General features: G+C 33.8%; 220 protein-coding genes, 3 tRNA genes, 3 pseudogenes, 4 riboswitches and 1 other annotated feature (1 of these 231 cut by a window edge). Of the genes and pseudogenes, 67 read left to right on the top strand and 159 right to left on the bottom strand.

Annotated features, from left to right (window positions below):
* Nucleotides 1–527, bottom strand: the 5' end (the start) of a protein-coding gene (locus MT340_RS01130; protein WP_243588401.1) for an oleate hydratase. It extends 1,249 nt beyond the left edge of the window; 527 of the gene's 1,776 nt are visible here — the first part of the coding sequence; the start codon lies at nucleotides 525–527; its stop codon lies beyond the left edge, outside the window.
* 198 nt (nucleotides 528–725) lie between these two features.
* Here MT340_RS01130 and MT340_RS01125 point away from each other — a divergent pair, with 198 nt between their 5' ends.
* Nucleotides 726–1,313 (top strand): TetR/AcrR family transcriptional regulator, encoded by a 588-nt coding sequence (locus tag MT340_RS01125; RefSeq protein WP_243603493.1) that lies wholly within the window; start codon nucleotides 726–728, stop codon nucleotides 1,311–1,313.
* Nucleotides 1,314–1,454: 141 nt separating this feature from the next.
* Here MT340_RS01125 and pbp4 read toward each other — a convergent pair whose 3' ends face one another.
* From pbp4 to MT340_RS01095, 6 genes are all read right to left on the bottom strand, one after another.
* The gene (gene pbp4, locus MT340_RS01120; protein ID WP_243588399.1) at nucleotides 1,455–2,606 is read right to left on the bottom strand and encodes a penicillin-binding protein PBP4; all 1,152 of its coding nucleotides are present in this window, start codon (nucleotides 2,604–2,606) and stop codon (nucleotides 1,455–1,457) included.
* 227 nt (nucleotides 2,607–2,833) lie between these two features.
* A complete protein-coding gene (locus MT340_RS01115) occupies nucleotides 2,834–3,982 on the bottom strand; it encodes a polysaccharide deacetylase family protein (protein ID WP_243588398.1) in 1,149 nt (382 codons plus the stop codon).
* 439 nt (nucleotides 3,983–4,421) lie between these two features.
* Nucleotides 4,422–5,303: a ribokinase gene (rbsK, locus tag MT340_RS01110; protein ID WP_243603492.1), complete on the bottom strand. Its 882-nt coding sequence runs from the start codon at nucleotides 5,301–5,303 to the stop codon at nucleotides 4,422–4,424.
* A 12-nt stretch (nucleotides 5,304–5,315) separates the two neighbouring features.
* Nucleotides 5,316–6,959: a phospho-sugar mutase gene (locus tag MT340_RS01105; protein ID WP_243588397.1), complete on the bottom strand. Its 1,644-nt coding sequence runs from the start codon at nucleotides 6,957–6,959 to the stop codon at nucleotides 5,316–5,318.
* Nucleotides 6,960–7,127: 168 nt separating this feature from the next.
* Nucleotides 7,128–7,217 carry a type I toxin-antitoxin system Fst family toxin gene (locus MT340_RS01100; RefSeq protein WP_243588396.1) on the bottom strand — a complete coding sequence of 30 codons (90 nt, stop codon included), beginning with the start codon at nucleotides 7,215–7,217 and terminating at the stop codon, nucleotides 7,128–7,130.
* Between the two features lie 76 nt (nucleotides 7,218–7,293).
* The gene (locus MT340_RS01095) at nucleotides 7,294–8,271 is read right to left on the bottom strand and encodes an SMP-30/gluconolactonase/LRE family protein (protein WP_243603491.1); all 978 of its coding nucleotides are present in this window, start codon (nucleotides 8,269–8,271) and stop codon (nucleotides 7,294–7,296) included.
* Nucleotides 8,272–8,554: 283 nt separating this feature from the next.
* On the opposite strand from MT340_RS01095, the gene trhO reads away from it, so the two are divergent.
* Both trhO and MT340_RS01085 read left to right on the top strand, forming a co-directional pair.
* Complete coding sequence (gene trhO, locus MT340_RS01090; RefSeq protein ID WP_243603490.1) at nucleotides 8,555–9,517, top strand: oxygen-dependent tRNA uridine(34) hydroxylase TrhO; 963 nt, start codon at nucleotides 8,555–8,557, stop codon at nucleotides 9,515–9,517.
* Nucleotides 9,518–9,831: 314 nt separating this feature from the next.
* Nucleotides 9,832–10,806, top strand: coding sequence for a choloylglycine hydrolase family protein (locus MT340_RS01085; RefSeq protein ID WP_243588395.1), 975 nt, complete (start codon nucleotides 9,832–9,834; stop codon nucleotides 10,804–10,806).
* Nucleotides 10,807–11,197: 391 nt separating this feature from the next.
* On the opposite strand, the gene MT340_RS01080 is transcribed toward MT340_RS01085, so the two are convergent.
* Both MT340_RS01080 and MT340_RS01075 read right to left on the bottom strand, forming a co-directional pair.
* Nucleotides 11,198–12,571: an MFS transporter gene (locus MT340_RS01080; protein WP_243603489.1), complete on the bottom strand. Its 1,374-nt coding sequence runs from the start codon at nucleotides 12,569–12,571 to the stop codon at nucleotides 11,198–11,200.
* A 209-nt stretch (nucleotides 12,572–12,780) separates the two neighbouring features.
* Nucleotides 12,781–13,554 carry an acetoin reductase gene (locus MT340_RS01075; RefSeq protein WP_103298635.1) on the bottom strand — a complete coding sequence of 258 codons (774 nt, stop codon included), beginning with the start codon at nucleotides 13,552–13,554 and terminating at the stop codon, nucleotides 12,781–12,783.
* Nucleotides 13,555–13,819: 265 nt separating this feature from the next.
* On the opposite strand from MT340_RS01075, the gene MT340_RS01070 reads away from it, so the two are divergent.
* From MT340_RS01070 to pcp, 3 genes are read left to right on the top strand one after another with little or no spacing between them, the layout of a single operon-like run.
* Nucleotides 13,820–14,524 (top strand): DUF969 domain-containing protein, encoded by a 705-nt coding sequence (locus MT340_RS01070; protein ID WP_243588393.1) that lies wholly within the window; start codon nucleotides 13,820–13,822, stop codon nucleotides 14,522–14,524.
* Nucleotides 14,517–15,443 (top strand): DUF979 domain-containing protein, encoded by a 927-nt coding sequence (locus MT340_RS01065; RefSeq protein WP_243603488.1) that lies wholly within the window; start codon nucleotides 14,517–14,519, stop codon nucleotides 15,441–15,443. Before MT340_RS01070 ends, MT340_RS01065 begins: the two co-directional genes overlap by 8 nt.
* Before the next feature lie 22 nt (nucleotides 15,444–15,465).
* Nucleotides 15,466–16,104 carry a pyroglutamyl-peptidase I gene (gene pcp, locus MT340_RS01060; protein WP_243588392.1) on the top strand — a complete coding sequence of 213 codons (639 nt, stop codon included), beginning with the start codon at nucleotides 15,466–15,468 and terminating at the stop codon, nucleotides 16,102–16,104.
* A 56-nt stretch (nucleotides 16,105–16,160) separates the two neighbouring features.
* Here the strand turns inward: pcp and MT340_RS01055 are convergent, their stop codons facing one another.
* Nucleotides 16,161–16,808, bottom strand: coding sequence for a CPBP family intramembrane glutamic endopeptidase (locus MT340_RS01055; protein WP_243603487.1), 648 nt, complete (start codon nucleotides 16,806–16,808; stop codon nucleotides 16,161–16,163).
* Nucleotides 16,809–16,822: 14 nt separating this feature from the next.
* Nucleotides 16,823–17,488, bottom strand: a complete 666-nt coding sequence (locus tag MT340_RS01050; RefSeq protein ID WP_243588390.1) for a CPBP family intramembrane glutamic endopeptidase — start codon at nucleotides 17,486–17,488, stop codon at nucleotides 16,823–16,825.
* 166 nt (nucleotides 17,489–17,654) lie between these two features.
* Between MT340_RS01050 and MT340_RS01045 the strand changes: the two genes are divergently transcribed.
* Complete coding sequence (locus MT340_RS01045) at nucleotides 17,655–18,485, top strand: CPBP family intramembrane glutamic endopeptidase (protein ID WP_243588389.1); 831 nt, start codon at nucleotides 17,655–17,657, stop codon at nucleotides 18,483–18,485.
* Between the two features lie 158 nt (nucleotides 18,486–18,643).
* Here MT340_RS01045 and MT340_RS01040 read toward each other — a convergent pair whose 3' ends face one another.
* On the bottom strand, nucleotides 18,644–19,270 hold the full coding sequence (locus MT340_RS01040; RefSeq protein ID WP_243588388.1) for an NDxxF motif lipoprotein: 627 nt from the start codon (nucleotides 19,268–19,270) through the stop codon (nucleotides 18,644–18,646).
* Nucleotides 19,271–19,446: 176 nt separating this feature from the next.
* On the opposite strand from MT340_RS01040, the gene nagB reads away from it, so the two are divergent.
* Nucleotides 19,447–20,202, top strand: a complete 756-nt coding sequence (nagB, locus tag MT340_RS01035; protein WP_243590211.1) for a glucosamine-6-phosphate deaminase — start codon at nucleotides 19,447–19,449, stop codon at nucleotides 20,200–20,202.
* Between the two features lie 30 nt (nucleotides 20,203–20,232).
* Here the strand turns inward: nagB and MT340_RS01030 are convergent, their stop codons facing one another.
* Nucleotides 20,233–20,481 carry a hypothetical protein gene (locus MT340_RS01030; protein WP_243588387.1) on the bottom strand — a complete coding sequence of 83 codons (249 nt, stop codon included), beginning with the start codon at nucleotides 20,479–20,481 and terminating at the stop codon, nucleotides 20,233–20,235.
* A gap of 160 nt (nucleotides 20,482–20,641) precedes the next feature.
* The gene (nagA, locus tag MT340_RS01025; RefSeq protein WP_243603486.1) at nucleotides 20,642–21,796 is read right to left on the bottom strand and encodes an N-acetylglucosamine-6-phosphate deacetylase; all 1,155 of its coding nucleotides are present in this window, start codon (nucleotides 21,794–21,796) and stop codon (nucleotides 20,642–20,644) included.
* A gap of 207 nt (nucleotides 21,797–22,003) precedes the next feature.
* Here nagA and MT340_RS01020 point away from each other — a divergent pair, with 207 nt between their 5' ends.
* The 4 genes from MT340_RS01020 (at nucleotide 22,004) to MT340_RS01005 (ending at nucleotide 25,258) form a co-directional block, all read left to right on the top strand.
* Nucleotides 22,004–22,789 carry a putative hydro-lyase gene (locus MT340_RS01020; protein ID WP_243603485.1) on the top strand — a complete coding sequence of 262 codons (786 nt, stop codon included), beginning with the start codon at nucleotides 22,004–22,006 and terminating at the stop codon, nucleotides 22,787–22,789.
* A 305-nt stretch (nucleotides 22,790–23,094) separates the two neighbouring features.
* The gene (locus tag MT340_RS01015) at nucleotides 23,095–24,513 is read left to right on the top strand and encodes an anion permease (RefSeq protein WP_243588386.1); all 1,419 of its coding nucleotides are present in this window, start codon (nucleotides 23,095–23,097) and stop codon (nucleotides 24,511–24,513) included.
* A 138-nt stretch (nucleotides 24,514–24,651) separates the two neighbouring features.
* Entirely contained in the window at nucleotides 24,652–24,819 is a 168-nt protein-coding gene (locus MT340_RS01010) for a hypothetical protein (protein WP_243588385.1), read from the top strand.
* The gene (locus MT340_RS01005) at nucleotides 24,782–25,258 is read left to right on the top strand and encodes a hypothetical protein (protein ID WP_243588384.1); all 477 of its coding nucleotides are present in this window, start codon (nucleotides 24,782–24,784) and stop codon (nucleotides 25,256–25,258) included. The genes MT340_RS01010 and MT340_RS01005 overlap by 38 nt, the downstream gene beginning before the upstream one ends.
* A gap of 525 nt (nucleotides 25,259–25,783) precedes the next feature.
* Here MT340_RS01005 and MT340_RS01000 read toward each other — a convergent pair.
* The 3 genes from MT340_RS01000 to MT340_RS00990 all read right to left on the bottom strand — a co-directional run bounded on the left by MT340_RS01000 (nucleotide 25,784) and on the right by MT340_RS00990 (nucleotide 28,530).
* The gene (locus MT340_RS01000) at nucleotides 25,784–26,164 is read right to left on the bottom strand and encodes a hypothetical protein (RefSeq protein WP_243588383.1); all 381 of its coding nucleotides are present in this window, start codon (nucleotides 26,162–26,164) and stop codon (nucleotides 25,784–25,786) included.
* Nucleotides 26,165–26,199: 35 nt separating this feature from the next.
* Nucleotides 26,200–27,165, bottom strand: a complete 966-nt coding sequence (gene bioB / locus MT340_RS00995) for a biotin synthase BioB (protein WP_243588382.1) — start codon at nucleotides 27,163–27,165, stop codon at nucleotides 26,200–26,202.
* Between the two features lie 171 nt (nucleotides 27,166–27,336).
* On the bottom strand, nucleotides 27,337–28,530 hold the full coding sequence (locus MT340_RS00990; protein ID WP_243603484.1) for an NADH-dependent flavin oxidoreductase: 1,194 nt from the start codon (nucleotides 28,528–28,530) through the stop codon (nucleotides 27,337–27,339).
* Nucleotides 28,531–28,767: 237 nt separating this feature from the next.
* Between MT340_RS00990 and MT340_RS00985 the strand changes: the two genes are divergently transcribed.
* The 8 genes and pseudogenes from MT340_RS00985 to MT340_RS00950 all read left to right on the top strand — a co-directional run bounded on the left by MT340_RS00985 (nucleotide 28,768) and on the right by MT340_RS00950 (nucleotide 33,892).
* Nucleotides 28,768–29,769: an LLM class flavin-dependent oxidoreductase gene (locus MT340_RS00985; RefSeq protein WP_243588381.1), complete on the top strand. Its 1,002-nt coding sequence runs from the start codon at nucleotides 28,768–28,770 to the stop codon at nucleotides 29,767–29,769.
* A gap of 21 nt (nucleotides 29,770–29,790) precedes the next feature.
* The gene (locus MT340_RS00980; RefSeq protein ID WP_103328327.1) at nucleotides 29,791–30,132 is read left to right on the top strand and encodes a glycine cleavage system H family protein; all 342 of its coding nucleotides are present in this window, start codon (nucleotides 29,791–29,793) and stop codon (nucleotides 30,130–30,132) included.
* Nucleotides 30,133–30,933: a protein-ADP-ribose hydrolase gene (locus MT340_RS00975; protein ID WP_243588380.1), complete on the top strand. Its 801-nt coding sequence runs from the start codon at nucleotides 30,133–30,135 to the stop codon at nucleotides 30,931–30,933.
* 28 nt (nucleotides 30,934–30,961) lie between these two features.
* A pseudogene (locus MT340_RS00970) lies at nucleotides 30,962–31,878 on the top strand (SIR2 family NAD-dependent protein deacylase).
* Nucleotides 31,838–32,860, top strand: coding sequence for a lipoate--protein ligase (lplA, locus tag MT340_RS00965; RefSeq protein ID WP_243588378.1), 1,023 nt, complete (start codon nucleotides 31,838–31,840; stop codon nucleotides 32,858–32,860). The pseudogene MT340_RS00970 and the gene lplA overlap by 41 nt, the downstream one beginning before the upstream one ends.
* Before the next feature lie 238 nt (nucleotides 32,861–33,098).
* A complete protein-coding gene (locus tag MT340_RS00960) occupies nucleotides 33,099–33,452 on the top strand; it encodes a hypothetical protein (RefSeq protein ID WP_243588377.1) in 354 nt (117 codons plus the stop codon).
* A 13-nt stretch (nucleotides 33,453–33,465) separates the two neighbouring features.
* Nucleotides 33,466–33,654: a helix-turn-helix transcriptional regulator gene (locus MT340_RS00955; RefSeq protein ID WP_243588376.1), complete on the top strand. Its 189-nt coding sequence runs from the start codon at nucleotides 33,466–33,468 to the stop codon at nucleotides 33,652–33,654.
* Nucleotides 33,655–33,676: 22 nt separating this feature from the next.
* The gene (locus MT340_RS00950) at nucleotides 33,677–33,892 is read left to right on the top strand and encodes a hypothetical protein (protein WP_243588375.1); all 216 of its coding nucleotides are present in this window, start codon (nucleotides 33,677–33,679) and stop codon (nucleotides 33,890–33,892) included.
* Between the two features lie 269 nt (nucleotides 33,893–34,161).
* On the opposite strand, the gene arcC is transcribed toward MT340_RS00950, so the two are convergent.
* Together arcC and argF are read right to left on the bottom strand one after the other, a co-directional pair.
* Nucleotides 34,162–35,091, bottom strand: coding sequence for a carbamate kinase (gene arcC, locus MT340_RS00945; RefSeq protein ID WP_243603483.1), 930 nt, complete (start codon nucleotides 35,089–35,091; stop codon nucleotides 34,162–34,164).
* An 18-nt stretch (nucleotides 35,092–35,109) separates the two neighbouring features.
* Nucleotides 35,110–36,108, bottom strand: coding sequence for an ornithine carbamoyltransferase (argF, locus tag MT340_RS00940; RefSeq protein WP_243603482.1), 999 nt, complete (start codon nucleotides 36,106–36,108; stop codon nucleotides 35,110–35,112).
* 1,091 nt (nucleotides 36,109–37,199) lie between these two features.
* Between argF and MT340_RS00935 the strand changes: the two genes are divergently transcribed.
* On the top strand, nucleotides 37,200–37,979 hold the full coding sequence (locus MT340_RS00935; RefSeq protein ID WP_243588373.1) for a CPBP family intramembrane glutamic endopeptidase: 780 nt from the start codon (nucleotides 37,200–37,202) through the stop codon (nucleotides 37,977–37,979).
* A 414-nt stretch (nucleotides 37,980–38,393) separates the two neighbouring features.
* Here the strand turns inward: MT340_RS00935 and MT340_RS00930 are convergent, their stop codons facing one another.
* From MT340_RS00930 to MT340_RS00900, 7 genes are all read right to left on the bottom strand, one after another.
* The gene (locus tag MT340_RS00930; protein ID WP_272107477.1) at nucleotides 38,394–38,798 is read right to left on the bottom strand and encodes an NINE protein; all 405 of its coding nucleotides are present in this window, start codon (nucleotides 38,796–38,798) and stop codon (nucleotides 38,394–38,396) included.
* A gap of 153 nt (nucleotides 38,799–38,951) precedes the next feature.
* Nucleotides 38,952–39,809, bottom strand: coding sequence for a CPBP family intramembrane glutamic endopeptidase (locus MT340_RS00925; protein WP_243588371.1), 858 nt, complete (start codon nucleotides 39,807–39,809; stop codon nucleotides 38,952–38,954).
* Nucleotides 39,810–39,830: 21 nt separating this feature from the next.
* Entirely contained in the window at nucleotides 39,831–40,685 is an 855-nt protein-coding gene (locus MT340_RS00920) for a CPBP family intramembrane glutamic endopeptidase (RefSeq protein WP_243588370.1), read from the bottom strand.
* Nucleotides 40,686–40,775: 90 nt separating this feature from the next.
* Nucleotides 40,776–41,597, bottom strand: coding sequence for a CPBP family intramembrane glutamic endopeptidase (locus tag MT340_RS00915; RefSeq protein WP_243603481.1), 822 nt, complete (start codon nucleotides 41,595–41,597; stop codon nucleotides 40,776–40,778).
* Between the two features lie 36 nt (nucleotides 41,598–41,633).
* A complete protein-coding gene (locus MT340_RS00910; RefSeq protein ID WP_243588368.1) occupies nucleotides 41,634–41,969 on the bottom strand; it encodes a helix-turn-helix domain-containing protein in 336 nt (111 codons plus the stop codon).
* 209 nt (nucleotides 41,970–42,178) lie between these two features.
* Nucleotides 42,179–45,493 carry a choice-of-anchor I family protein gene (locus MT340_RS00905; RefSeq protein ID WP_243588367.1) on the bottom strand — a complete coding sequence of 1,105 codons (3,315 nt, stop codon included), beginning with the start codon at nucleotides 45,491–45,493 and terminating at the stop codon, nucleotides 42,179–42,181.
* Nucleotides 45,494–45,598: 105 nt separating this feature from the next.
* The gene (locus MT340_RS00900) at nucleotides 45,599–46,231 is read right to left on the bottom strand and encodes an HNH endonuclease (RefSeq protein WP_243588366.1); all 633 of its coding nucleotides are present in this window, start codon (nucleotides 46,229–46,231) and stop codon (nucleotides 45,599–45,601) included.
* 318 nt (nucleotides 46,232–46,549) lie between these two features.
* On the opposite strand from MT340_RS00900, the pseudogene MT340_RS00895 reads away from it, so the two are divergent.
* Nucleotides 46,550–47,385 (top strand): annotated as a pseudogene (locus tag MT340_RS00895) (IS3 family transposase).
* An 84-nt stretch (nucleotides 47,386–47,469) separates the two neighbouring features.
* Here the strand turns inward: MT340_RS00895 and MT340_RS00890 are convergent.
* On the bottom strand, nucleotides 47,470–49,422 hold the full coding sequence (locus MT340_RS00890) for a P-loop NTPase fold protein (protein ID WP_243588365.1): 1,953 nt from the start codon (nucleotides 49,420–49,422) through the stop codon (nucleotides 47,470–47,472).
* A gap of 548 nt (nucleotides 49,423–49,970) precedes the next feature.
* Here MT340_RS00890 and MT340_RS00885 point away from each other — a divergent pair.
* Nucleotides 49,971–50,561 carry a TetR/AcrR family transcriptional regulator gene (locus MT340_RS00885; RefSeq protein WP_243588364.1) on the top strand — a complete coding sequence of 197 codons (591 nt, stop codon included), beginning with the start codon at nucleotides 49,971–49,973 and terminating at the stop codon, nucleotides 50,559–50,561.
* Between the two features lie 59 nt (nucleotides 50,562–50,620).
* On the opposite strand, the gene MT340_RS00880 is transcribed toward MT340_RS00885, so the two are convergent.
* From MT340_RS00880 to MT340_RS00790, 19 genes and pseudogenes are all read right to left on the bottom strand, one after another.
* Complete coding sequence (locus MT340_RS00880) at nucleotides 50,621–51,226, bottom strand: stage II sporulation protein M (protein ID WP_243588363.1); 606 nt, start codon at nucleotides 51,224–51,226, stop codon at nucleotides 50,621–50,623.
* Nucleotides 51,227–51,320: 94 nt separating this feature from the next.
* Entirely contained in the window at nucleotides 51,321–52,226 is a 906-nt protein-coding gene (rarD, locus tag MT340_RS00875; protein WP_243588362.1) for an EamA family transporter RarD, read from the bottom strand.
* A 235-nt stretch (nucleotides 52,227–52,461) separates the two neighbouring features.
* A complete protein-coding gene (thiC, locus tag MT340_RS00870; protein ID WP_243603480.1) occupies nucleotides 52,462–54,198 on the bottom strand; it encodes a phosphomethylpyrimidine synthase ThiC in 1,737 nt (578 codons plus the stop codon).
* 186 nt (nucleotides 54,199–54,384) lie between these two features.
* Nucleotides 54,385–54,488, bottom strand: a riboswitch (TPP riboswitch).
* 118 nt (nucleotides 54,489–54,606) lie between these two features.
* Nucleotides 54,607–54,822, bottom strand: a complete 216-nt coding sequence (locus tag MT340_RS00865; RefSeq protein WP_243588361.1) for a zinc ribbon domain-containing protein — start codon at nucleotides 54,820–54,822, stop codon at nucleotides 54,607–54,609.
* 328 nt (nucleotides 54,823–55,150) lie between these two features.
* Nucleotides 55,151–55,330: an HNH endonuclease gene (locus MT340_RS00860; RefSeq protein WP_243590210.1), complete on the bottom strand. Its 180-nt coding sequence runs from the start codon at nucleotides 55,328–55,330 to the stop codon at nucleotides 55,151–55,153.
* Nucleotides 55,331–55,438: 108 nt separating this feature from the next.
* Nucleotides 55,439–55,636 (bottom strand): hypothetical protein, encoded by a 198-nt coding sequence (locus MT340_RS00855; RefSeq protein WP_243588360.1) that lies wholly within the window; start codon nucleotides 55,634–55,636, stop codon nucleotides 55,439–55,441.
* Nucleotides 55,627–55,902: a hypothetical protein gene (locus tag MT340_RS00850; RefSeq protein ID WP_243588359.1), complete on the bottom strand. Its 276-nt coding sequence runs from the start codon at nucleotides 55,900–55,902 to the stop codon at nucleotides 55,627–55,629. Before MT340_RS00850 ends, MT340_RS00855 begins: the two co-directional genes overlap by 10 nt.
* A 42-nt stretch (nucleotides 55,903–55,944) precedes the next feature.
* Complete coding sequence (locus MT340_RS00845) at nucleotides 55,945–56,721, bottom strand: hypothetical protein (RefSeq protein WP_243588358.1); 777 nt, start codon at nucleotides 56,719–56,721, stop codon at nucleotides 55,945–55,947.
* Nucleotides 56,711–57,049 (bottom strand): PadR family transcriptional regulator, encoded by a 339-nt coding sequence (locus MT340_RS00840; RefSeq protein WP_243588357.1) that lies wholly within the window; start codon nucleotides 57,047–57,049, stop codon nucleotides 56,711–56,713. The genes MT340_RS00845 and MT340_RS00840 overlap by 11 nt, the downstream gene beginning before the upstream one ends.
* Before the next feature lie 707 nt (nucleotides 57,050–57,756).
* Nucleotides 57,757–59,118 carry a dihydrolipoyl dehydrogenase gene (gene lpdA / locus MT340_RS00835; RefSeq protein ID WP_243603479.1) on the bottom strand — a complete coding sequence of 454 codons (1,362 nt, stop codon included), beginning with the start codon at nucleotides 59,116–59,118 and terminating at the stop codon, nucleotides 57,757–57,759.
* 326 nt (nucleotides 59,119–59,444) lie between these two features.
* A complete protein-coding gene (locus MT340_RS00830; RefSeq protein ID WP_243588356.1) occupies nucleotides 59,445–60,206 on the bottom strand; it encodes an alpha/beta hydrolase in 762 nt (253 codons plus the stop codon).
* 28 nt (nucleotides 60,207–60,234) lie between these two features.
* Nucleotides 60,235–60,882: an ABC transporter permease gene (locus MT340_RS00825; protein WP_243588355.1), complete on the bottom strand. Its 648-nt coding sequence runs from the start codon at nucleotides 60,880–60,882 to the stop codon at nucleotides 60,235–60,237.
* Nucleotides 60,882–61,834: pseudogene (locus tag MT340_RS00820) on the bottom strand (osmoprotectant ABC transporter substrate-binding protein). Before MT340_RS00820 ends, MT340_RS00825 begins: the two are co-directional and overlap by 1 nt.
* A gap of 18 nt (nucleotides 61,835–61,852) precedes the next feature.
* The gene (locus MT340_RS00815; protein WP_243588353.1) at nucleotides 61,853–62,488 is read right to left on the bottom strand and encodes an ABC transporter permease; all 636 of its coding nucleotides are present in this window, start codon (nucleotides 62,486–62,488) and stop codon (nucleotides 61,853–61,855) included.
* Nucleotides 62,485–63,672, bottom strand: a complete 1,188-nt coding sequence (locus tag MT340_RS00810; protein WP_243588352.1) for a betaine/proline/choline family ABC transporter ATP-binding protein — start codon at nucleotides 63,670–63,672, stop codon at nucleotides 62,485–62,487. The genes MT340_RS00815 and MT340_RS00810 overlap by 4 nt, the downstream gene beginning before the upstream one ends.
* A 160-nt stretch (nucleotides 63,673–63,832) precedes the next feature.
* Nucleotides 63,833–64,306 carry a thioesterase family protein gene (locus tag MT340_RS00805; RefSeq protein WP_243588351.1) on the bottom strand — a complete coding sequence of 158 codons (474 nt, stop codon included), beginning with the start codon at nucleotides 64,304–64,306 and terminating at the stop codon, nucleotides 63,833–63,835.
* Between the two features lies 1 nt (nucleotide 64,307).
* The gene (locus MT340_RS00800; RefSeq protein WP_243588350.1) at nucleotides 64,308–65,267 is read right to left on the bottom strand and encodes a 3-hydroxyacyl-CoA dehydrogenase NAD-binding domain-containing protein; all 960 of its coding nucleotides are present in this window, start codon (nucleotides 65,265–65,267) and stop codon (nucleotides 64,308–64,310) included.
* Nucleotides 65,267–66,154: a beta-keto acid cleavage family enzyme gene (locus tag MT340_RS00795; protein WP_243588349.1), complete on the bottom strand. Its 888-nt coding sequence runs from the start codon at nucleotides 66,152–66,154 to the stop codon at nucleotides 65,267–65,269. The genes MT340_RS00800 and MT340_RS00795 overlap by 1 nt, the downstream gene beginning before the upstream one ends.
* 133 nt (nucleotides 66,155–66,287) lie before the next feature.
* Nucleotides 66,288–66,830, bottom strand: coding sequence for a TetR/AcrR family transcriptional regulator (locus MT340_RS00790; RefSeq protein ID WP_243603478.1), 543 nt, complete (start codon nucleotides 66,828–66,830; stop codon nucleotides 66,288–66,290).
* 193 nt (nucleotides 66,831–67,023) lie between these two features.
* Between MT340_RS00790 and MT340_RS00785 the strand changes: the two genes are divergently transcribed.
* Entirely contained in the window at nucleotides 67,024–67,617 is a 594-nt protein-coding gene (locus tag MT340_RS00785) for an LPXTG cell wall anchor domain-containing protein (RefSeq protein ID WP_243588347.1), read from the top strand.
* A gap of 60 nt (nucleotides 67,618–67,677) precedes the next feature.
* Here the strand turns inward: MT340_RS00785 and MT340_RS00780 are convergent, their stop codons facing one another.
* The 3 genes from MT340_RS00780 to MT340_RS00770 all read right to left on the bottom strand — a co-directional run bounded on the left by MT340_RS00780 (nucleotide 67,678) and on the right by MT340_RS00770 (nucleotide 69,722).
* Nucleotides 67,678–67,944 carry an FmdB family zinc ribbon protein gene (locus MT340_RS00780; RefSeq protein ID WP_243588346.1) on the bottom strand — a complete coding sequence of 89 codons (267 nt, stop codon included), beginning with the start codon at nucleotides 67,942–67,944 and terminating at the stop codon, nucleotides 67,678–67,680.
* Nucleotides 67,944–69,137 (bottom strand): formamidase, encoded by a 1,194-nt coding sequence (gene fmdA / locus MT340_RS00775; RefSeq protein ID WP_243603477.1) that lies wholly within the window; start codon nucleotides 69,135–69,137, stop codon nucleotides 67,944–67,946. Before fmdA ends, MT340_RS00780 begins: the two co-directional genes overlap by 1 nt.
* Before the next feature lie 171 nt (nucleotides 69,138–69,308).
* On the bottom strand, nucleotides 69,309–69,722 hold the full coding sequence (locus tag MT340_RS00770) for a carboxymuconolactone decarboxylase family protein (RefSeq protein ID WP_243588344.1): 414 nt from the start codon (nucleotides 69,720–69,722) through the stop codon (nucleotides 69,309–69,311).
* A 106-nt stretch (nucleotides 69,723–69,828) separates the two neighbouring features.
* Here MT340_RS00770 and MT340_RS00765 point away from each other — a divergent pair, with 106 nt between their 5' ends.
* Complete coding sequence (locus tag MT340_RS00765) at nucleotides 69,829–70,239, top strand: Lrp/AsnC family transcriptional regulator (RefSeq protein ID WP_243588343.1); 411 nt, start codon at nucleotides 69,829–69,831, stop codon at nucleotides 70,237–70,239.
* Nucleotides 70,240–70,254: 15 nt separating this feature from the next.
* On the opposite strand, the gene MT340_RS00760 is transcribed toward MT340_RS00765, so the two are convergent.
* The 3 genes from MT340_RS00760 to MT340_RS00750 form a co-directional block, all read right to left on the bottom strand.
* Complete coding sequence (locus MT340_RS00760; protein WP_243603476.1) at nucleotides 70,255–71,451, bottom strand: 3M3SH-releasing C-S lyase; 1,197 nt, start codon at nucleotides 71,449–71,451, stop codon at nucleotides 70,255–70,257.
* Between the two features lie 151 nt (nucleotides 71,452–71,602).
* Nucleotides 71,603–72,115 (bottom strand): DUF308 domain-containing protein, encoded by a 513-nt coding sequence (locus tag MT340_RS00755; protein ID WP_481906649.1) that lies wholly within the window; start codon nucleotides 72,113–72,115, stop codon nucleotides 71,603–71,605.
* Between the two features lie 143 nt (nucleotides 72,116–72,258).
* A complete protein-coding gene (locus MT340_RS00750) occupies nucleotides 72,259–72,831 on the bottom strand; it encodes an ECF transporter S component (protein ID WP_243588341.1) in 573 nt (190 codons plus the stop codon).
* A gap of 97 nt (nucleotides 72,832–72,928) precedes the next feature.
* Nucleotides 72,929–73,028: riboswitch (TPP riboswitch) on the bottom strand.
* A 103-nt stretch (nucleotides 73,029–73,131) separates the two neighbouring features.
* Nucleotides 73,132–73,231: riboswitch (TPP riboswitch) on the top strand.
* Between the two features lie 70 nt (nucleotides 73,232–73,301).
* On the opposite strand from MT340_RS00750, the gene MT340_RS00745 reads away from it, so the two are divergent.
* The 4 genes from MT340_RS00745 to MT340_RS00730 all read left to right on the top strand — a co-directional run bounded on the left by MT340_RS00745 (nucleotide 73,302) and on the right by MT340_RS00730 (nucleotide 77,381).
* Nucleotides 73,302–74,369, top strand: a complete 1,068-nt coding sequence (locus tag MT340_RS00745; protein WP_243588340.1) for a LuxE/PaaK family acyltransferase — start codon at nucleotides 73,302–73,304, stop codon at nucleotides 74,367–74,369.
* Nucleotides 74,370–74,379: 10 nt separating this feature from the next.
* A complete protein-coding gene (locus MT340_RS00740) occupies nucleotides 74,380–75,813 on the top strand; it encodes an acyl-CoA reductase (protein ID WP_243603475.1) in 1,434 nt (477 codons plus the stop codon).
* 20 nt (nucleotides 75,814–75,833) lie between these two features.
* Nucleotides 75,834–76,601: an SDR family oxidoreductase gene (locus MT340_RS00735; RefSeq protein WP_243588338.1), complete on the top strand. Its 768-nt coding sequence runs from the start codon at nucleotides 75,834–75,836 to the stop codon at nucleotides 76,599–76,601.
* Between the two features lie 93 nt (nucleotides 76,602–76,694).
* Nucleotides 76,695–77,381: a type 1 glutamine amidotransferase domain-containing protein gene (locus MT340_RS00730; protein ID WP_243588337.1), complete on the top strand. Its 687-nt coding sequence runs from the start codon at nucleotides 76,695–76,697 to the stop codon at nucleotides 77,379–77,381.
* 61 nt (nucleotides 77,382–77,442) lie between these two features.
* Here the strand turns inward: MT340_RS00730 and MT340_RS00725 are convergent, their stop codons facing one another.
* On the bottom strand, nucleotides 77,443–78,180 hold the full coding sequence (locus MT340_RS00725) for an acetoacetate decarboxylase (RefSeq protein WP_242239612.1): 738 nt from the start codon (nucleotides 78,178–78,180) through the stop codon (nucleotides 77,443–77,445).
* Nucleotides 78,181–78,204: 24 nt separating this feature from the next.
* Entirely contained in the window at nucleotides 78,205–79,224 is a 1,020-nt protein-coding gene (locus MT340_RS00720; RefSeq protein WP_243588336.1) for a ketopantoate reductase family protein, read from the bottom strand.
* A gap of 102 nt (nucleotides 79,225–79,326) precedes the next feature.
* Here MT340_RS00720 and MT340_RS00715 point away from each other — a divergent pair, with 102 nt between their 5' ends.
* On the top strand, nucleotides 79,327–80,220 hold the full coding sequence (locus tag MT340_RS00715) for a LysR family transcriptional regulator (RefSeq protein WP_243588335.1): 894 nt from the start codon (nucleotides 79,327–79,329) through the stop codon (nucleotides 80,218–80,220).
* Between the two features lie 124 nt (nucleotides 80,221–80,344).
* Here MT340_RS00715 and MT340_RS00710 read toward each other — a convergent pair whose 3' ends face one another.
* The 7 genes from MT340_RS00710 to MT340_RS00680 form a co-directional block, all read right to left on the bottom strand.
* Nucleotides 80,345–81,202, bottom strand: a complete 858-nt coding sequence (locus tag MT340_RS00710; RefSeq protein ID WP_243588334.1) for an ABC transporter substrate-binding protein — start codon at nucleotides 81,200–81,202, stop codon at nucleotides 80,345–80,347.
* A gap of 227 nt (nucleotides 81,203–81,429) precedes the next feature.
* A complete protein-coding gene (locus tag MT340_RS00705; RefSeq protein WP_243588333.1) occupies nucleotides 81,430–83,910 on the bottom strand; it encodes an MMPL family transporter in 2,481 nt (826 codons plus the stop codon).
* A gap of 12 nt (nucleotides 83,911–83,922) precedes the next feature.
* Nucleotides 83,923–85,002: an amidohydrolase family protein gene (locus tag MT340_RS00700; protein ID WP_243588332.1), complete on the bottom strand. Its 1,080-nt coding sequence runs from the start codon at nucleotides 85,000–85,002 to the stop codon at nucleotides 83,923–83,925.
* A gap of 262 nt (nucleotides 85,003–85,264) precedes the next feature.
* The gene (locus tag MT340_RS00695; protein WP_243588331.1) at nucleotides 85,265–86,242 is read right to left on the bottom strand and encodes a DUF418 domain-containing protein; all 978 of its coding nucleotides are present in this window, start codon (nucleotides 86,240–86,242) and stop codon (nucleotides 85,265–85,267) included.
* 211 nt (nucleotides 86,243–86,453) lie between these two features.
* Nucleotides 86,454–87,527, bottom strand: a complete 1,074-nt coding sequence (locus tag MT340_RS00690) for an NAD(P)-dependent alcohol dehydrogenase (protein ID WP_243588330.1) — start codon at nucleotides 87,525–87,527, stop codon at nucleotides 86,454–86,456.
* A 468-nt stretch (nucleotides 87,528–87,995) separates the two neighbouring features.
* On the bottom strand, nucleotides 87,996–88,766 hold the full coding sequence (locus MT340_RS00685; protein WP_243588329.1) for a hypothetical protein: 771 nt from the start codon (nucleotides 88,764–88,766) through the stop codon (nucleotides 87,996–87,998).
* Nucleotides 88,767–88,886: 120 nt separating this feature from the next.
* Nucleotides 88,887–90,269, bottom strand: a complete 1,383-nt coding sequence (locus tag MT340_RS00680; RefSeq protein WP_284120864.1) for an NAD-dependent succinate-semialdehyde dehydrogenase — start codon at nucleotides 90,267–90,269, stop codon at nucleotides 88,887–88,889.
* Nucleotides 90,270–90,437: 168 nt separating this feature from the next.
* On the opposite strand from MT340_RS00680, the gene MT340_RS00675 reads away from it, so the two are divergent.
* The 3 genes from MT340_RS00675 to MT340_RS00665 all read left to right on the top strand — a co-directional run bounded on the left by MT340_RS00675 (nucleotide 90,438) and on the right by MT340_RS00665 (nucleotide 94,704).
* Nucleotides 90,438–91,607 (top strand): hypothetical protein, encoded by a 1,170-nt coding sequence (locus MT340_RS00675; protein ID WP_243588328.1) that lies wholly within the window; start codon nucleotides 90,438–90,440, stop codon nucleotides 91,605–91,607.
* Nucleotides 91,608–91,622: 15 nt separating this feature from the next.
* Nucleotides 91,623–92,846 (top strand): metal-dependent hydrolase family protein, encoded by a 1,224-nt coding sequence (locus MT340_RS00670; protein WP_243603474.1) that lies wholly within the window; start codon nucleotides 91,623–91,625, stop codon nucleotides 92,844–92,846.
* A gap of 199 nt (nucleotides 92,847–93,045) precedes the next feature.
* A complete protein-coding gene (locus MT340_RS00665) occupies nucleotides 93,046–94,704 on the top strand; it encodes an FAD-binding dehydrogenase (protein ID WP_243603473.1) in 1,659 nt (552 codons plus the stop codon).
* Nucleotides 94,705–94,844: 140 nt separating this feature from the next.
* Here MT340_RS00665 and MT340_RS00660 read toward each other — a convergent pair whose 3' ends face one another.
* The 8 genes from MT340_RS00660 to MT340_RS00625 form a co-directional block, all read right to left on the bottom strand.
* On the bottom strand, nucleotides 94,845–96,548 hold the full coding sequence (locus MT340_RS00660; protein ID WP_243603472.1) for an ABC-ATPase domain-containing protein: 1,704 nt from the start codon (nucleotides 96,546–96,548) through the stop codon (nucleotides 94,845–94,847).
* A 246-nt stretch (nucleotides 96,549–96,794) separates the two neighbouring features.
* A complete protein-coding gene (locus tag MT340_RS00655; protein ID WP_243588327.1) occupies nucleotides 96,795–97,577 on the bottom strand; it encodes a glucose 1-dehydrogenase in 783 nt (260 codons plus the stop codon).
* A gap of 15 nt (nucleotides 97,578–97,592) precedes the next feature.
* Nucleotides 97,593–98,897 (bottom strand): MFS transporter, encoded by a 1,305-nt coding sequence (locus tag MT340_RS00650; protein ID WP_272107456.1) that lies wholly within the window; start codon nucleotides 98,895–98,897, stop codon nucleotides 97,593–97,595.
* A 31-nt stretch (nucleotides 98,898–98,928) separates the two neighbouring features.
* Nucleotides 98,929–100,542, bottom strand: coding sequence for a xylulokinase (locus tag MT340_RS00645; protein WP_243603471.1), 1,614 nt, complete (start codon nucleotides 100,540–100,542; stop codon nucleotides 98,929–98,931).
* A gap of 274 nt (nucleotides 100,543–100,816) precedes the next feature.
* Nucleotides 100,817–101,278 carry a YfiT family bacillithiol transferase gene (locus tag MT340_RS00640; protein ID WP_243603470.1) on the bottom strand — a complete coding sequence of 154 codons (462 nt, stop codon included), beginning with the start codon at nucleotides 101,276–101,278 and terminating at the stop codon, nucleotides 100,817–100,819.
* A gap of 110 nt (nucleotides 101,279–101,388) precedes the next feature.
* Complete coding sequence (locus MT340_RS00635) at nucleotides 101,389–101,628, bottom strand: hypothetical protein (protein WP_243588324.1); 240 nt, start codon at nucleotides 101,626–101,628, stop codon at nucleotides 101,389–101,391.
* 117 nt (nucleotides 101,629–101,745) lie between these two features.
* Nucleotides 101,746–102,525, bottom strand: a complete 780-nt coding sequence (locus MT340_RS00630) for a (S)-acetoin forming diacetyl reductase (protein WP_103365461.1) — start codon at nucleotides 102,523–102,525, stop codon at nucleotides 101,746–101,748.
* 108 nt (nucleotides 102,526–102,633) lie between these two features.
* Nucleotides 102,634–103,524: a LysR family transcriptional regulator gene (locus MT340_RS00625; protein ID WP_243603469.1), complete on the bottom strand. Its 891-nt coding sequence runs from the start codon at nucleotides 103,522–103,524 to the stop codon at nucleotides 102,634–102,636.
* 153 nt (nucleotides 103,525–103,677) lie between these two features.
* On the opposite strand from MT340_RS00625, the gene MT340_RS00620 reads away from it, so the two are divergent.
* The gene (locus MT340_RS00620; protein ID WP_243588322.1) at nucleotides 103,678–104,877 is read left to right on the top strand and encodes an MFS transporter; all 1,200 of its coding nucleotides are present in this window, start codon (nucleotides 103,678–103,680) and stop codon (nucleotides 104,875–104,877) included.
* 130 nt (nucleotides 104,878–105,007) lie between these two features.
* On the opposite strand, the gene MT340_RS00615 is transcribed toward MT340_RS00620, so the two are convergent.
* The 4 genes from MT340_RS00615 to MT340_RS00600 all read right to left on the bottom strand — a co-directional run bounded on the left by MT340_RS00615 (nucleotide 105,008) and on the right by MT340_RS00600 (nucleotide 109,862).
* Nucleotides 105,008–106,402 (bottom strand): YfcC family protein, encoded by a 1,395-nt coding sequence (locus MT340_RS00615; RefSeq protein ID WP_243603468.1) that lies wholly within the window; start codon nucleotides 106,400–106,402, stop codon nucleotides 105,008–105,010.
* A gap of 193 nt (nucleotides 106,403–106,595) precedes the next feature.
* A complete protein-coding gene (locus MT340_RS00610) occupies nucleotides 106,596–107,837 on the bottom strand; it encodes an ArgE/DapE family deacylase (RefSeq protein WP_243588321.1) in 1,242 nt (413 codons plus the stop codon).
* An 86-nt stretch (nucleotides 107,838–107,923) separates the two neighbouring features.
* On the bottom strand, nucleotides 107,924–109,213 hold the full coding sequence (arsB, locus tag MT340_RS00605; RefSeq protein ID WP_243603932.1) for an arsenite efflux transporter membrane subunit ArsB: 1,290 nt from the start codon (nucleotides 109,211–109,213) through the stop codon (nucleotides 107,924–107,926).
* Between the two features lie 244 nt (nucleotides 109,214–109,457).
* Nucleotides 109,458–109,862, bottom strand: a complete 405-nt coding sequence (locus MT340_RS00600; protein ID WP_243588320.1) for a YjdF family protein — start codon at nucleotides 109,860–109,862, stop codon at nucleotides 109,458–109,460.
* Nucleotides 109,863–110,101: 239 nt separating this feature from the next.
* Here MT340_RS00600 and MT340_RS00595 point away from each other — a divergent pair, with 239 nt between their 5' ends.
* The gene (locus tag MT340_RS00595; RefSeq protein WP_243588319.1) at nucleotides 110,102–111,712 is read left to right on the top strand and encodes a MutS-related protein; all 1,611 of its coding nucleotides are present in this window, start codon (nucleotides 110,102–110,104) and stop codon (nucleotides 111,710–111,712) included.
* Between the two features lie 174 nt (nucleotides 111,713–111,886).
* Here MT340_RS00595 and MT340_RS00590 read toward each other — a convergent pair whose 3' ends face one another.
* Nucleotides 111,887–112,453, bottom strand: coding sequence for a DUF805 domain-containing protein (locus tag MT340_RS00590; RefSeq protein WP_243588318.1), 567 nt, complete (start codon nucleotides 112,451–112,453; stop codon nucleotides 111,887–111,889).
* A 211-nt stretch (nucleotides 112,454–112,664) separates the two neighbouring features.
* On the opposite strand from MT340_RS00590, the gene MT340_RS00585 reads away from it, so the two are divergent.
* Complete coding sequence (locus MT340_RS00585) at nucleotides 112,665–113,348, top strand: D-alanyl-D-alanine carboxypeptidase family protein (protein ID WP_243588317.1); 684 nt, start codon at nucleotides 112,665–112,667, stop codon at nucleotides 113,346–113,348.
* 193 nt (nucleotides 113,349–113,541) lie between these two features.
* Here MT340_RS00585 and MT340_RS00580 read toward each other — a convergent pair whose 3' ends face one another.
* The 4 genes from MT340_RS00580 to panB all read right to left on the bottom strand — a co-directional run bounded on the left by MT340_RS00580 (nucleotide 113,542) and on the right by panB (nucleotide 116,388).
* Nucleotides 113,542–114,117 carry a hypothetical protein gene (locus tag MT340_RS00580; protein WP_243616778.1) on the bottom strand — a complete coding sequence of 192 codons (576 nt, stop codon included), beginning with the start codon at nucleotides 114,115–114,117 and terminating at the stop codon, nucleotides 113,542–113,544.
* A 218-nt stretch (nucleotides 114,118–114,335) separates the two neighbouring features.
* Entirely contained in the window at nucleotides 114,336–114,719 is a 384-nt protein-coding gene (panD, locus tag MT340_RS00575) for an aspartate 1-decarboxylase (protein ID WP_243588315.1), read from the bottom strand.
* A 3-nt stretch (nucleotides 114,720–114,722) separates the two neighbouring features.
* Complete coding sequence (panC, locus tag MT340_RS00570) at nucleotides 114,723–115,577, bottom strand: pantoate--beta-alanine ligase (RefSeq protein WP_243603467.1); 855 nt, start codon at nucleotides 115,575–115,577, stop codon at nucleotides 114,723–114,725.
* Complete coding sequence (gene panB / locus MT340_RS00565) at nucleotides 115,561–116,388, bottom strand: 3-methyl-2-oxobutanoate hydroxymethyltransferase (RefSeq protein ID WP_243588314.1); 828 nt, start codon at nucleotides 116,386–116,388, stop codon at nucleotides 115,561–115,563. Before panB ends, panC begins: the two co-directional genes overlap by 17 nt.
* A gap of 318 nt (nucleotides 116,389–116,706) precedes the next feature.
* Between panB and MT340_RS00560 the strand changes: the two genes are divergently transcribed.
* Both MT340_RS00560 and MT340_RS00555 read left to right on the top strand, forming a co-directional pair.
* Nucleotides 116,707–117,558 carry an oxidoreductase gene (locus tag MT340_RS00560; protein WP_243590206.1) on the top strand — a complete coding sequence of 284 codons (852 nt, stop codon included), beginning with the start codon at nucleotides 116,707–116,709 and terminating at the stop codon, nucleotides 117,556–117,558.
* A gap of 182 nt (nucleotides 117,559–117,740) precedes the next feature.
* Complete coding sequence (locus MT340_RS00555; protein WP_243603466.1) at nucleotides 117,741–118,622, top strand: hypothetical protein; 882 nt, start codon at nucleotides 117,741–117,743, stop codon at nucleotides 118,620–118,622.
* Between the two features lie 550 nt (nucleotides 118,623–119,172).
* On the opposite strand, the gene MT340_RS00550 is transcribed toward MT340_RS00555, so the two are convergent.
* The gene (locus MT340_RS00550) at nucleotides 119,173–120,099 is read right to left on the bottom strand and encodes a hypothetical protein (protein WP_243590205.1); all 927 of its coding nucleotides are present in this window, start codon (nucleotides 120,097–120,099) and stop codon (nucleotides 119,173–119,175) included.
* A 191-nt stretch (nucleotides 120,100–120,290) separates the two neighbouring features.
* Entirely contained in the window at nucleotides 120,291–121,157 is an 867-nt protein-coding gene (locus MT340_RS00545; RefSeq protein ID WP_243588312.1) for a trypsin-like serine peptidase, read from the bottom strand.
* Nucleotides 121,158–121,374: 217 nt separating this feature from the next.
* On the opposite strand from MT340_RS00545, the gene MT340_RS00540 reads away from it, so the two are divergent.
* Nucleotides 121,375–121,464, top strand: a tRNA-OTHER gene (locus MT340_RS00540).
* Nucleotides 121,465–121,624: 160 nt separating this feature from the next.
* On the opposite strand, the gene MT340_RS00535 is transcribed toward MT340_RS00540, so the two are convergent.
* From MT340_RS00535 to MT340_RS00525, 3 genes are all read right to left on the bottom strand, one after another.
* Entirely contained in the window at nucleotides 121,625–121,915 is a 291-nt protein-coding gene (locus MT340_RS00535; RefSeq protein WP_243588311.1) for a hypothetical protein, read from the bottom strand.
* A 250-nt stretch (nucleotides 121,916–122,165) separates the two neighbouring features.
* Complete coding sequence (locus tag MT340_RS00530; protein WP_243588310.1) at nucleotides 122,166–122,702, bottom strand: VOC family protein; 537 nt, start codon at nucleotides 122,700–122,702, stop codon at nucleotides 122,166–122,168.
* Between the two features lie 195 nt (nucleotides 122,703–122,897).
* Nucleotides 122,898–123,518: a nitroreductase family protein gene (locus tag MT340_RS00525; RefSeq protein WP_243588309.1), complete on the bottom strand. Its 621-nt coding sequence runs from the start codon at nucleotides 123,516–123,518 to the stop codon at nucleotides 122,898–122,900.
* A 320-nt stretch (nucleotides 123,519–123,838) separates the two neighbouring features.
* Here MT340_RS00525 and MT340_RS00520 point away from each other — a divergent pair, with 320 nt between their 5' ends.
* Nucleotides 123,839–125,248: an amino acid permease gene (locus MT340_RS00520; RefSeq protein ID WP_243588308.1), complete on the top strand. Its 1,410-nt coding sequence runs from the start codon at nucleotides 123,839–123,841 to the stop codon at nucleotides 125,246–125,248.
* A gap of 102 nt (nucleotides 125,249–125,350) precedes the next feature.
* Here MT340_RS00520 and MT340_RS00515 read toward each other — a convergent pair whose 3' ends face one another.
* From MT340_RS00515 to MT340_RS00490, 6 genes are all read right to left on the bottom strand, one after another.
* Complete coding sequence (locus tag MT340_RS00515; RefSeq protein ID WP_243588307.1) at nucleotides 125,351–126,019, bottom strand: ABC transporter ATP-binding protein; 669 nt, start codon at nucleotides 126,017–126,019, stop codon at nucleotides 125,351–125,353.
* 12 nt (nucleotides 126,020–126,031) lie between these two features.
* Complete coding sequence (locus MT340_RS00510; RefSeq protein WP_243588306.1) at nucleotides 126,032–127,081, bottom strand: ABC transporter permease; 1,050 nt, start codon at nucleotides 127,079–127,081, stop codon at nucleotides 126,032–126,034.
* 63 nt (nucleotides 127,082–127,144) lie between these two features.
* Nucleotides 127,145–127,669 (bottom strand): dihydrofolate reductase family protein, encoded by a 525-nt coding sequence (locus MT340_RS00505; protein ID WP_243603465.1) that lies wholly within the window; start codon nucleotides 127,667–127,669, stop codon nucleotides 127,145–127,147.
* Nucleotides 127,670–127,825: 156 nt separating this feature from the next.
* Nucleotides 127,826–128,584, bottom strand: coding sequence for an SDR family NAD(P)-dependent oxidoreductase (locus MT340_RS00500; RefSeq protein ID WP_243588304.1), 759 nt, complete (start codon nucleotides 128,582–128,584; stop codon nucleotides 127,826–127,828).
* Between the two features lie 144 nt (nucleotides 128,585–128,728).
* Entirely contained in the window at nucleotides 128,729–129,151 is a 423-nt protein-coding gene (locus tag MT340_RS00495; RefSeq protein ID WP_243588303.1) for a lipocalin-like domain-containing protein, read from the bottom strand.
* Nucleotides 129,152–129,191: 40 nt separating this feature from the next.
* The gene (locus tag MT340_RS00490) at nucleotides 129,192–129,947 is read right to left on the bottom strand and encodes an SDR family NAD(P)-dependent oxidoreductase (protein ID WP_243588302.1); all 756 of its coding nucleotides are present in this window, start codon (nucleotides 129,945–129,947) and stop codon (nucleotides 129,192–129,194) included.
* Nucleotides 129,948–130,151: 204 nt separating this feature from the next.
* On the opposite strand from MT340_RS00490, the gene MT340_RS00485 reads away from it, so the two are divergent.
* On the top strand, nucleotides 130,152–131,066 hold the full coding sequence (locus MT340_RS00485; protein WP_243588301.1) for a LysR family transcriptional regulator: 915 nt from the start codon (nucleotides 130,152–130,154) through the stop codon (nucleotides 131,064–131,066).
* Between the two features lie 83 nt (nucleotides 131,067–131,149).
* Here MT340_RS00485 and MT340_RS00480 read toward each other — a convergent pair whose 3' ends face one another.
* The 5 genes from MT340_RS00480 to MT340_RS00460 all read right to left on the bottom strand — a co-directional run bounded on the left by MT340_RS00480 (nucleotide 131,150) and on the right by MT340_RS00460 (nucleotide 134,591).
* The gene (locus MT340_RS00480) at nucleotides 131,150–131,788 is read right to left on the bottom strand and encodes an NAD(P)-dependent oxidoreductase (RefSeq protein WP_243588300.1); all 639 of its coding nucleotides are present in this window, start codon (nucleotides 131,786–131,788) and stop codon (nucleotides 131,150–131,152) included.
* 142 nt (nucleotides 131,789–131,930) lie between these two features.
* Nucleotides 131,931–132,359 carry an Rrf2 family transcriptional regulator gene (locus tag MT340_RS00475; protein WP_243588299.1) on the bottom strand — a complete coding sequence of 143 codons (429 nt, stop codon included), beginning with the start codon at nucleotides 132,357–132,359 and terminating at the stop codon, nucleotides 131,931–131,933.
* Nucleotides 132,360–132,530: 171 nt separating this feature from the next.
* Entirely contained in the window at nucleotides 132,531–133,547 is a 1,017-nt protein-coding gene (locus tag MT340_RS00470; protein WP_243588298.1) for a hemolysin family protein, read from the bottom strand.
* Between the two features lie 153 nt (nucleotides 133,548–133,700).
* Nucleotides 133,701–134,138, bottom strand: a complete 438-nt coding sequence (locus MT340_RS00465; protein ID WP_243588297.1) for a 6-pyruvoyl trahydropterin synthase family protein — start codon at nucleotides 134,136–134,138, stop codon at nucleotides 133,701–133,703.
* A gap of 21 nt (nucleotides 134,139–134,159) precedes the next feature.
* The gene (locus tag MT340_RS00460; protein ID WP_243588296.1) at nucleotides 134,160–134,591 is read right to left on the bottom strand and encodes a MerR family transcriptional regulator; all 432 of its coding nucleotides are present in this window, start codon (nucleotides 134,589–134,591) and stop codon (nucleotides 134,160–134,162) included.
* A 143-nt stretch (nucleotides 134,592–134,734) separates the two neighbouring features.
* Between MT340_RS00460 and MT340_RS00455 the strand changes: the two genes are divergently transcribed.
* Nucleotides 134,735–136,060 (top strand): MFS transporter, encoded by a 1,326-nt coding sequence (locus MT340_RS00455; protein WP_243588295.1) that lies wholly within the window; start codon nucleotides 134,735–134,737, stop codon nucleotides 136,058–136,060.
* A 55-nt stretch (nucleotides 136,061–136,115) separates the two neighbouring features.
* Here the strand turns inward: MT340_RS00455 and MT340_RS00450 are convergent, their stop codons facing one another.
* From MT340_RS00450 to MT340_RS00400, 11 genes are all read right to left on the bottom strand, one after another.
* Nucleotides 136,116–136,976 (bottom strand): patatin-like phospholipase family protein, encoded by an 861-nt coding sequence (locus tag MT340_RS00450; protein ID WP_243588294.1) that lies wholly within the window; start codon nucleotides 136,974–136,976, stop codon nucleotides 136,116–136,118.
* Nucleotides 136,977–137,098: 122 nt separating this feature from the next.
* Nucleotides 137,099–137,344: a hypothetical protein gene (locus MT340_RS00445; protein WP_243588293.1), complete on the bottom strand. Its 246-nt coding sequence runs from the start codon at nucleotides 137,342–137,344 to the stop codon at nucleotides 137,099–137,101.
* A 152-nt stretch (nucleotides 137,345–137,496) separates the two neighbouring features.
* The gene (locus MT340_RS00440; protein ID WP_243603464.1) at nucleotides 137,497–138,672 is read right to left on the bottom strand and encodes a YbfB/YjiJ family MFS transporter; all 1,176 of its coding nucleotides are present in this window, start codon (nucleotides 138,670–138,672) and stop codon (nucleotides 137,497–137,499) included.
* Between the two features lie 60 nt (nucleotides 138,673–138,732).
* Nucleotides 138,733–139,368, bottom strand: a complete 636-nt coding sequence (locus MT340_RS00435) for an ABC transporter ATP-binding protein (RefSeq protein WP_243588292.1) — start codon at nucleotides 139,366–139,368, stop codon at nucleotides 138,733–138,735.
* On the bottom strand, nucleotides 139,355–140,119 hold the full coding sequence (locus MT340_RS00430) for an ATP-binding cassette domain-containing protein (protein WP_243590204.1): 765 nt from the start codon (nucleotides 140,117–140,119) through the stop codon (nucleotides 139,355–139,357). The genes MT340_RS00435 and MT340_RS00430 overlap by 14 nt, the downstream gene beginning before the upstream one ends.
* Nucleotides 140,086–140,856 (bottom strand): ABC transporter permease, encoded by a 771-nt coding sequence (locus MT340_RS00425; protein ID WP_243588291.1) that lies wholly within the window; start codon nucleotides 140,854–140,856, stop codon nucleotides 140,086–140,088. The genes MT340_RS00430 and MT340_RS00425 overlap by 34 nt, the downstream gene beginning before the upstream one ends.
* Nucleotides 140,853–141,809 carry an ABC transporter permease gene (locus tag MT340_RS00420; protein WP_243588290.1) on the bottom strand — a complete coding sequence of 319 codons (957 nt, stop codon included), beginning with the start codon at nucleotides 141,807–141,809 and terminating at the stop codon, nucleotides 140,853–140,855. The genes MT340_RS00425 and MT340_RS00420 overlap by 4 nt, the downstream gene beginning before the upstream one ends.
* 2 nt (nucleotides 141,810–141,811) lie before the next feature.
* Nucleotides 141,812–143,365 carry an ABC transporter substrate-binding protein gene (locus MT340_RS00415; protein WP_243603463.1) on the bottom strand — a complete coding sequence of 518 codons (1,554 nt, stop codon included), beginning with the start codon at nucleotides 143,363–143,365 and terminating at the stop codon, nucleotides 141,812–141,814.
* Nucleotides 143,362–144,054, bottom strand: a complete 693-nt coding sequence (locus MT340_RS00410) for a class I SAM-dependent methyltransferase (RefSeq protein ID WP_243588288.1) — start codon at nucleotides 144,052–144,054, stop codon at nucleotides 143,362–143,364. Before MT340_RS00410 ends, MT340_RS00415 begins: the two co-directional genes overlap by 4 nt.
* Before the next feature lie 165 nt (nucleotides 144,055–144,219).
* Entirely contained in the window at nucleotides 144,220–145,581 is a 1,362-nt protein-coding gene (gene brnQ, locus MT340_RS00405) for a branched-chain amino acid transport system II carrier protein (protein ID WP_243603462.1), read from the bottom strand.
* A 195-nt stretch (nucleotides 145,582–145,776) separates the two neighbouring features.
* Nucleotides 145,777–146,976, bottom strand: coding sequence for a GTP-binding protein (locus MT340_RS00400; RefSeq protein ID WP_243588287.1), 1,200 nt, complete (start codon nucleotides 146,974–146,976; stop codon nucleotides 145,777–145,779).
* Between the two features lie 258 nt (nucleotides 146,977–147,234).
* Here MT340_RS00400 and MT340_RS00395 point away from each other — a divergent pair, with 258 nt between their 5' ends.
* Genes MT340_RS00395 through mntC form a run of 3 tightly spaced genes read left to right on the top strand, consistent with a single transcriptional unit; the run spans nucleotide 147,235 to nucleotide 149,733 of the window.
* Nucleotides 147,235–147,978, top strand: a complete 744-nt coding sequence (locus MT340_RS00395) for a metal ABC transporter ATP-binding protein (protein WP_243588286.1) — start codon at nucleotides 147,235–147,237, stop codon at nucleotides 147,976–147,978.
* Nucleotides 147,971–148,807, top strand: a complete 837-nt coding sequence (locus MT340_RS00390) for a metal ABC transporter permease (RefSeq protein ID WP_243588285.1) — start codon at nucleotides 147,971–147,973, stop codon at nucleotides 148,805–148,807. The genes MT340_RS00395 and MT340_RS00390 overlap by 8 nt, the downstream gene beginning before the upstream one ends.
* Nucleotides 148,804–149,733 (top strand): manganese ABC transporter substrate-binding lipoprotein MntC, encoded by a 930-nt coding sequence (mntC, locus tag MT340_RS00385; protein WP_243603461.1) that lies wholly within the window; start codon nucleotides 148,804–148,806, stop codon nucleotides 149,731–149,733. Before MT340_RS00390 ends, mntC begins: the two co-directional genes overlap by 4 nt.
* Nucleotides 149,734–149,844: 111 nt before the next feature.
* Here the strand turns inward: mntC and MT340_RS00380 are convergent, their stop codons facing one another.
* The 4 genes from MT340_RS00380 to MT340_RS00365 all read right to left on the bottom strand — a co-directional run bounded on the left by MT340_RS00380 (nucleotide 149,845) and on the right by MT340_RS00365 (nucleotide 152,228).
* Nucleotides 149,845–150,549: a hypothetical protein gene (locus tag MT340_RS00380; RefSeq protein ID WP_243603460.1), complete on the bottom strand. Its 705-nt coding sequence runs from the start codon at nucleotides 150,547–150,549 to the stop codon at nucleotides 149,845–149,847.
* Nucleotides 150,536–151,354, bottom strand: a complete 819-nt coding sequence (locus MT340_RS00375; protein ID WP_243588283.1) for an ATP-binding cassette domain-containing protein — start codon at nucleotides 151,352–151,354, stop codon at nucleotides 150,536–150,538. Before MT340_RS00375 ends, MT340_RS00380 begins: the two co-directional genes overlap by 14 nt.
* A 41-nt stretch (nucleotides 151,355–151,395) precedes the next feature.
* Nucleotides 151,396–151,707, bottom strand: coding sequence for a hypothetical protein (locus tag MT340_RS00370; RefSeq protein ID WP_243588282.1), 312 nt, complete (start codon nucleotides 151,705–151,707; stop codon nucleotides 151,396–151,398).
* A 62-nt stretch (nucleotides 151,708–151,769) separates the two neighbouring features.
* Nucleotides 151,770–152,228: a MepB family protein gene (locus MT340_RS00365; protein ID WP_243588281.1), complete on the bottom strand. Its 459-nt coding sequence runs from the start codon at nucleotides 152,226–152,228 to the stop codon at nucleotides 151,770–151,772.
* A 317-nt stretch (nucleotides 152,229–152,545) separates the two neighbouring features.
* Between MT340_RS00365 and MT340_RS00360 the strand changes: the two genes are divergently transcribed.
* Nucleotides 152,546–153,601, top strand: coding sequence for a PTS sugar transporter subunit IIC (locus MT340_RS00360; RefSeq protein WP_243588280.1), 1,056 nt, complete (start codon nucleotides 152,546–152,548; stop codon nucleotides 153,599–153,601).
* Nucleotides 153,602–153,754: 153 nt separating this feature from the next.
* The gene (locus MT340_RS00355) at nucleotides 153,755–154,099 is read left to right on the top strand and encodes a hypothetical protein (RefSeq protein ID WP_243588279.1); all 345 of its coding nucleotides are present in this window, start codon (nucleotides 153,755–153,757) and stop codon (nucleotides 154,097–154,099) included.
* A gap of 56 nt (nucleotides 154,100–154,155) precedes the next feature.
* Here the strand turns inward: MT340_RS00355 and MT340_RS00350 are convergent, their stop codons facing one another.
* From MT340_RS00350 to MT340_RS00320, 7 genes are read right to left on the bottom strand one after another with little or no spacing between them, the layout of a single operon-like run.
* A complete protein-coding gene (locus MT340_RS00350) occupies nucleotides 154,156–154,881 on the bottom strand; it encodes a tyrosine-protein phosphatase (RefSeq protein WP_243588278.1) in 726 nt (241 codons plus the stop codon).
* Complete coding sequence (locus MT340_RS00345; RefSeq protein ID WP_243588277.1) at nucleotides 154,865–156,313, bottom strand: oligosaccharide flippase family protein; 1,449 nt, start codon at nucleotides 156,311–156,313, stop codon at nucleotides 154,865–154,867. Before MT340_RS00345 ends, MT340_RS00350 begins: the two co-directional genes overlap by 17 nt.
* Complete coding sequence (locus MT340_RS00340) at nucleotides 156,303–157,547, bottom strand: O-antigen ligase family protein (protein WP_243588276.1); 1,245 nt, start codon at nucleotides 157,545–157,547, stop codon at nucleotides 156,303–156,305. The genes MT340_RS00345 and MT340_RS00340 overlap by 11 nt, the downstream gene beginning before the upstream one ends.
* Entirely contained in the window at nucleotides 157,525–158,625 is a 1,101-nt protein-coding gene (locus MT340_RS00335; protein ID WP_243603459.1) for a glycosyltransferase family 4 protein, read from the bottom strand. The genes MT340_RS00340 and MT340_RS00335 overlap by 23 nt, the downstream gene beginning before the upstream one ends.
* A gap of 17 nt (nucleotides 158,626–158,642) precedes the next feature.
* Nucleotides 158,643–159,296 carry a CpsD/CapB family tyrosine-protein kinase gene (locus MT340_RS00330; protein ID WP_243588274.1) on the bottom strand — a complete coding sequence of 218 codons (654 nt, stop codon included), beginning with the start codon at nucleotides 159,294–159,296 and terminating at the stop codon, nucleotides 158,643–158,645.
* Nucleotides 159,293–159,979: a YveK family protein gene (locus MT340_RS00325; protein ID WP_243588273.1), complete on the bottom strand. Its 687-nt coding sequence runs from the start codon at nucleotides 159,977–159,979 to the stop codon at nucleotides 159,293–159,295. The genes MT340_RS00330 and MT340_RS00325 overlap by 4 nt, the downstream gene beginning before the upstream one ends.
* Nucleotides 159,980–159,988: 9 nt before the next feature.
* Complete coding sequence (locus MT340_RS00320; RefSeq protein ID WP_481906659.1) at nucleotides 159,989–160,618, bottom strand: sugar transferase; 630 nt, start codon at nucleotides 160,616–160,618, stop codon at nucleotides 159,989–159,991.
* A 458-nt stretch (nucleotides 160,619–161,076) separates the two neighbouring features.
* Between MT340_RS00320 and MT340_RS00315 the strand changes: the two genes are divergently transcribed.
* On the top strand, nucleotides 161,077–162,030 hold the full coding sequence (locus MT340_RS00315; RefSeq protein WP_243588272.1) for a S41 family peptidase: 954 nt from the start codon (nucleotides 161,077–161,079) through the stop codon (nucleotides 162,028–162,030).
* Nucleotides 162,031–162,103: 73 nt separating this feature from the next.
* On the opposite strand, the gene MT340_RS00310 is transcribed toward MT340_RS00315, so the two are convergent.
* On the bottom strand, nucleotides 162,104–163,156 hold the full coding sequence (locus MT340_RS00310) for a PTS sugar transporter subunit IIC (RefSeq protein ID WP_243588271.1): 1,053 nt from the start codon (nucleotides 163,154–163,156) through the stop codon (nucleotides 162,104–162,106).
* A gap of 428 nt (nucleotides 163,157–163,584) precedes the next feature.
* Here MT340_RS00310 and MT340_RS00305 point away from each other — a divergent pair, with 428 nt between their 5' ends.
* A complete protein-coding gene (locus tag MT340_RS00305) occupies nucleotides 163,585–164,250 on the top strand; it encodes a hypothetical protein (RefSeq protein WP_243588270.1) in 666 nt (221 codons plus the stop codon).
* 49 nt (nucleotides 164,251–164,299) lie between these two features.
* Here MT340_RS00305 and MT340_RS00300 read toward each other — a convergent pair whose 3' ends face one another.
* Nucleotides 164,300–164,950, bottom strand: a complete 651-nt coding sequence (locus MT340_RS00300) for a type 1 glutamine amidotransferase (RefSeq protein WP_243588269.1) — start codon at nucleotides 164,948–164,950, stop codon at nucleotides 164,300–164,302.
* Between the two features lie 247 nt (nucleotides 164,951–165,197).
* Here MT340_RS00300 and MT340_RS00295 point away from each other — a divergent pair, with 247 nt between their 5' ends.
* Nucleotides 165,198–165,596: a nuclear transport factor 2 family protein gene (locus MT340_RS00295; RefSeq protein ID WP_243603458.1), complete on the top strand. Its 399-nt coding sequence runs from the start codon at nucleotides 165,198–165,200 to the stop codon at nucleotides 165,594–165,596.
* Nucleotides 165,597–165,661: 65 nt separating this feature from the next.
* On the opposite strand, the gene MT340_RS00290 is transcribed toward MT340_RS00295, so the two are convergent.
* The 5 genes from MT340_RS00290 to MT340_RS00270 all read right to left on the bottom strand — a co-directional run bounded on the left by MT340_RS00290 (nucleotide 165,662) and on the right by MT340_RS00270 (nucleotide 170,249).
* Complete coding sequence (locus MT340_RS00290; protein ID WP_243588267.1) at nucleotides 165,662–166,843, bottom strand: MFS transporter; 1,182 nt, start codon at nucleotides 166,841–166,843, stop codon at nucleotides 165,662–165,664.
* A gap of 136 nt (nucleotides 166,844–166,979) precedes the next feature.
* Entirely contained in the window at nucleotides 166,980–167,936 is a 957-nt protein-coding gene (locus MT340_RS00285; protein WP_243588266.1) for a cation diffusion facilitator family transporter, read from the bottom strand.
* A 13-nt stretch (nucleotides 167,937–167,949) separates the two neighbouring features.
* On the bottom strand, nucleotides 167,950–168,366 hold the full coding sequence (locus MT340_RS00280; RefSeq protein WP_243588265.1) for a DUF2231 domain-containing protein: 417 nt from the start codon (nucleotides 168,364–168,366) through the stop codon (nucleotides 167,950–167,952).
* A gap of 69 nt (nucleotides 168,367–168,435) precedes the next feature.
* Nucleotides 168,436–169,584: a sensor histidine kinase gene (locus tag MT340_RS00275; RefSeq protein WP_243588264.1), complete on the bottom strand. Its 1,149-nt coding sequence runs from the start codon at nucleotides 169,582–169,584 to the stop codon at nucleotides 168,436–168,438.
* Nucleotides 169,581–170,249, bottom strand: coding sequence for a response regulator transcription factor (locus tag MT340_RS00270; protein WP_243588263.1), 669 nt, complete (start codon nucleotides 170,247–170,249; stop codon nucleotides 169,581–169,583). The genes MT340_RS00275 and MT340_RS00270 overlap by 4 nt, the downstream gene beginning before the upstream one ends.
* 328 nt (nucleotides 170,250–170,577) lie before the next feature.
* Here MT340_RS00270 and MT340_RS00265 point away from each other — a divergent pair, with 328 nt between their 5' ends.
* From MT340_RS00265 to MT340_RS00255, 3 genes are all read left to right on the top strand, one after another.
* Nucleotides 170,578–171,549, top strand: a complete 972-nt coding sequence (locus tag MT340_RS00265; protein ID WP_243588262.1) for a tRNA dihydrouridine synthase — start codon at nucleotides 170,578–170,580, stop codon at nucleotides 171,547–171,549.
* Nucleotides 171,550–171,806: 257 nt separating this feature from the next.
* On the top strand, nucleotides 171,807–172,328 hold the full coding sequence (locus MT340_RS00260) for a hypothetical protein (RefSeq protein WP_243588261.1): 522 nt from the start codon (nucleotides 171,807–171,809) through the stop codon (nucleotides 172,326–172,328).
* A gap of 2 nt (nucleotides 172,329–172,330) precedes the next feature.
* Entirely contained in the window at nucleotides 172,331–172,825 is a 495-nt protein-coding gene (locus MT340_RS00255) for a hypothetical protein (protein ID WP_243588260.1), read from the top strand.
* A gap of 100 nt (nucleotides 172,826–172,925) precedes the next feature.
* Here MT340_RS00255 and MT340_RS00250 read toward each other — a convergent pair whose 3' ends face one another.
* Nucleotides 172,926–173,450 carry a DUF3267 domain-containing protein gene (locus tag MT340_RS00250; RefSeq protein WP_243588259.1) on the bottom strand — a complete coding sequence of 175 codons (525 nt, stop codon included), beginning with the start codon at nucleotides 173,448–173,450 and terminating at the stop codon, nucleotides 172,926–172,928.
* An 89-nt stretch (nucleotides 173,451–173,539) separates the two neighbouring features.
* Nucleotides 173,540–174,346 (bottom strand): M23 family metallopeptidase, encoded by an 807-nt coding sequence (locus tag MT340_RS00245; RefSeq protein ID WP_243614883.1) that lies wholly within the window; start codon nucleotides 174,344–174,346, stop codon nucleotides 173,540–173,542.
* Nucleotides 174,347–174,663: 317 nt separating this feature from the next.
* On the opposite strand from MT340_RS00245, the gene MT340_RS00240 reads away from it, so the two are divergent.
* Nucleotides 174,664–175,308, top strand: coding sequence for a DUF5067 domain-containing protein (locus MT340_RS00240; RefSeq protein ID WP_243588257.1), 645 nt, complete (start codon nucleotides 174,664–174,666; stop codon nucleotides 175,306–175,308).
* Between the two features lie 168 nt (nucleotides 175,309–175,476).
* Here MT340_RS00240 and MT340_RS00235 read toward each other — a convergent pair whose 3' ends face one another.
* Nucleotides 175,477–175,998: a hypothetical protein gene (locus tag MT340_RS00235; protein WP_284120863.1), complete on the bottom strand. Its 522-nt coding sequence runs from the start codon at nucleotides 175,996–175,998 to the stop codon at nucleotides 175,477–175,479.
* 282 nt (nucleotides 175,999–176,280) lie between these two features.
* Here MT340_RS00235 and MT340_RS00230 point away from each other — a divergent pair, with 282 nt between their 5' ends.
* Nucleotides 176,281–177,252, top strand: a complete 972-nt coding sequence (locus MT340_RS00230; RefSeq protein WP_243588255.1) for a metal ABC transporter solute-binding protein, Zn/Mn family — start codon at nucleotides 176,281–176,283, stop codon at nucleotides 177,250–177,252.
* 138 nt (nucleotides 177,253–177,390) lie between these two features.
* On the opposite strand, the gene isaB is transcribed toward MT340_RS00230, so the two are convergent.
* From isaB to MT340_RS00210, 4 genes are all read right to left on the bottom strand, one after another.
* Nucleotides 177,391–177,930 (bottom strand): immunodominant staphylococcal antigen IsaB family protein, encoded by a 540-nt coding sequence (gene isaB, locus MT340_RS00225; protein ID WP_243588254.1) that lies wholly within the window; start codon nucleotides 177,928–177,930, stop codon nucleotides 177,391–177,393.
* A 179-nt stretch (nucleotides 177,931–178,109) separates the two neighbouring features.
* A complete protein-coding gene (locus MT340_RS00220; RefSeq protein ID WP_243588253.1) occupies nucleotides 178,110–178,793 on the bottom strand; it encodes a hypothetical protein in 684 nt (227 codons plus the stop codon).
* Nucleotides 178,794–178,828: 35 nt separating this feature from the next.
* The gene (locus tag MT340_RS00215; protein ID WP_243603456.1) at nucleotides 178,829–179,533 is read right to left on the bottom strand and encodes a hypothetical protein; all 705 of its coding nucleotides are present in this window, start codon (nucleotides 179,531–179,533) and stop codon (nucleotides 178,829–178,831) included.
* A 316-nt stretch (nucleotides 179,534–179,849) separates the two neighbouring features.
* Nucleotides 179,850–180,623 (bottom strand): hypothetical protein, encoded by a 774-nt coding sequence (locus MT340_RS00210; protein ID WP_243588251.1) that lies wholly within the window; start codon nucleotides 180,621–180,623, stop codon nucleotides 179,850–179,852.
* A gap of 228 nt (nucleotides 180,624–180,851) precedes the next feature.
* Between MT340_RS00210 and MT340_RS00205 the strand changes: the two genes are divergently transcribed.
* A complete protein-coding gene (locus MT340_RS00205) occupies nucleotides 180,852–181,337 on the top strand; it encodes a peptide-methionine (S)-S-oxide reductase (protein WP_243588250.1) in 486 nt (161 codons plus the stop codon).
* 92 nt (nucleotides 181,338–181,429) lie between these two features.
* On the opposite strand, the gene MT340_RS00200 is transcribed toward MT340_RS00205, so the two are convergent.
* Nucleotides 181,430–181,678 (bottom strand): hypothetical protein, encoded by a 249-nt coding sequence (locus tag MT340_RS00200; RefSeq protein WP_243588248.1) that lies wholly within the window; start codon nucleotides 181,676–181,678, stop codon nucleotides 181,430–181,432.
* A gap of 319 nt (nucleotides 181,679–181,997) precedes the next feature.
* On the bottom strand, nucleotides 181,998–182,660 hold the full coding sequence (locus tag MT340_RS00195) for a hypothetical protein (RefSeq protein ID WP_284120862.1): 663 nt from the start codon (nucleotides 182,658–182,660) through the stop codon (nucleotides 181,998–182,000).
* Between the two features lie 242 nt (nucleotides 182,661–182,902).
* On the opposite strand from MT340_RS00195, the gene MT340_RS00190 reads away from it, so the two are divergent.
* From MT340_RS00190 to MT340_RS00145, 10 genes are all read left to right on the top strand, one after another.
* The gene (locus tag MT340_RS00190) at nucleotides 182,903–183,934 is read left to right on the top strand and encodes a hypothetical protein (protein ID WP_243603454.1); all 1,032 of its coding nucleotides are present in this window, start codon (nucleotides 182,903–182,905) and stop codon (nucleotides 183,932–183,934) included.
* 191 nt (nucleotides 183,935–184,125) lie between these two features.
* A complete protein-coding gene (gene ssb / locus MT340_RS00185) occupies nucleotides 184,126–184,422 on the top strand; it encodes a cassette chromosome ssDNA-binding protein (RefSeq protein WP_243603453.1) in 297 nt (98 codons plus the stop codon).
* A complete protein-coding gene (gene cch1, locus MT340_RS00180) occupies nucleotides 184,422–186,191 on the top strand; it encodes a cassette chromosome replicative helicase (RefSeq protein ID WP_243603452.1) in 1,770 nt (589 codons plus the stop codon). The genes ssb and cch1 overlap by 1 nt, the downstream gene beginning before the upstream one ends.
* Before the next feature lie 186 nt (nucleotides 186,192–186,377).
* Nucleotides 186,378–187,715 carry a cassette chromosome recombinase CcrA gene (ccrA, locus tag MT340_RS00175; protein WP_243603451.1) on the top strand — a complete coding sequence of 446 codons (1,338 nt, stop codon included), beginning with the start codon at nucleotides 186,378–186,380 and terminating at the stop codon, nucleotides 187,713–187,715.
* 33 nt (nucleotides 187,716–187,748) lie between these two features.
* Nucleotides 187,749–189,374, top strand: a complete 1,626-nt coding sequence (gene ccrB / locus MT340_RS00170) for a cassette chromosome recombinase CcrB (RefSeq protein ID WP_243603450.1) — start codon at nucleotides 187,749–187,751, stop codon at nucleotides 189,372–189,374.
* A gap of 704 nt (nucleotides 189,375–190,078) precedes the next feature.
* A complete protein-coding gene (gene putP / locus MT340_RS00165) occupies nucleotides 190,079–191,617 on the top strand; it encodes a sodium/proline symporter PutP (protein WP_243603449.1) in 1,539 nt (512 codons plus the stop codon).
* A 540-nt stretch (nucleotides 191,618–192,157) separates the two neighbouring features.
* Complete coding sequence (locus MT340_RS00160; RefSeq protein ID WP_243603448.1) at nucleotides 192,158–192,508, top strand: SAUGI family uracil-DNA glycosylase inhibitor; 351 nt, start codon at nucleotides 192,158–192,160, stop codon at nucleotides 192,506–192,508.
* An 86-nt stretch (nucleotides 192,509–192,594) separates the two neighbouring features.
* Complete coding sequence (locus tag MT340_RS00155) at nucleotides 192,595–192,906, top strand: DUF960 family protein (protein WP_031807296.1); 312 nt, start codon at nucleotides 192,595–192,597, stop codon at nucleotides 192,904–192,906.
* 17 nt (nucleotides 192,907–192,923) lie between these two features.
* Nucleotides 192,924–193,427: a DUF1643 domain-containing protein gene (locus MT340_RS00150; protein WP_048681952.1), complete on the top strand. Its 504-nt coding sequence runs from the start codon at nucleotides 192,924–192,926 to the stop codon at nucleotides 193,425–193,427.
* A gap of 14 nt (nucleotides 193,428–193,441) precedes the next feature.
* Complete coding sequence (locus MT340_RS00145) at nucleotides 193,442–193,663, top strand: hypothetical protein (RefSeq protein ID WP_243603447.1); 222 nt, start codon at nucleotides 193,442–193,444, stop codon at nucleotides 193,661–193,663.
* A 104-nt stretch (nucleotides 193,664–193,767) separates the two neighbouring features.
* Here the strand turns inward: MT340_RS00145 and MT340_RS00140 are convergent, their stop codons facing one another.
* The 21 genes from MT340_RS00140 to serS all read right to left on the bottom strand — a co-directional run bounded on the left by MT340_RS00140 (nucleotide 193,768) and on the right by serS (nucleotide 219,429).
* Nucleotides 193,768–194,991, bottom strand: coding sequence for a restriction endonuclease subunit S (locus MT340_RS00140; protein ID WP_243603446.1), 1,224 nt, complete (start codon nucleotides 194,989–194,991; stop codon nucleotides 193,768–193,770).
* Nucleotides 194,984–196,540: a type I restriction-modification system subunit M gene (locus MT340_RS00135; RefSeq protein WP_243603445.1), complete on the bottom strand. Its 1,557-nt coding sequence runs from the start codon at nucleotides 196,538–196,540 to the stop codon at nucleotides 194,984–194,986. Before MT340_RS00135 ends, MT340_RS00140 begins: the two co-directional genes overlap by 8 nt.
* Nucleotides 196,541–197,122 carry a restriction endonuclease subunit S gene (locus MT340_RS00130; RefSeq protein ID WP_243603444.1) on the bottom strand — a complete coding sequence of 194 codons (582 nt, stop codon included), beginning with the start codon at nucleotides 197,120–197,122 and terminating at the stop codon, nucleotides 196,541–196,543.
* Between the two features lie 90 nt (nucleotides 197,123–197,212).
* Complete coding sequence (locus MT340_RS00125; protein ID WP_243603443.1) at nucleotides 197,213–200,005, bottom strand: type I restriction endonuclease subunit R; 2,793 nt, start codon at nucleotides 200,003–200,005, stop codon at nucleotides 197,213–197,215.
* Nucleotides 200,006–200,110: 105 nt separating this feature from the next.
* On the bottom strand, nucleotides 200,111–200,590 hold the full coding sequence (gene rlmH, locus MT340_RS00120) for a 23S rRNA (pseudouridine(1915)-N(3))-methyltransferase RlmH (RefSeq protein WP_243588246.1): 480 nt from the start codon (nucleotides 200,588–200,590) through the stop codon (nucleotides 200,111–200,113).
* Between the two features lie 403 nt (nucleotides 200,591–200,993).
* A complete protein-coding gene (locus tag MT340_RS00115) occupies nucleotides 200,994–201,794 on the bottom strand; it encodes an MBL fold metallo-hydrolase (RefSeq protein WP_243588245.1) in 801 nt (266 codons plus the stop codon).
* Between the two features lie 690 nt (nucleotides 201,795–202,484).
* Nucleotides 202,485–203,276 carry a two-component system regulatory protein YycI gene (locus tag MT340_RS00110; RefSeq protein WP_243588244.1) on the bottom strand — a complete coding sequence of 264 codons (792 nt, stop codon included), beginning with the start codon at nucleotides 203,274–203,276 and terminating at the stop codon, nucleotides 202,485–202,487.
* A complete protein-coding gene (locus MT340_RS00105) occupies nucleotides 203,277–204,608 on the bottom strand; it encodes a YycH family regulatory protein (protein WP_243588243.1) in 1,332 nt (443 codons plus the stop codon). It abuts the gene before it with no gap.
* A complete protein-coding gene (walK, locus tag MT340_RS00100) occupies nucleotides 204,598–206,424 on the bottom strand; it encodes a cell wall metabolism sensor histidine kinase WalK (protein WP_243603442.1) in 1,827 nt (608 codons plus the stop codon). The genes MT340_RS00105 and walK overlap by 11 nt, the downstream gene beginning before the upstream one ends.
* Nucleotides 206,425–206,436: 12 nt before the next feature.
* On the bottom strand, nucleotides 206,437–207,138 hold the full coding sequence (gene yycF / locus MT340_RS00095) for a response regulator YycF (RefSeq protein WP_243588242.1): 702 nt from the start codon (nucleotides 207,136–207,138) through the stop codon (nucleotides 206,437–206,439).
* 529 nt (nucleotides 207,139–207,667) lie between these two features.
* A tRNA-Asp gene (locus MT340_RS00090) sits at nucleotides 207,668–207,740 on the bottom strand.
* Between the two features lie 7 nt (nucleotides 207,741–207,747).
* Nucleotides 207,748–207,822 (bottom strand) — tRNA-Glu (locus MT340_RS00085).
* Nucleotides 207,823–208,205: 383 nt separating this feature from the next.
* The gene (locus MT340_RS00080; RefSeq protein WP_243588241.1) at nucleotides 208,206–209,489 is read right to left on the bottom strand and encodes an adenylosuccinate synthase; all 1,284 of its coding nucleotides are present in this window, start codon (nucleotides 209,487–209,489) and stop codon (nucleotides 208,206–208,208) included.
* A gap of 287 nt (nucleotides 209,490–209,776) precedes the next feature.
* Entirely contained in the window at nucleotides 209,777–211,177 is a 1,401-nt protein-coding gene (dnaB, locus tag MT340_RS00075; protein WP_243588240.1) for a replicative DNA helicase, read from the bottom strand.
* Nucleotides 211,178–212,086: 909 nt separating this feature from the next.
* A complete protein-coding gene (gene rplI, locus MT340_RS00070; protein WP_103329656.1) occupies nucleotides 212,087–212,533 on the bottom strand; it encodes a 50S ribosomal protein L9 in 447 nt (148 codons plus the stop codon).
* Nucleotides 212,530–214,497 carry a DHH family phosphoesterase gene (locus MT340_RS00065; RefSeq protein ID WP_243588239.1) on the bottom strand — a complete coding sequence of 656 codons (1,968 nt, stop codon included), beginning with the start codon at nucleotides 214,495–214,497 and terminating at the stop codon, nucleotides 212,530–212,532. The genes rplI and MT340_RS00065 overlap by 4 nt, the downstream gene beginning before the upstream one ends.
* 27 nt (nucleotides 214,498–214,524) lie before the next feature.
* Entirely contained in the window at nucleotides 214,525–215,451 is a 927-nt protein-coding gene (locus MT340_RS00060; RefSeq protein ID WP_243590203.1) for a YybS family protein, read from the bottom strand.
* 98 nt (nucleotides 215,452–215,549) lie between these two features.
* Nucleotides 215,550–216,518, bottom strand: a complete 969-nt coding sequence (gene metX / locus MT340_RS00055) for a homoserine O-acetyltransferase MetX (protein ID WP_243588238.1) — start codon at nucleotides 216,516–216,518, stop codon at nucleotides 215,550–215,552.
* A gap of 73 nt (nucleotides 216,519–216,591) precedes the next feature.
* Nucleotides 216,592–216,695, bottom strand: a riboswitch (SAM riboswitch).
* A gap of 98 nt (nucleotides 216,696–216,793) precedes the next feature.
* Nucleotides 216,794–217,123, bottom strand: a complete 330-nt coding sequence (locus tag MT340_RS00050) for an AzlD domain-containing protein (protein WP_243588237.1) — start codon at nucleotides 217,121–217,123, stop codon at nucleotides 216,794–216,796.
* Nucleotides 217,120–217,812: an AzlC family ABC transporter permease gene (locus MT340_RS00045; protein ID WP_243588236.1), complete on the bottom strand. Its 693-nt coding sequence runs from the start codon at nucleotides 217,810–217,812 to the stop codon at nucleotides 217,120–217,122. Before MT340_RS00045 ends, MT340_RS00050 begins: the two co-directional genes overlap by 4 nt.
* A gap of 330 nt (nucleotides 217,813–218,142) precedes the next feature.
* Nucleotides 218,143–219,429 (bottom strand): serine--tRNA ligase, encoded by a 1,287-nt coding sequence (gene serS, locus MT340_RS00040; RefSeq protein WP_243588235.1) that lies wholly within the window; start codon nucleotides 219,427–219,429, stop codon nucleotides 218,143–218,145.
* A gap of 84 nt (nucleotides 219,430–219,513) precedes the next feature.
* Nucleotides 219,514–219,718 (bottom strand) — a binding site (T-box leader).
* 286 nt (nucleotides 219,719–220,004) lie between these two features.
* Here serS and MT340_RS00035 point away from each other — a divergent pair.
* Nucleotides 220,005–220,817 carry an NAD(P)H-hydrate dehydratase gene (locus MT340_RS00035; protein WP_243588234.1) on the top strand — a complete coding sequence of 271 codons (813 nt, stop codon included), beginning with the start codon at nucleotides 220,005–220,007 and terminating at the stop codon, nucleotides 220,815–220,817.
* Nucleotides 220,818–221,434: 617 nt separating this feature from the next.
* Here the strand turns inward: MT340_RS00035 and gyrA are convergent.
* From gyrA to dnaA, 6 genes are all read right to left on the bottom strand, one after another.
* Nucleotides 221,435–224,119: a DNA gyrase subunit A gene (gene gyrA, locus MT340_RS00030; protein ID WP_243588233.1), complete on the bottom strand. Its 2,685-nt coding sequence runs from the start codon at nucleotides 224,117–224,119 to the stop codon at nucleotides 221,435–221,437.
* Nucleotides 224,120–224,223: 104 nt separating this feature from the next.
* A complete protein-coding gene (gene gyrB / locus MT340_RS00025) occupies nucleotides 224,224–226,158 on the bottom strand; it encodes a DNA topoisomerase (ATP-hydrolyzing) subunit B (protein WP_243588232.1) in 1,935 nt (644 codons plus the stop codon).
* Between the two features lie 9 nt (nucleotides 226,159–226,167).
* Nucleotides 226,168–227,283, bottom strand: coding sequence for a DNA replication/repair protein RecF (gene recF / locus MT340_RS00020; RefSeq protein ID WP_243588231.1), 1,116 nt, complete (start codon nucleotides 227,281–227,283; stop codon nucleotides 226,168–226,170).
* Nucleotides 227,280–227,522 carry a S4 domain-containing protein YaaA gene (gene yaaA, locus MT340_RS00015; protein WP_174694733.1) on the bottom strand — a complete coding sequence of 81 codons (243 nt, stop codon included), beginning with the start codon at nucleotides 227,520–227,522 and terminating at the stop codon, nucleotides 227,280–227,282. Before yaaA ends, recF begins: the two co-directional genes overlap by 4 nt.
* Nucleotides 227,523–227,904: 382 nt before the next feature.
* On the bottom strand, nucleotides 227,905–229,038 hold the full coding sequence (gene dnaN, locus MT340_RS00010; RefSeq protein ID WP_243590202.1) for a DNA polymerase III subunit beta: 1,134 nt from the start codon (nucleotides 229,036–229,038) through the stop codon (nucleotides 227,905–227,907).
* Nucleotides 229,039–229,330: 292 nt separating this feature from the next.
* Complete coding sequence (gene dnaA / locus MT340_RS00005; protein WP_243603441.1) at nucleotides 229,331–230,686, bottom strand: chromosomal replication initiator protein DnaA; 1,356 nt, start codon at nucleotides 230,684–230,686, stop codon at nucleotides 229,331–229,333.

The following is a 230,686-nucleotide window of genomic DNA, read 5'->3' as shown; positions in this document are numbered from 1 at the left end:
TGCATAAAATCATTTGAAAAGACATCTGAAATCTTTACATCGTTTAATTCTTCTTCTTTCTTTAAACATAAAGCGACAATTTCTTTAATTGCTTGCTTCGTTAATGTGAAGTCACCATCAGTGGCTAGCTGATGTCCCCTTTTTTCAATAACACGACATCGTGAGTAATTGGGCTCCTCTTTGTTCAACCAATAAAACTCATCTAAGACGGAAGCACCTTCTATTTCTAAAGATGGGATGGAGCGAAATAAATCCCATAAACATTCGAAATGATTTTCCATTTCTCTTCCGCCACGTACAACATAGCCTTTCATCGGAAGTTCAGTTCCATCTAAACTTCCACCAGGTTTAGATAATTCCTCTAAAACATGGATTTTTGACCCATCCATTTGCCCATCTCTAATCAAGAAACATGCAGCTGCTAAAGATGCTAATCCAGACCCGATAAGATAAGCAGACTTTTCCTCTACATTTTCTGGTTTTTTAGGACGCGCAAATGCTTCATAATTCCCATTACTATAGTACATTTATTTCACTTCCCAAGCGTTCAAAGTATTTTTTAAATTTTTCTGAAAAGTAGTAAACTATAAGTAATTATTTATGAAATTAATCTACCCTTCGACCTTATTATAGGGTGGCAAGCGTGCCTGTTGTGCGTCAATAAGAAGGGAATGTAACTTAAGTGACAAATAGTTAGAAATGTCCGATATGAGGAGTGAGCAACTTTGAATACACAAGATTTACGCGTTCAAAAAACACGCCAAGCTATAATAACTACCTTCTTTGAACTTCTCCAAACAAAGACGTTCGAACAAATTACTATTCAAGATTTATGCGATAAAGCGAATGTTCGAAGATCTACATTTTATCGTCACTTTAATGATAAATATGATTTGTTGAATTACGGTATTGGTCTGGTGATTGATCATTTTAGAGAGCTATATTTACCAGAAATCAATCCAGATAACCCTCGTCGTTTTTTCGAGAAATTAATGAAAGATATTCTACAATTTATTCATGAAAATAAAGCTATCGTACGCAGTGTGATTAATTTAAATTATTACGGAGAAGTTTATAGTATTTTTTATGATCAAATCTTTGAAGCAGTAAAAAAACAAATTGAATTCGATAAACGAAGTGGGCAATTTTATGTAGATACGACGATGTATGGGCAATTTCTAACTGGGGGCATCTTAAGTGTGATCACAAACTGGTTACAACAAGGGCAACAACAGTCAATTGATAAAGTCACTGCAGAAATTGTAGCACTCATTTGTGGTGCTAGAGAGATACATTTGAAAAAATTGAAATAATACGATTAAACCTATTAAAAAGAAATTCTTAAATGAAATGTTGAGGAATGAGAAAAATACACATATGTTAAATCATCGTATTTGTCCACATTCTACATCTCTATTTTAAGAATTTCTTTTTGGTTTATTAATATAAATGTTTTAAAATAATTTCCATTTCTTCTCTACAACTACTTTTGGGTAGCTTGTATTAGGTAAAAAATCACGCTTGTAAGAAACGAAAGCTTGATTATTTTTATTTACTTTAATTGTCCATTTCTTACTATCTTTCGGCACTGTATCATATAAATCTTTTTTCACTTCATAAGTATGATCACCTATCGTATGTTTTCCTTTAGAAAGCACTTTTTTATACTCGTATTGTTGGCGATAGTATTGAATAATATGATTGCCTATTTTATTTCTATTATATTTTGCATTATCGTTTCCATAAGGTTTAACATTCATCACGGTTTCATTTAAACGTAAGTGATTTAAGTTGTTTGTTAATGTAATATTATAACCTTTATCGCTTGTCCCAGTTTTTAAACCGTCTGTACCTCTTAAATAGAGTGGTTGATGTTTTAACGATAAATTAGTGCTCGTAAAGGTATTACCTTTTTGTGTATCTTGAGATAATTGCGTCACCTTTAGTAATTCAGGATGTTGAGCGATTAATTCATGCGCTAATATCGTCATATCTTTTGCAGTACTTGTAGGATAATCTTGTTTTTTATATTTTGAAGGAGTAAATTCTCCTAGTAAATTATTTTGAGCACCTGCAGGATTAATGAAATGTGAGTTATCCATATTAAATATTTTAGCTTGTTGATTCATTTTATCTGTAAATGTTGACGTATTGCCACTGACTTTTTCTCCTAAAATGATTGCCGCTGCATTACTCGAAGCTAAGGCCGTTTGTTTAATTAATTCTTCAATAGTATATGTTTGTCCCTGCCGTAACGGTACAGAAGACAAGTTAGGCATGTTAGACAAATGATTGAATTTTTTTGTCACTTTTATAGTGTCACTTAATTTTAATTTGCCATTATCAATTGCTTCATACGTTAAATATAATGTCATCATTTTAGATAAAGACGCAGGATCTACTTTTTTATTTCCCTGGTAATCATATAATACTTGTCCTTGTTGTGTCGTTAACGTAACCCCATCTGGTTGATAAATGGAGCTAACTTCATGAGGGTGGAGTTGATTTGAAATATTGACTGGTGTTTCTGTTGCATGCGCACTTGTTGAACTTAATAAAGCTATAAAACCGATGCTTCCCATACTCTTTACTATTTTCTGAAACATGTTATTCCCTACTTTTTATTTTTTATATAGTACAATTTATTATAACTTATTTTTACTTGTTAATTACATATTTACATAAAAATGAACGCTGTTTATAATTTATTTTTATAATGTTTTGCAGCAATATAAGTGAATGTTCAATCTCTTTTTCTAAAATGCACATTTAAAAACTCTGAAAAGAAAACTAATTTCTTCTCAGAGTTCAACCTAATTAATAAAGTAAATGATCAATAATCATAATCTTTATTACCTTTAAAATATTTACGATCTTCTTTGCTGTATACCTTTTCTGGGTCTAAGAATGGCTTCATTTTGTATTTAAATTGATATAAATTCAACCCATCTATTGCCACTCGGTCTTGGTATACACTATCTTTGTCGATAATAGTATAATTATTTGGCCCCACACCAGCAATATATTTAAATCCTGCTTGATGCTCTAAATAATTATACCCTTGTGATCCTCTATCTTGTGCCCCATGTGGGAAGATAAAGAGATCTGTTTTACCTATAATTGGAGTCACTTCTTTCTCCCATCGTTTTGTATCCTTCACAATGCGATCATATGAGGTATCCTCAAAATTAATATGTCCCCAAGAGTGACTCGCAAAGGTCCAGCCATCACGTTTCATTGCATTCGCAACTTTAGTAGCTTGTTCTTTACGTTTATCATAATCTTTACTATCTAATTCATTTGTACGATAGCCAAGTACACCATTATAACCTGTTAAAGCTACAACACCTTTTTGGCCATTATATGAGAAATCAGGATGTTTTTTCACGAAGTTATTTAAAATTGGCACGATATCATTTGTTTCGCTTTGTGTGACTTTACCATCTTTACCTTTCGTTTCAGATACGACATGTTTATTTTTGTCTAATACAAGTCGATCAGCATAGCCATGACCTCGCATATAATCATAATAATTCATGTCATCAATAGATAAGATAAGTGGTTTTTTACCTTTAGGTAATTTAATTTCTTTCTTTTTAACTGGATTTGATTTTAAATCATACACATCATGTGGATCTACTAATATGTAATTATGTTTATAAAGCTCATCTAGCGACTTATTAAACTCATTAACTGTAATCATCCAATCATTATTCCCTTTAGCTGAGCTTGGATCCCCCGTAAACGCTTTTTTAGGTTCTGCAATTATTGGATGATAGAAGACATGAGCAACATCGCCCTTATATGTAACCCAATCTTTTTGGTCTTTGTTTTTCTTCTTCGCATACATGTTTTCTTCTTTTTTTCTATCTTCTGCAGATTTCTTGTCTTTCCCATCATGTGATTGTGATGTAGATTGACATGCACATAAAACAATTGCTAATAAAACTGTCAGTAGTCCAAGTAAATATCTCTTAGCCATTCATCTTCTCCTTTTTATTAAGTATAAATTTTATGCCATTCATCACCACATTATATATTAATATTATATTATTTATAAGGTATCAATTATAACTTAACAAAATTTTTACATGAATTTAATCAACCAAGAGAATAAGTTGCCTATTTTCTATTTGAAAGTTTTACAATTACATTAATGATAAGTAAAAACACAATTACCAACTTTATAGTCAATTCATATATTTGAGGCATATTCACTGTACTAATTAAACAGAACGCAATAATAAGTACTAATGCTATTTTGTCATAGATATCGAAATTCATATCATCCATCCTTCCTATACAATCTCATTATAAAAAATCTCTCTAACATAAGCGAACACCGTCAAACTCATATAATCTTTGAGTTGACGGTGTTTTTTCGTTAGTTTATGTCGTTTTCATTTTCAAAAATAATGCATTTAAAATTCTAAGTCCGCTTCTAAGTCTTCAAAGGTTGGCATACCACCTTGCGCACCCATACCTGTCACAGAATAACTCGCTGCTAAGTTGGCGAATGTGACCGCTTCTTGAAGCGCATATCCTTTCTGCAGACCTACTGCTAGCGCGCCATTAAATGTATCACCTGCGCCTGTCGTATCTTTCACTTCACGTTTAAATCCTTTAACTTCTACTTGTTCAACGCCATTGTTATACATCGCACCTAGTTCACCTAACGTCACGATTAACTTATCAGGATAACGTTCCAGAGCGCCATCTACATCGCCTTCAAACATATTCTCACTCTCTGTCTCGTTCGGCGTAAGATATGTCACTTGTTCAAGCACATCGTCAGAAATCTCTCTGTATGGTGCCGGATTTAAAATCGAAATCACATCGTGTTCATAACAATATTTCACGGCAGTTTCCACTGTTTCAGATGGGATTTCTTGTTGCAATAGCACAATGTCCCCCGGTTGCGTAGAAGCTAAGGCTTCCTGCACATAGTCCGGAGTCACTTCATTATTCGCAGATGGCACCACAATAATGCTATTGTCATTATCAGCTAATGTGATGTGCGCTGTTCCTGAAGGTCCTTCCGTGGGTTTCACATGTTCCACGTTAATTTGATTATTTTTTAAATTTTGAAAAATGTCTTCCCCAAACGTATCGTTTCCAATGCGACCAATCATATGTACATCTTGTCCTAAACGTGCAGCTGCTACGGCTTGGTTGGCACCTTTACCACCCGGCGTCGTAAAAAATGACTCGCCAAGTACGGTTTCCCCTTTTCCAGGAACAATACGCGTCGCTACAACTAAATCCATCGACATACTACCAATTACATAAATCTGTCTCTCCATATGTCACACCTCTTAATTCTCTTTAAATATATAATCATATATCTCTTGTGCTACTTGGTCGAAGTTGTGGACGTTGAGTGAGATATAGAATTTGAGTTTAGGTTCTGTGCCTGATGGTCTTAGGGCAACGAAGCCTTCTTCAAAGATGACTCTAATGACGTTGGCTTGTGGTAAGGTAATGGTTTCTACTGTATTGTCTTTTTTGTTTACACGTTGTAGTGTGTCGTAATCTTCTACTGCGATGACGTTTAAGCCTGCGATTGTGTCAGGGATATGATGTCTTACTTTAGCCATTAAATCTGCAATGTGTTGTTGGCCTTGTTTGCCTTCAAATACTTTTGAAACAAGATAGTCGCGATAGTGTCCTACTTCTTCATAGATTTCGTTTAGCGCGTCGTGAAGTGTTTTACCCTCATTTTCCAAAATAGACGCATACTTAATAATTAATGGTACGATTTGGACGGCATCTTTATCTCGCACGAAATCATCGGCTAAGTAACCATAACTTTCTTCGTAGGCGAATAAAAATGATTGGTCATCGTCAAATTCGCGAATCGCTTTGGCAATATGTTTGAAGCCGATTAAGACTTCCTTCACAGTGACCCCATGTTGTTGCGCAAGACGTTTACCCAATTCGCCGGTAACTATAGATTGGATAACGACCGGCTGTTTAGGGAGCGTCGCGTGTTCAATAAGATATTTAATTAGTAATGCGCCAATTTCACTGCCACCAAAGTAGTGGTTTTGACCATCTTTATCTCGTTCAACAAAGCCCATACGATCGACGTCAGGGTCTGTGGCGATGATAAGATTTGCGTCAGCGTCTTGAGCTTGTTGAATGGCCAAGTCAAAGGCGTCGCGTTCTTCGGGATTCGCACTTTTCACAGAACTGAAATTAGGATCAACTTTACACTGTACTTCAACTAAGTTAAAGTTTTGAAAATGTAGATGCTGTAAAATATCGGGAATAATCGGTACACCTGTGCCATGTAGGCTTGTGTAGACAACCTTTAAATCTGACTGCGGAATATCGCCGACAAGATCCGTAATTTCATTAATGTAAGTGTTATAAACGTCATCTGGTAAAGTATGGATATTCTTCTCAATCAACGTAGGATTGAAATCTACTTCTAATTTTAGTGGATCTTCCAAGTTATTAATGTAGTTAGCGACTTCAAATGACGTTTCTTCATCTAATTGTGCACCATCTGAGCCATATACTTTAATGCCGTTATAATCTTTAGGATTATGGCTTGCTGTAATCATGATGCCCGCAGAAGTATGTAAGTGTCTGACGGCATATGATAATTCTGGCGTCGTTTTGTAATGCGCTGCTAAGTAAACTTTGATGTCATTTGAAGCAAGAATTTGAGAAATCAGTTCTGCAAATTCTGAAGATAAGTGACGAATATCATAGTGAATGACAATCGAAGAATGCGTCTCTTTGTCTTGTAAATAGTTAGCGATGCCTAGGGCTAAACGTTGGATAGTATAGCGATTTAGACGACCTGGGCCAAGTCCGAATTGCCCACGAATCCCTGCTGTACCGAAAGCTAATTCAGTTTCAAAGCCTTGTTCTTGGAATTCAGGTGTTTGTGCATCATAAAAAGACGCTACAAGACTATCTTCTTTATGTTTCATCCAATTGTCTTTCATCATATACTCCTTTCACACATACGTGTCTATTATATTCATTCTTCAGTATACTGGATATAGCTAAAAGTTTCACAGAATATGAGAGCAAAGGATAAAACACATTTCTTAAATTGCAATAAGTAACCAATAGTGTTAATATATACACAAGTTAGATTATGTCGCTTATTTTTAGTTACGGTTGTCTAACCAATATTTAAAAACCGTAATAATACATCCTGATATTACAGGAGCTATAATAGTTAAAAAAATTAGTTCCATTACAAGCACCAAACCCCTCACTACTTGTCCTAGTGAGGGGTTTTTTGGTGTGTTAGACGCTGTCGCTTATTTATTCTTACTGGAATTGGTAGCTTTTGTGTCCGTTGGCGAAGCCTTCTACTGTGTAAATCATTGAGCCACCTTCTGAACCATTTTCAATATCGTTTGTACAAATTAATAATTGGTTTGTACCTGGAATGAATTGTGGGTGTGTTGAACGTAGCATTTTACCTTCATCACGACCTGGCATTAAAATTTGACCAATTGGATAGCCACGTTTATTAAAGACTAAGACGCGTCCTTGTCCGTACATCGCGACATATAAGTTATCATCGCTATCGATACATACTGAGTCTGGCCCTTCATGTCCTGTAAAGTAGTATGGAATTGTAGCGCCAAATGGTGCAATCGTTACGCCATCGTCTTCTAATTGAATACGGTGAAGTCGGTTAGTTGTCGTTTCCGTAACCCATAACACTTTTTCATCAGTACTTAACGCTACACCGTTCGCGACAGAAATATTCTGAATTACTGGCGTTACCGTCTTGAAGTCAGGTGACACATAGTAAACGCCACCTTTAGGATTTGTCGAATAGCCTCTGAAATCTGTGAAATAGAAGCCGCCTTTACTGTCGAAGACCATGTCATCAATACAGTATTCTGAGTTTAATTCAGAAATAATTTCTTCAAAGTTATCACCATGTTCATCAGTCGCAAAGATGCCACCTGTTGATTCAAAGTCTCCTAAATAACATGTAAAGAAACGTCCATCTTTATGAATTTTAACTGCAGCTGGATTTTGTTTTGGCGATTGGAATGCAGTAGACACTTCTTTTGTTTTCGTATCTACTTTAAAGATTTTGCCACCAAACACTTCACATAAAAACAAATTATGATCTCTATCGAAGATTAACCCTTCTAATTGAAGTCCTTCATCTGAAATTTTTACCCAAGGTTCTGCGGTAACCGTTTGTAATTCACTTTCTGAAATAATCGGCACTGCGCTTTTTGACGCACCTGTATATGTAAGTTTTGGTAATGACTCGTTTGACATAAGATACAATTCCTCCTTTTTGAAAAGTAAAATTTTAATTTCTCAATTTCTAATATACACTTTAATATTATGGTACTATATGTAATCGTTTTCAAAAAGAAATATTGCTCACTCAACTAGGTCTGTTGTCCTATTTTCGAAACTGAAATATTGAAAGTTATTATAAATTTGGTAAAATAATATAATGTTGATTTTTATAAAAAGATAAACGAACGACAATTTGAATGAATACGGCCTGCCCTTACGATAAATAAAAAGATTTTTAAAAGAGGAGAAACAGAAAATGGATTATAGAGTGTTATTATATTACAAATATACAACAATTGATGACCCTGAAACATTTGCAGCTGAGCACTTAGAATTCTGTAAAGCAAACAACTTAAAAGGTAGAATCTTAGTATCTACTGAAGGTATTAACGGTACATTATCTGGTACGAAAGAAGACACAGATAAATATATCGAGCACATGCATGCGGATGAACGTTTCGCAGATATGACGTTCAAGATTGATGAAGCTGAAGGCCACGCATTCAAAAAAATGCACGTACGTCCTAGAAATGAAATCGTTGCATTAGGTTTAGAAGATGACGTGGATCCACGTGTGACAACTGGTAAATACTATTCACCAAGCGAATTTAAAGAAGCATTAGAAGATGAAGATACAGTTATCTTAGATGCACGTAATGATTACGAATTCGACCTAGGCCACTTCCGTGGTGCAATTCGCCCAGACATCACGCGTTTCAGAGATTTACCAGATTGGATCCGTGAAAACAAAGACCAATTAGACGGTAAAAACATTGTGACTTATTGTACTGGTGGCATCCGTTGTGAAAAATTCTCAGGCTGGTTAGTTAAAGAAGGTTTCGAGAATGTGGGTCAATTACACGGCGGTATTGCAACTTACGGTAAAGATCCTGAAACTAAAGGTGAATATTGGGACGGTAAAATGTACGTATTCGACGAACGTATTAGTGTAGACGTGAACCAAGTTGAGAAAACAGTGATCGGTAAAGAACACTTCGACGGTACTCCTTGCGAACGTTACATTAACTGTGCTAACCCAGAATGTAACAAACAAATTCTTGTTTCAGAGGAAAATGAAGAAAAATACCTTGGCGCTTGTTCATACGATTGTGCCAAACATCCACGTAATCGCTATGTAGCTAAAAATGACATTAGCGATGAAGAATGGAACCGTCGTTTAGAAAACTTCAAAGACGTACCAGAACACGCACATGCATAGAGGTCTGGACAAAAGCGTTTAGGATTTGAGCAGAACCGAACGATGAGCAAAATTGTTTCTCAAATTTTGTCGAGTCGTGAGTCCCCAACTTGCTTTGTTTGTAGAATTTCTGAATGAAATTCTCTGTGTTGGGGCCTCGCTACCTAAAATCCTGCTTTTGGAAAGCCGTAAATTAAAAATTAGAGTATCCCTTATGAGATTAACCAATGTCATAAGGGATATTTTTTATACTTTCAATTGCAAAAATTGAAATATTTAAGTATAAAATTTATAATTGATAATAATTTTCAATATATAAATGGAGGTTGATACATATGTGTACGGGTTTTACTTTTCAAGCAAAAAATGGCGACATTATACTAGGACGTACGATGGATTATGATTATCCATTGACTGGACATCCAGCTGTGCAACCACGCAATTTCTATTGGGAATCTCGCGTAGATTATAAAGGTAAAACGAAGTATGGCTTTACTGGTGCGGGATCAGATATGGAAGGCTTTATCTTCGGAGATGGCGTGAATGAACATGGCTTAGCGATTTCAAATCAATACGACCGAGGATATGCGTCATATGCGACTAAAATTCGTGAAGGCTATATCAATATTTCACAAACTGAAGTGTTAACGTGGGCACTTGGCTACAATCAAACGATCGACGAACTCATTGATAACGCGAAACAAGTGAACGTCGTTGCGAATACGTTAAACGATATTAACGAAGCACCTCCGCTTCATTATCATATTTCTGATGCTACTGGTCGTACGGCTGAGATTACATTTGTGGAAGGTCGTATTGTGGTGCATGATAATCCAGTTGGCGTGCTGACAAACAGTCCTGATTTGAATTGGCACTATGAGAACTTGAAGAATTTTGCGAATGTGACACCTTACAAACCTCAATATAAACGTTATAAGAATTTATTTATTGGTAATGAAAGTGGCACATCTGGTTTGCCAGGAGGTTATACCTCTGCGGAGCGTTATGTAAGAGCAACGTATCTCGTGCATAATATGTTGCCTGACGATGGCGATGATGCGGTGCTTGATGCATTTAGAATTCTGGATAGCGTTAGCATTCCTAAAGGTGCCGTTCGTCCCTCTGAACATGAGTTCCACTACACGCTGTATCAAACTGTATTCAATCTGACTACGCGTACGTTGTATGTGAAGTATTATAACTCTAACCGCATTGCCGAATTACAATTAAATGAGGATTTATTAAATAGCGATGATTTAGTTATCTTTGAGCCAATACCACAAGGCTTAACGACAGATAAAGTGAATTAAATATGTACTTTTTTATGTAGAGTAGTTCTTAGATGGATGCCACTCATTTTGTTGCGACGCTTTCTTGCGTGAAAGGCTTAAGCCTGTAGTCATGTAAAGTAGTTCTTTGATTTTAATCATTAGAACTACTTACTTAAGTGTGTGAATACTTACGTTCCTTCCCCAGCTTGCTTTGTTTGTAGACTTTCTATACGAAAGTCTTTGTGCTGGGGCCCCGACACTTCGTTATCTATCTTAGAACTACTTATGTAAGTATATGAACACTCACATTTATCAAACAAGTCTATTTACTGGTTGGGTAATTTCATTCAGTATCTATATCTAAAATTTTTAAACAAGTATTTATAAACAAAACAAGCGTGGCTGATTGAACAGTCACGCTTGTTTTTTATTAGGCTTTTACTTTTTTAGGTATAAGAATAAACGCTGAAATAAGTCCGAGTACCATGATAACAGCGCCTGCTAAGAATGACATCATGGCTGATGTTTCTACAGTAAAGAATTGCTGGCATATTGTGAAAATAGTAGTATTAAAAGCAATGCCAAAAGCGCCTCCTAAAGTGGCTCCCATTTTGTATAAACCTGTCGCAAAACTTACTTTTTCTTCTGGCATGTTAAATACGGCGATCGTTAAACCTGGTGTGGCTACTAAGCCATTACCAATTGCACAAACTACGAAAGCAAACGTCACAAGGCCTACGTACCAATTTTGAGATAAAAATGTACAACTAATTAGGATAATTCCAATAGCTGGGAATAATGGCCCTGCAATTAACATGCTTTTCCCACCATAACGTTGTATTGCTTTTTCACCTAATCGTATCATTGCGATGGCCATGAAGACGTACGGCACTGTGACCAGGCCTGTTTGTACTTCACTCATACCGAATTGTTTTTGTGCATAGCCATTGAAGACGACAGTTGTACCTACACCAGTATTAAGTACAAAGTTATTAATTGTTGAACCAAGAAATGCTCGGTTTTTTACAATTGAAAAATCGATAAATGGTGTGGTTCTGCCTTTTTCAAAAAAATAAAAAACGATGAGTGCAATGAGACCAAGTGCTACAACACTTAGTGTGAAAGTGCTAGTCCAACCGTAAGTGAATCCTTGTGTCATGACTAACATAAGGCAGGCGATAAAAATACCAAAGATAATCATTCCTACGTAATCAAATGTTTGGTGCTCACGTTGTGAACGAGGAATTTCTTTTCTGCGACTTAAAATAAATATCGCAATGATTGATAAAATGATAGAAATAATAAAGACGGTTTGCCATCCTAAATAATTAGAAATAAGTCCACCTATATAGGATGAAAAACCAATTCCGCCCACAGTTGCTATCATCATAAAACTATATGCTTTACGCAATTCTTGCCCTTCAAATTTATCTGAGGCTAGTCCAATAGTAGATGGCAGTAAAATGGCTGCTGAAAGACCTTGAAAAATACGGCCAATAACTAGAAATGGTGTAGCTGGAATTACAATAAGGCTTAAGCAACCGATAATGCTTAAAACTAGCCCAATAATTGTCATTTTGAGATTGCCTATTTTATCAGCGATGTCTCCTGCGCCAACCATAAATATGCCTGTGACGAATGACACAAGACTAATCGAAAGATTCATTATTGATTCTGGAGCTTCAAATGTTTTTTGAACACTTGTGCCTATATTTATGAATGATTGTGCGAACAACCAATATGTTAATACTGCAAAACTTGCTGCAATGACGAGTTTACCGTCAAACTTACGTTGATGTGACATCACATCATACACTCCCTTACTGTGGTATATAGTTATGTAATCAATTGAGAATGTTTCTCATTTATATAATCATTGTATCACGAAAGAAACAGGGATACTATGTATAGTTTTACTAATATATAAAGATAAACTCCCCTCGTCATATATTGTTGAGGGGAGTTTTTATGCTTGGAACTGAGTCCTTTAAATGTTTCAATTCTATATTCGGTTTATCTGTACACTAATCCACCGTCTGTTAGGATGGCTTGTCCTGTGATGTAGTCTGAATCTGGTGAAGCTAAGAATGATACTAAAGCTGCTACATCTTTTGGTTCTTGGTAGCGTCCTAATTTGATTGCTGATGAGAATTGTTCGAAGGCATCGCCTGGTTTTAAGCTGTCATCTAATTCAACCATAGCTGCATCGATACGATCCCACATTTCAGTTTTAGCTACGCCTGGGCAGTAAGCATTGACTGTAATACCTTTTTCAGCTAATTCTTTAGCTGCTGTTTGTGTGAATGAACGTACTGAATATTTTGTAGCACAATATGTACCTAACACTTCATAAGATTCGTGTCCGGCGATACTACATGCGTTAATGATTTTGCCTTTGCTATTTTGTTTAATAAATTGTTTCGCTGCTGCTTGAATGCCGAAAAGTGTTCCATAAACGTTAATATGGAATAATTTGTCTAATTCATCCTCAGTAATTTCTAAAATTGAAGATACCGCGTCAACACCAGCATTGTTTACAAAGACATCAATTTGTCCAAATTCTGCAACTGCAAATTGAACGAGTTCCTCTTGTTCTTTCTTTTTAGAAACGTCACTATGGAAAGCTACAACGTTAAAACCTTTGCCTTTAAATTCTTCCTCAGTTTTCAGTAGTGTGTCTTGATTAATATCTTGAAGCACAATATTAAATCCATCGTTCGCTAAACGCTCTGCAATTCCTTTACCTAAACCTGCGGCTGAACCTGTAATAACTGCTGTTTTTGCCATAAAACATTCCTCCTTTAATTTACAAGTAAATTTTATCACATAAGTATAAAATTACTTTAAATAGATATTTATATCCACAAAACTTTCATAAAATATTATTCTATTTAAATAACTCTTCACTAAAAATCCACATTCCCCAAAATATTATTCTTTTTATTTTAATTCTTCTTCTATATAGAAAATTGTTATGCTAATATTAAGAAAATTAAAACTTTTTATTTTTTGTATTATCTAAATCTAGTTATAACCTCAAAGGAGTGATTTTATGGAATGGCTTAAATTAATTGGTATTTTAATTATCATTATTGGCTTCATTCTCAAATTCGATACAATTGCAATTATTTTAATAGCGGCAGTCGTTACTGGTCTGGTTGCTGGTATGGATATTGTTGATGTGCTTTCTACACTTGGAAAAGCTTTCGTCGATCAGCGTCTAGTAACATTATTTATGCTAACTCTTCCAATGGTCGGTTTAATTGAACGTTTTGGCTTAAAGCAACAAGCTTCTAAACTGATTAGCAACGTCAAGAAAATAACAGCCGGTCGCCTTCTCACTTTATATTTAATTATCCGTGAAATCGCTGGCGTAGCTTCAATCCGTATCGGCGGACATCCTCAATTTGTTAGACCCTTAATCAACCCAATGGTACAAGGTGCTTTACGCACACGTTATAACCTATCTGAAAAAGATATCGACGCTAAAGATATCGAAAAATTAAAAGCTGAAGCCTCTGCAATGGAAAATTATGGTAACTTCTTTGGACAAAATTTATTTGTGGGTGCAGCAGGTATTTTATTAATGGTAGGTACGTTCCAATCACTCCATATTAAAGCGAATGCAATGAGCTTAGTACTCGCTTCAATTCCCGTCGCAATCATTACTCTTATATTAGTATGGGTTAAAAATATCTTACTAGATCGTTATTTCAATAAAAAATATGGACATAAAGAGGTGAAGCACCATGAATGAGGCTACATTAAATCATATTTTAGAAATTTTTTATATCCTAATCGGACTACAATTTTTATACACTGCTTATCGCGCTCTACGTGCAACTGATAAATCTAAAAGTATTGGTACTGCAGCATTCTGGACTATCTTAGCCGTTCTTTTTATCGCTGGACCTTACATTCCAAATGTAATTAACGGTATCCTAGTGCTCTGTATGGGTGCGTTGACCCTTTTCAAACAAGTTAAAATTAAAAATATTATTGATGTAACTGATAAAGAAGTCGAAAAAGGGTCAGATAAATACGGCAATAAACTCTTTATTCCGGCCCTTGTCTTAGCTGTAGTGGCAGTCATCATTTCAAACTGGACGCCTCTAGGTGGCGCAATTGGTTTAGGCATTTCATCAGTCATTGGCTTAATCGCTGCACTGCTCATTATTAAACCTAAATTATCTTACGTTTTATACGATAGCGACCGCTTAACACAACAAGTAGGCACAACAGGTATTCTGCCACAATTCTTAGCAGCCCTTGGTGTCCTTTTCACTGCGAGTGGTGTTGGTCAAGTTATCTCTAAAGGGATTTCTTCATTCTTACCTGAAGGCAACCATCTTTTAGGTGCTACTGCCTATATCTTAGGTATGGTGCTCTTCACAGTATTAATGGGTAACGCATTCGCAGCCTTTACAGTGATTACTGCAAGTATCGGTATTCCATTCGTTATTGCACAAGGGGGCGACCCAATCGTTGCCGGAGCATTGGCAATGACAGGTGGTTTCTGTGGTACATTGCTTACGCCTATGGCCGCAAACTTTAACACACTACCCGTCGCATTATTAGAAATGAAGCAAGAATTTGGCGTTATTAAGGCACAAGCTCCTATCGCACTCACATTAATCGTTATTCATATCGCATTGATGTATTTCTGGGCTTTTTAAAAATTAAAGGAGGAAATGAATTATGAATATTCTAGTAACAGCATTTGACCCATTCGGTGGCGAAAAGATCAATCCAGCATTAGAAGCAGTCAAACAATTAGAGGATCATATTGGCGAGCATACGATTACAAAGTTAGAAATCCCAACTGTCTTTCATGAATCAAAAGAGGCAGTAGATAAAGAGTTAGCTAAAGGAGGCTACGAGGCCGTATTAGCTATCGGGCAAGCTGGTGGACGTTACGATTTAACCCCAGAACGTGTTGGCATTAACATTGATGACGCACGTATTGCAGATAACAAAGGAAACCAACCGATTGATGTCGCTATTCAAGAGGATGGCGCACCTGCTTACTTCTCAAACTTACCAGTTAAAAAGATGACAGAAGCCATTAAACAAGCCGGCGTTCCAGCAAGCTTATCAAATACGGCAGGCACATTTGTATGTAACCACATCTTATATCAATTAGGTTACTTAGCAGATAAATCTTATCCTGGCTTATTATTTGGTTTCATTCATGTACCATTTATTCCAGCACAAGTGACAGATAAACCTGAAAAGCCATCAATGTCCATCGAAACGATTGCTAAAGGTTTAACAGCTGCGATTAAAGCCATCTCAAGAGACGAAGACGCTAAAATCGCATTAGGCGAAACACATTAAAAAAGTTAAAAAGGGAAATGTTTAGTTCGTTAATTAGACATTTCCCTTTGACTATATTAAACATGATAAATAATTAAGAATAAACTATTATGTAGAATATGAATTATCATAGGAACTTCTAAGCGTTTTGTCTTTAAATATGCTGTGACAAAGACAAATCCATACCCTCCATAGATTAGCCACTCCCAAATGTTTGTTGGTATGTGGGCTGCACCAAACAAAATCACTGATAGCACGGCACCTATAATAGGTATGCCTCTAAACAATCCTTTAATAAGTAGTCCACGAAATACAACTTCTTCAATGATTGGAGACAATATGGCTGTTGATAATAATTTATTGATAAATGGCAATCTGGCAAGCACACTATTAATATCTTGTTGGTTGGAAGTCGTAGATATTGGTAAGGTAAATAAATAGTACATCGCTTGGCATATTACCACGCTTAAAATAACAATCATTACTTGTTCTTTTGTAAATTTTTCAAAAGTGAAAAACTGGATATTTAACCATTTTCCTAATAAAAAGATTCCAATAACTAATAAAGTGCCAGTGAGCAAGGCACTTAAATGATCTTCATTTGCGCTAATGAAGATATACACAATAGAAAATAAAACAAATAACATTATAGATTGTAATAATAATTTCCAATAAGGCTTCTCAGAAATTTGAAAGTTAGGCTTATTCTGAGAAATAGTTTTCATTCCAATACACCCCTTTACCAGAAATGGTTTTGAATTGTAACTAACGTATTATTTAAAATATGGATTAAAATCGCTACTTCTAAGCGACCAGTCTTTAAATATGCAAATACAAATATTAAGCCAGAAAATCCATAAACAAACCATTCTCCAATAGTCGTCGGTCCATGTGAACCAGCAAATAATATAACTGAAACAATCCCTCCGATAATAGGTGCGCCTCTAAATATCCCTTTAATTAACAAGCCTCTAAATACAACTTCTTCTAAAATTGGTCCTAAAGTGCCAATTGATGCAATTTGAAGTAAGAAAGGAATCTTATTATAATCTTCTTCTAATCCTTTTTCATTGCTTGGCTCTGGCATGAAAAACGATAAAAGATAATCTACACCGGTCATTAAAGCAAAACCTATGATGATTAACATCCATTGTTGTTTTGTAATCTTGCTAAAATTAAATAATTTCAACTTAAATAACCATAATAATAAAAATGCAATGATAACTGATACAATAGCTACCCAAAAATGTTTAGGGCTCTCTTCTACTAATGCTAAAACCATCGATTCAGCGAACAACATTACAACTATCATAAAAATAGATTGTAATAATAATTTCCAATACGCTTTATGCGAAATTTGGAAATCTGCTTTCTTAGTTTGTTGATTTAGTCGTTCTTGCGACATCATTTGCCTCCTCATTTCTCGGGAAATTTTTACTTAATTAAAAACTCGCTTATTTTTAAAAATAATTTTACTCTATTTATATAGATAAAATGTCAAATATATGTTACGTTCAAAATGAAGTATTCGCTTTCAAAATTCATAACATTAAATAAAAGGTGGGTTTAACATGACCGAACACGAAAATGTGAATACATACGCTTCATCTACTTCAACATCTGAACAACCGAATCAACATGAAACTCCACAACATCATGAAGAACGTCATCCAACTGGAAATACATTTGTTAATATTCTTATTTTTATTGGATGGCTCCTACTTGCCCAAATTCCTGTCGTACTCATGATTTACATCATGGGACTTTCAGCTCATATGGACTTAATAACTGGCACGCTCGCTTCGTTACTTTTCCTTCTTTTCACCGGTGTCATTATTTGGCTCGTGAGACGTTACTATAAAAGTCACACTTACGAACAGCCGAAAAAATTCACAAAGAAAGACGTTGCGATTAATATTGGCTGGGCAATATTATTACGCATCATAGTGATTGGTATGTCTCAATTAATGTTTGTTGTCACAGGATCAAGACAGACGCAAAACGATAAGATGTTACTTGGCGATATGAATGGTCAAGCTAATATGGAACAATTACCACAAGTTTTCCCACTAATTGTCTTTGCATTAACTATTTCATTCATTGCGCCATATTTAGAAGAGCTCATTTATCGTGGTATCTTCAAAGAAACACTCTTTAAAAGAAGTCGTTTCTGGTTACCATTTATTATTTCATCAATCATTTTTGCATCTCAACATGGTACAACAAATTGGGTCGCAGCTTTGATGTATCTCATGATGGGCATGATCTTTTACCTCGCTTATCATCGTAGAGGCAATGTGCGCGATAGTATGATGGTCCATATGATTCATAATGGCGTTACAGGTGTAATCATCATTATTGGCTATTTCGCAGCTCTTTTCCTCGGCCACATTTTCACTTAAAAATGATGCACAATTGACGCAGCCATTTTCAAAAAATAAAACATTAAAATATGTAACCTACATATAACATAACAAAATTCCACGTAATTCAAGCTTAAATCTTTCTTAATTTCAATTACTAAAAAACAGGACCCCGTGTTTACGGAGTCCTGTTAGTTTTATTTATCAAAAGCGATAGTTTCAATATTTTTCTTTTTCAAGAATTTCTCAATTTTATCTTGTTCACGTCCATTAACAATATCTTTGTCTTTATTAATATTCTTAATTTCTTTTAAATCATCTGCATCTAACTGTTTTTCAGCCTTTTTTGACACGTTTTTAACTTTATTTACCGTATCATTAACTCCTACGATATATTGACTAATTTTCTTACCATATTTTTCATATTCTTTGTTTGGTAGTTTATTTTTTTTTATGTATTTAGCAAAGTTAGCGTCATTTTGAATTTGTAAATTTAAAATTTTATCATATTTTTTCTGTTGTTTTTCAGATAATTTTTCATCAGAATATAACTTATCTTCAAAAGGTTCAGTAGCATCCTTTAGCTTTCTGTCAGAATCTAAATATGTTTTTATATCCTTCTTCATAGTATCTTCAGAAATTGATTGATTAGTCGTTGTCTTATCAAAAATATGCTTTGGAATTTTATGATTATGACGTGCATTGTTCTCAGTATGTTTATTTTCAGTCTTGCTATCTTTTTTGTGATTTTCCTCAGAAGATGAACATCCTGCTACTGTAATAACTAATATAAAAGTTGAAATTAATAATGCTATCTTTTTCATATCAAATCTCCTTTTTATATCGTTTTCATTATTCATCTTAGCATGGATATACTTATAAATGTTAGTAAGATTTTAAGTTTAACTTACACAGAAATCACATTACTTGGGTATACTCTTAATACATACTTAAATTTTGGAAGCAGATTGTTAAGTAAACGTATGGAGGCGTTTATATGATGAAACTTATTAATTTAAAAAATAAAGCAATCGCCAGTGATTATGTTGCTATTAAACTATTAAAATTAATTCAAGACAATCCTAAAGCGATTCTTGGTTTGGCTACAGGAAATACGATGACTGATATTTACCCACGATTTTCTGAATTATTGGAAGCAAACGATACAGATTTAAGCCAAGTACAAACGTTCAATTTAGATGAATATGTAGGGTTAGAACCTGAACATTCTCAAAGTTATCACTCTTATATGCACCAGTTATTATTCGACTACAATGACGGTTGGCAATCCTCTCATATCCACATTCCTCAAGGTAAAGCAAAAGATTTAGAAGCTGAAGCTAAACGTTATGAGGAACATTTAAAGTCAATTGGCGATCCAGATATTCAATTGTTGGGTATTGGAGAAAATGGCCATATTGGTTTTAACGAACCTGGCACGTCTTTTGAAAGTGAAACACGTGTGGTAGATTTAACAGATTCAACCATTAAAGCAAATAGCGTTCATTTCGACAAAATTGAAGATGTGCCAAAACAAGCGGTATCTATGGGTTTAAAGTCAATTATGCGTGCTAAATGTATTGTTTTAATCGCATTTGGAGAACGTAAACAAGAGGCTATTCGTCGTTTATTGGAAGAAGAAACAACGGAAGATTTGCCAGCATCTATATTACATAAACATCCAAATGTAGAAATTATTATTGATGATACTATTTATAATTATTTTAAAAAAATAGGACAGGATGCGAAGATTTAAAATCTTTGTCTCCTGTCCCTTACTTATCTATTATGAATGTTTAAATAATTTTAAAATTAATGAAATAATAATGCTGATAAATGCGATGATCGCAAACGTAATTGCGAAGATTAATTCAGTTTGATGCAAGTTAAATTGTAAATTAAAATCATTAAAACTGTTAAACGTGCTATAAACAAGCAAGTTAAGTGCAAGTACTGCGATTAAAGCAATGATAGACAACCATGCCAAAGTTGAGAAAAAGTTTTTTGCGCTTGGAAACATTAAATCATGTTGCACGGTAATGCCCCCTTTCTTGCCAATATTTAATTTTTTACATAGTTAATTTTTATATACACTTAATTACATAATTTTAAACCCATCAAAGTTAAAGTGTATACAATATACACGTATTCGATTGTAAAACTCAATTTTTTATAATTTAACTATGCGGGTCGTCTTAAAAGTGATGAATTGTGCCTGCTTTAATTGTTTTACTAATCTCAATTTCATCATTAGCGATAACAATATCTGCGTCTTTCCCAATAGCTAAACTACCTTTAGCCTCATCAATTTTTAATGCTTTCGCTTGGTTCAAACTCGCTACACGCCATAAGTTATCTAATGAATCATGCGTAAAGGTCATTAAATTACGTAATCCATCATTCATTTTTAAAATACTACCAGCCAAAGCTCCACTCTCTAATCTTGCTTCTTCACCTTTTACGATAACGTTTTGACCACCTAAGTCATATTCTCCGTCTTTCATGCCTTTAGCACGCATAGCATCTGTAATTAAATATATATGGTCATTGCCTTTTTGTTTATAAGCAATATTTACTGAAGCAGGATGCGAATGTATGCCGTCAACAATAATTTCAGTATTTAACCCTTCATTTGTCCATGCTGCCCCAAAAACACCTGGGTCACGATGTTCAAATGGCGTTGCTGCGTTATAAAGGTGTGTAATATGTTTTGCACCATGTTCAACCGCTTCATTTGCTTCATCAAATGTTGCTACGGTATGCCCCATTGAGAAGATAATATCGTCATGCAACGCGTTTAATGTTTCATGTGCGCCTTCTACTTCTGGCGCAAACGTTATGATTTTAATTTGTCCGTTCGCAATTGCTTGGAATTGTTGAATTTTGCTTACTGAAGGACGTTGTACATATTTTGGATTTTGCGCGCCTACTTTATGCTCTGAAATAAAAGGTCCTTCTAAATGAACGCCACCGATTTCTGCTGCCTCACCTTGTTGTTGGTCTGCTTGATACGCCACAATATTTTTTAACGCTTTTTCAATATTCTCATCTGATTGTGTCATTGTTGTCGCTAAGAACGTTGTCGTACCTTCAGATAACAATTGTTCTGCTAAATGTTTCAACCCTTCATATGACGCGTCCATAGCATCTTCACCATATCCACCGTGAATATGAATGTCGATAAACCCTGGTAAGACATTTTGCCCTTTGGCATCTACTTGTTGTAAATTTCCTGTATAGTTGCCTTTTTGAATGTCACTTATTTTGCCATCTTCTACTACAAGATATCCATTTTCAATAACTTGTTCTTCTGTATAAATTCTTCCATTAGTAATGACATAGTTCGACATGATATACCTTCTTTTCTTAAATATTGTTCTAAATTCATAACAATTATAGCATTTCAGATATTCAATTTTTTACTTTAGAAAAATTTTTAAAAACTAGCATAAAAATTAAAAATCTTCATATTAAAATTTGCTTGTAAATGGTGTAATTTTCACATATTCTAGAAATAAGAAACTTCATATATTAAGGGGATTAGGAGAGGAATAATTATGAATTTACAACAAGCAACACCACAAGAAATTCGCAAACTGATTCGCGAAGGTAAATTAACAAATCATACAAGCGGCATGGCAAAGGGGTATGTTCAAGCCAATGTCGTTATCTTACCTTCCAGCTATGCTTATGATTTTTTAAAATTTTGCTTCAGAAATTCAAAGACGTATCCATTATTAGACGTCTCAGAAGTGGGCTCACCTTCTTTTCCTTATTACGGAAAAGAGGTGGATATCCGTACAGAAGTACCCAAATATCGTATTTATGAACACGGTGAACTGATCAGAGAAACAGATAATATCACTGACCTTTACACCGAAGACATGGTGAGCTTCCTTATTGGCTGTAGCTTCACCTTTGAACATGCACTCTTAGAAGCTGGTGTTCCCGTGCGTCACATCGAAGAAGCGCACAACGTCCCAATGTATCGCACTAATATCCCAGCAGAACCTAGCGGACAGTTCAAAGGCAATATCACCGTAAGCATGCGCCCAATGACCATCGCCCAAGCCATACAAGCAACCGAAATCACATCGCACTTCAAGAACGTTCACGGCACGCCCATTCACATTGGATCGCCAGAAGAACTAGGCATCAGCAATATTAACGAACCAGATTACGGAGAACCCGTGACCATCAAAGCCGGTGAAGTTCCCGTATTCTGGGGTTGTGGCGTCACACCACAATCCGTCGCACTAGACACCAAACCCGACATCATGATTACACACTCCCCCGGTCACATGTTCATTACAGACATTAAAGACAGCGAATTAAGTAATTAATTCTTTTAAAAAGAAACCAGCAGATACCTAGCGACACAACTTTATCGCATATGGCTGCTGGTTTTTAGTGTTTTAGTAATGTTATTCGTATTTAACATGATACTTTAGCATGCCGGCATAGTTACCACCTAAAAATCTTCATATTCCAATTCCTAAATTCGCTCCCAATTTTCTATTGAATTTTCCAAAATAAAGTAATGAGAAATATTCTCAATTAATTACTTATAGCCCCTGTACATTCTTAAAAAATAGGTCTATTCTAATGTATGAAATATCGAAAGAATAGATAGAAAGAAGGTTTCTTTATGGATAATTCTGTTCAGTATAAGAAATTTATACTCCCTGTTGTTATCGGTGTCATTCTTGCATTAATCACGCCTTTCAGACCTGAGGCATTAAATGTGCAAGCATGGCTCATGTTCGCTATCTTTGTAGCGACTATCGTTGGTTGTATTACACAACCAATGTCAATCGGTGCCGTATCTATCCTCGGTTTTACCCTTACTGTATTAGTTGGCGTCGTTGATACTAAAACAGCCGTTCAAGGCTTTGGTAATCCTAGTATTTGGCTAATTGCGATGGCATTCTTCATTTCTAGAGGTTTCGTGAAGACAGGTCTTGGGCGTCGAATTGCGCTTCAATTCGTGAGACTTTTCGGGAAAAAGACGCTCGGCTTAGCCTACTCTCTTGTCGGCGTTGATTTAATCTTAGCCCCAGCTACACCTAGTAACACAGCGCGTGCTGGTGGTATTATGTTCCCGATCATTCAATCACTATCAAAATCATTCGACTCAGATCCTAAACAAGGTACTGAACGCAAAATGGGTGCGTTCTTACTATTCACAGAGTTCCAAGGCAACTTGATTACTGCTGCGATGTTCTTAACAGCTATGGCTGGGAATCCATTAGCACAAAACTTAGCTGAAAAGACAGCACATGTGCACATTACTTGGATGAATTGGTTCTTAGCAGCCATCGTTCCTGGATTAATCTCTCTTATTGTAGTGCCTTTTATTATTTATAAAATGTATCCACCTACAGTTAAAGAAACACCAGATGCTAAAAAATGGGCTGAAGATCAACTTTCAGAAATGGGTAATATTTCTAAAGCTGAAAAATTCATGATTGGTATCTTTATTATTGCTTTACTATTGTGGATGACAGGAAGTTACATTAATATCGATGCAACTTTAACAGCATTTATTGCTTTATCATTACTACTTATCACAGGCGTATTGAATTGGAAAGACGTTTTAAACGAAACAGGTGCTTGGAATACATTGGTTTGGTTCTCAGTACTTGTTATGATGGCCGACCAATTAAACAAACTTGGCTTCATTCCTTGGTTAAGCCATCTTATCGCGCATAGTTTAGGTGGATTAAGTTGGCCAATTGTACTTATCATCTTAATCGTATTCTATTTCTATTCACACTATTTATTCGCAAGTTCAACCGCCCACGTAAGTGCGATGTATGCCGCATTACTTGGTGTAGCCGTAGCAGCTGGCGCACCTCCGTTATTTAGTGCGTTAATGTTAGGCTTCTTCGGTAACCTAATGGCTTCTACCACACATTACAGTAGTGGCCCAGCACCAATCATTTACGGCGCTGGTTATATAAGCCAAAAACGTTGGTGGCTGATGAACCTTGCACTAGGTATCGTTTACTTCATTATTTGGCTAGGCATCGGCTCACTATGGATGAAACTCATCGGACTGATGTAGTTATAAGAAGGAATTCAATGTAAAATTGGATTCCTTTTTTACACCTTAAATTTTACTATTACACAAAAATAAACTTGTTAACAATATAATAATGACGTATAATTTATAAAAATATTTATACAAAGGTGGTTGATTAATATGATACCAGAAGAAAGAGGTTCATATACTTTATCTAAAGAAGAAGCGATTATATTTGCAACTGCAGAGTTTAAACCATTTAAAAATCGCATTGAAAATGAATTAACTACAGCAAATTTACTTGAACTATATGAAAAAATTGAGAAAAGTAAATCATCGAATTTATAATCTTTCCGACTTTGATGACTACTCAAATACAAGTAATTCATTTTTAAAATTTCTCCAAGATAATATCAAGCAATTTACTACTTCTTCTAACCCCTCTATAACATCTTACTTACAAAATAAAGCTTTACTTTTAAACCAACAAAATTCTTTACGTACTTATTTTATAGTTGATACAGACACTTTAGAAATCATTGGTTATTTTTGTTTAAAAATAGTCAATATCAAATTCGAAACTAATGTATCTAGAGGTATTAAAAAAAGAATATCCTCTGATGCTTACAAAAACAATGAATTTCCATCTTTATTAATTACTAAGCTCGGTAGAAATGATAAATATAAAAACCTAGTTTTTGGTAAAACCATTTTAGAATATGCAATTTCAATTGGATTAGAGGTATTTAAAAAAACTGCACTAAGACATATATGTCGACTGGTATGAGCAAGAATATCTTAAAAAGTTTTATTGTGAGGAAGGTGGTTTTAAGATATTTCAATATAGAAAAACTGATAAAGGTAAGCTTGTTTCTGGGTTTTATAAATTTAATTAAATACATGTCTTTAACATAAAAAATCGCCTTGGCAGGCGCCTTTAGTTTTCCACATGAAGAATCAGAAGCAAGCTGTAAAGTAGGTTACGCAGTAGCTGATGCTCATAAAACACGCAAAAATACAGAAAGATAATATATAACAACACCAGATAATGGTTATGCCATTATCTGGTGTTGTTTCTTTCCTCAATATTTTTACTGTTAATCTCTTTCAAGTTCATACATCCTATGAGTACTGGTGCCCATAAATATAAAAATGCTAGCATGAAAGGGAGATGCATAGCAAAATAGAAAATACAAAAACTCAAAATCCCTACGAAGATTAACATAATATTAAACCATCGTTTTTGCGCAATTTTAGGCTTATTCGAATTCATTTTCGTTACTCCATTTCCTGTTATTTTTTTCGCATTACTTTAAATATCCTCTATTTCAGGATTAATACTTGTGCCCATTTCATTTTGAATATCATTTGCGAGTGGTTTAAGTTGAGGCAAATAATTATTCGCAAAGCCAATGATAATTTGATTTTTAGTTAATGGGTATAACTCACGATCTTCTGGTAATGCTTCATCAATCAATCTAGTTAAATCTTTATATTTAATTTCTTCGATTGTTTTGTGTGCTACGTACTTTATAAAGTTTGCGAAGACCCTTTCAAAGACTTCATACTCTAAATCAAAATCTAGGAAAATCAAGCTTACGGATTTAGTTTCAATTTGATTTTGTCCCATCTGTTCAGCTAACTCACTTACAGTCTGATACAGTAATCTCGTACTTTTTTTATCCTGTAGCACTATGTATTCTCCTCTCTAAAACAATTCAATATGTTTTACCCGTCAATTTCAAATCCTAAATCTTCTATCATTTGGTAATCGAGTTCGTTAGGTTGTCCGCCTGTAATTAAGTAGTCGCCTACAAAGATTGAATTGGCAGCTTTTAACGCGATGGCTTGTAATGAACGTAAATTAACTTCACGTCCTCCTGCGATGCGAATTTCTTTCGTTGGATTAATTAAGCGGAACATCGCTATGATTCGTAGGCATTTCATTGGTGATAATAAATCCATTCCTCCAAATTTAGTTCCTTTAATCGGATGGAGGAAGTTAATCGGAATACTGTCTGCATCAATTTCTTTCAATGCAAAAGCCATGTCAATAATGTCTTCATCCGTTTCACCCATACCACAAATCACGCCTGAACATGGTGAGATATTGTGCGCTTTCATCATTTCAACGGTACGCACTCTATCTTCATATGTATGTGTTGTAACCACTTCGCTATGATATCTCTCGCTTGTATTTAGATTATGATTATAACGATCTACGCCCGCTTCTTTTAATTTCTCAGCTTGTTCTTCATCTGTTAACCCGAGACAGGCACAAATTTTCAGTTGTGGATGTAATGCTTTTATTTCTTCTACCGTATCACAAATGTGATCCACTTCTCTAGTTGTTGGTCCACGTCCACTCATCACAATGCAGTAAGTACCGATATGGTGGTCAGTCGCTACTTGTGCCCCAGCTTTAATTTTTTCTGATTCGACTAAAGCATAGCGTTGTTTTTGTTTCATTTTGACAGATTGCCCACAGTAACCACAGTCTTCTGAACAAATTCCACTTTTCGCATTTAATATCATGTTTAATTTTACTTTTTTGCCGTAATAATGTTTTCTCACAATATACGCTTCATTTAATAATTCGAAAGTGTCGAATGCCGGATTTTCGAATAATTCTAAAGCTTCGTTTTTACTTAATAAATTATGATTTAAGATACGTTCTGCTAAATTTAATGTCATGTCGTTTCATACTCCCTACCTTTTAAAATGTCCCAGTGATACTTTTTAGACTTATAATGTAAACTATTTATATTTATAAGTTTACATTAAACACGACATGAATTAAACTTTTCCTTAAAAATAAAGGAAGACCACATTGATTTCACTTACAACATCAATGAGGTCTTACATTTATTCTTTGTGATAATTTTTCTCGAGTTTACGCAGTTCGTCGCGTGTTTTCTTCTGTAAGCCTTCACCGTAATCCATCATTTGAACAATATCTTTAAATGCAGCATGTGGAATAGCCAGTTCATCTAATTCTTCGGGTTTCACATGTAAATTAATATCGTCTTCGCGACTTTCTGCTAATTTGTGTACAAAGTCGGGCTCTGTCACAAATGGTGAAGACATGCCTACCATATCTGCATTGTTCAACGCGTCTAGCGCAGTTTCTGGGGAATTGATGCCACCACTCGCAATTAATGGCACGCGTCCATCTAAATATTCATACACTACTTGGTTCACACGTCGTCCATAGTTCTCGCCTGGCGTACGTGTCTTGTTCTGGTAAATATTGCGTCCCCAACTCGCAATTGCCAAATATTGAATATTGGCGACTTCTAACACCCAATCCAAATGTTGATTAAATTCATCGACGGTATAGCCTAAATCACTACCCCTGGTTTCTTCCGGTGTCGCTCTATATCCGAAGATGAAATCGTCCGGCGCTTCTTGATCAATTACATTTTGTACTGCTTCCATGACTTCTAAGCCAAATCGCGCTCTATTCTCTAACGTATCCACGCCATATTCATCATGACGCTGATTTGAAAATGTAGAAAAGAAAGTTTGAATTAACAAACGTTGTGCTACGGAGATTTCCACGCCATCGAACCCAGCTTGAATCGCACGTGAGGTCGCATCTGCATATTGTTGAATGACTTCATGAATTTTCTCTACGGACATTTCTAAAACGTTATGTTTGATTGGCGAATGTAATGTCATAGGACTTGGCCCGTACACCTCGCCATAATTCATAATTGCCGTATTAGAGAATCTGCCGGCATGTGCGAGTTGAATAATCGCTTTATTGCCATCTTGCTTCATAGCTTGAGCCACTTTTCTCAAACCTGGGATACAAGCATCGTCAGAAATGTTAAAACCGTATTCGAATAATTGGCCATACGGTTCTATATATGCAGCGCCTGTCACTTGTAATGGCGCTGAGCTAGCACGTCGCTTGGCATAGCGTATATCTTCCTCCGTAATATGTCCTTCTTTCGTAGAAGAGTTCGTTGTCATTGGAGACAACACGAAACGGTTAGCTAATTCTATGCCATTGGGTAAAGTAATCGGTTGTAATAAGGGTTGATATTGTATCATTATCGCATCCTCTTTCGTCCATGATGTATTATTTCCAAAGTAACACGCCATCTCGCAATACTCAATCGACTTGTTTGTGAACGTCTTCCATACCCTTTTCAAAAATGAAAACCATTGCCCGGGAAATCTATCCACTTTGGCAAAGCAAAATTTACCAAAAATTGTTCAAACACGTTAAAATAGGAGTGGGTATATAAATCAAGGGAATGGTACTTTACAGTTGGAGATGAGTGTCCGATGGAATTCAATATTTTAGATTATGCCATGATAGATGAAGGCAAAGACGCAGCACAAGCGTTGCAAGATACAACAAGGTTAGCGAAACTCGCGGATGACTTAGGTTACAAACGTTTTTGGTTAACAGAACATCATGATGTGCCAGCTTTTGCGGGCAGTAGTCCAGAGTTATTGATGATGTATCTCTTAGGACAAACTGAGCGAATTAAGTTAGGTTCTGGTGGCGTGATGTTGCCTCACTATAGTCCGTTTAAAGTGGCGGAGAATTTCAAGATGTTGGAAGCATTATATCCCGATCGCGTCGATTTAGGGATTGGGAATAATCCAGGTACAACAATAGTTAAACGCGCAATGGATGAGGATAAAGCCGATTATCTTGATTACAATCAAAGTATCGAGGATATTCGCAGTTATTTAACGCAACCGCCTGAAGAACAACGTGTGGGTAAAGTCATCGCGCAACCTCAGATTACACGCCATCCTGAAATGTGGCTCTTGAGTACGAGTCAACGTTCTGCCAAGTTTGCGGCTACGCAAGGTATGGGCTACGCGTTAGGTACGTTTTTACTACCTAGCCAGGATAAAATAGATGCGGCGAAAAACAGTGTTGCGACGTATCGCAGTCATTTTCAAAAAACAGGGTTAAATATGGCGTCTAAGGTGATGCTAACGGTGTTTGTGATTGTGACAGATACGGAAGATGAGGCTCAGCAACTGTTGCATGCGCTTGATGTGTGGTTATTGGGCAAACGTCAATTTGCGGAATTCGAGCGTTTCCCATCCATTGAAACTGCGAAGGACTATCAACTGAATGATCGTGACAAACGACTCATCGCACAACATCGCGCACGCATCTTAGCTGGAACGATAGAACAAGTGAAACCACGCTTGGATGCGATGATTGAGACATTCGAAGCAGACGAGATCTTAGTCGTGCCGTTATTACCAGGTATCGAACAGCGATGCCGTACAATCGAACGCTTAGCACACGCGTATTTATAAATAGAGAAAGGATGTTATGAAATGGCTAAATTAGCTAATTATTTATATGTAGAAAAAGTAGGAAACCAATATATCTATAGAATGACACCTGAACTTCAAGATGATGTCGGTACAGTAGGTTATGTCGAATTTATGGGCGCTGATGACGTGAACGTGAACGATGAAATTGTCAGCATTGAAGCGTCTAAAACAGTATTAGACGTGCAATCACCACTTGCAGGTAAAATCGTGGAACGTAATACAAGAGCTGAAGATGAGCCTTCAATCTTAAATTCTGAAAAACCAGAAGAAAATTGGTTAGTTAAATTAGAAAATGTAGATGAAGAAGCATACAATGCATTACCAGATCCGGATGACGAATAAATGGTAAACACACAAGAAGAACGTCTAGCTTATTTAATCCGTGCGATGTGGAAAGAAGCGCATGGCAATAAGTCGTTAGACTACCCTGACACTGCTAAGGCACAATGGGAGCTTTATCGTGGATTAGCTAACGTACGTCCACCGAAGCCTGTGTCTTCGGCATTTTTAGAAGTACAGAATGCATATTTATCTACATTGAATAACCAACAAGACATTACACACATTGAAGACTTAACACCTGTGTTAGGTGAGCAACTTTATTTATGGCAAGGCGACATTACGACGCTTGCTGTAGATGGGATTGTGAATGCAGCAAATAGTCGTTTCTTAGGCTGTATGCAAGCGAATCACAATTGTATCGACAACATTATTCATACAAAAGCCGGCGTCCAATTGCGCTTAGCTTGTGCAGAGATTATTGAGCAACAAGGTCGTAAAGAAGGCGTAGGTAAAGCTAAAATCACGCCAGGCTATAATTTGCCAGCTAAACATGTGATTCACACAGTGGGACCACAAATTCGCAAACATCCTGTGTCCCAAATGAATAAAGATTTACTTGCACGTTGTTATCGCAGTTGCTTAGAACTTGCCGATGCTCATGAGTTACAACACTTAGCATTTTGTTGTATTTCAACGGGTGTCTTTGGTTTCCCACAAGATGAGGCCAGTCGCATTGCGATTGATACAACGCTGGCCTATCTAGAAGAAACAGGTTCATCGCTTAAAGTCATCTTCAATGTGTTCACAGATAAAGATTTAGCATTATATGAGGAGGCTTTCGCTGATGACAACAGAGACTAATACAGATGCTAAATGGCAAGCACTTGAACTGTCTTGCCATGAGAACGCTGAGCAATATGAAGTATTAGCTCAAGCTATTGATGAAGCCGATGCCGTTATTGTGGGGATAGGCGCTGGGATGTCAGCGTCAGATGGCTTCACATATATCGGTGAGCGTTTCACGAAGCATTTTCCGGACTTTATAGAAAAATATAACTTTTTCGATATGTTACAAGCGAGTCTGCATCCGTTTGACAGTTGGCAAGAATATTGGGCGTTCGAAAGTCGCTTTGTGAAGCTCAATTACTTAGATCAACCCGTGGGCCCATCTTATGTCGCGCTAAAAGAAATGTTAGCCGACAAAGATTATCACATTATCACAACTAACGCGGATAACGCCTTCGCGGTGGCTAATTATGATATGGATAAAGTGTTCCATATTCAAGGCGAATACATTCTTTGGCAATGTAGCCAACATTGTCATGCACAAACTTATCGTGATGACGATGCGATTCGCGAAATGGTGGCTCAACAAGAGGATATGAAAATTCCGTATGAACTCATTCCGCACTGTCCAAAATGCGACGCGCCAATGGAAATCAACAAGCGTAAAGCACAAGTCGGCATGGTTGAAGACGCAGATTTCCACGCACAATTAAATCGTTATAATGCATTCTTAGACGCACACAAAGATGGCAAAGTCTTATATTTAGAAATTGGAATTGGCTACACAACACCACAATTTGTTAAACACCCATTCCAGCGTATGACACGCCACAATCCAGATGCGATATTTATGACTTTAAATAAAAAAGCTTATCGTATCCCGAAAAATATTCAAGACAGAACAATTCATTTAACAGACGATATCGCCTCATTAATTATTAACGCACAAAGAAAATTAACAACTTAGGAGACGAGAACGATGTATTTAATAGAACCTATTCGAAATGGCCAATATATTGACGATGGTGCCGTAAACTTAGCAATGCAGGTTTATGTAAATAACCATATTTTTCTAGATGAAGATATCTTATTACCCTATTACTGCCAACCGAAAGTAGAGATTGGTCGCTTTCAAAATACGGCAGTAGAAATTAACCAAGACTATGTTGATGACAACGATATTAAAGTCGTACGCCGTGATACAGGTGGTGGCGCAGTTTACGTTGATGATGGCGCCGTGAACGTATGTTGTATTCTAGAACAAGATACGTCTATTTATGGCGACTTCCAACGTTTCTATCGCCCTGCTATTCAAGCGCTTCATAATTTAGGCGCAACAGACGTCATTCAAAGCGGTCGTAACGACTTAGCATTGAATGATAAGAAAATTTCTGGTGCCGCTATGACGATATTGAATAATCGTATTTATGGTGGTTACTCTTTATTACTAGATGTTGATTACGAAGCTATGGTTAAAGTGTTGAAACCTAACCGTAAGAAGATTGAATCGAAAGGCATTAAATCTGTACGCGCTCGAGTCGGTCAAATCCGCGATTCACTAGATCCGAAATATAAAGATATTACAATTGAAGAATTTAAAAATCTAATCATCACGCAAATTATGGGCATCGATGATATTAAAGATGCCAAACGTTATGAATTAACCGACGAAGATTGGGCTGGCATCGATAAATTAGTCGCTGAAAAGTATGATAATTGGGAATGGAACTATGGTCGTTCTCCAAGATATGAATATAACCGTAACGACCGCTTTAATTGTGGCACGATTGATATTACATTATCTATTGAACATAACCGTATTGCTGAATGTCGTATTTATGGCGATTTCTTTGGCCAAGGTAATATACATGATGTTGAAGACCATTTAGTTGGCACACGTATGGTTAAAGCAGATTTACTTGAACGCTTAAACAATATCGATTTAAACTTCTACTTTGGTAACATCACAGCAGAAGAATTTACCGACTTTATTTTAAGTTAAATATGATTGATTTTTAGAAGTCTGACCGTCTAAATTCAGACAACCCGAACACTTACCTTATATAGGATAAAGCCTATGATGACACGATTTAGTGTTAATCATAGGCTTTTTCTTATGCTCTCTTGAAAAACATTTCTCAGAAGCTTCTCATTCAGAAAATGTAAAAACAATTTGACATTTTATCTAAACATGTTAGGCTGAAAGTGTAAAAAACTTTTGACATTTTGAGGTGAGAAATATGACAACTATTTTATTATTCGTCGCTGTATTTGTATTCGGAATATTATGGTCAATCATTTCTAATAAGTTTTTACCAAAGGAAACACTGTACGAAAGAACTTATAACGATTCTTCAGATAATACAGGGTATGATGAAAGACAACGTATGATGTTTTTAGAAATATTTTCTAAAACGTTTGTTGGCTTGGTTTATAGTTTTTTCTTTCTAATCATTTTACGAATTTTTGGTGAAATGTCGGATAAACATATGGTTTATCCATTCAATCATTATCCAGAGTTACTTTACCTCATCATTGGAGCTATATTTTTACTTAGTAATTACTTTATAGTTAAAAAGAAATATTCTGGTTAGGGATTGATTGACAATGAAGAATAAAATACGAGAATATCGGAAACAAATTGGCATGTCCCAAGATACATTAAGCAAGAATGTGAATGTATCAAGACAAACGATTAATGCCATTGAAAATAATAAATACGATCCAACTTTGCTACTTGCATTTAAATTAGCGAAACAATTTGATACCACCGTCGACGACCTATTTACGCCATAAATATAAACAAAGGGTGAGAAATATGTTAAAAAAGCAAGATGAAATGGAACAACATCATTTTAATGTAGCAGCCAAATGGACTAACCTTTACTTTTTCATCGCTTTACTCGTTTATAACTTATATATCAAAATCACAACCGGTACTTTTAATGTCGTTTGGCTAATTATGCTTGTTGGTTTGGTCATTTACTGGGGAATTGCCACATATTTAAAATACAGTACTCGAATTAAGAATTAGATTAAGCAAGTTTTATTTATTGTATCGTACTTTCATTAAATGTTGCATTTTTACACTAGTAGATGCTATCATACAATTAATAAGTATATGGTATATATAACAAGCACCAATCCCCTCACTACCGCTAATAGTGAGGGGATTTTTAAGCTCCCTTAATTTTCCCAAACACAAAAAACTTGAGCTTAAATATGTAAATCACATATATTAAGCCCAAGCTCGTCTTAATTATTATAAATATATGGGGAGTTATATAATAACCATTATTAGTGCTATTTCTTAATTAACGTACCAATCTTACCATCTAAGGCATCACCTAAATCTGCTAGAGATGTAATTAACACGCTACCTTTAGGATTCTTTTCAATAAATTGTAATGCTGCTTCAACTTTAGGAAGCATTCTACCTTTCGCAAATTGACCATCAGCAATATGTTTCTCCATATCAGCGACAGTGACTTCACCTAAACCTTCTTGATTATCTTTACCATAGTTAATATACACATAATCTACGGCAGTTAAAATAATTAATTGATCTGATTTTAAGTGAGCGGCTAATAAGGCACTTGTTTTATCTTTATCGATAACAGCGTCTACGCCTTTATAGTTACCTTGTTCTTTAACAACTGGAATACCACCGCCACCAGCTGCAATGACAAGTGTTTGATGCTTAATTAATGTTTCAATACTGTCTAATTCAACGATATTAATAGGTTGTGGAGAAGGTACAACACGGCGATAACCACGTCCTGAATCTTCTACAAATTGATAACCTTTTTCTTGCATTGTTTTATCTGCTTGTTCTTTAGAATAGAATAAACCAATTGGTTTCGTTGGGTTTTTGAAGGCTGGATCGTCACCTGCTACTTCTACTTGCGTAACTAAAGTGACAACTTGTTTATCAATGCCTAATGAATGTAATTCATTTAATAAACTTTCTTGTAATTGATAACCAATGTAAGCTTGGCTCATTGCACCACATTCAGGGAACGGGAATGGTGGGCCTTGCTCATGCTCAGCTGCATAATTTAGACCTAAGTTGATACTACCTACTTGAGGCCCGTTACCATGACTGATTACGACTTCATATCCTTTATGAATTAAACTAACTAAAGATTTTGCTGTTCCTTTTACTAATTCTAATTGCTCTTCAGGTGATTGTCCTAAAGCGTTACCACCTAAAGCCACGACGATTTTAGACATAGGTAGGTCCCCCTTCGATTATTCTCCTAAAGTTGCAACCATTACTGCTTTGATAGTGTGCGCTCTGTTTTCTGCTTCTTGGAAGACTACAGATTGTTCACTTTCAAATACTTCATTGGCAACTTCCATTTCAGTTAAGCCATATTTCTCTTGAATTTCTTTACCAATTTTAGTTTCTGTATCATGGAATGAAGGTAAGCAGTGTTCAAAGATTGCACGAGGGTTACCAGTTTTTTCCATCATTTCTTTAGTTACACGGTAAGGTTCTAATAATTTAATACGTTTTTCCCAAACTTCGTCAGGTTCACCCATTGATACCCATACGTCTGTGTAGATAACGTCAGAACCTTTCACACCTTCGTCGATATTGTCAGTTACTAAGATTTCGCCACCGTTTTTAGCTGCGATGTCTTTACAACGATTTAATAATTCGTCAGTTGGGTTTAATTCTTTAGGACATACAAGGTGGAATGTCATACCCATGATTGCTGCCCCTTGCATTAATGCGTTTGCTACGTTGTTACGTCCATCACCCACGTATGTGAAATTGATTTCGTGGTAAGGTTTTTTCAATACTTCTTTTGCTGTTAAAAAGTCTGCAAGTACTTGTGTAGGATGATCTTCGTCTGTTAAGCCGTTCCATACAGGTACGCCTGAGTATTTAGCGAGTTCTTCTACTGTGCGTTGTGAGAAGCCACGGTATTCGATACCATCGTACATGCCACCTAATACGCGAGCAGTATCTTTAGCAGATTCTTTTTTGCCCATTTGGCTTCCAGTTGGTCCAAGATATGTTACGTGTGCGCCTTGATCGTATGCTGCTGTTTCAAATGCGCAACGTGTACGTGTAGAGTCTTTTTCAAAGATTAAAGCGATGTTTTTACCTTTAAGTTTTTGTTGTTCTATTCCGGCATACTTCGCTCGTTTTAAGTCCTCAGATAGATTTAGTAAAAACTCAACTTCTTTTTGTGAAAAGTCTAATAGTGTTAAAAAACTTCTGTTTCTTAAATTTTGCATCTTGTACAACTCCTTTGTGATTTCTTTCACATTTATTGTAAGCGATTACAAAAAATAATACAACACATTTCAAAATATCTTATAAATTATTTATGCTTAATTGACAAAATATTTACAATTACACGATATTTGAAATAAATATGTATTTTAGAGTTACAATAAACGTGATTACCTGTATTTCTACGATTTTATTATTACACAAAATGAGCAATAAATAAAAATAATAAGTAAACGTTTCCTAACAAATTTTTAGTTATTATTGGTACTTTATAAAATGCTATTCTAAGATAGATAATCACTCATTTTGTTGCGACGCTTTCTTGCGGGAAAGGCTTAAGCCTGTAGTCTTATAAAGTCGTTCTTAGATAGATATTCACTCACTTAAGTTGAGATGCTTGCCTAGGGGGCTGGGTCGAGCCTTGGTCTTGTAAAGTAGTTCTTAGATAGATATTCACTTGTTTAAGTTGTTACGCTTTCCGGTGGGAAAGGCTCAAGCCTGTAGTCTTGAGGCTCTTTCTTTTCCACCAGGAGTCTTCACAACTACACTTCGTAATCTACCTTAGAACTACTTACGCAAGTGTTAGAACACTTACGTTCCTCCCCCAGCTTGCTTTGTTTGTAGACTTTCTATGCGAAAGTCTTTGTGCTGGGGCCCCGCACTCAACTACGTTTCGTTATCTATCTTAGAACGCCTTACACAAGTAAAATTTCACTTGTGTTCAATGAAAAACGCAAAGTGTCGCGCAACATCATTCGTTAGTCATCTTAGAACTACTTACGTAAGTGTGTAATCACTTACGTTCCTTAACCTCAACAACATTTTTAGTTCATCTTTAAAACTTCTTACATTATTATGTTGATTTTTAAATTCTTTAATAATTTAATGCTCCTTCTCTTTTAAATAATCCTTATCAACTATAAATACTTTCGCTAAAGCTATTTTCTAATTTTTTAATCATATTTTATCTAATGTAAAGTTTTCATTTAATTTTTTGTAATTTATTCGTCCCAAAATTGTGTATGTTAATATAAAATATGTATGCAATTACATTTAATTTATGCATAAATATGTTAGAAAGTAGGTTGTTAGTTTGGAACAAGTTGATTCATTGGATAAGCAAAATGATCAAATAAATGACACAGCGATTAGGCCAAAGGGAAATCGATTTCTTAACGTATTCATTTTCATCTTTTTTATGATTTTTATTCAATTACCGGCCATTTTAGCTTTAAGTACACTAGGGTTGGCAGTAAGTAATAAAAGTTTAGGATTAATTATCGGACTAGCTATAGGTTTTATAATTCTTTCAGCATTTGTTATATGGGCCGTAAGAACATATTATCGTCGTCATACATATGAAAATATTCATCAACCCCTAAAATTGAAAGATATTGGTATCAATATTTTATGGTTTATTGGTCTTCGAATTATGATTATAATCATGAGTGCCATTATGGTGTCAATTTACGGACAACATCAATCTAATAATGATAAAGCTTTAATGAAAAATTTAGAACGTATTGATACCTTAACACCATCTATCATTATTGCTTTAATAGTCTTTTTCGTAGCAATTACTTTTATAGCACCTTATGTGGAAGAACATGCTTTCCGAGGTATTTTTAAAGAAACTATTTTTAACAAAGGTTCATTTATTCTTCCACTTATATTATCTTCAGTTATCTTCTCTGCCAATCATAGTGCTGGAAACCTCATTGCTTTCTTAATGTACATGTTAATGGGAATAGGTTTATATCTAGCTTATAAACGTAGAGGAAGTCTTAAAGACAGCATACTTGTACATATGTTAAATAATGCTTATGCAAGCGTGGTATTAATTGGCGCTCTAATTTCAATTATCATGAAATAATTCTCGATAATAATTATTTACAAAAAATAAATATTAAAATTATATTTTTTAACGATAAAAAGGTTTCAATTATTAATGGGTGGGTAAAAATCAAATAGATACATAATATAGTATCTGCATGGGATTATTATAGTATAGTTTTTCTGTAGTATTGAAATGCGTATACTCCTCTCATTTCAAACTAGACACTCCCTAATTTTCTAGTAAATTCTATATAGCTAAGCATCCCAATGAATAAAATGTTACTTTCCTGACATTTTATTAACACCCAAACATTTGTATTTTCCAAATTGCCTATAATGGTGATAAATGCACTTATAGTTCTCCCAATGCTATAAGTGTATTTTTTATGCTAAAAATAAAACTACCGACACTAAAATAAAATTTTAGTATCGATAGTTCATTTGATCGTGCTTAAATATTACCTTGAGCATCTGCGGTTTTTATAAATGCAATCACGCCTTCTATCATGCCAATCACACCTGGAATACCTGTCCAACAAAATATTAAATATAAGACTGCCTTTCCATACTGTTTTCTATAAAAACGATGTGCACCAAATCCGCCAAGGAAAAAAGCTAAAGCTGCATAAACATATTTATTCACGATTATTTCGTCTCCTTTAACCAATTGATTTAAAGAAACGCCGAAAAGTTCTGTCATCTCCACCAAAGAATGCATATCTGGAGAACTCACTTCTCGTTCCCAATTTGAAATAGAATGTCGAGAAACGTTTAATTTTTCTGCTAATTTTTCTTGAGACATCTTTTTAGACTTCCTTAAGTTTCGAATTCGTTCCCCAACATTGTTAGTTTTCAAATTGATCCGCTCCTTTCCGACCTCATATTATGGTTAAAGCGTTGTTTATTCTAGCGAAAATTATGAACAAATCATTATTTTTTGCAGAAATCATGCGATTTTACGTAGATTTTTAATATTAAGACTAACCACCTTATAGAGGTAGTCTAAAAATTAATAACTATATTTCTTTCCAAAAACTTTCATTCTTTTAATACAAAATATAGCGATAATACTTAAAATTATTATTCCGATAATTCCTGTTGAACCGTATATAAGTGGATCAAATTGTGATTCTTTAATAGAGAAAATAGTTAGAGTGCTTGAAAATTGATTAAAAATTCCATGCATTATCGCTGGGACAAAAATACTTCCAGATTTGATATATGAATAATAAAGAATTATTCCTAGTGGCATACACATTAATATCATCATTATATTTCCTAAAATTGGATGATTAGGATAATTGTGTCCCATTAAAATGAGCGGTAAGTGCCACAACCCCCATATTATACCACCTATGATTAGCCCTTTCGTTAATCCTAATTTAGTTAGTTGAGGATACATAAATGCACGCCAACCTAATTCTTCTCCAAGATAAGCGATAATACTAAAAATGATTCCCACTGTTAAATTAAGTGCTAATGGTATTAATAAACTAATTAATGCAGGTACGCCAGGTATGAAAATAAAAGTATCTTTCATTCTATGTTGTAATTCTGAGCTATTTAAAAATTGATTAGGATATATAATATAAGAAATTAAATATATGATGATCAAAGTCACTAACATCAGCATTGGATATATAAACCAATATTTAATTTTACCTAATCTAAGTCCGAAGAATTTCCAAAATTTATTATCTCGATAATAAATAACCCATACGATGATTGCTGAAATCGCAGGAAGTAGCATCGCTAAACTCGCGATTATTGAAAAAGCTTGAAGTCCACCTAATAAATATACAAGTCCTTCAATGCTATACGTTAAGACGAAAACTAATAGAATATATATAAGTAGTGGTTTACGCATAAACGATATTGTGCCTCCTCATTATTTATTTGATTTTTCATAATTTCTTTTTCTAAGCCAAAGTAGAAAGGATAAAATAATTGCGCTTCCTAGGTATAATCCAAAAAATAATCCTACCAATGACGTAAAACCAAAGGCAATTTCATCAAATTTAATAATAGACAGCTCTGAACTAACAAATATAAATCTTGTTGTTTCAAGACAAACTAAATGGAATAACATGTTTGCAAATAATGAACCAGAAAATTCTCTATAAAGCTGTATGACAAAACCAAATAAATAAAATTGAATCATATGTTCTATAACTGAAAATATTTCTGGTCCTCCCATATGTATTAAGTTGGTAACAATATGTGCTACACCGCCAATAATAGAAAATAGTAACGGTTGTATAAATAGAGATTCCATAAAATTAAATTTTTTGCGTAATTCATTTAGAATTAATCCTCTAATCAATACTTCTTCAGGAAATGCTTCATATAAAATGGCAAAAATACAATTAAACAAGAACATTGACCAAATATGTATATCTGTACTAATTCTAAAATTACTTATCATGCCTGTACCAATAACTATGCCAAATGCAGCAAGCGTAATTAAGAATGGTAAGATTAAAGCAATGATTAAGTCTCGTTTGTTACTATAACCAACTAATTTAATCTCTCTTAAAATCGACGGATTTTTAGAATGAATATACTTTACTATGATTAAAGCACTTATGGTAAACATTAAACCTGAAAGTAATTGTCCTAATGGTTTTGGCAATCCATGTTCAATAAGAAAACCGCTTAATTCTCCAGATATCAATAAGATAAAAATTGTTAATAACATATATGCTATTATCCTAGAAATACTAAACTTTCTTTGCTCCACCATAAATATTAATCTCCTTTAAGTTAAATTTATGTATTCAAATTAAGATTAACACAACGAAGAGCAAAGCAGACGTTAAGCTTTGCTCATTTTCTAAATTTTTCTTTTCTTGAATAATAAAATAATTATTGCGATTAAAAATATACCTATTGAAATAACTGAGGCGGTATTACCGTAATCTCCTCCAGTTATTAATATGTTATTAGTCTTGGTAATGTATTGAATAACGCCGTAGTTTTCATTATGGGTTGTGACATGGAGAAGATCTGCCATGTTCCAGCATATATGTAAGAAGGCACTTGCCCAAATACTATTAAATTTATATGCCGTTAACCCGTATAAAATACCTGCAATTATTCCTCCAGATAGAAGTAGTATTAGACTTACGCCAGACATCCATCCGTTAAACAAATGAACTGATGCGAAGAGTACTGACGTAACAATAATGGCAAATGTGATATTTGTTTTCTTTTCAATGTAGCCCATCAACAAGCCTCTAGTAACTAGTTCTTCAGCTATTGGTGCACAAATGCCTCCTAACACCACAATTTCAAATAACATTTCAAGATATTCAGTCATATTGTTGGTTTTAGTTATTTCAAAATGCCCTGGTACAAAGCAAATAAAGATTAAAAACATGACTATTGGTATAAGCAGACCAATGATGATATAACTTTTGTTGAATTGAAATTTGTTGATGCGATAATTCGCTAAAGTATCTTTAAACAATTTATTTATAATTAATTTGACGAATACAAAAGTTAAAACTACATAAGTTATCGCATGTAAAACCGTTTCAAATGAATGTAAGTTTAATAAATGCCATAGAATGGCTATGTTTTGAGCCACTACCGTTAGGATGAAAGATAAAATGATAACGCCAATGATTTTTAAACTTTTATTTATTAAAGACATAAGTAACCTCCTAAGTTATCTTAGGAGACCTATATTTTAACTTGTGAATATTTGAGTGATGGTGCCACAAATAATAACGACAATGATGAGTACAAACCACCATTTTTGAGATAAGAAGTCCCAAAAATTTAAATGTTGAGATGGTTGGTTTACCTCCTCTTTATGTAGCGTAGTTTCTTCTCCAGTTAATAACTCATCTGTTGAAATACCAAACTTGTTGGCCAATTGAACAATCATTTGAGCATTCGGTTCAATCGTGCCCTGTTCCCATTTAGAAATGGTTTGTCGTGTGGTATGTAATTCAGTAGCTAATTGATCTTGAGTTAGATTGTTCTTCTTGCGATGCTTTTTAATCTGTTCAGCAAGTTTCATAATATAGGTCACCTCACTTCAAACTTAGCAAGTTTATATGTATTTTTCTGCATACAAAATGGTGCGTTGTCTTGATATTCGTTAACATTCTGTATCCAAAATTTAGCATATCATGTTATACATGTATTTAGCGTTTAATTGTAAAAATTAAATAGAAAAATAGCGCACTAAATGAACTTAATCATCTAATGAGCTATGAGATTTATATATTATTTTTCAGTTTTTGATGGTTTGTGTTTTCTAATGAATGCTAAGCCTAGTCCACCTAATAAGATTGACCATAATGTTGTGTTGGCTCCAGTTTGACCTGATTTTGGTAATTCTTTTATTGTTTTTCCATTAGAATGTTGTGAATGTTTTACATTACTAGCTACTGTATTTGAATGATTATTTTCAACTGTATGATGATTTGGTGCAGTTGATTGTCTGTTGTGACTGACGTCTTGTTGATGATTTGAATGCGCTTTATGATTCACATTTTGAGAAGAGCTATTATGATGTGTTACATCTACTCCTTGAGTTAACATTGGGTTGTCATTATGAGTTTCGTTTTCATTATTTTGGTTAGCAGGTTGATTGCTTTCTTCATTCTCTAAAGTGCCTTCTTCGTGATTAGTTGTATCTCCGTCATTATTATCTGCTTGATCTGAGATTACCTCGTCACTATCATCTCCAAAAATGTCCCCATCTACTTCATAAAGTGGTTCTAGACCCTCATCAGTTCCATTATTGCTTTCAGATGAATGATTGTCTTCTTCATTATCTGAAGTTTCGTCTTCGTTATCTTGATGTTCTCCGTTATCTACATCATGGTCTGTATTTGGTTCTTCATTTTCAGAAAGAGGATTATCAGGATCATCTTTAGACTCCCCGTTAGTATTTCCTGGGTTATTATCGTCTTCTACATCTCCTGTTAAGTCGTCTAATTCCCAAGTTGATGTTGTGCCTGATAGCTCGAATGAGGCGATTAACATTGGTTTGCCTGTTGGGCTCTCTTCAGCACTTTCAAAAGTGATGCCTTCTGGTGAGATATCTTTATTATCTGGGTCATATAAATATTTCACAAAATAAGGCTCATTAGGGTTCGTAATGTCATAAATCATAACGCCACCCACGCGTTCTAATCCGACGAATGCATATGAATGCGCGCCAACTTTACCAACAACTACGTTCTCAACTTCTGGACCTTTATCATCGCTACGGCCATCTACTTCAATTTCATCTGGTCCTTCATAATTGGCATTGAAGCGTTCAGGAAGTAAATCTAATACACGTTGCTCGATGTCATTGCCACTGTCGTAAATCATTTCCAAATCAGACGCTCTCAAGATAGAGAATGAACGTCCGCTATAAGTGACTAGTGCATTATATTTACCGTCTTCAGTTTTGAATGGTTGCGCAGTCGTCACTTTCAAACGACCAAGTTGTTCATCATCAAATAGACCATTTTTCACCATTTCATCTAATTCAGCTTGAGTGAAACCTTTATAGTAACGTGCATCTAATTGAATATCGTCTTTCAATTTCTTCACACGCGTTTCTTCAGAATATCCCTTGTAATCTTGAGAGTCGCCTTCATTCGCGATAACTAAATATGTTTCCCCATTATATTCATACGTATCGATACCGTCCGGTTGTAATAATCCAAGAACTGGCACACGACGTAATTCTTTTTTATCATCTTTGTCAGATGGATCCATTGAATTTTGGGCAAGTGAATAATCTTTATAAGGTAAGGCTTTCACATCTACAATTTGTGCTTTTTCGATATCAATCTTCGCAATGGCACTCACTTCTTGTAATGTCACGTAAGCGTACTTACTTTGATTATCTACCGCAATATACTCTGGTTCGATATTTAAATACGCATCCTCTGCATTTGGACCTAATGCACGGAGACCTTGTTGATGTTCTTTCGTAAAGACAGCTGTGCGCACATTTTCAGCAGTTAAATGACTTGGGCCAGCAGAAAGATTAATTACTGACACTGAGCCTTGCGGATTAACTGTGTAATCATCATTCGGTTCTCCCTCATTCGCAACTAATAAATATTTGCCATCTTTAGAGAACGTCACCATATCCGGTAGACTGCCGACCGTCAAATGATTTAAATATTGGCCGTCTGCACTGTAGAACGCCACGTGCCCAGGTTGCGTTTTATCCTCTGCTGGCGCTGATACTGCGACATAATCGCCACTTGGATGAACTGTCACGCTTGTCACGTCGCCCGCTTCAATTCCATTATCTTGTAAGTAAATGCGTTTCACTAAATTAATTGCGCCCTCTTTTCCAGGATGCTTCACATCAATAATGTCTAACGCTTCTTTATCGCCATTCACCGAATACGCATAACCATTCTTCGGATTGTACTTCACAATTTCTGTGCCACCTTTACCGAAGTCCGCACCACTCGTATAGCGTCCCGAATGCGTCACATTTAATTGATCTTGCCCAGTGCGAGATGCATTCTTCGTACGTTGCGCTGACGTCCATTCAGGCGTCGTTGACAGAATTGCTTTCGGTTGCTGATCTTGCGTGTTGGCATCTTCTTGTAATACCTTGAACAATTCTTCTTTCTCTTTAGGCGTTAAATCCTTAATCTCAGTCTCAGGCACCTCAGCAATTGTTACGTTACCTTCTTCCGTAGAAGTTACTTCATTATTTTTCACTTCTTCTTGAAAAGGGCGATTGGTATTACTCGGTTGTGTAGACTCCCTACCCTCTTGAGTCGAACCTACATTCTTATCTTGAACTACTGTAGAATCTGAACTTTCATTACTCTTTGGAGCAGTTTTATCATGTCCAGTTTCTATCTTTTCAGTACTTGGTTGTGTTGTCTTTGTAGTTTCTTGAGTAGTCGATTCTTTAGACTCTTCTGTTGAAGTTTCTTGTTTACTTTCATGTTGTGCTTGTTCTTGAGTTTGTGATGATTCTTTTGTAAGTTGTTCTGTAGTAGATTGTGTTGTTTTATCTTGCGATGAATATACCTCTTCAGTAGGAGCTTCTTCTGTTTTTACTTCCTTAGTTGATGTTGAATTTTTATCATTAGTCTCAGATTCTTGTGGAGCTTGTTCTGTAGAAGGTTGCTCTTGAGTATGTGGTGCTTCATTTGTATCTTTATCTTCTTGCGTAGATGAAACCTCAGAACTTACTTCCTTCGTATTAGCTTGTTGTGATGCTTGATTACTTTGAGCATCATTATGTATCGCTTCATTTGATTGAACTTGTGCCTCTTGAGTTTTCACCTCTTCAGTTGATGGTACCTCAGTCGTTTTCACTTCTTGCGTTGCAACTTCATTTGTCTTGGGTTGTTCTACACTTTGAGTAGCACTTTCCGTACTTGGTTTCTCTTGTGTAGCTTGTTCTGTAGAAACATTCTCAGAAGATTGAGTCTCATTACTCTCAGCTGCAGACGCTTGACCCCCTAAAAATAATAAACTCCCAACTAAAATCGACGCAGCCCCAATTGAATACTTACGAATCGAAAACGCCTCACGCTTATTAAACATCTGCTTATTTTTCATAAAAAATCCCCCTTGAAAATGATATATACACCACCATCTTACAAGAGGAATATTTATAGATTATTGGGAACTAGTAAAGAATAAGTAAACACATGTTGAAGGTAACTATTTCAATATTTTTTTAATATCACGTTTTTCACTTATCCAAGGACGATATCTGTGAATCATACGATGACAATTCGGACATAACATAACAATATCTTCTATTTTAGTTTTCTCGCCTTCTTTTAATTCTGATACTGGTTTTAAATGATGCGCCTCAATAAACTCAACATCTTCTACATTATATTTATCTTTAAAATTAAAATCACAAGCTTCACAATGTAAACTTCCATGTTTGTCTATAAATTGATTTTTCGCTTCTTTTATTAATCTTGAATTTCGTTCTCTTTTTAAATGTTGTTTTAAGACTTGTTTTCCTTCTTCGAATTCTTCTAAGCTTGCTGTTAAATTAACTTCACTATATTTATAATCTTTATCTTTTCGAATGCCCCAATGACCTTTCCCAATTCCAGATAATGAAACAAATAAATCCTTGTCGCTTCCCGGAGTCCCAGTAAATGCTTTCGAATCACTAGAATGTGTCTCAATTGCTCCTCTTACTGGAGGTGTAAAATCTTTTACTTTTCTATCTTTACCAGTAATCCTCTCAATTTCATCATATAAATCACTATATTTGGCGTCTCCACCTAAATTTTGAAAAGCTTCAATTATGATTTCAGTCCATTTTTTGCCCATATCAGAATTCCCCTTTATTATATGTTATTACCATATAATACTATAAAAAATACCTTACAGTTTTAAAAGTAAATGTAATACAATATAAAAATTAAGCACATTTTAAAAATTATATTATTTAACATTTAATTCATTAGTAGTTACTTTGCATTTTTAATAATAAAATCCTATTATGTAAAGTAAAATTGTCATATTTCTACAAATAAAAAGTTAGCTTGTAACTTTGTCGATACTGGGCTGACCCCAATTAGTGGAAATTATATAAAAACACCTCCGTATGATTCATATTAAAATGATTCATACGGAGGTGTTTTTTCTATGAAAAGAGTGTCTTATTCAGTAGAAACAAAGTATAAAGCAGTTGAAATGAAAGCAGCTGGGGTTTCGACAAAAGAAATTATGAAAGAATTAAATATTAGAAATAAAACACAAGTGTAAACTTGGTGGCGATGGTATTGAAATGGGGAAAGTTATAGATTTTCACAACACGTTGGTAAACAATATACCTACGGTTATCGTAAAATTACAGCATTGATTAATCAATATTATACATCACCAATTAATCATAAGAGATTACAGAGAATTATGCAGAAGCATCATTTGAACTGCCGAGTTAGACCTAAAAAGGCGACAAGAATAGGTAAACAGTATTATAAAACAGACAATTTAAAGCGAGTTGTCCCATGGAAGTATTAACAACTAATATTACTTATTTACCATTTGGCAATTCTATGTTGTATTTATCTTCGATAATGGATATTTATAACGGAGAAATTGTGACATATAAAATAGATGATAAACAAGACCAATGTTTAGTTAATGATACATTAAATCAAATTAATATACCTGAGAGTTGTATATTACATAGTGATCAAGGCAGTGTTTATACATCTTATGCTTATTATCAATTATGCGAAGAAAAAGGCATTATCAGAAGTATGTCCCGAAAGGGAACACCTGCTGATAACGCCCCGATAGAAAGTTTCCATTCCTCGCTAAAGTCTGAAACTTTCTACATCAATAATAAGCTTAATAGCTCTAATCACATTGTAATAGATATTGTCGAAAAGTACATTAAAAACTAAAATAATAATCGAATTCAACAAAAACTATGCTACCTATCCCCTGTAAAATACAAAGAATTAGCAGCCTAGAAAATAGTGTTTTTATTAAGTTCCCGTTTTAAGGGTTCAGTGCCATACAAACTAACTTTTTTTCATAAATTATACTTGCTTTTCTTATATTTTATTTAACAAATTTTCACTTGTAACTACTACATTCTCATCTATTAGATTTAAACTTTTTAATTCATCAATTTTACTCAAGAACTGTAGCTTAAAAGAATCATTAAAACATATATCATATAATCTGATTTCTTTCTCTTCGTTATCACTGAAATTATTTAATTTTAGGAAATACTTATTAATAAATTTTGCTAAATCTTCATTATCTAAATCAAATATTTTAAATAAATCATTATCAATATTAATATACTCAATGATATAGACGTAATAGTGAGTATAAAAAATAAAAACTATATCAGGCTTTGAACACTTTAAAATATCGATATAATTATTGTTGAATGTTTCAACAACTAAGCACTTTTGTTGGTCTCGAAGTTTTTCGGTTCTAGCTGGCACAAATTTAGGAAGTAAATGCAATTTTTGAGAAACATCCATAATTTTGCTTGGCACTATTATATCTTTGTATTGCTGTCTTGGTTCTAACTCTAAACCTATTTTTAAGTGTTCAATTGTCTCATAAATTAATGTTTCTATATAACGGGAAGTATCATGAAAATTATTCTCAAAGATATAAGATAATTTCTCCAATAAGCTTATATATATTTGTCTGTCTTGATTTATATTTCTATTTAAATAATTATCTTTCAAAATATAGAAAAATCTATTCAAATTATCATTATTAAATTTTAAAAACTCATTTATTTCACTCACATCTGACATTATAAAATTATAAACCAATTCATTTGATATAGTTGAAGTTTTACTACTTTCAATTTTATATAGAGGGAAATTTACTTGTTTAGTGACCGATGGAAATTCAAATTTAAAATAATGAACATTATGAAAAGTATTGTAAATAAATGAGACAAAATTATAAGAAGTATTTAAATTATTTTCTTCAAAAAGATCTATAATTGAATATTGATAATTATCCTTAGAATCAGTTGGATCTATCTTTAAATTTTCACTATATATATCATCAATATTCTCTTTTATATAATTATATTCTTTATGATGAAATTGATATATATAACAAATAGCCAATTGCTCTGCATAATTTACATTTTTCAACTTTTTATTTTCATAATTATATTTAAATAAATTCAATAATTGTTTAGCTTCTCTCAATGTTCTTTTTTCTTTAATAAAAATATCACCAATTCTATTCATAACTAATTCATTATCATCAGAATTTCTAGTTAAACTTATCTTCTCTATTTCATCAAATAGATAATTTTTGATATTATTTGATTCAGTAGCTTCAGGCATATGCTCGATATTATTCAATATTTTTTGTACAAATATATCATCATTTTCTAAAATTATTTTTTCATAATCTCCAAGTACAATTATTAAACAATTTTCGAACATATTTATGTTAGAAATATTATTATATAAAATCTGTTTACTTTCTCTATCTATCCTATCGAAATCATCAATAATGAATATAGGTTTATTCTTATTTATAAAATACTTACACAAATATTCAAATATTTTTTCTATTGAAAAATGATCAAGAAAAAAAGTTAGGATACTGCTAATTAAAATAGCAACTATCCCGATAAGAAAGTTTAACGTGTTGAGTAAGTCGAAAATACGGTGTAAAAAAGTAAGGATGACAACAAGTAATAGTGGTGAAAATTTAATACACCAATAAGGTATTGGTCTCACTTGAGAGTATAAGTATGAATAAAAATTCTCAGCATTTAATTTATTCCAATAATCTAAAAAAATAAATTTTCTAGTATGATTAAAATCCAAAATATATCTTTCTCTCACTAAATTAATAAAACTACTTTTACCTATCCCCCATTTGCCATTTAATAGTATGGTTCCTCTATAGTTACTATTAATATATTTATCTATAAAGTTTTTTACATCTTTATCTAACTTTAATTTATCATCTTTCTTATTTTTTACTTCAAAATCTTCTAGAATTATAAACACATCCTTGCTTAATAAAAACTACATAATCTAATTTTTATTTAACCATTAAAATAAGGATATTTCTATAAAAATTCAAATAGAAATATCCTCAATAAGATTATCTATTCCACTGAGTTCAATGCACTTAGCATGTCTGTTTTACTGATTTTGCGTGCCATCTTAAACATGCCTATGAATGCGAATACGAGTGTTAACACTGTTGATAGGTCGAAGTTGGCCTAGTAAGAGTGTGTTATGTCTACAATAGCATCGTTAGGAGGTAGTATGTACATAATGAAGTGTTGTAAATTATAGTCGCCTATGAAGTCATCTAAATTGTGTTAATTGCTGTTTTAGCTTAGTTGGATTGGATGACTATATATGCTATGACTTAACTATTGAGTATTTAGGTATTTGAACAATATTAATTACTAAATACTAATAGCTTTCATTCCTTTTAACTATTTTTAAGATCGATAAAGTATACTGATAATAGACACTTTATCTATTATTAGGTATGTTTATAGTTATTTAGGTCTATATTTATCTAATTAGAAAGGAATTTTCAGATGGATAAACGACAAGTTAGAACAAATGATTATTTGAAAAAAGGGATTACAACGTTATTGAATGAAGTGGATTATTCAGACATTACCATTCAACAATTGGCAAACGCCTCAAATATTAATCGCAGTACGTTCTACTTACACTATAAAAGTAAAGATCAGTTCTTAAACTCTATGATTGAAGATACGATTTATGAAATGATTGAATATGTGAAAAAAGGTAATACAAAAGAGGACGAAATCTTTAATACGGAATTTAAAATTTCATTCTACAGATTATTAGAATATATAGAAATGAACTTTGACTTCGTAAAAGTGCTTATACAGAATATGAACACAACTTACTTCAGAGCCCTTCTTGTAGAAAAGGTTCGAGAACATATTTACTATCCATTACTTGAGAAGAACAACGTCGAACTCGATTTCGAAAAAGACATTATTTTAAACTACACAATCCATGGTCATATTGGAGTGATTGAACGTTGGATGAATAGCGAGATGCACTACAGCTCTCACTACATCGCCAACATACTAGTGAATATTGCCAAAAATTCAACTCATGAACTGCTTAATATTCAATCTGAAATTGAATAAGTGCATAAAAGAAGCCAAACGAACTCGGGATGTTGTTCATTTGGCTTTATATATGAATACTAAGTTATAAGATTATATATGAAGTTTGCTACGTATGTTTCTAAGAAAGCAGCTATGATGATTAATGGTAAGGCGATAAATATATATGATTTAATGACATTGATCAAATTAGTTTTTATCGGGTAGTTTTCTTTTTTATTTTTCCTAAAAAGATTGGTAAAACGACGTGTGATTGCTTTGTTTAGCAAATATAAAGCGCTCGCTAGAATACAAAAACCCATAATTTCAAATGTATAATGTGGAATAAATGCAATCAATCCAGCCATACCTTTATGCATATCAAAATTAATAAGGAAGCCTAACATAATACCTGGAAGAATAATCGTAACTACCAAGTTAATTAAATAAAGGTAAGGAATAGGTAGTAAGGCTAAGATAAACATTTGTAATGGGACTTGAAAGCCATTATTAACAATATATTTCCATACTCTCTCTAGCCCATTAGCGTCACTAATTTTTTCGCTCGTACTCCCTAAATCTTTCAACTCATTAAATGATGGATGGATAAAGTAACAGATAATTGTTGTAATGATTAAGCAAATTGTAGCAACTATAAATATTTTTAACGCTCGTTTAACTATGTCTAAATCAATTAGCTTTAGCATAAGCGACCTCCCTTGTCGCCACTTATACTATCAAATATCTTAAGGTAATATAATAATCACTGAAGATATTTAAGGTGAAATTAAGAATTCTTAGTTATTCTGGTCTTGGGTTGCGTTTCATTTTTACATATTGAGAGATACTGTAAAGCGCAATACCGATCCAGATAAAGATGAATGTCACAAATTGATGTACGTCAAACTGTTCTTTGAAGACAAAGATACCTAATAGGAATATTAATGTTGGGCTAACGTATTGTATAAATCCTGTTAGTGACAACGGAATACGTCGTGCGCCGGCTGAGAATAGGATTAATGGTATTGCCGTTACTGCACCTGAGAACATCAACCAGAATGTATCCATGTTCAATCCTACTGACGCTTGATGCGTTTGCCATAAGTAAATCATATAAATTAGTCCAGCCGGTGCTGTGACAATACATTCAATCGTAATTCCACTTATTGCTTCTACTTGAACTAATTTTTTCAATAAACCGTAAATTCCAAATGAGAAAGCTAACATTAATGAAATAATCGGAAATTCGCCAACTCGAATGGTCATATATAATACACCAATTGCTGCAAATAGAATCGCTAAGGACTCAAATTTATTAAATCTTTCTTTTAGAAAAATGAACGCCAATAGAATACTCACTAATGGATTAATGTAATAACCAAGACTGGATTGTAAAACATGTCCATTAGAAACCGCCCAAATAAATGTACCCCAATTTATAGTAATCACGTAACCAGCAACTATAATTGCCACAAGTTGAATCGGATGAGTGAACAAGTGATTCAAGTCACGTTGAAATGTTTGAGATTTCCTAAGTACAAAAACCATCAAAATCATAAAAATCATTGATAAAACAATACGATAAGCTAAAATTTCAAATGCGCTTATGCCACCAATCAATCTCCAATAAATTGGAAGAACGCCCCATAATAAGTGCGCACCTAGCGCAAATAAAATTCCTTTCTTAAATTCAGCTGTAGAATTCATTACTCAACCTCCTAACTGTATAACCCTGGAAATATGTATTAATCATTATACCTATCGTATCAATACTTGGAAGGCTTGAGTATAGTAGGTGCTCATAAACTTAAAAAAACTATGAAATCAGGTTTATTTTAGACATCCTTCCTACTAACATCACACAACCCGAAGTCTTACCCTTATCTTTGAAACAGTAAAAAAGCAGTGACTACGTGAGCCACTGCCATAAGATATTTCAATATTATTGATAAATTTTATTGCCTGATTTTCTAAATTCTTCAGCTTTCTCTTTCATACCTTCTAATTGTTCTTTGTATGAATCACGAATGTCGTGTGACAGTTTCATTGAACAGAATTTAGGTCCACACATGCTACAGAAGTGCGCAATTTTAGCAGCTTCTGCTGGTAAGGTTTCGTCGTGATATTCTCTCGCACGATCTGGGTCTAATGATAAATTGAATTGGTCTATCCAACGGAACTCAAAACGCGCTTTACTAATCGCATCATCTCGAACTGTCGCACCTGGTAAGCCTTTCGCTAAATCCGCTGCGTGCGCCGCGATTTTATATGTGACCACTCCATCACGAACGTCATCTTTATTTGGTAAACCAAGATGTTCTTTCGGTGTTACATAACATAACATGGCAGTTCCATGGCTAGCAATTTGAGCTGCTCCAATGGCAGAAGTAATATGGTCATAGGCTGGCGCGATATCTGTAACTAGAGGTCCTAATGTATAGAACGGTGCTTCTTTACAATAGAAATCGGCTAAATCTTGGTTCTCTTTGATTTTATGCATTGGAATATGTCCTGGACCTTCAATCATAACTTGTACATTATGTTTCCAAGCAATTTCTGTTAATTCACCTAAAGTTTTAAGTTCTGCAATTTGGCTTTCATCGTTTGCGTCATAAATTGAGCCTGGTCGTAAGCCGTCTCCTAAAGATACAGCGACATCATATTTGTTTAAGATTTTACAAATATCTTCAAAATGCGTATATAAGAAGCTTTCTTCGTGATGCGCAAGACACCATTGTGCAATAATTGATCCTCCACGCGATACAATTCCTGTTAAACGGTCCACAGTTAATGGAATGTAATGAAGTAATACCCCGGCATGAATTGTGAAGTAGTCCACGCCTTGTTCAGCTTGTTCAATAAGCGTGTCCCGATAGACTTCCCAAGTCAAGTCTTCAGCTACACCGTTCACCTTTTCCAAAGCTTGATAAATCGGCACTGTACCTACTGGAACTGGTGAATTACGAATCAAATATTCTCGAGTAGAATGGATGTTCTTGCCTGTCGACAAATCCATCATCGTGTCTGCGCCCCAATGAATCGCCCATACCAATTTCTCAATTTCCGCTTCAATCGATGATGACACAACGGAATTTCCGATATTCGCATTAATCTTAACTTTGAAATTCTTTCCAATAATCATCGGCTCAGATTCTGGATGGTTGACGTTGTTTGGAATTATCGCACGACCTCTCGCAATTTCTTCTCTGACAAATTCCGGATCAACCTGTTCACGAATCGCCACAAATTCCATTTCATTCGTGATAATGCCTTGTTTCGCATAATACATTTGCGTTACCACTTTATCTTTCATCGCACGTTTCGGTTGATAATGAAAAGGGTGCGCCACATAGTTCTTGTGTCCTTCTTGCTTAAAGCCATTGTCTATCGATTGAATTTTGCGCCCTTCATAACATTCAACATCTTCACGTTCCACAATCCATGAACTTCTAAGTTTAGGGAGACCTCGATTAATATTCACTTCATAGTTCTCATCATGATATGGGCCTGCTGTGTCATAAACGACAATTGGGTCATTTTTAAAGGAACTACTTTCAAGTTGCGTATCCGAAAGCTCAATTTCACGGAAAGGCACTTTAACATCTTCGTGCTTTCCTACTTTAAAGATTCGTTTGCTCGCTGGAAAATTCTTTTTAAAATTAATCAATTCTTGTTTCATTAAAATAACCTCCTATTCGTTAGGAGCGTCCAATATTACTGATAAATAGCCTCATAAAAAAAGCATTCAGCTTAATACTGAATGCATAAGAAAATAAGCGAATTTATACTAATTTATTATATGTATTGAAATGTCATGAAACCTAACCACATCAGTATGTGCCTATGTTTAACTACATCTTAGCCTAAATTTACTCACTTGCTTCCCTACGCTAGCATTAACTAGATCAGGTAAAAAGGGTTGAAGCTTATAGCTTCTTTCAGCACATTAAAGCACCCCTAGCAGATGATATTATATTACTAGTATAATTATAACAAAGGTGTTATTTTACTACAAATCGAGTTTTAATTGAATGTATAAAAAACAGTGACTCTGTGAGCCACTGTTTGAATAAATATTGCTTTGAAGTTATCCCCCAAAGAATAGGTCGACAATATCACTCGTTCTATTATTATCCACTTTATAAAACTCTGTGTAACCACAATTTTTACAAGTAATCGTTTTGAAGTTGTTATGTTGCACATCAAACATCTTTGATAAACCTGAACCTGTTGCTGATAATGTGCCTTCCTCTACTTCCGTATGACCACATTTCACACAACCATTATTTAGATTTTCAGGCATATAACTCCTCCTTAAATTGTCTTTTAATTACTTATACCCTGTATACATTTAATCTAATAATTCATAACTTTGATATCTAATATGTTAGTTTACACAATACTACGTATTGTTGCTACTCGCTTGCTCTAGGCATTGCTTGAGCTAATCTATTTATAAATGAAAAGAGTTAAATCATTTTATAAGCCTTTTTCAAAGTCTTGTAAGTTGTGATTTAACTCTTTTTTATTCTGGTTTTGTCTCAATGCTCATGCTATTCCTAGTAGCGTCTCGCAGCCAATACTCCGTATTTTTAACAACTATACTTAAATGTAATTTAAAATACACTTATTTATTGCTTAATTATACTTTTTAATTCTTCGATAGAATATGGTTCATACTTTCTTCTATGAATCATTCTATGACAATTTGAACATAGAGGAACTAAATCTGTATAAGGGTTTACCAAATGTTCTTCCCCATTAATAAATAAAGGTTTTAAATGATGTATTTCAACAAAATCTCTTCCTATATCTCCATAAAACTTTTCAAAATTAAAATGACAAACAGTACAATTTAATCCGTGTATTTGAATAGCTATGTTTCTTAATTGAGCATTCCTCTCATATTTATAACTATATTATTTAACTAATCGTCCTTCTTTATAAACCATATTTTCTAAAGAATTATCAAAGCTTGTATCATATGCTTCTACTACTCTAATAAGGTTCTCAGATAGTTTTCTAGGTCCTTGAATTCTACCTTTCAATCCATTTTCAACTAAATCATTAAAAGTAATTAAATTATCCTCATAGGTCTTTAATAATTTTATTTCCATGTAATTCCATAATTAACATAGTTTTGGCCATTAACTATATATTGAGAATCATTTATTGTCACGTGTGACTTATTAGTTTTTAAAATTTCACATTTATATTTGATAGATTGATAAGGTTTAGAAATATAAATGTATATTATATCGCCTACCTTAGCTTGTTTGAGATTAGGACTTTGTTTCCAATCCAAAACTTTTAGATTTTCAAATGCTTTAATAACATTATAGGCATTTATATTACAAGGTATTATCCAAGAAAGATTTTCCACTTTTCTCTCCTCTAATTTTATCTATATTATTTTATATTTATTCTACTGATTATTTTTCTCTTTTCGATTTGTGTAATATGCATGTACAAAGAATGCGATGTTCATGAGTATGAGTAAAACAATTGATACGATTAGTGATACGACAGCGAATTGGCTGTCTGAATGGCTATGTGCTTTGAATAACTGTGCAATGATGTTTGGTAAGCAAACGATAAGTGCAATGAGTGCAAATATCTTTTGTTTAACGATAAAGCATGCAATCATCACTAGAGCAAGTAATATAATGCCTAAAATAATACTTTGAGTTTGTGATAAAGTGGCGATTGTATAAATAGGATAACGCTTTGAGATATAGATACTTAAAACCATCAGTCCAAATATGACGGCCCCACCTATAAACGCAAATACATAGATCTTTTTTTGCTCTCCATATTTAATAAACATTTTTTTCAAAAGAAATAACGGAGCAATGATACTTATTGCGAATATGAAAATAACATTTAAGATATAGCCTACTGTAAGTGTGAATTCTTTATTGAATAAGTCTGGAATAGTATAAATCGCAAACATAAAGAGTGCGAAGTAGGTTATATACTTAGGCAAGCCTTTGATAAAACTCATTTCTTTAGAAAAGTTATCGGCATAGTTTTTCACAGGCGTTTTTAAAATATCGCTAACATCGTTGCCATTCTTGTTTGCAATTTCAAAGTGATCTTGTAACTCATCACCAATGGCATGTATGTCTTCCTCATCCTTACCTCTAAATAGTAATTCAGCCTTTAATTTCAATATATAGTCTTCTTGTTCTTTACTTAGCATCTTCATCACTCCCAAATAAATTATTCATTCCTGAATTGAGATAACTCCATTTTTCTTTAAAACGTAATAATTCTTCTTGGCCGCTTTCAGAAATAGTGTAATACTTGCGCTTTGGGCCACCGTTGTCTGATTTACGAGTAGTTGTATTTACATAGCCTTTTTTACTTAATCTCAGAAGCACTGGATAAATACTGCCATCGCTTATTTCAGGAAATTGATTTTCTTTTAATTTCTCTAAAATTTCATAACCATACGTTTCGCCTTTTGCTATAAGTCCAAGTATTGCGCCATCTAAAAGCCCCTTCATCATTTGATTGGATACTGACATGTCATCACCTTTTTATTAACTATCTTATAATATAAGATAGTACATTATAAAAAAGAAGTCAACTATCTTACGTTAAAAGATAGTGACTCTTTAATAGTTGCTACATTGCAGTTTATTAATTTTTCTTGGCGCTTACTTTCAGTTTTTAAAAAGCTGAAACAAATTTTATTTTTATCTTATAAAAAATATATCCAAATGCATTAATAGGATTATAATAGAAATGTATCACATAGAATTCCATATATGTGGTGAATAAGTATATGGAGGTGATGCCATGCTAGAGATACTAGCCGTGTCTATTGTAGCTAGTGTAATTAGTCATTTAGTGATTAAACTTTTAGATAATTTAATCGCTAAGCTAATTAACAAGTTACATAAATGAGACACAAAAAAACCCCCAGTGCTTTTACCGAAAGCTGGGGGCTTTTTCATGCTAAAGATACTAGTTATGTATATATTATATTCTATGTTGTGTAATTTGTAAATATAAAGTTATTATTAACCATTTGAGAATTAATAATTAATACAATAAAAACCCCCAGTAGCTTTACCGAGCCTGGGAGCTTTTTCATGCTAACAATGCTAGTTACGTATATATTATATTTCATGTTGTGTAATTTGTAAACAAAGTACTAAAGTATCAAAAAGTATGGGTTTTCGATGTATTTTGCTAGGAGTTTGCAAGATAATAATCAATTATTTGTTACTTAAATATATATTGCTTTTCCAAAAGATGCGTCTGCACTTTCACCTAGGGCTTCTGATAGAGAAGGGTGTGGTTGTATAATTTGAGAGATATCGTTTAGTGTACCGCCCGAAGCTTTAACGCCTAAGATTTCACTAATTAAATCTGTGGCATGGGGGCCAACGATAAATCCACCTAGTATTTTGCCGTTTTGTTTATTTGCAACGATTTTGATAAATCCTTGTGTTTCCCCTTTTAATATTGCTTTAGGGTTCTTTTGAAAGTTAGAAGTAGTTACTTCAACGTCATAACCCGCTTCTTGCGCTTGAATTTCTGATAAACCTACTGAAGCTGATTCTAATCTTGTATAGATACATCTTGGTATGTCTTCTTGATAGATAGGTTCCGGATGTTTGCCGGCAATCTTTTCTGCAACATACTTACCATGTGCACTTGCTGTATGGGCTAATTGATAGCCTGGCACTAAATCACCAATCGCATACACGTGTTTATAGCTCGTTTCATAATGTTCATTGACTTTTAAACATTTACCGTCTTGTTCCAATTGAAGTGCTTTAGCGACGTGTACATTCGGTTGTCGTCCTGTGGCAAAAAGTAGCGTTTCATACGGTATTTCCCTTGGGCCATCTTTTCCATCTATTTCTAAAGTGGTTGTATTAATTTTCTGCGTTTCCGAATTGGTGATGATATTAACGCCTTGTTGTTTTAAGTAGGATGTGAGATGTTCACGTATTTCTTTAATTTCGCTAGATAAAATGCTGTCGCCCTTTTCCAAAATAGTAACATCGACACTTAAATCAGCCATTGCAGAAGCTATTTCCGAGGCAATAACACCACCACCAATAATCACGAGTTGTTTCGGCAATTCCTTCATATTGAAAAATGTGTCCGCGGTTTCAAAATGTGCTTGATCTACGCCTTCGATTGGTGGTACGAACGGCTTCGTTCCTGTTGCCAAGATAATATCTTTCGCCGTATAAATGGTTTCATTGACTTGGACTTTCAAATCTTCGAGCACTTCTGCTTCGCCTTCAATCAAATCAACGTTATGTTGTGATAATGCGTCTCGGACATCATCAGTCACTGTTTTTACGACTTGATCCTTACGTTGTACTAGTCCTGTTAAATCAATATCAATATTATTTGTTTTAATCCCCCAACTATTTGCAGAATGGATATCCCTTACTTTAGCTCCATATTCTAAAAATAACTTTGCCGGTATACAGCCTACATTGAGACACACTCCCCCCACGTTCTTCTTCTCAACAATAGCTACCTGTTTACCTAATTGAGCTGCTCGAATTGCTGCTACATAGCCCCCTGGTCCTGCTCCAACAACGATTAAATCATATGATTTAGACATCATTTGTTACCCCTTTCACCTTTGAAGTTGTGTTTTATCCCTAAAAAATCATTTCATTTGAACATAATCACTCTATTTTGGTGTAAGCGCTTTTACACCCTTTCAATTATATATTAGAGTTATATTTTTATAATTTCAAATAAACGTAAGTGAACAATTGTTACAATTTCAAATAATCTTTAAATAACATGATTTAACGCTTATTTTCAATATATTTGCCGACCTTCTATTCTCGAAAAATAAAAAACTGCTTACAAAGTATTTATCTTTGAAAGCAGTTCTGCCCCAAGTTTCTCTTTTTTAATAACCAAGTTTATTTCAATACTCTATTCTTCAGTAAATTGTTCGATCGTTTCTTTTATAGCTTTATCCCAGTAAGCGTAGTCATGATTGCCTGGGCTTTCTTTAAAGTTATATTGAATGCCTTTTTCATCTAAGTATTTAATAAATTCTAAGTTTTGTGGGTATAGTTCGTCTTCTGTACCACACTTAATCAGTAGTTCAGGTAAGTCTACGTGGTTGTCTATAGCTTGTTCTATTAAATAATAAGGATCAAATGGTGTACCTTTGATGTCCCCCTTTTCCCCAACAATAGCTTGAGGAGAGAAGTCGTAGTAGTCATAGTCTCTAAGTAATGAGACATCGAATGGTGCAGATAATATGGCTGCTTTAGAGAAACGTTGGCTTTGCGTTAAGGCATATTTAGTAGTCCCGTAGCCTCCCATGGAATGGCCAGCGATGAAGTTGTCTTCTCTAGCTTTAGATAATGGGAAGATTTGATGAACATAATCGTAGACTTCCATAACATAGTCATAATAACTATGTCCGTAAGCCATATTTGTATAAAAACTGTGATCTGCATTTGGTAGAATAATCGCTAGCTTGTGATCATTGGCATAGCGTTCAATGCTTGTATAGCGTAAATAAGAATTTGCGTCGCTTGATAAACCATGTAACACTAACATTGATTTTAATGGTTTTGCCTCTTGATCTTTTTTGAAAAAGCTTGCGTCTTCTGGAAGAATCACATTAAGTGATTGATGCATGCCTAATGTTTTAGATAAATAATTTAATCCTATTAATGCCATCTTAAGGATACCTCCTATTCATTTATCGTTACGTTGTTGGGTCTAACTTTTTCTCAAGTAAACGTAATAGGATATCGATTAATACTACAATTACGACAATAGGAATGGCGCCGGCAAGAATGAAGAGCGTGCCATCTGTCGCATTTGTGCCTCGGATTACGATATCACCAAGTGTTGGTGCACCGATAAATGAACCAACGGCTACGACACCAATTGCGACGACTAATGCAATACGAATACCGCCTATAATGACTGACAGTGATAGTGGTAATTCAATCATTCTTAATACTTGGTTTCTTGTCATTCCCATGCCTTTACCAGCGTCTTTAATATTCACATCTACTTCATTAATACCCGTATATGTGTTTTTGATAATAGGTAATAATGCATATAAAAACACAGTAAATATAACTGTGTTCATCCCTAAGCCAATGCCAAGCATTAAAATAGCTAACATTGCGATGACTGGCACGGTTTGAATCACATTGGCAAGCGTAATAACTACGCCAGATAGTTTACTTACTCTTGCTATTAAAATGCCTAACGGTATGCCAACAAGAGCTGCAAATAAGACGCCATATACTGACATTAATAAATGGTTAACGAATAGTTCCCATAGGTAGCCAAAATTCGTTTGATAATAGTTAATTAATTGTTCAAATAAATTGCCTTCCATCAGTTTTGACCACCTTTCTTAGTATTATCGTCGTCTTCAAAATAGTTATGTTGTTTCAAGAAGTTTTCTGCTACAGTTGCTGGTTCTTGACCCTTACCGTCAGCAAGATAATTTAATTTTTGCATTTGTTCTGTTGAAATTTTGCCTTCTAATTTTTTAACGATTGGTTTAATTCAGGTTTTTCTTTTAATAATTCATCTGTAACTAATGGGCTTGCGTCGTATGGTGGGAAGAATTTACGGTCATCTTTTAAGACTTTTAAATCGTATGCAGCAATACGTCCGTCAGTTGAATAACCTACTGCTACGTCTAATTGACCGGCATTTAATGCATCGTAAACTAAACCGATTTGCATAGGTCGTACTGTTCCGAAATCAATGCCATACTCTTTCTTGAATCCAGGATAACCGTCACCCTTACGATTCATCCAAGCACTATCCATACCTACTCTTAAATCTTTGGCATGTTTTTTTAAATCTGATACTGTTTCTAAATCATATTTTTTAGCTGTTTCTTTCGTAACCATTAATGAGTATGTGTTCGCAAAGCCGTATGAATCAAAGAATGTTTGGTTATATTTGTCTTTAAAACCTTTCTTTGTTGCTTTCATTGCTTTATCAGGATCTTTAATAGCGTCTTCACTTAATGCGCCCGTTAAATCTGTACCTGTATAACGGGTACCAGACATGTTGGCTTCTCCACTTGTAATGGCATTATGTTGAATAACACTAGATCCTAAGTTATTAATTAATGTTGGTTGTATTTCCCCATTTGTGTCATGTTCAATTAATAATCTCAGCATATGTGACATGATTTGAGATTCACTTGTCCCTAAGCTTGTAATTTTAACTTCGTCATCTGAATTATTATTTTTTAAACCAGGTAAATTACATCCAGATAACACTGTTAGAGACAATATTAAAACTACGATATACTTTTTATAATTTTTCATAATGTCCTCCTTAATTTATTATCTGGAAACTTTAAGTCCTTTAGGTACAATCCACTTTTCAATACGAGATAAACAGAAATCTACAATAAGCGCGAGCGCTGTAACTAAGATCGTTGCTGAGATAATCATTGCCGGTTCATAAAGGTTAAGACCGTTAAAGATAAAGTCACCTAAACCACCTGCGCCGACGTAACTTGCTAGTGTTGCCCAGCTAATTACATAAACTGATGATAAGCGCACGCCACTAATAATCATTGGTAAGGCGAGTGGAAGCTCAACGTCTTTCATTAACTGTGTGCCTGTCATTCCCATACTGCGTCCTGCTTCTCGCACATTACCATCAATATTTTGCACGCCAATTACTGTATTATTTAAAATTGGTAATAAAACATAAAAGAATAAAGCGATAATCGCTGGTGTCTTACCAACGCCAAATAAAGGGATCATTAGTGCTAATACTGCTAGTGTAGGAATTGTTTGTAATATACCTGCAATTGTGAGTGCAATTTTAGACAGGCGTTTCGTTTTAGAGAGTAGTATGCCTACCGGAACTGCGACTACAACTGCGATAAGTAGAGCAACGACAGAAATATAAAGATGTTCTAATGTCTTTGCTAATAGTGCGCCACTATTTTCAGATAAAAATTCCATCATTGCTTGTCAGCTCCATTAACTTCAGGTTCGATAATTGGATCTTCTGTCGTCTTAGATTCCTTAGTATTTTCTCCCCAAACACTGTCATATACGATATCCACTAAGTTTGCTCTTACTACTAATCCCACTAATGTTTTATTATCACTGGCAACGACTGGCACATTTCTAACGCTACGTTTTAAGATAGTACGTACTGAATCTTGTAATTTACTGTCTATACGTACGCGATAAATATCTCGTTGCATTGTGTCGATAAGTTCTTTATTAGCACGTAGACCTTGATTAATATCTTCGATGTCTAAATAACCTAATAGATGATCTTCATTATTAACGACAAAGATTGTATCTACACGACGTTCACGCATAATATTGACCGCTTCATTTAATGAGCTATCTACGTGAACAGTGACTGGTTTAACCATCGCGTCTTCAACCGTTCTAATGTTTGGTCTATCTTGGATAAGACGATTTTGACCGATGAAATCTTTTACGAAATCGTTTGCTGGGGCTCTTAAGATGTTGTCTGGTGTATCATATTGAACGACTTTCCCATTAGTCATGATACAAATTTTATCTGCAAGTTTAATCGCTTCGTCCATATCATGCGTAACAAAGATGAACGTTTTGCCTAATTGTTTTTGTAGTTTCTTCACTAAGTCTTGTAATGTATCTCTTGTAATTGGATCAAGTGCGCCAAATGGCTCATCCATCAAGATAATATCTTGTTCTGCTGCTAGTGCGCGTACAACACCAATACGTTGTTGCTGACCACCAGACAGTTCAGAAGGATAACGATCCAAATATTCTTCAGGTAAATCAACTAAATTAATTAATTCCTTAGCCTTTTCATCTTTCTTTTCTTGTGACCATTTTAATAATTTAGGAACTAACACAATGTTTTCTTTTACTGTCATATGTGGCATCAAGCCAATTTGTTGAATAACGTAACCAATGCTACGACGTAACTCAACGGCATTCATTTGACGAATATTTTTACCATCAATTGTGATTTCACCTTCAGTTGATTCAATCATGCGGTTAATCATACGAAGTGCGGTAGTCTTACCACTCCCACTTGTACCAATGAAGGCTACAAAGTCTCCCGATTCAATATCGATATTCATGTTATCTACTGCTTTCTTTCCACCTGCATAGACTTTTGATAAGTTCCTAATACTTAACATACGTCCATTCCTTTCTTTTCATTAATAGTTATTCAAAAAATAAGGACTAAATGTGGATGTTATACAAAGCTAACTAAGTAACAACAAGGCACATAAAGTCCTTTAAATCTTTGCTTTCATTTGTCAATAAATTCTCTGAGTAGTTTATAAGATTGCTAGTTTATGAGCGTCGTGTAATTCCGATTTGATGACCTAACTGCTTAGGCGTTTCAGATAATGAATAATCCTCAAAGTAACGTGTCACATTGTTAGCGATAGAAGTTGGGAACGGTGCTGGACGCTCAGATTGTGTATCCATTCCCATTAACATGACTTCATACGTTGCCGCTAATTGTTGATTAGAATTATACATTTCCATAAATACGTGTAATCGTTTACTGTCATAATCATACAGATAAACATTGACTGTTATTGCATCATGTTCTTTCATTTCTTTTAAAAATGTGACATGGTTCTCCAACGTGAATATTGTGTAATTTAGCGTTTTTATCGCATCCACATCTAAACCAATATGGGCGAGCCAATCATCTGTGGCATCACTGAATACACGATTATATTCGGCATCATTCATATGTCCATTATGATCGACCCACTCAGTTTTAACTTCTGTGTTATATGCATATAATTGAGTCATCTTATAACACCTGATTAGCTTTCTTCATACCGGCAGTTTCTTCTGGCCAATATTCTTCAGCTAACTTTTTAACTTTAATTAAAAATTCATTACGTTTTTGATCGAGTTCTGACATAGTGTAACCTTGTGATGATGCTTCACTACCGCTTACTACCTTTTCATATAAATCATCTGTAAGCTCTGGTGCGACTAATTTAGTCCATGGTTTCTTCAATGCTGGACCAAATTGTTTTAACATGTGGCGCATACCACCTTCACCACCAGCTAAGTGGAAAGTCATGAACGGACCATATTGCGCATAACGTAAGCCAGCAGCATGTGTAAATGCTTTGTCGACTTCTTCTGTAGTTGCAATACCATCATTGACGATATGCAACGATTCACGCCAAAGTGCTTCCATAAGACGGTCAGCAATATGCCCTTCAACTTCGTGTCTTACATGTAAAACATCCATGCCAATATCTTCATATATCTTCTCAGCTTTGATGATTGTTTCTTCTGAAGTTTGTTCGCCGCCTACAATTTCAACTAACGGTAAAATGTAGACTGGATGGAATGGATGTGCTACAACAAGTCGTTCTGGATGTGATAAATTCTGTTGTAGCTCTGTAGGCATAATGCCAGAAGTACTTGAGCCAATTGTGGCCTCCGCTTTAGCGTAGAAATCAATTTCTTTTAATACGGCGTCTTTAATTTCTTCTACTTCTGGAACATTTTCTTGAATGTGATCTGCTTCTTTAACCGCTTCTTCTAAGTTTGGTGTGAAAGTTAGATTATCAAGTGAAGCATTCTCTGCTAAGCCCATTTCTTCAGCATAAGGCCAATTTTGTTTAACTTGCGCTAACATTCTTTCATAAGCACCTTCACTTGGATCTGTAGCGATGACTTCATGGCCATGAGCTAACATTCTAGTTATCCAGCCACTACCGATGACGCCTGTTCCAACAACTGCGAACTTCATTATTGGCCTCCTTTTGGATTTCTTAAATTAAATTTCTCTCTTGCTTCTGCTGGTGTTAATGGTTCGATATCTAATTCAGCTAATATTTTTTTAGCTTCTTCTACAAGAGCTTCGTTTGTTGCTTTAACACCTTTAGAAATATAAATATTGTCTTCTAAACCAACGCGAATATTACCGCCACGTTTTGCGACTTCTTTTACGGTTGGTAATTGCATTTTTCCGATACCAAATGCTGACCAATGTGCATTCTCTGGAATACGTGATACTAAATAATCAATTGTTTCTGGATCATTCTCTGCGCCCCAAGGAATACCTAAACAGAATTGGAACATTGGTTCGCCTTCAATTAATCCTTCGTTGATTAATTGTTTCGCAAAGCTGACATGACCTGTATCGAAACATTCTAATTCAGGTTTTACACCTGCATCTTTTACCATTTGTGCTTGTTCTCTAAGCCATGCAGCTGGACTTATATAAATTGAATCTCCCATGTTTGCGCTACCACAATCTAATGTGCACATTTCTGGAAGTGAATCTTTAACTGGACGATGGCGTTCTTCAGGAGTTTGAATCCAAGTGCCTTCACCGCCTGTTTCTGGATGTTCTTTATTTGGGATGAAATCTCCACCACCGCCTGATGTGATGTTAATGATAATATCTTCATCTGCTTCTCTTATTAATCTTACTGTTTCTGCATAAAGTTCTGGATCATGACTGACAGCCCCTGTCTTAGGATCTCTCACATGAATATGAGCTACTGTTGCTCCTGCTTTTGCACATTTTATAGCTGAGTCAGCTATTTCTTGTGGTGTAACTGGTACATTTTCATTTTTTTCAATTGTATCTCCTGCGCCTGTAATCGCTGCTGTTAATACAACTTTTTGCATCGTTATCACCTCGGTTGATTTATTTATTACGTTAGTTACTATACCAACTGGTCGGTAAAGTTTCAACAGTTTGTCACATAAAAAGAGCCGAGTAATGTGTTATACACTACTCGGCTCTAAGGCTATAGGAATTTTAACTTTTTTCTTTGATATATTCTTTTAAGCGATTAAGTACTTCTTCACGCATATCTTCATCAATAGCACTAATACCAAATATTTCTGACAGCCACAAGCCATCTACAGCTAAGCGAATAATTGTGGCATCTGCTTTATCTAAGCCATCTTGTTCGATATGTTGTTGCCAATCTTTATAAGACTCTCTCAAGGGTACAAGTAAATTTCTATTAGAGCCTTGGGCAGCTAACATTCCAGATGTGATTGGTGCATTTTCTGTACGATGTTCTCGTGTTGCTTCAATAAATGCGTTTAGCCATTGACCTTTCACCGCTTGCTCTTCATTTATATGTTGATTGACTTTACTTTTATATAATTCATTAGCATAATTCACTAATTCTTGTATTAAACCGTCCTTGGACTTGAAGTGGTATAATAACCCACCTTTACTAACGCCGGCTTTTTTAGCCACGGCATCTAACGTTAAATAATCTGCACCTTGCTCATTTACAATAGACGCTGCACATTCTAATAAATATTGTTTTTTTGAAGTTCTTGCCAATTTTTCACCAACTTCCTAAATACGCTAAATTACTTTCATGTAGTTATAGTTATCCATTCATTTTTATAATAAACCTTTTTAGGAAAATGTAGAACAACTATTTTTCGTGAAATTATCTTTAAAATAGACATAAAGCGTCTTACCCCATTTTTTATAATGGAGTCGCACTCATAATATATATAAAGGGTTTTTAATGATGAAAAAAGTAGGTATTTTAGCAACTAGTGCATTAGCGGGAACCTTATTATTCGCAGGGACAGGCTTTGAAGGAAATCAAGCTCATGCTTCAGAATATAGCGAGAGTAGTGTGACATTAGCTACTCCACAGGAATGGCAAAAAACACATGATTCTCTATTACAAGCACGCTTAAAAGGAGGAGCTGGAGAAGGCGGTGGTTTCGGTAGTGTTAATAGTTACCAAAGTTCTTATGCAGAATATGTTAACTATTTAGTAAAGTTAAAAGAAGAATATCCTGATACTTATCCTACTCCAGTTATTCCAGCTGAAGGACAAGCATTTTTAAATGGACAAAATGGAAGCAACTCTACCTCAGAGTCTAATAATCAACAAACAAATGCTAATACTACTTCTAATGCTCAATCATCACAAGATAACTCAACTACCACTTCTCAAAACGCTAATCATTCAACTAGCCAAACTACACCAACTAAAGCTTTACCAGAAACTGGCGAAACTTCAAATAGTGGATTAGTAACAACTCTCGCAACTGTATTATTAGCAGTAGGTTCATTCTTAGTATTCCGTAAAAAATCTACTACAAAATAATTATTATAGTAAAACCCCCAGACTCGTTTAGAGTGCTGGGGGTCTAAACTTTAGTTGTTGTTAATGGCCTGCCATCCATGGTCTTGCTGTTCGGTTTGCTTTAGGTTTTATTTGTGGTAGTTGATCTCTTTTTACTAATCGTGGTTCTTGTCCTCGTTCGATACGTTTTTTTAATTTTCCGTCCATTCTATAAGTCTGAAAACTGTTGAATACGCGAATGGATTCAGCATCGCAAGTTGGACATTTAGCTGTATCGTGTTGAACGTTCATAGATTGGCGGAGAGTGAATTCTCCGCAATTTGTACAGTTGTATGTGTAGTTAGGCATTATTTGTCTGGCTCCAAGTTTGGAATAATATCTTCTTTGAAGATTTCTCTTGGAATAGCAATCGTACAACATGCGTTTGGAACGTCTACGATACCAGCAACTGTGCCTTGAACTGGCGCTGTGCCTAAAAGCATATACGCTTGTTCTCCAGTAAAACCACGTGTTTTTAAGAATTCGATAGCATTTAATACTGCATTTCTATAAGCTGTATTAGCATCAAGGTACGTTTGTTTGCCACTAAATTCGTTTACAGAAATACCTTCAAATACTATGTAATCTGTATAGTTTGGCATAACTGGACTTGGTTTGAATGCAGGATTTTTCTTAATATGATATTTTTCCATACCATTTTTAATCACGTTAACGCGTAGTTCAATCCAACCTGGCATTTCAATACCGCCACAGAATGTAATTTCCCCATCACCTTGTGAGAAGTGTAAATCTCCTACTGATAATTTTGCGCCATCGACAAAGACAGGAAAGTAAATGCGAGAGCCTTTAGATAAGTTTTTAATGTCACAGTTACCACCATTTTCACGAGGAGGGACAGTACGTGCACCTTCTTTAGCTACTCTGTCGAAATCTTTACCAGTTAATGTCCCAGCAACTACAGCGTCTGTGTCAGGTAAGTTAGCTAACACAGGTTGACGATTTGGATCCGTATCAACTAATTCTTTTTCACGGCGATTCCATTCATCTAACATTTCTTGAGTTGGCGCTACGCCAATCAGTCCTGGGTGAATTAAACCAATAAATTCAACGCCTGGAACGTGACGACTTGTTGCGTAAATGCCATTAAAGTCCCAAATTGATTTCTGAGCATTCGGATAATGATCAACTAAAAAGCTACCGCCGTTTGTTTTATCAAAGATACCATTGAACCCCCATTGATGCTCGTCAAAAATTCCAATATCTAAAATATCCACTACAAGTAAGTCGCCTGGTTTAACACCATTAACGTGAACTGGTCCACTTAATACATGCACACGATTTAAGTTCACATTTTTAATGTCACCCGGGTCATCGTTGTTACTAATTTGGCCGTCTGTCCAATCTAAACATTCCATTCTGAATGATTCTCCCGGATCCACTGAAAATGCTGCAGGAATATCTGGATGCCAGCGGTTATGTCCAGGATGTGCTTGTTGGTCCATTGTCTTGTTCAAATCAATACTAAATAACTTTTTAGGCATAGGCCTAACCCCCTTGTTTAATAAAGTTATAAAAATTGATTATGACTGAATATTTTGTTTCCTAAATCATAGCATATAAATCCCCAAAATTAGAGTAATTGTACAATTTAAAATTCCTAAATATTAAAAAAACTTATCTTTACTCAAAACGGGTAAAGATAAGTTTTAATGTTATTCAATTGGTTCCAAATTCATAATTGCACCAAAATTTTGTTGAGCATTAGTAAATGTAATAAATGCTACAAGCTCCACTATTTCTTGGTCTGTTAATCCTTCTTTAAGCACCTGAATAATATTATCTGGAATTTGATCTCCCATTTTAATAAATACTTCGGTAAAGCCAATACAAATGGTCGATTTTTCATCTTTTAGACTGCCGGTAGGTTTACCTTTTGCTTTACAGTATTGGCAACCGTTTTTCTGTGCTAACATTCTTCTTATTTCTTCTTTCAGTTCTTTACTTAAAGTACCATCATTTTCTAATAAATCACTGAGTTGAGTCCATGAAGACATCAATTCTGGTTGATGGCCTAATAATTTCTGAAAAGGTGTATTTCCAACTTTCGTATAATTGATAATCGGCATGATCTTACCTCCTTTGAATATATTTTATTGCTTATATCAAAGTTTGAACTTAATATTTATATGGAATTACATCATATTACTTTCACTATTTTAGGAGGTTACGCTCATGGACTATACAAATATAAATTTATTAAATATACTAAAAGAAAATAGTAAATTATCGCTTAGTGAACTAAGTCAAAAAGTGAATCTATCCGTTCCTTCAACGAGAGAGCGTATTCACAAATTAATTGATTCTGGCATTATCAAAAATTATACAATCAACATTGATTACAGTTTATTGGGCTATGATATTGAAGCAATTATAGAACTTACTATTAAAAATAATTTATACAAAGACTTTAAGAATTATATTTCTGAACAAGAGAATGTTGCATTTTGTTATAGAATTTCAGGTGACAGTTGTTTTATGTTTAAAGCACGTTTTAAAGACATGAAAAAAGCAGAGAACTTTATAGATTCTCTGCAGAAATATGGGCATAGTAAGACGCATTTTATTTTTTCAAAGGTAGTGTAATTCACTAATTTAAAATTATACTAATGCTTCTTTGATTTTATTTAAGCCTTTTTTCATGATTTCTCGTGGGATGGCGATATTAATTCTGACATGGCCTTCTGCATTATGAACAAATTGTTCTTCTCCTTCAATGATGACGCCTGCATGTTTGATAAAGTATTTAGCTATTGGTTCGTCGATTTCTTTTTGGTTGATGTAATAGCTTAAATCTACCCACGCTAGGTAAGTTGCTTCTGGTATTTTAAATTTTGCATGTGGAAGTTCATTGTCCAAGAATTCTGCTAAATATTTAAAATTGTCATCTAAATAGTCATTCATTGCGGCTAACCAGTCTTCGCCCTTTTCATAAGCAGCTTGGGTCGCGACAATGCTTAATGGATTCTCTGAACTAAAGTGACGTAACTTCCATGTCTTTAATAATCGTCTATTAGGAATGATAATATTTGAGAACATGAGGCCAGCAATGTTGAAAGCTTTACTTTGAGACATTGTTGTGATGATCTTATCGTACTCTGGCATTGCTTTAGCAAACGGCACGTGCGTTTGGCCAGCACGTTTAATGTCACAGTGAATTTCATCTGAAATGACCCACACATCATTGTCTTGCATAATTTCTCCAAATTGTTTTAATTCCTCTTCTGACCACACTCTACCTGTTGGGTTATGTGGGTTAGCGAAGATACATAGTTTTATATTTTCTGTTTCTACTTTTTTACGGACATCTTCAAAGTCAATTTCGTAATAACCGTCTTTATTAATGAGTGGTGAATAAACAGTTGAAACTTTATTTCTGTCGCATGCCATTTTAAATGGGCCATAACTTGGTGTAAGGATTAGTGCTTTGTCCTCCTCGTCGCAAATATAACTTACTAATTCTATGATGCCGGCCACAATACCGTGAGAGAAGACGAGTTGTTCTTGAGGAAAAGAATACCCAAAACGTCGTTCAGTCCATGAAACAAAAGCTTCATAATAGTCTGAGCCAAATATATTGGTATATCCTAGAATTTTTTTATCGAGTCTGTCACGTATAGCATCTAAAACTACATCTGGTGTTGCGAAGTCCATATCTTCAACCCACATGCGAATTAATTCATCATTATTTTCTATATCTGATACATCAGTATCTCCAAATAAATAGCCTTTGTAACCTTCCACATTCATCGCATTGGTATAACGACGTTCTATAATTTCATCAAAATTGTAAGTCAAAGTACTTCCTCCTGAAATTTGTTTTACTTAAATATCATTTTAATACTTATTATTTTTAAATTCATTTATAAAAATTAAGAGCATTACAGCACTTATTTAAAATAAAAAAGCTATTCCCTCAAGTACTGAGAAAATAGCTTTCTAGAATTAATTAAGCTAGACCATCAATAATATATGTGATGCCTAATACTGCAAATGTGACGGCAATCATTAATGATACGAAGATCATGCCCATCATTGGGTTAAATAATAAAATAATTCCTAAAATAATACCTAGAATGTTTACAATAATTGATAAAAATCTTAAGCGATTTTGATGAGAAATTGTAAATAAACCAATGATTGAACTTACAATAAACCATGCCGCGAACATGAAGACAAAGAATTCAGAACTGGCGCCTACGTTAAAGACTACTAATAATCCAAAAATAATATCAATAATACCAATGAGGATGATTAGTCCTGAACTGCCTCCTGCTAATGCTTTCGTTGCACGTCGGAATAAGAGCTGGATGATACCATTAATGAAAATGAATAAACCGATTAGCCATGTTAATGTATAAAAGTTCTTCACGGGATAGCTAAATATAATAATCGCTACTATGAGGAGTAACGTGCCCATAATTAAACTTGACCATTTTAATTTGTCGTTGTTTTGTGCCAAAAAATTCCTTCTCTCTACATAATTTTTTACTCAGTATAATAGAACAAATTGGAAAGCACAATAATTCTACCTAATCATATCTTTCACATGAACGACATCGTTGCTAAAGTAACATTTTCTAGAAAAAACCTATAAAAAATAGTTTATAATTCATCAAAATCTTCTTTTGAGGCGCTATGATATAGTTTTGTTACGCCTGTTTTTTCTAAAGCTTTCACAATATAATAGCCTAATGCTCCCGAAAGTAATGTTCCACTAACTATTCTGATTGAGTAAAGTAAGATAATATTCCACATTGCCATATTTCCTAAATAGTTAAATATCCAATCTATAGGAATAGTAAAAATTCCAGCCGTAGCGCCTGCTAACATAGTTACAGCCAGTTTAGTTGATTTATATTTAAATATTAAAAATATAATTTCACAAGCTAAACCTTGCGCTAAACTGTGGAGTAAAATAGACATATTTATATCTCCTGATAAAATAGTCTCTCCAGAACCTGCAGCTAGTTCTGCTAATAAAGCTACACCTGGTTTACGTATTATTAAGAATGCAACAATCGCTGCTATAAACCATAGTCCATAAGCAATTTGATCTAGATGAAGACCCAATGGTTTCAATGCTGCTACCGTTAAGCCTACTCCTTTATATACTAAACCGAAGATAAAACTAATTAAAACAGTAACCAAAATATCTGATAAATTTAATTTTTTCATTTTCTAACTCCTTTTATGAATTGAGTAGAAAAGTACATAAAAAAACAAACATATCTAACTAGATAGTTTGCGTAACTGTAAAAGTATATATGTATCCTAGATGTGATATACACTTCCCTACGCTAGTGCTAACTAGTTCAGGTTCAAAGGGTTTGGATTACTCCATCTCAGTTTTTAAAACACCCCTAGTACTTATATCTACTATAATTTAAATATAGATTTCTTTTATTTTTTTGTCAAAATTTAATTTTGCCATTCAATTAATGTTTTAATATAATAGAATTAATAATAAATAATAAAGGTCGTCACTATGGGTGCTTTTTGCTGAGAGAAGTTGCTAACTTCAACCATCGAACCTGATATGGTTAATACCAACGAAGGAAAGTGATTGTAGATAATTATTATTTCTACTCAAGCAGGAAGCACTTATGTAGTGCATTCCTGCTTTTTTAATAAAGGAGTAGATATAAATGAACTTTGAACAAATAAAACAGTATATTTATCAATTTATTGAATATGGAAGCTCAGATGATTTCCCGACAGTTGCTTTAAAGCTATTTGAATTTCAATATAACGAAAACCGTGATTATCAAAAATTTTGTTTATCTCAAGGTAAAACACCTCAAACAATTAACGATTGGAAAGATATTCCGGCTGTACCAATTAATGCTTTCAAACATGCGACATTTAGTGCTGTACCGATTGAAGAGACACAATTTATCTATATGACTAGTGGTACTACAAGCGGAATTAAAGGTAAAAATTATCATAAAGATTTAGATGTTTACGATTTAGCTATGACATCTTTTTTCAAAAAAATGTTTCTTCCAGATTACAGTGAGATTGAGATGGCGATATTATTTCCTACTCCTAAAGCATTACCAAACTCTTCATTAGCGCATTACCTTGAAGTAGCAAAGTCCACATTTGGAACGAAGGATAGTGCTACTTATATAGATAATAACGGTATTCAATACACAGAACTTATTCAAGCTTTACGACGATCTGAAACAAATGAAACACCATTTTCTTTACTTGGTGCAAGTTATAGTATTGTTCATTTAATTGAATATCTAGAAGATCATAATCTATCTTTTAAATTACCTAAAGGCAGTCGCATATTAGATACTGGAGGTTACAAAAATCGTTCTAAAGAGTTACCTCAACAAGAATTTTATGAGAAATTATCAAATATATTTAATGTTCCCAAAGATATGTGTATCAATATGTATGGTGTCACTGAATTAAGCACACAATTTTATGATAAAGGGAATGAAATATCTTCATCGATTAAATATGCTCCTCATTGGTGTAGAACTCGTGTAGTTAACCCAATGACTATGGAAGATGTTCCTTATAATGAAAAAGGTATTTTAATCCATTATGACTTAGCAAACTATAATTCTGTTGCCACAATCATGATGGAAGATGTCGGAGAACCTACTAAAGAAGGATTTGTCTTACATGGTAGAACTGAAGGCGCATTAGCAAAAGGTTGTTCTTTAGCTGTTGAAGAATTTTTAAATTCTAAAAATTAAGGAGATACATATGAAACTAAAAGTCGGATACGTCCCTTTTATTAACAGTCACGAAATAAGCTATAAAGAAATCGACTTTCAAGACTATACTGCTTTAGTTCCTGATTTAACTGAAGACCAATTAGAATTCGTATGTTCTAAAATAAAAGAAAACAGAATAAAATTGAAAAATTATTCAACTAATAAAATTATTAATGTAATTGACCAAGCTATTCATATTTTTTTAGATCCACAATCAAAATGGCGAAAAAATATTGATAGAATAATACCTCAAACTACTGGTTATAGTTCAGAAATTATTAAAGTAGGATTTACTAAGTATTTAACTACTTTTAGAAAATATGAACTGCAACGTTTCGTGTCAGAAGATTTTTATAATCCTCAAATTTTAGAACAATTTGTTCCTAATCATAAAGGTGGTTTCTCAAAAGCTATAGCGTCAGACATCATTACTCATGTATGGTCTGGAAATGTTCCAGGACTTCCTTTATGGAGTCTAATAAGTAGCTTACTCGTTAAATCTGGAAGTATTTGTAAATTACCTAAGTCTGAACCTTTTATTGCGAGTTGGTTTGTGCAACTTCTGGCTGAAATTGATTCAGTCATTAGTAATAGCATAGCAATTATTTATTGGCCTGGAGGTACTACAAAGCTCGAAGATATCGCCATCAATCATTCAGATGTCATTATTGGATATGGAAATAATGACATTTTAAATCAAATTTCTAAAAGAGTCCCTGCTACTAAAAAGTTTTTAGGATATGGTGAGAAAGTAGGTTTATCTATAGTCAGTCGTGAAACTTTAAAACCTAATAAAGTTCATAATATCGTTAAAAATATAGCGTTAGAAATAATGCGTTACGATCAGCAAGGATGCTATTCTCCACAAATGATATTTGTTCAAAAAAATGCTCAAATTAATTCTAAAAATTTCGCTCAGATGGTCGGCAGTGCCCTACATCAACTAGAAAAACAATATCCTTTACGTTCGCTCAACTTAGAAGAAAGTATAGAACGTGCCCAGAGAATTAAAGAAATTGAAACACAGTCAATTTTTGATGACACTTTAAAATTATTCAAAAACCAAAAATCATCATGGGTCGTTGTTTATCAAGAAAGTTTAATCTTTTATCCTACTTCTTTGAATCGTTTTATTCGCATTATGCCATTTAGCGATATCAATGAACTTGTGCAATTAATCACTTTTCATAAAAAATATATACAAACGATTGGGTTGTCAGCTTCAAAAGAAACTATGTTTGACTGGTGTGAAAAATTATCATGTACAGGAGTCAGTCGCTTTACAAGTCTTAAATCGATGACTTTACCTGAAGAAGGGTGGCATCATGATGGAGGGTTTAACTTAAAAGATTTAGTCTCTTATGTAGATATTGAACAAGATTTATTAACTGATAGTGAAAATTACGTAGAATACGAAATTTAACAAGTGAAGGATGGAATTTAATGAATCATTTTCAAAATAAAGTTGTTTTAATTACGGGAGGTAGTAGAGGTATTGGCCGTGCAATTTCGATGGCATTTGCTAAAGAAAAAGCAACAGTCATTATTAATTACAAAACAAATGATAGTGCTGCAAATGAGACAGTTCAAGAATGCAAAAGTTTAGGTGCCAACGTGGAAGCTATAAAATCTGATATTAGCAATAAAGAAGAAGTTCGAGATATGATGAAATATATTATTAATAAATACGGAAAAATTTCATGTTTAATCAATAATGCCTTTGCTCCATTCACATTTGATGCCGAAAATCGACAAATGGCAGATGAAGTTTCTTGGGAAGATTATGATTCACAATTCCAAGGTGCTGTTAAATACGCTTATAATACTATCCACTATTGCCTACCTTATCTTAAAGAGGAAGTAGACAGTTCAATTATTAATATTTCAAGTAACTTAACTAAGCGTCCTATCATACCATATCATCAATATAATATTGCTAAATCAGCATTAGAGAGTTTTACCAAAAACCTTGCAATGGACTTAGGACGATATAACATTCGTGTTAATTGCATTGCACCTGGATTAGTATATCCAACCAATGGGACGTACAACACTAAAGAAAAACTAAAAGAAGACATGATAACTCAAACGCCATTAGGCAGAATCGCAACTCCAGAAGATATCGCAGGACCGACTCTATTTTTAGCGTCAGCATGGAGTCAGTTTATGACGGGACAAGTTTTATACGTTGATGGTGGTTTCACTATTTAATTTCTCAGCATATTGTTACTCGTACAACTACAGTTTTCTAATTTTCAAAAAGGGTATTTAAATAGATAAGATATTTGATTAGGAGGCTAGTTTATGAGTACGAAAACAGCGTTAGTAGTCGTTACAAGTGTTTCAAAATATCCAGATATGAATCGTCCGACTGGACTATGGTTCGGTGAAGTGGTGCATTTCGCAGATGTATTATATAAAAATGGTTATGAAGTGCACTATATTAGTCCTGAAGGTGGCTATACTGCTATTGACCCACAAAGTTTACAAGAAGATATGATGACAGATTTAGATTGGAAATACTATCAAGATAAAGACTTCATGACACGGCTTGGTCATACTGTAACGCCAGATGCAGTTAAAGCTGAAAATTATGATGTTATTTATTATGCTGGTGGTCACGGTACAATTTGGGACTTTAAAGATAATAAAGATTTACAAAGATTAACACGTGAAATCTATGAAAATAACGGTACGGTTTCATCTGTATGTCACGGTGCGATTGGCTTATTAAATGTTAAAGACAGTGAAGGCCGTAACATTATCGACGGTAAAACAGTTACCGGTTTCTCAAATAGTGAAGAACAAGCCGTTGGTTTAGCGGATAAAGTGCCTTATTTAACTGAAGATGAACTTAAAAATCGTGGTGCTAACTACGAACAAGGTGACAATTGGAATGAATTTGCGGTAGCAGATGGCCGTATTATCACAGGCCAAAATCCACAATCTGGTAAAGCTGTTGCTGAAAAATTCTTAGAAACACAAAAATAGAATAAACTAAAATAGTTCCAGGCCAGTTATCACGGCTTGGAACTATTTTTAATATCTAAATTTAATCTTCTAAATAATCAAAGATAGGCTTTGGTTGGCCTAATGATAGATCTGCAATAATGTGTTGAGCGTCAACAATTTTCTTAACTGGAAAATCAGCTAATGGCGCCATTACGTGCTCGAATAATTGTAAACGTGCTGGGCTACGATATGCTTCTTTTAATTTAATGTCTGTGATTTGACTACGTGTTAATTCGCATACACGTAGGCTACCGTCATAATCACGGACTTGTTTTAACATGAATTGAGGTGCAGTTACACTTTTAAGCGCTTCTTGTTCATCCATTTTATGATGTTTATAACCCATTGTCGCTTGAGCAACGCGTAATGAGTTATAATCTAATGTTCCTACTAATACATCATTATCAACGTAAAGTTTAGGTTGTCCAGCTTTTTTAGGGAAAGCTGAAACTTCACGGCCACTTGCGATTGCAGCTTGGTTATTGACGTACATAGATAAATAGAATTCACCTTGTTCGCCGTTATACTCTACAGGAATCACTTGGCCAGCTTCTTGGTAACTGCCTAAACCTGTACTATCAGGCATGTTAATAACTTCAAATTTGATTTTATTGCTTGTTACTTTTAATGGTTCGGGAACCACTTTTTCTAACATTTCTCTATCAGTTTCATAAATAATGTTTAGATATTCACGATTTTTGAAAAAGATTTCAGTTGATTCAAATACTGGAGCATTAACTGGTGTGGATAATACCTGTTTTACTTCCTCTTTATTCATAAACTAACACTCCTAATACATTTATTAATCAAATAATTTTTCGAATTTTTTAATGCTTGTATCGAAATCAGGCACTTCTTTATTATCTTGTGCATTTGATACGATTTCTTGAATTAAGTCGTTCACTGGTGTATCCACGTTGTTTTCTTTACCTAATTTAGTTACAACACCATTGATATAGTTAATTTCTGTTGGACGTTGTTTTTGTAAGTCTTGTAACATACTAGCTTCTAATGATCTCATAGGCTCAATTGCTTTACGCATTTGATCGATTTGCTTATCAACGTCTGTAATTTCATCGTATCCACGATAATCTAACGCACTTAAGACTACGAAGTCGATACCAGCAGCTTTACCTACTTTAATAACCTCGTTAATTGCGTATAATGTTGCTTTAGCGCCAACTGGGTTATCTACTACATCACCGTATGTGCCACCAGTTGCTGCAGACATACCACTAAATGCACTATTAATGATTAATTTTGCCCATTTAGTTCCTGGTAAATTTTCAGAAATAGAGATACCACCGATTGGTTCTAACGCTTTTTGAATGCGTTGAATACGCTCAGTAACTTCTCCATTTAATTCACCAATTTCGATGGCATTCTTTTTAAATGTTTCGAATTCAGTTGTTAATTTAGATACACCTGGTTCAACAAATGTTGCACCAAACTCTACTGAACCTGCAACAATTTTTTCTTTAGGAATGATTTCTGTAATCACTTGTTCTGGCACACCGTTTTGTAATGATACAACGACGCCATCTTCAGTAAGGATTTCTTTAATTTTAGGAATTACATCATCATTAAATACTTGTTTTGTAAGTAATAATACAATGTCATATTTTGAATCAATTTGATCTGGTGTAATGGCATTCACTTTGTGAGTAGAATCAGTTTTACCAACAATATGTGCGCCATCTTTATTTAATTTATCTACATGCTCTTGGTTTACATCGATTAAATCTACATCTTGTGACGATTCAGATAAGAACGCTCCCATAATTGTTCCTAGTGAACCAGCACCATAAATAGCAATTTTCATTATTTATCACCCCAATACAATGATACCCGTTTAATTTATAAGAAAAAATATAGAAAAATGATATATTTATAAGGTACAGTTTATATATAAAGGAGAGACTTCATGGAATTATTACATTTAAGCTATTTTAAACACGTGGCTGAAAATTTAAGCTATACCCTTGCAGCACAAGAGTTATACGTCAGTCAACCTGCTCTAAGTATGACGATTAAGAAACTTGAAAAAGAATTAAATACGAAGCTATTTGTGAAAAATGGGCGTAATATCAGTCTTACAAAAAATGGGCATATTTTATATCAATCTGTAAATAAAATCTTTGATGAATTACAACGTGTAGAAAGAATTATAAGTGCTAATGAAGACATTAAACAGAAGACTGTTCATTTTGCGTCATCTCATAGTCGCTTAATGCCTTCTATTACTTTAAATCAATATATTGAATCGAATCCAGACAATAAATTCAACTTAGAAATTACTACTAACAAAACAATTATGAGTAAATTAATTTCTCATAATATTACGTTTGCGCTAAATTCCATTAAACTCTCTCACCCACTTATTCATTCAGAAAAAATCATTAATGAAGATATAGTACTTACTTATCCTAAAGATTTTGATAATAATTTAAATACAGATATCTTATACGATCCATTAATCTTTAAATCTTTTTTATTTTCTGCGCATAATCAAGAATATAATAAGATGATCAAAGACTTTTTAGATTATAAAAATATAAAAATACATAATACCAACTATGTAGATGATTATTTTGTATTTTCTTTATTAAAAAATAGAAGTTATTTTTCTTATATTCCAGCGTCGATTTGTAAGGAATTAAATTTACCTTACATTAAGAACCCATCATTTATTATTTCCAGCGCGATTTATCTTTCAACTTTAAAAAGTGTTGAACTTAATCAAGCAGATTTAAATATGTATAACTATATAAAAGAAGAATTAACGAAATACCAATCTTCTTTTGTCATTGAAAAGTAGCGCGAAAACTCAAAATTAAGACTGCCCGCATAGTTAAAAATATAAAAAAGGCAGCAAAGCTTCACTACTCAAGAAGCATTGCTACCTTTTCACTCATTCTTTTATTTTTACGAATTTGAATTTATTATTCTTCAACTTTTGTTAAGTCTTCTAAGATTAATTCTGAAGCGATTAAGCCACGATATTTTGCCCAACGTTCACGGTTAACTTCGTGTACGCGATTGTTTTTAACTGCTTCTACTTGTTTCCAAGCATCAGATTCTTTAAGGTTGTCATATTCTTTTTGATTATCGTTATCTAGCATTACAAAGATACGTTCTGGATTAAAGTTAGCTAGTTTATCTGTGTCTACTTTTAAGTAGTCTGCACCCATATAATCTGGTAATTGATTTTCATCATTTTCAGAAATAGAGCTATTGAAGCCAACTTTGCTTAAGAATTGACCTACATAAGAATCAGAAGCGTGCACATATAAGCCTTCGCTTGTAGGGACTGCTGCGATTGTTGATTTATCTTTATCAATTGTTACATCTTTACTTAGGTCTTCAACTTTTCTATCATGTTCTTCTACAACTTCGCGACCTTTATCTTCTTCTGATGCGATTTCAGCGATTTGTTTGAATACATCTACACTTTGTTCATAGTTTGCATCAAAGCTTTCTAATAAAACTGTTGGCGCAATTTGATTTAATTGATCAAAGATTTTTTCGTGTCTATTTTTATCCGCTAAAATGATTTGAGGTTCTGCTTTTTTGATAGCTTCAGTGTCTGGTTCTAAACGTGTACCTACTGAAGTATAGTTACCAATTGAATCTTTAATTGATGAGTCTAAATTATTTCCGTCGTTGTCGTCTGCGATACCAGTTACGTTAATATTTAATTTCGCTAATGCTTCTACAAATGAATATTCTAAAGCGACTGCTGATTCGATTGTATCTGGAACTTTTACTGTTACGCCATTTGATTGAATTTCTTTAGTCATAATTAAAAATCCCTCCGATTGAGAATCATTATTAATTCCTCTTACATTATTTGTATTGACGTTCAGAAAAGTTTTAAACATAAATCAAATTTAAATTATATTGTTAACAGGAGAATAACTAATGAATGTACATTCCCTCTCCCTTTTCAAAAAGAGAAAAATGGTATAAGAAAAGCCCATAAATGAACTTAAAAATCATTCATTTATGGACTGTTTAGAATTCATACTTAATCTTTAGTTGTATTAGGTGCTTTAAACGGCCACCAATTTCCTTTACCTAGTGTAGCTACTATAGATGGAATAAATAAAGGTAGAATGAGTAAGCTATATATTACTAAACCTATGATTAACACCGTCGCAATTTGCATTAATGTGTGTGCGCCGGATGTATAAAGCGCTGCAATCGTACCTACAATAATGATACATGCTGTCATGATGACTGAGCCCATTTTCTTCATAGCTGTCATAAGTGCCGTTTCACTATCTGTTGTTTCTATTTCTTCATTAAAACGATTCAATAAGAAGATAGCATAATCGATACCCAATGAGAATAATATCACTAAGCTGAAGAATGGTACGACGAGTAAGATGCCTTTCGCACCGAGCATCTCATTGAATAATAGATTAGCAAGACTCATTGAAACATAATATGTTATTAAGATGGAAGCCATCATATACAGTGGCATAATAATTGAACGTTTAAAGATAACTAAGATAATAAATGTGACGAGTGACATCAATATTATAACTTTTGTCATATCGTGATTAATCGTATTATCTAAGTCTGCATTTTGAGATGTAATGCCACCATATTTAATCGTACTATGTTCAAAACTTGTCTGATTGATTTGATTATTCACTGTATTTTTAATACTGTCTAGCGTTTTGAAAGCAGATTTAGAGTATGGATTTTTATCCAATTCCACGTTGAGTAAGACAACTTTTCCGTTATCTTCACTATATTGATTAATGGCTTTCTTCATTTGTTTCTCTTTAAGTGCCTCGTCAGAAATATACATTCCTGAGCGGTCCATATTTTTGTCTTTCGCCATATCATTTAAGTAAGATTGGATTTGTTTCTGACCTTTTATCACTTTTTTATTACCTTGTTGTGCTTGTTGTAAGCCTTGTGATAATTGGTTAGCTTGTTGGGTCATACTTTGTGTTGCTGCTTGTGGATTTTGTGATGCTTGTTGCATACTTTGTTGTACGTTACCAGGTTGAGTGTAAGGTTGCACATTGTTTTGCATCGTACCAAGTCCGTTATTTACTTTTCCTAAACCGTTATTAGCATCTGTTAATTTCTTCTGAATTTCATTGAGTTGATCAGAAGCAGATAATTGTTTAATAGGTTTGCCCACGGGACGTGTAATCGTGTTCACACCTTTTACGCCGTCTATCTTATTAATACTTCTAGATAATGTTTCGAGATCATTGAGACCTTTAGACGTTGTCAGTTTGTGATCATCTTTAATTGCAATCATCGCTGGGAAAGCTTCGCCCATTTCAAACTTATCTTTAATAATATTTAGTGCTTTAACAGAACCATAATCGTCGCTCACTTCATTCGTGTTATCATAAGTGATTTTGTTAGGTACGAAATAAATTAATGGTAAGGCTATAGCTAATGTAATTAAGATGATGAGGAAAGCATTTTTAATTGAAAATGCACCCATCTTACCCCAAAGTTTATTATCTTTATGACTTGTCGCTTTTTTACTTGGCCAAAAGACCTTGTCACCTAAAAGTACTAAAATGAGTGGTAAGAGTGTATAAATAACGATCATTAAACAAATCACACCGATACCTATACCAACGGCTGATCTGAATAAATCAAATTTAGCGAAGAAAATCACTAAGAAACTTGCGAAGATCGTTAAACCACAAAGTAAAATGGTTTTACCACCATGTACAAATGTATTATAAACAGCTGTCGTTTTATCATGCTCACCCAGTTCTTCCTTAAAACGATTGAGTAATAATATACAGTAATCTGTACCAATCCCAAATAGCAATGCAACTAAGAACGGTTGAATATAAATAGAGACTGGAAAATCAAAATATTTCACAAGAATTGCGATAATAGCTGAACCGAATATATATGAAATACCTACGATAAATAAAGGAATAAATGGTGTGACAACTGAACGGAATACAATAAATAAAATCACTAAAATTAATACGAACGTTACGATTTCTGTTTTTTGTAAGCCTTTATCAGTGCTTTTATTAATATCATTCGTCATTAAATCATTGTTCGTTAAGTATACACCGTCAAATTGATTATCTATTTTATTAATTTTGTCTGCTGTCGCTACTGATTTACTCGTATTCAGTTCTATTGGTAGCATGACTGTTTTCTTATCTTTTGAAACCATTTTATTAAAGGTTTCTTTATTTTCGTCAGGTGAAATAACACTGTCTACACCTTTTACGTTTTTAACTTTATCGATATAGTCATTTAACTGCTTACTACTTTTATCTTTTAATGGCTCTTTCAGATTAATGACTGCCACCATCGTATTGGAATTGGCACCAACATCTTTCAACATTTTTGTATATTGTTGAGATGTAGTATCGTCGGGTGGCTTAATTTCCCCATTTTCTTTTGCCAATTGAGATAAATTTGGCGCAAAAATCACTGTAAGAATGATGATTAATAATACAGCAATTGAAATGGGCCATTTAAATTTCAAAAATGTTTTCACCCTTAGTCCTCCTTATTTAAATAATGTTTCTGCGTTACTACCAAAGATATTATCTTTCTCCATATCACTAAATGCAGGGGTATCTTCAATATTTCTTTCCATTTTAGCTATCCAATCATTAGGCGCATAAAACGCATCTGAACCAAATAGAATATGTGCACTATCAGTCACTTCTTTTAGACTTGCAAATGTCGCCTCCCCAGTTGAAAGTCCTGTATCATAATAGAATCGTTTAATAAAATCGCTTGCAGAATGTGATATATGTTTGGTTGCTTTTAATCCTTGGCGATACGTATTAAACATTTTCGCATAGCGTATCGGATGCTTTGTCACTTCTTTAATGATTTCAGATTTACTATTAGTCATCACTGTTTTAACTCTATTTTTAGGATCTTGAGCGATATATTTTTGAGTTTCTAACGTGTTGTGGAGGCGCCATTCTAAATATGGTAGTGTCCCTCCAGCATGCGCTAAGATAAATTGAATATTAGGATAACGCTCTAATGTACCACTAAAGATTAGATTAGCCGCTGCGCGTGTCGTATTAAATGTAAATTCCTCAATAAAGTCTGCCACGACATATTGAGGTGGGGTAAAGTCTGACGTGTTAGAACTAGGATGAATGAATACTTTCGCATGACGTTGATCTAGAGCTTCCATTACCTTTTCAAATTGACTATTTCCAAGATAAGCATCTTCATAATTCGAGAATAATCCGACGCCATCTAACTTTAATACGTCTAATGCGTATTCAATTTCTTTAATTGTTTCTTTTACATGAGGCATGGGCAATAAGGCAAAGCTTCTAAATCTATCTGGATAATCTTGCTTTAATTGTGCTTGGTATTCATTGACCTGACGCGCCACTTTCAATGCTTTTTTTCTTTTAAACGGCATTGTTGCTGGCTCTGAAATAGAGGTATATCCTATATCGATTCCTAACTCGTCCATCATATCGATACTGTTTTGAGGCTCCCACTGTTTAATCGGATAACCACCGGCAGTTGTTACTCCAATTTTCTGTAATGCATCTCTATATACTTTCGGAATAATATGGTGATGAATATCTATTACTTTACGTCTTTTGTTCATAACACAATCCCCCTATATCTTTCTTTTGAACTCATACTCATTTTTTAATAGACGTTGTGTCTATTTAATAAATTACCACATCTTTTTAATTATTTCTCACTTTTAAATTAAGAAAAATACACTTAATAGACAAATTATATTTTTTTGTCCATTAAAAATTAATTAATAGACACATCATTATGTTTATAAAATACAAAAATCGGATTAATGCGTGTGTTTTGGTACACTTCTTCATTAATCCGATCATTTATAATTAATTTTATTATTTTTGAGAAATATTTTTATAAGTCCATTTACGCCATAACATTTCTAATGGACCTTGGCGATGGTGTGCTAGCCACCAATATGTTAGTAGAATGAACACTACTAGAATAGGTATACCGATATAAATGGCTTGTAATGGCGTAGGGTGTGGATAAGGGAATACAAAAGATAAGAATAAATCTAAGAAAATCATTTGAACTAAGAAATTCGTAAATGCTGTTTTCCCTAGTTTTTCAAAAGGTGTCATAATACGTTGAACACTTTTTCTATCAGTAATAAAGAGTAGAAGAATAAAATAAATGATACTTTGGAAAGGCGTCACCATATCTTCAACACTATACCAAGCAAAATGTGCATCCAATTGTTTTAATACTATGGCACCTATAATGACAATACTACTTATAGCTACCGTACTCATAAAGAATTTCTTGTATTCCTTGAATCTATAAATGATGACACTTTGTGATAAAAATAAGCCAAATGCCATTACACCTAAAAACATGACATCAACATTATTACTTTGAGGCGTCCATATTGTCATTACAATATTCGCGACAAGAAGTACGATTGATACCCATAATGTATAGCGTGCTTTAGGTAGTAAAAATAGGAACATCAAAATACATCCATAGATAGCGTATTGCGCGTATGGCAGTACTAAGATTAACCCTGGAATACCTACTACAAATAAGAAGATGAGTCGACGAAACATTAATTTAATAGGTGATAAATCTTTTTTACGTGCATTATTCATGAAAATGCCCATACCTATACCAAACAATAAAGTAAACAACGTAATAAAACGCATATCTATAAACATAGCAAAGAATTGTTTAATAAAGTGATCTATTTGTGTGAAATGGGGTTGTTTCTCCCCTTCCATAATAGGCATAATCTCTCTTACATTCGCAAATAGAACAATCGCAATCGCAAGTCCTCGAATAATATCTAATCCGATAATACGTTTTTGATTCATAACATAACCTCCTTACCTTTTATGGTAGGAGCTTAAAGATAAAGGTGCATTTATCTAATCTTACATTTGAAAGCTACTTCTTTCACTTTTGAAAGTTGTTTAATTTAAGTATTTACAGTTACTTAGTTATTCAAAAAATCGGACCATAACGTTTACGTCTTGGCCCGATTTCATTTAACTTTATTTTAATCTTATTGCTAATTACTATCTTTTATTTCTCTAAAAATCCATTAGGATAAACCATGACTTTCAAAGCGTCACCTTTACTTGTACGTGTTAATTCCATCGCTTGTTTTGTATCATCAAGTTCAAATTGATGTGTAAATAATGAATCAATGTCTGCATCTGTTGTACTTAAGATTTGGATACCTTGGGGGTACGTATTTGCATATCTAAATACGCCGACAATATTGATTTCATGGTTAGCGATAAATGGTACGTTAATTTCATTCATATCTTCTTGTGGTAAGCCAACGATTGCTAATGTACCGCCATCTTTTAATGAATTTAATGCGCTTCTTAAAGCAATTGGATTACCTGCTGTTTCAATCGCATAGTTAACGCCTTGGCCGTCTGTTAATTCTTTAATACGTTCTACAACATCTTCGTTTTTAATATTAATTGTTGTCGTTGCGCCTAAACGTTTTGCGGCTGCTAGACGGTTCTCTTCTAAATCTGAAACGATAATGTTTGTAGCGCCGTATGCTTTCGCGGCTACCACTGCCATTAAGCCTACTGGACCCATTCCCATGATTACCACTGTTGAACCTGGTTTAATATCTGCACGTTTACATGCTTGTAAACCTACTGAGAAAGGTTCAACTAATGTCGCTTGTTCATATGTAACTGAGTCTGGTAAGTGATAAATGAAGTCTGCTGGATGACTCACATATTCGCAGAACGCACCATCATAAGGTGGTGTCGCCATAAATTCCATGTGTGGACATAAGTTATATTTACCAGATTTACAATATTCGCATTCACGACAAGGTTCACCTGGTTCAATTGCTACGCGATCGCCTACTTTGAAATCAGTCACTTCATCCCCAACTTGAGCGACCATACCTGCACATTCATGTCCTAAAACGATTGGTTTTTCAACTACGAATTCACCTACACGACCATGTGCATAATAATGAACGTCTGAACCACATACGCCTACTGCCATCATTTTGATTAAGACATCTTTAGGTCCGACTGACGGTACGTCTCTTTCAATAATTTCAATATCATACGGTTCATGCATTAATGCAACTTTCATTTTTTCTGGAATTGATTCACTCATTTCAAACATCCTCCTGTATTTAAGCAAGGTCTGGACAAAAGCGTTTTGGATTTGAGCAGAATCGAACGATGAGCAAAATTGTTTCTCAAATTTTGTCGAGTCGTGAATCCCCAACTTGCTTTGCTTGTAGAATTTCTGAATGAAATTCTCTGTGTTGGGGCCCCGCTACCTAAAATCCTGCTTTTGGGAAGCTAAAGCAAAACAGTTATTTTTAATAACTAGTTTTACTTACTTAGAAACCATTAGTTTCTAAGTTCTACTTTAGAGTTTCCCAGGACATAAGTTCTTTTAATCGCAGCCTCTATGTTTATGTATCTCTCCTTTATTTTTCCACTGAAAAGGATTTGTGTAAACGATTTCACAAATATTTTGATAGTAAATTTAAACAAAAATAATTAATTCACAATAATTTTTTGGATAATAAAAAAACTCGCTACTTTATAAGATAGCGAGTAACAAATTAAGCCATTATTTACTTTCAATTTTTAAAATGTAAGTAAGCCAGTTTCCAAATTCACAGCATAAATGATATTGATGTTGATGTATCATATAGTCTGGTAAAATTGCTGGAAATTCAACTAATGCTTTAAAACGAAAGCCATTATTTTCATTGCGAATTTGATGACGCATACCGCCTATGATAGTGCCGTTTTTCAATTTAGCGACGCCTGGTAATTCAATTTGGTAATCTTCCGACATGCGAGATTTAAGTTTTGTTTCATCATTATAATGAGCAAAGAAACGCGTTAGTAACGGACTGCCTCCTGTAGTTTCAAGCACTTCTTGAATTTCTGTAGTAATGCCTTCAAGTACATAATGATCCGGATTAACTTTTACATTAATTTCATCATGTTCAGGCGTCTTTTGCATCATTATTCGGTCTAAAGCATCCATTATTTCCCGAGCATTTAAATGACTATTAGACACAGCTATTTCAACTGTACTCATTTTGCGTTGTCCAAACGATAACTTAGTCGCTATTGCTGATATTAAGTTACCTACTGTATATTTTAATTCCATTGATTTTCTTAGTTTTGAAAAGGTGATGTTTAGTTTAGCTTGAACAATTTCCTGTTTCATTTTATCTAAATCATTATTTTTAACCCATGTTTTGACATCTTTATTGAACTGAGCTTCAGGATATTTCGATAAATATTTATAAACATGTTTTAAACGTTTTGTTTCCCATTTATTTACTTTCTTTTGAGTTACTTGCGTACCGTTAATGTAAAATAGCATATTTGTTATTATATTCTCACACTCTCTATCTGTTTTTCATTTTCATAATAACAGAATATAAGCTACGAAATTATATAAAATTAGCCCACTTCCCATAAAATGAGAAGCGAGCCTCTTATCTTACATATTACCAATTGATAAATATTTCGTTTCTAAGTAAGGTTCGATACCTTCTGTACCACCTTCACGGCCGTAACCACTTTCTTTCATGCCACCAAATGGCGCATGTGCTGCTGATGGACCGCCATCATTCCAACCGATAACGCCATAATCAAGCGAATTATATAAGTGGAAGCCTGTGCGATAATCATTTGTAAAGAAGTAAGCAGCTAAGCCAAATTGCGTATCATTCGCCATTTGAATCGCATCTTCTAAGTCAGAGTACGTTGCGATAGGTACGATTGGGCCAAACGTTTCTTCTTGCATTGCTAACATGTCTTGGTTCGCATTTGATATGACAACGGGTTTCAAGAAGTTACCACCAAGTTCTTGAGCGTCTTCTAATGAGCGAGATAATTTCGCACCTTTAGATTCTGCATCTTTCAATTGGTTTACAACTTTTTCTACGCCATCTTTATTGATAAGTGGACCAATTGTAACGCCTTCGTCCATACCGTTACCCACTTTTAAATTATGGACTTTTTGTGTTAATTGTTCAGTAAATGCTTTCTCAACCGCTTTATGCACATAAACACGGTTTGCGCAGATACAAGTTTGACCTGCATTACGAAATTTAGACGCAATGGTTTGATCTACTGCATATTCAATATCAGCATCTTCGTGAACGATTAATGGTGCTAGTCCGCCTAGTTCCATTGTTACATTTTCAACAGATTCTGCAGCCTGGGCGATCAATTTCTTACCGACGTCAGTTGAGCCAGTAAATGTGACTTTCTGCATGATTGGATGTTTCGTGAACAGTTCTCCAGCATCTTTACCAGACATGACTACATATTGCACCGCATCTTCAGGAATACCCGCTTCGTGTGCAAGTTCGATTAAACGAATAGTAGTTAAAGGTGTTTGTGTGGCTGGTTTACATACAATCGTACAACCTGCAGCTAACGCTGGCGCAATCTTACGTGTAATCATTGCTGCCGGGAAGTTCCATGGTGTAATCGCACCTACTACGCCCACTGGGAATTTCTTCACAATGATATTTTTATCAGGCGTATTGCCAGGAATCGTACGTCCGTAAATACGTTTCGCTTCTTCGGCATACCAAGATACATATGAATTAGCATAATCTACTTCACCTTGTGCTTCTTTTAACGGTTTACCACCTTCTTTAGTAATCAGTTCGGCTAATTCATCTTTGTGTTCGTTGATAAGTGAGAACCATTTATATAATTTATCAACACGTTCATGTGCATCTACTTCTCTCCAAGATTTAAATGCCTCATGTGCCTTCTCAATTTGTTGTTTCGCCGTCGCTTCATCTGTATACTCTAACGTTTCAATTACTTCATTAGTTGCTGGATTTAATACTTCTAATGATGCCACTATAAGCCACCCCTTTTAAAATGATTGATATAAGTATATACCCGTATATTTTAATAATCTAGCAAGTCACTACAAATATAATTATCAGAAAAATCTGATAATTATATTAACAATTGTTCCTTTTAATGGTATTATTTATCTAACTTATTTGAAGAAAGGAGTGTGCCTATGTTAAACGAACCAATTATTTCAGCTACAGTTCTATTTGCACTTTTAGCTTTTGGTGAAATTTTATCGACTTTAACAAAAGCACGTATTCCAATGCTATTGACAGCAATGATCAGCTTTTTACTACTTAAATGGGCAGGAATACTACCCGCTTCTATATTAAAATCAGCAATTCTTCCTTCACTAGGTGCTATTGCTATCGCTCCAGCAATCATGCATATGGGTACGATGATGCCTCTCTCTACTTTAAAAAAACAGTGGAAAGCTGTGATTATATCTTTTAGTGGAATTATTGGCTCGACATTTTTTATATTAACCATCGTTACATTCGTATTCGACTTTAGAACGGCAGCTTCAGGTGTAGGCCCTATAGCAGGAGGACTAGTGGCTTTACTCATTACTATCGATAAGCTTAAAGAGTTACATTTAGAGTATTTAATTGTTTTACCTGCTCTAGTTCAAGGTTTACAAGCTGTCATTGGTTTACCCCTAAGTTCTTTATTTATGAAAAGGTATGGAGAATACTACTTAGAACATAATTTCCGTAATACTAATTCGGTTAAAAACACAATAAATGACAATGAAAATAAAAATAGTTTTCACACTCGTTTTCCCATTTTGCAAAACAATATTTTGCGACTCTTTATAATGTTTTTCCTTGCTACAATCGCTTTCATAATTGGAAATTATACACATATTCATTATTCTTTAATTTGCTTATTCTTTGGTATTTTAGGTTTTAAATTTGGCTTATTTGAACAGGCTGAACTTGAACACAATAAATCTTTCACTATCCTAGTGGTTTCAATTATGCTAATTGTTATTGGTTCATTGGGCAACGTAACGCCTAAAGACCTATTTGAAAATTTACCTGCTATCGCTCTCATTTTATTCATTGGGGCCATGGGAATTTTAATTGGCGGTTCAATCGCAGCTAGAATAGTAGGTTGGAAATATACTAAAGCACTTCCTGTAGCATTAACAGCTCTTTATGGCTTCCCAGGTGATTATTTACTTTGTGTCGAAGTCAGTCGTTCTGTTGCTAATAATGAGGAAGAACAAGAAGCGTTATTTAAAGAATTACTGAGTCCTATGTTGATTGGTGGTTTTACTACTGTAACTATAGCTTCAGTCATTTTAACAGGAATCATAATGAATTTTATGCATTAAAAAGGTGGGATTATAATGCTTATTAAAAATATTAATTTAATTGATGGAACAGGAAAAGATATACAATATAATGTTGATGTGCAAATTATAGATAACTATTTTAGACAAATAGGCAATAATTTACAAGTTAAGGATAATGATGTGATAGATGGCACTAATAAATTCTTATTGCCCGGTATGATAGATAGTCATGTACATATTATTGAAGAGATGGGGCCACTTGAACATAAATTAAGCAAACCATTTTCTTACAATTTTTATAAAGCAATCGATCATTTAAAGAGAACCGTAGATGCTGGAATTACAACAGTACGTGATGCTTTAGGCGCAGACCAAGGTATCAAAGAGGCGATACAAGATGGCAGAATTTTAGGTCCACGCTTACAAATAAGTGTCAATGCGCTAACGATAACAGGGGGACACGGTGATAAATTAACTAAGTCAGGATTTTTAGTTCCAAGTTTTCTAGAAGATTATCCTGGTATGCCTAATGGAATCTGTGATGGCGTTGAAGAAGTTCGTAAAAAAGTACGCGAAATGCTAAGAGCAGGCGCCGATGTTATTAAAGTACACGCTACTGGTGGTGTCACTAGCCCTACAGATCATCCAAACTTCACTCAATTTTCAGTTGAAGAATTAAAAGTCATGGTGGAAGAAGCTCAATTTAGAGGTAATAGAAAAGTGATGGCCCACGCTCAAGGATTACAAGGTATTAAAAATTGTATTGAAGCCGGTATTCACTCTATTGAACACGGTATTTTTCTAGATGACGAAGCAATAGAAGGTATGAAGAAAAAAGGAATGTTTTTAGTACCTACCTTATTAGCACCTGTTTCCGTCATCGAGTATGCTAAAGAGCTTGGCATGTCTGAAACCTCAATTGCTAAATCAAAAGAAGTCATTAAAGCCCATTCAGAAAGCTTTAAAAAAGCACTAAAAGCAGGCGTTAAAATTGCAATGGGCACAGATGCTGGAGTATTTAAACATGGCACAAATTTAAGAGAACTTGAATTAATGGTGGAACATGGTATGACCCCTATGCAAGCTATTGTGTCTTCTACTAAAATTGCTTCAGAATGTCTAGGTTATGACGACACGATAGGTACAATTGAAGTCAATAAAAAAGCCGATTTTATTATTTTAAATGACAATCCACTCGAGAATATTAGTATTTTAAAACATCCTCACAATATTAAAATCGTAAGTATCGATGGAAAAATCGTTAAAAATATCAGTTAAATTGATGAAAAATAACGCTAGAGTTCTTTTAGCGTTATTTTTATTTTCAAGACTATTTAGGCACTACTTAATAACGTTATAAATTAGAAATATTAATTAAAACTTTCATTCGCAACCACCAATCCATTTTCTCTTCTTTCTAATCCTTGATAAAATATGATAAATGCATTTAAATTTATGAGTATTTAAGGAGTTTAATATGAATAAAAAGATTTTTGTAATTGGAGCTGGGCTAAGTGGACTTGTAGCAGCTACAGAATTATTGAAGAAAGGTTACCATGTCACAATGTTAGACCAAGAGCCACGCCAAGCGATTGGTGGACAAGCATATTGGTCTTTTGGTGGGCTGTTCCTTGTGAACTCTAAAATTCAACAACGCCTAGGTGTTAAAGATTCATATGAATTGGCATTAAATGATTGGTTAGGTTCAGCACAGTTTGACCGTCCCGATGATGAAGACTATTGGGCGAAACAATGGGCAGAAGCATATGTAAGATTTGCGACATTTGAAAAAGAACAATATTTAAAAGATATGGGCATCCGCCTTACTCCTATTTTAGGTTGGGCAGAACGTGGTGGTTTATCTGCCTCTGGTCATGGTAATTCTGTGCCACGTTTCCACATCACTTGGGGTACCGGTCCGGGACTTGTGGAACCGTTTGTTAAATACATTTTCCAAAAAGAGCAAGAAGGAAAATTTGAATTTCTACCACGCCATCAAGTGACGGAAATTGGGATTGAGGATAATCAAGTGACGCATGTGACTGGAAACATCTTGGAGCCAAGCGAGGTTGAACGTGGCGAGAAGTCTTCTCGTACTGTTATTGATACTTTCCATTATCCAGTAGATGAATTGTTAATCACTTCTGGAGGTATTGGCGCGAATATGCCGTTAATTCGGAAATATTGGCCAAAACGTTTGGGTAACCCACCTCAAACGATGATTCAAGGCGTGCCCGATTCTACAGATGGTCGTCTTATTCAAATTACGGAAGATGCTGGGGCAAATGTAGTGAACAAAGATCGAATGTGGCATTATACGGAAGGCATTCAGAATCATAGTCCTATTTGGTCAAATCATGGGATTCGCATCATTCCTGGTCCATCTTCTATGTGGTTTGATGCTACTGGTCGTCGTATGACAGCGCCAGATTATCCCGGGTTCGATACATTGCATACGTTAGAAACGATTATGAAGACGGGTTACGATTATTCATGGTTTATCTTAACGGAAGATATTATTAAGAAAGAATTTGTGTTATCCGGATCAGAACAGAATCCAGATTTGACTGATAAAGATATTAAATTGCTAATTCAAGAACGTTTAGGCAGTAAAGCGACTTCTCCCGTTGAGGCATTTATGAATAAAGGTCCAGATTTCGTGATAGCTGATGATTTAGGGACGCTTGTTCGGAAAATGAATGACTTAGTCGGTAGCGACTTGCTTGATTATGAAGCGATTAAACATGAAATTAAAGCTCGAGACTTACAAATTGATAACAAGTTTAGCAAAGATCCTCAAATTTCGTTTATTCATAACGCACGTCAATTCTTGGGTGATAGATTAGTACGTACCGCAAAACCTCATAAAATTTTAAGTGGTAAAAATGGTAAGTTAATCGCGGTTAAATTAAATATTATTAGTCGTAAAACACTTGGTGGTATTCAAACAAATCTTGATGGTCAAGCACTTAAACATGATATGCAACCTATCACAGGTTTATATGCTGCAGGAGAAGCGTCAGGCTTTGGTGGCGGTGGCGTTCATGGTTATCGCGCGCTTGAAGGTACTTTCCTAGGCGGTTGTATCTTTAGCGGTATCCGTGCGGCTGAAGGTATTCATAATCACATACATTAAAATTCATAAATATTCACACTATAAATGGTAACTTTTCTTTTGTATAAGTTACCATTTTTTATACATTTTAGTGTAAAATGAAAAGAAAGCGTATTGTGATATAGCCCCGTGCCTCACAATACGCTTTTCCTCTATAACAACTATTTAATTTTTAATCCTCGATAACGATTCAATGTACCGATGAATTCTTGTTTGCGTGGTAAAGCTAAGTTGCCTGGGTGTCCTTCAAAGTGCGATACCGCTTCAATGCCTTCCTTTTCAATCAAAGCGTACATACGATTTGTAGCATCAATAAGATTCGTATGCTCATCTATCAGATGACGTCTAAAGTAATCAATCATTACCGTAAGGGCATTCGTCTGACTATCATCAATCAGTTGCTCTAAACCAGAAATATCGATAGCCTCTTTACCATACATGACGGTATGCAAGCCTTTCGCTTTCAAACGATCATCTTTTCCCTTTTTAGAAAATGAAGCACCTAAAGGCACACGAGCTGGAATGTCACCAAAATGAGCATTTGACTCAGCACCACGCTTATACCCATCTTCATCAGCAATTGCTTTAGCCTCGGACGTCACATCTTTCAAATGATATTCATCCATCATCAATACACGGTCTGCAACATCGAAATAATCGCCAGAACCACCCACAATGAGAATAGTAGAAACGTTATAATCGTCATAAAGTGGTTTAACTTTACTTGAAAATGGCGTAATCGGCTCTTTATCCGGCGCAATTAGCTTCTGCATGCGACCATCGCGAATCATAAAGTTAGTCGCAGATGTATCTTCATCAATTAATAATGTAGACGTTTGCGCTTCTAACGCTTCCATCACATTCGTCGCTTGAGATGTACTGCCACTAGCATTCTCTGTTGAGAAGTGAGTCGTATCTTTCTTGCCCGGCAAATTATCAATAAACGGACTGATATTCACATTTTGAATACTACGACCATCTTCAGCGCGAATCTTCATAGCATCATGGCGTGTGAGGACAAACTCTCTTCCGTCGTTAGGGATATGGTTATAAACGCCACGCTCTAAGGCTTCAATTAATGTCGATTTACCGTGATATCCACCACCAACAATGAGCGTAATACCTTCTGGAATAGACATCCCTGTGACTGCCCGACCACTAGGTAAGTTAAATGTAGTTTCTACTGATTCAGGACTCGTAAACTTAATTGCGTCTTTCATAGGTGCATCAGAGACACCGCTTTTTCTAGGTAAGATAGAATCATTGGCGACGAAAGCAACTAAGTTACGTTGTTCAAGTTGTTCTCTAATATACGTTTGATCCAGTTTTAATGTCACTTGATTCTGAAGCGCTTGTTGATTAATATTGTTGAAAATGAGTGATTGGTCAACAATTGATGGAAGTCCTTGAATTAAAGTATGCGCTGCTACTTTTCCAAGAATCTTACGCCCTGCAGCTGGCATGCCTACTTCAATACGTACTTCGATATCTTTATCGTTGATAACAACTGCAGTACGTTCCAGAATTTCTTGTCCACAATGGTCGATAAAGATTTTACCGTTTTTACCGGCGCCTTTAACCGTATGATTAAATTTCGCAGCTTGCTTAGCAAATGTTCTTGTTAGAAAGTCAGCTACTGCGATGCGTTTATCTTTCGTATCCAGTAAATTGTCTGGTATTTGCGCGATATTACGATCAATAATAAGACGCATTTTGGAAGGTGGTGCGAAAGGGTCTACTTGCACATGATCTATGGCTAATCGAAATTGATCAAAAGCATATGTACCTTTTGTTCGTTTATACGCTCCATATTTTTGGCCATCTAGAGACTTCAATGTCTTTTCAAGTTCTGTCGAGCGTTTCATAGTTATTCCTCCGTTCAGTTAGTATATACAAATTGTTTACCCAACCTACCCGGGCGTCATAACTTTATTCTAGAAATTCTTAATTTTAGGCATAAAAAATAACCATCCCTAACTTTGGTAGGTGCGGGATGGTTATATTCCAAAACTAAAGCCACCGTCTTTTTAACGGGTTTGCTGGAGCATTAGTGTTAGCGCACTAGTGCTAAAAAAGTGCAAATTTTCCTTTCTCGTACGTTCAAAGAAAAATTATAATGCAGTGTAACCACCATCAATAGTGAAGACGCTACCTTGTGTGAATGATGATGCATCAGAAGCAAGGTATACTACGATACCGCCTAATTCTTCTGGTTCACCTGGACGACCCATTGGTGTAGCGCCCATCCAGTAATCAATCATTTCTCCACCAGTATTGAACATTGGTTCAGTTAATGCTGTTTTCATGTATCCTGGCGCAATTGTATTAACTTTAATACCATATTTAGACCATTCCATCGCTAAACTTTTCGTTAACATGATAACGCCTGCTTTAGAAGCATTGTAAGATGCTTGTTCTTGTGGTTTGTTGGCGATTAAACCTGACATAGAAGATGTATTAATGATTGAACCATTACCTTGTTTAATCATTTGGCGACCTACCGCTTGTGCTACTAAGAATACGCCGTTTAAGTTTAAGTTAATGACTTTTAACCAGTTTTCGTATGATACATCTTCTGCTTTTTCATTAATTGTCATACCCGCATTGTTTACTAATACGTCAATTTTGCCGTATTCTTTAACAACGTCTTCAACCATTTTGTTAACGTCTTCAGGATTTGTAACGTCTACTTTTAATGCTGTTGTTTTGACGCCTTCATGTTCAGCGATTGCGTTAGCAGTTTCTTGAGCTAAGTCTAATTTAATATCGGCGATAACAATGTCTGCGCCAGCTTGTGCTAAAGCTTCAGCCATGGCTTTACCTAGACCCATTGCGCCTCCTGTTACAATTGCAACTTTCCCGTTAATTTTAAATTGATCAATAATGTTTGTCATGATTCTCTCACCCTTCTAATTTGATTGTGCATTAACTGCTGTATTTGATTGTGTGTTAACTGTGGTATTTACTTGTTTACTCGGTTGTTGCACTTTCATAAAGAACGTCAATATAAAGCCAACAACGTAAAGAATTGCATAAATCCAAATTGTTACTTCTGCTGATGTAAATGTAAGTGCGATACTTGCAAGTCCGTAACCAATGAAGTTACTTAAACCAGCCGCTAAGTTATGTACTGAAACGGCAGCACCTTTATGTTCAGGCACTAACGTTGGGAAAATGGCTGACATCGGCACAAACGCCGCAACTGCGAAACCTAACATTAAAGCGATTAATGTTGTCACAAATACATTTGGACCACTCCATGCTGGGAAGTAATAGAACGCTAACGTTGCTACAGCCATACCAATACAACCGAACCAACGTACTTGGCGTACCCAACCAATCTTGTCACCAATGACACCCCAGAATAAGTTAGTAAAGATTGTGACAAAGTACATTAAGCCCCATACACGTAACCATTGTGATGTTGTGAAACCAAAATCAGCCGTGTAAACGTGTGGTAAGAAAACGACTAAACCGAATAAAGATAATTGATTGATGATACGTACGACAAAGGCAACCGCTACATCTTTATTACCTAAAATCGTAATCCCACGTCCAAATTCTCTTAAAATTTCTCCTTTAGTCATGTTTTTTGCTTCAACATCTCCACCTTTATTATCGTTTACAAAGAACATGGCAATAAGTCCGCCAATTGCGATAAAGATAAGTGATGACCATAACGTACCTAATTCACCAATAAACGGAATAGTGAAACTTGGTAAATATGAACCTAATACGCCAATGCCGATTGAATACATTGCCCAGAACCAACCCATTGCTGAGGCAAGTTTGTGGCTAGGTGAAGAATATGTAATCCAAACTACAAAGCTGTAAATAAACATTGGATACGCAAATCCACGAATACCATACATAATCATCATCATTGCGTAGTTATCTTGAGCTAAACCTAACGTTAAAAATCCAACGTGGAAGATAATCCAAATAACAAATGCTAATGTCATAATACGTTTTGGACTAAAGATTTCAGCCATAACACCTGACATCCATGAAGCTACAGCAACGATTAACCCGTAAACTGTTAATACATGTCCAGCTTCTGCATTACTATAGCCAAGACTCATGATATATTTAGATAAAAATGCTTGTTCTACTCCATCGCCAGTCATAAAGATTGCTACGGCAATGTAACCCCAAATTAAAACCATAGGTAAACCTAAAAACTGGCGTTGCTGTTTTTGTAAATCATTAACCAACTTAATCCCACTTTCTACCTTTGTTTAATTGTTACTTTGATTGTTCTGAATGAAATTGTTCATGTGCAAGACGTTCAAGTGGAATGCCTTGTTTAAAGCGATCTGTGTAAGCACTGAAACTATCAATTTCCTCTTTCGTAGGTTCAATTGTTAGAGATTCCGTGCCTTTAAATGCGAAATCATTAAGATATGTTGCTAAGTTCGTTGTTTCTTCTTCAATCATGTATCTTGCTAATACTGCAATACCCCATGCGCCACCTTCACTCGCCGTCTGCATCACTAACACCGGACTTTGAAGCGCAGCCGCTAAGAATGTTTGTGCGACTTTCTCCGTTTTGAAAATGCCACCATGGCCGTACATCGAATCAATTTGAATATTTTCTTTATCTTTCAATAAATCAATACCGATTTTCAAAGTACTGAAGGCACTGTAAATATGTGTCTTCATCAAGTTGGCAAGATTGAATTTGCTATCAACAGAACGTACGAGCATTGGATAACCATGTTGCACATCTGTAATAAATTCACCTGAAATATAGCCAAAAGATAATAATTTACCTAAATCTTGGTCACCTTTTAAAGCGCTTTCAAATAACTTTGTGAAAAGTGCTCCTTTATCGTATTGCACGCCCATGGTATCTAACACTTCGCCAAATAAATCTACCCAAGCGTTAATATCAGATGTACAATTATTCGCGTGAATCATCGCAACTTCATAACCATCTGGTGTAGTGACAATATCGACTTCTGGATATACAGCTTTAATTGGTTTTTCTAAGACAATCATTGAAAAAATACTTGTACCCGCAGAAACATTACCTGTTCGTGGAGCTACACTATTTGTCGCAACCATCCCCGTTGCCGCGTCAGCTTCTGGTGCACATAAAGGGCACCCTGCTTGTAATTCACCATTTGGATCGACTAATTTAGCACCTGTTTCTGTAAGACGTCCCGCACACTCACCTGCTACGACGACTTTAGGCAAAATGTCTCGAATATCTTGGGTATACCCCTTTGCAGAAAACAGCGTATTAAAACGATCTAGAATATCTTGACGATAATCTTGTGTTTCACTGTCAATTGGGAACATACCTGAAGCATCGCCAATACCAAGCACTTTCTCATCAGTTAGATACCAATGAATATAGCCCGCAAGTGTTGTCATATAACGCACGTGCTCAACATGAGACTCTTGGTCTAAAGCAGATTGATAAAGTTGCGCGATACTCCATCGTTCTGGAATATTCACTTGGAAATCTTCACGTAAAATTTCCGCTGCCTTATTTGCATTGTTATTACGCCACGTTCTAAAAGGAACGAGTAAGTCATCCTTCTCGTCAAAAGGTAAGTAACCATGCATCATACCACTTATACCTAATGAAGCGAGTTGGGTTACAGTAGCGTCATACTTATCTTTCAATTCTTGTGTCATTGCGGCATAACTTTGTTGAATGCCAACCCAAGCATCGTTCATAGAATATGTCCAATAGCCATCGCGATAGCTATTCTCCCACTCAAAAGAACCTGTCGCTAGCGTTTGACATTGGTCATCAATAGCTATGGCTTTAATTCTTGTTGAGCCAAATTCGATGCCTACGGTTAACTTTCCATCTTCAATATATTGCTTAACTTCTGTAGAATTCATCATCTCATCTCGCTTATCTTTTTATGAAAACGTTATCACAGATTAATCCTAGCACATGCATTTTTCATGTAACAAGGCAAAATTTACAATGTTTACAATTTTTTAAAGTAAAAAAACACCTTTATCCTAGATTTACATCTATAAGATAAAGGTGACTATTTTCACTCTATATAACTTATTTTAAAATACCATGTTTCATACTCTCAATCGAAGCTAGAAATACTTCTTATTTAGATAATGCAATTTTAATATGTTCTAAATGATGTCTTTCATGCTAAGATAATTTCGCAAGTAACTCAGCGACTGACACATCACTTCCATCAGACAATGTGATTGTACGTGATAAATCCTCTTCTGTAACATGATTACCCATTTCGACAATACGTTTATTTAATCCTTCTAAAATATGAAGAGAGATATCAATAGGTAAGAATGAATCGGGCAATTCTACCCATTTATTTTGGTTAAACATAAATGCTGTAACACCTTGGTCGGTTAAAGTCATTTTCAAACGTTCATATAAATTAATTTGTGAATCTGCAATATGATGGACGAGTTGTCTTACTGTCCAACTACCTTCACGATATTGTTGTTTCAATTGTTCATCACTTAAATGATCAACTGTTTCTTTTAAATGATTAATGTAAACTTCAATTTCACTCATCCATTGTTTCACATCTACTAAAGTTGGATCTTTAGGCGCTTCAAATTGGCCAATCGGAAATCTAACATCCATACTTTACCCCCCTTAAATGTAATACTTACATTTACCCTTCTTAAATAAATTTAAAAGTGGCTTACATCGTTGAGAGTGTAAGCCACTTCTTGAAGTTATATGTTATTATCCTATGCTAAAAGTAATGGGCTTGAAAAAATAACAAAGAAAACAATTGTTAAAATTAAAGTTGCACCATTTAATAGTCTGTTGCCACTCATCATACCTAAGATGCTTGAAACTACTGATAACAGTAATACAAAGAATCCCGGTAAATACCAAAACATACTCGTAAACACAATTGAAATGGCTAATAGGAATGATAATATACATAAAATAATAGAAACTAAGTTAATACTGTTTAACCTCATCCACTTTTCCCTTTCTGTTTTATAAGTTTAAACAATATTATATACTATTTCTTTTTAAATTGTACTTAATTTAAGAAAATAATTAACATTATACACAGACATGTTTATCACATAGGCTTAGTGGAATCTCATACCACCATCAACGATAATTGTTTGTCCTGTAATGTAATCAGAATCGCTACCTGCTAAGAAGCTTACTACATTCGCAACGTCTTCTGGTTTAGATAAACGTTTTAATGTAATTTGATCAGTGAATTGTTTCCAGCCCCACTCTTCGGGTTGATTATTTTCTTTAGCTAATTTAATCGCAATACCTTCCATCATTGGAGTTTCAACGATACCTGGTGCATAGGCGTTAACTGTAATACCTTTTTCTGCTAAGTCACGTGCTGCTACTTGAGTTAAACCACGCACAGCGAATTTAGTACTACTGTATAAAGATAAGCCTTTGTTACCTTCAACCCCTGCTTGAGAAGTGGCGTTAATGATTTTACCACCATGACCTAATTTTTCAAATTGTTCTAAAGCAGCTTGAATACCCCAGAAGACACCACCAATGTTAACACCAATGACTTGGCTAAATTGTTCAGGTGTTACTGTGTCGATAGGTGTCATTGGTCCTAAACCAGCATTATTAACTAATACATTAAACTCACCGAAATGTTCTACAACACCACGTAATACATTAAAGACATTTTCACGGTCTGAAACATCTGCTTTAAAAGCTACCGCTTCTTGTCCTTCTGCTTTTAATGAAGCTGCTGCTTTTTTAGCGCCTTCTTCATTAAAGTCTACAAGTGCAACGCTAAAGCCATCTTTGAATAAACGTTCTGCAATTTTGAATCCAATACCTTGAGCTGCGCCGGTAACTACTGCAACTTTTTTCGCATTACTCATAAAAAACACCTCTTAAAATATTATTCATTTATTATATTATCACTTTTATATATTAATAATTTGAACGCTTTATGAATAATATTTGGTGCTTTGATAAGAATGATTTGGTTAAGCTTTTAAATAATTTATAAATTCTAAAACAGTAGGTTCATTATTTCTTTCCTTATTAATCATTGCTGCAAAATAAATAGAATAATCAAAAGGTTGCCCTAAAGGTAATGATTCAATCAATTCATTATTTAAGAAAGGATCATTTTCAAGCATCAAACTTGAGACAATTCCAATACCTAGACCTTCAGCAATCATACGCATCATTACTACAGGATTATTTGTACGAAAGACGATTTTTAATTCTCCATTTTCTTTTTCAAATTCTTTTAAATGATGATGATAAAAACTTCTATCATAAAGTACAAATGGATAATGTTTAATATCTTCTAAATTAATTGTGTCTTTAAAAGTAAGTTTGGATTTAGCGGGAACGATTAATTTAAAATCCGAAGAAACATTAAGTTGATGTTCAACAATATGATGATATTGCTCTCCTACTTTTTTCTTACCTATTAAACCTATATCAATTTCGTTATCTTGTACCATTTTCAATATTTCTTCTCTCTCTGCCTCTAAGACTTCCACTTCAACTTTAGGATGGTCATTTTTAAAATGCGATAACACTTTAAGCAAAAGTTTATGGAAAAGCGTTGGGATAGTTGCGATTTTAATTTTTCCTTCAATACTTGTATTAATACTTTTAATTTCTGACCATAAATCATTTTTCGCTTCTTCTATTTCAAGTATTTTGGGAATTAAACGTTTCCCTACTTCAGTAGGTACCGTACCTTTTCTTGAACGATAAAATAATTTATATCCTAATTCTTCTTCTAAATTGGCAATAGATTGACTCATTGCAGATTGGCTTATATGCATAAGCTCACTTGCGCGAATAATAGACTCTTCTTCATAAACGGTCTTCACATAACTTAACTGTTCAAAGTTCATCTCGCACCTCTTTATATCAGTTTTACTTATATTTAATTCGATAATTCTAATTATACATTAGCATTAGTTATTACTATAATAGAATTTGTATATTTAGTGAACAAATTTAAAATAAAGCATATCTTTTTTAAAAAATGATTAAGGAGGGACATCATGGGTCAGCGTTTATGGACTAAAGACTTCATATTCGTAACGATAGTTAACTTATTCATGTATCTCATACACTACATGTTAATCGTTACAATTACACAGTTTACAATTGATCAATACCACGCTTCAGAAAGTATGGGTGGCTTAGCTGCAGGTGTATTTATTATAGGTATGCTAGGTGGAAGACTAGGAGCAGGCCGTATTATTGATAACCTACAACCTAAGAATGTATTACTTGGAGGCGTCATCGCATCAGTCCTCGCGATTGCTTTATATTTCGCTATTACTAATATTTGGATTCTCATGATAGTACGTTTACTCCATGGTATCGCGTTTGGATTCTCTTCAACTGCGACGGGTACGATCTCATCTCGTATTATTCCAGAAGAACGTAAAGGTGAAGGTATTGGTTATTACGGTTTAAGTGTAACACTTGCTTCAGCTTTCGGACCATTCCTAGGTTTAGTATTAAATAATAATTTAGGTTTCTCATCTATCTTTGCGATTGGATTAGTAAGCATCATTATTTCTTTAATCTTCTCTCTTTTCATTAAAAAATTACCAATGAATACTGTTTCAGAAGATGAAGAAATTGTTAAACCTAAAGGTATTAATGCTTTCTTACAAAAAGAAGCATTACCCATTTCAATGGTTGTTGTTTTAGTAGGTGTAGCTTACTCAAGTGTACTGTCATTCTTATCTATTTATGCAGACTTACTTCACTTAGTCACTGCATCAAGTTTCTTCTTTGTTGTATTTGCAGTTGCAACATTCGTTACTCGACCATTTACAGGTAAGGTTTATGATAATTTTGGGGAAAATAAGGTAATGTACCCAGTATTAGTCAGTTTCGCTATTGGCTTAGTTATTTTAAGTATGACGCATACACCATTAGCATTATTAGTCGCAGCAGCATTTGTTGGCTTTGGTTACGGCACGATTATTCCAACAGCTCAAGCTATCGCTATTCAACAATCACCAGCAAGCAAAATGGGCTTAGCGACTTCAACATTCTATATCTTTGTTGACTTTGGTGCTGGTATGGGACCATTTATCCTTGGTCTATTTATTCCATATATTGGTTACCGTAACTTATACCTAGCAATGGGCGTATTACTTGTAATAGCTATTATTGTTTACTTCTTTGTACACGGTAGACATCACAAACATCCGTTTAAAAAAGCAACTAAAGAAGCCAAATAAACAAATATTAATCAAAAAGCAAGACCGTTTTTCCAAATTACGGTCTTGCTCTTTTTGTTGTTATATCAATACTCATTAGACATCCTTCCTACTAACTTCAGACAAACGTCAGTCTTACCCTTATAATATTTTAATAACCAATTACCAATGCAATAGACATTGCAACAGCACAAATAAACACCCATAAAAGGATCAATTTCCAAACGAATTTAATCCATTCTGTGTATGAAATACGACCTACGGCTAATGCTCCTATAAGAATTGCTGATGTTGGAAATAATATATTACTAATTGAATCACCATATTGAAAGGCGAGTACTGTAAGTTGTCGATTGATATGCAGTAAATCAGATATAGGTACCATTAACGGCATAGTTGTTAAGGCTTGTCCAGATCCAGAAGGGATAAAAAAGTTGAGTAAAAACTGTAAAATGAACATGGCAATAATGACTAAAGAGGCAGGTACATTTGATAATAATGTGGTCATACCATGAACGATTGTATCGATAATTTTTCCATTTTCCAGAATAACCACAATACCTTTCGCAAAACCTACAATCATTGCTCCAAATAATATATTCTGCATGCCTTCAATTAAAGCATCAAATGTTCCATTTAAGCCTAAACCACTTACTAGCCCAGCTATGATACCAGAAAGTAAGAAATTGGCACTCATCTCATTAAATGTCCAATCAAACATAAAAATACCAAATACATTGAATAAAATCGTCGCCACAATAATTAACAAACTAAAAGCTTGTCGTTTACTAAAATGTTGATATTCAACTTTTTGGTTTGTATGACCTTCTTCTTGTTCTAAATGATAAACAATACTTTTCGTTTTATCCTTTTTAACTTTACGTGCATATAACATTACGGTTGAAATTGCAGCTGTCAAAATAAACAAGTAAATAATAGTACGCAGTCCCCAGCCAGAGAACATGGGCAATTCTGCTACTGTTTGTGCTACACCAACTGTAAATGGATTTAACATACCACCACTAAAACCACTTGCCGCGCCTAAAATAACCATAGCAGCGCCTGTCAATGCATCATATCCTAATGTACGGGCGATAATAATACCGATAGGGACAAATATAATCGTTTCTTCAGCCAAACCTATAGTAAATCCTAAAATTGAAAATATCGTCATTGTTAAAGGAATCATTAAAAAATTAGCTTTACCTAGTGTTCTCATTGCCTTATTAACACCATTTTCAAATGCGCCTGTTTTGTGAATAATGCCAAACGCACCACCTACTAAAAAGATATAAAACACAATTTCTCCACCACTAATCAAACCTTCAGGAATGGATCTAAATATTTCTAAAAAGTTCAAATGCGCAGAATCAACAGTGTGATATGTACCAGAAACAACTAAAGTCTGTCCCCCTTTCTTTTCTCTTGTGTATTCACCTGCTGGAATAATATACGTTAGTAACCATGCTAGACCGACCACAAACATTAATAACGCATAAGTATGCGGTGTTTTTAATTTAAATTTGGTTGATTTGTTTTCTCCCATCCTTATCAGCACCTTTATTCATTTTAAAATTGATTGAATTTTACAAAAATTATTATTTTTATCATACCCTTATTTAGAACTAATATTTAAAATTTTTTAAGAATGAAGTTTTTTTACCTAACAAAAAACGGCAACACTTCATCTTGAAAATGTTACCGCTTTTCTCTATAAAACTAATATTTTTTGTTAAATCTTATTCATATTGCTTTAAATAAGTTGTAAGAAGTTCAGTGTAATAGTCAATAAATTTAAGGTATTTCTCTTTATCGACATGCTCATTCACTTGGTGCGGTACAGTGCCTGGGCCAAACATTAAGAATGAGAAGTCTTCATCTTTATCACGTAACAAATTAGAAGCATCAGTAACACCAACTGTCGGTGCTGCCACAATGTCTTCATCAAAGATGTTTTTAGCTACTTGTTGTCCAACTTTAATCAAGTCATTATCTCCTGTTGTTAGCACTGGATCTAAATCTAAATACATATCTTCTTCAAGTTGTCCACCTTGTTTATTCACTTCTTCAATATATTTTTTAAATAGCTCTTTTACTTTATTATTATCATATTCTGGCACAGTTCTAATATTAAAATCTGCCGTAGCAATGTCTGGCACTGAATTGACCTGATTACCACCATGAAGAATTGTATTACTAATCACTAAACCTGAAATCACACGTTTTACTTCTTCTTCATCAAGTTGATCGTTATTTTGAAGTTGTGTTTGGATGCGATTAATTAAATGAGAGAAATCCAATCTTTCATATTTTAATTCTTTTGAAAGACGTTCATACTCTTCATCTATATTTTGAATAAATTGGATTAACGGCTTAATCGCATTTTGTCCAATCACTGGCACTGAACTATGTGCGGCTCTACCTTTAGACGTAATTTTGAAATCCATTGAACCTTTATGCGCATAAACGATATTTTGTTCAGAGGGCTCGGCAATAATTAAAGCATCCACATCATTCATGTAGCCTTTTTCATATAATTGAGCTGAACCTAATTGTTCCATTTCTTCGCCAGCAGTTGCCATAAACTTAATTGTACCTTTAGGTAAAGTCCCACTTTCTTTAATTTCTATCATCGCAATCGCTAAGCCAATTAAACCTGCTTTCATATCTGATGTACCACGTCCATATAATAAGCCCTCTTTTTCTGTAAGCTCGAAAGGAGGGTAATTCCAATCATTATGGTCACCTTCAGACACAACATCCATATGACCTGAAACGCCTACTACCGGACTACCTTCTCCAATAGATGCAATTAAGTTGACGCGTTTATCTTTTATTTCATCAATTTCTGCTTTAATGCCATGATCTTCGAATAATTGTTTCAAGTAACGTGCAACTTCAATTTCATTGTCATTTACTGTATTTATTTCGACGATATCGGCTAACATTTGAATTTTTTCTTCTTCTGAAAATATACTCATGAATTCATTACTCCTTTTAAAATAAATACAATTTTTATTATAAACAAACTGTATCATGTTAAATTAACGAAAGAAAAGCATCAGATTTAAAAGAGAATTAATGTTATATATAAACCTAATAAAGTCATAAACAAGACAGGAATAGTAATAACGATGCCAGTTTTAAAGTATATTCCCCAGGAAATTTTAACATCTTTTTGAGCTAAGACATGGAGCCATAATAATGTTGCTAAAGACCCAATTGGCGTGATTTTAGGACCTAAATCTGAACCAATTACATTCGCATACACCATACCTTCTTTAAGTACTCCTGTAACTTGAGATTGATGAATTGCAATCGCATCTATTAAAACAGTTGGTAGGTTATTCATGATTGATGACAAGATTGCAGAAATAAAACCTACGCCCATAATACTTGGGAATAAACCATGTTCTGAGATGCTTGAAAAAATTTGTCCTAATACCGTGGTAATGCCCACATTTTTTAAACCAAAAACGACCAAATACATACCTAATGAGAAAATCACGATATTCCATGGCGCGCCTTTGACTACTTTTCCAATAGAAACAGCATGAGACTTACGTGCCAAGATTAAGAAAATAATTGCGATACCTCCGGCAATGAATGACACAGGAATGCGTAGAAATTCGCTACTTAAATAACCTACAAGTAATATTGCTAAAACGACCCATGAAACTTTAAAAAGCTTCTGATCTTTAATTGCCGTATGGGGACTTTGAATAGCCTGAGTATCCACCCGCTTCGGAATAGATGTTCTAAAATAAACCCACAACACACCAATACTGGCAACTAAAGAAAATAAATTTGGAATAATCATTCGACTGAAATATTTAATAAATCCAATATTGAAATAATCTGCAGATACAATGTTCACTAAATTACTTACCGTAAAAGGTAAAGACGTCGTATCAGCGATAAATCCACTAGCGATAATAAATGGAAAAATGACCCTCCTATTAAAGCCAAGATGACGCACCATTGCGAGCACAATTGGCGTTAAAATTAATGCCGCACCATCATTTGCAAAGAACGCCGCAACCACAGCACCAAGTAGCATAATGTAGACAAACATCCTAAAGCCGTGACCTTTAGATGCTCGCACCATATGTAAAGCAGCCCATTCAAAAAAGCCGACTTCATCGAGTATAAGCGAAATCAGAATGACTGCAACAAATGTTAACGTTGCATTCCAAACGATACCCGTCACTTCTACAATATCCGACCAACCAACTACGCCAGTAATCAGTGCCAATAGTGCACCTATAACAGCAGTAACAGCAATATCTAAACCCTTCGGCTGCCAAATCACAAAAATTAACGTTATGACAAAAATCGCAATAGCTAGAAATGTCATCATAGCTGTTCACCTAGTAACATGGCATTTTTATAATTAATCAAATTAGATGTTGATGATAATTGTTTATCTGTCATATCCATCAAGTCCTCCTATATCACACCTAAGCATATCACGTGCAACAGTTTAAAATCTATCAGGCTTAGCGATTGAAAAATTCGGTAAGTAAAAAAATAGGACCTCTAACATTTAAAACGTTCGAAGTCCTATTGTCGAAACTTATACAAATTACTAACCGAATGACTTAATGACCTTTTTTCTTTTGCTTTGTTTTTTGTACTTTAAGCTGTCGTTTGTATGCTTTCGTCTTTTCTTTCAGTAATTTGTTTTTCTTTTTGCTTTGTAATTTTTTAATTTCTTGCTCTTTTTTAATTGCTTGTTGAGCATAAGTTGAAGATTTAGGTCGCTTTTGTTCCTTAGCAACTTGTCTTTGTAACCGTTTAGGATTAACTTTCTTCGGTTTCTTCTTTATAACCGATACTTTAGTTTGATTCATCAGTTCATCTAAGTAATTATGAATAAAGTTGAAAATATCTCTACTATTCGGTTCAGTTCCAAAGGTAAATTTTACAAATTTAACTTTATCTTCATCCCTATATTCAACCAAGCCTATAAAAAATTGACCATCATGAAATACTGATAATTCCAATGAGTGCCCCTCCTCTTAATGTATAACTTGAAATGAGGGACGACCTGAGGAGGAAAGTTACTGACAAATTTTTACATTTGCATTGGGACTACCAACCCAATTGTGTTTTTACATTTCTCTTTAAGCATAACTGATTCATTCAATGAAACCAATATCTCATTTTAATTTATATATTTTTGTTAAATACATCTTATTATGAAATAATTATATAAATGAATTAAATAATCAAGGAGTTAATTATGAATATTTATCAGACTTACGCGCTTTTAGTATTAGGGATCATCATTTTAGGAATAATTGGTAACATCGTGATTTCAATTTCTGAGAAAAGAAAGTTAATCACTAAAATTAAATATCTGTGGCAGAATAAACGTTCTTTAGAAACATTTGTGCGTCCAAATTCTCGCTTTGATTATCAATTTAAACTCAGACGCGATAAATATCCTGACCGCACTTTCATTGACGATAAAACGTGGTCAGACTTAAATCTTGAAGAAATATTTCATCGTAGCAACTTTAACTTCACCGCAATTGGTGAAATGAAGTGGTACGCTACCTTACGACATATGTTCCAAACAAATAATAAACAACTATTAGAACAGTTTAATAATAATGAGCAGTTTCGTAATAGCGTTTCATATCGTTTAGCCTTAATTGGCAAAGTGGTCTATCCTATCTTCCCAGATCAACTTAAGCCAATTAAACGCAATAATTTATTTATGATATGTCCTTTCCTACCAATTTTAGGATTATTTATAATGTTATTTTCTCCATCAACTGGCGTTCTAATAACAATATTTACAGTTTTACTTAATATCGTTCTATCAGGTCTGTTAAAACGAACTTATGACCAAGACTTAAAGTCATTATTCTATACAGCTAACGTGCTTAGACAAGGATATCATCTTGATCAAATTGAAGGCACACCTGAAGTTAAAACGAACTTCAATCACTTTAAGGGTGCTCGTTTATTTAGTGGCATACTCGGCAAAGTTGGCGACCAAGATATCGGTGGCGCTTTCGTCATGATGCTGAAGATGGCATTCATGGTAGATTACTTCCTCTTCCATACCATCCAACACACTTATTTTAGATATCAAGACGAAGTGTTAGCCTGCTACGACTACGTTAGCACCCTAGACAACCATTATTCGCTAGCCATGTACCGACGCACCCTAGACACCTACTGTGAGCCGACTGCCTTTTCAGAAAAAAAGAAGATAGAATTTACTAATTTAGTTCATCCTTTATTGGAAAATGCAGTCCCAAACGATCTCAACATCGACCACAATATTCTATTAACTGGTTCAAACGCCTCAGGGAAATCAACATTTATGAAATCTGTAGCAATTAACCTTATACTTGCCCAATCTATCGATACTGTGACAGCCGACAAGTTTAGCTATCAACCCGGCTTAATCTATACTTCCATGGCAAATGCCGATGATGTGCTATCAGGCGACAGCTACTTCATGGCCGAACTCAAATCCATTCGACGCTTATTTGATATTGAAACGGATATACCGGTTTATTGCTTTATCGACGAGATCTTTAAAGGGACAAATACGACAGAACGTATAGCAGCATCAGAATCTGTACTTAGCTATTTAGATAAAGAACTTGATTACAGAGTCATTGCAGCGACGCATGACATTGAACTGTCAGAGTTATTACAACCTGATTATCACAATTATCACTTCAATGAATCTATTGAAGATAATGAAATTTACTTTGATTATAAGATTAAAGAAGGTAAAGCAAATACACGTAATGCGATTGAATTATTGCGCATTACGCATTTCCCAAATAAAATTTATAAACATGCGAAACAGCAAGTGAAAGAAAAATAAAGAATTGAAACTTTGGAATAACTTAAATATTTTTGTCCGGACCTCTTCGAAATGTTTCATGTAAAACATTTTCTACGGAGTAGTTAGATAAATCGTAAAAACTCACAAAATTAACTTTAAAAATGCCCCTTTAAGCTAATGTTTGACTTAAAGGGGCTTGCTTTATAAAAAATTTTAAATTTCTTCATTGTGACGTTTTAAATTTTTAAATTTAGGACTTTCACCATATTTATTTTTCTCAACTTTACTATCGAAGCAAGCAATCACAATTTGATAAATACCTATCACAAATGAGATAAAAGCATATACTAATACAAAAGATGTGCTCCATCCACTATTAAGGTCAGAATCATAAAGACCAATAACAATATAACCAATAAATCCTATAATATTTACAACTACGTAAAGTATTGGCACGAACATTGTGCGATTCGTATCATGGAAGCGTCTTGCCGTTAAAGCCAGTTGTGGAATTAGAATAACTAAAGCGTAAATAGTCGCATAAAGACCCACACAGATTAGCATAATAAGTGAGGTAGCCATAAACATATTTTCGCGTGAAACATAGGCCAACACAAAGAAAACGATACTTGTAGAGTAAATAATTACAGCAGGGATATGAAAAATTAAGTGCCATAATTGTACAAACCAATACTCACTACGTCTTGAACGCCCTTTAAAATTAAAATAATTCTTCCAAAATAGTATAAAGGCTCGACCAAACGTCACTTTAGGATCCATAGTCTCTCTCTCCTTCAATCCTTTTACTACATCATATCATATGAAAAAGTTATTAAAAGCAATAGAAAAAAATAAAAATTTCTTCCTCTATTACTCCTTTAACGTTCCTATAATCTAGTGAAAATATTATAATTTCTTTATATATTATTTTTTACATCATTTATTTGTAGAACTCTATTATTTTTATGAATATTTAGAAAGGGATGTTAAAGTGAAGAAGTTATTCACAGTATTAGTATTTAGCACTTTATTACTAGCCGCTTGTTCCAATCACTCAAATAGCACAGATGTTTCAGAAAATGATACTCAACAACAAAGCGATAAGTCTAGGAAAGATCAAAATGTACAGAAAAAACATGAAAAAGTAATAAAAAACGGATGTACATACATAGATAATATCTTAATTGTTAACAAGGAAGTCAGTCTTCCTTCTAATTTTAATCCAGGAGAAAACCCAGAATCTCAACAAGCACTTCAGAAAATGTTTAACCAAGCGCATAAGGAAAATCTCAATTTATATAAAATTAGTGGCTTTAGAAATTATCAAACCCAAGTGCAACTTTATAATCAATATGCCACACGAGATGGTAAAAAAGCAGCTGACAAGTACAGTGCACGCCCTGGCAACTCGGAACATCAAACTGGCTTAACATACGATGTTGGCGCTGTTGGTTCAGATAAGAATTTATATAAAAGTTTCGGAGATACTAAAGAAGGAAAATGGATAGCTAAAAATGCTCATAAATTTGGCTTTATTGTAAGATATCCTAAAGGAAAAGAAAAAATAACTGGATACCAGTACGAACCATGGCATCTTCGTTACTTAGGTAAACAGACTGCCACTAAAGTGTATGACTCAGACCAAGCCTTAGAAGAATATGTAGGATTAAAATAGAAATTTTATTTTGGCTCTATAATATGCCCTGAGGATATAAAAAATCATCAGGGCAATTTTAAATATTAAAATAGCACAAATACTTTCAAAATTATTCGTAATTAAATATATTATTACAAAAAGTAATGCGCTTCTACATAATGATGCTTTATTTACGTTAAATTCTCACAATATAGTTTATACATCAATCATATTAAGGAGTATTTTTTTCAATATAGCGCCAAACTATCTTGCTTAATTTACTATATTGTTCTGTTGAAACAGGTTGATTACTATACTCATAAACAGTGTCTCCTTGACGATAAACATAATTATTATAGTATTTAACCAATACATTATATGTTTCGTTATCGATTTGTCCATTTTCAGGTCGTAAGGGCCCATCTGGTGCTGGAGGCCCACCATCTTGTTCTATGACTTCGCCAGTATATCTATTAAGCACAACGTGACTTTTTGCAGAACCATTAATACCATGTAATGGACTTTCTATAAATATTTGATTAACATCACTTTTATCTTCTCTATATTTAAGATCGCTCTTCTTAAACATTGGACTACTGCTTTCATTTAAAGTTTGATAAGCGATATTTTTGGCTCTTTCAATTGATAGTGTATCAGACGATTGATTATTATTTTGACTCTGTCCATTTTGAATATTCTCAGTTTGATTATTATTGGTATGTTGTTGAGTATTTTCGTTCTCATTGCCATTACTCTTTTTCTTATCTAAATTAATATTAATATCACATGCTCCTAAAAATAATGACAATAATAACAGTACGACTAGAAACTTTTTAAAATGCAAAATAACCATCCTTAAAACATAAAATTCAAAATACAAATAGTTGTCTAAAACCTTTATGTTTATTATTTCACTTTTTATATTAAGAATAAAGGGGTTTTAAAACATTAAAAAATTAGAGGCGAAGATATTAACTCTTCCCTCTAATTTCAATTACTTATTTTTAAGACTGCCGTCACACTTATTTACTTAATAATTGTGCTTTCTTTTTCATGAATCATTTGAATAATTTCATTCTTTTCATTCATGACCGCCACTTTTGGTGCGTGATCAATTAATTCATGTTCATCTAATTGAACATATGTCATAATAATGACTACATCGTCTACTTCAACTAATCGAGAAGCCGCACCATTTAAACAAATCTTTCCACTACCTCGTTCGCCTGCAATTACATACGTTTCAAAACGAGCACCATTGTTATTGTTAACGATGGCTACCTTTTCATTAGGTAAAATATCTACCGCCTCTAAGATATCTGCATCAATCGTAATACTTCCTACATAATTTAAATTAGATTCTGTGACGCGTGCTCTGTGTATTTTGCCATTCATCATTGTTCTAATCATAACTTACTTTCCACTTCCTAAAATAATATTATCTATTAAACGTGCCTTCGAAAATTTAACGGCTAAAGAAATAAATATTTGTCCTTCAATGTCAGTGACAACTTCTAATTCTGGGTAGCTATAAATCGCAACTTCATCAATATGGCCACTTGTATGTTCAGTTAAATATGTTTTAATCGCACCAACAATTTTGTTACTACGGCGTTCGCCTTCTTCATATAAAGACTGAGCTAATTTTAAACTTTTACTTAAATGAACAGCTTCTTGACGTTCACTTTTTGTTAAATACACATTACGTGAACTTCGCGCTAAACCATCATCTTCACGTACAATGTCGATTCCAATAATTTCAATTGGATGATTAAAATCTTCCATCATTTTTTCAATAATTGCGAGTTGTTGCGCATCCTTTTTTCCAAAATAAGCTTTATCAGGCCGTACAATATTAAATAATTTGTTTACAACCGTCACTACACCATCGAAATGTCCCGGACGTTGTGCGCCTTCTAAGACTTCCGCTAGACGTCCTACCTTCAGCGTCACACTTAATTCGTTAGGATACATTTCTTCAACTTCTGGATGAAAAACGTAATCAACATTTATTTCTTTAACCAATGCTACATCTCGATCAATTTGACGTGGATACGCATCAAAATCTTCATTAGGGCTAAACTGTAACGGATTCACAAATACGCTAATAATCGTCACATCGTTTTCTTCTACAGAACGACGCATCATGCTTAAATGTCCTTCATGCAAGGCACCCATCGTTGGTATAAATCCAATTGATTTACTAGAACGTTTCAAGTCTTGCGTAATTTGTTGCATCTCTTTCACAGTTTTAATTACTTGTGTCATCACTATTTACCTCATCCAATATTTTCTTCTTATACGTATGTTCTTCTGCTGGGAAAAGGCCAGCTTTTACTTCTTCGTCATATTGCTTAATACCTTCAACACCTACTGAAAAATCAGCAAACTGTTTCACAAATTTAGCATAACGATCAACGCCATAATTTAACATATCGTGATATACCAATACTTGGCCATCTGTATCTTTACCCGCACCAATACCAATAACTGGAATATCTAACTGTTGACTAATAAGACCAGCTAAATCACTAGGAATCGCTTCAAGTACTAATGCTACAGCGCCAGCTTCTTGTACCGCATGTGCTTCTTGAATCAATTGTTCCGCAGCATCCTTAGTACTACCTTGTAATCGATATCCCATAACCCCAACGCTTTGAGGCATTAAACCTAAATGTGCCACAATCGGAATGCCAATTTGAGTGGCTTTTTTAATGAAACTTACTAAATGCGCACCTTCTGCTTTTAACGCATTAGCGTTCGTTGCTTGATATAGAGTAATCGCATTTTTCAAATCATGCTCATCACTTACACCAACCGCTCCAATAGGTAAATCCACAACTACAAAGGTAGCATCTGCTCCACGTCGTACTGCTTTACCGTGATGAATCATATCGTTTAATGTAACTTGTGTTGTTGTTTCATAACCTAACACCGTCATGCCAAGCGAGTCTCCAACTAATATCATATCCACACATGCTTCTTGTGCTTGTTTCGCACTAGGGTAGTCATATGCAGTAATCATCGAAATTTTCGTTTTATTTTGCTTCATTTCTACTAATTTCGCTAAATTTTTCATTTATTTAAAATCTCCTATAGTTTGAGTTCAATTTATATTAAAAATCATTATATAGCCATATGCACAATAATACTTTGAATTACTCGCACATTTTAAAATTTTGCCATAAATCAGTTTATTCAAAATAGCTAATACACTATTTCAAATAACTATTAAATAACATAGTGTTTATTATTTCAACACAAAAATTAATTTTCAACAAAAGTGTAAATTCAAAATTTGCATAAATACAATACTTAATTTATTAAAATAACCACATTTTTCTATAATAAAAATTGTATAATGATAAATATCATTTTTAGGAAAGGAATGTCATCCATGAATATTGCGATTATCGGTGCTGGCGCAATAGGTACAATCATTGCACACGAACTCAAACAAACCTTGCCAAACGTTACACTAATTGGACGCACCTCAAAACAAATGACAATCTATCCGGCTAACCAAACCATCCAAGTACAAAACATCAAAGAGATTAAATCAACGTTCGACACTATTATTATTGCCGTGAAGACCCATCAACTTGACGCCTTGTTCCCACAACTTCACCATCTTGCGCATAACGAAACCGTTTTTATTTTGGCTCAAAATGGCTACGGTCTACTGTCACAGCTTCCTTTCAAACACACTTATCAAGCCGTGGTCTATATCAGTGGACAAAAGACAGGAGACGAAGTCACACATTTTCGCGACTATCGTCTACATCTACAACAAGATGCATACACTACAGAACTAAAGAAAGTCCTTGATAAGACAAAAATCGAAATAGTTTTAGAAGATAATATTGAAGAAAAAATATGGTATAAACTACTCGTCAATTTAGGCATTAATTCAATAACTGCACTCGGTAGAAATACCGCCCAAATTTTAAAAATTGACGAAGTAAATACTCTATGTAGAAAGTTATTAACAGAAGGAACTCAAGTGGCAAAAGCAGAGGGTATTCATATCTCAGATACCATCGTCGAAGATATCATGAACATTTACGCAGGCTACCCTGATCACATGGGAACAAGTATGTATTATGACGTTATCGACCACGAACCTCTTGAAGTTGAAGCGATTCAAGGGTTCATCTATCGCCAAGCAAGAAAACATCAACTGAACACGCCACATCTTGATACAGTTTATGCACTTTTACTTTCACATCATTCCCTCGCTCAACAATAATTAAAAACAGTGGATAATTCATGCACAAGCATTCATTATCCACTATTTTTATTTTCTAATAAAATTCCAATTAACTGCTACAATTTTTTAATTTTAGAATTATACACATTACAAAAATAATGTGATACGATATAAATAATTTTTAAAGTAAGTTTAGTTTCGATAAAAAGGGGACAACATTCTTGGATAAATCAAGTCGTATACTTAACCTACTCACATTACTTCTTAATGGTCGTGTCGTTACACAAGAAGATATCCATACTTTCACAGATGTAAGTAAAAAATCTATTCAACGAGATATTAATACAATTAATACTTTTTTCTATGAAAATTCATATTGGAATCATACGAATACACGCGTAGTCTATAACCATAAACGAAATGGCTATGAACTTAAACAAGACACTAATTCTAAAAATAGTTTAGGTATCTTAAGTTTATTAATTAAACTACAAAGTTTAACGCCAGTCTTACACTATGATATTTATAAATTTCTTTCAAGCTCCATTGCGTCGCTCAAACTTGCCGATAAACATATATTGATGACAATGTTAAATCAATTTAAAGTTCGCCAAGAGCTATTACCGGGGAAATTATTAATGGCCCTTCAAAAAGCCATTGTTAATAAAAATTTAATACGCATTGAAGTAAAAAATCGAAAATTTGTGATCAAACCATTATCTATTTTATATATGCATTTCGATTATTGGTTTACTTATGAAGAAAAACACACGATCCATACTGTATCTGTACGAGATATCCAATCGATTAAAGTACTCGAATCAAAGTTCATTAAAGATTGTGCATCTAACCCAGTTTTATTTGAAATAGATACTCAAATTTGGAACCAATTTAAGCAACAATTTTCAATCAAAGAAGTAGTTGAGCACGTCGATACAAACGTACGCGTCTGGGTTAATTGTACACGGTACGATGCCTATTACATCGCATATCAACTTGCACCCTTGGCTAAAATACTAGAACCACAATCTTATATCGACAGTTTTATCCAACGCTTAGACGAAATCAAACAAACCTATGAAAACAAAGAGTCTGGGATATAATTTCCAGAGAAAAAGCCAGTAAATGAATTTATAAAAATTCATTTACTGGCTTTTTTATTTACAATACTTCGTATTGTTGGCTCGCTTGCCCAACTTGCTTTGCTTGTAGACTTTCTATGCGAAAGTCTTTGTGCTGGAGCCCCGCGCGCAACGTTATTCGTAATTCATCCTTAGAATTTCTTACATAAGTGTAGAGCAATTATGTTAAGTAATAATGAAGATAAAAGTCTCGCCAAAATACTCCGTATTTATATGTAATTTTATATTAAAATGTTTAAAAATAAGACTCCTTCATATAGTTTAATAAACATCACTAAACTAAATTAACGAGGTCTCTTATTTATAAAATTACAACACGAATCAACTTGATTTACCAATCTATACTTCAGTTCTCATCTCTACAAATGATATTTTACGACAATAGAAATTGTCTTTTTCAATTATCCAGAAACTTTATGTCCCGTTCTCTCCAACTATAAAAAATAGCTGTGAAGAAATCTATCGTCATAAATTTCTTCACAGCTAATCTTAGTATGTTTTCTTACTATTATTATTCTGGGTCACCATTTTCATCGTATTTCGTTACTTCTCCGTCAGAAGTCACAATATATGAACCTGCTAAATCCCCGTTTTTATCAACAAACGAGAATCCCCAATCCCCATCAGAACTTTGTTCAGGCTCTTTGTACGTGTAGGTAGACGTATCTAACTTATGCCCCTCATAATCTTCCACCTTATCAATCACATTCGCACGCGTTACCTTTTCATCACTAGACTCACTACCAGACTCATCAGTATCCTCATCTTCAGTATCATTAGTTTGAGGAGCCTGGCTAAATGAAATTTGATTTGCTACCGTTTTATAATCAGAACTATTACCATATTTCTCATACAAATCATGAATATCTAATTCATTACCAGCTTGAGAATTTACAAATGATTGATAATTACCAGGACTTTGAGTAGCTGCAATTAAAATCTTATCATTCCCAATTCCCACAAGCGTCGAAAAATTACCCTTAGCTGGACGACCACTATAAAACTTCATATCACTAGGCGCACCTTCAATACCAGCACCCAAATGTTCCATATAATAAGTATCAATATGGTGTTGACGATTACCATCAAAACTTTTTGTCGTATATGAATGATTTCTCAATTCATCCGCCGTAATCGCATAATCTGAAATTGCTCCATCCTCTAACGCCAAAGCCAATTTCTCCGCTTGAGATAAATTTTGCACCTCATTATCAGTATTATTATTCTTTGATTCTTTATTAGAATCCTCATTCGATTTTGAATTATTGTCCGGCTTTGTAGATTCCTCAGATTTCGAATTATTGCTACCCTTACTATCCGACTGCGACGTCTTATTACTATCCTCCGTCGACTTACCATGCCCATTAATCGTCAAACTACATCCCGCCAACAATAGCGTCCCCGTTAATGCACCAATCATTAAATAATTCTTTTTCATCATCCCATACCTCTCTCTTTTTGAAAATGCAGAACCAAATATCCCTAATCACATATACTTCCATTATAACTGTCACCACCGACACAATCCGTCGCTGCGCAAAATTTTCACATAAAAAGACACACCCACCAGAGCACTCACCATGTCGTGAGTACTCCAGCAAGCGCACCCTATCAGTCTATAAAATCATATTATTTAATGTGCTGACGTACAAATCTACCAGCATAACCTCTAAATGACTCCCCGCCAGCCATTTCTTGTTTCGCATAAGCGTCTGTTGCTTTACCGTCTAAGTTATGACCATAAGTTCTTAAACCATACATTGTATTAAAACTACTATTCAACATTGGTGAACCTGAATCACCTGATCTAAAAATATCTTTCGTCTGAATTTCAGTACCATTAGATGAAAACTGTGTCACACGTAATTTATTGAAATATGGCTTCGTATTATTACCATTTAGCACAGGATAACCTAAAGAATAAAGTGGCGTATTAAATTTCAATTGATTAATTTCTGCGTCTGTCGCAATACGAACCGGTTTAACATATTTCGCCATGTTTTCTTTTGTATGTACAATAGCAATATCATATTGTGGTACTCTAATAACTTCACTCGCATGGAAAATATATGGCAAACTTTGTCCGTTACGATTCATTTGAAACGTTATGTACTTAGGCGCTGCAGCTCTGTTATATCGATCATTAATGACATGTGCATTTGTTATAAATGTATGTGCACCAATAACTGTCCCAGTTCCCATTGAGTCTTGTCCTTTATACTTATCAATACCAACTTTCCAACCATTCCAGTTAGATACACGCCCAATCGCTTTTAAATTATTTTGTGCAGCATTTGGATAATATTGAATAGAAACATTATTATTACTAATTTTCTTTGCTTTCAAATAAGCTGAATAACTACTTGAGTTTATCCCATCATAATAATAAGGTGTAACAAGTGCCTTAGCTTCATGGTGATGTCCAGTGTAGCCTAGCACTGTCGCTCCAATAATAGCGCTTGCAATTAATGATTTACCAAATTTAGATTTCCACATAATCTGTCCCCTAATCTCTTTCTTTTTTAAATGAACATTTCAACTCTACTTTATAGTAATAATTTAAAATTCCACTAAGATTATATAATATAACTAGGACACAATACGTCCTTTCTTTCAAAACAATCAAATATTTTGAATTTACTTAAAATTTACACATATCTCAAAGTTATTTACAAAATTGAAATATTATAGTAATATAAAAAAGTAATGTCATGGAGGGATACTCAAGCCTGGCTTAAGAGGCCAACCATTTATGGTTGGTAGGAGCTTTTTGCTCGCGTTGGTTCAAATCCTTCTCCCTCCGCTAATACAGTCATGAAAGAACCCGTTCTTTCATGACTTTTTTATTATGTATAAAAATAAAAATCACCTCCTATTGAGAAGATCTTAAATCTTGTCATAGGAGGTGATGCAATTATATTTACCTATTGCGCTAGAATCAAAATGTTTACGTATCGTAATCATTAATTGTTGCTCGCATCTTGTGCTACGTCTTCTTCCTTACCGGAGTCTTCTGTTGCAGTTAAGGTGACCTTTTTAGCATGATTAGACTGGCAAACTTCATGACGTAATTCACTGTTTAATCCTAACAAATTGTTAGCTTGCGTTTCATCACTGTTATAATCCTCTAAACTGTTTACAATTTCAGTTGCTAAATACTCACATGCATCTTGATTTTTAACATTTACTTTTTCATTAATAATGTTTTCCATTACTTCAATTAATTCCGATTTTTCAATTTGAATATCAATCATTATTTAAAACTCCCCTAATTTTCTATTGACATAGCAAAAATTCTATGTCTCTAAATTATTTACCCCATATCACTAACGATATTCCAATAAATAATATGAGCCTATTGCTATACCATATCCAATTGACATATAAGACTTAATTTTTTAAAAATCTTAATGTAGAAAGTATACCTTAAATTAATAAAATAAAATATTAAAAATCTTAATCTAACGATATTGTAATAACTAAAAAAATTAGTGAATTATTAAATTAATCATTGAAACTAGTAGGAATAAATACACTTGCTTCACTATCATTCGGATAATAATACCCATGTGGTATCGTTTGGAGCTCAATTAAACTGCCCCACGGACTCTTAACATAAACTGTTTTATTGCCCTCTGTATCCTCATATTTTGTATTAGAATGTGGTTCAGAAATAGGCTCTCCACCCGCTTCTTTCACTTGTTCTAACACGCGTTCGAACGCTTCTGCCTCCACATAAAACGAAATATGTGTATAACCAATATCTTGTAATGCTTGAGATTGACCTTGATGCGCATCTTTAAACTCGAACATTTCTATATTAGGACCGTTGCCAAAGACCATCATACGTTTGTGAATAATACTAGCCCCTTTTTCTAAACCAAGAATATGTTCTACATAGTCACCCCCACGAGGTTCATCCGTCTTCTTTTGACTGTCGTAAGCAATCTTGCCATTTAAACCTTTTTTGAAAAAGTCTGTAGCGACTTCCATGTCCGGTACTGTTAAACCTATGTGATTAATTCCACGATTAACATTCATCGACTATCATCTCCAATTATTAAAAATAGGTTTATGTAGTGTCTAATTTGTCATCTTTTAAAAATCTTTGCAATCAATCAAGTATTTCCACCAATTCCCTCTTATTTATAAATATACCCGGTTACTTTGAAATAAAAATTTTAAGGCCATACTTAAAGAAGAAAGTGCGCTTTAAGTATGACCCAAGCAAAAATATTATTTATAATCTACAACTTTATCTACTGGCATTCTAAATGACGTATGGGCTTCTTTTGCCTTTTTACCAATAGCGATAATCATCACAGGTACATAACGTTCTATGTCATACCCAAACGCTTTACCTATTTCTTCATGATCAAAACCACCGATTGGATTTGTATCATAACCATGTTGTTTCGCTACTAACATTAATTGCATCGCTGCAAGACTACTATCTACTTTGACAATGTCACTCATTGATTGACGCGTACGACTCTTATAATTGTCGAGCACTAATGGAAGCATTTGTTCTTTCACTTCTTGTGGCATGTGTCCATTTTTTACAGCTTGTTCGTAAATATACTCGCCTTCTTCATAACATTGTAAGTCACCAAAGATAACTATCATTGCAGAAGACGTATCATTTTGATTGGTATTAAATTGAATTAACGGACGTAATTTTGCTTTTGCTTCATCACTTTCTACTACAACAAAACGCCAAGGTTGCATATTCACTGAAGATGGTGCTTTTGTCGCTTTCGCAATCATTTCATTCATTTCTTCATGTGGAATTTTATATTCTGAATCAAATCCTTTAACAGATTTTCTACCTTCTAATATTTCATTAAAATCATTCATTTATTTACCTACTCTCGATTAATTTCTAAAATTTTTTCGTATCCTAGATTATTACTGAAATTGACAAAGATGAGAAGAAATATGCTTGAAAAAATACAATATCTGTTTTCATAAAGATGTTTTAAATTTTTATTAATAAATGTATAATAAAGTTACTATTTCTACTAATAATTGATTATTATTTATTAAATAGGGTATCATTAATTCTGGTAAAATAAATAATTTGAAATTCAGACAAATTATTTATGTTATAACAAAGGGTATACAACTTTCAGTCATTATATTCAGTCATATATGTACCCACGAAAGGGAAGAACATTATGGCAGATAAACTGCAAAGAGAATTAAGCAATAGGCACATACAACTTATTGCGATTGGTGGTGCAATAGGAACAGGGTTATTTTTAGGAGCCGGAGCTTCAATTCATTTAGCAGGCCCATCAATATTATTAACCTACGTCATCGTAGGATTTATTTTATTTATGTTTATGCGAGCAATGGGGGAAATCTTACTTTCTAACCTAGGATTCAAATCATTTGGTGATATTGCTCATCATCATATCAATCCAATGGCCGGATTTATGGTAGGGTGGACCTATTGGTTAACATGGATTATTTCAGGTATGGCTGAAGTTACAGCCGTAGCTAAATATGTAGAGTATTGGTATCCAGCCATGCCAAACTGGTTAACAGCTGCATTTACGATTTTAGTATTAATTTCTTTAAACTTATTTAGCGCTAAATTATTTGGCGAACTTGAGTTTTGGTTATCACTTATTAAAGTTATTACTATTTTTGCTTTAATCGGCGTGGGCATCGTCATGGTTATCTTCGCTATGAAGACACAATACGGTCCTGCAAGAGTTTCGAACATTTGGGAGTTTGGAGGCTTTTTCCCTAACGGCGCATCAGGTTTCCTTATGTCATTCCAAATGGCTATTTTCTCATTTATTGGTATAGAATTAATAGGTATTACAGCGGGGGAATCAAAAGATCCACATAAAACAATTCCTCAAGCGATTAATAATGTGCCTTTCCGAATTTTAATATTCTATATTGGTTCATTAGCTGTGATTATGGCAGTAGTACCTTGGCATAAATTAGATCCTGCTGATAGTCCTTACGTTAAATTATTCGGTTTAATAGGAATCCCATTTGCCGCTGGTATTATCAACTTCGTAGTATTAACTGCCGCTGCATCATCATGTAATAGTGGTATTTTTGCCAATAGCCGTACTTTATTTGGTCTAGCTGGCAGAAAACAAGGTCCTGCATTTTTACATAAAACAAATAAAAATGGTGTACCTTTTTACGCTATCCTACTTACATGTGGATTATTAAGTATTGCAGTTATTCTAAATGCTATCTTTAAAGATGCGACGAAAGTATTCGTACAAATTACTACATTCTCAACTGTATTAAATATTATGATATGGACATGTATCATGGTTGCTTATTTAAGATTTGTTAAAAGAAATCCTGAATTGCATGAAGAAAGTAAATTTAAAATGCCAGGTGGTAAATACACAGCTTATGGTATTTTAGTATTCTTCGCATTTATATTTGTCGTTTTATTAATTAATAGCAGTACACGTTACGCTGTATTATTCGCACCAGTTTGGGCGATTATCCTAGTCATTATGTATCAAAAATATAAAAAAGAATCTGAAAAAGCAACAATTGAAATGGATGAAGAAGATCGAGAACTTGAAGAAAATTCAGAAGCTTAATAAATTATCAATTTATTATTAAACATAGATAAATATATAGCCTGTCTCTATAATTAAACTGGATTAATTATAGAGACAGGCTTTTTTGTGTTTCAATTTTTCTTATTTATTTTTTTCTGTTAAACGTCCATCTTCCATATGAAAGACTTTATCGCAGAATTGAGTTAAACGTTCGTCATGTGTAACTATAATACACGTTTTATCACGTTGTTTAGATTGTTCTTTCAAAATTTTCATTACTGCCATAGCATTCTCTGTATCAAGCGATGCTGTTGGTTCATCGGCTAAAATGATTGAAGGTTGTGTGTAAATTGCCTTTGCAATAGCTACACGTTGTTTTTGTCCTCCAGATACTTCAGAAGGTAATTTATTTTCTAGTTCTTTTAAACCTAGATCTGATAACAATTTATTATATTCTTCAGTATCTAATACATCTTTTTTATAGTTTTTCAGTAAGTGAAACTGTTGTTTAATCGTTAAAAACGGTACTAAGTTTGTCGATTGTAAGATAAAACCAATTTCCTGCATTCTTAATTTAGCTAACTGTTTCTGGCTTAATGTAGAAATTTTATTATCATTAATATAAATGTCGCCAGATGTAGGTGTTTGTAATGCACCAGCCATTGTTAAAAATGTACTTTTCCCAGAACCAGAAGGCCCAACAATCGCTATTAATTCACCCTTATCAAAAGATAATGTAGTAGATTTAACCGCTTCAATAATTTGATTTCCATCTTTGAATTCTTTCGTAACATGATCAAATTTTAACATTGTGGCACCTCCTTAACCGATTGCCTTGAGTGGATCGATTTTACGAATAGATAATACTGAGAACAAACTACCAATAAGTGATGTTACGATTAGCACAATACCAAAGATAATGAGCGTTCCAATATTAAACTGTACAGGCACTGCTTCAGGTAAGATGAGACTAGTAAGCAGTGTGAGAATCAGTCCTATCAATGTTCCAATAAGCGCTAAGATAAATGTCTGTGCTAAGACCATTTTCATTAAGAAACCGTTAGTAAATCCTTGTGCTTTCAACACACCGAATAAATTCTTCTTCTGTAATGTGATGACATATAAAAAGACACCAATGACGGTTGCTGAAATAACAAATAAGAACGTTATCATAAAGTTCATAGTTAGATTTTGTGGTTTATATCCCGGTAAATTTTCTACAAATTTATCTATTCCTACCACTTCCAGATTTTTATCCACCTTTTTATCTTTCCAATTACTATCTTTTACGACTACCGCATTGGTTTTATCAGTTGATAATGCTGGGTTTATCTTTTCAATCGTCTTATTATTTGCGAAAATGACGGGCGAAGCATTGTATTTAGCGCTTTCTGAGATACCTACAATATGTAACTTTTCGTCAGACTGCGATAATTTTAACGTATCTCCAACTTTAAAACCTTTATCTTTTAATGTTTGATCAATGACTACATCATTATCTTTATTGAATTTTTTACCTTCAATCATTTTAGGCATTAAAAATGAATCAGCTGTAACCCCAAAAAGTAAGGCATTCTCTTTACTATCTCCGTTCGATGCAATAACACCTATTTGCTTCAAAGGCGCTTCTTCTTTAAAGTCATCTTTCACTTTAGATGTATTAAACACAGACTGTTGAACCGTTTGGTTAGCATCTTTGTTTAAGACGATGGCATCCGCTTTCCACTTCTTTATGCCTTCAGTATTCATATTAATTAAGCCATTCGCTAAGCCAGACAATAAAAAGAGTAAGTAACTAATTAAAACAAGAATACCGATAATTAATCCAAACTTGAGCTTGTTACGTTTAATTTCATTCCATGCTAGAAACATTTAAACCCTCCTTTTTAACTATTAGTAAATAGTATAGCAATAATATGTGCTTCGTAACTTACTTTATCGATAATTTATCATATAATCGAGTTCTACAAACTGATTATATTGTGTTACGTTCCGTAATTTTAAATCTACCTTTTCATTAATATCATTAAACAAAGAGACGCCTTGGCCTAAAATAGTTGGAGCGACTGTAAGTTGAAGTGACGTTAATATGTTTAAATTCATCAGTTTTGAAATTAGATTCCCACCACCTACAATCCACACTTTCTCTTCATTATGAAATTGTTCAAATAATTGCTTTAAATCTCCATTATAAAATTCGATATCCCAATCAATAGGTATTTCTTGTGAACTTATGACGATGACTCTTTTATCTTTATAAGGATTCTCTTTTACTTCATTATCTAGAATCCATCTAAATGTTTTACCGCCCATGATGACGACATCTACACTATCATAAAATTGAGCATAGCCATTATCTCCGAAGCCTTCAGTTTCTTCTAAAAATTGCACGCTTTCCCATTGGTCAGCAATATATCCATCAACCGAGGCTCCTAAATAAGCACAAATATCAGCAGTCATATTGATTCCCTCTCTTCTTTTTATTTCTGAACTTTAACTTAACTATACTGAGTAATGCAAATTATACAAAGAAAATGGACGGAACCGAATTCATTTTGAATTCACGTTCCGCCCTGATAAGTATAACGATAAGTGAGATAACACTAATTTATATAATTAATGTGCTGTTTGACCACCATCCACAAGATAAACCTGTGCAGTCATAAATTTTGCAGAATCTGATGATAAGAATAATACAATATCTGCAATATCATCAGGTTGAGCTGCTTTAGCCATTGGTACGCCTGAAATCATTTGTTGCCATTTTTCATCATCATCTTTCCAAGCTTTTGTCATATCAGTTTCAGTTAAACCAGGCGCTACTGCATTAATTCTTACGCCATCTGTAGCATGGTCGAAACCTGCTGATTTCGTCATACCGATAACTGCGTGTTTCGCAGCGATATATGGCCCCATTTGTGGATCAGCGATAATACCAGCTACTGAGGCTGTATTTACGATTGTTCCACCACCACTTTGAAGCATGCTTTCTAATTCATATTTCATTGACAGAAAGACACCTTTAACATCGACATTAATTACTTTATCAAATGTTTCAGGATCAATATCTGCAAATTTGCTTGGTTGATTTAAAATACCGGCATTGTTAAATGCGTGATCGAGACTACCAAATTCTTCAAGTGTTTTTTGCATCAATGCTTGCACTTGTTCTGGGTTAGAAACGTCAGTTTTAACGAATAATGCATGGCCACCGTTGTCGTTGATTTCTTGTGCTGTTTGTTGCGCACGTTCATCAACATCTCCGATAACGACATTTGCTTTCTCTTGTGCGAATTTTAATGCTGTAGCTTTCCCAATTCCTGATGCTGCGCCTGTGATAACAACTGTTTTTCCTTCAAATTCATTGTATCTCATTATAAACATCTCCCTTGTTTTCCTTCGTGTGCTATGTGCAAATCATCCCAATAAAAAGCCTTTCACAACATTCATTCGTTAATATAGCTTTCATAACGCTCTACCTCTAAAGTGAAATTTTTAATCATTTTGTGGAAAATTATTTTATTTAACACGTTGCCAAACTAATTTCTGGTTAGGCACATTACCGTTTACGATGCTAAGTGTATCGCCGTCTAATTCAAATAAGCGAGGTTGTGTATCTCCTAACCAAGTCGGATTCATACTTACTTCCATTGTGTGATATACAGTTGAATTCTCTTCATCTAATTCGAAACGACCTGAGTAAGCAACATAGCCGTGGGCTGCTTCAGCCATTTCATCTTTTGTACCTGTGTGTAAGTCTCCTGATTCATATGCTTGGCGACCTTGTTGCATTAATTGTGCTGACATATAACCATCTGGATTATACATAATAAATCCTGTTGCATCTTTGCCTAGTGGAAAGAAGATGTTCCCATCTTTATCTTCATCTTGATATCTTACTAATTTCCAAGTTCCAATTAATTGATCTTTAAGTTCTGCCATTCTGAATACATCCTTTCTTAGTTTTTATATTGATTAATAATTATGCGTTTGAACCACCAGAGACACTGATTGTTTCACCAGTAATTGCTGTTGCACCTTCTGATGCTAGAAAAACAACGGTTGCTGCAATTTCTGAAGGTTCTAACAAACGGTTCATTGGCATTTTACCTGTGATATATTTTTCCATTGCTTCTTGTTCAGTTGAACCATCTTGTTGTGCAAGATGTGCCAGTTGATTCTCAATTAATGATGTACGAACTGGTCCTGGTAATACTGCATTCGCTGTAATACCATCTTTAACTGTTTCAAGTGCGACTGTTTTAGTGAAACCAATTTGAGCGAATTTAGAAGCTACATAAGCAGATTTGAATGGGTCTGCCATTTCACCATGGGCAGAAGAAATGGTAATGATACGCCCACTTTGTTGTTCTTTCATTGATGGGAGGACATGTTTAGTCATTAAGAAAGTACCAGTTTGAATCACACCGATAACTTTGTTCCATTGTTCTAATGGGAAATCTTCTACTTTATCTATATGTTGAACGCCTGCATTATTAACTAACACATCCACTGCGCCATATTTATCATTTATATCTTTGATAGCTTGTGAAACTTCATCTTCATCCGTAATATCTACTTTGTAAGCCACACCGTTATTTAATGTGCGTGCTGCTTTGTCCGCGGCTTCTTGATTCATATCAAAGATGAAGACGCGATCTTGTTCTTTATCAAATGCTTGCGCGATTGCATATCCTATACCTTGTGCTGAGCCTGTTACGATTACATTTCTTGTCATAAGCCATTACCCCTCTATCTTTTTATAAAATTTTCCTAAAAATGAATAATGATTTAAAGTATTATAATAAATACAAATTTTATTATTATGTCCACTTCTATTGTCTAACCAATCGCGAAGAATGTAAAAGACGTTTTCAACTATTAAAGCTATAACTAAAAAGTTATAGTTCCAAATATAAAATGCAGAAAGGAATGGAAAGCAATGTCCTACAAGCACGCCATCAGTTATTTAGAAGCTGTGCAACGGTATGGCAATATCTCACATGCAGCGAAACATTTATACATTTCTCAACCCTATTTAAGTCGCTATATTAAAGAAATGGAGAATGACCTAGGTGTCACTTTAATTAATCGTGACAGCAATCCATTAGAACTGACATATTCGGCCGAACGTTTTCTTGAGTATTTACATGAAATGGAAGAGATTGATACTCGAATGCGTGAAGAATTGCAGACGATTTCTAATTTGAAAAAGGGGCGTATCCGTATAGGCGTTAATCCAATTTTAGCGACCCATACGTTATATAATATTCTGCCGAAATTCATTCAGAATTATCCTGGTGTAGAAATTGAACTAGTAGAAGAGGTTGCCCACAGAATTGAACAGATTGTATCTGATCAACAAGTGGATATTGGCGTAACGATTTTGCCATTATATAACGAAGATTTATCTTATGAAATTTTATATACCGAGAATATTTATTTAGCATTGCCTCCGGGCCATTCTTTACTTGAGGAAGCCAGAACACATGCTAACGATGGCGCATTTCCTTTTCACTTATTAAATAATGAAAAATTCATTCTACTTAAACCTGAGATGACACTACGTCGATTATCCAACCAAATCTTAAAAGATTATGACGTCTCACCTGAGGTCATGATGGAGACGATAAGTGTGGAAAATGCTTTACGCCTTGTCAATGAAGGTATCGCCATTACCTTTGTCCCTAAAAGTGTGAAAGATATGAATGCAGACCGTTTTAATGGCGCATTTGTCCAACTTAATCCTCATCAATATTTCAATCAAGTCGTCTTAGCTTATAACGAGAACCATAAGAAGCGGTTATCTAAAGCAGCAAAGACATTTGTTCAAATGGCAAAGTCAGAAAGAAATTAAAATTTAGGATTATATTTCAATAATGATATGAAAAATACCTAAGACAAGTCATAATTTGTCTTAAGCATTCCTCGCAATATTGATTATTCTTTTTCGCCAACTACTGTGAAGCGTTCGTTAACGTGGGCTGCATGTTCAGCTTCATCTACGATCGCAATCGCATAATCTGCGTAGCTAATGTAGCTGTCCCCTTGGCTATTTACTAATAATTGATCTTTACCTGATTGATAAGTGCCTGTACGTTGACCTTCAGGATCAAACTCAGCTGAAGGACTAACAAATGTCCAAGTGATGCCTTCTGCTTCTTTAAGATCTTCAAGGTTGCGACCTTGTCCTGTAGCAGTTGGTTTAAACACATCTGGGAATTCTGGAGTATCCAATACTCGTGTTGTGTGCGCATCATCTACGTATAAACTACCAGCACCACCGACGATAATTGCTCTAGTGTTTACGTCTTTTAATAACGCGATTAATGCACGACCCGCTTCAACATGCGCTTCTTCTTCACCTAGTGGCGCACCAAACGCATTAACAACGACATCAAGATCTTTAATATCTTCTGCTGTTAAATTGAAAATATCTTTTTCAATGACTTTTATGTCTGAATTGTTTAATTTTGAAGCATTTCTAACAATCGCAGTCACTTCATGACCACGTTGAGTTGCTTCTTGTAATACTTTATTTCCTACTTTACCAGTTGCTCCAATAATACCAATTTTCATATTTATTTCCTCCACTTATCTATTTTTCAAAGAGATTATTTGTGATTTATTTATATAGTCTATTCACATACATATATCATTTGATATATTCCGCCTAACATGTAATTATATCAGTTACATGTTGGACAAAACGGACTCAATTTTATCCGTTTTCTTGTAAGATTCCTGATACTATATCTTCCATCGTGACATTCTTCAACACTGTTTCCATAGCGTCTTGTGCACGCAATAAGACGATTTCTAGTACACTTTGGATATTCGCACCAACGACACAATTAATATTTGTATCTTCATGTATTTGGAAAAGTTCTCCCTCTTCCACAACTTCCACCGCTTTATAGACATCAAGTAACGTGATGTCACTTAATGGTTTTAATAATTGGATGCCGCCGCTACCTTGATGTGTTTCAATCAAATCTGCTTGTTTTAATTTACTTATTAATCTTCTAATAACGACTGAATTTGTATTTACACTGTTCGCGATATACGCCGATGTTAGTGTTTGATTATTTTCTATTTTAACTAGAGATAATATATGTACAGCCACAGTAAATCGACTACTAATTTTCAAACCACTCACCTCATGTAACTATTATAGTTACAAGTTGATTAATAAGTCAATTTTTAAGTTTTATAACTTTACTTATTTTCGAAAAGAAAAAATAGACCTCATCATCTAAATAGTAAATCTAGACATTGAGGTCACTACAAATATTATTTATTATATAAGACTAAATTCTTGTTAATTGTATTCATCTTCAATATCGCCGACGATTTCTTCCAGAATATTTTCTAAGGTAATAATGCCTTGGAACTCAGAATCACTATAAACTGCAGCGATATGAACTTTTTCTTTCTTCATTATTTCTAATATATGTTTCAATGGTGTTCCGATCTCAGTATTAATAATTGGATTAATAAAATGTTCTAAGTCGGTAGGTTGTTCCACGTTAAACAATGATTTGGAATGAATAAATCCTATAATCTCATTATTTTTCGTGACAGGATATCTTGTATAAGCATTTCTTTTTATTTTTTGAATTGCCTCTTCGAAATGATCACTTATATCAAGCGTTTTGACATATTGTCGTTCAATCATTACATCTTTGGCAACTAAATTATCAAATTTGAAAGCTTGATTAATATGGTGAAGTTCACTTTCATTAATCTCGCCACCTTCGTGACTATCATAAATTAATTGCTTCAATTCTTCTTCAGTGTGAAAGACTTCGCTCTCTTTCGCAGGTTTCATGTTAAACATCTTTAAGATAATGCGTGCAGCTCCATTTAAAATATAAATAAACGGATACATGATCTTATAGAAAAAGATAATTGGTTTGGCAAAGGCTAATGTGATAGCTTCCGCCTTTTGTATTGCGACTGTCTTAGGTGCCATCTCTCCGACGACAACATGTAAAAATGTCGCAATTACAAATGCACCACCAATGGTAAACGGATGTATCCAAGACTCCGGAATACCCACGCTACTGAATAGTGGATGTAACATAAATTCAAATGTTGATTCACCAACCATACCAATACCTAAAGCGGTGATGGTAATACCTAATTGACAAGCTGCTAAATATTCATCTAAATGTTCAATAACTTTCTTAGCCGCTATAGCTTTGTTGTCTCCAGACTTTGACAACTGCTCAATCCTGGTCGATCTAACTTTAACAATCGCAAATTCCGTTGCTACGAAAAATGCCGTTAGGACTAATAATAAAATAAAAGTAATAAGACTAAATGTGGTCCCCAAATATTTTCCTCCAAAAATTAAAATATAGTAGATATACTACTATACTAATTATATCTTTTTTATAAAATTATTCAAAAGATTTAAATTATTATATTGGTAACAAATAGTGTCTAATTAATCGGAAAAATAGAGACTTCATTTTTAATATTATTTTTATTTTTTATTGCTCATTGTATCTTGATTTAGACTTACCCCATGGTGGTCTGTCTCAAATAATTGTAATTCATACATGTGATTACCTTCAGGAAGATGCTTTTCAAACTCATCCCACATCCACATCGCGATATTCTCAGCTGTCGTATTCATGTCAGGTAATGTTTCATTTATAAGTTGATTATCTACTTTAGGTTTAATAAATTCATTATAAATTGCATCTACTTCATTAAAATCTAAACCCAAACCAAAATCCCCAATAGGAGATAAAACATCTACATATAAACGGTATAAGTGATCATGTAGGTCTTGATGTGCTGTTTCACTGAAATAAATACGGTTATCACATTTAAATTCATAACTTTGTTTAAGTACCGTTTGGCTTTCTTTATATCTAAAATGATTCGGTGGTTGAATATGACTTAAATCTCGTTTCATACTAATTCCTCTCTTTCAATTTTACTGAAATGCACTTAAATCCTTTTTCCACAATTTATCCACAGTATCATTAGTCATTTCGCCTTTGTTAAATTTCGCTAAATGATTATCATAATTATCAATTTTATATTTTAATAACTGACGCGCCTTATGGATAGTGGCTAATTTCTCATCTAACTCACTTAACTGTTGATTTAATAAATCTTTTTGTCGTTGTTGAATGTCTTTATTAGTAGGTAATTGTCCTAATTTACAAAATTCAATAAGCAATTCAATCGTTACGCCCGCTTGACGCAAATTTTTCGCTAAATATATCCAATTTAAATCATTTGTTCTATAATCACGATAGCCATTTTTATTACGTCCTACTGGTGGAATCGCGCCGACTTTCTCATAATATCTCAGCGTATCTTGAGAAACGCCCATCAGTTCTACAACTTCTTTCGTATTCATACTATAACCACTCCTTTTATAGTTTATGTTATACCACGGAGTTCACTTTAGGGCTAAAATTTTTAATTTTTAAAATTAATGCTTGCTATGGAGTTCACTCCACCCTTTAAAATATCATTATTCTATTTAAAGGAAGTGTCCTTATGTCTAAACAGACAAACCGTGTCATCCTCTTTATCATTCTATTTAGTTATTTTCTAATATTAATGGATAATTCAATCATATTTACGAGTACCGTGAAAATTGCTCAAAGTCTTCATATGGATAAAGCTTCTTTATCATGGGTTTCTAATGCTTATACCATCACATTCGGTGGCTTTCTCCTTCTTGCCGGACGATTGGGCGATTTATTCGGACGTAAACGCATATTTATAGGCGGATTAATTATTTTTGGTCTATCTAGCTTATGTATAGGACTCGCCCAAACTAGCGTACAAATGATTACATTTAGAGCTATCCAAGGTATTGGATCGGCTGTGATCGCACCAACTTCATTAGCACTTTTAATGGATCATTTTGAAGGAAAGGCTCGTGCTAAGGCAATTAGTTACTATGGTGCTACTGCCGGTATCGGTTCAAGTATCGGCTTACTTCTAGGTGGCTGGTTGACTAGCTTCATCAGTTGGCGTTCAGGCTTTCTTATCAATGTTCCATTTACAATTATTTTAATTGGCTTAACTATTATTTATATTAAACCTACCATTATTCACCGTGTTAAAGTCGATTTTATGGGTGCCTTTCTGTCAGTTATTGCCACAATGACGCTCGTTTATGGTATGACAAATAAATCTTTCATCGCCGTACTCATCGGTTTAATTTTATTAGTCATCTTTATTGTAATTGAACGTAAATCAGCGTTTGCCTTAATACCTATGTCACTTTTCAAGAATAAAGTACGTACAGGTGCCTATATCGGCCGCTTTATCTTTATGATGACGATGCTTTCTTATTGGTTCATCCTGCCACAAATCATGCAACATCTCTATCATTTTACGCCGTTGCAAGCAGGTATGGCATTCTTACCTTTAACTATAATTAATTTTATAGGGGCGCTTTATTTACCTCGTTTAACTGAACAGTTGGGCGACACACGCGTACTCATGCTAGGACAAATCATACTGACATTCGGACTGATTATCACTGCCATACTTAATCCTCTTCACGGTTACTGGTTAGCGATAGGTTTGCCTATGATTCTAGTAGGCTTAGGACAAGGATGGTTACTTGCGCCACTTACAAGCGCAGGTATTCATCAAGTAGATGCTAGTCTTTCTGGAGCAGCAAGCGGCATGACAAATACCATGCACCAACTTGGTGGACCTATTGGCTTATCTATTATCGTCTTTTTCACTTCCCATATTGTTAATATAATCAACTACTACCATATTGTGATGTGGTTAATTGTTGTTTATATGTTGATTGGTACCATTGTATTGTGGCTCACACAACGTCCCTCAAATAATATATAAAGCACAAAGACGCCTACTAGCTATGATTTTGAGCTAGTAAGCGTCTTTTGTATTATTAATTCCAGAATGTTTTAATCATTTCGGCATCTTGTCGCCCTTGTTCTTGAGCTACTTTGAAAATGTCTGGACGAATGGCAGGATTAACGGTATTGCCACCAAGTTCTTGTAATTTATTAAATACCTCTTCACTTGGCGTAATTAATTTAACCTCAGAACCATTTTGTTCTAATTCTTTAATGGCATCCTCAAGTGTATAAGGCGTTGCTACTGGAAGATTTGTCGCAAAGATTAATACTTTTTTTGCACCTTTTGCTAAGTCAGCATTTTCCATAGAATGACAACCACCATCGAAGTGTTTCTCTCCATCAATTGTAGTCGCTGGCCAAACACCTGGGAGTGAACCACTTGAAGCCATGGCTCTATGAATATCAACATGTGATTCTGATGTCAATGCTACGCGTTGCGCTTTATTGGCATTCACTGCAGTAATCATCATATTAGACGGCCATTCTGTTACCTTAATTCTATTTTTTAAACGATTAATATGCACACTTTCATTAAATTTATGATCTTCTAAAGCGTAAACACTATAGTTCTCTATCCACTCTTGTGGTGTGGAAGCACTTTTCTCAATTTCGTTATAACGCGCAAAGATCTCAGACATATCATTAACAGGAGGTTCTTCATTAGATTTAGGCGCAATTTGCTGGTCATAAATCTCGTCCCAACTATGATCAGATGTTAAGCTAGTGCCTGCTTGAGCACCACCTGACGTACCGATAACTAAATCTGCGTGTCGCACATCAACTCCAGCTTCAGACAGCGCTGAAAGATAACCTAATTCCCAGCCAATAGCGAGTGATCCTCCCCCGCCTAATACAATTGCATGTTCAAAATTGTCTTTTTGAGTATTCATATTTATTACTCCCTTATTTTATTCATTTTGTAATAATGATTATTATGAATATACGGCGTTTCGTTGCGAAATACAAATAAAAAAACAGCATCCTTATTAAAATAGATACTGTTTTTCATTTCTTATTTATCTATATATTCGTCCGATTTGTCTATATATTTGTCAGCATGTTCAAGGCCAAATGATTCATCTTTAGCTCTTTCTTTTTTATATTCTTCGTCTGACAATTTTTGGATGTCTTCTACTGAATAACTTACTGCTTTTGCAAACTTTCTTACATCCTCTTCACTATCAGCTTCGACAAAGACTGTTAAGACTTTACTATCAATGTCTTTATAATGTTGATATTTAAGTCTATAGATATTCATAAAAATCTCCTCCTTTAAGATATGCCCTATCATTTTTAACTATTTAAAACTTTCATGAATAATCTGAACAGTAGCATTATCCCCTGTTTTGTTCTTTTTCAAACTTAAAATCAATCCACGTATAGAATTTATTTATGAAAATGCACTATATTTTATACTTTTTCAGCGTCAAATCTATAACTACAAATAATGAATATTAAACCTAAAGTAAGTAAGACAATCGCAAAGCTAAGTGCCAAATTATAGTTACCTGAATCGCCAATTAGCACGCCTGAAATAATTGGCGCTAACATTTGACCAACACTGTAGATGACAGTAAGTAATGATACGAAATTGATTTTACTATTCGTTTGAAAAGATAATGCCTGGCTTTTCGACATAAAGAGTGTCGTTAAACCTAAGAAAGTAGCACCAAATAACATAGAGGCTATGATTAAGCTAAAGGCATTATGTGTAATGATAGGTAGTCCTACACTTATAATTTGTAAAATAAAGGCACTATAGAGTGCTATTTTATAGCCTAACTTTTCAGCTAATAAAGACCAAATAAGCGTCGAAGGGATAGCGCCTAAACCTACAAACATCCAGCTAAGAGCAGCGTAATCTGCAAGGGTGGGTATCATCTTAATGATTGCCACTAAAAATGTGCCTGTGACAATATAACCAGCGCCTTCAAAGAAATAGGCAATCGCAAATAAAATAATAAAAGGACGATTGAGTGGTTGCGTCGCGCCTGTCGTCGTTGTAGAACGTTTATAATCGACAGAGGGGTTATCTTTCATCCCAAATACGACTAATAAACTAGCGACTAATGCTGCGCCTCCTAAAATAATCCATGTTGCTTTCCAAGTTTGTTCGTGTGTAAAAATGAAAATAAAAACACTACTCATACATATGCCAATTCCTACCGCACTATATAAAATGCCTGAAATACTTTGTTTATTCGCTTGTCTTAGCGCTTCTAATACGACATTCGAGGCTAGTACAAAGATTGTGCCACTTGTAATACCTGCTATGACACGAAGGATAGACCATATTGTAAAATCACTAGACACTCCCATGCCAATAATCGAAATAATGTTAAAAACAAGATATATTTTTAAATCCACAACTTTAGATTTAAAAATGAAAAACATAGGAATAACGGCACCTACGAGATAGCCTAAATAGTTTAACGTTGCAAGTAACCCCGCATTTTGATTGGTCATTCCAGTGTCTTGTTGCATGAAAGGTAATATCGGTGTATAAGCAAAACGACTAATCGCCATTACTATAAGTAAGCAAAGCATACCTAGAAATAGCTGTTTATATGCATTTTGTTGATTCATAAAAAAACTCCCTATATGTATATTACTTCTTAAGTATATACTTTATAGGGAGTTTTTACTCTACTCTATATTTGAACTCATTGTAATTGTTTTACCTTCAAACGAATTAAGCACATATTGGTCATGTGAAATAATGATAAGTTGTGTTTCTTTTAATGTTTTGAGCATTTGGAGGATGCTTTCTTCATTAATTACATCTAAGTTCGTTGTGGCTTCATCTAATATTAATATTTGTGGTTCTATCATCAATGCTTTAGCAATCCATACGCGTTGAAATTGGCCCCCACTCAATGTATCGATACGCTGATTTAAGATTTCTGAGGGTAATGCACAGCGCTCCAGTATTGCTTCAATTCTCTCTGAGTACGTTTCTTTTTGAAAATGATAATTCTTCAACGGCTCGGTTAAGATATAGCGCACGGTTTTACGTCCATTTAATGTGTCACGTTGATATTGGGGTACATATTGAATTACTTTCATCCATTCTTTAATAGTATAATCTTTGCGAGGTTTATGATTGAGATACAGTTGGCCACTATAGTCTGTGTCTAACCCCGCTAGGATCTTGGCTAACGTAGATTTACCACTTCCACTTTCTCCACTAATTAGTAAATGATGTTGTTTCATCTCAAAACTAATATTTTTGAAAATGATTTTTCCACCAAGATGTTTGGTCACATTATTAATTTCTAGCATAATCTCTTCTCCTATGTGCTATCTCAATTAACTTTTGCGTATAAAGTTCAGTTGGGTTATCTAGAATTGATTTCGCGTCGCCACTTTCAATCACACGACCATTTTTCATAATGCTCATATGTGTCGCATAGTTTCTAACTAAATTAATATCGTGTGTAATAAAAATAATCGTCATACCATAACGTTGTCGTGCTTCAATCAAATATGACATCAACCGTTCAACGTTATCCGTATCTAATGCACTCGTTGATTCATCTAAAAATAAGACAGCCGGACGTCTTATTAATGACATTATGAAAGCAATACGTTGCGCCATGCCACCACTCATTTCAAAAGGATAACGTTTAAGCAACTTTTCTCCTTCATTCAAACCAAGCAAGCGTATTTGCTCTATTACCCAGTCAGTTCGTTCCGTGGAAGACAGTTTCGACTTTGTGGCCTCAAACAAATATTGAAAATGTTTACCTATCGTGACGTTTTGAAACATATTGCTGTACACATCTTGGAAGACGGCATCCGTCTTATTTAAATCGATATCAAGCGAACCTTGATATCGCAAATTATCTCGTTTCATGCCAAGAATGGTTCTAGTCAATAATGATTTACCACTTCCACTTTCTCCAATAATGCAATGAAAGTCTCCTTTGTTCACTTTTAAAGAAACCGAATCAATCAAGGTACGCTCGTTATCAAACACACTTAATCGTTCTACGTTTACTATCGGGTTATCTTTTTGTTGATGATTTGGAATAATAAAGCATAACCTCCTAACAATAATCCAGGGAAGAAGAATAACCATGGCGCGCCATTGAAATAACTCTTACCATCAAATAAAATCGTCCCTAATTCTGGTGTAGGTGGCTTAATTCCTAAGCCGAGAAAAGCCAGACCTGAAATACTAAGCATAATCTTGCCAAAATCTGCAGTGATTAAAGCAAAGATGTTACTACATAAATGCGGTATTACATGCGTGACCGTTGTTTTCACTTTCGAATTTCCGCTTAATACGGCATATTGAATAAAAGGTTGTTTCCGAATATCACGCATCAAATTTCTAAAGTAACGCAAGTAGCGTCCCATCCATCCTAATGTCAGCGCAAGAATCATACCTATCATTGAATTGCTAACTAGACTTAAGACAACGAGAGCGATAATAAACGAAGGTATCGCCAACAACATATCTGCCATAAACATCACGATTTGATCTAGCCACTTTCGTTCAATACCTGCAATTAGACCAAGCGCCAAGCCAATCCCAACACTTAATATAATGACAATTGCAGTCAAACTAAGCGTTACCAAACTTCCCACACATAACCTAACAAGGAAATCTCTTCCTAATTGATCTGTACCTAATAAATGTTGCAAACCTGGAGATGTCAAAGGCGAAAACTGATGATTACTACGCATGACGCTATAAATAATTAATGCTATAAAGACACTAACGGTCAGAGTCACTATGACATATTGTTTACTGTGTCTCTTCATGTCAAACCTCTTTTCTCATCTTCAAGTTGTTTATGCGTACCATGTCGTAATCTCGGTTCATTTTTCAAAATAATTAAGTCTCCCACATAATTAATAAGCATGATCATGACAATAATAATGACGACAATTCCTTGAATAAGTGGATAATCTCTCTGATTAATCGCATTAATGAGTAACTTTCCTATACCTGACATACTGAAGATGACTTCCAGAATGACTGCTTTTCCAATTAAATGAATAACGCTATTCACAGAAATAGTCATAAGAGGCGCAAAAATTTCTTTAATTTGTACGACAATACGCGCTTTTAACGGCAAGCAACGTAATAAAGCCAGTTGATATGCATCACTATCTAGCGTCTTTTCAATAAGATGTGCCGTCATTAATAAGATATGACAGCCTTCAATCATGACAATAGCAATTATCGGTAATATAAAATGTTGCCAAGAATCACTGCCAACAAATGGTAGAAGTTGCCAACGTACGCCTAAATAATAGATGAGTAATATCGCTAGCCAATATTCAGGCATAGACGTCATCACTTGCGCAAAGCCTCGAATAATATAGCTATAACGTGTTTGTGGTCGTGTGCCAACGACATAGCCAATAATATATCCAATAGGTAACATGAGACATGTAGAGATAATCATCAACGTAAGTGTTGGCATCATTGCATCTATTATCATTGAAGTGACAGGCTCATTCGTACTAAAGCTATATCCTAAATTTCCCGTAAAAGCATGACCTACCCAATCGATATATCTAAGAAATAAATTTCGTCCTAAACCTAACTTATGTTGGGCTAAATCAATATTTTCTTGCGTGATTGAGCTGTAACCGTGACGTTGTAGATAAAGGATTGCTGGATTGCCAGATGTCTTTTCAACTAAGACAAAGATAATAAATGAACTCACTATTAAATAGAGTAATAATTTAAATGTGCGTTTTAGCATGATTATTCTTTAACTTTCAATGCTTTATAGTCGATTGGCGCATCCGTTAATCCTGAGAATTTAAATGCTTTCACTTTATCACTTACTACAAACGTTTCATTTGGATAAGCGATTGGCACACCATAATATTGTTTATTAAAGTGCTTAAAGATGTCATCAAAGGCGTGTTGTTGGTCTTCTTTCGATACATTTGATGGATAGTCATCTAATTGTTTTGTAAGCGTGTCATCATTAGCTAAGACACCAGGCTTACCGCCATTATTTTTAAATACTGATCCCATAAAGTTATATGGCATTAACGCATCTGAATACGTTCTATAGAAAATGAGGTCATAGTCTTTTTTAGTCCACAATGTGTCGTAATAAGATTGTGAATCTAATGTTTTAATGTTCACTTTAATTCCTGCTTGTTTCATATCACGTTGTATTTGTTCTGCCTTATCTTTCCAACTTGGAAATTCTGCCGTTTGAATCACTAAATTGAATGATAATGGTTTACCATCTTTTTCAAAACTACCATCTTTATTTTTGTTGTAACCTTCAGTTTTTAGCAGTTTCTCAGCAGCGGGAATATCAAATACATGGGGTTGTTGATTATCTTTATTGACGTATTGTACATTTTTTTGAAATAGTCCATCAACGGATCTTCCAGCAATATCTTTCGCATTGATACTCTTACTTATCGCTTCGCGAATCACTTTATTGCTCAATGTTTTATTATTCGGATTAAACGCCATGAAATGACTTACGGTACTTGGTCTATCCTCAAGCGTTAATTTATCGTTCTTCTTATCTTGCTTCAGTTGTTGATCCGATAACATACCTAGTGATCCACCGGATATATCTACTGAGCCACTTTGAACAGCAGCGTTTCTAGAATCACCATCTTCAATCGTTTGGAAAGCTAGATTGTATTTCACTGGATGTTGATTATCGAAATATTTATTAGGCTTCATTGTTGTCTTTTCTTTACCTGTTTTATCCACTACGAACGCACCAGTACCAATCGCTTTCTTGAATTTACCTGTCACTTTCTCACCTTCTACAGAATGAGGACTCATAATGCGTAAAGGTCTGACTTGCGTTAATTCGTTCAACACTTGATTTGACGGAGATTTCAATTTAATTTGGACGACATGATCATTTTTCACGACAACTTTATCTAATTTCTTTAACGTTTCTACCGTCGTATCCTTATTCATTGCTTTTGCGCGCTCAATTGAGAATTTCACCGCTTTAGCGTCTAACTTTGAGCCATCCGAGAATTTAACATTATCTTTCAAATGAAATTCGTACACTTTACCAGAGTCATCAACGCTCCATTTATCTGCTAAGCCTACTTTAATGCCTTTGTCCTTATCATATTTCACTAACGCATCATATACTGCACTGTATACAGGCATTGCCGCATCATAACCTTGTGCATCAAGCTTGTCTGCCTTTGCCTCAGTCGGTAAAGATACAGTGATATTCTTACTATCTTTATGGTCGTTCCCACATCCCGCTAGTAAGAGCGCTGCACTGGTAGCCATCGTCATTAATAGTCTCTTTCTCATTCCACAGTACCTTCTTTCAATCTTGCTTTTATTAAAAATGACTCTTCACACAGCGTGCGTAAATAATCATTAGGTGTTAAATAAAAGTCACTATAATGCGTTAAATCTATGACGTCAGGAACTGGTTCTTTCATAACTGCCACTTCAAATCCAGCATCAACAAAGCTATCAACAATATGCTTTAACGAGTGATTCTGAGAAGGTGTCGCGCCATATTTATTAATCGTGTCATCCATAAATTGGCGACTCGGATTATGCGTTAAATCTGCAAACGTTGCATAATAAACGCCACCCGGTTTTAACACTTCTTTTAAATCTTGCGCATGTTGCGGCAGATCGTCGATTAAATATAATACTGATGTACTGACTGCCGTATCATATGTACGTTTTGTATCTTGTGGTTTATCCGTTAAAAAATAGTTAAGTGGACGTTGTCCTTTTAATGCGCCTGCCTTTTCCAAAGATAAACGGGCTAAGTCAATCCCTACACCTGATTTGAATTGAACGTTGTCGTATAACTGTCGTAAAAATCCTCCTTGATTACATCCCACATCTAAAATCGTTTTACCTTCAACATCTGAAGGATCAAGTAGTTGAATCGTTCTATCCCATGCTTCTTGGTGATCGCGGGCCATGTCATCGTCCGTTTCTTCTCCCTTGTGCCACCAAACCTCATAACTCTTAGTCATCAAATTCTCCTCGCTATCATTAAATCGAAATAATTACGATTTATATAGTACTATAATATTTTAATTTGTACAACAAAGATTTTCGCGGTAACTTCGTAATTACATAAAAAATAAGCCATGCTTAGCTCATATTAAATGAGTTAAACATAGCTTATAATTTTTAAATTATTGAACTTGTTTGCGACGTCCAGAACGCGCTTTATAAACGATAAATCCTATAATAAATCCGATAATTGCCGGAACAATCCATCCCATCCCAATCGTAAAGAATGGTAAATATTTTTGAGCAAAACCGATTAACGCTTGCGCAAATGATGTCTTCGCAAACAATTCAGGACTGGCATTCACACCATCAAAGAACGCGGCGAACATTGTAAAGAACGTCGTAAATTTATAAACAATCGTTGAATGATTGAATAATGGGCTTGCCAATGTTAACAAGATTAACGTAATCGCTAAAGGATAGATGAACATCAACACTGGTGTTGAGTACATAATAATTTTCGTTAATCCCACGTTAGCGAAGATACATGCTAACACTGCCACACCTGTCGCTAACCATAGATAGTTCATTGTCGGGAAGAGTTCTGTAAATGTTTCTGAAAATGCAGTAATCAACCCAATTGCCGTTTTTAAACATGCCACGACGATGATTAATGACAAGACGATAATGCCATAATCGCCAAGGTAGTATTGTGCGATTTGTGCAAGTGCGATACCACCATTTTCACTGACTTTAAAACGCCCTAAACTCATCGTACCCATAATCGCTAATAACGTATAAATCACGCCCATCGCAATAATACTAATGGCACCAGATTTGAACGTTTCTTTCGCAATACTATTAGGATTGGTGATACCTAATTTCTTAATTGTGGTTACGATAATGATTCCGAAAGCAAGTGACGCTAAGGCATCAAGCGTGTTATAACCATCGATAAAGCCTTTAAGTAATACGCTATTGCTATAATTCGCACTTACTGGCGCATGGCTAATACCACCCATCGGACGAATAAATGCTAATAAGACTACAACACCTAACAGAATTAAGAATACTGGATTTAAAAATTTGCCTATATAATCAAGTATTTTTGAAGGTCTTCTCGCAAAGAACCATGCAATTAAGAAGAACAAAATACTAAAAATTGGCAGCAAAATCTTACCTGTACTAGGTGAAACAAATGGAGAAAATGCAATTTCGTAAGATGTTGTCGCAAGCCTCGGCAAGGCGAAAAATGGTCCTATTACAAGGTATAATGCGATAGTAAATAGGTAACCATAAATTTTACTTACTCTTGAAGAAATTTCAAAGACACCATTCGTTTTAGAAATGCCAATCGCTACAATCCCTAAGAACGGTAACCCAATTGCTGTAATTAAAAAGCCAAGATTGGCGAGTAACACATTAGATCCTGCTGTTTGACCGAGATGAATTGGAAAGATTAAGTTCCCAGCACCAAAGAATAGACCAAACAACATCGATCCAATGAAAATATTATCTTTAAGTGAAAGTTTGTGTTTCGTCATATGTCTGTTGCTCCTATTTCTAATTTACTTGCTATTATACAAAATTTTGAACCTTATTTGTTCGAAATATTCAATTAATTTAAAAAATTTTCTAATTTAATGTTTCTGTACATAGTTTATGAGAATAATAAAACCTGAGACGCCTTAAATTTGTCCCAGGTTTTCACAATTATCTAATTATACTCATATATCATCTTAAGCTTGTCTAATTTGCCAGTGATATGGATCTTCTAACTGGCTCCAATCACTGCCAATTTCTTCGCTGTTAACTAAACATTGGTCTAACTCATTTTCAATCTTTTCTTGATTTAAATCTGTGCCAATAATAACAAATTGTGTATTTCTATCGCCATATTCTATATCCCAACTATCTGCTACATCGGGACGTTGTTGAAAGATATGTTCACGATGTTCGGGTGACATTGCTGCTACCCAATATGTTACTGGATGTATATTACATGATGAGCCTGCCTGTGAAAGCAAACATGCCACTTGGTTATACTGTGCAAGCCATACAATACCTTTAGAACGTACGATATTATCGGGCATTTGTTCTAACCAATCATTAAAACGTTTCGCGTGAAACGGTAATCGTCTTGAGTAAACAAATGAACTGATACCGTACTCTTCAGTTTCAGGTGTATGCTCAGCATGTCCGCCCTCAGTCAATTCCTTAATCCAACCTGCAGAATTGCTTGCTTTCTCAAAATCAAAACGCCCTGTATTTAATACTTCCTCAATGTCCACTTCAGCATTTATCGTTTTGATTAGTTTTGCATCAGGTTGCAATTTTTTAAGGATATTCTCTAATTTGCTCAATTCTTCTTCGGTTACTAAATCCGTCTTATTAAGCACAAGCACATCACAGAACTCTACTTGATCAATGAGTAAATCTGCAATAGAACGTTCATCTGTTTGATCTGCACCTTGATCACGGTCTACAAGTAAATCTTCGGAATTAATATCATTAATAAATCGATTGGCATCTACCACTGTTACCATCGTATCCAATTGACAAATCGATGTAAGATCAATTCCCATTTCTTCATCAATATAAGAGAATGTTTGCGCTACTGGTACAGGTTCAGATATCCCTGTAGACTCAATCACAATATAATCGATGTTACCTTTCTCTACTAGACGCTCCACTTCTTTTAATAAATCATCTCTAAGTGTACAACAAATACAGCCATTAGATAATTCAACCAACTTTTCATCCGTTCGAGACAGACCCCCACCATCTGCAACTAAATCTTTATCAATATTCACTTCGCTCATATCATTCACAATAACCGCAATACGACGGCCTTCACGATTATTTAAAATGTGGTTAAGTAACGTCGTTTTGCCTGAGCCGAGATAACCACTCAATACCGTTACAGGTATCTTACCCATAAAATCATACCTTTCTGTTTTTAAATCGTAATTATTACGTTTTATATTTTACATTTAAATTTTTAATTGTCAATCTTACTTATATTAATTCAATGTAGCAACGACAATGATTGGAATGCGATTAAACGCATCTTTTCTTGAATCATTACATACACTATTCATATTTTTATTTGCTAACTCAACTTGACACACTTTAATTTTGGTGTTTATTATGAAATAAATTAGGTTAACCTAAACTTTTATTTAGGAGGTAATTGATTGATAGAAATGAGCAATATGAATTTGCATTTAAATCACAAACATGTGCTTAAAGATATTTCTTTAAAGATTCCAATTTCTGGGGAAATTATTGGCATTATGGGGCCCAATGGTGCTGGTAAATCTTCTTTGTTGAAATGTCTAATCGGCGAATTTAACGCAACCGGCGAGATGTATTTATATGGCAAATTCATACATAAACAATTGCAATACATTACATATATTCCTCAAAAAGCACAATTAGACTTAGACTTTCCAATCAATGTGGAGAAAGTCATATTATCAGGTTGTTACCAAACCATTGGCTGGTTCAAACGTGTCGATCACGCATCAAAAGTGAAGTTTCAAATACTATTAAAAGACTTGGACTTAGAATCATTACAATTCAAACAAATTTCTGAGCTTAGTGGTGGTCAGTTACAACGTGTACTTGTGGCAAGAGCATTGATGTCAGATAGTAGCGTCTATCTCTTAGACGAACCGTTTGTTGGCATCGATTTTAATAGTGAGCAACTTATTATGGATAAGCTTCGTCAATTAAAAATTCAAGGCAAGCTCATTCTCATTGTGCATCATGATTTATCTAAAGCAGAACATTATTTCGATCGAATCCTTTTACTTAATCGTACCGTTAGATTCTTCGGTCCTAGTCATCAAGCGATGCAGTCACAATATTTAAATCGTACATTTCTATTTAATGTGACTTCTACTTTTGATGAAAGGAGTGGCCTACCAAATGACTGATTTCATTCAACATTTATTTGATTATCAGTTCTTAAATCGAGCATTAATGACCTCAATTATTGTAGGTGTTGTGTGTGGAACTGTTGGGAGTTTGATCATCCTTCGTGGATTATCGTTGATGGGAGATGCAATGAGTCATGCAGTTTTACCTGGTGTGGCTTTATCTTTCCTATTCAATATTCCGATGTTCATCGGGGCATTAGTAACTGGCATGATTGCAAGTTTATTAATTGGATACATTTCAAACAATAGTAAAACCAAACCTGATGCAGCAATCGGCATTAGTTTCACTGCATTTCTCGCAACGGGTGTCATCATTATTAGTCTTATCAATAGTACAACAGATTTACATCATATTTTATTCGGAAACTTACTCGCCATCACTCAACAAACGTTTTGGACAACCATCATTATTGGCGTCATCGTGATGTTACTGATTGGCATACTTTATCGACCATTAATGATTTCAACCTTTGATACCACATTTAGCCGTGTGAGTGGATTGAATACAACGATGATTCATTATTTTGTAATGCTATTACTTGCCTTAGTAACCGTCGCTAGTATTCAAACTGTCGGCATTATCTTAGTCGTTGCCTTACTTGTTACACCGGCCTCGACCGCCTTTTTAATCACAAAGAATTTATATTCGATGATGATTGTAGCAAGTTTGATAGGCGTCATAAGTTCTATCATCGGCTTATACTTTAGCTTTATTTACAATCTGCCTAGTGGTGCGACGATTGTGATTGCAACATTTAGTATTTATTTATTGGCCCTTCTCTTTTCAAAAATAAAAACAAAGTATAGAGGTGTACAAACAACATGAAAAAATTTATTCCATTACTTATTGCATTAATGCTCGTTCTAGCAGCTTGTAGTTCAAATTCTAATGAACAACACAGCAAACATCACGACAAATTGAAGGTCGTGACTACTAACTCCATTATTTATGATATGGTCAAACATATAGGTGGAGATAAGGTAGACGTTCATAGCATCGTCCCTGTAGGACAAGACCCTCATGAATATGAAGTTAAACCGAAAGATATTAAACAACTGACTGATGCAGATGTCATCTTCTACAACGGTTTCAATTTAGAATCTGGTAACGGTTGGTTTGAAAAAGCGTTAAAACAAGCAGGTAAATCTACTGATGATAAGTCAGTCTTCGCGGTGTCTAAAGGCGTGAAACCCATTTATTTAAATGGGGAAACTGGTAATAAAGATAAGATTGACCCACATGCTTGGTTGAGTTTAGATAATGGTATTCAATATGTGAAGAACATTCAAGAACAACTGATTAAAGCAGATTCATCACATAAAGCAGACTATGAGAAACAAGGTAAGACTTATCTTGCCCAATTGGAAAAGTTAAACAAGGATAGTAAAAATAAATTTAATGATATTCCGAAACAAGAACGTGCCATGATTACAAGTGAAGGTGCTTTCAAATATTTTTCAAAAGCATTCGATATTAAACCTGGCTATATTTGGGAAATCAATACTGAAAAACAAGGCACACCTTCACAAATGAAACAAGCTATAAAATTTGTTAAAGACAATCACATTAAACATTTATTAGTTGAAACAAGTGTAGACAAAAAATCTATGAATAGCTTATCTGAAGAAACTGGTAAAAGTATTTACGGAGAAGTATTTACAGATTCAATTGGAGAAAAAGGATCTAAAGGAGATTCTTATTATAAAATGATGAAACATAATATCGAGACGATTCACGGAAGCATGGAATAATCATTTATAAAATAATGAAAAAGGTTGAGACATAAAGCGTTTACGTTCTAGGAAATCCTAGACACTTTTGTCTCAACCTCTAATTGTGTATTCAATAATATGGAACTCTTTCTACATATATTCCGACTTATTAAAAATGGTATATAGTAATATCAACGCCACAATTAAATAACCAATCATCCAAAAATTAATAAGTAAGAATGAAACACTTAATACATCTGTTAGACTTTTATTTAGCATATTAAGAAAATCACTAACGGGTGGAAAAATCCATAGAATATATTTTAAAATCGGAAATGTTTGAATAAGAATTCCTCGTAACATTGAGATTAAGCATATTAACACAATGAATAACCAAATAAGTTTATTAGAAATTCTAGTTAAAGATTTAATTAACGTTGTTATAATAACGCCTAAAGCTATTATAATTATATGACTATATAGACCTACTAAGATTTCTATCAAATTAGGCATATGTTCAAATCTAAAAGTAATGATAGGATAAATAATCGCCCATAAACTTAATGGCAAAATTATGATAAAAGAGAATATTAATTTACTGGTTAAGTATGTTTTTTTAGATTTTAATTGAGTGAATAGTAATTGTTTCTCTTTTATAGAATCAACGTCTAAAATGATTACAGTTATCCAAGTTGAAATAAAAAGAAGAAGCATTGAGGTACTAGCAAAACTAGACAGTATTGGTTGCCCTGAATAAGCATATAAAATGACTACCAAGAGTAAAAAAATCACTAACGGTCCAATCCACTTATACGTTCTTATAAAGTTCTTAAAATGATAATTAATAAGTGCCATCATCATTATCCTCTCTTACCTCTTGAATAAAGTAATCTTGCTCGATTAACAAGGCAATTAATCGATTACTTTTAGCTACATTCACTTTAATTTGAACATTATTTATTGCTTGTGCTTCAAGTTCTTTTAAATTTTCACATAGATTGGAATCTAAACGTTCTCTCGTTTTAACTATCATTGATTTAGATTGAGTTTCATACTTATTCACTATAAGATGCTTAGTTTCTAAATTAAATTTATGAGTAACAAATGAATAATCCAACGCCTCTTCATGAGATGTTAGGACTACTGTTGCAGTTTGTTTTAATTCCAAGAATATTGATTTTAATTGGACTATCGCACGCTTATCAAGACCAGAAAATGGCTCATCCATAATATAAATGTCTGCTTTTCTCGCTAAGCATTGAATTAAATTCACTTTTTGTTGAGTACCTTTAGAACATTCCTTGATTCTTTTTTCCAAAAAAGACGTTAAATTAAATCGACTAATCAATTCCTCAATATTCATACTAAAATTTATTGAACTTATATCTTCAATAAATTTTAGATATTCTTTAACAGTTAAGTTAATCGTTGACGGCAAGTGATCAGGTGCATAACTTACAATACCATTTACCTTTAACTTCCCACTTGATGGTTTTAATATATGAGCTAACATTTTCAAAGTAATACTCTTTCCGGAACCATTTTTCCCCTCAATTAAAACAATAGAGTTATATGGAAATTTCATATTTATTTGTTCAATAATATGTTGATGATTGATTACTTTAGAAATATCTTGTCCTTCTATTACAAACTCTTCCATATCAATGCTCCTATGTATTAAATATCTTAAATTTCTCGTCGTTACTTTAACTTTTTAACAATAATATAAATACCGATAATTACTAAAGGGATTTGGAAAAAATTACCAATCAACATTACGACAATATAGAAAGGAATGAGAAATAATAATGATCCTAAAAATATAGCTACAAATAAAATGAAAAATGACATACCTTCAGAGTCATTACTTTGTAATCTATTACCTAACAAACCCCTAATTAAATCATTTACGAAAAAGACACACTTCCATATACAATACATAAAAACTGCCAACAAAAATATTGAATAAGGTACGACTACTAACATTTGAAGAAACGCAATGATACCGTCCATTTATTAATCTCCATTTACAAATGATATTTTATTTTTCACAAACATTAAACTTTGGCTAAAATTTATTCATAACTCATCTCTTTAAAATAGTCACACTGCCACTGTTGTGTTTTAAGAGCTGTTTTATTTAATTCAGTTTCCCACGGTGGATACACTCTTAAAGCCATTTTTCCTTTGGAAGTATCACTTTTTAAAATACCCTTATCCAATAAAACTTCCTTAGGAAAAATAAACTGCCCGGATTTATGCCCATCAACGATATTCACTATCAATGCGTCATTTAAATCTTTGGCTTCATATGGCTCATTTTTATTATTTTCATCTTTTTTCCAAATTGCAAAGAAGTAGCCCTTTTTATTAGGAGTTTTTTGAGCTAACCTACTTGTAAAAATTCCATTGCTAGTTTCTATTTCTAAAGCTTCATATTGTTGATTCCATTGTTGTATCCCGTAAGTAGCTTCAGAAGTTGAAAATGTTTGTTTCAATAACTTATATGAGTGAAAAGCTTCGATGTCCTCCATAACAAACTCCTTGTGCTATTATTTTTAATCTTTTAATTACATTTTTAAAACAACTTTTTTACTTACTATACCATTAATAGAAATATAAGAAATAGCAAGCTTAAGTTGCACTGAATACCATCAAATCCTTGCTGTCACGTGTTTAGTTATAATATTTATCTCAACTTTACAAAACTTTTGGAAATAAAAAACAATAGCTCTAAATACTTCGGTAAAAATAAACAATATAATCATCTGTAAATTTAATACTTGCAATATATGTTACAATATTAAAATGTTTAAAAAAACAGATTATATTTATTAAGGAGTTATTATAAATGAATATCATATTAGGGGTAGGCACATTAGTGATTGTGCTCATTGTTATGACGTTATTCTTAAAATTTGCGCCATATGGCCAAGAAGGTTTACAAGCGTTATCAGGGGCGGCTTGTGCGACTTTCTTACCACAAGCATTCTTAAGTTATGCTATTGGAGGCATTTTCCATATAAAATTTTTACAAGATATTGGTGATTTAGCAGGGAGCTTAGGCGGTATTGCAGTCGGAATACTTGCATGTATTAATTTAAAAGTGTCACCAGTATTTGCTGTTATCGTAGGTCTGACGTTAAAAGAGTTTAGTTTATTACCAGCGTTCATTGCCGCTTATTTAACAGCTTTTGTCATTAAATTTATTCAGAAAAAAGTACCAGACGGTTTAGATTTAATCGTAGTCATTCTTGTTGCGCCAGCTTTAGTATATGGTTTAGCAACATTAATTAATCCAGGTGTTAGCGCAGTATTAAATTCAATCGCGAATGCAGTTAACTCTGTAGGTGATAGTAGCCCATACGCATTAGCAATTATTTTAGGTTTAATCATTCCAGTAACAAGCATGACGCCATTAAGTTCAATGGTACTTGCAAGTATATTAGGTTTAACAGGGGTCCCAATGGCTATCGGTGCGATTACTTGTACAGGTGCATCATTTGCGAACTTTACATTATTTAACTTACTTAAAATTGGTAAGAAATCTAACCGCTTCGCCGTATTTATCGAACCACTTACACAAATTGATCTTATCGTTAAATACGCGCCTGTCCTTTATGGGGCAAATGCGATTATCGGTATGTTTACCGCATGTATTATCAATTTCAGTGGCTTAAAAATTGGTGTCACAGGTATGGCAACACCAATGGCTGGTGCAATCGTATTATTCGGTTTCAATAACCCACTTACTTCAATCATTACAATTGCAGCCGTAACTGTAACAGCTGTTATTCTAGCCTTTATTATAGGTTTCATCATTAAAAAATTCGACTTATTACATTTACACATTCCAATGCCTTGGAATAAAAATAAAGACAAAAAAGAACAACATTCACAAGCATAATTTGATATACAGGGAACTAAAAAGAACTTGTCGAGAAATAATTATTTTCTCGCAAGTTCTTTTTTTATCGATTAACTTACAGAATCGTAATTTAAGGCTTTTATTCTTAAAAATAGCATCATTATGTGTTTATATAGAGTTGAGGTGAAAAACATGTCAAATTACGAAGATAGATATGACGAACGAAGTGGTAATATACTTGGCGCTTTAAGTTATTTAAGTGTATTCTTTGCGCCAGTTCTTTTCCCATTGATTGTATGGATTTTCGCATCACCACCTGGATCAACATATTCTAGAAACGCTTTATTTAATCACATTTGGACATGGGTACTCATTGCCTTAGGTTTCGTAGCACTAATATTTGTCCCCGCATTAATGGGTTCACAACACGGCATGGGTTGGTTTGTAGGTCTTGTACTTGCTGTCATCTTCTTTATTTGGGCAGGTATATTATTCATATTAAATATCTTTAGAGGTATTAAATTACTTATTATATAAGTTTTTCAAAAAAACGAGCTAGACGATAGTGTCTAACTCGTTTTTTATTACTTTATTTATTGGAAGTATCTGTAACTATCAATTCTTTGATTGTTCCAAATTGCTTCGGCATTGGTTTCTAAGAAATTTTTAAAGTCTTGATCTTTAATCTTTTTAAAAGCTTTCGCAATAACAAATGGACGATTAGTGTCATTATGCGCATCACTACCAACAATATGGAAAAGTCGATGTTTCACCATATATTTGGCAGCTTTTTTAGCACCTCTGCCATGATTACCTAAAATAGAACCTCCATTTAATTGTAGAATACAACCGGTGTCGACAAACTTTTCAAGCAAGCTAAAATCCGTTTGTACTGACTTATATCGTTCAGGATGCGCAATAATAGGGATATAACCCATATCTACTAGCTTCACAAGAAGTTCAAATATAAATAATGAAATATCATTGAATGAAAATTCTACTAATATATATTTTAAATTATCTATTGATAATGCTATATTGGATTCTATTTTTTCAAAAGAAGCAGGTTCTAAATAAATCTCTTCTCCAATCTTAATCGAAACAGGAAGATTTAATTCTCCTAATCGATCTTCTAGTAATACTTTCTTTTCATATAAATCCTCTTTATTCGGCTCATAGGTATCAATATAAAAATGTGGTGTCGCAATAATTCTTGTAATACCTTGCGCATAAGCTGTTTCAATCATGTTTATCGTTTCGTCTATGTCCCTTGCGCCATCATCCACGCCCCAAATTAAATGATTATGAATGTCGATCAAAATTATCACCACGTTTAATTAAATTCTTTAATATTAATAAAATAAATTCATGTTTTAACACTAAATTACTTACTAGATAAACTAACATTCCAATGATAAGTAAGAGAACAGTGGAAAGTACTGTAGGCGTAAGATAAATATTTAAAAACATTAACACGCCAAACATTATGAGAGACGTGCACGCTGTTTTACTAAAATTTTTAATATTTAATTTAATGCCTGTGCCAGAAATATCAATGATCCTCCACAATAAAATAAGCAGTTCAGAAGTAATTCTAGCTATTCCAGCGCCATAAATACCGAAAAAAGGAATGCATATTATGCAACAGATCAAATTAACAAGCGCGCCTATTATTAATGACATATTGTATACTTTCATCTTATTTTGAATAATAAGATACTGTCTGCTAATCGTCATATTAAGTGGAATAATGAATAATAATATCGCTAATACGTTCATCAATGACACTGTACTTTCAAACTTCTCACCAAAGAACCACACATAAAATGTGGGCATTATCGCAATAATACCTAACACCATCGGAAGCGTTAAAATCGGTTGCATATTGATATTAAGTTCTAGCATCTGATTTAAAGCATTATCTTCTTTACGAGCTAATTTAGTAATTCTAGGGATCATCACTAAATCTATTGTATTCACGAGTAAAATAGCTACCGATAAAATATTAAATGTATTCGTAAAGATACCCACATCACTATAACTTCCAATTAACCCTAGCACCACACACGCAATACTCGTAAAAAAGTTTAATTGGCCATTAGGCAATAAATAGACTAAGGATGAACGAAAAATATGCCACACATTCTTCCAATTAATCCGTTTTAAAGTAATATATTTTCTTAAATAATAATAAAGTGGCCCTTGGTTAAGCACAGTCACAATAGATAGTGTGAAAACATATAATGGTAAATCAGAAGTATCTCTAATAAAAAATACAACAGTGACTAAAACGATTAATGAAGCTACGATATTACTTAAACTTGGAATTTTAAATTTTTCAATTCCTGCATAAAACCATGAGATGTCTGTTGCAGCACCAATAATATATATTCCTTGAAGTAAAAATATTAAATAATATTCATGAATAAATATACTAATTGTTATAACGTAGAGTAATAAAACAGTTAATGACAAGAGTAATTTACTCATAAAAATATCACTAAATTGTTTCGATAACTCTGTTTTATCATGTGCGACTTCTGCAATCAGACGATTAAAGTATAATTGCACTCCGACACTCGCAAACATCAAGAAGTATTGAACCATACTAAAAGAAAATGACACTACCCCTACACCAGAAGGTCCAAATGCACGTGAAATAATCGGAATAGTGATAATAGGTGTAATTGTCCTAATGATTTGATACAAGCTTTGGTAAATAATATTTGTTTTAAGTGAGTCACTCTTCATGGGTCTGTCTACCTTCTGTCTTATTCGATTGAACTATGTAAATCAATGTACCAATTACAAAGGCTACGTATCTTGAATTATTAAATGATACCGTCATAAAATAAACCATCAATATTAAAAGTATTACGATCCAGACAAGATTGCGTCCATTTTTATTAAACTTAACCAAATTAAACAGTAAATAGATTAAGTAGAAAATGAACACAAGACCGAACAATATTCCCCATTCTGCAAAAATTTGTAAGTATGTATTATGGGCAACAAGGCTTACTCCATTTACGTATGTACCGACATGAATGTAATCGAATAAACCTAATCCAAATCCCAAAGTATATTTGATTAAGCTAATAGCGTTGAGCCAAACAAGACTTCTATCCGAACCACTCTCATTGATAGAAGCAGTTCCTTCTTTAAAGATAGAAGTCATTCTATTGAATGAGCCACCTAAATCCAAATCTTGCATATGCCAATTGCCAAAATTGATCATATAAAACGCGCATAATAATGCGACAGAAAAGACTGTTAATACGCTCACAATACTTACAATATTCCTATTTAATAATTTAACGATACAATAACAAAAGAATAATAATAAGATGATGATTGAAGCCGTTTTTGATCCCGTCGTAAAAATGGCTAATAAAATCATAAAGGATAGCGCAAGCCTATACAGGAAGCGAGTTGTAAATTTAAAAACTAAAATCAAACTAATAATTTGAGTCATCGCAAAGTAATTAGGGTCGTTCATTAACCCTTTAGATCTCAATTCATCAAAGAACAATAATTGCGTTAATAATGGCGTTTTAAAAATGCTAGTAAATACACACAACATCCCAATCACGACGCTACTTATCACATAAGATTTCAAGAAAATGTCCCTACTATTATTTAATTTAAATATAATAGAACCTATTAAAAGGTAAATCACGACAAACGCAAATTTAATCGATGTCGCTAACACTTCTTTTAAATTAATAATAAGTAAATCATCGAAGACGCCTAAAATCACTGTCATTAAAATTCTATAAATATATAAAACAAGTATAAATATTACGAGGGAATTAATTTCTAACACTTTATTGTGATTTATCACAATGTAAATGAATAAGATTAAAATAATAAAATCAGCAATTGAAATATTAATGCCAGCAATCACAAAAGATTGTTGGATAAATATTGCTAAGCCTATCAATAGTATATTTAAAAATGTGCTATTTTCTTGAGTACGCATCATAAACCATTTCCACTTCTTTTAACATTTTAGTTTCTGTAAAGTGCTCAAGATATTTCTCTCTAGAACGTTTACTTTGGTTAACATAATCATCATTCTCTAATTGTTGTTTCAAGGCTAAAGCAATATTAATCGGTTCATTATCTTTAAGAATTGCGCCATTATCGTCTACTAACTCACTTATCCCACCTACATTACTTGCTATCACTGGCAATCCATACGACATAGCTTCAATAATACTTATCGGCAAACCTTCATGTTTACTCACTAACACAAATGTATCGTAACGAGCCAATTCTTTTTGTGCATTAATCACATTGCCTAAGAAACTCACTTCTTGCGTAACTTCTACGGCATGCGCCAATTGTTTACACTCGTTTAAATTAATCCCATCACCAATAAAAGTGAAATGGAATTGCTTTTTAGTCATCTTTTTCAAAAAATTTAAAGCATTAATAATGTTCATTTGTAGTTTAGGATAGGCAAATCTAGCTATCATGACGAATTGATGTATGTCGTCTTTCTCACGCGACAATGTCGTATGATTTAATGGATCTTTAATACCGTTATGAATCGTTATAAGCTTTTTAGAATTAAATTTATATTTTATGGCTAATTGTTTATCAAATTCCGAGACACAAATGACCTTGTCTGTAACTTTGAACATCAATTTCTCAATAAATAAATATAGGTATTTCTTAAGTGGTGCGATGCCATCTGTAAATGACCAACTGTGCGCTGTAAAGATGACCAAAGCCTTATTCACCTTAGATAGTTTATAAGCCAGTCTCCCAATCGTACCTGCTTTGGAAGAATGTAAATGAATCACGTCAGGGCGAATATGATTAATCATGTGAGTGATTGTTTTAGTAGCTAATATGTCTTGCTTTACACTAATAGGTCCGATTAAATTGTCCACTATTGTCACTTTAATGCGCGTGTCTAACTGGTCTAACATCGGCCCTTTACACCCTACGACTACGTAGACATCATTATTTTGGCAAAAATAATTTGCGAGTTGGATTAAATGTGTTTGTGCGCCACCATTATCAGCCTTAGTAATAAGATATAAAATCTTCAAATTGATACAAGCCCTTTCTAATAATAGCCTTTAGTATTCGTATGTTTTACTTGATTAAGCACTACACCAAAAATAGATATTTTTAAATTATCTAATCTTTTTTTAGCTTCTATAACTAAGTCCCTTGGTGTTTTCTTGCTATTTGAAACTAAAATGGTTTGATCCACTAATCTACCAATGATTAAAGCATCCGTTACAGGTAAAATGGGAGGCGTATCAATAATCACGTAATCATATTCATCTTGAATATCTTCTAAGAAATCTTTAAAATTAAGCGAATCTAGAAGTTCTGAAGGGTTAGGAGGTCTCGTCCCCGCAGGTATAATATCGAGATTTGAATCTTCACTATAGTAAATCCCTTGTTCATAATGAATTTGGTGACTAATGATATTTGATAATCCATAATTATTAGGCAGATTAAAGCGCTTATGTATTTGAGGTCTACGCATATCTGCATCAATCAGTAAAACTTTATAGCGTGCATTTGCGAGCGACTCAGCAAGTGATTTACTAACGAACGTTTTACCTTCTCCTTGTCTTGAAGAGGTAATCATATACACCGTGCTGTTTTCTTCAGTAACATTGAATGTCACATTTGTTCTAAGCGTTTTAATTTCTTCATTGATTAAGTCTTGGGCTGTCGTTATATATTTACTTGATTTTTTACTCATTTTTTATCACCTAAGTCGCTAATCTTTCCAATTGTAGGAAGCTGTAAATAATCTTCAACTTCTTTTTCAGATTTAATTTTGTTATTTAATAAATATTTAGTGAACATAATTAAGAACGAGATGACTAATCCAAATACAATACCAAACACGACGTTAAGTGAGATATTAGGCGTCGTTGGAGACTTAACTTGGTCATTTGTTGCTTTGGATAAAATGGATAAATTATCAACACCCATTACTCTTTCAATTTCTTCTTTAGACGTTTTAGCTACTTCATTCGCATATGCCACCGCTTCTTTAGGATGTTCACTTAACACATTAATCTTGATGATTTGCGAATTCTCTACAGTATCTACAGTAAGCCCTTTATAAAGGCTATTTTCATCATTTGTATTTATCTTTTCTAATGCCTTATTTTTAATCTCTTCAGAACTAATAATTTCTGAATACGTTTTGATTAATTGAATATTCGTTTGAATTTCATTTGGGTTTTTATATAAATTGTCATCGTTTGCACGTTTTTGATTAATAATGACATTCGCAGTCGCTTGATATTTAGGGGTAATAATAAATTGTGAGACCACGAAGCTAAAAGCTCCAAAAATAACCACGCACAAAATAATTAACACAATATTTTCTTTTAAAATTTTTCCAAATTCACTAAAATTAAGATTTTTTCTCATTTTATCCACCTATCTTGAGCCTGATCCTGTGATGATGATGTTTACTGTTTTTAAACAGATATAAATTTCCGTAAAAATATTGCCTTTATAAATATATTTCAAATCGTATTTTAATTTTTCTTCTGGAGATAAATCGTAACCTCCTTTAACTTGTGCAAGACCAGTTAAACCAGGAGTCACTAAACAACGTTTCTCAAACCCTTGGATTTCTGAACTAAATAGTTCAACAAATTCTGGTCGTTCAGGTCGTGGCCCTATAAAACTCATCTCTCCTTTTAAAACATTAATGAGTTGAGGCAATTCATCGATTCGTGTTTTTCGAATGAATTTACCTACTTTCGTTATTCTAGGGTCATCTTTCTCTGCCCATTGTGCACCGTTATGTTCAGCATTAGGCTTCATAGATCTCAACTTGTATATCGTAATTAATTTGCCATTTTTACCGACTCTAATTTGCTTATAGATTGGGTTACCAAATGAATCAATAACGATTAACACAGCAAATAAAACCATTATTGGAAAAGTAAAATATAATAAGACGATACTCATCAATACATCCAATAAGCGTTTCACTGGGTAATACCACTTCTCAACTGCTTTATAAGTGTTTAACCTCTTTTGATAATCATATCTAACGATTCCAAACTCCGGCTTAATCACGCCGTTTTCTAATTTAAGATCTTCAGTCTTAAAATTCTTCACGTTTATCACCTACGAAATAAAGCATAAATCGCATTGATATATCCTATTTATATTTCTCTCTTTTAAGTTTTTCTAGGTTATCTTGTTGCGTTTAAGTCTCTAAATCTCTTTTACTTAATATTAGAAAAACGTCAAAGTCTGCCACCTTAACGATTGATTACTTAGAATATATCATTAAACCAAAAAAGATTGTACCCATTCTATGAAAAATAAAATACTTTTTTATTTAGACTTTTTAAATATTAAAATCATATAAATCAAACATATTTTTTTAATATAATAAAAATCATACGCTAGACGTATACTTCAAAACTGACGTTAACGAAAGATTATTTATTCTACTTTAGGGATATATTATCTATAGAAATATACATAGAAAAAGGTGTTACGTAAAAATGAAAAAGTGGTTATGGATAGGTGGAACAACAATTGCAATCATAGGTTTACTGCTGTTCTCGCTAATTAAAATCGGTCCGTTATTTAATTTATATGTCATTCCTCCTTCTCCTAAAGCGTATGCAAAGATAGCACTCGAACAAATGGAGGCACAAGGTCTCTATGCTCAAGGCAAAAAGTGGGACGACATTAAATCTAAAACTTTAGAAGAAACCAAAAATGCTAAAAGTTATAAAGAAACCTCTCCTTATTTAGAGAAAGCTTTAACCGTAGCAGGTAGAAAGCATTCTTTTTTAGAGACAAGCGAAGATAATAGCCAAGAAGATAACGCTCAATATCCTAAGGTTAAACTTAATGATAATAAGGTGTTAGTAGTTAAATTGCCGGAATTTACTGGTAATGAAAAAGAAGCCACACATTACGCTAATATTATCAATCAGTCTTTACAGAAAGAAAATTATAAAGGAGTTATTCTAGATTTAAGAAATAATACCGGAGGCGATATGGGGCCTATGTTTGGTGGTATATCATCTTTACTGAAAAATGGTACATTGGTTACCTATATCGATAAAGACAACGATAAAACCGAGGTCACATTAAAAGGCAGTGAAACCACATATGGAGGCACACCTGTTAAATTAAAAAACACTAAAAAAGTAAAATCTGTACCTATCGCAGTCTTAATAAATGATCAAACTGCAAGTTCAGGTGAAATTACAGCACTTTCGCTAAAAGGTAAAAGTGATGTTAAATATTTTGGTGACAATTCAGCAAGTTATACTTCAGCAAATACATCTATAAAATTATATGATGACACCATGATGAATTTAACTACCCAAAAACTTAAAGACAACGCCGGAAAAATTTATGAAAATAATCCAATTGTTCCAGATGTCAAAACTAAGCACCCAGAACAAGATGCTATAGAATGGTTACAACAAACAATGAAATAACCTAACCTTAATAAAAAACGTCTAGTTGAATGAGTATAGACACTCTTACAACTAGACGTTTTACTTTTATTTATTATTGTTCAAATTTAAATATTTCTGGACTATATAGTTTTAATACTTTTACAAATAAGAAATGGAAAAATAGTGCCGAGATTAATGGCACGACTACATAAGCAATAATAATTATGAACAAACCAGTCATTGTATTTGTATTTAAAAGTGCTAGAGATTTAATAGGTCCTACTAAACCAATTAATCCAAAGCCTGCAGAATTTGGTGCGCCCTGAATATTCAAAAATCCACCGATTAAACCTGATACTGCAGCCGTACATACAACCGGTAACATAATAATAGGGTGTCGAATTAAATTAGGCATCATTACTTTAACAGCACCTAACAATACAGTAATTGGGATACCAATCTTGTTTACACGCCAACTACCAACCATAAACATAATCGCACTAGCAGCTACACCTACCGCAGCTGATCCCGCCGCTAATCCTGAAATACCGATTGCAATACCAATCCCTATAGCAGAGATAGGAGATACGACTAATATTGAAAAGATAATGGCAATCAAGATCGTCATGATAATAGGTTGCATATTAGTCAAACTGTTGATTAATTCACCTAATCCAACAGTGATCAACTTAGTAAGTGGCAATAATAAATAGCCAATCAGTCCAGCTAGCCCAGCTCCCACGAGGGGAAGCGCAATCATATTCAAACTACCAAAACGGTTTTTAACTAATAACATAATACCAACTGCAATAGCAGCAGTAATCATTGTATTAATTAAATCACCAATACCAACGATAACCCATTTATCATTGGAAATCACTGCAGCGCCAGAACCCACAAATGCGGCTGCACCAGCTGATGCGACTTGAATTGGTGCCATTCCAAATTGCATTGCGATCAGTGCGCCTGTCAGAACAGGAATTGTATATTGAATGCCTTGTGTTACAAATGCAATCTTCAAGAAAAATTCATTGTATTGGCCTAAATATTTACATAGTTCCCCTAGAATAGCATTGGGAATCATCCCCACCACGACAGCTAATGCTACTCCATTTAATACATTAAATAAGAATGATCTGGGTGTAATTGTTTGTGTCTCGCCCATAGTTCACATACCTCATAATTTCTATCATTTTTAAATGATTGTATAGTATCGCACAAATAATTCAATCCTATTGTGCTTAATTCGTAAAATTTTAATATGTAATAATCCTTATTTTTTCACAAATTGTTCACATTTTAAAGCGTTTTCATCATTTTTCTTTAAAAAATTCTAAATTTTTAAAAAATCAAATATATTCTTTTGCTATTTATGCTTTTATAATAATCATAATAAAAAAGGATAATACAAACACAAATTATGTTTATATTATCCTTTACATGAGATCGCTTAATATTATCAATTCCATTAAATATATAAACTTCAAAAAATTAATAAAATTAATAGAACAATAAAAAATATAGTAGATGTGACAATCATAATTAGTTAAAGTTAAATGGTTGAACAACTAAATTATTAAGGGGAACAAATAAGTGAAAAAAGTTATTAATATTCTTATAATTGCAATTTTATCAGTCATTTTAATAGGCTTAATATTTTTTGGGGTAACTTTTGTAAAAGATACTTTAAGTCAAAATAATACTGTAGCTAAAAGTGAAAATAAAGATCACAAACAAGAAAAGAAAGACAACAATTCAAAAGAAAAGAGTAAAACTGAAAATAAAGATGTAAATTCAAGTGAAGTAGCCCAAAACAATAATAATCAAGCTACAACAGAAGAAACTCAAAATCAGCAAACGAACACTAATAAACAAAATCAACAAACTGCATCCACTTCAACTAATGAAGCTAAAACAAATGCTAGCGAGAAAGACCCAAATAATATCATGCACTTTGACACAAACGGAGACGGGGTAATTACTACGAGTGAAATGACACCAGAAGCATGGCAAGCAGCAAAAGAAGGAAAACTCCAACCAATGTCTGACAGAATGGCTGAATACGGAAAACAACAACTAGCTAAGAAAGAAGCTTCATATAACCAACCTAAAATGACACAAGAACAACTAGATAGTTTAACTAAAGATGAACAAGAAGGCATTGGTTATAATCCAAACAACCCTAGAGGTGACGTTGGTGGACCTGGTATGTCACCAGAACATGACGGTATTGGTGATGACGACGTAGATTTAAATTAATCCAAAATAAGCTAAGATACTAAATCAACGTATCTTAGCTTATTTTTTATTACATAATGTACTCAATCATTTTCATTAAAATTTCTTTATTTTGCGAAGGAATATCGTAGTTCATAATAGATTGCTCCGTATTCCCTAACACATCGCCCTCTATATACGCACGATCCGCTTCCACTATGTCTTTCAACGTGCCCTCAGTGGTTTCCATATGGAACTGCAAACCAATCACATTATCGTTATAAATAAATGCTTGGTTCTCACAATGCACCGAACTGTATAATTTCGTAGCCCCTTTCGGCAAGTCAAACGTTTCACCATGCCAATGTAGCACATTTAATTTTCTCGGCAAGAAATCGTACTGATTTGTCGCTTTCTGAATTTTACCAAATCCTACTTCTTTCCCCTTTTTATTTTGGAAAATGGTAGAACCCAACACCGACGCAATTAACTGTGCGCCTAAACATATACCAAGTATCGGCTTATTGTACTTAATCATAGAACGAATTAAATTCTTTTCTTGTGATAGCCACTCAATATCATCATTAACGCTCATAGGTCCACCTAAAATAATAAGTAAATCTATATCTGCGACAGCAGGTAGCTTGTAATCAGTCTCATATAATTTAACTACCTTCGCATCTAGCGTCTCTAATATACCCGGTTTCTCAAATGGGACATGTTGTAAAATATAAATGCTCATTCTATCCCTCCATCAATTAATCACTTTTTACATTATCAGTATACTCAATATTCCAAATAAGTGTGAGCTTAAAAGAAAAACTTACATTAGTGTAAGTCTGCTTATTATTAGTTGTTATAACTTATTTCGAGTGTTTACATAGTAATAGATTAAGAAATGAGAAGGAGGTAGCATATTGTGTCTTTAGGTATAATTGCTATAATCATAACAATAACTAGCATGAATATTATAGTAAAGGAGATTGGTTGTGAATAAAACGACTTTGAAAGATACCATTGAACAATTGTATAAGGATATATTAATCAACTTAGATACTAAAAAAATTAACAATTATTTTGCTACTAATTATATACAAACCACAGATCATCATACTTCAAATATTAAAGAATTCACTGAGCATTTAGAAAAACTCAAAGAAATAGTAACTAAATTATCAATTGATACTTTTAAAACAATGCTTATCGATGAATCTCAAAATATAGTTTTTCTTCGCTACGATGTTATTGTCGAGAAAAAAGATAGATTTGTTGGAAAAATAGAAGTATATGCAGAATTCATTTTTAATGAAGAAGGCAAAGTTATTACATGTAATGAACTAACTCAACCATACAATGAAAAATTGGAAGGCATCGGTAGTGTTAAATAGCTAAGATACTAATTTTAGTACCTTAGCTTACTTTATGTCATAGGAAATCAACAAAAATTGTTATCTCATATTTTCTTTTTCATATAAGCACTAAAATATATAAATACCAGTAATATCAATACAGAAACGATTAAGTAGATAAATTTTTGAGAATAATTAAGCAGTATACCAAACACTAAAAATGACACTGGCGTCAAAGATTGTACGATTGATTGATTTAATGACAAAACTCGACCTTTATATTGTTCATCAATTTGGTTTTGTAAATAAATTGAATAAGGGATATTACTTAAAGGTAATGCCGAGCCAATTACAAAATATACAATACCTATTAATACAAAAGCTAAATTATTTTGTATATTTAAAAACAAAGTCATACTGAGTATTAATACTGCAAGACATTGTAGAATAATCGAAGTTTGGAATGGTAATTTAAGTTTATTTTTAATTGGATATATTGAAAATACTAAAGAGATGAGAAACATGCCGATTGTTAATGAAGATTCAATCACACCAAATTGTTGTGAACTTAATTTCATAACTTGAATTGAAGTAATCGGGACACCAACTACTACCGAATTAATTAAAAAATTCAGGATTATAGCTACTAACATAAAGTTTAATAATGTTTTATTTTTCAATAGATATGAGAAACCAATTTTAAAATCTTGCTTTAAACTATTTTTATTTACTTCCATGACTCTATCTATTTTAATGGCCATAATAAATACCATTGCCAATAATTCTGTAATCACATTAATCAATGCTAAATATTCTATTTTTAAGATTGCAATCAATATTCCACCTAGAATTGGAGCTAAAAATCCAATCCCCACAGTATACATTTGTCTTAAAGAAATAAAACGTTCAATATCTTTTTCCGAGATATTTTTAATATTAGCATTTACAATGATACTTATTGCACCATCCGTTAAATTTAAAATGATACCTAGTAGAATAATGTAATAAAAGTAATGATTAAAAATGCATATAAATACACTCAAAGCAATTACATTTATAATTTGTGAGACAATAACTATTTTTTTATTGTTATACTTATCAGCATATACTCCAAATAACGGTTGACTTAACACAGTAGAAAGCACAATTATTGTTAAATACAATGTGTATACAGTCGGAGAGTGCGTATTTTTTAAAATATAAAATGCACAAGCGAAAGTAAAAATTTTAGAACCAATAGACGAAATGACATCAAATAATAATAAATTTATAGTCTGAATATTCATAGAAGCATCCTTTTCTATACAGCAGAAATATATATAAATATTACTATTTTACTGAAAATTGTCAATATTCTGTCTATTTAGATATAAAAAAGAATTTAGAGAAATATAGCTCTAAATTCTTAAAAACTATCATATTTTATCTCGATTTATTCCTTGCTTCTTCTTTTATGTCATTAAAATAAGCATCATCAAGATGATTAATTGTTAAATGTTCAATTTGGAGTGTGGTATGAGCTAACCCATAGTTTGTTTTTAATAATTCTTCAATTTGATTAATACTTTTATAAGCGTCTTCACTACGTTGACTATCTAAAACTACATGTGCACTTAATGAATATTGATCTATCGTAATTGCCCACAAATGAAATTCATGAACGTCTAATACGTTGGGCACAGATTTAATTGTTGCAATCACTTCATCTGTATCTAACTCTTTAGGCACTGCTTCCATTAATACCATCCATGCATTACGCATAATTTTATACCCACCACGAAAGATAATAATAGAGATAATCATACTTAGAATAGGGTCAAATAGCTGAATACCTGTAAAATGAATCAATAGTACTGCTACAATGACGCCTACTGAATTAAGTAAATCTCCCATAAAGTGCCATAACGCACTTTGAATATTGATATTGTTTTCACTTTTCAATGATCTCATTAAAATAATCGTAAGCACAATATTCACAATTAGCCCGATTGTCGCAATGACTATCATTAAATTACTTTCAACTTGTTGTGGATAGACTATGCGCATGATTGCTTCATAAAAAATCCACACAGAAATTGCTGCTAAGGCTAATCCATTTAAAAATGCTGCTAAAATTTCAAAGCGTAAATAACCATAAGTAAATCGTGAATTAGGCTTACGTTTCGCAAAATAGATGGCTAACATAGATAATACCAAGGCAACAACGTCACTCAACATATGAAATGAATCAGATAATAATGCTAGCGAATTTGATAATATACCACCTGTAAATTCGACTATAGTAAAGAAAATAGTAATAGCTAATGTAATCCACAATGTATGTTTAGACTGTTGTTGAACTTTACTATGTTCAATATGATGAAAATAGGTTTGTTTCATTCACTCACCTCCTTTATTGTGCATAAGTAATACTAGCTCCTAAATGACCCGCGATAATTAATAATATGAAACCAATGATAGTTAAAATAACTGTGGCGATACTGCTTGCTTTTCTATATTTAGTAAACCATGTCTCGATAAGCTGAGTAATAGTAGCCAGACCATAAGACATAAGCGCAAAAAGAGCAAACTTTTCATGTAAATGAACTAACTTTCTAACATGGTCGACGCCGTAGTGTTGCATTGCATAAAATTCGCCGCTATCTCCTAACATATAACTGACGACACCAAATATCATTCCTGTTATAAGTAGGACGGTTAATGTTCTAGCCAATTGAAATTTCTTGAAAAACAAATTGACGATAGCAATAATCGTTGCTAGTGATAATAATGCAATTGGAAAATGGACAAATAATGGATGTAATGGCATTTTCTTCAACTCCTCTAAATTTCTTAATACGTTAAATATAGAGAAGAAAACTGAAATGAAACTGAAGTTTTAAAGTTTAATAATAAATTTTGTGCCTTTTTCTAATTGTGATTCTACCTCAATCGTGCCCCCGTATTGGTAGATAATATTTCTTAAGAGTGACAGACCAATACCAGAACCTTTCATTCCTTTATCTACTTGATAGAAACGTTGAAAAATTTTATCTTGTTCTGCCTTATCAATGCCTTTACCATTATCAGAAACTTCTATTTGTAGCCCATTCATTGTTTTAAAAGCACTTACATTCACTTGAACATTACTCGAATTATGATGAAAAGCATTTTCCAACAAAATATTTAATATTTGTTTAGCGTGTAAAGGTTTAATTGTAAACGTTAATTGAGATTGGTATCTTCTTTGAATCGTTGTCTGATAAACGTTTTCTGTAGTAGCAATGATTTCATCAAAGATTTTAGAAATATCAACACTTTCTGCTTTATCATTATCGATATTATCTTGTAGCATTGTTTCAATTAATTGTTGCATATAGGAAACCTCTATCTTCATTTGAGATAGCGTATTTTGTCCTTCTTCAGACAAATGGTTTTTATCAAGCATTTCTAAATATTGCGTACCTAACAGTAAAGAAGCAATCGGCGTCTTCATTTCATGAGAGGCATTTTGAACAAAAGTTTGCTGTTCTTCCATAAGCTTTTCATATACAATCACTGGACGGCGAGCTAAATAATAAGCCATAGCTATCATTAATATAAATGTGAAAATAAATGCAATTAATAACTCACGATTAAGAAACTGTTTTGTTTCATAAAAGTCACGTACATTCGTTAAGCTATATAATGTTCTATTGTTAGAAAGTTGCGTAGTTCTTATATCAAATATTCCTTTATGACTTTCATCTACATGTGGAGTCTTCACTTTATCTACAAATCGATGTTTCAGCTCTTCTTCAGTAAAGGGCGTATGATTATCCTCTACCGTTTTACCATTCATAATAAAGAAACTATGCCCTTCATTTACTTTATTATTATGCTCAATAGCATACTTCACGCTAGCCGTTTGCCCTTCAGCCGTCTCATTGATTTCATGATTAACATCCCAACTAAACATTAAGATAATACTGATAAATAAAGCAATAAGTAATAATATTAATAACGTCGTATAGCGTAAAAACGCCTTCCAAAAATGATATTGCTTCATGACATAACTTCCAATTTATAGCCCACGCCACGTATACTTTTAATTTCTATAGTAGCTTTCACTTTTTTGAGCTTTTTCCGTAAAATTTTCACCAATACATCGACATTGTTATTCGTAACGACTTGATCAATATTCCATATTTTCTCAATAATTAGCTCTTTAGATACAATTTTATTCAGAAAAAGAAGTTCCAACAATTGGTACTCCTTTTGAGAAAAACCTATAACCTCATCATTTACCGTAAATTGATGTTGTTGATAGTAATAGATGATATTACCTAACTGTTTTGTATTGGATTGTAACGAAGTAGCTCTTTTCATCACGGCTAAAATGCGTGCCTCTAACTCCTCAAATTCAAAGGGCTTAGTCACGTAATCATCAGCTCCCACCGTTAAACCTGTTACTTTATCAGCAGTTTGCGATTTAGCAGTCAACATAATAATTGGAACATTAATATTTTCATTTCGAATTTGTTCTATAATTTCAATCCCACTTTGATTGGGCAACATCCAATCTACTAACAAAATGTCATAACTGTTGAAAGCTAGATACTCCATCACTTCATCTCCAGTCTTTAACCAATCTACTTGATAACGCTTCATTACCAGCATTTTCTTAGTTAATTCGCCAATCATAGCATTATCTTCTATTAACAGTACTTTCACAATACGCCAACTCCATCATTCATTTCTTACATTAAAGTGTACAGTATGAAAATCTATATGCAATCTATTTTGTAGTATGTTCCTGCCTAGCCATTTTTAATTTTTTATAAATATTGCTCATGAAGAAATTCAAATTATAATATCAGCAAATTTAGTTGCTACCTACTTGTTAATATTCAATTATTGGAAAAACTTTTTAGACTACGCGTAGACACCTCTCACTAACGTTATAACTAATCAAATTCCTTTTGTATAAGTTCACCATTTGTGGTAATATCATCATGCATAAAAATTGAGATATTAATAAAGAAGAAGGTTTAAATATATTATGAAAGAAAATTTTTGGAGTGAATTGCCACGTCCATTTTTTATTTTGGCACCTATGGAAGACGTGACAGATATCGTCTTTCGTCACGTGGTTAGTGAAGCAGCTAGACCAGACGTCTTCTTCACTGAGTTTACAAATACAGAAAGCTTTTGTCATCCTGAAGGCATCCACAGCGTTCGTGGACGTTTAACATTCAGTGAAGATGAACAGCCAATGGTCGCACATATATGGGGCGACAAGCCAGAGCAATTCCGAGAAATGAGTATCGGTTTAGCAGAAATGGGCTTTAAAGGCATTGATTTAAACATGGGCTGTCCCGTAGCCAATGTTGCAAAAAAAGGTAAAGGTTCAGGATTAATTCTCCGACCTGAAGTTGCAGCTGAAATCATTCAAGCTTCTAAAGCAGGTGGCTTACCAGTAAGCGTTAAAACACGTCTAGGTTACTATGAAATAGATGAGTGGAAAGAATGGTTAAAACACGTCTTTAGACAAGACATCGCAAACCTATCTATTCACCTTCGTACACGTAAAGAAATGAGTAAAGTAGATGCACACTGGGAATTAATCTCAGCCATTAAAGAAATGCGCAACGAAATCGCACCTAACACATTATTAACTATCAACGGCGATATCCCAGATAGACAGAAAGGTCTAGAACTTGCTAACAAATATGGTATTGACGGTGTAATGATCGGTAGAGGCATCTTCCATAATCCTTTTGCCTTTGAAAAAGAACCCCACGAACATACAAGCAAAGAACTACTAGACTTATTCAGATTGCATTTAACATTGTTTGAAAAGCATTCCACTGAAGAAACACAACAATTCAAAGCTCTACGCAGATTCTTCAAAATCTACGTACGTGGCATTAAAGGCGCAAGCCAACTACGCCACCAATTGATGAGCACTGAAACAGTAGACGAAGCTCGTGCATTATTAGACGAATTTGAAGCTCAAATGGACGAAGCATAAAACACTTAACACACTACGCTCTTCATCATTAATACGAAGTTTAAATAAACAGTTAACTCCCCCTACTATTTCAAAAGTGGGGGGAGTTATTTTCTTTTATTAATTCCTACTCCTTTTTCTACATTTTCTTATTTCTCATAACATCTTAAATTTTATTAATGATAATTTTTTTATTAAAAAAATTAAAAATATAGTAGATATGCCATTGATAAAAAGATAAAATTAAATTATTAATTTTATAAATAAAGGAGTTATATATGCATAAAGTTATCAATATACTAATTATTGCAATTCTATCAGTTATTTTCATTGGGTTAGTTTTATTTGGGGTAAACTTCGCAAAAAACGCTCTGTTTCAAGATGACAACGTAACTAAAAATAAAGAAGTCAAAAAAGATAAAAAAGAAAATGTAGAAGCTAATAATACGAAAGAGAGTAACACTAATAATCAAAGCACTAGCGAAAATAATGCTTCAACTGAAACACCAAATACTGATGTCTCTCAAGTGAGTAATACACAAGAAAACAATACTCAACAAACCTACTCTAATGAAATCAATACAACCCAAAGCCCAGCGAACCAAGAAGAACCTCCTGGCAAAAACAATTTTAATCAAGCAGCTGTAGATAAATCACTTGATGAAGCAGCACAAAATTTAGATCAATTTGATGCAGATGGAGATGGCAAAATCGAAGATAGTGAAAGAACCACTACAACAGATTTATTAGAATCTCAAGGAAGATTGACTATCTCAAATGATGATAATGAGGAAGAATAATAATGAAAGTAATAATTAAAATTTTAAGTGGCTTAATCATATTAACTGTACTAGGTATTTCGGGTCTTTTTGGTTATTCTAAATTTAAAGAAACTGAAGATTTAAAAAAGCAACTCACGGAACAAAAAACAGATCAAGCTAATGCCGGTACAATTTCAGACGACCAAAATAATGAAAATCAAGCTGTAAGTTCAAATACTAATATTTCAACATCTAATAATGAAGTAAATCATAATACTTCAAATACTAAAGTTAATCGCAATAATGTGTTTGACTATGTTATTAAAGCTATTAATGACAGTGGTGGTGATGCTTCGCTAATAACTTTCCAAGAACCGACGTATAATTCTAGCACCGACACTTGGAATATTGTTGCAAATAATAAATCAGGGGCTGGAGCTACTTACAAAATATTCGTAGATAGTTCTGGGCATGTCATAATGACTGAGGGAATAGATGATGATGTAGTGATTGATGAGGACATTTCTTTAAACTAATAATATAGCTATTTATCATATCAAAATAAAATTGGACTAGTGATTTTTCGTCACTAGTCCAATTTGTTATAAAATCTATTTAAATATAAAGGAACATTAATTAGCGAATGATGATACCTGTATCTGTCGTTTCAATCGTTGAACGTTTAGGTGCTTTAAACATTTTCCAAACCCAATAAAAGTCTCCTATACAACATCCCGCATGAAATGTAGCAAAGAAGAAAAAGAGACCGCGTGGAAACCACCCTAAAAATAAAGTAATGATAAATATCGTTGTAATAATTACAAAAGGCGCGATGCTACTAATTGTGAAAGTTAATGGTGTAAACGTTCCACCTGGTATTGCACAATAAAGCATACCTTTAGTTGCCCCAAAATAAACTTTATTCTTAGGTGAAAAGATTTTAAAGAATAATCCGTGAATACACTCATGTATTGCAAACATAACTATTAAGAGAATAATTATAAAAAATACATTAAATAATAATGAATCAAAAAATTTAGGGGTATCTACCAATTTCATAATTAAATAGAATATAATGCCAAACACGACAAAACTAATATAAGAGTACACTGCAAGTTTATTAGCTAATTTTTTATCTTCTAATATATTAATTTCTTCCAAAGGTAACGCTCCTTTTTTGAATTATGTTCATATTACAATTCTTTTTCAATTTCTCAAAATTTAGTTCGATGATAAGAGAGTTTTATGTGTTAGTACTCACTCTGTCCAGGTACTACATCACCAATGATTGGATCCTTTAAATTTTCAAATTTAATTTTCTTTGATAAACAATCCTCACTCAATAAAGGCGTATTCATCACTTGAAAATGAATGTGGGGTTCAGAAGAATGACCTGAATTACCACATTTACCTAGAATGTCACCACTTTTAACACTTTGACCAGGCGTTACTAATATAGAGTTGTGCATAAAATGTGCTATCAAACTATACTCTTGTTCTCCGTGACGAATGATGACGTAATTTCCAGTCACCTGATTTTCATTCATCATTCCAGGTTGATTATCTTTAACGCTATTACGCACATCAACAATCACACCAGAGCGTGGAGCAACAATTGTTTGTTCAAACGCAAAATAATCTTCATTAATAGTGCCATCATTTAGATATGTCTTATTTTCTTTTTCAATTAGCAAGTCATAAGCATACTTTTGAGCTGGAATATTACTATGATAGTTCGTTATTAAGGTATCACCACCCCAAACAACTTTCCATTCTCTATCTATAGGCATGAAATAGTTAAAATCTGTAAAGAATTGTTCTTGTTCTTTATTTAGGGGTAAGAGTAATAAACCTAATATCTTAGTAGTTGATTTATGAATAGTTATAGCAACACCCCAGTTATTATCTTTACTTAAATATATATAGCGTATTGAATCATTCAACTCTAATTGATTAAACAATTCATGTGAATGCCCCTTATATTTCAAGATAATCTTTTTTAGTTGTCGCTTTTTAATTTTACTTTTAAATTCTTCATCAAGACTTTGATAAATCATTTTATATTTATTATTTTCAATACAATTTATATAATCACTTACTTTGATAATAAAACCTCCAATAATCAAATAGACTCAATCTAAATTGAATGATTAATCTAATTAGTGATAATACTTTTTGTACTAAACCTATTAAATTTTAACATAATAAAATAATTACTTTTATTATACATATCTTTTTTACAATTGTATTACAAATCTAAGTATTAAATGTTATACTATAAACCGAAATAGTTAATTATTTTAATTTTTAATAATAATTAATTACTGTTTCGTTTTACATATTAATTTTTTAAAAAATTCAGGAGGATCCACTAATGAAAAAACTTTTGGCATTCTTATTTGCATCGACGTTAATCTTAGGTGCATGTAGTTTTGGTGACATGTCTGGCAAGTCATCAGACAGTGATACAGCAAAAAAATCTTCAGAAAGCAAAAAAGAAGATTCTAGTAACAGTTCCTCTTCAGACAGCGAAGATTCTAATGACACAGATTCTGTAGATGTAGATTCATCTTCAGATAATGAAAAAAAATCTGAATCAAAATTTGAAAATGACACTTTAACAAGTAAAGACTTTGACATCAAAATTGAAAAAACAGAAATCGTAGAAGCAAGCAAATATGCTGAAGATGACAATCCTAACCTTGCCATTGTTTACAGCGTAACAAACAAAAATGACAAAAAAGAATTAACTGCAAACAGTGCATTCTTCAGTAGTTTCGATGCTTACCAAGACTCTAAAAATGTGAAAAGATCACTAAAATCTGGCGACGGTTATGACAGCGAATTAGATAGAAAATATGGTGAAAACGACACTGATGAAATCAATAAAGGTGGTACAGTTAAAGCCGTAAAATTCTATAAATTAAAAGACACTAAAACACCTGTAACAATCCAAGTTAAAGATCCAGATGACTATAGCAATGATCACCTTGCTAAAAAAGAAATTGAACTTAAATAATCACGCACTACCACATGCGTCTTACTTAAGTTGAAATCAATCTTTCAATGCTTATCCCTTACGTAATGTAGAGGATAAGCATTTTTTATTCACACTGCTAAGAAGTAAGAAATACAATCCTACTTTTGCTCAAATCTTAAACGTTTGTCTCACGTTCTCTACTAACTTTTATTTATTCTTAATTTTAGAATATTCATTTGCAACTACTCTTATAATAATCATTCCTAGCCCCATCACAGTTGTTAATAAATAAGAGAGACCTCCTATATTTTTCCACATTATACTACCGTATTTATAAGTCACTAATCCCTCATCTGTATAAATCTTTGTATTACGATCTATTAAAAGTAATAAGCTATAATCTAACGTCAGAGCTATCACAATGCACCATAATACAATTTTGAAAGTAACTAAACCTTTCTTCCCTTTAAAATTTGGTAAAAATATCAACGCATAAGGGCACAAATAAATAACAAATATTAAACCCAACGTTATTAATATTAATAGAAAATAAGTCCCATTAATTAAATAGTAATAAAATATTTGTTTAACACCTAACGTGACTAAAATAAAAATAATTACTGACAATAGGTACTTTAAATCTCCATTTAATTTTCGATTTAAACGTTCATATTTGTTAAGGTTATTTGATCTTTTTAAAATTAATTTACTTATCAATCTAATTATCAAAAAACAAAGCCCCGTCGTTATGAGAAATATTGTAAACAGTATTACTAGCAAAGTCATCCATAGTCATCTCGCTTTCTTTATCTTTAAGAAAAGTATTTCATTTAAATATCATTAAGTCAAAATTATATTTATTACAGTATATTGCCATTACACTTTATTAAAATCTCAATATTTTAAATTTATAAACTCCCTAACCTTTTTAAGTTTGAATATCGTCATTGACAATGATAAAAATTAATGTAATCATTAAAACGTAATAATTACGATTTAGGAGAGGTAGAAATGTATAAAAAAAGTTTAATACTATTTTTCATAGCAATTTTAACGTTGTCACTTGCAGCTTGTGGCAATAAAGATAATGATGATACTTCATCTGACCATAAAGGTAAACTTGAAGTTAGAACGACTGTTTACCCATTGAAATCATTTGCCCAACAAATTGGTGGTAAATATGTCGATGTTAAATCTGTATATCCTAACGGTGTAGACCCACATACATATGATCCAAGTCAAAAACAAATGGTAGATATTGGCAAATCAGACCTATTTTTCTACACAGGCGATAACTTAGATCCAGTTGCGAAAAAAATCGCCAGCTCAATTAATGATAAAGATAAGACAGTATCATTAGAATCATCTTTAGATAAGGATAAAGATTTATTAAAAGGTGAGGAACACGAACATGAGCATGAGCACGAGCACGAAGGACATGAACATCACCACCACGGTAAATACGATCCACACATTTGGTTAGACCCTGTAGTCAGTCAAAAATTTGCAAAAGAAATCAAGGAAGAATTAGTGAAGAAAGACAGTAAGCATAAAGCGTATTACGAAGATAATTACAAACAGTTAGTTAAAGATTTAAAAGACTTAGACACAGACATGAAACAAGCAGTTAAAGGTAATGAAGATAAAACAGTTTATATTTCTCATGATTCACTTGGCTATTTAGCAAACCGCTATAACTTCAAACAAGAAGGTATTGAAAACATGAACGCTGAAGATCCAAGTCAAAAAGATTTAACAAATATTGTTAAACAAATTAAGAAAGACCACGTGAAATATATCTTAACTGAAGAAAATGTTTCACATAAAGTTGCTGACACAGTTAGAAAAGAAACAAATGCAAAAACACTTAAATTCTACAATATGGGTTCACATACAAAACAGCAAGATAACGACAAAAATACCTACCAATCATTCATGAAAGAAAATATTAAAACACTTAAAAAAGCACTTGAAAATAAATAATATACATTCCACATACATTATTTAAGTAACTCACAAAATATTAAAAAAAAGCTATGAAGAAATCTATATGACCATAGAGTTCTTCATAGCTTTTAGTAGTTGTGAAATGAAATAAATGATTTAACTATAACTTTAAACTTATGCTACAAAATGACCAATCATAACAGACTGAACTTTGCCATTGTTAGTGTAGAAAGCTATACCATAATGTTGTTTATAAGGATTATATACATATACTTTTAAACCTTTAGCACTAGTCGCTAATTTCAATTTATTTCCATATGCATTCATCAATTGTTTTGTTGTCAATTTACCATTCACTTTAAATGTTACATATCTTGCTACTGTTCCTTTAGAATTTGTAATTGCAAATGTTTGGTCGTATTTTTGAACATTCTTAATTGCATTAGGAAGCGCTTGTTTACCAGTTGTATAAGGAATTTTCACACCATTCATTTTAAAATTGTCATATTTTAAAGAATTAATAAATGTTTGGTTTAAAACGAAAGAAGGCGTACCTTTTGCTGCATAACCATTATAAGTATAATAAGGTGTAACAGTTTGATTTTGAGCTGCATGTGCTTCGTTTACTTGAAAGTTATCAATTGAATATCCAACCCCAAATAATGTTCCAAATGCTACGACAGATGCCATTGTAATCTTAGTCATTTTTTTCATAATTCATTCTCCTTTTTATATGAATTGAATAGTAGCAAGATGATCGTTTTATTACTATTCGATTACAATGTTACAATTATATTACAAAGTATGCAATATTATATTATATAAAGTTTTGTGAATTTTATATGAAACTTGTAAATAAATAGATTTCGTAGGCTTATTCCTTATTCTTTCATTTATTGTTCTTCCGATTGATTTGATGTCGCTTCTTCCTTTTGTGCACGCTTTGTCGCCACAATTTTGATAATAATCACTGCCACACCTAATAAGGAAGCTAGTAAATAAGATGCACCACCTAATTCTTTAAAAAGTAAACTTCCCTCTGTATAGCCAACACCACCTTCATCAGTATATATTTTATTATTAGTATCCAACATGATTTCAATGCCATATACTGTAGTGCCTGCCATGATTACAATCCACGGAATCGTCTTCAGAAATCCCCAATATTTGTTTCTCTTGAAAAAAGGTAAGAAAATCATAAAATACGGAAATAGAATAAATATCAAGGCAAAACCAACTGTAAATATAATAATCCAGAAGAAACCCGTCGCAATTAAATAATAACTGAGAACTTGCATGACCCCTAACGTCACTAAAATAAAGAAAACGAAACTCAATAGATATTTTAGAGGCCCATCCAATTTTGTAGCAATTTTGTCATATGTATCTAATTTTTCTGATTTACGATAAATGAGTGAGCTTAACCCTTTAATCATCACAAAATAAAGAATAGCGATAATCGTAAATATTATTAAATCTTTTCCAAAAAGACCCGCCATACTCAGTGTAAACATCATCAAATCACTTATCGGATCCACGGGTGGCGTTTCTACAGCATAATCCCCAAAAATGAACATATTATTGTCTCCTTCTTTTAGAATAATTAATTATTTTATTGCTTATCTAATGTTTGATATGTAATACAAGCTTGTATATATAAGGCTAACCATACCTCATCAGGATATTTACCATTATTATTTACTTCAATCTGATTTTGTTCTCCACGCTTTTTTGTTGTTTTACTTTTTTTATAATCTAACCCCGTACGTTTAGCTGACAACATAACATTACCATGCTCATCCTTAATCACAGTAGAATGAAATCGATCAGGATTCTCAAAGCGATAACTTTCCTTTGCTTTATTGACAAAGCTATACGGGAATAGACGTGTGAACCCGCCCTCTTTAAACATTTTATCTTTTTTAAAAGTGCCTATCTCTTCTCCATCTAAAAGTACTCGATACATAGCAGAATTAGTAAAACCTTCCAAGCGTTCTATAATAACCGAATGATCATCAGATCTAACTTGTGTACCATGTAATGGTTTCAAACCAAACATACTTCTCATCTTTTGACTATTATCTTTGTAATATGGGATATGACATAATCTCTCTTTACCATAAATAGGAATATACTGATTATCTAAAATCATACCCGGCGCTTGGTAAAAATATTTCCCATCACCATATCCACTATGATCAATTTGATCCAACTTATCCTCACTGAAAGTTTGTTGAGATTTTTTTCTAATCGCATTAATAATTAAATAACCCGTGCCTAAAATGACGAGTAATACAATTAAACTTGTGATTTTCATGTTAAACTCCTTAAATTTTGACTTTATAAATAATTAATCACATTCTTATCATACAATTCTTTTCCTTTTTTAAAAGTGGTATAACCAAAGAATTTTAGAAAAAATTTAATTTTTAATTAAAATTAATAAATTATATCTTTTACCCTGTCGATACAAGAAACAATATCATTAAGGGAAGACTCACCTGATAGTGACCGAAGTCTGCCTTCCCTTAAAAACTAATTTTTGAATAAATAAATACGACCAAAACAACAAGTTGTTTCAGTCGCGTCAATTTAATTTCTGGTTAAACTTAGAACTATACTTTTATAAATGATTAATATTTTGAAGTAAGATTGTTAAAATGATAGATTATTTCTTCTAAATTTTTACTTTTATTAATAACCTTATATTCATTTGAATTAGAGAAATCTTCACTTTTTTTAATAATAATATAATTATCTGTTTTTCTATACTTTGGTTTTACTATACGGTATTCATTATTCTTATTTATTGATATGTAAAAATCAGTTAAATCTTTTTCATTAATAAGTCTTAGCGAATCATCTGCCATGATTTTTATTATAAAAATTGATTTTAATATATGCCCTATAAAGATACAGATATTTAAAAACAAGAAAATTTTATATAAAACTTTTGAAACATCACTTAAATACAGTAATTTATCATTATGGAATATCAAGTTTACAATAAAGTAAATTATCCAGTACTTTGTGATAATTAATAACATAAAGTTCACTAATCTTTTAATAGCACTTATATAGTTTATTGAACTTTCACTACCATCTACATAAATTGTAGATGATGGAACAAAACGATTCACATTAAACACATCAAATATTACATAAATCATCAAAATAACAAATATGATTATTATAAATATCAAGATAATGTGATTATACACTAATGAAAAGGCATATAAAATCTTATCAACAATTCCCTTATCTAAGTTATTCACCAGTTTATAAATAGGAATTTCCAGAAAATATACAACTAATGCTAATCCAAAAATCACATAATGAAATGGCATTAACCACCTATTTTCAGTGTCTCTTTTTAATTTTCCATAAACTTTCAACAAATCATTCATAATTCATATCACCACTCTATTATTAATAAATTTTAACTCTTTTTTTAATTATAAGTTATTATGTGTGTTAAAGATTTGCATATCAGTGTTTTTCCTAAAAATTTTAAATCTCTTATTTTTACTATCTTATTTATCAAAAATATATCAATCCCTTTCTTATTTGAATAAACAAATCTAATTCGTTATCATTTTAAATGAGAATAATTATCAATTAAAGGAGTATAAATTATGGAAACAGTTTATTTAGCTGGAGGTTGTTTATATGGCGTAGAAGCATATATTCGTACACTTCCTGGTGTTATCAATACAACTAGTGGAAGAGCTAATGGTATTACCAATACTTTAGATGGAGAATACGATGGCTATGTAGAAGCTGTGAAAACAGAATTTGATCCTGACAAAGTATCAGTTACTGACTTAATGGGCTATCTATTCGAAATCATTGACCCCTACAGTGTTCATCAACAAGGTCAAGACATTGGTTTAAAATATAGAACCGGTTTATATAGTGAAGAGCCTAAACACCTTAAAGAAGCACAAGCATTTATCGATGCAATAGAAGATCATCATCTTATAGCGACCGAAGTCTTACCGCTCACTAACTATGTTAAAAGTGCTGAAATGCATCAAAACCGATTAGAACGCTACCCTGACGACTACTGTCACTTACCTAAAAGCTTAGTTTATAAATATAAAAATGCTGAAAATAAATAATTGCTGATATCGAAAAATCAAAATAAGAATCACACATACAAATACGCTTAGATACAATTTATCTGTACCTAAGCGTATATTTTTTATTGAAGTTAAGTATTGTTATTCTTTTCTGAAGGAAATGATTGTCCCAGCAACGCTAAACTTCCAATTATAAAATATAAAATAAAACTACCGATTGTTATTTTTTCTATGAAAAGTAATACTAATAACGTAATTATAAAAATTGTTGGAACAAGTAGTTTCCAAACTCCACCTTTGTGATGCGAAATAAAATATTGAATTGCTAAAACTATCGCAATAAGAAGCACTGGTAAAAGCCAATTTATTAGTTTATCCATGAATAAATCTCCTCCTAAAGAGCACATGAAAAAGATGATTTAAAACAACATAAGGATGAATAAGATATTATATCCTACAAAATAGTTTAAGAACGCCTTTGCGAGTAATATTTTAAGGTTGAGACCTATATCATCATATAGTTTTATATTAGCTGTTATGACTTAAATCTATCTAAATACTTCCTTAACTAATCCTTAAATATTCTGATAAATGGCATGTTTTATATTGTTAACAACCTATTTTCAATTTCATTTATGATACGCTTCTGCGTATCGGCCAATGATGAGGTTTTCAATCCAGATATTATTTTATTATATATCAAGCGTATAAAGTAACTTCTGCTTGAACCGGAACATAACTAAATTTATACCTTTGGACTTTAATTTCAATTTCATCTTTAAATTGATTTCCTTCTAAATCTTCTCCTAGTATTGTTACAAATAATTTTGGTGGAGTTTTAATATATCCAAAAATATAAAAATTAACTGTATAACTGAACTCTTTAGGTATACTTACTAAAAGATTGTTATCCTTTGAAACTCCTTTTATTTTTGCTTGAGTTATATGTGTATTAAAGTCAAATTTTTTATGTGAAAATCCATATGTATCATTGTTTGAAGCAAGATAACAAAAGTTATCATCATACGTTAACTCTCTTGTATAATCTTCAAAAGCTAATCTTTCATTATGATTTTTAAATTCTTCCTTATCCCATACGACTTCTGAATTGATGACTACATTTTTTGCCACTCCCCCCACATTTTTTAGTGCAAAGTAATTTTTATTCTTACCTATATACAATGTTTTAGCCTCTTTATTTAATATTAATGGACATTTTTCTTTAAAGTTAAATATATCTATTCGAACACTATCCTTAGTAAAATCTTTATCTAATTCGAAAGCATAATCTGTTATATCAAATAAAAATAATGGTGAGTTAGCTATTTTCTTATGTTCTTCAGCTTTACTGTTATAGTACATATTCATTCTGAAAGTAATAATAGATACAATTAATGATAATACTGATATATAGTTCACAAGATTAGGTATAACGATCATGGCAGATATCAGTGCGCATACGAATAAAATCATTAAAATGAGAAAGTTTTTCATTTAACTAATTCCTTTCTAAATTAAAGCATTTAAATTAATTAGACATTATGACTAATATCATTAATAAATATATTATAATTTATGTATTATTTTAATAAGGTGTGATAAAAATGAATGATAAAAATCAAAATGATAAATGGCAGGATGAACTATTTGAAATATTACTAGATATCGATAAAGTAGATGTAAGCGCAGTGTATAGCCATTCCAGAAACTATGAAAATACTAAAAATACGGAACGTTCTTCTAAAGAATATTCTATCAATATAAGTGATGTAGTCAGATATAGCATTCTCAAAAGAAAAAACAAAGCCTTTGACAGTATTATTGATAACCTTGATAAAATTGAAAAATATAAAAATACATTGAATGATGATTTTATATTTATTACTGAAAAAAACAACTATACAACTAATTTTAAAAAATTCTGTAATGCTTTAGGTATTAGTAGTGAAAATTTTAAAGTTGGTAAATCTTATGTATTTAAACCAAAAAGTTTATTCGTATTGTATGATATACTTTCGAACAATTCAGTCTATCTTCATTTTTTAAAAAATGGTATCAATAACAAAGATATAGATTCTACTAATCGCATCAACGAGAACCTATATTATTTTATTAAGCATGAAATTACTGATCAAAGAGATTATGAGCGCGCTATGATAAATTATTATCTCTATTTCCTAATAGACAGTAATATAGAAATCGGAATAAAGTCTAACATTATTAAAATTTTCACTGAAGAAGGCATTACTTCTAACGATAAACTTCAAATTCTTGAATATTATTTAGATGAGATAAAAGATTTAAACATTGAAATTGGTACCAAAATTGCTGAGGCTCACGTAAAAAATGATACAAATTTTATAGAAGATGAAAAGGTAAGTATAAACAGAAATTTAGCACAATATATTACTCATCGAGACACTAAAGCTTCAGCACCTAAAAATATGCTCTTATCATTAATCTTAAATAGTGATTTAGTGTCCCTAGAAGACTTAGAAGAAAAAGAATTCAAATATCCAAAAAAAATAACAAAAGAACATCATGATAAGTTAGTAAATGAAATCAATAAAGCACTAAACCATTATAACGATAATAATAATCCCCCTTCTGACTACTTTTATATAACTTCAAATTAATTTCTATTTAAAGCGCTGTAAAACCAGCGCTTTTATTTTTGTCAATAAAAATTTTCTCAATTTAGTACGTAATTTCTAATATATTTTTACAAGCTTTCAAATGATTACTTATTGGCTAAAATAATCTTAAGAAAATTAATTGTGCGCACCTTTGATTTTCCTATTTTTATTAATTAGTAGGAGGAATTCAAATGTCTTACAAGCAAGAAGATGATTTTAAAAAATTAAAAAATAGAATTTTAGGTATTTCAATTAATTTACCGGAAGGACAAACATTTACTTTCCATGACTTGAACCGTCGTGCAAATGTATCGTGTTCTAAAGCAGTACAACAAAATGTTGGGCGTTGGTTCGCATATTTTGTAAAACATGCGCCACGTGTTCCATTTATTATTATCGGTAAAAATACCAATGGTCATTTAGTATATCTGAAAGTCGGACCTAATCCACTCAATGATAGCAACCCTTCGAAAGGAGGTGTTCGCTAATGAGTCATCATGACATTTTTAGACTAGGCCTATACCATTTAGATACAATGGGTTGGCATAAAACTATCCCACCTAAAAAAGATGGAGATGAGAAAAAAGTAGTGACTATGTCTAGTTGTATGGCTGTTGAAGCTAAATTTTGGCATGCCTTAGAAAATACAGAAAAAATAATTATTTCTAACGGTAAGGATAAAGAACATACATTTGACTCTGATATTTTAACAACTCGAAAGTTACCTTCATTGATTAAATATGGTCACAGTATCAATGAAAATTATATAAAAGATTTGAGCTATGCACTACAATTAATGCGCGATGAAATGCCCACTTCTGATTTATATGATGGCTCGGGCATCATAGAAACACCCCATGGTTACATTGTAATGATAGATACCATTTATACATCTAAACAGTATGATCAGTTAGCATCTTTAGATCCTATTGTCGATAGTACTTATCTATTAGAGCCTAAAGGTACATTTAAAGATTGGTTAAATACGTATATTAACGAAGTCAAAGGTCATCTTCTTCTAGAGTTAGCGGTCGTATTTGGGATTTCTGCCTTAGTGACAAGCTTTCTGAAGCACAAACGTGAAATCGAATTTGCAGGAATTATCTTTAGTTTTACAGGCCAGTCATCAACCGGTAAATCAACAGCGGCAGCTTTAGCGGTATCCGTCGCTGGAAATCCAACCAAAGGTAATCAAACACTTTTTCGAAGTTGGAATGCCACACGTAATGCACTTGAAGGTTACTTGAGTAACAATTTTGGTATACCTATTGTATTTGATGAACTCTCATCAGCAACTTTTAAAGATACAACGGGGTTATTGTACTCTATTGCTGAAGGTCAAGGACGTAAACGTTCCAATGTACACGGAGAAGTTAAAACGCCTAAGAATTGGGGCACTTCTGTGATTTCAACCTCTGAATACAGTATCTTTACTGATTCTGCTCAAAATGATGGTTTACGAGTGAGAACTATTGAAATTAATGAAGAGTTTACTAAAGATGCAACAAATTCTGACAATATTAAAAAATCTGTGGCACTAAACTATGGTCATGTTTTACCGTTAGTAGCTAAATATCTTATAAACCGTGAAGATGAAGTCATTCAATGGTTTCAAGATGAGCATCATTGGTTTAAAGATAAATTGAAGGATGAAAAAAATAATACTGGTATTCGTATGTTTAAGCGCTATGCGGCTATCACTACTTCAGCCAAGATTCTAAGTCGTGTTTTAGCTACAGATATTGATATCGCTAAAATAAGAGACTACTTTATTGATTATCATGCTCATACAGTCTCTGAACGCTCACTGGCAGATAAAGCGATCGAAGTCATTACGCAATTTGTAGCACAAAACCGTGGTAAGTTTTCTGATGACAAAGCGTTAAAGAATATGATTGAGAACCATGGACTAATTGCCTTAAAAGATGATTATATCGAAGTCAAAATCATTGCATCTGTATTTAAAGATATGTTGATAGAGAATCATTTCCAAGATGTCAACAATGTCGTGAATGCACTAAGAGATAAAGGATTTATCGAATCTGACCATGATCGAATTACAACAAAAAGAACAGTCAAAGATGGCAATGGCAAAAAACAGTCACTTGTCTTTTACCATTTAAAGCTAGATTCAGAATATGCGTCTATTTTTGGTCTAACTAAAGATGCTGAACCTATTAAAGCTGAAATTAACTTGGATAACAAAAAGATACTTGAATCATGGAAAAAACAGAACGATGATTTAATTGATTTTTAATAACTTAAAGATGAAATCGTACAGGAGTAGATAAAATGGATGAATTGATTGAATTACTAGCTGATTTAATCGTTGAAGAGTTACAGAACGATAACTAATCATTGCGGTCCAACGTGTTAAAAGCACGTTGGACCTTTCATTCGAATTTACTCACAAATATATATTATCTTTTTGGAGGTGAAGGCCATGGTCCAAGCCATTGGTTATGTACGTCAAAGTACACTCAAACAACAAAGCTTAGCTACGCAAACGTCACTTATTATGGAAACTGCAAAGCAATATGGTTGGCACAATATAGAATTTTATGACGATAAGAAAACTGGTCGAAATACAAAACGTTCAGGCTATCAAAAAATGGTAGAAATGATTATATCTGGAGAATGCAAAGTATTGTGTTGCTATCGCTTGAATCGACTACATCGTAATTTGAAAAATGCCATACAATTCTTTGAAATTTGTAAAAAGCATCACGTCACAATCATCAGTGTGAATGATGGTTATTTTGACTTATCTAAAGAATTTGACCGCTTTCGCCTAAACATACTTATGAGTCTAGCTGAAATGGAGTCTAATAATATCAGTGAACAAACACGAAATGGAATCAAAGAAAAAGCGAAACAAGGTAAAATGATTACAACACATGCACCCTTTGGGTATCAATATCATAATGGTACTTTCACGATAGACACAGTAAAAGCACCAACAATAAAAGCTGTATTCAATTATTACCTTCAAGGTTATGGTTATAAAAAAATTGCGCAATACTTAGAAGCTGATGATAACTTCATTAATCGCAAGCCTTATCAAGTGCGTAATATTATCCTCAATCCTAATTACTGTGGCCGTGTTATCAATCAATACGGACAATATGAAAACATGTTCCCAGCTATTGTCAGTACAACGATATACGAAGAAGCTCAAGTTACCCGAACTCAGAAACAAGTAAAACGTAAGCCGTCAGAAAATCAACTCAAACAAAAAATCAAATGTCCTTATTGTCATTCGACACTCACAAACATGACTGTCCGAAAACCAGATCATTCATTGCGTTACTATGTCTGTCCGCAAAATATGAATAACGCTCGCTTTGTTTGTGAATTTAAAGGAATCAACGCACAAGAATTAGAAACAAGTGTTTTAGCGACTTGTCAGGACTTCTTTCAAAATCAACAGCTCTATTCAAAAATAAACCATACTATTCAACAACGACTCAAAAGACAAAGAGATGTAGAAACTAAAACTACACTCAATCACGAGCAGCTGATAGAAAAATTAGCCCAAGGCAAAATTGATGCAGAAACGTTCAGAGAACAAACGCAATCATTACATCAACAATCAAAACCTATATCATCAATCAGTGCGTATCAAATTCGAAAAGCTTTCCAAAACATCATTCAACAACGTTTCACGCTAAACATGTTGTATCCCTATATTGATGAAATTAATATTTCTAAAAATAAAAGACTCGCTGGCATCTATTTCAAAAACGAACCACTGAATATTGTAAAGCAGACTATGAAATGATCAATTGTATAATTAAAGAAAGGATGGATTATAATGGATAAAATGAAGAAAAAGCTTGTAGGAGGCTACATTCGCGTGTCCACAGAGAGACAAGTAGAGGGTTATAGCATAGAGGGACAAATTACACAAATAGAGCAATATTGCCAATTTAACGGCTATGAACTCGTTGATATATATGCAGATCGGGGTATATCAGGAAAATCTATGAACCGTCCTGAATTACAGCGCATGTTAAATGATGCTAAAAATGGAAAATTAGACTGTGTTATGGTTTATAAAACAAATCGTTTGGCACGTAATACTTCCGATTTACTTACAATCGTCGAAGAACTTCATCGTCAAAATGTTGAATTTTTTAGCTTGTCTGAACGCATGGAAGTCAAAAATTCAACAGGTAAGTTAATGCTCCAGATACTTGCAAGTTTTTCCGAATTTGAAAGAAATACAATTTTAGAGAACATTTACACCGGACAACGTCAAAGAGCTTTAGAGGGCTATTATCAAGGCAATCTTCCATTAGGATATAATAACATACCTGATAATAAAAAAGAATTAATGATTAATCAACATGAAGCTAACATCGTTAAATATATCTTTGAATCTTATGCCAAAGGTCATGGTTATCGTAAAATAGCCAATGCACTCAATCACAAAGGCTATGTGACTAAAAAAGGCAATCCATTTAGTATTTCAGCTGTTACTTATATTCTCTCAAACCCATTCTATATTGGTAAAATTCAATTCGCGAAATACAAAGATTGGAATGATAAACGACGTAAAGGCTTGAATGATAATCCAGTGATCGCTGAAGGCAAACACACACCTATTATTAGTCAAGATTTATGGGATAAAGTGCAAGCACGTAAGAAACAAGTAAGTGAAAAACCACAAGTCCATGGTAAAGGAACCAATATTTTAACTGGAATAATTTCGTGTCCCCAATGTTCTGCACCTATGGCTGCGAGTAACACCACAAACACACTTAAAGATGGCACTAAAAAACGTATTCGTTACTATTCGTGTAGTAATTTTCGAAATAAAGGCTCAAAGGTATGTTCTGCGAATAGTGTTAGAGCCGATGTCATTGAAAAATATGTTATGGACCAAATACTTGAAATTGTCAAAAGTGATAAAGTTATCAAACAAGTTGTCGAACGTGTTAATCAAGAAAATCAAGTCGATGTAGCTGCGCTCAATCATGATATTACTTATAAACAACAACAATTTGATGAAATTAGCACTAAACTTAAAAATCTAATTCAAACCATCGAAGACAATCCAGACTTAACATCTGCACTCAAACCAACCATTCATCAATATGAAACACAACTGAATGATATCACAAACCAAATTAATCAACTCAAGCACCAACAAAATCAAGAGAAACCATTTTATGATACTAAACAAATCGCTGCTTTATTACAACGAATATTTCAAAATATAGAATCCATGGATAAATCACAGCTCAAAGCTTTGTATCTAACGGTTATTGACCGTATTGACATTCGTAAAGATGAGAATCATAAAAAGCAATTCTTTGTTACACTAAAACTTAATAATGAAATTATTAAACAACTTTTCAATAATAATAATCTAGACGAAGTGCTTCTCAGCACTTCGTCTTTATTTTTGCCACAAACCCTATATCTTACTATTTAGCTAATAGAACTATTGTTTGACAATAATCTTTCCTATCTTCTTTCACTTATTTTATCTAACGATTTTTAGAATTCTCTTTATCAATTTCAATAACACTTATCTAATGAGATAGTGAATTGACATCATCTATCTACTACTACACGAAGCTTATATTGAAATTGCTAAAGAACATCCCACAATGATTTTTTACCGGGAAAGGAATGGGATTTGCAGATTCGAAGAAGCAGAAGGATTGTGCAAGCACAATCCCAAAATCCCGTTATTCTTTATAAATAAATAATATATATAAGGAAGCAGAGAGACCTACACATATCATCAATACTTATAAATAATGAGTTGATTGTTCGTCAAAATAGGCGGAATTTCGGGATTTCCTTGTTATACCAACGTTTATCACGGGTTTTTATATGGAATTTTCTCTTATTCTCATCGGGATTCGTAATAAATGACAAATCAAATACATTGATTTATATGTTACTCAAATATAATAATTTTATTTTTATTATTATGATATACAAAATTAATGAATATTATATACTAGCAATTAATATTAAAACTATTTTTATCGCTATAAATACACAGAAATTATAGTTAAAAAGGTTTAATAAACATAAAAAAATAAAATTACCCTTTAAATAACTTTTATTTTTTGTATAATTATTGTATGTAACTAAAATAATTACATAATAAAGGGGTTATTAATTATGTTTATTCTTGCTACATCATTGTCAAGTCAAGTAAATCCTGATTGGCGAACTTATGTTATGCTTGCAGTTTATTTCTTTATTTTACTTATTATTGGGTACTATGGTTATAAACAAGCAACTGGGGATTTGAGTGAATATATGCTTGGAGGGAGAAATATAGGGCCTTACGTCACAGCATTATCAGCTGGCGCTTCTGATATGAGTGGTTGGATGATTATGGGATTACCTGGAGAAGTTTATACTACAGGTTTATCAGCAGCATGGTTAGCTATTGGATTAACTATCGGAGCTTATGTTAACTACATACTTGTAGCACCAAGACTTCGTGTGTACACTGAAAAAGCGAATGACTCAATCACACTACCTAACTACTTTACACATCGCCTTAATGATCATTCTAATATTATTAAAATTATCTCTGGCGGTATTATTGTTATATTCTTTACACTATATACTCACTCAGGCATGGTTTCAGGTGGTAAATTATTTAACAGTGCTTTTGGGCTAGATTATCATATTGGTCTTATTCTAGTTTCGGTGATTGTTATTGCTTATACATTCTTTGGAGGTTATTTAGCTGTATCATTAACTGACTTCTTTCAAGGTGTAGTTATGCTAATTGCTATGATTATGGTACCAGTTGTTGCAATGATGCAATTAGGTGGCGTTGATGTATTTTCTCAAGCAGCAGATTTAAAACCAACTAATCTAGATTTATTTAAAGGTACCACTATTGTAGGCATTATTTCTTTCTTTGCTTGGGGATTAGGTTACTTTGGTCAACCGCATATTATAGTGCGATTCATGTCAATCAAATCCGTTAGTCAATTAAAAACTGCCAGAAGATTTGGTATTAGTTGGATGGCTATTAGTTTAATTGGTGCTGTATGTGTGGGATTGATAGGTATTGCTTTTGTTCAAGATAGAGGAGTTAAATTAAATGATCCAGAAACACTTTTTATTTTAATGGGCCAAATTTTATTCCATCCATTGGTTGGTGGTTTCCTTCTTGCAGCAATTTTAGCAGCTATTATGAGCACAATCTCCTCACAACTACTTGTTACTTCTAGTTCACTTACTGAAGATTTCTATAAATTAATTAGAGGCGAAGAAGCTGCAAAAAAACATAAAAAAGAGTTTTTATTAGTAGGTCGATTATCTGTTCTTATTATAGCAATTATATCTATTATAATCGCATGGACTCCGAATGATACTATACTTAATCTTGTTGGTAATGCATGGGCTGGATTTGGTGCTGCATTTGGTCCACTGGTATTACTCTCTCTCTATTGGAAGGGGTTAAGTCGTACAGGAGCTATTTCTGGTATGATATCAGGATCAGTTGTCGTCATTATTTGGATTGTTTTTGTGAAACCATTGGGAGAATATAATGACTTCTTTAATTTATATGAAATTATTCCTGGATTTTTAACAAGTTTGATTGTGACTTATATCGTAAGTCTTATAACTAAAAAACCGAGCAGGGATGTTGAAAAAGAATTAGAAGAAGTTAAAAAACTTATAAAAGAAAAATAACACTTTAACACTTTAACACTTAAAGAGGTAGAACAAGAAATCTTAGTTCTATCTCTTATTTTTTTATTTACAAATTTCATTTTATTGAAGTATATAGTTTTTAGCAATTTCAATAACACTTATCTAATGAAACAGTCATTGTCGTAATTATTTTCATAACTACACGATGCTTATATTGAAATTGCTAAAGAACATCCCACGATGATTTTTTACCGGGAAAGGAATGGGATTTGCAGATTCGAAGAAGCAGAAGGATTGTGCAAGCACAATCCCAAAATCCCGTTATTTTTTATAAATAAATAATATATAAGGAAGCAGAGACCCAACCCTATCATCAATACTTATAAATAATGAGTTGATTGTTCGTCAAAATAGTCGGTATTTCGGGATTTCCTTGTCATATCAACGTTTGTAGCGGTTTTTTATATGGAATTTTCTCTTATTCTCACCGGGATCCGTAATAAATGACAAATCAAATATATATTATCCCAATGATGTATATCAACTACATCACTATCACACTATCTAGGAGGCAATGATATGAAAACAACCACTCAAGAACTCAAACAATATATAACTCGTCTATTCCAACTATCTAACAACGAAACATGGGAATGTGAAGTGTTAGAAGAAGCAGCAGAAAATATACTTCCTACTCGCTTTGTAGACCATACCCCACTTGCGCATCTTACACTTGACACTTATACCTACTATAATGATGAGCTACATGAGCTAAGTATCTATCCATTTCTAATGTATGCTAATAATCAACTCATCAGTATTGGTTATCTAGATCATTTTGATATGGACTTTCTATACCTCACAGATACTAAAAATACAATTATTGATGAACGTCATTTACTAAAACAAGGAGGGAATGACCATGAATAATTGGATCAAAGTGGCACAAATATCTGTTACGATTATTAGCCAAGCGATTATCATCATGAAAGAAATTCAAGACGAGGTAAAATAACATGAAAATCAATCGATACATCACAAGAGGCATTAGTGAACAACTATCTCTAGACCTTCAAATCTTACTTTGGAACATGGTAAAAGAACGGGACAATCAACCTCATACAGATTACCTACACATTTTTAAACTGCAAGAAGATGAGAATATACTCTCAATCACACATGAACAAGAACAACCTGCATACAAATTGGAATATCACTATACAAACTATGTAAAAAATCAAAATGCATTACCTAAGAAAGTCTACGTCATTCGTGAAGATGGCGTAGACGCTTTTTATTATGTGATGCTTTTACCAGAAGAATACTAAAGGAAGTGATTATATATATGAATACAATTAAAAATACGATATACACAGAAGCTATATTTAGCAAGGATGAAAAACACCGCTATTTACTCAAGAAAACATGGGATGAAAAGAAACCCGCCTGTACAGTGATAACGATGTACCCTCATTTAGATGGTGTATTATCACTCGATCTCACAACTGTTCTTATCCTCAATCAATTAGCGAATTCAGAACGATACGGTGCTGTATATCTTGTAAATCTATTCTCTAATATTAAAAGTCCAGAAAATCTCAAACATATCAACGAGCCATACGATGAACACACCGACATTCACTTGATGAAAGCGATAAGTGAAAGTGAAACAGTGATTCTTGCTTATGGTGCCTATGCGAAGCGCCCTGTTGTAGTCGAACGTGTAGCGCAAGTGATGGAAATGTTAAAACCTCATAAAAAGAAAGTCAAAAAGCTCATTAATCCAGTAACGAACGAAATCATGCATCCACTTAACCCTAAAGCACGTCAAAAATGGACATTGAAATAAAAGGAGGATTATCTATGAACCATGAATCAAAACAATCAGATTGGCGAACAGTTGCTAGTTATTTAGAATCGCAAAATTATATATCTATCGTAAAAGGACTAGTACATCATTTTACAACGATTGCAGATGAAGAAATACTAGATAAAATCTATGCTGATTTTATGAATGATGACTCTATTACAACAGTACTTAACAATGATTTTCAAGATATTATCAATCGCTATTTAACAAAATGAAATGTATATTTCAATAAAACTAGAGCATCCTTCACTTTACGGTGAGGGATGCTCTCAACTTATTTTTTGGTATTTTCAATTAACATAATAGAACTTTATAAGAATTAAACAAACATTTTCTGTAAAAATCCTTGTTTGCGTTGTTTTAATAATTCAATCTTTGAAACCTGTTTTTCAATTAATTTATCAAAACTATTCAAAAATCTTCCTGCTTTTAATTGTTCTTCAAAAATTGGCACTTCAATACTAATATTTTCAAACGTAGACTTATTTACAATTTGTGTTGCTGTTTTGCCTGCAATACGTTTCATATATTTTGATACTTTTTCAAAAGCATAATATAAAAAGTCTACGTCCTTATCACTATTAGGAACTAATGCATTTATTTGTTGATTGCATGATCCTTCTTCTCTCAAAATTGCATTCTTTCCAATACTAGCTATACAAGTAATAAGTAATGTATTTTTAGGTAATTGTCTAGCTTTTTTAAATCCTTCATCACTCAACATGTATTCACTATTTTTTAAATCTTTTTTATTATTTATATCAGTAGGTGTAACCCATATATAATTATTACTATTCCAATACGTACTTTGTTTTTTGCTGGGTGTATTACCTGTATAAACATTACCTAATTCTTTAATTTTTTGAGTTACCCATTTAGGATACTCATTTCCATTTTCATCCTTAAATCTTAAATCTTGTGAAAAAATCTTTTGCATATATCCACGCTTTTGTTGCTCTAAAAGTTCAAGTTTCTCTTCTTCTAACTCAATTTGGCGGTCGAGTTTGCTGAAAAAGTTATTTAATTTTGTTATTTCCATTTCTGTACCAGGGACGAAAATTTTTTTTCTTTTTAACTGTGTAGTACGTATAAAAGGTTGGTCAGACCCAATAGATTCTTTCATTACAAAATCTTTAATATGTTTGTCAAATAAATTCAAATAAAAATCTGGTTTAGACTTGTCATATATAATTTTACCAGCTCGCTGATACAATATACTTGGTGCAACTTGTTTAGGTATTTTTGCTATTTTCAACTTATCTTTTATAATTGGTCTATTTAAAGCTAATACTATGTCACCTTCTTCTAAAACAACATTTTTAGTATTATTTAAATATTCATCAGGTAAAAATGTTTTAATTTTTTTTATTTTATGATGATCAATACTTTCACCTTGAACGAGTTGTATTCCCTCCTTAGTATATTCAGTCTCTTTATATACTTTTCCAGATTTTATTTCTAATAACTGGGATAAAATCTTTTCTTCCCATTCTCCTTTAAATTCTGGAAATCTTAATTCTGGAGTATTAGTTTGTTCAGTCATGTTTCAACACTCCTAGTTCTTTAAGATAGTCATTGATTTCTGATTCTACGTTGGCGATTTCTTTATCAATATCTGACAATTGTTGTTGAACTTGGTCTAGGTCGATGGGCTCTTCTTCTTCAAATGTATCAACATATCTTGGTATATTTAGGTTATAGTCATTTTCCTTGATTTCATCTAACGATGCTACATAGCTAAATTTATCAATAGTTTCTCTATGACGATATGTTGTAACAATTTTATCAACATCTTCATCAGTCAAATGATTTTGGTTTTTACCTTTTTCAAATGATTGTGAAGCATCAATGAATAATACATTATCGTTGTCTTCTCGGCATTTTTTGAATACTAATATACTGGTTGGAATACTTGTTCCAAAGAATAGGTTTGCTGGTAATCCAATCACCGCATCTAAATAATTCTTTTCTTCAATTAAATATTTACGAATCGTTCCTTCAGCTGCCCCACGGAATAACACACCATGCGGTAAAACTACAGCCATTGTGCCATTATCATCTAAATAATGAATCATATGTTGAATGAAGGCAAAATCTGCTTTTGATTTAGGTGCTAGTTTGCCGTAACCGCTAAAGCGTTCGTCATCTAAGAATGACGGATCGGCACTCCATTTCGCACTATAAGGGGGATTGGCAACCACGGCATCAAATTTTTCTCCCTTGAAAGCAGGATTTTCTAAAGTATCATCATTATCAATTTTAAAACGCGTATAGTTCACATCATGAAGTAACATATTCATGCGTGCTAAGTTGAATGTCGTATTGTTATATTCTTGACCGTAATAGAAGCGGACATCGGCTTCACGACCAACACGTAATAACAATGAACCTGAACCACATGTTGGGTCATACACATTTTTTAAATTAGGTTTATTCGTTGTGACAATCTTAGCTAAGATTTTAGACACTTGTTGTGGCGTATAAAATTCCCCCGCTTTTTTACCTGCATTAGCCGCAAATTGACCAATTAAATATTCATAAGCATCCCCTAACATATCAATTTCAATATCACTATGCACAAACGGAAGTGTAGCTAAATTAACCATGACTTTCGAAATAAGTTTCGTACGTGCTGCATTGGTATTACCTAAACGTGTCGAGTTTAAATCCATATCAGCGAATAAATGATCAAAGTCTTCTTCACTGTCTTCACCACGTGTTGATTCTTCAATTTTATTAATCGCTTTATGCAAATCTTCAATTTCAAACGTTTGAGTTTCAATTTTCTGAATTAAGTGACTAAATAAATCTTGAGGTTCAATCACAAAACCAATTAAATTAATTAATTCTTGTTGTAACGCTTCACGATATTCTTCATCTTCCCAAGCTTCTGCATATGAAATGTTGTCTTCTTTTAATAACTCAGCCACTTCTTCCTCTGTTTTTTCTGATAAGAAGCGGTAAAAGATGAGCCCTAAAATATAATTTCTAAACTCGCTTGCATCCATATTCCCACGTAAATCATTCGCAATACTCCATAATTTCTTTTGTAATTCGGCTTGCTGTTGTCTTTGTTTTTCCGTTGTTGACATCTAAATGTCCTCCTTAAATAAATATTCTGATAAAAATTGGTCCATCAAATAAGTTCGTTTCGCTTGTAAATATTTTAAGTGTCTACGTCGTTCATCAAGTTTTCCTATACGTTGTTGTTGTTCTAATGGAGGTAGCGTCATCTTAAGTTGTTTAAGTTGATTCAACGTTAATTTTTTAACTAATGAACCCCCTTGCTTAAATTGATTTAACTGACTCTTCGCTTGAGATGAAGCATTCATCCAATAGACAAAATAATTAGCATCGATATGTGCGGTATCAATCTCAATATGCGTATAATTATAAGGTAGAATACTTTCATGATGTTGTTGACTCACAATGACACACTCACTCGTCATCATATTAATCACGATATCACCCGTATGAACTATCTTGGCTTGATGTGTTGTGCTTAATGTTAGCTGCTTAGGTTGATGTATTGTCGGTTGAAACACTCCATCATCAAACTCCATCATACGTTGATCATAGATAGGTAATGTTATGCCCTGAGAAGTTTCTACGGTCTCAAGTCGATTGATTAAAGAACCATTATGAAACGTAAATAATTGAGATATTTGACTCACCTTCTTTTTTGTATTTTTTTATTACTACAAATTGAGTATATAACAAAAAATCCTTGTAGTAAAGAAAAAATACAAGGATTTTCATAAAATTTATTCGACCATACCATACTTTTCAACGGTATCTTCGATAAACTGTATAATTTGGTCGGTTTTTCGTTTACGTTTCATAAAAGGTTCTGAAATATTTTGACCGATAGATTTACGATCAATATTACCACTATATTCATACTCATTAACAGCTTCGTTAAGTAACATAGCAGAAAAGGCTTTTTGTTCGGCAAATGCATCAATTTCTTTTGTTTTTTCTTTGTCTTCAAATTCATAGTAAGCTTCATTAATATCGGAATCTTCTTTTAGTGATGGTACAACTTTATCTAAGAAGCTACGAATCAAATCAGCTTTCAAACGTAATTGTTGATCATCGGCTTTATCTAATAACTTATGAATTTGATGACGTTTTTCATCACGTTCTTTTACATCAGATAGATTAATTTGGCCAATGAGATCCATAATATACTTCACATTAATCAAATCATTACGCATTAATTCAACTTGGAAATCAATATCATCTAAAACGGAAACTGCTTCTTCATTATCCACTTTTTTACCACGCATGACTTCTTCATAAATATTTAAATATTTTCCTTTATAATCTTCATACGTTTGTTCTGCAATGCCCAGCTCGTTTTTCGTAAATTGAAATTCATCAAAGGTTTTTAATTTAATTAAAGTATTCGATAGGTCACGGAATGAAATAACAAATTCTTTTTTTAAATCCTCAGCCTCTAGTTTATCAACATCTAAAGGCGTTGGCGCTAATTGAAAAACATCTTGTAAGATATCTTTGAAATTTTCTAAATATTCTTCGTAAGATAAACTTAACACTGTATCTGTGTTGTCAGTTTGTGAGAAAATTTCAATCGCTTCATCCGTTTGTTTTTTTAAATCACGATAACATACAATATTACCGTAAGGCTTGCGTTCTTTTTCAACGCGATTCGTTCTTGAATAGGCTTGAATTAAATCATGATGTTTCAGGTTTTTATCGACGTAAAGGGTATTCAGTTTCTTACTATCAAAACCAGTCAAAAACATATTAACGACAATAAGAATATCAATCTTGTCATCACGAACCACTTCTTTCATACGCTTAGATACGTCAGAAAAATAGCCTTCGAAATTATCCGTATTATAGTTCGTTTTAAATGTTTGATTATAATCATTCATAATGCGATCGAGAACTTCTCTTGAATGAACATGATTGTCATCCTCTTGTGCGTCTTCATTGGCTTGATACGTAAAAATGGTTGCAACATTTAAATCATGAACACTTTCGGTTTTTAGTCTTTGGAATGTGTCATAATATTTAATCGCCATTGGAATACTTTGAACCGCAAACATAGACGTGTAATTTCCGTTATCTGTTTTCTTATGATAATTTGAAATCAAATGACGACAAACAGCTTCAATACGTTCATCTGCCATCCAAATTTCCGACGTATTAATTTTTGATATATATTCTTCGTCTAAATCGTCATGTGAATTAAATGTTTGATTATATTCAACGGAAAATCCAAGCACATTATGGTCTCTAATAGCATCTTTAATGAGATAGTGATGTAAACATGTATCAAAAATGTCCGCTGTAGCACGCCCATCCTGACTCTTGTTTTCTTCAAAACGTGGTGTCCCCGTAAATCCAAAATACTGCGCATTTTCAAAATGTTGCTTAATCAAACGATGCATGTCTCCGAATTGCGTACGATGACACTCATCAATAATAAAAATCACTTTATCTTGTTTATAGGATTCCATTACTGAGTGATTGGACTTCACTGCATTCGCCATTTTTTGAATTGTTGTCACAATTAAAGGTAAAGTTGGATCCGCAAGTTGTCTCAATAATTTACGTGTATTATCCGTAAAATCAACCGAGTCTTCTTGGAATTTATTAAATTCAGCTAACGTTTGATTATCTAAGTCCTTACGGTCGACTAAGAAAATCACTTTTTTAATATTTTCTTCTTGCGATAATAATTGACTCGCTTTAAATGAAGTCAGCGTTTTACCACTACCTGTGGTATGCCAAATGTAACCATTGTTATTTGTTTCTAACGCACGATTTAAAATAGCTTTTACTGCATAAACTTGATAAGGACGTAAGGCCATTAGAATTTTATCTGTTTCATTGACGACCATATAACGACTAATCATCTTAGCAATGTGACATGGTTCTAAGAAATCTTCAATAAAGTCTTTAAGATAGTTAATACGCTCATTTTGCTCATTACTCCAATAAAACATTTGTCCCTTAAAGATTTCACGATCACTATTGGCGTAGTAGCGTGTTTCCATTTTGTTACTAACGACAAATAATTGTATGTATCGGAATAAACCCGTATAGTTTTGACGACGATAACGCTCAATTTGATTAAATGCTTCCGTAATCGCTACCCCACTACGCTTCAATTCTATTTGAACTAATGGTAGACCATTAACTAAAATCGTCACATCATAACGGCTTTTATATTTATCTTTCACACTAATTTGATTGGTTACTTGAAATTTATTCTGACACCATTGTTTTAAGTTCATGAAATCTATATAAAGATCCGTATCATCATCTCTCTTTAGTACGTAGCGATCGCGTAATTGCATTGCACTGTCAAAGACAGACTTACCGTTAATTCCTGTCATTAAACGTTCAAACTCACGATCCGTCAGCGGTTTCCCATTTAATTTATCCTTATGACGTTCATTAATTATAGTACGAAAATTATTATGTAATTGTTCAACGTTATGTATGTTCACTCGTTCGTATCCTAAACTCTCAAGTTGTTGAAGCACTTCATTTTCTAATGCATATTCACTCTGATAAGCCATTCATTCATCCATCCTAAACTTAATCTTTCCTTAAATATATCAAAATTTGATAATAATTAATATTGCATACTGTATTTTTAGTCAATAAATTAATAAAAAACCGCATCACTTATGATATGCTTCGCCTCGCATTATTTTAAATGCTCGATATACTTGTTCGATTAAGACGACGCGCATCATTTGATGAGGGAAGGTCATTTTACTGAATGAGAGTGCGTAGTTGCTGCGTTTTAAGACGTCTTCATGTAAACCGTTTGATCCTCCAATGACAAACACAAAGTCGCTTTGGCCTTGTGTCATGCGTTGTTGAAGTTCTTGTGCTAATCCCTCGGATGACAACATTTTTCCTTGTATCTCTAATGTAATGACGGTTGCTTGTGGTTTAATTTTAGCTAGAAGACGTTGTCCTTCTTTTTCTTTCACTTGTTCTATTTCTTTTTCACTCATATTTTCTGGTGCTTTTTCATCAGGTACTTCAATAATCTCAATTTTGGAATAAGCACCTAATCTTTTTTCATATTCTGCAATAGCCTGTTTCCAATATTTTTCTTTTAATTTACTCACAGCTAAGATAGTTATCTTCATATAATCCTCCATAGATGTTAATAGTTATCCTACTTATCCACAAGTTATTCACTTGTTAACAGAATTCCCTCTAATTATAACAGTTATGTATATAAATTCTGTGCAAAAATTTAGAAATAGCATAAAAATATGTTATTAACACCTTAAAATTGTGGATAACTCTGTGAATAATGTGAGTATTTCTGTGTGTATTATACACAATAGTGGATAACTTCGTTCATTTTTGAGGATAACTTAAAGTAAGTCTTAAATATTTATTCACATATTTTATCCAAATCCTACATTTATAAGGTTCCTTATGAATATTAATGTATAGTCCAAATTATTAGATAATTACTTAAAAAACAGAAAAAAGACCTACTCACAATTATTGAAATTATAAGTAGGTCGTCAGTCTTAAATATTATAAGGTGTAAATTGGTGTTGCTTGCGCTTTATCTGTATCGCATAATAAAACTTCTTTTTCTGTATCAATATCATGTTCATTTAATACTTGTCCAACACTCATACGTGCTAGTTCTTTCATATTGTTATCTTGAGATAAGTGTGAAAGATAAATACGTTTTGTATTACCCGTAATAACATCTGTCATCGCAAGTCCAGCGTCTTCATTCGACACATGTCCCATATCACTTAAAATACGTTGCTTCGTCTTCCAAGGATAACGACACATACGTAACATATCCACATCATGATTACTCTCAAACATAAAAGCGTCACTACCTTGAATCATGCCTTTCATGCGGTCAGAAACATAACCTGTGTCCGTAATCATCGTAAATTTCTTATAATTATTATGGAAAATGTAAAACTGTGGATCTATCGCATCGTGAGATACATTAAATGACTCTATGTCAAAACCTGCAATTGATTTCGTTTCATATGGATTAAAAATGAATTTTTGATCCATTGGAATTTTACCATCTTTTTTCTCGATAGCTTTCCATGTATTTTCATTCGCATAAATCGGTAATCCATACTTACGTGCAAGGACACCTAATCCTTTAATATGATCACTATGCTCATGAGTAACCAATATTCCGTTTAAATCTTTTATATTTCTATCTATTTGGCCAAATAACTCTTCCATCTTTTTCCCAGTGAGTCCAACATCTACTAAAAGACTGCCTTTGTCACTTTCAACATAAGTGGCATTCCCCGTACTGCCACTCGCCAGAACACTCATACGTATCAAGCAGCTCATCCTTTCTACTTCCTACAACCGAATCTATCTGTTAGAGTGCCTTCAGTCTAAACTATCCATTTTTTGCACTCTTTTTCCTAAAAAATGATGTTTCGAACAACTCACATCATTCGAAACATTCCAGTCCTTTAAAAATACCTTTATATTATACTATATCAATACAGAAATTAAAGTTCCAATTCCTTGTTTATAACCAAATCCCTTACAAAAACACAAAAAAGTAAGTGCATGAAACCTAAGCCCCACACACTTACTATACTTCCCATACCCCAAATCACTCCCTCTCTTAAATAAGAGAAGAGAAAGGATGAAATCAATTATTTGTCATTAAAAAGTTTATTAATCTTAAATTCAGTAAAGAATTCTGAAGATTATTACATAGCGATGTTGCCCACCGCTTGAAAGAATAACTTCTACATGTACTTAAGAGCTTAGACATTTAAGTAAGTAGCTCTAAAGATGGAAAACGAATGACGTTGCGCGACGCCTGAGGGAACAGTACAAGTTGAAGACCTTAGAAATCCCCACAGATTTATCTGTGAGGAATTTCTGGCTGAAACTGTACCCTAGGCACGCGTCGCAACAGAATGAGTATTATCCATCTAAGAGCACTTTAGCTAATAACATACGCAACAAGAGCACGTAATAATTCGTAAGAATTATCCTTTCATCTAACACACTAAAGTATTCCTAATTATCAATAACCTTAGGATTTGTTGAGGTTGCCTCGACATAATACGTTTTCGCTTCATTTTTACCTTTATGTTTCACTTTAATCTCCCAGTTCGCTTGCAACAACTGCACATTCGTTTCTCTCACGACTGAGTAATAACCAAGTCTCGCATCCAACACTTCATCGCCTGATTTTAAATAACGATTAAAATACAACGTCTCAATCGCCTTACGTGGCGTAATCACCTGCTTCTTAGGATTACTATCACTTTTCGCCGGCTCAATCTTACTCATCACCGTCTGCTTATAACTCGTCGCCTCGCCATCACTCACATTAAAACGTAAACGCGCCTTGTTATTATTCATCAACGGATAACCATCATACGTCTGCTCATACGTCACCGTATTCGCCGACACACTACCTAATTGATACGCCTTACCATTATAAATATTATCCATAATATAGTTCTTCAAATCACTCAAATTACTATCACTGACATTAACCGTATTATTAATCTCACCCGTCAACGTATATCCCGAGTCATCCGCTTCTAATGATGATTTATCTTCAGCATAATTATCGAAATTCTTCGACGTCGCAGTAATCATCTGCATCTTCGTGTCACTGACATCTTTATTCAACACGTCTTTCGAAATCTTAATCTCTTCTTGTTGAAAGTTAACATCATTATCACTTTCTGACTCGTTAATCTGAGACTTCGTCACCTTATTAATGTAAATCATAACTAGCAGGATGTTCACAAGAACAAATACGAAAATAAACAATGTCTTCGTTCGTTTCCAGTTCATTTATTCAAGCCTCCCATCCTCATACGCATACCAATTTCCATCATATTCAATATACCACGTTGGAATAAATTCGCTATTACGTTGCACTTCAATATTATCTTTTGATGGTTCATCATCTTCATGATAGCCGACTGTCATATTCGTTACTTTTTGGAAATTAATATCATGATTGTTAGCTAAAGCTGAACGCACCGTTTCTGCACTATCTAGAGACTTAGTTTCACCTTCTAAAGGCACGCTAGAACGTAGTAACGCGCGTTTATAATCATAAATCCCTTTTTCTCCCCACGTCACTTCTATTTCATTCAATTCCTGATCATTAAACGTTGGATAGCCATTGAGGAATAACTGATATGTCAGTTCTCCCGATGAATTATCTGTGTCAAATAGACGGAAATCATCGTTACAGAAACCACCATGGCCATTAATATATTCAAAGGTACTTGGAATAGTCGTATCCATATCACTCGAACTTGATTCATCTTCTGACAAATTCTTATAATGATATTTTTTACTCTCATCATTGTAGTTCGCTACCCCTGTATTATTATTATAGGTCGTTGAACCACTTTTACCGCTTCGAATAATCACAGAATCATCAAATAAAATTGAATTCATCGTTTCTACAGGAATCGTGTCATACACCATACGATAAGAGTGCATATGTTGAGGTTGACTGGGCGCAAAGACATGCGTCGCTTTATCAATCGTATCTTTATTCGTAATGACCTCTGAATATTTCTGCATATCCGTAGACAATTGATCCATTGTTTTAGCAAAATACTTCGCTTTCGCATTCATTGTCACTTTTATCACTTGATGTCGGTCTTTACTTATCGCATATAATTCTAAATTTCCTTTTGAATTCTCATCAATTAATAAACGATTAAAATTAAAGGATTTAGGCACTTTCACGGAAGTGTTTAAGACTTGTCCTAAATATGTAGTTAAAGGCATGTCATATGTAAAGTCTAATACAGTAAAACGCGTATTTAACGTAGGAAGCGTTAAATTATAATCATGCTGTATATGCTCAACCTTACTTACTTCATGGTTCTTTAAAGCTTCTGACACTTGCGACAATTGCGCCCGAGAAGGTGCCATACCTTTAACTTTATCGTCTTTTACTTCAACGATTTGATAGGGCGCAATGACATTATCTATATGCGATGCCAAAGGTTTACCAATCGATTTCACATCACTTTTTTTACTCTCTGCACTATCGATATTCGTTAAGTCAGGCGTAAAATTCCATACCATGTACGTTAAGACAACACTCATCATGACTAATAAAATCAGAATAACAGATTTGATATACTCTTTACTCTTCATCCCAATCACCATCGTCTATAACTTCACATGGAAGCGTAATAAATATCGATGTACCTTGTCCTTCAACACTATTCGCCCATATACGGCCATTATGCGCTTCGACAATTTCTTTTGATATCGCAAGACCTAAACCTGTACCGCCCATCTTACGCGTACGTGCTTTATCTACACGATAGAAACGGTCAAAGATTTTATCTACTTTATTAATAGGAATACCAATACCATTATCTTTAATGCGAATGGTCATACGATTGTATAACGCATTCTGTTTCACGTGGAACTCGACACGTTTCTGACCACGTGAGTATTTCATCGCATTGGTAATAACATTATCGAATACTTGCGTCATCTTATCTGGATCAATTTCAGTGAAAATTGTTTCTTGTGGAATTTCACGCATGAAAGTCGTATCTTTCGCTGCCATTTCATGTCTATTAATAATTTTATTAATAAACATATTGAAGTCGACGATTTCTTTAGTGATTTGTTCAGATTCGTTATCCATTTTCGACAATTGAAGTAAATCATTAACCAAACGAATCATTCGTTCCGTCTCTTCACGTGTCACAGATAAGAATTGTGGTGCTAAATTATCGTCTTTCCATGCGCCTTCTTCTAACGCTTCAATATAACTATTCATTGACGTTAGTGGTGTACGTAATTCGTGTGAAACATTGGCTACGAACTCACGACGCTCACGTTCTACTTGTTGTTGTTCTGTAACATCGTGGAGCACGGCAATATAACCATTCACAAATCCTGTTTCTTGAACAATTGTACTAAAGTTCACACGTGCAATAATGCCTTCTTCTTCGTTGATATCAAGTAAGAAACTATCATTATTCTCTTGAATTTCCTCTAGAGAGAATTCATCCTCTAAATTCAAGACACTCAACATGTAGTAACCAATTAAATCTTCTCGCGCCATGCCTAACATTTTCAGTGCCATGTCATTCACAATACGCACACGTCCACGTCGGTCCGTCGCAATAATTCCGTCACTCATGTGCGTGATGACAGAGTCTAGACGACGTTTCTCACTTTCCGTATTTGCTTGTGCTTCTTGCACACGTTTCGACAAATTGTTAAATGCTAGGGCAAGTTCACCGATTTCGTCATTTCCGTAAATCTTCACACGTTGTGTATAGTTCCCTTTCGACATTTCAACAGTCTGGTTACGCATGTCGGTAATCGGTCGGGTAATCGTTCGCGCAATGAAGAAACCTAGAATTACCGTTATGAAAAGGGAGATCGCCGTACCAATAATGAAGATTTGGTTAATATTATTCAATTGATTATATACATCATTAATATTTGATTCTATGTAAATATTACCAATCGTCTCGTTGCCATTTTTCACAGGTAAATTATAAATCCAAATCCGTTCTTTACCACTACCATAATCTTTCAATACATTATGGCTATTGGCTTCTCCTAATGACAGTGCCTTTTGAACCGAATTATCGTTCACTTTCTGATTAATTAAATTATGAGACGATAATTTCGCCGTCGCCATAATAATTTGATCTTTATCAATAAAACGAATTTCTTCGATTTCTTGACGATTGGCATACTCATTTAATAAACTTTGCACTTCTTTTTGCGCATTTGACGGGTCATCTCGATAAATCCGTTCGATATTAACTTCAAGTTGCGTCGCATATTGTTTAATATTCTTCATGAAGTTATTCGTTAATTCTTTTTCCAAACTATTAGTAAAATACAGACCGATAATCTGCATACCAATAATAATCAATAACACATAGACAATAACAAGCTTTGTGTGAAGGGATTGTAACTGCTTCAGCCACTTCATAACCTTAAACCCCTAATCATGTTGTTGGAGGAAGTATCCAACGCCTCTACGTGTCACAATATATTCTGGGTGAGACGGATCATCTTCAATCTTCTCACGTAAACGACGAATCGTTACATCCACCGTACGCACATCGCCGAAGTAATCATAACCCCAAACTGTTTGTAATAGATGTTCACGCGTCATTACTTGACCCATATGTTTAGATAAATAATGGAATAATTCGAACTCACGGTGCGTTAATTCGATATCCTCGCCACGTTTCTTAATAGAATATGCGTCTGGATAGATAACAATATCCTTAATTGCGATTTCATTAGAAGTATTATCCACTTCTTGAGCGGGTTGTGAATAATGACGACGTAAGTTCGCTTTCACACGCGCAATCAATTCACGTGTACTAAACGGTTTCGTTACATAGTCATCCGCACCTAACTCAAGACCCAACACTTTATCAATTTCAGAGTCTTTCGCCGTTAACATAATGATAGGCATTTCGTATTTTTTACGTACCTCACGACATACTTCCATTCCGTCACGACCAGGTAACATGATATCTAATAACACGATATCTGGTTCTTCTTCATAAATTAAATCCACTGCATCATTACCATCGTAAGCGCAGTAAACGTCATATCCTTCTTTTTTTAAATTAAATTCTAAAATATCCGCAATCGGCTTCTCATCATCAACTACAACAACTTTTCTTGCCATATCTATAAACCTCATTTCTCAAATTGTAGTTCTATATTTTATGAAATATCTATGTTAATTAGTAAAAAATAAACTGTGATTCGATGCGTTAAATTAAGTTTATCGCGCATATTAATCTACTATATAATTTACCATTAATAGTCACTTAATTCTATTTTCATAATTAAATTTATAGAATAATATTAGTTTCAAGTTTACCACTCTAATTTAATATTACAAATAAGTTGAACACGTTTGAAATGAGATAAAAGTCGTAATGACACATAATTGGAGAATTATTACAAGCAGATGATAGCTTTTGAGGTCTGCCTATCAACGTTTATAAGGCCATTCACATAGAAATATTAAGAATGTGTTGCGCCGTCACAAACCTGTAACGCATTGAACGCAATTGAGGAATATTTAACTTTTTGACTATGCCCGTAGTCTTGTTTTTTGAAAAGGGAGTATAAAGAGGTCTGCCACAAGAAATGGGGGTTACTAAGCAAAAAAGGCATAAAAAAATGCCTACCCTTTTGGGTAAGCAATACGGTCTCGACGGGAATCGAACCCGCGATCTCCTGCGTGACAGGCAGGCGTGTTAACCGCTACACTACGAGACCTTTTAAATGGTGACTCCTACGGGACTCGAACCCGTGTTACCGCCGTGAAAGGGCGGTGTCTTAACCGCTTGACCAAGGAGCCGTTCTTAAGCACAAGATAGATTATAGCACAGCCTTTATTTTAAAGACAAGACATTTTTTACATAATTTTAATATTTTTTTAGAAAACTTAAATATTGCCGTAAAACCCTGTTATATCAATGCTTCTAAGTTTACAAATAATTCATTTTTAACCCTTTTACACCTCAACTAAAAGAAAAAACAGACATTGAAAAATCAATGTCTGCTTATTAAACAAAAATTATTTTTAACAATAATTCCATTTTTACATTCACAATATGATAGACGGTCTTCGATAAGCAGGTTTCTCGGCAGATACTCTCAAAGACTCGTCAAAACTTGAGGAACAGTTTTGCTCGCTTTTCGGTTCTGCTCAAGTTCTAAACGCTTTTCTTCACACCTTTTTTACCATAATTGTTCTAATAAGTTAGTTTGGTCGCGATCTGGACCTACTGAGAAGATTGAAATGCGTACGCCACATAATTCAGAAATACGTTCTAAATATTTACGTGCATTTTCAGGTAACTCTTCTAAAGTACGGCAACCTGTAATATCTTCTTCCCATCCTGGTAACTCTTCAAAGATTGGTTTACAACGACGTAATTGATCAAGGTTCGCAGGATATTCTGTAATTTCTTCTCCATCTAATTCGTATGCAGTACAAATCTTCACAGTATCTAAACCTGTAAGTACATCGATAGAGTTAATAGATAAGTCTGTAATACCACTTACACGACGAGAGTGACGTAATACTACTGAATCGAACCAACCTACACGACGTGGACGTCCTGTAGTTGTACCGTATTCACGACCAACCTCTCTGATGTGGTGACCATCTTCATCAAATAATTCAGTAGGGAATGGACCATCACCTACGCGAGATGTATAAGCTTTACATACACCAATCACTTTAGATACGAAAGTTGGGCCTACGCCAGTACCAACTGTTACGTTACCTGCAACAGGGTTACTTGAAGTTACGAAAGGATATGTACCATGGTCGATATCTAACATGACACCTTGTGCACCTTCAAATAATACTTTTTCTTCAGCTACAAACGCATCGTCTAAGATTTTAGCTGTATCAGTAACAAACTCTTTTAAACGTTGACCTGCAGCATAATATTCATCAAAGATTTCATCGAAACGTGGACATGATTCATTAAACATACCTTTGAAATAAGCATCTTTAATTTCAATATTTTCTTTTAAACGTCTTTCAAATGTTTCTTTTTCTAATAAATCAGCCATACGAATACCGATACGTTGCGCTTTATCTACATAAGCTGGACCAATACCTTTTTTAGTTGTACCAATTTTATTATCGCCACGACGACGTTCTTCGTATTCATCTTGTGCTAAGTGATAAGGAAGAATCACTTGCGCACGGTTTGAAATACGTAAGTTTGATGTAGATACACCACGTTCATTTAAACCGTCTAATTCTTTTAATAATGCAACTGGATCAACAACTACACCATTACCAATCACTGCTAATTTATCTTTATAAAAAATACCTGATGGCACTAAATGCAATTTGTAAGTTTCCCCATCAAATTGAATTGTGTGACCAGCGTTATTACCACCTGAAAAACGTGCAATAACATCTGCTTGTTCCGCTAAGAAATCTGTAATTTTACCTTTACCTTCGTCTCCCCATTGTGTCCCAACTACTACGATTGATGACATGTGAGCACCTCCAAAGTTTTCTCAATTAACCATTAAGTATTCTATCAATACGAACCTCATAATGCAAATAAAAATCGAACATTAAATTTTATCCTTATCGCTTCTTCTCTTGAAAATGAATTCAATCAACAAACTGTCAAAATCCCTTTAATACCAATATTTCAAAGTACATTTTTTAAAATGAAAGACACATACTTCAAAAATTGAGATTAGCTTAAATTAAAATAAAAACCGTACATTATTATACAATCAATAAATAATGTACGTCAAAAATTATTTTAAATTTATTATGTCATTTCAGCATGAGCATAATCAATATCTGTAAATTTATTATATTGTTTCATAAAGTGTAGCTTAACCGTTCCAGTCGGGCCGTTACGTTGCTTAGCAATGATGATTTCAATTTCACCGTTATCATCATTAGATTGCGGTTCAAAATTTGTACTATCATCGTCATCCTCGTCTTCACCACGATTATAATAATCGTCACGGTATAAGAACGCTACAATATCCGCATCTTGCTCGATAGATCCAGATTCACGAATATCACTCATCATTGGGCGTTTATCTTGACGTTGTTCTACACCACGAGATAACTGACTTAAGGCAATAACCGGACATTCCAATTCACGAGCAATTGCTTTTAATGTACGTGAAATTTCCGAAACCTCTTGTTGACGATTATCTGAAAAACGTGACCCACTACCTTGAATCAATTGTAAATAGTCAATCACAATCATATCTAAACCATGTTCTTGTTTCAAACGACGACATTTAGAACGCAAATCTGTAATTCGAATACCTGGCGTATCATCAATAAATATCTTCGTACGAGATAACTTACCAACCGCAATAGTAAAACGATTCCAGTCTTCTTCCGTCATCATCCCAGTTCTTAAACGGTTTGAATCTACATTTCCAGAACTACAAATCATACGTGTAGCTAATTGATCTGCGCCCATCTCAAGTGAGAAGATACCTACAGTATAATTATCTTCATGTGTTGCTACTTTTTGTGCAATATTAAGAGCGAAGGCAGTCTTACCTACCGACGGACGTGCCGCTAAAATAATTAAATCATTACGGTTAAATCCTGCCGTCATTTGGTCTAAATCGCGATATCCTGTAGGAATACCAGGCGTTTGTCCACTATTTTGGTCAAGTTCTTCTGCCGTTTCATATACTTGTCCTAGAACATCTCGAATGTCCTTGAAACCATCACTTTGACGATTAGCTGATAACTCAAGTATACGTCGCTCTGCGTCACTTAAAACTGCATCTAATTCAAGTTCGTTATTATAACCATCATTAGCGATACTATCTGCAGTTTGTATTAATCTACGTTTTAATGCCAGATTAGCAACGATATTTGTATAATACTGAATGTTTCGTGTCGTCGGTACATTATTAGAGAGTTCCGCTAAATATTGAGGACCACCAGCTTCACTTAATGTACCTTCTTTCGTTAATTGGTCCATTAACGTAACAACATCAATTTCGCTACTATCTTCATTCAAGTTCATCATTGCTCTGAAGATATGTTGGTGGGCGCCTCGATAAAATGACTCAGGAAGTAGGGCCTCCTGAGTCGTTCCAATTAATTGTGGATCTAAAATAATTGCACCTAAGACAGATTGTTCAGCTTCATTATTATGGGGCATTTGTTTTTGATCATACATATTATCCATCAATCATCACACCTCTAAATCAATCCATCTTAAATTTCCCAAACACAGTGCAACATTGTTCAATTAAATTTTAATTCTTACTTTGAATTCTATTTTTCATGTTCAACCTTAAGTTATAGGCTTTAGATGACTTTCACTCATTTTGTTGCGACGCTTTCTTGCGTGAAAGGCTCAAGCCTGTAGTCTTGAGGCTCTTTCTTTTCCGCCAAGAGTCGCGCAACATCATTCGTTATTCATCTAAATCCATAAAAAATTAATTCATAAGGCAAGATTAACTTAATATGCCTAAATTTAATTAATTTGAGTACTAAAATCACTTACTTTATATAAGAATGTTAGAAATTCTTTTAGAAACTTATCGAATGAAGTAGCGAGACTCCTGTGGAAACAATACAAGTCGAAGACCTTAGAATTATCCACAGATTCATCTGTGAGATAATTCTGGCTGAGACTGTATCCACGGAAAGCGAAGCTAACTGAATAAGATAAAAGTTTCTAATTAGAACTCTTAATAAAATATATAAATAAGTATGTCAGATAATAACTCTATTTCTATAGACTATAATTTAACTAATATTAAAGTAGTAAATTCTTTTTTAGAAAAAGAGAAATTTTGTGATTGGCTAACGAAGCGTAGTTGAGCGCGGGGCCCCAGCACAAAGACTTTCGCATAGAAAGTCTACAAACAAAGCAAGCTGGGGAAAGGAACTTAAGTGCTTACTCACTTAAGTAAGTAGTTCTAATGATTAAAATCAAAGAACTACTTTAGAAGACCTTAGAATTACCCACAGATTTATCTGTGAGGTAATTCTGGCTGAAACTGTACCCTAGGCAAGCGTCTCAACTTAAGCGAAGTTAAAAGCCAAACCAACAAAATTTCTTTCCGCTAGGAAAGTATTTAAAGAAGTATTATTTCTCTACTGTATGAACACGGATAGTTCCCTCAACCTCTTTATCTAATTTCACAGGAACATTCGTATAACCTAACGCATGGATACCTTGAGGTAAATCCATTTTACGTTTATCAATCTTGATATCGTGTTGAGCTTTAAGTGCCTCAGCAATTTGCTTAGTACTTACAGAACCAAACAACTTACCACCTTCACCTGTTTTCGCACTTACTTCAACTTCAATCTCTTCTAATTTCGCTTTCAATGCTTTAGCATCATCAATCTCTTGTTGTCTATCCGCTTCAGCACGTTTATTTTGTTGTTCTAATTGTTTTAAATTACCCGGAGTTGCCTCAACAGCATAGTTGTTTTTTAATAAAAAGTTATTAGCGTAACCTACTGGTACGTCTTTAACTTCGCCTTTTTTACCTTTACCTTTAACATCTTGTGTAAATATTACTTTCATGCGTCTTCACTCCTACTCAATTGTTCAGTAATTGCTTGTTGTAAACGTTCGATTGCTTCTTCAATTGTTAAGTCTTTAAGTTGTGTTGCTGCATTGGTTAAGTGACCTCCACCACCTAGTGCTTCCATCGTTAATTGAACGTTGATAGAGCCTAGTGAACGAGCAGAGATACCAATTAAGTTATCTTCACGTTTGGCCACAACATATGAAGCTTCAATACCTTCTAAACTTAACAACTCATCCGCAGCTTGTGCAACCGTAACAGGATGATAAATTTTTTCATTAGAACCATGGGCAATTGCGATTCCATTATCTTGAACTTCAACCGTTCGGATAAGTTCTGAACGATTAATATACGTATCCACATCATCTTTTAAGAAGTGTTGCGTCAAGATAGTATCTGCACCATGGGCACGTAAATAGCTTGCCGCATCAAACGTTCTTGAACCCGTACGTAATGTAAAGTTACGTGTATCCACAATGATACCTGCATACATTACTGTTGATTCTAGACGTGTTAAACGTTGTTCAGTTGGTTGATATTCAAGTAATTCCGTAACAAGTTCTGCAGTTGAACTTGCGTATGGTTCCATATATACCAACAATGGATTTGAAATAAAGCTTTCACCACGTCTATGGTGATCAATGACCACTTTACGGTTCGCTTTATTTAGAATATTTTCATCTAAAACCATTTCAGGTTTGTGCGTATCTACAACGACAATCGTTGTCTTAGATGTCATCATGTCCCAAGCTTCATCAGACGTTACGAAACGTTCTTTCAACTCAGGTTTCTTATCGATTTCATCCATCACACGACGTAACGTTGGATCGATATCTTCTTCATTTAATACAACATAGGCTTCTAAATTATTCATTAATGCGAAACGAGAGACACCAATTGCCGCACCAATCGCATCTAAGTCCGGACGTTTATGTCCCATAATGATGACTTTATCGCCTTCAGTTAAGATATCTTTTAAAGCATGAGAGATAACACGCGCTCTTACACGTGTACGTTTCTCCATCGGGTCAGTCTTACCGCCGTAGAAACGTACGTTACCATTCATATTCTTAATGGCTACTTGGTCCCCACCACGTCCTAATGCTAAATCAAGACCTGATTGGGAAAGTTCGCCAAGATCGATAAGGTTCTCAGTGCCTTCCCCCACCCCAATACTTAGAGTTAATTGGGCACGGTAACCGACACTCTTCTCACGTAACTGACTGAGGATTTCAAAGTTAGAATCTTCAATTTCAGCTAAAATCTTTTGATTCAGGTATGCGACAAATTGATCTGAACTATAACGTTTGAAAAAGATATTATATTCAGAAGCCCAACGACTGATCACACGAGTGACCATGGAGTTGATCTCTGAACGTTGCGTATCGTTCATATTTTGCGTAATTTCATCGTAGTTATCGAGGAAAAGTGTTGCAATTATTGGTTTCGATTCTTCATACAATTCATTCGTATGTACTTGTTCCGTAATATCAAAGAAGTATAAACATTTCTCTTCTTCAGAATGTCGTACATGATAGTGATATTGTCCATGTTCGATTTCAATTTCTTGAACCTTTTCAAGTTGCTTTAAAATATTAGGAAAAACTTCATTGACTGGTTCTGAGATGACATTCGTTTCTAAGTGTTCAGACATGTATTGGTTAATCCATTCAATATGATCATTCTCATCAAGTACAACCAAACCAATCGGCAAGCGTTTAATTGCTTTATTACTTCCTGCCGACACATGACCACTCAAGTTATCCACATAATTATCCATTTTTAATAAGGCTTGTCTTACTAATACGATGCTAATAATAATCACAACGACTAAACCAGCAGCAGCAATTGTTGCGACTAATGGTTTGAAAATAAACCAGACGACAACAAGAGCTATCGCAGTAAGTACCATTAAAATGTAAGGTATGATTAATGCCTTTTTAGTGGATTGACGGTTCATTATTCCACCTCTATTCGCTTTTTAAAGTCATTTTTTAATCATTCGTTTTAAATTAATTCCTAAATCAAGTACCCCAAGTAATGAAACAATATGCGTAAATGGCGTTATTAGCGTCCCCACGACCATTAACAATATTGAAACAGCGTTTGACATACGTCTTGCTTTTCCAAAGAAATGAATCAAGCTCAATCCTTGGATATACATCAATAATGATAACACAACTTCGAAATTTAACACGATACTTTGGAAAATACTTGGCTCATTTGCCACCATGACCCCTAGCAATACAATCATATATATCCATAATAATGAACGATTCATTTGCCAAGCAAATAGTGGTTTGAAAATAGGTGTTGCTACTTTAAATTTACGTAGAATTGGAAATGTAATAATGAGATTAATTAAAACAAAAATAAAGATGAGCACGATTAGAAAACTTGGAAGTTGAACCGACATTTGTCGGAAGGCTTCTTCAAAAATTGCTTTATAATCAGATTCCACACCTGAGATTACAACCACATCATGCATTGTTTCCTTAAACGGTTTAATTAATGTTGATGCGCTTGGAATTTTTTTAAATACTTGTAATAACATAAATGCGACTAAAGTAAATATACTTAAATAAGCTGTGGCTATATATAAGATACGTTCTTTAGATGCACGTTCTTTTAATAATTGGCCAATTACAAAACTAAATAATAAAACTAAAATCATGGCACTTAATACAAATGTATTACCTAATAAAGTGGTTAAGATTACGGTTACTAAAGCTCCAATCCCAAACGATGGTATTGATTTATTCCACAGAATAACACCAGGGATGGTAGCGAATAGGCATAATACTAAACCAAGAGGTGGTAATACATACGTTACTAAAGCAACAATGACAAGTGCTAATGTCCCTAGTATCGTTGCTTTAGGATGTACTTTTGAAAACACATTCGCCACTCCTATACTTTTTTTGACTATAACCTCTATTTTAACCTCTATGGTGTATTAAAACAAATGGATTAAACTAGCCGTATTCTCTTCTTATTAGAAGTGGTGCTTTCTTATTTACGTTTAAAATTTGTGACTTTTAAGAAATGATAGAGATTGGGTGCCCAGTCATTAAAGTTTAATAGGAAGCCATCATGCCCTACATTATCTGGGACAAAGAAATGGCGATGATATTTAAAGCGCTCCCCTACTGCTCTTACTTGATCATCGGGATAGAGTAAATCATCTGTAAAGCCCATTGTTAATACTTTTGTATCTAAAGACTGTAACACTTCATCAACATCGTCACGACCTCGATCTAAGTTGTGACTATCTAACACATTTAACATGGTTAAATAACATGACAAATCGTAGGTTTCTTTAAATTTATCACCTTGATAACGTTGATAGCTGACGACTTCATCTGGTGTAAAGCGTTCATCATAGCTTTTAGAAGAGCGATAAGTAAGGAAACCTAGTTGACGTGCAATATTTAATCCTTCTTTACCTCCTAATTGAATCGCTTCACGTGCGATTTCATTAAATGCACGACTATATGACGAGGTTTTGTCTGTAGCAGCTAAGATGACCGCTTTGTCTATTTGGAATTGATTGTTATAAAGTAATTCCATCGCTTGCATGCCACCTAGACTGCCTCCAATTAAGATGTTAATTCTATTGAAGCCGAGTGCTTGTATCCCCTTTTCAATGGCTTTAACGATATCTCTTAAGGTTAAATGCTTTGGAAAATGTGGATCCGTTAACGGCGAACTTGAACCAAATGGGCTACCGATAACGTTAAATGTAAGAAATTGGTAATCATATATAGGCATGTAGCCACCATCAATAATTTCACGCCACCATCCAGGATGTTCGTCCGTGCCATAAGTTAAATGATTACCTGTAAGCGCATGACAAATGACGACCAAAGGCTGACCTGAATAGCCCACATGTTCATAACGTAACTGTAAATTTTCAATGGTTTCTCCTGATTCTGTCGTAAAGGGTCCTAGGTTCAATGTATCTACGGTATAATTTGTCATGCAATTACCTCCTTTAAATAAAAAAATCGCTTCCTACTCTTTGTTTAAGAAGTAAGAAGCGATTACGCTTTAATACTTATCATTCGAGTAGTGTCTCGTTGGTTTTAGCACCGTACTTGAAGTTGCCGGTTGCTGAAGCTTCTTCGGGCCAAGTCCCTCTGCTTCTCATAATAAGGTTTCATGTTATTTTATTTATTTACACGTTAACTTTCGTTTGAATTTATTTTATCTGATTGTCGGTATAACTTCAATGGTCAGCTGTTTGGTGCTGCCTTTTAAAAGAAGAAACGTATACCGGCAATAAGTGCGATGCCTATGAGTATAGTTACGGTTAGGCTACGTGTGATGAGTGCGATAATAACGGTTGGGATGGTTACGAGGATGTACGGGATGTTAAGTGTGTAACCTTGAACGCCTTGTTCTTGCACAATGATACCGTCTAGGATAAGCGCTGTGAATAATGTGATTGGGATGAATGATAACCATTTAATGACGGTTTCTGAGAGATGAATTCTTGAAATCATTAAGAATGGTATGATTCGAATGATAATGGTTACGAGTCCACATAAAACGATTAGGATTAACATATGCCAAGATGTTGTCATCGGTCCATCACCACCCCTAATGTTGCTGCGAAGATTGATGCGAAAAGAATAGCGACGTAAGATGGCATGAACCAACTTAAGATGAGCATCATAACGATCACGCATGCAATTAATACAAGATATATTTTTAGTTTTGAACGTGTGATAGATTCAAATTGAGCCATTGCTAGAAAGATGAACATAGCTGTGATAGCGAAGTCTAACCCCAGCATTTCTGGATTAGAAATATATTTACCGAATATATGTCCTGCCATGCTTGCAAGTGCCCAGAAGATATACGCTGTAAGATTAAGACCGTGTAACCAGCGATCGTTAATTGTCTCCCCTTTCAAGTGAGGCGTGATGGCTACACCAAACGTTTCGTCAGTAAGAATAGAAGAGAGGCCTATACGATTCCACAAGCCGTAATCTTTATAATTAGGTGCGAGTGTCATTGATAAGAGAAAGAAACGCGAGTTTACAATTAATGTCGTTAGGACAATTGCGGATGTAGGCGTACCTGCGATGACAAGTGCGCAAATGATGAATTGCGCTGCCCCTGCGTAAACGAGTAAGCATAGTAAGAGAATTTCTAAAATGCTAAAATGTTGCGCTGCCACGATTCCAAATGACAATCCAATTCCAACGTATCCTAATAGTGTTGGAATACATTCTTTGACACCTTGTTTAAATGTCACATGTGACGTCATTTAAGTACCCCCTTTTATTAAATTTTGAATTAAAGAACATAAATATTTAAGTAATAAGATTAGTCTAATACACGCTTACCATAGTGGCAACAGTCTAAGACGGAGGTTTGTGTGAAGTTAGACTGAAAGAGGTGTAAAAACGTTGATTTGACAATGTTTTTGAATATTGTGACTTTAGCTAGTTGAGGTAGAATTACCCCAATTGAAGCAGTCTAATTCCACTCATTTTACTGTGTTACTTTAATAAGAAAAAGTGATTTATAGATACAAAAAACGATGAGGAATCTGATCATCCTCATCGTTTTTAATAACTAATATTTAAATGTTAGATTAGTCGTTTACTGGACGGATTTCAGTTTTACCACCCATGTAAGGTACTAATGCTTCTGGGATTGTAATTGAACCGTCTTCGTTTTGATAGTTTTCAACGATAGCTGCGAATGTACGACCTACCGCAAGACCACTACCATTTAATGTGTGTGCTAATTCTGGTTTAGCAGAAGCATCGCGTTTGAAGCGGATGTTTGCACGACGCGCTTGGAAATCAGTACAGTTTGAGCAAGAACTGATTTCTTTGTAGTCATTGTAACTTGGTAACCAAACTTCTAAGTCATATGTTTTACTTGCACTGAAACCGATATCTCCAGTACATAAGATAACACGACGATATGGTAAACCTAATTCTTCTAAGATTGATTCAGCATTTTGAGTCATATCTTCTAAAGAATCCCAAGAATTTTCTGGTTGTTCGAAACGAACCATTTCAACTTTGTCGAATTGGTGTAAACGGATTAAACCTCTTGTATCTCTACCAGCTGAACCCGCTTCACTACGGAAACATGCAGTTTGAGCAGTGAATCTTTCAGGTAAAACGCCTGGTTGAATCACTTCGTCTCTGTAGAAGTTTGTTAATGGAACTTCTGCAGTTGGAATTGTGTATAATCCTTCTTTTTCAACTTTAAATAAATCTTCTTCAAATTTAGGTAATTGACCTGTACCAAACATAGTGTCTGCGTTAACTAATTGAGGTGTCATCATTTCAGTATAACCATGTTCAGTTGTATGTTTAGTAAGCATGTAGTTCATTAATGCACGTTCTAATAATGCACCATCTCTAGTTAAGTAAACAAAACGTGAACCTGAGATTTTAGCAGCACGTTCGAAGTCTGCCATTTTTAATTCTTCAACTAAATCCCAGTGTGCTTTAGGTTCGAAATCAAACTCACGAGGTGTACCCCATTTTTTGATTTCAACGTTATCTTCATCAGAATCACCTTGTGGCACATCGTCTGCAATTAAGTTAGGAATACGAATTAAGATGTTTCTAATTTTATTATCTACTTCGTTTAATTTAGCGTCATTGTTCTTGATTTCGTCACCAAGTTCACGCATTTCTTTAATAACGTCGTCAGCATCTTCTTTATTACGTTTCTTTTCAGCGATTTCATCACTTACTTTGTTACGACGCGCTTTCATTTCTTCAGTTTTACCGATTAATTCACGACGTTGATTATCTAATTCTAATACTTCGTCAACAACCTTTGGATCGTCTCCACGTAATTCAATTTTGCTCTTAACTTTGTCAGTTTCATCTCTAAATTGTCTGATATCTAACATGTACAATTCATCCTTCCCATTTTTGAAAAAATTTATTAAGAATGGTCGCTACTTTTAAATAAATAAAAAAAGACCACATCCCTCACAAGGGACGTGGTCTACGCGTTGCCACCCTATTTAACAATTTAACACATAAATAATGTACTAAATTGCACTTTCCTAAAATAACGGTTATTACCGATTGCTCACAATTGTAGGTAGATTCGCATAATCATCAATTACTTGTTCACACTCAACACAAGCTCTCTGAAATTAACGTATTATGTTACTTGGCCTACGAACAATAACTTATTAAGTTATTTTTAATATAGCAAAGTCTTTTAGAATTTTCAAGCAATTGCTAATGTTAAATTTACTATTTAGGAAAACGCTATCATTTTCAGCAATTAAAGCTCTTAAATATTTCTTATAATAGTGTTGACGAAAGTCTCTTGTAGGTATAGTATTTTCTATTGTATTTAAAACTCATGAATGTCTGACCTTTCTCTATAAAGTTAAAGTTCAGACTTGGAAAATATATGTCATAAGAGGACTGAACGTAAAGACAGACTTCTTAAAGAGGGAGGGTTTTGTTCATGGAAACATTAACTTCTGTTAATATTCCAAAACGTAAAGATGAAACACATAAAGGCGATTACGGTAAAATCTTATTAATCGGTGGTAGTGCAAACTTAGGTGGCGCTATTATGTTAGCTGCACGCGCTTGTGTGTTTAGTGGAAGTGGTTTAATTACAGTCGCTACACATCCAAATAACCACGCGGCTATTCATTCTCGTTGTCCAGAAGCAATGGTAACAGATATTAACGATACTAAAATGCTAACAAAGCTCATTGAAAATACAGATAGTATCCTAATTGGTCCAGGACTTGGCGTTGACTTCAAAGGAAATAACGCAATCACATTTTTACTACAAAATATTCAGCCCCACCAAAATTTAATTGTTGATGGTGATGCGATTACAATATTCAGTAAATTGAAACCAGAACTTCCAACATGTCGCGTTATCTTTACGCCACATCAAAAAGAATGGGAACGTTTAAGTGGTATTCCTATTGAAGAACAAACTTATGATCGTAATAGAGAAGCTGTAGATAAACTAGGTGCCACAGTGGTGTTGAAAAAACATGGCACAGAAATCTACTTTAAAGATGAAGACTATAAACTTGGAATTGGTACGCCAGCTATGGCAACAGGCGGCATGGGAGATACACTTGCGGGTATGATTACAAGTTTTGTTGGCCAATTCGATAGCTTAAAAGATGCTGTGACGAGTGCAACCTATACACACAGTTATATTGGTGAAAAACTTGCTGAAAAAATGTACGTCGTACCACCTTCACGTTTAATTAATGAAATCCCATACGTAATGAAAGAATTAGAAAACTAATATTTAAAATGAAAACGCTCTGATATTCCCATTATAAGAAAATCAGAGCGTTTGTTTTATATGGAGCTAGAAATGGTAAATAAATTTACACACACCTACGTTAATAATTCTAAAAATAGATAATGAAAATTAACTACTAAAACTCATAAAATAAATAATAAAGTATATAAGTGTGTTGTACTTATGTAAGAAATTCTAAAGATAAACTACGAATGACGTTGTGTGACTCCTGAGGGAGCTAGGTTTATTGATGAACTTAAGCGCTGTACCCTTAAGTAAGTAGTTCTAAAATGGATAATGTAACGTAGTTGAGCGACGCCTGAGGGAGCAGGATGAGTGTCGAGACCGTGGTTCGACCCAGCCTCCTAGGCAAGCGGCTCAACTTAAGTGAGTGAACATCTATCTAAGAACGACTTTATAAGACTACAGGCTTAAGCCTTTCCCGCAAGAAAGCGTCGCAACAAAATGAGTAACATTCATCTAAGAACTTCTTTACAAGACCAAGGCTCGACCCAACCCCCTAGGCAAGCGTCTCAACTTAAGTGAGTGAAAATCTATCTTAGAACTCCTAAAAAATAAGACTACCTTCACGAGAGGGTAGTCTTATTTTCGAATTATTATTCGTTATCGCTATCGTTTTCTGAAGCATTTTCAATATCTTCATTCACACGATCCATGAAGTCTTGTCTAAGCTCAACACGTTCATTACTATCATCTTCAGAAGCTATATCTTCTGTTGCTTCCGTATGAAGCGCATTGCCTGGCGTAGTATCATCTACAAGATGTTCACTTGGACTTTCTGTACTTTCCGCATTAGATGTATCTTCTGCTTGAGCCACTTCTGCTACATCTTCATCTTCTGTATTATCTTGAACTTTAGCCACAGTAGAAACAGATTGATTATCGCCCAGTTTCATTAGACGCACACCTTGCGTTGAACGACCAGTTTGAGAAATATCATCTACTTGTAAGCGAATAATGACGCCACCATTTGTAACCATCATTAAATCTTCATCGCCCGTCACTGTAGTGATACATACGATATTACCATTACGTTCTGTAATCGTAGCAGTTTTAACACCTTTACCACCACGATTAGATAAACGATATTCACTTACTGGCGTACGTTTGCCGTAACCATTTTCAGTAACAACTAAAACTTCATCTTCACTATCTGCATGCGCGACGTCTAAACCAACTACGACGTCACCATCACGTAATGAGATACCACGTACACCTGCAGCTGTACGACCTAATGGACGTAAACTGTTCTCAGAGAAGCGGATAAGTGATGCGTGAGAGGTACCGATTAAGATATCTTGGTGACCATCTGTTAAACGTACAGCAATCAGTTCATCATCTTCTTTAAATCCAATCGCAATCTTACCGTTTTTATTGATATGTGAGAAGTTGCTTAATGCAGAACGTTTCACAATACCATTCTTAGTCGCAAATACTAAGTAACTATTCTCATCTTCAAGATCTCTTACCGCAATCATTGTACTAATTGCTTCATCGTTCTCAAGTTCAATCGCATTAATAACTGGAATACCTTTCGATTGACGAGAAAGCTCTGGCACTTCATAACCTTTAAGTTTGTAAACGCGTCCTTTATTCGTGAAGAATAGCACGTGGTCATGCGTACTTAGCGTAACTAATTGGCTGACAAAGTCTTCTTCAAGCGTATTCATACCTTGTACGCCACGTCCACCTCTATTTTGAGAACGATATGTTGAAACAGGTAGGCGTTTAATGTAGTTATTATGACTTAATGTAATCACAATTTGTTCTTCTGGAATTAAGTCTTCATCTTCTAAATCATCTAAACCACCTAATTGAATTTCTGTACGACGTTCATCGCCGAAACGCTCTTTGATTTCGGTTAATTCATCACGGACTAATTGAAGTAACACTTCTTCATCTGCTAGAATCTTCTCTAATTCAGCAATATAGCCTAATAGTTCATTGTATTCTGATTCAATCTTGTCGCGTTCTAAACCTGTTAAACGTCTTAAACGCATATCAAGAATAGCTTGTGCTTGGCGTTCTGAAAGCTCAAAGCGTTCTTGTAACGTTTCCATAGCAACTTTATCTGTATCAGATTCACGAATGATAGAAATGATTTGATCGATATGGTCTAACGCAATACGTAGCCCTTCTAAAATATGTGCACGGTCTTTCGCTTTCTTCAAGTTATATTCCGTACGACGACGTACGACGATTTTTTGATGTTCTAAGTATTCAACTAACGCTTCTTTTAAATTGATTAACTTAGGACGTCCATGTACAAGGGCAATCATATTCACACCAAATGATGTTTGTAATGGCGTTTGTTTATATAAATTATTAAGAATAACATTCGCGTTAGCGTCTTTACGCACGTCAATCACAATTCTTACCCCTGTACGTAAACTTGTTTCATCACGTAAGTCTGTAATACCTTCAATTTTTTTATCACGTACAAGTTCAGCAATTTTCTCAATCATACGTGCTTTATTGACTTGATATGGAATTTCAGTCACGACGATACGTTGACGGCCACCACCACGTTCTTCGATTTCTGCACGGGCACGCATTTGAACAGAACCACGTCCTGTTTCGTATGCACGTCGGATACCACTTTTCCCTAAAATTAAGCCCGCTGTAGGGAAGTCAGGGCCTTGGATATCTTCCATAAGTTCTGCGATGGTAACATCAGGATTCTTACTTAAATGTAATACACCATTAATGACTTCAGTTAAATTATGAGGAGGAATATTAGTAGCCATACCTACTGCGATACCTGAAGCACCGTTAACTAAAAGATTGGGGAAACGAGAAGGTAAGACTTCCGGCTCTCTTTCAGTGCCATCATAGTTATCTAAAAAGTCAATTGTATCTTTGTTGATGTCGCGTAACAGTTCCAATGTAATTTTAGTCATCTTCGCTTCTGTGTAACGCATAGCCGCAGCACCATCGCCGTCCATTGAACCAAAGTTACCTTGACCATCTACAAGTGGATAACGATAGCTAAACGTTTGTGCCATTCGAACCATGGCATCATAGATTGAAGAGTCGCCGTGAGGGTGATATTTACCCATAACGTCCCCGACGATACGTGCTGATTTTTTATATGGTTTGTCAGGTGTCATTCCTTGTTCATTTAAACCATATAAGATACGACGGTGTACAGGTTTTAAACCATCACGCACATCAGGTAATGCACGTGAAACGATAACGCTCATTGCATAGTCTAAGAATGATTCACGCATTTCGCTGGTTATATTTCGTTCATTAATTCTTGATTGAGGTAAGTCAGCCATCAAGATATCCTCCTTCTATCATCACTTAAAAATGAATAGTCAGACTGTTAATACATTTTATCGCTTAACAGCCTGTGCTATAACTCATGCAGATAAGCAACAAATTAGAAATCTAAATTTGCATAAACTGCATTTTCTTCAATAAATTGTCTTCTATTCTCAACAACGTCGCCCATCAACATTTCAAACGTTTGGTCGGCGTCTAAAGCATCTTCAAGTTTAACTTGTAACATCATGCGGTTTTCAGGATTCATCGTTGTTTCCCATAATTGATCCGCATTCATTTCACCTAAACCTTTATAACGTGAAATCTGCCATTTCGGTGTAGGGTTAAGTTCAGATTTTAATTTATCTAATTCACGATCATTAAACACATAGTATTTTTGTTTACCTTGTGCCAATTTATACAATGGTGGTTGGGCGATATAGACGTATCCCGCTTCAATAAGTGGACGCATAAAACGATAGAAGAATGTTAATAATAACGTTCTAATGTGCGCACCATCGACATCAGCATCTGTCATGATAACGATTTTATGATAACGTGCTTTAGAAATATCAAATTCGCCACCAATACCTGTACCAAAGGCTGTAATCATTTGACGAATTTCATTGTTATTTAAGATACGGTCTAAACGTGCTTTCTCCACATTTAAAATCTTACCTCTTAACGGTAAAATCGCTTGTGTCTTAGAGTCACGGCCTTCTTTTGTAGACCCCCCGGCAGAGTCACCCTCTACTAGGAAGATTTCACTTTCTTCTGGCTTTTTACTAGAACAGTCTGCAAGTTTACCTGGTAAGCTTGAGATTTCTAGGGCAGATTTACGACGTGTCACTTCACGTGCTTTTTTAGCAGCTACACGTGCACGTGAGGCCATGATACCCTTTTCAACAACCGTTCTAGCAACGTTAGGATGTTCATATAAGAATCTTTCAAAGTGCTCTGCGAATAGTTTATCCACAATTTGACGCACTTCTGAGTTACCTAGTTTCGTCTTAGTTTGACCTTCGAATTGAGGATCGCCGTGTTTAATTGAAACAACGGCAGTTAAACCTTCACGTGTATCTTCACCAGATAAACGCTCTTTATCATCTTTAATGATTTTACTGTGTGTACCATAACTATTAAGCACACGCGTTAACGCACGTTTGAAACCATCTTCATGCGTTCCGCCTTCGTACGTATGAATATTATTGGCATAAGATAATAAATTCGTTGCGTAGCCACTGTTGTATTGCATTGCAATTTCAATTTCTACATCGTCTTTAGTTTGGTGAATATAAATTGGTTCATCGTGGATAGGCTCTTTGTTCTCGTTTAATAATTCAACGTATGATTTAATACCACCTTCATAGTGATATGTATCTTCACGCTGTTCTTCTTCCTCACGTTCATCTCTTAATGTGATTGAAATTCCTTTATTTAAGAAAGCCAATTCTCTAATACGTTTTTGAAGTGTTTCATAATTATAAATTGTTGTTTCAGTAAAGATTTCTGAATCAGCTTTAAAGCGAATCACTGTACCCGTTTTCTCTGTTGTTCCAACTTCTTTAAGATCAAATTCAGGTATACCTCGTTTATAAGCTTGATGATAAATTGTATCGTTACGATGAACGTAGACTTCTAACTTCTCTGATAAGGCATTTACAACAGATGACCCTACGCCGTGAAGTCCACCAGAAACCTTGTATCCGCCACCGCCGAATTTACCGCCGGCATGTAATACAGTTAAGATAACTTCTACTGCTGGGCGTCCCATTTTCTCTTGAATATCAACAGGAATACCACGACCATTGTCAGTTACTTTAATCCAGTTATCTTTTTCAATAATGACTTCTATCTCATTGGCATAACCAGCTAGTGCCTCATCGATACTGTTATCAACAATTTCCCATACTAAATGGTGTAAGCCTCTTTCTGAAGTTGAACCAATATACATACCAGGTCTTTTACGAACCGCTTCTAGTCCTTCTAATACCTGTATCTGTCCAGCACCATAATTATCTGTGTTGTTTACATCTGACAATGTATTCACCATCACTTTCTCTTACTTAATAATTTCACCTTGACTGATTCGGTAGAGTTTCGCATTATTCATAATCTCATGATCGATGCCCTCTACTGATGTTGTTGTCACAAAGGTTTGTACTTTATGTTGAATCGTACTTAATAAATGGGTTTGACGAGAATCATCCAACTCACTCAGTACGTCATCTAATAACAAGATGGGATATTCTCCTACTTCAATATTCATTAATTCTATTTCTGCTAACTTGATGGATAATGCCGTCGTACGTTGTTGCCCTTGCGAACCATACGTCTGAGCATCCATGCCATTAACGTTAAATCCTAAGTCATCTCTATGCGGACCATATAAGCACACGGCACGCTCCATTTCGCGTTTAATATTGTCATTTAACAAAGTAATCACTTCGTCTAACAGTGCATTAGGGTCTTTCTCTGTATCGCTTAACTTAATACTTGGTAAATACTTTAATGACAATGTTTCACGCTCATTTGTAATACCGGAATGGATCGGTTTAGCTAGAGATTCAAGCTCTTTTATAAAATGGTCACGTCTTAACGTCACATTAAGCGCATATTGCGCAAATTGTTGATTTAACACTTCCAACATCGTTGTGTCGGTCTTGTGACCAAGCTGTAACTGTTTCAAATAGTTATTCTTTTGCTTAAGAATACGTTGATATTGAGCTAAATCGTTTAAATAAACTGCAGATATTTGACCTAGTTCCATATCTATAAAACGACGACGTATTTGAGGAGACCCTTTGACAATATTCAAATCTTCTGGCGCAAAAAGAACCACATTAAGATGTCCAACATATTGCGTTAGTCGACTTTGCTCTAAGTGGTTCACTTTAACTTGTTTACCTTTTTTAGTTATAAACATTGTCAGTGGCATTGTTCCGTGTCTATAACTTAGCTCACCTTCTATTTTAGCATAATCCGCGTTAAATCGTATGAGCTCCTTATCATTAGACGTACGATGACTTTTTGCTAAAGCTAGCGTATAAATTGATTCAAGTAAATTTGTCTTCCCTTGGGCATTTTCGCCAATAAGAATATTCACTTCAGGATGACAATTTAACGTAACCGCTTCATAGTTACGATAATTTTCTAGTTGGAGTGTTTTAAGCTTCATTGTTCACCTTGATGAATAATGATTACAGAATCAATTTCAGGAATATCAGGGAAATCAATTCGATCTTGGTCAGCTAGTTTTTTACCGCGACGTGTTTCACGTTCACCGTTAATTAAGACTTCATAATCTTGTAAGAACCATTTCGCTTGTCCACCAGACTCTATGATGCCTTCTGTTTTAAGAAATTGACCTAACGTGATGTCGCCATCAACTACGACTTCTTGAACCAAAATAATCACTCCGTTTCTTTATGTGTCATTAATATATTATATCTTTTTTAGGATTAAATTTCATTTAAAATGAAATGTGAAATCGCTTACTTTAAGAGAAATTTTTATGAAAGTAGTTTTGAGAGAATTTTAGCTGTGATTTAAGGAGTTTGAAGCGGCTTTTTTATTTTTTGAAAATGCTAATTTCATACGTTGGGAATTTGTACATATCCAAATTTTAATTTTAAGGCCTATTTTAGCTTAAAAATAAGAAAAACAATATTTATCCACAAGTCATTCATTCTTTTGCCATAGTGGACGGCTGAGAGGGCTTAAAATGAATTTCCAACGATAAAAAAGGCCACAATGATTTTTAAAGAAAATCATTGTGACCAAAATCAACCTATCATCTCTAATAAGTTCTGATTGGTAAAATTAATTGGGTTACTGAATCATCGTTCTTAGGTTTAAGAATAAATGGTTTCATCGTACCAAAGAATTCAACTTCAACTTCATCATTATCGATAGCTTTTAAAGCATCCATCATATAACGAGAGTTGAATGAAATCTTCAAGTTGCCCCCTTCAACATCAGTTGCTGTAACTTCTTCTTTAACAGTACCGATTTCAGGAGATGTTGAAGATAATTCTACTACGTCATTACCTGTACTTAATTTAATAACATTGTTACCACCTTCACGTGCAAGTAATGAAGCACGATCGATTGCATGGTAGAACTCGCCATTGTCTAATCCTAATTTAATTTCATAATTCTCTGGGAATAATCGTGTTGTATCAGGATAATGTCCTTCTAATAAACGTGAAATGAAGTTGACGTTACCTACTTTGAATAACACTTGGTTAGATGCAAAGAAGATATCGATGTCTTCATCACTGTCACTCATAATTTTGTTTAATTCAGATAATGCTTTACCTGGAATGATGACATTTTTATTTTCTGATTCATCTTCAAGTTGTAACTTTCTTACAGCCAAGCGATGTGAGTCAGTGGCAGTGCATAATAATTCATTATCTTGTATAAGCCAGTTGACACCAGTTAATACTGGTCGTGTTTCTGAGGTGGACACTGCGAAGTTTGTTTGTGCAATGATATTTTTAAGTACTTTCACTGATAATTGAATCGCGTCATCACGTGAAACTTGTGGTAATAGTGGATATTGATCAGGATCTAAACCACTTAAGTTAAATTCTGAATGACCTGATGTAATCAATGTTTGGAACTGTTCATTGGTTGATAATTTAACGTCTTTACCTGGTAATTTTTTAATAATATCTACAAAGAAACGACCAGGAAGTACTACAGAACCAGTTTCAGCAATAGTGACAATGTCTTCACCATCTACTTGTTTTGGAATAGTGATTTCAATAGAGATTTCAGAATCTGAACCAGTAAGAATCACTTCGTTGTCTTTAGCGTCAATCTTGATACCTGTTAAGATTGGTAAAGTTGTTCTTGGTGAGATTGCTTTTAGTGTGTCATTTAACTGAGTAATAAAATAATCTCTTCTAATTGTGAATTCCATTATTAATTTAAACTCCTTCCAGTCGTTTATATATAAATTATATAGGTTTTAAAATCATAGTAATAGTAGTAGGGCTTGTGGATTAGTGGATATCTTAGTAAAAGTCTTAAGTGTCAAAGTTATACACATGTGGATAAACTGTTGATGGTGTGTATTACTTTTTAACACTATCCACATATCACTATTTATATTTTAAATCATTTAAGATAACTTTGAACTTAAAAATCTAGCCTCTAAAGTCACTTTTTTATTTCCCACTTTAAAAAATTATAATCTGTTATATAACAGTTATCACTTATTGCTTGCGAATTTCCTTTTCCAGATCTTCAACTTCTTGTTTAAAGATGCTATCAGCCTTAATGTCATTCGAAATTTTTTCATGAGCATGAATGACTGTCGTATGATCACGGCCACCAAATTCTTCACCGATTTTTGGTAATGAAAAATCAGTCAGTTCTCTAGATAGGTACATTGCGATTTGACGTGGATATGCGATGGATTTTGTACGTTTCTTAGCACTAAAGTCTTCAATGCGAACATTGTAATAATGTCCTACAACTTTTTGAATATCTTGAATTGAAATCTTTTTAGATTTAGGAACTTGAATAATGTCTTTAAGTGCTTCGGCTGCTAATTCAGTTGTGATAGGTCTTCCTTGAAGTTTTGAATAAGCAAGTAAACGTGTTAATGCACCTTCTAATTCACGAATGTTAGATTGAATTTGGTTGGCAATGTAATTAAGTGCTTCAGCAGGTATTTCTAAATTTTCTTCTTCGATTTTCTTTTGAAGAATAGCCATACGAGTTTCATAATCAGGCGGTGTAATATCAACGATTAAGCCCCATTCAAAGCGTGAACGTAAACGGTCTTCAAGCTTGGCAATTTCTTTAGGTGGGCGATCACTTGAAATGACAATTTGTTTCTTATTTTGATGTAACTCATTAAAAGTATGGAAGAATTCTTCTTGTGTTTGCTCTTTATTCTGAATAAATTGAATGTCATCAATAAGTAAGACATCAATATTTCTATATTTCTCTCTGAATGCTTCTGGTTCATTGTTACGAATAGATTTAATGAAGTCATTTGTAAATTTTTCACTAGAGGTATAAAGCACTTTAGCGTTTGGTTGATTACTTAATACATGATGCCCGATTGCATGCATCAAATGCGTTTTACCTAAACCAACGCCTCCATAAATAAATAATGGATTATAGGCTTGAGCGGGTGCTTCAGCGACAGCTAAGCTTGCTGCATGAGGAAAACGGTTGCCAGGTCCAATAACGAAAGTATCAAACGTGTTGTGTGTATCGAATTGATCGGTACCAACATGAGGTTCTTCAATCGCTTGGGTCTTAGTTTCCTCAGTCTTTGAAGACTTGCGACTCGTTTCATCGAGTTCAGCTAACTGTTCAGCAGTGAAAAATTTTGGATCAACTTCATAACCAATAATATCTTTCATAATGTTTTGTATAACGTCTTTGTAATTGGCATTTAACCAATTGGCGTAAAATTCATCAATGACAAAGATATATGCAACATTATCACGAATTTCTTTGAGTTCTGTATCTTTTAAAAACGTATTAAAAGTAGTCTTTGAGATTTCTGTTTGAGCAACCTCTAATACCTTTTTCCAAATTTCTTGTTCTGACAT

The sequence above is a fragment of the Staphylococcus sp. NRL 16/872 genome (genome assembly GCF_022815905.2).
Lineage (GTDB): Bacteria > Bacillota > Bacilli > Staphylococcales > Staphylococcaceae > Staphylococcus.
The sequence above is the reverse complement of the archived record's forward strand: the minus strand, read 5'-3'. Positions and strand labels throughout refer to the sequence as shown.

What these genes read in the sequence shown, in the direction of transcription:
- pbp4 (WP_243588399.1), bottom strand. Translation starts at nt 2,606, where the DNA reads ATGTTTCAGAAAATAGTAAAGAGTATGGGAAGCATCGGTTTTATAGCT.
- MT340_RS01115 (WP_243588398.1), bottom strand. Translation starts at nt 3,982, where the DNA reads ATGGCTAAGAGATATTTACTTGGACTACTGACAGTTTTATTAGCAATT.
- rbsK (WP_243603492.1), bottom strand. Translation starts at nt 5,303, where the DNA reads ATGGAGAGACAGATTTATGTAATTGGTAGTATGTCGATGGATTTAGTT.
- MT340_RS01105 (WP_243588397.1), bottom strand. Translation starts at nt 6,959, where the DNA reads ATGAAAGACAATTGGATGAAACATAAAGAAGATAGTCTTGTAGCGTCT.
- MT340_RS01100 (WP_243588396.1), bottom strand. Translation starts at nt 7,217, where the DNA reads ATGGAACTAATTTTTTTAACTATTATAGCTCCTGTAATATCAGGATGT.
- MT340_RS01095 (WP_243603491.1), bottom strand. Translation starts at nt 8,271, where the DNA reads ATGTCAAACGAGTCATTACCAAAACTTACATATACAGGTGCGTCAAAA.
- trhO (WP_243603490.1), top strand. Translation starts at nt 8,555, where the DNA reads ATGGATTATAGAGTGTTATTATATTACAAATATACAACAATTGATGAC.
- MT340_RS01085 (WP_243588395.1), top strand. Translation starts at nt 9,832, where the DNA reads ATGTGTACGGGTTTTACTTTTCAAGCAAAAAATGGCGACATTATACTA.
- MT340_RS01080 (WP_243603489.1), bottom strand. Translation starts at nt 12,571, where the DNA reads ATGTCACATCAACGTAAGTTTGACGGTAAACTCGTCATTGCAGCAAGT.
- MT340_RS01075 (WP_103298635.1), bottom strand. Translation starts at nt 13,554, where the DNA reads ATGGCAAAAACAGCAGTTATTACAGGTTCAGCCGCAGGTTTAGGTAAA.
- MT340_RS01070 (WP_243588393.1), top strand. Translation starts at nt 13,820, where the DNA reads ATGGAATGGCTTAAATTAATTGGTATTTTAATTATCATTATTGGCTTC.
- MT340_RS01065 (WP_243603488.1), top strand. Translation starts at nt 14,517, where the DNA reads ATGAATGAGGCTACATTAAATCATATTTTAGAAATTTTTTATATCCTA.
- pcp (WP_243588392.1), top strand. Translation starts at nt 15,466, where the DNA reads ATGAATATTCTAGTAACAGCATTTGACCCATTCGGTGGCGAAAAGATC.
- MT340_RS01055 (WP_243603487.1), bottom strand. Translation starts at nt 16,808, where the DNA reads ATGAAAACTATTTCTCAGAATAAGCCTAACTTTCAAATTTCTGAGAAG.
- MT340_RS01050 (WP_243588390.1), bottom strand. Translation starts at nt 17,488, where the DNA reads ATGTCGCAAGAACGACTAAATCAACAAACTAAGAAAGCAGATTTCCAA.
- MT340_RS01045 (WP_243588389.1), top strand. Translation starts at nt 17,655, where the DNA reads ATGACCGAACACGAAAATGTGAATACATACGCTTCATCTACTTCAACA.
- MT340_RS01040 (WP_243588388.1), bottom strand. Translation starts at nt 19,270, where the DNA reads ATGAAAAAGATAGCATTATTAATTTCAACTTTTATATTAGTTATTACA.
- nagB (WP_243590211.1), top strand. Translation starts at nt 19,447, where the DNA reads ATGAAACTTATTAATTTAAAAAATAAAGCAATCGCCAGTGATTATGTT.
- nagA (WP_243603486.1), bottom strand. Translation starts at nt 21,796, where the DNA reads ATGTCGAACTATGTCATTACTAATGGAAGAATTTATACAGAAGAACAA.
- MT340_RS01020 (WP_243603485.1), top strand. Translation starts at nt 22,004, where the DNA reads ATGAATTTACAACAAGCAACACCACAAGAAATTCGCAAACTGATTCGC.
- MT340_RS01015 (WP_243588386.1), top strand. Translation starts at nt 23,095, where the DNA reads ATGGATAATTCTGTTCAGTATAAGAAATTTATACTCCCTGTTGTTATC.
- MT340_RS01010 (WP_243588385.1), top strand. Translation starts at nt 24,652, where the DNA reads ATGATACCAGAAGAAAGAGGTTCATATACTTTATCTAAAGAAGAAGCG.
- MT340_RS01005 (WP_243588384.1), top strand. Translation starts at nt 24,782, where the DNA reads ATGAAAAAATTGAGAAAAGTAAATCATCGAATTTATAATCTTTCCGAC.
- bioB (WP_243588382.1), bottom strand. Translation starts at nt 27,165, where the DNA reads ATGACATTAAATTTAGCAGAACGTATCTTAAATCATAATTTATTAAGT.
- MT340_RS00990 (WP_243603484.1), bottom strand. Translation starts at nt 28,530, where the DNA reads ATGATACAATATCAACCCTTATTACAACCGATTACTTTACCCAATGGC.
- MT340_RS00985 (WP_243588381.1), top strand. Translation starts at nt 28,768, where the DNA reads ATGGAATTCAATATTTTAGATTATGCCATGATAGATGAAGGCAAAGAC.
- MT340_RS00980 (WP_103328327.1), top strand. Translation starts at nt 29,791, where the DNA reads ATGGCTAAATTAGCTAATTATTTATATGTAGAAAAAGTAGGAAACCAA.
- MT340_RS00975 (WP_243588380.1), top strand. Translation starts at nt 30,133, where the DNA reads ATGGTAAACACACAAGAAGAACGTCTAGCTTATTTAATCCGTGCGATG.
- lplA (WP_243588378.1), top strand. Translation starts at nt 31,838, where the DNA reads ATGTATTTAATAGAACCTATTCGAAATGGCCAATATATTGACGATGGT.
- MT340_RS00960 (WP_243588377.1), top strand. Translation starts at nt 33,099, where the DNA reads ATGACAACTATTTTATTATTCGTCGCTGTATTTGTATTCGGAATATTA.
- MT340_RS00955 (WP_243588376.1), top strand. Translation starts at nt 33,466, where the DNA reads ATGAAGAATAAAATACGAGAATATCGGAAACAAATTGGCATGTCCCAA.
- MT340_RS00950 (WP_243588375.1), top strand. Translation starts at nt 33,677, where the DNA reads ATGTTAAAAAAGCAAGATGAAATGGAACAACATCATTTTAATGTAGCA.
- arcC (WP_243603483.1), bottom strand. Translation starts at nt 35,091, where the DNA reads ATGTCTAAAATCGTCGTGGCTTTAGGTGGTAACGCTTTAGGACAATCA.
- argF (WP_243603482.1), bottom strand. Translation starts at nt 36,108, where the DNA reads ATGCAAAATTTAAGAAACAGAAGTTTTTTAACACTATTAGACTTTTCA.
- MT340_RS00925 (WP_243588371.1), bottom strand. Translation starts at nt 39,809, where the DNA reads ATGCGTAAACCACTACTTATATATATTCTATTAGTTTTCGTCTTAACG.
- MT340_RS00920 (WP_243588370.1), bottom strand. Translation starts at nt 40,685, where the DNA reads ATGGTGGAGCAAAGAAAGTTTAGTATTTCTAGGATAATAGCATATATG.
- MT340_RS00915 (WP_243603481.1), bottom strand. Translation starts at nt 41,597, where the DNA reads ATGTCTTTAATAAATAAAAGTTTAAAAATCATTGGCGTTATCATTTTA.
- MT340_RS00910 (WP_243588368.1), bottom strand. Translation starts at nt 41,969, where the DNA reads ATGAAACTTGCTGAACAGATTAAAAAGCATCGCAAGAAGAACAATCTA.
- MT340_RS00905 (WP_243588367.1), bottom strand. Translation starts at nt 45,493, where the DNA reads ATGAAAAATAAGCAGATGTTTAATAAGCGTGAGGCGTTTTCGATTCGT.
- MT340_RS00900 (WP_243588366.1), bottom strand. Translation starts at nt 46,231, where the DNA reads ATGGGCAAAAAATGGACTGAAATCATAATTGAAGCTTTTCAAAATTTA.
- MT340_RS00885 (WP_243588364.1), top strand. Translation starts at nt 49,971, where the DNA reads ATGGATAAACGACAAGTTAGAACAAATGATTATTTGAAAAAAGGGATT.
- MT340_RS00880 (WP_243588363.1), bottom strand. Translation starts at nt 51,226, where the DNA reads ATGCTAAAGCTAATTGATTTAGACATAGTTAAACGAGCGTTAAAAATA.
- rarD (WP_243588362.1), bottom strand. Translation starts at nt 52,226, where the DNA reads ATGAATTCTACAGCTGAATTTAAGAAAGGAATTTTATTTGCGCTAGGT.
- thiC (WP_243603480.1), bottom strand. Translation starts at nt 54,198, where the DNA reads ATGAAACAAGAATTGATTAATTTTAAAAAGAATTTTCCAGCGAGCAAA.
- MT340_RS00865 (WP_243588361.1), bottom strand. Translation starts at nt 54,822, where the DNA reads ATGCCTGAAAATCTAAATAATGGTTGTGTGAAATGTGGTCATACGGAA.
- MT340_RS00855 (WP_243588360.1), bottom strand. Translation starts at nt 55,636, where the DNA reads ATGGAAATAAAATTATTAAAGACCTATGAGGATAATTTAATTACTTTT.
- MT340_RS00845 (WP_243588358.1), bottom strand. Translation starts at nt 56,721, where the DNA reads ATGCTAAGTAAAGAACAAGAAGACTATATATTGAAATTAAAGGCTGAA.
- MT340_RS00840 (WP_243588357.1), bottom strand. Translation starts at nt 57,049, where the DNA reads ATGTCAGTATCCAATCAAATGATGAAGGGGCTTTTAGATGGCGCAATA.
- lpdA (WP_243603479.1), bottom strand. Translation starts at nt 59,118, where the DNA reads ATGTCTAAATCATATGATTTAATCGTTGTTGGAGCAGGACCAGGGGGC.
- MT340_RS00830 (WP_243588356.1), bottom strand. Translation starts at nt 60,206, where the DNA reads ATGGCATTAATAGGATTAAATTATTTATCTAAAACATTAGGCATGCAT.
- MT340_RS00825 (WP_243588355.1), bottom strand. Translation starts at nt 60,882, where the DNA reads ATGGAAGGCAATTTATTTGAACAATTAATTAACTATTATCAAACGAAT.
- MT340_RS00815 (WP_243588353.1), bottom strand. Translation starts at nt 62,488, where the DNA reads ATGATGGAATTTTTATCTGAAAATAGTGGCGCACTATTAGCAAAGACA.
- MT340_RS00810 (WP_243588352.1), bottom strand. Translation starts at nt 63,672, where the DNA reads ATGTTAAGTATTAGGAACTTATCAAAAGTCTATGCAGGTGGAAAGAAA.
- MT340_RS00805 (WP_243588351.1), bottom strand. Translation starts at nt 64,306, where the DNA reads ATGACTCAATTATATGCATATAACACAGAAGTTAAAACTGAGTGGGTC.
- MT340_RS00800 (WP_243588350.1), bottom strand. Translation starts at nt 65,267, where the DNA reads ATGAAGTTCGCAGTTGTTGGAACAGGCGTCATCGGTAGTGGCTGGATA.
- MT340_RS00795 (WP_243588349.1), bottom strand. Translation starts at nt 66,154, where the DNA reads ATGCAAAAAGTTGTATTAACAGCAGCGATTACAGGCGCAGGAGATACA.
- MT340_RS00785 (WP_243588347.1), top strand. Translation starts at nt 67,024, where the DNA reads ATGATGAAAAAAGTAGGTATTTTAGCAACTAGTGCATTAGCGGGAACC.
- MT340_RS00780 (WP_243588346.1), bottom strand. Translation starts at nt 67,944, where the DNA reads ATGCCTAACTACACATACAACTGTACAAATTGCGGAGAATTCACTCTC.
- fmdA (WP_243603477.1), bottom strand. Translation starts at nt 69,137, where the DNA reads ATGCCTAAAAAGTTATTTAGTATTGATTTGAACAAGACAATGGACCAA.
- MT340_RS00770 (WP_243588344.1), bottom strand. Translation starts at nt 69,722, where the DNA reads ATGCCGATTATCAATTATACGAAAGTTGGAAATACACCTTTTCAGAAA.
- MT340_RS00765 (WP_243588343.1), top strand. Translation starts at nt 69,829, where the DNA reads ATGGACTATACAAATATAAATTTATTAAATATACTAAAAGAAAATAGT.
- MT340_RS00750 (WP_243588341.1), bottom strand. Translation starts at nt 72,831, where the DNA reads ATGAAAAAATTAAATTTATCAGATATTTTGGTTACTGTTTTAATTAGT.
- MT340_RS00745 (WP_243588340.1), top strand. Translation starts at nt 73,302, where the DNA reads ATGAACTTTGAACAAATAAAACAGTATATTTATCAATTTATTGAATAT.
- MT340_RS00740 (WP_243603475.1), top strand. Translation starts at nt 74,380, where the DNA reads ATGAAACTAAAAGTCGGATACGTCCCTTTTATTAACAGTCACGAAATA.
- MT340_RS00735 (WP_243588338.1), top strand. Translation starts at nt 75,834, where the DNA reads ATGAATCATTTTCAAAATAAAGTTGTTTTAATTACGGGAGGTAGTAGA.
- MT340_RS00730 (WP_243588337.1), top strand. Translation starts at nt 76,695, where the DNA reads ATGAGTACGAAAACAGCGTTAGTAGTCGTTACAAGTGTTTCAAAATAT.
- MT340_RS00725 (WP_242239612.1), bottom strand. Translation starts at nt 78,180, where the DNA reads ATGAATAAAGAGGAAGTAAAACAGGTATTATCCACACCAGTTAATGCT.
- MT340_RS00720 (WP_243588336.1), bottom strand. Translation starts at nt 79,224, where the DNA reads ATGAAAATTGCTATTTATGGTGCTGGTTCACTAGGAACAATTATGGGA.
- MT340_RS00715 (WP_243588335.1), top strand. Translation starts at nt 79,327, where the DNA reads ATGGAATTATTACATTTAAGCTATTTTAAACACGTGGCTGAAAATTTA.
- MT340_RS00710 (WP_243588334.1), bottom strand. Translation starts at nt 81,202, where the DNA reads ATGACTAAAGAAATTCAATCAAATGGCGTAACAGTAAAAGTTCCAGAT.
- MT340_RS00700 (WP_243588332.1), bottom strand. Translation starts at nt 85,002, where the DNA reads ATGAACAAAAGACGTAAAGTAATAGATATTCATCACCATATTATTCCG.
- MT340_RS00695 (WP_243588331.1), bottom strand. Translation starts at nt 86,242, where the DNA reads ATGAATCAAAAACGTATTATCGGATTAGATATTATTCGAGGACTTGCG.
- MT340_RS00690 (WP_243588330.1), bottom strand. Translation starts at nt 87,527, where the DNA reads ATGAGTGAATCAATTCCAGAAAAAATGAAAGTTGCATTAATGCATGAA.
- MT340_RS00685 (WP_243588329.1), bottom strand. Translation starts at nt 88,766, where the DNA reads ATGCTATTTTACATTAACGGTACGCAAGTAACTCAAAAGAAAGTAAAT.
- MT340_RS00675 (WP_243588328.1), top strand. Translation starts at nt 90,438, where the DNA reads ATGTTAAACGAACCAATTATTTCAGCTACAGTTCTATTTGCACTTTTA.
- MT340_RS00670 (WP_243603474.1), top strand. Translation starts at nt 91,623, where the DNA reads ATGCTTATTAAAAATATTAATTTAATTGATGGAACAGGAAAAGATATA.
- MT340_RS00665 (WP_243603473.1), top strand. Translation starts at nt 93,046, where the DNA reads ATGAATAAAAAGATTTTTGTAATTGGAGCTGGGCTAAGTGGACTTGTA.
- MT340_RS00660 (WP_243603472.1), bottom strand. Translation starts at nt 96,548, where the DNA reads ATGAAACGCTCGACAGAACTTGAAAAGACATTGAAGTCTCTAGATGGC.
- MT340_RS00655 (WP_243588327.1), bottom strand. Translation starts at nt 97,577, where the DNA reads ATGACAAACATTATTGATCAATTTAAAATTAACGGGAAAGTTGCAATT.
- MT340_RS00645 (WP_243603471.1), bottom strand. Translation starts at nt 100,542, where the DNA reads ATGAATTCTACAGAAGTTAAGCAATATATTGAAGATGGAAAGTTAACC.
- MT340_RS00640 (WP_243603470.1), bottom strand. Translation starts at nt 101,278, where the DNA reads ATGGATGTTAGATTTCCGATTGGCCAATTTGAAGCGCCTAAAGATCCA.
- MT340_RS00635 (WP_243588324.1), bottom strand. Translation starts at nt 101,628, where the DNA reads ATGAGGTTAAACAGTATTAACTTAGTTTCTATTATTTTATGTATATTA.
- MT340_RS00630 (WP_103365461.1), bottom strand. Translation starts at nt 102,525, where the DNA reads ATGAGTAATGCGAAAAAAGTTGCAGTAGTTACCGGCGCAGCTCAAGGT.
- MT340_RS00625 (WP_243603469.1), bottom strand. Translation starts at nt 103,524, where the DNA reads ATGAACTTTGAACAGTTAAGTTATGTGAAGACCGTTTATGAAGAAGAG.
- MT340_RS00620 (WP_243588322.1), top strand. Translation starts at nt 103,678, where the DNA reads ATGGGTCAGCGTTTATGGACTAAAGACTTCATATTCGTAACGATAGTT.
- MT340_RS00615 (WP_243603468.1), bottom strand. Translation starts at nt 106,402, where the DNA reads ATGGGAGAAAACAAATCAACCAAATTTAAATTAAAAACACCGCATACT.
- MT340_RS00610 (WP_243588321.1), bottom strand. Translation starts at nt 107,837, where the DNA reads ATGAGTATATTTTCAGAAGAAGAAAAAATTCAAATGTTAGCCGATATC.
- arsB (WP_243603932.1), bottom strand. Translation starts at nt 109,213, where the DNA reads ATGACATTTCTAGCTATTGCGATTTTTGTCATAACGTTAATTTTTGTG.
- MT340_RS00595 (WP_243588319.1), top strand. Translation starts at nt 110,102, where the DNA reads ATGAATATTTATCAGACTTACGCGCTTTTAGTATTAGGGATCATCATT.
- MT340_RS00590 (WP_243588318.1), bottom strand. Translation starts at nt 112,453, where the DNA reads ATGGATCCTAAAGTGACGTTTGGTCGAGCCTTTATACTATTTTGGAAG.
- panD (WP_243588315.1), bottom strand. Translation starts at nt 114,719, where the DNA reads ATGATTAGAACAATGATGAATGGCAAAATACACAGAGCACGCGTCACA.
- panC (WP_243603467.1), bottom strand. Translation starts at nt 115,577, where the DNA reads ATGACACAAGTAATTAAAACTGTGAAAGAGATGCAACAAATTACGCAA.
- panB (WP_243588314.1), bottom strand. Translation starts at nt 116,388, where the DNA reads ATGAAAAATTTAGCGAAATTAGTAGAAATGAAGCAAAATAAAACGAAA.
- MT340_RS00560 (WP_243590206.1), top strand. Translation starts at nt 116,707, where the DNA reads ATGAATATTGCGATTATCGGTGCTGGCGCAATAGGTACAATCATTGCA.
- MT340_RS00550 (WP_243590205.1), bottom strand. Translation starts at nt 120,099, where the DNA reads ATGAAAAAGAATTATTTAATGATTGGTGCATTAACGGGGACGCTATTG.
- MT340_RS00545 (WP_243588312.1), bottom strand. Translation starts at nt 121,157, where the DNA reads ATGTGGAAATCTAAATTTGGTAAATCATTAATTGCAAGCGCTATTATT.
- MT340_RS00535 (WP_243588311.1), bottom strand. Translation starts at nt 121,915, where the DNA reads ATGATTGATATTCAAATTGAAAAATCGGAATTAATTGAAGTAATGGAA.
- MT340_RS00530 (WP_243588310.1), bottom strand. Translation starts at nt 122,702, where the DNA reads ATGAATGTTAATCGTGGAATTAATCACATAGGTTTAACAGTACCGGAC.
- MT340_RS00525 (WP_243588309.1), bottom strand. Translation starts at nt 123,518, where the DNA reads ATGAATGATTTTAATGAAATATTAGAAGGTAGAAAATCTGTTAAAGGA.
- MT340_RS00520 (WP_243588308.1), top strand. Translation starts at nt 123,839, where the DNA reads ATGGCAGATAAACTGCAAAGAGAATTAAGCAATAGGCACATACAACTT.
- MT340_RS00515 (WP_243588307.1), bottom strand. Translation starts at nt 126,019, where the DNA reads ATGTTAAAATTTGATCATGTTACGAAAGAATTCAAAGATGGAAATCAA.
- MT340_RS00510 (WP_243588306.1), bottom strand. Translation starts at nt 127,081, where the DNA reads ATGTTTCTAGCATGGAATGAAATTAAACGTAACAAGCTCAAGTTTGGA.
- MT340_RS00505 (WP_243603465.1), bottom strand. Translation starts at nt 127,669, where the DNA reads ATGACTGCTGATATTTGTGCTTATTTAGGAGCCTCGGTTGATGGATAT.
- MT340_RS00500 (WP_243588304.1), bottom strand. Translation starts at nt 128,584, where the DNA reads ATGAGATACAATGAATTTGAAGGAAAAACAGTTGTTATCACAGGCGCA.
- MT340_RS00495 (WP_243588303.1), bottom strand. Translation starts at nt 129,151, where the DNA reads ATGGCAGAACTTAAAGATCAATTAATTGGAACTTGGAAATTAGTAAGA.
- MT340_RS00490 (WP_243588302.1), bottom strand. Translation starts at nt 129,947, where the DNA reads ATGACAAGAAATGTAATCGTAACAGGCTCAGCACAAGGTATAGGATAT.
- MT340_RS00485 (WP_243588301.1), top strand. Translation starts at nt 130,152, where the DNA reads ATGTCCTACAAGCACGCCATCAGTTATTTAGAAGCTGTGCAACGGTAT.
- MT340_RS00480 (WP_243588300.1), bottom strand. Translation starts at nt 131,788, where the DNA reads ATGAAAATTGGTATTATTGGAGCAACTGGTAAAGTAGGAAATAAAGTA.
- MT340_RS00465 (WP_243588297.1), bottom strand. Translation starts at nt 134,138, where the DNA reads ATGAAACGAGATTTAAGTCATATTCAACCACCGAATCATTTTAGATAT.
- MT340_RS00460 (WP_243588296.1), bottom strand. Translation starts at nt 134,591, where the DNA reads ATGAATACGAAAGAAGTTGTAGAACTGATGGGCGTTTCTCAAGATACG.
- MT340_RS00455 (WP_243588295.1), top strand. Translation starts at nt 134,735, where the DNA reads ATGTCTAAACAGACAAACCGTGTCATCCTCTTTATCATTCTATTTAGT.
- MT340_RS00450 (WP_243588294.1), bottom strand. Translation starts at nt 136,976, where the DNA reads ATGAATACTCAAAAAGACAATTTTGAACATGCAATTGTATTAGGCGGG.
- MT340_RS00445 (WP_243588293.1), bottom strand. Translation starts at nt 137,344, where the DNA reads ATGAATATCTATAGACTTAAATATCAACATTATAAAGACATTGATAGT.
- MT340_RS00440 (WP_243603464.1), bottom strand. Translation starts at nt 138,672, where the DNA reads ATGAATCAACAAAATGCATATAAACAGCTATTTCTAGGTATGCTTTGC.
- MT340_RS00435 (WP_243588292.1), bottom strand. Translation starts at nt 139,368, where the DNA reads ATGCTAGAAATTAATAATGTGACCAAACATCTTGGTGGAAAAATCATT.
- MT340_RS00425 (WP_243588291.1), bottom strand. Translation starts at nt 140,856, where the DNA reads ATGAAGAGACACAGTAAACAATATGTCATAGTGACTCTGACCGTTAGT.
- MT340_RS00420 (WP_243588290.1), bottom strand. Translation starts at nt 141,809, where the DNA reads ATGCTAAAACGCACATTTAAATTATTACTCTATTTAATAGTGAGTTCA.
- MT340_RS00415 (WP_243603463.1), bottom strand. Translation starts at nt 143,365, where the DNA reads ATGAGAAAGAGACTATTAATGACGATGGCTACCAGTGCAGCGCTCTTA.
- MT340_RS00410 (WP_243588288.1), bottom strand. Translation starts at nt 144,054, where the DNA reads ATGACTAAGAGTTATGAGGTTTGGTGGCACAAGGGAGAAGAAACGGAC.
- brnQ (WP_243603462.1), bottom strand. Translation starts at nt 145,581, where the DNA reads ATGACGAAACACAAACTTTCACTTAAAGATAATATTTTCATTGGATCG.
- MT340_RS00400 (WP_243588287.1), bottom strand. Translation starts at nt 146,976, where the DNA reads ATGGGTAAGATACCTGTAACGGTATTGAGTGGTTATCTCGGCTCAGGC.
- MT340_RS00390 (WP_243588285.1), top strand. Translation starts at nt 147,971, where the DNA reads ATGACTGATTTCATTCAACATTTATTTGATTATCAGTTCTTAAATCGA.
- mntC (WP_243603461.1), top strand. Translation starts at nt 148,804, where the DNA reads ATGAAAAAATTTATTCCATTACTTATTGCATTAATGCTCGTTCTAGCA.
- MT340_RS00380 (WP_243603460.1), bottom strand. Translation starts at nt 150,549, where the DNA reads ATGGCACTTATTAATTATCATTTTAAGAACTTTATAAGAACGTATAAG.
- MT340_RS00375 (WP_243588283.1), bottom strand. Translation starts at nt 151,354, where the DNA reads ATGGAAGAGTTTGTAATAGAAGGACAAGATATTTCTAAAGTAATCAAT.
- MT340_RS00370 (WP_243588282.1), bottom strand. Translation starts at nt 151,707, where the DNA reads ATGGACGGTATCATTGCGTTTCTTCAAATGTTAGTAGTCGTACCTTAT.
- MT340_RS00365 (WP_243588281.1), bottom strand. Translation starts at nt 152,228, where the DNA reads ATGGAGGACATCGAAGCTTTTCACTCATATAAGTTATTGAAACAAACA.
- MT340_RS00360 (WP_243588280.1), top strand. Translation starts at nt 152,546, where the DNA reads ATGAATATCATATTAGGGGTAGGCACATTAGTGATTGTGCTCATTGTT.
- MT340_RS00355 (WP_243588279.1), top strand. Translation starts at nt 153,755, where the DNA reads ATGTCAAATTACGAAGATAGATATGACGAACGAAGTGGTAATATACTT.
- MT340_RS00345 (WP_243588277.1), bottom strand. Translation starts at nt 156,313, where the DNA reads ATGAAGAGTGACTCACTTAAAACAAATATTATTTACCAAAGCTTGTAT.
- MT340_RS00340 (WP_243588276.1), bottom strand. Translation starts at nt 157,547, where the DNA reads ATGATGCGTACTCAAGAAAATAGCACATTTTTAAATATACTATTGATA.
- MT340_RS00330 (WP_243588274.1), bottom strand. Translation starts at nt 159,296, where the DNA reads ATGAGTAAAAAATCAAGTAAATATATAACGACAGCCCAAGACTTAATC.
- MT340_RS00325 (WP_243588273.1), bottom strand. Translation starts at nt 159,979, where the DNA reads ATGAGAAAAAATCTTAATTTTAGTGAATTTGGAAAAATTTTAAAAGAA.
- MT340_RS00315 (WP_243588272.1), top strand. Translation starts at nt 161,077, where the DNA reads ATGAAAAAGTGGTTATGGATAGGTGGAACAACAATTGCAATCATAGGT.
- MT340_RS00310 (WP_243588271.1), bottom strand. Translation starts at nt 163,156, where the DNA reads ATGGGCGAGACACAAACAATTACACCCAGATCATTCTTATTTAATGTA.
- MT340_RS00300 (WP_243588269.1), bottom strand. Translation starts at nt 164,950, where the DNA reads ATGAGCATTTATATTTTACAACATGTCCCATTTGAGAAACCGGGTATA.
- MT340_RS00290 (WP_243588267.1), bottom strand. Translation starts at nt 166,843, where the DNA reads ATGAATATTCAGACTATAAATTTATTATTATTTGATGTCATTTCGTCT.
- MT340_RS00285 (WP_243588266.1), bottom strand. Translation starts at nt 167,936, where the DNA reads ATGAAACAAACCTATTTTCATCATATTGAACATAGTAAAGTTCAACAA.
- MT340_RS00280 (WP_243588265.1), bottom strand. Translation starts at nt 168,366, where the DNA reads ATGCCATTACATCCATTATTTGTCCATTTTCCAATTGCATTATTATCA.
- MT340_RS00275 (WP_243588264.1), bottom strand. Translation starts at nt 169,584, where the DNA reads ATGAAGCAATATCATTTTTGGAAGGCGTTTTTACGCTATACGACGTTA.
- MT340_RS00265 (WP_243588262.1), top strand. Translation starts at nt 170,578, where the DNA reads ATGAAAGAAAATTTTTGGAGTGAATTGCCACGTCCATTTTTTATTTTG.
- MT340_RS00260 (WP_243588261.1), top strand. Translation starts at nt 171,807, where the DNA reads ATGCATAAAGTTATCAATATACTAATTATTGCAATTCTATCAGTTATT.
- MT340_RS00255 (WP_243588260.1), top strand. Translation starts at nt 172,331, where the DNA reads ATGAAAGTAATAATTAAAATTTTAAGTGGCTTAATCATATTAACTGTA.
- MT340_RS00245 (WP_243614883.1), bottom strand. Translation starts at nt 174,346, where the DNA reads ATGATTTATCAAAGTCTTGATGAAGAATTTAAAAGTAAAATTAAAAAG.
- MT340_RS00240 (WP_243588257.1), top strand. Translation starts at nt 174,664, where the DNA reads ATGAAAAAACTTTTGGCATTCTTATTTGCATCGACGTTAATCTTAGGT.
- MT340_RS00230 (WP_243588255.1), top strand. Translation starts at nt 176,281, where the DNA reads ATGTATAAAAAAAGTTTAATACTATTTTTCATAGCAATTTTAACGTTG.
- isaB (WP_243588254.1), bottom strand. Translation starts at nt 177,930, where the DNA reads ATGAAAAAAATGACTAAGATTACAATGGCATCTGTCGTAGCATTTGGA.
- MT340_RS00220 (WP_243588253.1), bottom strand. Translation starts at nt 178,793, where the DNA reads ATGTTCATTTTTGGGGATTATGCTGTAGAAACGCCACCCGTGGATCCG.
- MT340_RS00215 (WP_243603456.1), bottom strand. Translation starts at nt 179,533, where the DNA reads ATGAAAATCACAAGTTTAATTGTATTACTCGTCATTTTAGGCACGGGT.
- MT340_RS00210 (WP_243588251.1), bottom strand. Translation starts at nt 180,623, where the DNA reads ATGAATGATTTGTTGAAAGTTTATGGAAAATTAAAAAGAGACACTGAA.
- MT340_RS00205 (WP_243588250.1), top strand. Translation starts at nt 180,852, where the DNA reads ATGGAAACAGTTTATTTAGCTGGAGGTTGTTTATATGGCGTAGAAGCA.
- MT340_RS00200 (WP_243588248.1), bottom strand. Translation starts at nt 181,678, where the DNA reads ATGGATAAACTAATAAATTGGCTTTTACCAGTGCTTCTTATTGCGATA.
- MT340_RS00195 (WP_284120862.1), bottom strand. Translation starts at nt 182,660, where the DNA reads ATGTACTATAACAGTAAAGCTGAAGAACATAAGAAAATAGCTAACTCA.
- MT340_RS00190 (WP_243603454.1), top strand. Translation starts at nt 182,903, where the DNA reads ATGAATGATAAAAATCAAAATGATAAATGGCAGGATGAACTATTTGAA.
- ssb (WP_243603453.1), top strand. Translation starts at nt 184,126, where the DNA reads ATGTCTTACAAGCAAGAAGATGATTTTAAAAAATTAAAAAATAGAATT.
- cch1 (WP_243603452.1), top strand. Translation starts at nt 184,422, where the DNA reads ATGAGTCATCATGACATTTTTAGACTAGGCCTATACCATTTAGATACA.
- ccrA (WP_243603451.1), top strand. Translation starts at nt 186,378, where the DNA reads ATGGTCCAAGCCATTGGTTATGTACGTCAAAGTACACTCAAACAACAA.
- ccrB (WP_243603450.1), top strand. Translation starts at nt 187,749, where the DNA reads ATGGATAAAATGAAGAAAAAGCTTGTAGGAGGCTACATTCGCGTGTCC.
- putP (WP_243603449.1), top strand. Translation starts at nt 190,079, where the DNA reads ATGTTTATTCTTGCTACATCATTGTCAAGTCAAGTAAATCCTGATTGG.
- MT340_RS00160 (WP_243603448.1), top strand. Translation starts at nt 192,158, where the DNA reads ATGAAAACAACCACTCAAGAACTCAAACAATATATAACTCGTCTATTC.
- MT340_RS00155 (WP_031807296.1), top strand. Translation starts at nt 192,595, where the DNA reads ATGAAAATCAATCGATACATCACAAGAGGCATTAGTGAACAACTATCT.
- MT340_RS00150 (WP_048681952.1), top strand. Translation starts at nt 192,924, where the DNA reads ATGAATACAATTAAAAATACGATATACACAGAAGCTATATTTAGCAAG.
- MT340_RS00145 (WP_243603447.1), top strand. Translation starts at nt 193,442, where the DNA reads ATGAACCATGAATCAAAACAATCAGATTGGCGAACAGTTGCTAGTTAT.
- MT340_RS00140 (WP_243603446.1), bottom strand. Translation starts at nt 194,991, where the DNA reads ATGACTGAACAAACTAATACTCCAGAATTAAGATTTCCAGAATTTAAA.
- MT340_RS00135 (WP_243603445.1), bottom strand. Translation starts at nt 196,540, where the DNA reads ATGTCAACAACGGAAAAACAAAGACAACAGCAAGCCGAATTACAAAAG.
- MT340_RS00125 (WP_243603443.1), bottom strand. Translation starts at nt 200,005, where the DNA reads ATGGCTTATCAGAGTGAATATGCATTAGAAAATGAAGTGCTTCAACAA.
- rlmH (WP_243588246.1), bottom strand. Translation starts at nt 200,590, where the DNA reads ATGAAGATAACTATCTTAGCTGTGAGTAAATTAAAAGAAAAATATTGG.
- MT340_RS00115 (WP_243588245.1), bottom strand. Translation starts at nt 201,794, where the DNA reads ATGAGCTGCTTGATACGTATGAGTGTTCTGGCGAGTGGCAGTACGGGG.
- MT340_RS00110 (WP_243588244.1), bottom strand. Translation starts at nt 203,276, where the DNA reads ATGAACTGGAAACGAACGAAGACATTGTTTATTTTCGTATTTGTTCTT.
- MT340_RS00105 (WP_243588243.1), bottom strand. Translation starts at nt 204,608, where the DNA reads ATGAAGAGTAAAGAGTATATCAAATCTGTTATTCTGATTTTATTAGTC.
- walK (WP_243603442.1), bottom strand. Translation starts at nt 206,424, where the DNA reads ATGAAGTGGCTGAAGCAGTTACAATCCCTTCACACAAAGCTTGTTATT.
- yycF (WP_243588242.1), bottom strand. Translation starts at nt 207,138, where the DNA reads ATGGCAAGAAAAGTTGTTGTAGTTGATGATGAGAAGCCGATTGCGGAT.
- MT340_RS00080 (WP_243588241.1), bottom strand. Translation starts at nt 209,489, where the DNA reads ATGTCATCAATCGTAGTAGTTGGGACACAATGGGGAGACGAAGGTAAA.
- dnaB (WP_243588240.1), bottom strand. Translation starts at nt 211,177, where the DNA reads ATGGATAATATGTATGATCAAAAACAAATGCCCCATAATAATGAAGCT.
- rplI (WP_103329656.1), bottom strand. Translation starts at nt 212,533, where the DNA reads ATGAAAGTAATATTTACACAAGATGTTAAAGGTAAAGGTAAAAAAGGC.
- MT340_RS00065 (WP_243588239.1), bottom strand. Translation starts at nt 214,497, where the DNA reads ATGAACCGTCAATCCACTAAAAAGGCATTAATCATACCTTACATTTTA.
- metX (WP_243588238.1), bottom strand. Translation starts at nt 216,518, where the DNA reads ATGACAAATTATACCGTAGATACATTGAACCTAGGACCCTTTACGACA.
- MT340_RS00050 (WP_243588237.1), bottom strand. Translation starts at nt 217,123, where the DNA reads ATGACAACATCTTGGCATATGTTAATCCTAATCGTTTTATGTGGACTC.
- MT340_RS00045 (WP_243588236.1), bottom strand. Translation starts at nt 217,812, where the DNA reads ATGACGTCACATGTGACATTTAAACAAGGTGTCAAAGAATGTATTCCA.
- serS (WP_243588235.1), bottom strand. Translation starts at nt 219,429, where the DNA reads ATGTTAGATATCAGACAATTTAGAGATGAAACTGACAAAGTTAAGAGC.
- MT340_RS00035 (WP_243588234.1), top strand. Translation starts at nt 220,005, where the DNA reads ATGGAAACATTAACTTCTGTTAATATTCCAAAACGTAAAGATGAAACA.
- gyrA (WP_243588233.1), bottom strand. Translation starts at nt 224,119, where the DNA reads ATGGCTGACTTACCTCAATCAAGAATTAATGAACGAAATATAACCAGC.
- gyrB (WP_243588232.1), bottom strand. Translation starts at nt 226,158, where the DNA reads ATGGTGAATACATTGTCAGATGTAAACAACACAGATAATTATGGTGCT.
- recF (WP_243588231.1), bottom strand. Translation starts at nt 227,283, where the DNA reads ATGAAGCTTAAAACACTCCAACTAGAAAATTATCGTAACTATGAAGCG.
- dnaA (WP_243603441.1), bottom strand. Translation starts at nt 230,686, where the DNA reads ATGTCAGAACAAGAAATTTGGAAAAAGGTATTAGAGGTTGCTCAAACA.